At 64.5% G+C, this 184,265-nt stretch carries 174 protein-coding genes, 1 other RNA gene and 5 pseudogenes; 102 read left to right on the top strand and 78 right to left on the bottom strand.

Features of this window, described 5'->3' with window-relative positions:
• The 5 genes and pseudogenes from F7R02_RS02700 to F7R02_RS02675 form a co-directional block, all read left to right on the top strand.
• The coding region (locus F7R02_RS02700) for an IS3 family transposase (RefSeq protein ID WP_151210041.1) at positions 1-135 on the top strand (135 nt) is incomplete at its 5' end.
• 245 nt (positions 136-380) lie between these two features.
• Entirely contained in the window at positions 381-593 is a 213-nt protein-coding gene (locus F7R02_RS02690) for a ParD-like family protein (RefSeq protein WP_005911347.1), read from the top strand.
• Complete coding sequence (gene map / locus F7R02_RS02685; protein WP_078590389.1) at positions 590-1,360, top strand: type I methionyl aminopeptidase; 771 nt, start codon at positions 590-592, stop codon at positions 1,358-1,360. The genes F7R02_RS02690 and map overlap by 4 nt, the downstream gene beginning before the upstream one ends.
• Positions 1,348-1,888 (top strand): annotated as a pseudogene (locus F7R02_RS26835) (CBS domain-containing protein); the annotation flags it as partial. The gene map and the pseudogene F7R02_RS26835, both read left to right, overlap by 13 nt.
• A 330-nt stretch (positions 1,889-2,218) precedes the next feature.
• Positions 2,219-2,380, top strand: a pseudogene (locus F7R02_RS02675) (anti-anti-sigma factor); the annotation flags it as partial.
• Here F7R02_RS02675 and F7R02_RS02670 read toward each other — a convergent pair.
• Positions 2,333-2,578: a hypothetical protein gene (locus tag F7R02_RS02670; RefSeq protein ID WP_078590387.1), complete on the bottom strand. Its 246-nt coding sequence runs from the start codon at positions 2,576-2,578 to the stop codon at positions 2,333-2,335. The pseudogene F7R02_RS02675 and the gene F7R02_RS02670 sit on opposite strands and share 48 nt — an antisense overlap.
• Before the next feature lie 197 nt (positions 2,579-2,775).
• Between F7R02_RS02670 and F7R02_RS02665 the strand changes: the two genes are divergently transcribed.
• The 3 genes from F7R02_RS02665 (at position 2,776) to F7R02_RS02655 (ending at position 3,858) form a co-directional block, all read left to right on the top strand.
• Positions 2,776-2,955 carry a hypothetical protein gene (locus F7R02_RS02665; protein ID WP_078590386.1) on the top strand — a complete coding sequence of 60 codons (180 nt, stop codon included), beginning with the start codon at positions 2,776-2,778 and terminating at the stop codon, positions 2,953-2,955.
• Between the two features lie 282 nt (positions 2,956-3,237).
• Positions 3,238-3,468: a DUF1653 domain-containing protein gene (locus F7R02_RS02660; RefSeq protein ID WP_033485012.1), complete on the top strand. Its 231-nt coding sequence runs from the start codon at positions 3,238-3,240 to the stop codon at positions 3,466-3,468.
• 54 nt (positions 3,469-3,522) lie between these two features.
• Entirely contained in the window at positions 3,523-3,858 is a 336-nt protein-coding gene (locus F7R02_RS02655; RefSeq protein ID WP_016849869.1) for a hypothetical protein, read from the top strand.
• Between the two features lie 104 nt (positions 3,859-3,962).
• Here F7R02_RS02655 and F7R02_RS02650 read toward each other — a convergent pair whose 3' ends face one another.
• Positions 3,963-4,247, bottom strand: a complete 285-nt coding sequence (locus F7R02_RS02650) for a YciI family protein (protein WP_003489298.1) — start codon at positions 4,245-4,247, stop codon at positions 3,963-3,965.
• A 3-nt stretch (positions 4,248-4,250) separates the two neighbouring features.
• On the bottom strand, positions 4,251-4,889 hold the full coding sequence (locus F7R02_RS02645) for an FMN-dependent NADH-azoreductase (RefSeq protein ID WP_078590399.1): 639 nt from the start codon (positions 4,887-4,889) through the stop codon (positions 4,251-4,253).
• A gap of 131 nt (positions 4,890-5,020) precedes the next feature.
• On the opposite strand from F7R02_RS02645, the gene F7R02_RS02640 reads away from it, so the two are divergent.
• Complete coding sequence (locus tag F7R02_RS02640) at positions 5,021-5,947, top strand: LysR family transcriptional regulator (protein WP_078590385.1); 927 nt, start codon at positions 5,021-5,023, stop codon at positions 5,945-5,947.
• Between the two features lie 39 nt (positions 5,948-5,986).
• On the opposite strand, the gene F7R02_RS02635 is transcribed toward F7R02_RS02640, so the two are convergent.
• Together F7R02_RS02635 and F7R02_RS02630 are read right to left on the bottom strand one after the other, a co-directional pair.
• Positions 5,987-6,772 (bottom strand): alpha/beta fold hydrolase, encoded by a 786-nt coding sequence (locus F7R02_RS02635; RefSeq protein ID WP_078590384.1) that lies wholly within the window; start codon positions 6,770-6,772, stop codon positions 5,987-5,989.
• Positions 6,773-7,061: 289 nt separating this feature from the next.
• Positions 7,062-7,832: a DNA/RNA non-specific endonuclease gene (locus F7R02_RS02630; RefSeq protein ID WP_139371031.1), complete on the bottom strand. Its 771-nt coding sequence runs from the start codon at positions 7,830-7,832 to the stop codon at positions 7,062-7,064.
• Positions 7,833-7,938: 106 nt separating this feature from the next.
• On the opposite strand from F7R02_RS02630, the gene F7R02_RS02625 reads away from it, so the two are divergent.
• Positions 7,939-8,883, top strand: a complete 945-nt coding sequence (locus F7R02_RS02625) for a LysR family transcriptional regulator (RefSeq protein WP_167520950.1) — start codon at positions 7,939-7,941, stop codon at positions 8,881-8,883.
• A 21-nt stretch (positions 8,884-8,904) separates the two neighbouring features.
• On the opposite strand, the gene F7R02_RS02620 is transcribed toward F7R02_RS02625, so the two are convergent.
• Entirely contained in the window at positions 8,905-10,758 is a 1,854-nt protein-coding gene (locus F7R02_RS02620; RefSeq protein WP_078590396.1) for a M14 family metallopeptidase, read from the bottom strand.
• Positions 10,759-11,026: 268 nt separating this feature from the next.
• Here F7R02_RS02620 and F7R02_RS02615 point away from each other — a divergent pair, with 268 nt between their 5' ends.
• The 4 genes from F7R02_RS02615 to F7R02_RS02600 all read left to right on the top strand — a co-directional run bounded on the left by F7R02_RS02615 (position 11,027) and on the right by F7R02_RS02600 (position 16,691).
• Entirely contained in the window at positions 11,027-11,749 is a 723-nt protein-coding gene (locus F7R02_RS02615) for an ABC transporter ATP-binding protein (protein ID WP_078590383.1), read from the top strand.
• Positions 11,750-11,759: 10 nt separating this feature from the next.
• Positions 11,760-13,196, top strand: a complete 1,437-nt coding sequence (locus F7R02_RS02610) for an ABC transporter permease (RefSeq protein WP_003489273.1) — start codon at positions 11,760-11,762, stop codon at positions 13,194-13,196.
• Complete coding sequence (locus F7R02_RS02605) at positions 13,196-14,464, top strand: DUF3526 domain-containing protein (protein WP_078590382.1); 1,269 nt, start codon at positions 13,196-13,198, stop codon at positions 14,462-14,464. The genes F7R02_RS02610 and F7R02_RS02605 overlap by 1 nt, the downstream gene beginning before the upstream one ends.
• 85 nt (positions 14,465-14,549) lie before the next feature.
• Positions 14,550-16,691, top strand: a complete 2,142-nt coding sequence (locus F7R02_RS02600; RefSeq protein ID WP_078566569.1) for a TonB-dependent siderophore receptor — start codon at positions 14,550-14,552, stop codon at positions 16,689-16,691.
• Positions 16,692-17,022: 331 nt separating this feature from the next.
• On the opposite strand, the gene F7R02_RS02595 is transcribed toward F7R02_RS02600, so the two are convergent.
• From F7R02_RS02595 to F7R02_RS02580, 4 genes are read right to left on the bottom strand one after another with little or no spacing between them, the layout of a single operon-like run.
• Entirely contained in the window at positions 17,023-17,679 is a 657-nt protein-coding gene (locus F7R02_RS02595; RefSeq protein WP_015472795.1) for a DUF2894 domain-containing protein, read from the bottom strand.
• Complete coding sequence (locus F7R02_RS02590) at positions 17,676-18,347, bottom strand: OmpA family protein (RefSeq protein ID WP_005911315.1); 672 nt, start codon at positions 18,345-18,347, stop codon at positions 17,676-17,678. Before F7R02_RS02590 ends, F7R02_RS02595 begins: the two co-directional genes overlap by 4 nt.
• Positions 18,344-20,998, bottom strand: coding sequence for a DUF802 domain-containing protein (locus tag F7R02_RS02585; protein WP_078590381.1), 2,655 nt, complete (start codon positions 20,996-20,998; stop codon positions 18,344-18,346). The genes F7R02_RS02590 and F7R02_RS02585 overlap by 4 nt, the downstream gene beginning before the upstream one ends.
• 10 nt (positions 20,999-21,008) lie before the next feature.
• On the bottom strand, positions 21,009-21,758 hold the full coding sequence (locus tag F7R02_RS02580) for a DUF3348 domain-containing protein (protein WP_170912784.1): 750 nt from the start codon (positions 21,756-21,758) through the stop codon (positions 21,009-21,011).
• A gap of 326 nt (positions 21,759-22,084) precedes the next feature.
• Here F7R02_RS02580 and F7R02_RS02575 point away from each other — a divergent pair, with 326 nt between their 5' ends.
• Positions 22,085-22,297 carry a hypothetical protein gene (locus tag F7R02_RS02575; RefSeq protein WP_005911311.1) on the top strand — a complete coding sequence of 71 codons (213 nt, stop codon included), beginning with the start codon at positions 22,085-22,087 and terminating at the stop codon, positions 22,295-22,297.
• Between the two features lie 443 nt (positions 22,298-22,740).
• On the opposite strand, the gene F7R02_RS02570 is transcribed toward F7R02_RS02575, so the two are convergent.
• Together F7R02_RS02570 and F7R02_RS02565 are read right to left on the bottom strand one after the other, a co-directional pair.
• The gene (locus tag F7R02_RS02570; RefSeq protein WP_172107334.1) at positions 22,741-22,938 is read right to left on the bottom strand and encodes a hypothetical protein; all 198 of its coding nucleotides are present in this window, start codon (positions 22,936-22,938) and stop codon (positions 22,741-22,743) included.
• A gap of 33 nt (positions 22,939-22,971) precedes the next feature.
• Positions 22,972-23,397, bottom strand: a complete 426-nt coding sequence (locus F7R02_RS02565) for a YkgJ family cysteine cluster protein (RefSeq protein WP_167520949.1) — start codon at positions 23,395-23,397, stop codon at positions 22,972-22,974.
• A gap of 290 nt (positions 23,398-23,687) precedes the next feature.
• Here F7R02_RS02565 and F7R02_RS02560 point away from each other — a divergent pair, with 290 nt between their 5' ends.
• On the top strand, positions 23,688-23,870 hold the full coding sequence (locus tag F7R02_RS02560) for a hypothetical protein (protein ID WP_005931999.1): 183 nt from the start codon (positions 23,688-23,690) through the stop codon (positions 23,868-23,870).
• 85 nt (positions 23,871-23,955) lie between these two features.
• On the opposite strand, the gene F7R02_RS02555 is transcribed toward F7R02_RS02560, so the two are convergent.
• A complete protein-coding gene (locus F7R02_RS02555; protein WP_078590380.1) occupies positions 23,956-25,119 on the bottom strand; it encodes a zinc-dependent alcohol dehydrogenase in 1,164 nt (387 codons plus the stop codon).
• A gap of 268 nt (positions 25,120-25,387) precedes the next feature.
• Between F7R02_RS02555 and F7R02_RS02550 the strand changes: the two genes are divergently transcribed.
• Both F7R02_RS02550 and F7R02_RS02545 read left to right on the top strand, forming a co-directional pair.
• Positions 25,388-26,002, top strand: a complete 615-nt coding sequence (locus tag F7R02_RS02550; protein WP_078590379.1) for a DUF4142 domain-containing protein — start codon at positions 25,388-25,390, stop codon at positions 26,000-26,002.
• A gap of 100 nt (positions 26,003-26,102) precedes the next feature.
• Positions 26,103-26,285 (top strand): DUF3606 domain-containing protein, encoded by a 183-nt coding sequence (locus F7R02_RS02545; RefSeq protein WP_003490054.1) that lies wholly within the window; start codon positions 26,103-26,105, stop codon positions 26,283-26,285.
• A 188-nt stretch (positions 26,286-26,473) separates the two neighbouring features.
• Here F7R02_RS02545 and F7R02_RS02540 read toward each other — a convergent pair whose 3' ends face one another.
• The 6 genes from F7R02_RS02540 to F7R02_RS02515 all read right to left on the bottom strand — a co-directional run bounded on the left by F7R02_RS02540 (position 26,474) and on the right by F7R02_RS02515 (position 34,357).
• Positions 26,474-28,249, bottom strand: a complete 1,776-nt coding sequence (locus F7R02_RS02540; protein ID WP_078590378.1) for an ABC transporter ATP-binding protein — start codon at positions 28,247-28,249, stop codon at positions 26,474-26,476.
• On the bottom strand, positions 28,246-29,397 hold the full coding sequence (locus tag F7R02_RS02535; RefSeq protein WP_029829470.1) for a glycoside hydrolase family 1 protein: 1,152 nt from the start codon (positions 29,395-29,397) through the stop codon (positions 28,246-28,248). Before F7R02_RS02535 ends, F7R02_RS02540 begins: the two co-directional genes overlap by 4 nt.
• Positions 29,398-29,486: 89 nt before the next feature.
• A complete protein-coding gene (glf, locus tag F7R02_RS02530) occupies positions 29,487-30,671 on the bottom strand; it encodes a UDP-galactopyranose mutase (protein ID WP_078590377.1) in 1,185 nt (394 codons plus the stop codon).
• Positions 30,668-31,852 (bottom strand): glycosyltransferase family 1 protein, encoded by a 1,185-nt coding sequence (locus F7R02_RS02525; RefSeq protein WP_005934272.1) that lies wholly within the window; start codon positions 31,850-31,852, stop codon positions 30,668-30,670. Before F7R02_RS02525 ends, glf begins: the two co-directional genes overlap by 4 nt.
• Before the next feature lie 37 nt (positions 31,853-31,889).
• Positions 31,890-33,059, bottom strand: coding sequence for a UDP-glucose 4-epimerase GalE (gene galE, locus F7R02_RS02520; protein ID WP_078590376.1), 1,170 nt, complete (start codon positions 33,057-33,059; stop codon positions 31,890-31,892).
• Between the two features lie 431 nt (positions 33,060-33,490).
• On the bottom strand, positions 33,491-34,357 hold the full coding sequence (locus tag F7R02_RS02515) for an SDR family oxidoreductase (RefSeq protein ID WP_078590375.1): 867 nt from the start codon (positions 34,355-34,357) through the stop codon (positions 33,491-33,493).
• Positions 34,358-34,584: 227 nt separating this feature from the next.
• Between F7R02_RS02515 and F7R02_RS02510 the strand changes: the two genes are divergently transcribed.
• Both F7R02_RS02510 and F7R02_RS02505 read left to right on the top strand, forming a co-directional pair.
• Complete coding sequence (locus F7R02_RS02510) at positions 34,585-35,226, top strand: DUF6766 family protein (protein ID WP_078590374.1); 642 nt, start codon at positions 34,585-34,587, stop codon at positions 35,224-35,226.
• Positions 35,227-35,373: 147 nt separating this feature from the next.
• A complete protein-coding gene (locus tag F7R02_RS02505; protein ID WP_172397263.1) occupies positions 35,374-35,583 on the top strand; it encodes a hypothetical protein in 210 nt (69 codons plus the stop codon).
• 106 nt (positions 35,584-35,689) lie between these two features.
• On the opposite strand, the gene cydB is transcribed toward F7R02_RS02505, so the two are convergent.
• From cydB to F7R02_RS02490, 3 genes are all read right to left on the bottom strand, one after another.
• A complete protein-coding gene (cydB, locus tag F7R02_RS02500; RefSeq protein WP_078590373.1) occupies positions 35,690-36,712 on the bottom strand; it encodes a cytochrome d ubiquinol oxidase subunit II in 1,023 nt (340 codons plus the stop codon).
• Entirely contained in the window at positions 36,703-38,112 is a 1,410-nt protein-coding gene (locus tag F7R02_RS02495) for a cytochrome ubiquinol oxidase subunit I (protein WP_078517473.1), read from the bottom strand. The genes cydB and F7R02_RS02495 overlap by 10 nt, the downstream gene beginning before the upstream one ends.
• A 290-nt stretch (positions 38,113-38,402) precedes the next feature.
• Positions 38,403-38,684, bottom strand: coding sequence for a hypothetical protein (locus F7R02_RS02490; protein WP_078590372.1), 282 nt, complete (start codon positions 38,682-38,684; stop codon positions 38,403-38,405).
• Between the two features lie 530 nt (positions 38,685-39,214).
• Between F7R02_RS02490 and F7R02_RS02480 the strand changes: the two genes are divergently transcribed.
• Positions 39,215-40,498 (top strand): sigma-54-dependent transcriptional regulator, encoded by a 1,284-nt coding sequence (locus tag F7R02_RS02480; RefSeq protein WP_005921984.1) that lies wholly within the window; start codon positions 39,215-39,217, stop codon positions 40,496-40,498.
• Entirely contained in the window at positions 40,495-40,737 is a 243-nt protein-coding gene (locus tag F7R02_RS02475) for a hypothetical protein (protein WP_003490034.1), read from the top strand. Before F7R02_RS02480 ends, F7R02_RS02475 begins: the two co-directional genes overlap by 4 nt.
• Here the strand turns inward: F7R02_RS02475 and F7R02_RS02470 are convergent.
• Positions 40,731-41,111: a response regulator gene (locus tag F7R02_RS02470; protein WP_003490033.1), complete on the bottom strand. Its 381-nt coding sequence runs from the start codon at positions 41,109-41,111 to the stop codon at positions 40,731-40,733. The two genes, F7R02_RS02475 and F7R02_RS02470, sit on opposite strands and share 7 nt — an antisense overlap.
• 209 nt (positions 41,112-41,320) lie before the next feature.
• Between F7R02_RS02470 and F7R02_RS02465 the strand changes: the two are divergent.
• The 3 genes and pseudogenes from F7R02_RS02465 to F7R02_RS02455 all read left to right on the top strand — a co-directional run bounded on the left by F7R02_RS02465 (position 41,321) and on the right by F7R02_RS02455 (position 45,886).
• Positions 41,321-44,862, top strand: a pseudogene (locus F7R02_RS02465) (CheR family methyltransferase).
• 228 nt (positions 44,863-45,090) lie between these two features.
• Positions 45,091-45,283, top strand: a pseudogene (locus F7R02_RS02460) (hypothetical protein).
• A 30-nt stretch (positions 45,284-45,313) separates the two neighbouring features.
• Positions 45,314-45,886 (top strand): hypothetical protein, encoded by a 573-nt coding sequence (locus F7R02_RS02455; RefSeq protein WP_078590371.1) that lies wholly within the window; start codon positions 45,314-45,316, stop codon positions 45,884-45,886.
• 139 nt (positions 45,887-46,025) lie between these two features.
• Here the strand turns inward: F7R02_RS02455 and F7R02_RS02450 are convergent, their stop codons facing one another.
• The 3 genes from F7R02_RS02450 to F7R02_RS02440 form a co-directional block, all read right to left on the bottom strand.
• Positions 46,026-46,364: a hypothetical protein gene (locus F7R02_RS02450; protein ID WP_078517470.1), complete on the bottom strand. Its 339-nt coding sequence runs from the start codon at positions 46,362-46,364 to the stop codon at positions 46,026-46,028.
• Between the two features lie 82 nt (positions 46,365-46,446).
• The gene (locus F7R02_RS02445) at positions 46,447-47,346 is read right to left on the bottom strand and encodes a manganese catalase family protein (protein WP_078590370.1); all 900 of its coding nucleotides are present in this window, start codon (positions 47,344-47,346) and stop codon (positions 46,447-46,449) included.
• 138 nt (positions 47,347-47,484) lie between these two features.
• On the bottom strand, positions 47,485-47,991 hold the full coding sequence (locus tag F7R02_RS02440; protein WP_003489632.1) for a YciE/YciF ferroxidase family protein: 507 nt from the start codon (positions 47,989-47,991) through the stop codon (positions 47,485-47,487).
• Positions 47,992-48,472: 481 nt separating this feature from the next.
• On the opposite strand from F7R02_RS02440, the gene F7R02_RS02430 reads away from it, so the two are divergent.
• The gene (locus F7R02_RS02430; RefSeq protein ID WP_003489627.1) at positions 48,473-48,667 is read left to right on the top strand and encodes a hypothetical protein; all 195 of its coding nucleotides are present in this window, start codon (positions 48,473-48,475) and stop codon (positions 48,665-48,667) included.
• A 316-nt stretch (positions 48,668-48,983) separates the two neighbouring features.
• Here the strand turns inward: F7R02_RS02430 and F7R02_RS02420 are convergent, their stop codons facing one another.
• On the bottom strand, positions 48,984-50,198 hold the full coding sequence (locus F7R02_RS02420; RefSeq protein ID WP_078590368.1) for an FAD-dependent oxidoreductase: 1,215 nt from the start codon (positions 50,196-50,198) through the stop codon (positions 48,984-48,986).
• Between the two features lie 308 nt (positions 50,199-50,506).
• Here F7R02_RS02420 and F7R02_RS02415 point away from each other — a divergent pair, with 308 nt between their 5' ends.
• From F7R02_RS02415 to F7R02_RS02395, 5 genes are all read left to right on the top strand, one after another.
• Complete coding sequence (locus F7R02_RS02415; RefSeq protein WP_139371030.1) at positions 50,507-51,811, top strand: sensor histidine kinase; 1,305 nt, start codon at positions 50,507-50,509, stop codon at positions 51,809-51,811.
• Positions 51,808-52,584 carry a LytR/AlgR family response regulator transcription factor gene (locus tag F7R02_RS02410; protein ID WP_005911281.1) on the top strand — a complete coding sequence of 259 codons (777 nt, stop codon included), beginning with the start codon at positions 51,808-51,810 and terminating at the stop codon, positions 52,582-52,584. Before F7R02_RS02415 ends, F7R02_RS02410 begins: the two co-directional genes overlap by 4 nt.
• A gap of 180 nt (positions 52,585-52,764) precedes the next feature.
• A complete protein-coding gene (locus F7R02_RS02405; RefSeq protein ID WP_078590367.1) occupies positions 52,765-53,136 on the top strand; it encodes a hypothetical protein in 372 nt (123 codons plus the stop codon).
• 307 nt (positions 53,137-53,443) lie between these two features.
• Entirely contained in the window at positions 53,444-55,039 is a 1,596-nt protein-coding gene (locus tag F7R02_RS02400; protein ID WP_078590366.1) for an APC family permease, read from the top strand.
• Between the two features lie 29 nt (positions 55,040-55,068).
• Entirely contained in the window at positions 55,069-55,359 is a 291-nt protein-coding gene (locus tag F7R02_RS02395) for a Rossmann-fold NAD(P)-binding domain-containing protein (protein WP_005911278.1), read from the top strand.
• 205 nt (positions 55,360-55,564) lie between these two features.
• On the opposite strand, the gene F7R02_RS02390 is transcribed toward F7R02_RS02395, so the two are convergent.
• Positions 55,565-56,254, bottom strand: a complete 690-nt coding sequence (locus tag F7R02_RS02390; RefSeq protein ID WP_075150199.1) for a hypothetical protein — start codon at positions 56,252-56,254, stop codon at positions 55,565-55,567.
• Positions 56,255-56,716: 462 nt separating this feature from the next.
• Here F7R02_RS02390 and F7R02_RS02385 point away from each other — a divergent pair, with 462 nt between their 5' ends.
• Positions 56,717-57,643, top strand: coding sequence for an oxygenase MpaB family protein (locus tag F7R02_RS02385; RefSeq protein ID WP_005911277.1), 927 nt, complete (start codon positions 56,717-56,719; stop codon positions 57,641-57,643).
• 200 nt (positions 57,644-57,843) lie between these two features.
• Here the strand turns inward: F7R02_RS02385 and F7R02_RS02380 are convergent, their stop codons facing one another.
• From F7R02_RS02380 to F7R02_RS02355, 5 genes are all read right to left on the bottom strand, one after another.
• The gene (locus tag F7R02_RS02380) at positions 57,844-59,913 is read right to left on the bottom strand and encodes a M13 family metallopeptidase (protein ID WP_078590365.1); all 2,070 of its coding nucleotides are present in this window, start codon (positions 59,911-59,913) and stop codon (positions 57,844-57,846) included.
• Positions 59,914-60,061: 148 nt separating this feature from the next.
• On the bottom strand, positions 60,062-60,757 hold the full coding sequence (locus F7R02_RS02375; protein ID WP_078567849.1) for a glycosyltransferase: 696 nt from the start codon (positions 60,755-60,757) through the stop codon (positions 60,062-60,064).
• A 382-nt stretch (positions 60,758-61,139) separates the two neighbouring features.
• Positions 61,140-62,135, bottom strand: coding sequence for an aldo/keto reductase (locus tag F7R02_RS02365; protein WP_078587252.1), 996 nt, complete (start codon positions 62,133-62,135; stop codon positions 61,140-61,142).
• Between the two features lie 139 nt (positions 62,136-62,274).
• Positions 62,275-62,844 carry a flavodoxin family protein gene (locus tag F7R02_RS02360; RefSeq protein WP_003489601.1) on the bottom strand — a complete coding sequence of 190 codons (570 nt, stop codon included), beginning with the start codon at positions 62,842-62,844 and terminating at the stop codon, positions 62,275-62,277.
• A 290-nt stretch (positions 62,845-63,134) separates the two neighbouring features.
• Positions 63,135-64,031, bottom strand: coding sequence for a LysR family transcriptional regulator (locus tag F7R02_RS02355; RefSeq protein WP_078590364.1), 897 nt, complete (start codon positions 64,029-64,031; stop codon positions 63,135-63,137).
• A gap of 106 nt (positions 64,032-64,137) precedes the next feature.
• Between F7R02_RS02355 and F7R02_RS02350 the strand changes: the two genes are divergently transcribed.
• From F7R02_RS02350 to F7R02_RS02335, 4 genes are all read left to right on the top strand, one after another.
• Positions 64,138-64,548 (top strand): DoxX family protein, encoded by a 411-nt coding sequence (locus tag F7R02_RS02350; protein WP_078590363.1) that lies wholly within the window; start codon positions 64,138-64,140, stop codon positions 64,546-64,548.
• Between the two features lie 29 nt (positions 64,549-64,577).
• Entirely contained in the window at positions 64,578-65,396 is an 819-nt protein-coding gene (locus F7R02_RS02345; protein ID WP_078590362.1) for a dioxygenase family protein, read from the top strand.
• A 207-nt stretch (positions 65,397-65,603) separates the two neighbouring features.
• Positions 65,604-66,848 carry a putative DNA modification/repair radical SAM protein gene (locus tag F7R02_RS02340; RefSeq protein ID WP_078514945.1) on the top strand — a complete coding sequence of 415 codons (1,245 nt, stop codon included), beginning with the start codon at positions 65,604-65,606 and terminating at the stop codon, positions 66,846-66,848.
• Positions 66,849-67,041: 193 nt separating this feature from the next.
• A complete protein-coding gene (locus F7R02_RS02335) occupies positions 67,042-68,478 on the top strand; it encodes a UdgX family uracil-DNA binding protein (protein WP_078590361.1) in 1,437 nt (478 codons plus the stop codon).
• Positions 68,479-68,979: 501 nt separating this feature from the next.
• On the opposite strand, the gene F7R02_RS02330 is transcribed toward F7R02_RS02335, so the two are convergent.
• Positions 68,980-69,537 carry a fasciclin domain-containing protein gene (locus F7R02_RS02330; RefSeq protein ID WP_003489588.1) on the bottom strand — a complete coding sequence of 186 codons (558 nt, stop codon included), beginning with the start codon at positions 69,535-69,537 and terminating at the stop codon, positions 68,980-68,982.
• A gap of 656 nt (positions 69,538-70,193) precedes the next feature.
• Between F7R02_RS02330 and F7R02_RS02320 the strand changes: the two genes are divergently transcribed.
• The 3 genes from F7R02_RS02320 (at position 70,194) to F7R02_RS02310 (ending at position 73,872) form a co-directional block, all read left to right on the top strand.
• Positions 70,194-71,873, top strand: coding sequence for a Na+/H+ antiporter (locus tag F7R02_RS02320; protein WP_172397262.1), 1,680 nt, complete (start codon positions 70,194-70,196; stop codon positions 71,871-71,873).
• A gap of 296 nt (positions 71,874-72,169) precedes the next feature.
• On the top strand, positions 72,170-73,114 hold the full coding sequence (locus F7R02_RS02315; RefSeq protein ID WP_003489582.1) for an ABC transporter ATP-binding protein: 945 nt from the start codon (positions 72,170-72,172) through the stop codon (positions 73,112-73,114).
• Complete coding sequence (locus F7R02_RS02310) at positions 73,111-73,872, top strand: ABC transporter permease (RefSeq protein WP_005911266.1); 762 nt, start codon at positions 73,111-73,113, stop codon at positions 73,870-73,872. The genes F7R02_RS02315 and F7R02_RS02310 overlap by 4 nt, the downstream gene beginning before the upstream one ends.
• Positions 73,873-74,261: 389 nt before the next feature.
• Here the strand turns inward: F7R02_RS02310 and F7R02_RS02300 are convergent, their stop codons facing one another.
• On the bottom strand, positions 74,262-74,525 hold the full coding sequence (locus F7R02_RS02300) for a DUF3297 family protein (protein ID WP_003489117.1): 264 nt from the start codon (positions 74,523-74,525) through the stop codon (positions 74,262-74,264).
• Between the two features lie 165 nt (positions 74,526-74,690).
• Here F7R02_RS02300 and F7R02_RS02295 point away from each other — a divergent pair, with 165 nt between their 5' ends.
• A complete protein-coding gene (locus F7R02_RS02295) occupies positions 74,691-75,242 on the top strand; it encodes a DUF6630 family protein (protein ID WP_078590359.1) in 552 nt (183 codons plus the stop codon).
• 292 nt (positions 75,243-75,534) lie between these two features.
• Here F7R02_RS02295 and F7R02_RS02290 read toward each other — a convergent pair whose 3' ends face one another.
• The 6 genes from F7R02_RS02290 to msrB all read right to left on the bottom strand — a co-directional run bounded on the left by F7R02_RS02290 (position 75,535) and on the right by msrB (position 80,063).
• Positions 75,535-75,819, bottom strand: a complete 285-nt coding sequence (locus F7R02_RS02290; protein ID WP_003489121.1) for a DUF4031 domain-containing protein — start codon at positions 75,817-75,819, stop codon at positions 75,535-75,537.
• Between the two features lie 8 nt (positions 75,820-75,827).
• A complete protein-coding gene (locus F7R02_RS02285) occupies positions 75,828-76,412 on the bottom strand; it encodes a hypothetical protein (RefSeq protein ID WP_139371028.1) in 585 nt (194 codons plus the stop codon).
• A gap of 237 nt (positions 76,413-76,649) precedes the next feature.
• A complete protein-coding gene (gene motB, locus F7R02_RS02280; protein WP_078590358.1) occupies positions 76,650-77,801 on the bottom strand; it encodes a flagellar motor protein MotB in 1,152 nt (383 codons plus the stop codon).
• A 10-nt stretch (positions 77,802-77,811) separates the two neighbouring features.
• Complete coding sequence (gene motA, locus F7R02_RS02275; RefSeq protein ID WP_003489127.1) at positions 77,812-78,666, bottom strand: flagellar motor stator protein MotA; 855 nt, start codon at positions 78,664-78,666, stop codon at positions 77,812-77,814.
• A gap of 97 nt (positions 78,667-78,763) precedes the next feature.
• Positions 78,764-79,252 carry an MliC family protein gene (locus F7R02_RS02270; RefSeq protein ID WP_078517461.1) on the bottom strand — a complete coding sequence of 163 codons (489 nt, stop codon included), beginning with the start codon at positions 79,250-79,252 and terminating at the stop codon, positions 78,764-78,766.
• Positions 79,253-79,598: 346 nt separating this feature from the next.
• Complete coding sequence (gene msrB / locus F7R02_RS02265; protein ID WP_033485026.1) at positions 79,599-80,063, bottom strand: peptide-methionine (R)-S-oxide reductase MsrB; 465 nt, start codon at positions 80,061-80,063, stop codon at positions 79,599-79,601.
• 240 nt (positions 80,064-80,303) lie between these two features.
• On the opposite strand from msrB, the gene F7R02_RS02260 reads away from it, so the two are divergent.
• Positions 80,304-80,732, top strand: a complete 429-nt coding sequence (locus tag F7R02_RS02260; RefSeq protein WP_033485025.1) for a hypothetical protein — start codon at positions 80,304-80,306, stop codon at positions 80,730-80,732.
• A gap of 91 nt (positions 80,733-80,823) precedes the next feature.
• On the opposite strand, the gene F7R02_RS02255 is transcribed toward F7R02_RS02260, so the two are convergent.
• A complete protein-coding gene (locus F7R02_RS02255) occupies positions 80,824-81,303 on the bottom strand; it encodes an Lrp/AsnC ligand binding domain-containing protein (RefSeq protein WP_007963043.1) in 480 nt (159 codons plus the stop codon).
• A 148-nt stretch (positions 81,304-81,451) separates the two neighbouring features.
• On the opposite strand from F7R02_RS02255, the gene F7R02_RS02250 reads away from it, so the two are divergent.
• Positions 81,452-82,741: a D-amino acid dehydrogenase gene (locus F7R02_RS02250; protein ID WP_078590357.1), complete on the top strand. Its 1,290-nt coding sequence runs from the start codon at positions 81,452-81,454 to the stop codon at positions 82,739-82,741.
• Positions 82,741-83,841 (top strand): alanine racemase, encoded by a 1,101-nt coding sequence (alr, locus tag F7R02_RS02245; protein WP_078590356.1) that lies wholly within the window; start codon positions 82,741-82,743, stop codon positions 83,839-83,841. The genes F7R02_RS02250 and alr overlap by 1 nt, the downstream gene beginning before the upstream one ends.
• A 304-nt stretch (positions 83,842-84,145) precedes the next feature.
• On the opposite strand, the gene F7R02_RS02240 is transcribed toward alr, so the two are convergent.
• Positions 84,146-84,721, bottom strand: coding sequence for a DUF3016 domain-containing protein (locus F7R02_RS02240; RefSeq protein WP_003489142.1), 576 nt, complete (start codon positions 84,719-84,721; stop codon positions 84,146-84,148).
• A gap of 248 nt (positions 84,722-84,969) precedes the next feature.
• Between F7R02_RS02240 and F7R02_RS02235 the strand changes: the two genes are divergently transcribed.
• The 5 genes from F7R02_RS02235 (at position 84,970) to F7R02_RS02215 (ending at position 89,905) form a co-directional block, all read left to right on the top strand.
• The gene (locus F7R02_RS02235; RefSeq protein WP_003489144.1) at positions 84,970-85,416 is read left to right on the top strand and encodes a hypothetical protein; all 447 of its coding nucleotides are present in this window, start codon (positions 84,970-84,972) and stop codon (positions 85,414-85,416) included.
• Entirely contained in the window at positions 85,403-85,693 is a 291-nt protein-coding gene (locus F7R02_RS02230; protein ID WP_078590355.1) for a hypothetical protein, read from the top strand. The genes F7R02_RS02235 and F7R02_RS02230 overlap by 14 nt, the downstream gene beginning before the upstream one ends.
• A 105-nt stretch (positions 85,694-85,798) precedes the next feature.
• Positions 85,799-87,835: a PAS domain-containing hybrid sensor histidine kinase/response regulator gene (locus tag F7R02_RS02225; RefSeq protein WP_015472760.1), complete on the top strand. Its 2,037-nt coding sequence runs from the start codon at positions 85,799-85,801 to the stop codon at positions 87,833-87,835.
• Positions 87,836-88,170: 335 nt separating this feature from the next.
• The gene (locus tag F7R02_RS02220; RefSeq protein WP_003489149.1) at positions 88,171-88,479 is read left to right on the top strand and encodes a DUF3247 family protein; all 309 of its coding nucleotides are present in this window, start codon (positions 88,171-88,173) and stop codon (positions 88,477-88,479) included.
• Positions 88,480-88,567: 88 nt separating this feature from the next.
• Positions 88,568-89,905 (top strand): PQQ-dependent sugar dehydrogenase, encoded by a 1,338-nt coding sequence (locus F7R02_RS02215; RefSeq protein ID WP_078590354.1) that lies wholly within the window; start codon positions 88,568-88,570, stop codon positions 89,903-89,905.
• 195 nt (positions 89,906-90,100) lie between these two features.
• Here F7R02_RS02215 and F7R02_RS02210 read toward each other — a convergent pair whose 3' ends face one another.
• Positions 90,101-90,361 (bottom strand): hypothetical protein, encoded by a 261-nt coding sequence (locus tag F7R02_RS02210; RefSeq protein WP_003489154.1) that lies wholly within the window; start codon positions 90,359-90,361, stop codon positions 90,101-90,103.
• 147 nt (positions 90,362-90,508) lie between these two features.
• Between F7R02_RS02210 and F7R02_RS02205 the strand changes: the two genes are divergently transcribed.
• The 3 genes from F7R02_RS02205 to F7R02_RS02195 are packed head-to-tail and all read left to right on the top strand — an operon-like array spanning position 90,509 to position 92,963.
• Entirely contained in the window at positions 90,509-91,576 is a 1,068-nt protein-coding gene (locus F7R02_RS02205; RefSeq protein WP_016849308.1) for a class I SAM-dependent methyltransferase, read from the top strand.
• On the top strand, positions 91,573-92,286 hold the full coding sequence (locus F7R02_RS02200) for a pseudouridine synthase (protein ID WP_005926798.1): 714 nt from the start codon (positions 91,573-91,575) through the stop codon (positions 92,284-92,286). The genes F7R02_RS02205 and F7R02_RS02200 overlap by 4 nt, the downstream gene beginning before the upstream one ends.
• On the top strand, positions 92,283-92,963 hold the full coding sequence (locus F7R02_RS02195; RefSeq protein ID WP_078590353.1) for an HAD family hydrolase: 681 nt from the start codon (positions 92,283-92,285) through the stop codon (positions 92,961-92,963). The genes F7R02_RS02200 and F7R02_RS02195 overlap by 4 nt, the downstream gene beginning before the upstream one ends.
• 233 nt (positions 92,964-93,196) lie before the next feature.
• Here F7R02_RS02195 and F7R02_RS02190 read toward each other — a convergent pair whose 3' ends face one another.
• From F7R02_RS02190 to F7R02_RS02160, 6 genes are all read right to left on the bottom strand, one after another.
• A complete protein-coding gene (locus F7R02_RS02190) occupies positions 93,197-94,003 on the bottom strand; it encodes an SDR family oxidoreductase (protein WP_003489165.1) in 807 nt (268 codons plus the stop codon).
• A 407-nt stretch (positions 94,004-94,410) separates the two neighbouring features.
• A complete protein-coding gene (locus F7R02_RS02180) occupies positions 94,411-94,971 on the bottom strand; it encodes a DUF1415 domain-containing protein (protein WP_005922030.1) in 561 nt (186 codons plus the stop codon).
• 156 nt (positions 94,972-95,127) lie between these two features.
• On the bottom strand, positions 95,128-95,955 hold the full coding sequence (locus tag F7R02_RS02175) for an alpha/beta hydrolase (RefSeq protein WP_078590352.1): 828 nt from the start codon (positions 95,953-95,955) through the stop codon (positions 95,128-95,130).
• Positions 95,942-97,678, bottom strand: coding sequence for an ATP-binding response regulator (locus F7R02_RS02170; RefSeq protein ID WP_003489174.1), 1,737 nt, complete (start codon positions 97,676-97,678; stop codon positions 95,942-95,944). The genes F7R02_RS02175 and F7R02_RS02170 overlap by 14 nt, the downstream gene beginning before the upstream one ends.
• A complete protein-coding gene (locus F7R02_RS02165) occupies positions 97,671-98,132 on the bottom strand; it encodes a hypothetical protein (protein WP_078563724.1) in 462 nt (153 codons plus the stop codon). Before F7R02_RS02165 ends, F7R02_RS02170 begins: the two co-directional genes overlap by 8 nt.
• Before the next feature lie 145 nt (positions 98,133-98,277).
• Entirely contained in the window at positions 98,278-98,763 is a 486-nt protein-coding gene (locus F7R02_RS02160; RefSeq protein ID WP_078590351.1) for a YajQ family cyclic di-GMP-binding protein, read from the bottom strand.
• A 107-nt stretch (positions 98,764-98,870) separates the two neighbouring features.
• On the opposite strand from F7R02_RS02160, the gene F7R02_RS02155 reads away from it, so the two are divergent.
• The 4 genes from F7R02_RS02155 (at position 98,871) to F7R02_RS02140 (ending at position 102,647) form a co-directional block, all read left to right on the top strand.
• The gene (locus F7R02_RS02155) at positions 98,871-99,767 is read left to right on the top strand and encodes a DMT family transporter (protein ID WP_033484963.1); all 897 of its coding nucleotides are present in this window, start codon (positions 98,871-98,873) and stop codon (positions 99,765-99,767) included.
• 225 nt (positions 99,768-99,992) lie between these two features.
• Entirely contained in the window at positions 99,993-101,000 is a 1,008-nt protein-coding gene (locus F7R02_RS02150; RefSeq protein ID WP_078586880.1) for a methionine ABC transporter ATP-binding protein, read from the top strand.
• A complete protein-coding gene (locus F7R02_RS02145) occupies positions 100,997-101,692 on the top strand; it encodes a methionine ABC transporter permease (protein ID WP_003489185.1) in 696 nt (231 codons plus the stop codon). Before F7R02_RS02150 ends, F7R02_RS02145 begins: the two co-directional genes overlap by 4 nt.
• 145 nt (positions 101,693-101,837) lie before the next feature.
• On the top strand, positions 101,838-102,647 hold the full coding sequence (locus tag F7R02_RS02140) for a MetQ/NlpA family ABC transporter substrate-binding protein (RefSeq protein ID WP_003489186.1): 810 nt from the start codon (positions 101,838-101,840) through the stop codon (positions 102,645-102,647).
• Positions 102,648-102,678: 31 nt separating this feature from the next.
• On the opposite strand, the gene xopAK is transcribed toward F7R02_RS02140, so the two are convergent.
• On the bottom strand, positions 102,679-103,350 hold the full coding sequence (gene xopAK, locus F7R02_RS26825; RefSeq protein ID WP_338066734.1) for a XopAK family type III secretion system effector: 672 nt from the start codon (positions 103,348-103,350) through the stop codon (positions 102,679-102,681).
• 109 nt (positions 103,351-103,459) lie between these two features.
• On the opposite strand from xopAK, the gene F7R02_RS26625 reads away from it, so the two are divergent.
• Complete coding sequence (locus F7R02_RS26625; protein ID WP_208789116.1) at positions 103,460-103,714, top strand: hypothetical protein; 255 nt, start codon at positions 103,460-103,462, stop codon at positions 103,712-103,714.
• 229 nt (positions 103,715-103,943) lie between these two features.
• Positions 103,944-104,501, top strand: coding sequence for a CcdC protein domain-containing protein (locus F7R02_RS02125; protein WP_005922042.1), 558 nt, complete (start codon positions 103,944-103,946; stop codon positions 104,499-104,501).
• A gap of 275 nt (positions 104,502-104,776) precedes the next feature.
• On the opposite strand, the gene F7R02_RS02120 is transcribed toward F7R02_RS02125, so the two are convergent.
• A complete protein-coding gene (locus F7R02_RS02120) occupies positions 104,777-105,463 on the bottom strand; it encodes an OmpW/AlkL family protein (RefSeq protein WP_078590350.1) in 687 nt (228 codons plus the stop codon).
• A 140-nt stretch (positions 105,464-105,603) separates the two neighbouring features.
• Between F7R02_RS02120 and F7R02_RS02115 the strand changes: the two genes are divergently transcribed.
• The 6 genes from F7R02_RS02115 to F7R02_RS02090 all read left to right on the top strand — a co-directional run bounded on the left by F7R02_RS02115 (position 105,604) and on the right by F7R02_RS02090 (position 111,894).
• Complete coding sequence (locus F7R02_RS02115) at positions 105,604-106,164, top strand: DNA-deoxyinosine glycosylase (protein WP_033484962.1); 561 nt, start codon at positions 105,604-105,606, stop codon at positions 106,162-106,164.
• Positions 106,165-106,388: 224 nt separating this feature from the next.
• Positions 106,389-107,153, top strand: a complete 765-nt coding sequence (locus F7R02_RS02110) for a DUF2884 family protein (RefSeq protein WP_078590349.1) — start codon at positions 106,389-106,391, stop codon at positions 107,151-107,153.
• A 129-nt stretch (positions 107,154-107,282) separates the two neighbouring features.
• Positions 107,283-109,061: a dihydrolipoyllysine-residue acetyltransferase gene (locus tag F7R02_RS02105; protein WP_078590348.1), complete on the top strand. Its 1,779-nt coding sequence runs from the start codon at positions 107,283-107,285 to the stop codon at positions 109,059-109,061.
• On the top strand, positions 109,058-109,705 hold the full coding sequence (locus F7R02_RS02100) for a hypothetical protein (protein WP_003483967.1): 648 nt from the start codon (positions 109,058-109,060) through the stop codon (positions 109,703-109,705). The genes F7R02_RS02105 and F7R02_RS02100 overlap by 4 nt, the downstream gene beginning before the upstream one ends.
• Before the next feature lie 16 nt (positions 109,706-109,721).
• Positions 109,722-111,545: a dihydrolipoyl dehydrogenase gene (gene lpdA / locus F7R02_RS02095; protein WP_078590347.1), complete on the top strand. Its 1,824-nt coding sequence runs from the start codon at positions 109,722-109,724 to the stop codon at positions 111,543-111,545.
• Positions 111,546-111,606: 61 nt separating this feature from the next.
• Positions 111,607-111,894 (top strand): hypothetical protein, encoded by a 288-nt coding sequence (locus F7R02_RS02090; RefSeq protein WP_033484958.1) that lies wholly within the window; start codon positions 111,607-111,609, stop codon positions 111,892-111,894.
• A 134-nt stretch (positions 111,895-112,028) separates the two neighbouring features.
• Here F7R02_RS02090 and F7R02_RS02085 read toward each other — a convergent pair whose 3' ends face one another.
• On the bottom strand, positions 112,029-112,841 hold the full coding sequence (locus F7R02_RS02085; RefSeq protein WP_003483976.1) for a hypothetical protein: 813 nt from the start codon (positions 112,839-112,841) through the stop codon (positions 112,029-112,031).
• Positions 112,842-113,363: 522 nt separating this feature from the next.
• Here F7R02_RS02085 and F7R02_RS02080 point away from each other — a divergent pair.
• The 10 genes from F7R02_RS02080 to F7R02_RS02035 all read left to right on the top strand — a co-directional run bounded on the left by F7R02_RS02080 (position 113,364) and on the right by F7R02_RS02035 (position 121,543).
• Complete coding sequence (locus tag F7R02_RS02080) at positions 113,364-113,729, top strand: hypothetical protein (RefSeq protein WP_005920882.1); 366 nt, start codon at positions 113,364-113,366, stop codon at positions 113,727-113,729.
• Between the two features lie 25 nt (positions 113,730-113,754).
• Positions 113,755-114,555: a F0F1 ATP synthase subunit A gene (atpB, locus tag F7R02_RS02075; protein ID WP_078567837.1), complete on the top strand. Its 801-nt coding sequence runs from the start codon at positions 113,755-113,757 to the stop codon at positions 114,553-114,555.
• 72 nt (positions 114,556-114,627) lie between these two features.
• Positions 114,628-114,930 (top strand): F0F1 ATP synthase subunit C, encoded by a 303-nt coding sequence (atpE, locus tag F7R02_RS02070; RefSeq protein ID WP_002814105.1) that lies wholly within the window; start codon positions 114,628-114,630, stop codon positions 114,928-114,930.
• 113 nt (positions 114,931-115,043) lie between these two features.
• Complete coding sequence (locus F7R02_RS02065) at positions 115,044-115,514, top strand: F0F1 ATP synthase subunit B (RefSeq protein ID WP_003483999.1); 471 nt, start codon at positions 115,044-115,046, stop codon at positions 115,512-115,514.
• A gap of 3 nt (positions 115,515-115,517) precedes the next feature.
• Entirely contained in the window at positions 115,518-116,045 is a 528-nt protein-coding gene (locus F7R02_RS02060) for a F0F1 ATP synthase subunit delta (protein ID WP_078567836.1), read from the top strand.
• Between the two features lie 47 nt (positions 116,046-116,092).
• A complete protein-coding gene (gene atpA / locus F7R02_RS02055) occupies positions 116,093-117,640 on the top strand; it encodes a F0F1 ATP synthase subunit alpha (protein WP_003484004.1) in 1,548 nt (515 codons plus the stop codon).
• 113 nt (positions 117,641-117,753) lie between these two features.
• Entirely contained in the window at positions 117,754-118,617 is an 864-nt protein-coding gene (gene atpG, locus F7R02_RS02050) for a F0F1 ATP synthase subunit gamma (protein ID WP_003484006.1), read from the top strand.
• Positions 118,618-118,739: 122 nt separating this feature from the next.
• Positions 118,740-120,146 carry a F0F1 ATP synthase subunit beta gene (gene atpD, locus F7R02_RS02045; RefSeq protein WP_003484008.1) on the top strand — a complete coding sequence of 469 codons (1,407 nt, stop codon included), beginning with the start codon at positions 118,740-118,742 and terminating at the stop codon, positions 120,144-120,146.
• Between the two features lie 173 nt (positions 120,147-120,319).
• Entirely contained in the window at positions 120,320-120,742 is a 423-nt protein-coding gene (locus F7R02_RS02040; RefSeq protein ID WP_003484011.1) for a F0F1 ATP synthase subunit epsilon, read from the top strand.
• A 231-nt stretch (positions 120,743-120,973) separates the two neighbouring features.
• Positions 120,974-121,543, top strand: coding sequence for a chorismate mutase (locus F7R02_RS02035; RefSeq protein WP_003484013.1), 570 nt, complete (start codon positions 120,974-120,976; stop codon positions 121,541-121,543).
• A 519-nt stretch (positions 121,544-122,062) separates the two neighbouring features.
• On the opposite strand, the gene F7R02_RS02030 is transcribed toward F7R02_RS02035, so the two are convergent.
• On the bottom strand, positions 122,063-122,446 hold the full coding sequence (locus F7R02_RS02030; protein ID WP_003484015.1) for a GtrA family protein: 384 nt from the start codon (positions 122,444-122,446) through the stop codon (positions 122,063-122,065).
• A 144-nt stretch (positions 122,447-122,590) separates the two neighbouring features.
• Between F7R02_RS02030 and glmU the strand changes: the two genes are divergently transcribed.
• The gene (glmU, locus tag F7R02_RS02025; protein WP_078586883.1) at positions 122,591-123,961 is read left to right on the top strand and encodes a bifunctional UDP-N-acetylglucosamine diphosphorylase/glucosamine-1-phosphate N-acetyltransferase GlmU; all 1,371 of its coding nucleotides are present in this window, start codon (positions 122,591-122,593) and stop codon (positions 123,959-123,961) included.
• 102 nt (positions 123,962-124,063) lie between these two features.
• On the opposite strand, the gene F7R02_RS02020 is transcribed toward glmU, so the two are convergent.
• The 7 genes from F7R02_RS02020 to F7R02_RS01990 form a co-directional block, all read right to left on the bottom strand.
• Positions 124,064-125,410 (bottom strand): sensor histidine kinase, encoded by a 1,347-nt coding sequence (locus tag F7R02_RS02020; RefSeq protein ID WP_078590346.1) that lies wholly within the window; start codon positions 125,408-125,410, stop codon positions 124,064-124,066.
• Between the two features lie 8 nt (positions 125,411-125,418).
• Positions 125,419-126,762 carry a sigma-54-dependent transcriptional regulator gene (locus F7R02_RS02015; RefSeq protein WP_078590345.1) on the bottom strand — a complete coding sequence of 448 codons (1,344 nt, stop codon included), beginning with the start codon at positions 126,760-126,762 and terminating at the stop codon, positions 125,419-125,421.
• Between the two features lie 95 nt (positions 126,763-126,857).
• Entirely contained in the window at positions 126,858-127,283 is a 426-nt protein-coding gene (locus tag F7R02_RS02010) for a DUF4440 domain-containing protein (RefSeq protein ID WP_078590344.1), read from the bottom strand.
• 48 nt (positions 127,284-127,331) lie between these two features.
• Positions 127,332-128,558 carry an ABC transporter permease gene (locus F7R02_RS02005; protein ID WP_078517450.1) on the bottom strand — a complete coding sequence of 409 codons (1,227 nt, stop codon included), beginning with the start codon at positions 128,556-128,558 and terminating at the stop codon, positions 127,332-127,334.
• Between the two features lie 55 nt (positions 128,559-128,613).
• Positions 128,614-129,915, bottom strand: a complete 1,302-nt coding sequence (locus tag F7R02_RS02000; protein WP_078517449.1) for an ABC transporter permease — start codon at positions 129,913-129,915, stop codon at positions 128,614-128,616.
• Between the two features lie 11 nt (positions 129,916-129,926).
• Entirely contained in the window at positions 129,927-130,646 is a 720-nt protein-coding gene (locus F7R02_RS01995; RefSeq protein WP_039579389.1) for an ABC transporter ATP-binding protein, read from the bottom strand.
• Between the two features lie 48 nt (positions 130,647-130,694).
• Complete coding sequence (locus tag F7R02_RS01990; protein WP_005920864.1) at positions 130,695-131,966, bottom strand: efflux RND transporter periplasmic adaptor subunit; 1,272 nt, start codon at positions 131,964-131,966, stop codon at positions 130,695-130,697.
• 205 nt (positions 131,967-132,171) lie between these two features.
• Between F7R02_RS01990 and glmS the strand changes: the two genes are divergently transcribed.
• Both glmS and F7R02_RS01980 read left to right on the top strand, forming a co-directional pair.
• A complete protein-coding gene (gene glmS / locus F7R02_RS01985; protein WP_078590343.1) occupies positions 132,172-134,001 on the top strand; it encodes a glutamine--fructose-6-phosphate transaminase (isomerizing) in 1,830 nt (609 codons plus the stop codon).
• Positions 134,002-134,337: 336 nt separating this feature from the next.
• Positions 134,338-134,811, top strand: a complete 474-nt coding sequence (locus F7R02_RS01980; RefSeq protein WP_003484033.1) for a hypothetical protein — start codon at positions 134,338-134,340, stop codon at positions 134,809-134,811.
• Between the two features lie 19 nt (positions 134,812-134,830).
• Here F7R02_RS01980 and F7R02_RS01975 read toward each other — a convergent pair.
• A non-coding RNA gene (locus tag F7R02_RS01975) (sX9 sRNA) lies at positions 134,831-134,907 on the bottom strand.
• Between the two features lie 282 nt (positions 134,908-135,189).
• On the opposite strand from F7R02_RS01975, the gene F7R02_RS01970 reads away from it, so the two are divergent.
• Positions 135,190-136,329 (top strand): hypothetical protein, encoded by a 1,140-nt coding sequence (locus F7R02_RS01970; protein WP_078590342.1) that lies wholly within the window; start codon positions 135,190-135,192, stop codon positions 136,327-136,329.
• A gap of 127 nt (positions 136,330-136,456) precedes the next feature.
• On the opposite strand, the gene F7R02_RS01965 is transcribed toward F7R02_RS01970, so the two are convergent.
• The 6 genes from F7R02_RS01965 to F7R02_RS01940 form a co-directional block, all read right to left on the bottom strand.
• Positions 136,457-138,322 carry an XVIPCD domain-containing protein gene (locus F7R02_RS01965; RefSeq protein ID WP_139371025.1) on the bottom strand — a complete coding sequence of 622 codons (1,866 nt, stop codon included), beginning with the start codon at positions 138,320-138,322 and terminating at the stop codon, positions 136,457-136,459.
• A 106-nt stretch (positions 138,323-138,428) separates the two neighbouring features.
• Complete coding sequence (locus tag F7R02_RS01960; RefSeq protein ID WP_078567831.1) at positions 138,429-139,187, bottom strand: hypothetical protein; 759 nt, start codon at positions 139,185-139,187, stop codon at positions 138,429-138,431.
• Between the two features lie 344 nt (positions 139,188-139,531).
• Entirely contained in the window at positions 139,532-140,056 is a 525-nt protein-coding gene (gene gloA, locus F7R02_RS01955) for a lactoylglutathione lyase (RefSeq protein ID WP_078590341.1), read from the bottom strand.
• 151 nt (positions 140,057-140,207) lie between these two features.
• Entirely contained in the window at positions 140,208-141,302 is a 1,095-nt protein-coding gene (locus tag F7R02_RS01950; RefSeq protein ID WP_078590340.1) for a copper resistance protein B, read from the bottom strand.
• Entirely contained in the window at positions 141,299-143,101 is a 1,803-nt protein-coding gene (locus tag F7R02_RS01945) for a copper resistance system multicopper oxidase (RefSeq protein WP_139371024.1), read from the bottom strand. The genes F7R02_RS01950 and F7R02_RS01945 overlap by 4 nt, the downstream gene beginning before the upstream one ends.
• An 85-nt stretch (positions 143,102-143,186) precedes the next feature.
• Complete coding sequence (locus tag F7R02_RS01940) at positions 143,187-143,642, bottom strand: CopL family metal-binding regulatory protein (RefSeq protein ID WP_078567828.1); 456 nt, start codon at positions 143,640-143,642, stop codon at positions 143,187-143,189.
• Positions 143,643-143,732: 90 nt separating this feature from the next.
• Between F7R02_RS01940 and F7R02_RS01935 the strand changes: the two genes are divergently transcribed.
• The 3 genes from F7R02_RS01935 (at position 143,733) to F7R02_RS01925 (ending at position 148,044) form a co-directional block, all read left to right on the top strand.
• On the top strand, positions 143,733-144,836 hold the full coding sequence (locus tag F7R02_RS01935; RefSeq protein WP_078590339.1) for a PLP-dependent cysteine synthase family protein: 1,104 nt from the start codon (positions 143,733-143,735) through the stop codon (positions 144,834-144,836).
• 199 nt (positions 144,837-145,035) lie between these two features.
• Positions 145,036-147,060: a M3 family metallopeptidase gene (locus F7R02_RS01930; protein WP_078590338.1), complete on the top strand. Its 2,025-nt coding sequence runs from the start codon at positions 145,036-145,038 to the stop codon at positions 147,058-147,060.
• 159 nt (positions 147,061-147,219) lie between these two features.
• The gene (locus tag F7R02_RS01925) at positions 147,220-148,044 is read left to right on the top strand and encodes a hypothetical protein (RefSeq protein WP_078590337.1); all 825 of its coding nucleotides are present in this window, start codon (positions 147,220-147,222) and stop codon (positions 148,042-148,044) included.
• An 89-nt stretch (positions 148,045-148,133) separates the two neighbouring features.
• Here F7R02_RS01925 and fabB read toward each other — a convergent pair whose 3' ends face one another.
• Positions 148,134-149,342: a beta-ketoacyl-ACP synthase I gene (fabB, locus tag F7R02_RS01920; protein WP_078590336.1), complete on the bottom strand. Its 1,209-nt coding sequence runs from the start codon at positions 149,340-149,342 to the stop codon at positions 148,134-148,136.
• Positions 149,342-149,857 carry a 3-hydroxyacyl-[acyl-carrier-protein] dehydratase FabA gene (gene fabA, locus F7R02_RS01915; RefSeq protein WP_003484052.1) on the bottom strand — a complete coding sequence of 172 codons (516 nt, stop codon included), beginning with the start codon at positions 149,855-149,857 and terminating at the stop codon, positions 149,342-149,344. The genes fabB and fabA overlap by 1 nt, the downstream gene beginning before the upstream one ends.
• 345 nt (positions 149,858-150,202) lie before the next feature.
• On the opposite strand from fabA, the gene dinB reads away from it, so the two are divergent.
• The 4 genes from dinB (at position 150,203) to F7R02_RS01895 (ending at position 155,746) form a co-directional block, all read left to right on the top strand.
• Complete coding sequence (dinB, locus tag F7R02_RS01910; protein WP_078590335.1) at positions 150,203-151,282, top strand: DNA polymerase IV; 1,080 nt, start codon at positions 150,203-150,205, stop codon at positions 151,280-151,282.
• Between the two features lie 142 nt (positions 151,283-151,424).
• Positions 151,425-152,075 (top strand): phosphoglycolate phosphatase, encoded by a 651-nt coding sequence (gph, locus tag F7R02_RS01905; protein WP_078590334.1) that lies wholly within the window; start codon positions 151,425-151,427, stop codon positions 152,073-152,075.
• A gap of 432 nt (positions 152,076-152,507) precedes the next feature.
• A complete protein-coding gene (locus tag F7R02_RS01900) occupies positions 152,508-154,724 on the top strand; it encodes a TonB-dependent siderophore receptor (protein WP_167520947.1) in 2,217 nt (738 codons plus the stop codon).
• 59 nt (positions 154,725-154,783) lie between these two features.
• Complete coding sequence (locus F7R02_RS01895; RefSeq protein ID WP_078590332.1) at positions 154,784-155,746, top strand: alpha/beta hydrolase; 963 nt, start codon at positions 154,784-154,786, stop codon at positions 155,744-155,746.
• 38 nt (positions 155,747-155,784) lie between these two features.
• On the opposite strand, the gene F7R02_RS01890 is transcribed toward F7R02_RS01895, so the two are convergent.
• The 3 genes and pseudogenes from F7R02_RS01890 to F7R02_RS26820 form a co-directional block, all read right to left on the bottom strand.
• A complete protein-coding gene (locus F7R02_RS01890) occupies positions 155,785-156,171 on the bottom strand; it encodes a TfoX/Sxy family protein (RefSeq protein WP_078567823.1) in 387 nt (128 codons plus the stop codon).
• Positions 156,168-156,650, bottom strand: a complete 483-nt coding sequence (locus F7R02_RS01885; RefSeq protein WP_003484068.1) for a free L-methionine (R)-S-oxide reductase MsrC — start codon at positions 156,648-156,650, stop codon at positions 156,168-156,170. The genes F7R02_RS01890 and F7R02_RS01885 overlap by 4 nt, the downstream gene beginning before the upstream one ends.
• A gap of 9 nt (positions 156,651-156,659) precedes the next feature.
• Positions 156,660-156,942: pseudogene (locus F7R02_RS26820) on the bottom strand (hypothetical protein).
• A 67-nt stretch (positions 156,943-157,009) separates the two neighbouring features.
• On the opposite strand from F7R02_RS26820, the gene bioD reads away from it, so the two are divergent.
• Positions 157,010-157,684 carry a dethiobiotin synthase gene (bioD, locus tag F7R02_RS01875; RefSeq protein ID WP_005926566.1) on the top strand — a complete coding sequence of 225 codons (675 nt, stop codon included), beginning with the start codon at positions 157,010-157,012 and terminating at the stop codon, positions 157,682-157,684.
• 113 nt (positions 157,685-157,797) lie between these two features.
• Here the strand turns inward: bioD and F7R02_RS01870 are convergent, their stop codons facing one another.
• Both F7R02_RS01870 and queD read right to left on the bottom strand, forming a co-directional pair.
• Positions 157,798-158,133 (bottom strand): phasin family protein, encoded by a 336-nt coding sequence (locus F7R02_RS01870; RefSeq protein ID WP_003484072.1) that lies wholly within the window; start codon positions 158,131-158,133, stop codon positions 157,798-157,800.
• 193 nt (positions 158,134-158,326) lie between these two features.
• Complete coding sequence (queD, locus tag F7R02_RS01865) at positions 158,327-158,680, bottom strand: 6-carboxytetrahydropterin synthase QueD (RefSeq protein ID WP_033484933.1); 354 nt, start codon at positions 158,678-158,680, stop codon at positions 158,327-158,329.
• A gap of 268 nt (positions 158,681-158,948) precedes the next feature.
• Here queD and F7R02_RS01855 point away from each other — a divergent pair, with 268 nt between their 5' ends.
• Positions 158,949-161,570: a TonB-dependent receptor gene (locus tag F7R02_RS01855; RefSeq protein ID WP_078590331.1), complete on the top strand. Its 2,622-nt coding sequence runs from the start codon at positions 158,949-158,951 to the stop codon at positions 161,568-161,570.
• A gap of 174 nt (positions 161,571-161,744) precedes the next feature.
• A complete protein-coding gene (locus tag F7R02_RS01850) occupies positions 161,745-164,042 on the top strand; it encodes a transferrin receptor-like dimerization domain-containing protein (protein WP_078590330.1) in 2,298 nt (765 codons plus the stop codon).
• 200 nt (positions 164,043-164,242) lie between these two features.
• Here the strand turns inward: F7R02_RS01850 and F7R02_RS01845 are convergent, their stop codons facing one another.
• On the bottom strand, positions 164,243-165,625 hold the full coding sequence (locus F7R02_RS01845) for a DEAD/DEAH box helicase (protein ID WP_003484084.1): 1,383 nt from the start codon (positions 165,623-165,625) through the stop codon (positions 164,243-164,245).
• Between the two features lie 382 nt (positions 165,626-166,007).
• On the opposite strand from F7R02_RS01845, the gene F7R02_RS01835 reads away from it, so the two are divergent.
• Together F7R02_RS01835 and maiA are read left to right on the top strand one after the other, a co-directional pair.
• On the top strand, positions 166,008-166,997 hold the full coding sequence (locus F7R02_RS01835) for a fumarylacetoacetate hydrolase family protein (protein ID WP_005920827.1): 990 nt from the start codon (positions 166,008-166,010) through the stop codon (positions 166,995-166,997).
• Between the two features lie 31 nt (positions 166,998-167,028).
• The gene (maiA, locus tag F7R02_RS01830; protein WP_078590329.1) at positions 167,029-167,691 is read left to right on the top strand and encodes a maleylacetoacetate isomerase; all 663 of its coding nucleotides are present in this window, start codon (positions 167,029-167,031) and stop codon (positions 167,689-167,691) included.
• Positions 167,692-168,056: 365 nt separating this feature from the next.
• On the opposite strand, the gene F7R02_RS01825 is transcribed toward maiA, so the two are convergent.
• Positions 168,057-169,190 carry a PilT/PilU family type 4a pilus ATPase gene (locus tag F7R02_RS01825; RefSeq protein ID WP_003484093.1) on the bottom strand — a complete coding sequence of 378 codons (1,134 nt, stop codon included), beginning with the start codon at positions 169,188-169,190 and terminating at the stop codon, positions 168,057-168,059.
• A 98-nt stretch (positions 169,191-169,288) separates the two neighbouring features.
• Here F7R02_RS01825 and F7R02_RS01820 point away from each other — a divergent pair, with 98 nt between their 5' ends.
• The 13 genes from F7R02_RS01820 (at position 169,289) to F7R02_RS01760 (ending at position 184,126) form a co-directional block, all read left to right on the top strand.
• Positions 169,289-169,672 carry a DUF4398 domain-containing protein gene (locus F7R02_RS01820; protein WP_005914753.1) on the top strand — a complete coding sequence of 128 codons (384 nt, stop codon included), beginning with the start codon at positions 169,289-169,291 and terminating at the stop codon, positions 169,670-169,672.
• Complete coding sequence (locus tag F7R02_RS01815; protein WP_078590328.1) at positions 169,669-170,559, top strand: coiled-coil domain-containing protein; 891 nt, start codon at positions 169,669-169,671, stop codon at positions 170,557-170,559. Before F7R02_RS01820 ends, F7R02_RS01815 begins: the two co-directional genes overlap by 4 nt.
• A 345-nt stretch (positions 170,560-170,904) precedes the next feature.
• Positions 170,905-171,123 carry an HP1242/YdcH family protein gene (locus F7R02_RS01810; RefSeq protein WP_002814034.1) on the top strand — a complete coding sequence of 73 codons (219 nt, stop codon included), beginning with the start codon at positions 170,905-170,907 and terminating at the stop codon, positions 171,121-171,123.
• Positions 171,124-171,409: 286 nt separating this feature from the next.
• Positions 171,410-172,780, top strand: a complete 1,371-nt coding sequence (locus tag F7R02_RS01805; protein ID WP_078590327.1) for a pyridoxal-phosphate dependent enzyme — start codon at positions 171,410-171,412, stop codon at positions 172,778-172,780.
• Between the two features lie 99 nt (positions 172,781-172,879).
• Positions 172,880-174,067: a cystathionine gamma-synthase gene (locus F7R02_RS01800; RefSeq protein ID WP_078590326.1), complete on the top strand. Its 1,188-nt coding sequence runs from the start codon at positions 172,880-172,882 to the stop codon at positions 174,065-174,067.
• Between the two features lie 56 nt (positions 174,068-174,123).
• Positions 174,124-174,909, top strand: a complete 786-nt coding sequence (locus F7R02_RS01795) for an ABC transporter permease (protein WP_078567860.1) — start codon at positions 174,124-174,126, stop codon at positions 174,907-174,909.
• On the top strand, positions 174,906-176,126 hold the full coding sequence (locus F7R02_RS01790; protein WP_078567817.1) for an ABC transporter ATP-binding protein: 1,221 nt from the start codon (positions 174,906-174,908) through the stop codon (positions 176,124-176,126). Before F7R02_RS01795 ends, F7R02_RS01790 begins: the two co-directional genes overlap by 4 nt.
• Positions 176,126-177,412, top strand: a complete 1,287-nt coding sequence (locus F7R02_RS01785; protein WP_078567816.1) for an FkbM family methyltransferase — start codon at positions 176,126-176,128, stop codon at positions 177,410-177,412. Before F7R02_RS01790 ends, F7R02_RS01785 begins: the two co-directional genes overlap by 1 nt.
• On the top strand, positions 177,412-181,122 hold the full coding sequence (locus tag F7R02_RS01780) for a glycosyltransferase (RefSeq protein ID WP_078590325.1): 3,711 nt from the start codon (positions 177,412-177,414) through the stop codon (positions 181,120-181,122). Before F7R02_RS01785 ends, F7R02_RS01780 begins: the two co-directional genes overlap by 1 nt.
• On the top strand, positions 181,119-182,153 hold the full coding sequence (gene gmd, locus F7R02_RS01775; protein ID WP_078567814.1) for a GDP-mannose 4,6-dehydratase: 1,035 nt from the start codon (positions 181,119-181,121) through the stop codon (positions 182,151-182,153). Before F7R02_RS01780 ends, gmd begins: the two co-directional genes overlap by 4 nt.
• Positions 182,131-183,042: an NAD-dependent epimerase/dehydratase family protein gene (locus F7R02_RS01770; protein WP_078567813.1), complete on the top strand. Its 912-nt coding sequence runs from the start codon at positions 182,131-182,133 to the stop codon at positions 183,040-183,042. The genes gmd and F7R02_RS01770 overlap by 23 nt, the downstream gene beginning before the upstream one ends.
• A gap of 230 nt (positions 183,043-183,272) precedes the next feature.
• Positions 183,273-183,596 (top strand): GtrA family protein, encoded by a 324-nt coding sequence (locus F7R02_RS27405; protein WP_268874988.1) that lies wholly within the window; start codon positions 183,273-183,275, stop codon positions 183,594-183,596.
• Between the two features lie 71 nt (positions 183,597-183,667).
• Complete coding sequence (locus F7R02_RS01760) at positions 183,668-184,126, top strand: glycosyltransferase (RefSeq protein WP_139371023.1); 459 nt, start codon at positions 183,668-183,670, stop codon at positions 184,124-184,126.
• A gap of 4 nt (positions 184,127-184,130) precedes the next feature.
• Here the strand turns inward: F7R02_RS01760 and F7R02_RS01755 are convergent.
• The coding region (locus F7R02_RS01755) for an IS3 family transposase (protein WP_151210041.1) at positions 184,131-184,265 on the bottom strand (135 nt) is incomplete at its 5' end.

Raw genomic sequence — 184,265 nt, 5'->3', positions numbered from 1 at the left:
CCCACCAAGGACGCCGCACGCGCCGAGGTGTTCGACTACATCGAGATGTTCTACAACCCACAACGCCGTCATGGTTCAACTGGCGACCTGTCCCCTGTAGAGTTTGAACGGCGCTACGCGCAACGAGGGTCTTGAGTGTCTACGGAACCCTGGGCGTATCAGCCAGACCGGCGGTTTCAGTAGTCAGGCGCTACCGGCAGCCAGCACAGGTGCAAGTGGCTTCGATGATGCCAACCGGCAGTTGAGCTACAACAGCCAGGCCCTGACCTACGAGGACAAGGTACAGGCATTGCCCTCGACGGCGCGCCCCGCTCCGAAGCGATTGCGCGCAAATATACGTTTCATATACGATCCGTATATCGAATCAAACAGGAGCCACCATGGGCATCGTCAATATCGACGACGACCTGCACGACCAACTGCGCCGTGCGTGCACGGTGAGTAGCCGCTCGATCAATGCGCAGGCCAATTTCTGGATCAAGGTCGGCATGCTGTGCGAAATGCATCCGGATACGACGTTTCAGCAGATCGTGGCCGAACAGTTGCGCGCGGCGGGCGTGCGACCGCAAGCCTTGAAACCGGGCCGGGTGTGATCAAGTCGCCCGACGAGATCGCGCTGATGGCGGTGTCTGGTCAGCTCCTGGCGCAGGTATTCGATGCGCTGGATCGCTTGCCGCTGGAAGGCCGCAGCACGCTGGAACTCAACGAGTTTGTCGAGCGCATGATTGTCGATGAGCTCGACGCACGGCCTGCGAGCAAGGGGCAGTACGGTTTCGAATTCGTACTCAACGCATCCATCGACGATGTCGTGTGCCATGGCGTGCCATCGGCCGATGACGTGTTGCGGAGCGGGCAGATCGTCAACGTGGACATTACGCTGGAAAAGAATGGCTATATCGCCGATTCCAGTACTACGTACCTGGTGGGCGAGGTCGCTTACCCAGCGCGTCGGCTGGTGCAGGCCACGTATCAGGCGATGTGGAAAGGGATTGCAGCGGTGCGCCCGGGGGCGCGCTTGGGCGATATCGGCCATGCCATTGCACGGCACGCGCGTGCGCACGGCTATAGCGTGGTCAAGGAATACTGCGGGCACGGCATCGGCCGTGAGATGCATGAAGACCCGCAGATTCTGCACTACGGCCACGCGGGCACCGGGTTGGCATTGCAGGAAGGCATGGTGTTCACCATCGAGCCGATGATCAACCAGGGCCGTGCGGCGATCCGCTCGCAACCGGATCAGTGGCCGGTGCATACGCGCGATGGCAAATTGTCGGCGCAGTTCGGGCATACCGTGGCGGTGACGCGTACTGGCGTGCGTGTGTTGACCTTGCGGCCCGGCGAAGTGCCTCCAGTGCGGTAATGGTGGCGGTGTTGGTGGCCAATACCGTCGTGCGGCAGGTGTTGGGTTATTCGTTCTCCACATCTGCGCGGCGAAAACATCCGCAGTGCGCACGATGTGGGCTGGGTGCGCAATCTGTCGGCTGGCAAGATGATCCCAAGGATGCCAACCACACCGTGCGACATCAGCGTGACTGAATTTCGCCGGCGGTTCCCGTTGGGTTCCACGCAACGCATGGTGCGGGACGATGCAGACGGACACCATGCCGGCGTGGTGCCGCTGGCCGTGCTCTACGCCGACAATGTGCAGCCAGACGTGCCGGTCGGCGACTATGCCAAGCACCACGATGCGGTGCTGCTGGCCGACGCCGACATCGTGGCGATCATGAAGGTCTTCGATACGACACAGGCCGATGAGTTGGCCGTGATCGACAGCGATCGCAAGGTACTGGGCGTGCTGTCGGAGGGATTCGTGCGCAAGCGCTACGCCGGAGAGCTGAAAAAACGCGGGCGCGAACTGATGGGCGAACGTGCGGTCAGCGACGACTGAGCCGCTCGCTGTCAGCAATGGCTGCGCACACGCGTGCGCATCGTTGATCGTTGTCTGATGTTCGATGCGTATACACAAGCGCGCCCTCGGGTTGTTCGGGCTGGCCTGAGCGCGTTAGTATCGCCACTCGTCAAGAACGATCTCCTTGAACACATGACGCCACCCTGACCTAAGGCCTCACGCGCTCGCAGTTGCTGCGAAGGTCCAGGTGTTTGACGTGCATGTAATGCGCCGTGTGGTTGCCGGCGCACGGAGGAGTTCAATGTCCAGAAGTTTCCCGCTGCGCCAGCAGTGGCTCGGCAACGTGCGTGGCGATGTGCTCGCCGGCATTGGGACATCAGTGCAGTGGCAGCGCTGGATCGGGTGGTGCTCAAACTGCGCGCGCACGGCGCCGAGGTCGAGGTGGCTGGCGTGAATCAGGCCAGCGACAAGCTGATCGACACCCTAGGGACCCATTGGCGCGATGGCGCGCGGCTGCAGCTCGGTCACTGAGCTGTGTTGTTCGCGCCCAGCCAGCGCGGCCGTCGGCGAGGCCGATTGGCGTGCATGCGCGTCCAGCAACGCGTACAGGCGACGATGGCAATCGCGAAAGGCCAGTGCGGAGGCCGGCATGTCGCAGGCGTCGAAGGTGCGTGCCTCGGCCTTCCAGGAGGCGAGCAGGTCTTCCAGATCGCTGATCAAGCTCGGCATGGTGTTTCCTCGGTAGGCGTCTTGCTGTCTACGGGGAGAGGCGATGGGCAGATGCAAACCGGCGCGGCGTCATCCGGCCCCAAGCCCGAATGGTTCAGATACTGCGATGGCCGCCGCGTTTTTTGCGTGCGGCACACGTGCGCATCACACCGCCGGGAGGAGGGTGGGCAGGCGGTCTTCTGCCGCGGGAGCTGACCATGAGCAACAACCAGAACGCCAACCGGGGTATCGACGACCCGACGCCACCCAACGGCGTCAAGGCACCGGGCAAGAACGAAGACCTGCTGCAGGACGGGCCTGCGCAGGACAGCGAGATCGACGACGACAGCATCGAGGACGAGCTGGATGAGGAAGACGAGGACGAAGAGGACGCCTGAGCTTGGTTCTACGGTGGGCACGCGATTGCTGCGCGACCTGATGGCGCAGGACAGGCATCCGATGCTGTCGACGGCACGAGGTGCCACGGCCGCCGCTGGATTTGCCGCCGGTCCGCGTCTTTCAAGGCCGGCGGCCAGCGACACGGTGGACCCGGCCGGCCGACAATGCGATGCCTGTGGACGTCAGCCGTTACGCCGGCGGCCAGCTTCAACGCAAGACGGCTCGCCACACCTTGCCTGCGGTCCTAAACTCCGGGGCCTTTCGATCGCGTTGCTACCGCCATGGACACTCTGCCGCCGTTACCTTCCATCGCACTGGGCGATTACCGTCATTTCAAAGGCGGCCGCTATGAGGTGCTCGGGGTGGTGCGCAGCAGCGAAACCCTGGAGCCGCTGGTGCTGTATCGGCCACTGGAGAGCGATATCGGGTTGTGGGTGCGCCCGTATGCGATGTTCGTCGAGCAGGTCGAGGTGGACGGTGTTTCCCGCGCTCGCTTCGAACGCGTGGAGTGAGCGCCGCGCGCACCGCCGCGATGCGGCAACCGCGCGCCTGGCCTTGAGCGCGCGATGACTGCCGCGACCACGCCCCTCAAGACGCCCGACGGCCGTTACCTCATCGTGCGAGCGCGCCTGTGGCGCACCAGCAACCCGCACCTGAGCGAAGAGGTGCGTGCCGCGTTGGTCAGCGCACTCATGGATGCGCGACGCGCGGTCAAGGCAGCCAAGCGCGACGACGACGCACAGCGCCTGCTGGCCGCGCGCCGCGCGGTCGATGCAGCCAAGGTCGCCTTGGGTGAGCGCGGCACGGTGTGGTGGAGCGATGGTGCCAAGGATTTCAACCGGCATCTGGTCAAGAACACCCCGTACGCCGCGTGGTTTGCGGCAAGTGGCGCCGCGCCCTAGCCTGCACGCGTCGACATGCCTGCAGGTCGCGTTTGACAACGACGCCTGTGTCGCTACGACGCAGGCCCTGCGCGTGGCGTCGCATCCCATCGGCATCGTCTTATTCAACCAGGCAAAAACCCTTTGGCACGCAGCGCGGGCTCGAAACGGCGTACGCCGACATCCACCAACTGATGCAGCACGAACGGGTCTTGCGCCACGACCCGATCCAGTGCCGAGGCATCGGTGCTGTTTGCCAGCACGATGCCGCCAAGACCATCGGCCAATGGGCCGGCCGCGAGGAACAGCCCAGTGTCGATATGCTTCCGCAGCCATTGCTTGTGGGCGTCCAGATGTGCGGCCAATGCCGGCGGGGCGACACGATAGGTGAGGGTGATGAGATGCAACATGGCTCAGGCCTCCACGCGTGTGTGCACGACACTGCGCACGAGATCGGCGATGGATGCCTGCGCACTGATCAATGCTGCCGCAGCCGGCCCTGGACCGCGCGACTGATTTTCCGCGCGCACAAAGTACACGTCGCGCACGCCTAGAAAGCCGAATGTGGCGGTCAGGTACGCCTCCTGAAAATCCAGTGAAGCCATCGGCCCTTGCGCGTACATGCCCCCACGCGATGACGCCACGATCAGCTGCTTGCCGCCGGCCAGGCCTTCGGGCCCGTTCGCGGTATAGCGAAACGTGCGGCCGGGCTGGGCGATGCGATCGATCCAGGCCTTGAGTTGGGTCGGCACCGAAAAGTTGTACATCGGTGCGCCGATCACCACGATGTCGCTGGCGAGGAATTCGTCCACCAGCTGCTCGGACAACGCATGTTCGGCCACCGACGCCGCGTCGCTGGCGGGTTGCGGCAGTGGGCGGAAGCCGGCAGCAATCGCGCCGGAAAGGTGCGCGATGGGAGCCGCGGCAAGGTCGCGATAGGTGGCATGGAGATCGCCAATCGCCGCGTGCAGGTCCTGCACCACCTGGGCGGTGAGCCGACGGGAGACCGACGTGTCGGTCAGGATGCTGGAATCGAGATGGAGCAAGCGCATGGTGGGCTCGTTGCTGTGGTCGGTGGCGGCACTGTACGGAGTGGTCCCGTGCGCAGGTAGGTCGCTGGCGTATGACAAGCTGTCCTGCCTGGCAGGACAATGACGGCCTCCTTGCGTGGGGTTTGATTCAGATGGAAGACCTCAACGACTTCGCGCTGCTGGTGGCGGTGGTCGACCACGGCAGCTTCTCGGCGGCCGGTCGCGCATTGGGATTTCCCCGCTCCAAGGTCAGCCGGCGGGTGGCAGATCTGGAGCAACGCCTGGGCGTGCGGCTGTTGCAGCGTTCAACCCGTGCGGTCAGCCTCACCGAAGTCGGTGCCGAGTTCTATACGCACTGCAAATCCATCACCCGCTCGGCGCAATGGGCGCTGGATGTGGCCGAGCGCGCCACGCAGCATCCCTCCGGCCGGATCCGGGTGAGCTGCCCGACCGGTGTGGCGCATCTGTTTCTGGCCGAGCTCTTGCCGCGCTTTTTGTTGACGCATCCGGACGTGCAGGTGGATCTGGAGCTGACCAGTCGCCGGGTGGAACCGATTGCCGAAAGCATCGACGTGGCGATACGGGTGCGTTCGAGCCTGGACGATTCGGGCTTGATCCTGCGTTCGTTCGGCGTCAGCCGGCAGGTCTTGGTGGCAAGCCCAGGCTTCGTGCACGCGCATGGGCCGTTCGCCTCTGCCGCGGCATTGCACGAGGTACTGGGAATGGGCCCGCGTGGCGTCAATGGCGAGCCGCCCCGGTGGCGGCTCACCAGCCCGCAAGGCACCAGCGAACTGGTGGACTACCGTTCGCGCTTGTTCACCGAGGACGTCGAGCTGCTGCACCACGCTGCGTTGGCCGGCATGGGCGTGGCGCAGTTGCCGCTGGCCCTGTGCAGGGGCAGCATCGCCCGTGGCGAACTGGTGGTGCTGTTGGGCGACCACACGTTGCCGGTGCATCAACTACACGCCGTGTATCCCTCGCGTCGCGGACTGGCGCCGGGCGTGCGCGCCTTGATCGAGTTCCTGGTCGACGCCCTGCCTGCGGTGCTGGAGAGCGCCGAACACGGCGTGTCGGGCTAGCGCATGCAGGGCCCGCCGCGACACGCTGGGTCCGTGCGCTCACTGCGATGGAGTACCGATGGAGCGCGCGGCACGTGCAATGAACTCGGCCACCTTGGCGGGCTGCGCTACCAGCGAAAGATGGCTGGATGCGATGCTGGTGCTGGTGGCGCCGATCTGTTTGGCGATGGCGCGCTGCACATCCGGACGCAACGCATTGTCGTTGTCGGTGATCAGGTACCACGTCGGTTTGCGATGCCACGCAGCCTGCTTGACCGTATCGTCGAATGCGGCGGCGGTCATCGGTTGCTGGACGGCGGCAAGCTGCCTGACCTTGGCCAGCGGCACATCGGTGGCCATCACATGCTGGTAGGCCTCCGCATCGTCGAGCCAGACCAGGCCATGCGCATCCGGCTGCAGACCTTCCATCGGCGCTTTCAGGCGTGCCAGCAGCGTGCCGACCGACTCGCCGGTATCGGGTACCAGGGCCGACAGATAGACGATGCCTTTGACGTTATCGGCGTTGCCCGACTCGGTCACCACCGCGCCGCCCCAGGAGTGCCCGACCAGCAGTACGTCGCCGCGTTGTCGCTCCAGCACGCGACGGGTCGCAGCGACGTCGTCCGCCAGCGAAGTGAGCGGATTCTGTACCGCGGTGACGCGATAGCCCTGGCGCTGCAACGCGCCGATCACGCCCGACCAGCTGGAGCCATCGGCAAATGCGCCATGCACCAGCACGATGGTGGGCAAGCCCTGCACAGGTGCGGCAGTTGCCGGGCTGGCCGCGAAGATCGACAGGGCACTCAGCAAGGCGAGGCCGGCGTTGGCAGATAAGGACGATGGCATGAGCGTGATCGCAGGAGTGGTAGCGAGAGTGCGATCAAGCATATGTCGGCTATTGGTCATCAAAACAGCGCAGACCTCGCCGACAAATGTGGCAGTGCTGACACATCTGACATATGTCCGGTGCCCGCGCCCGCCATCCATTCCACCGGCATGCCGGCTCCGCGATGGGCGCGTCGAGGTGCGCGTAGGCTGTCACACGCGGCATGACGCCATGCACGCATCGCTCGCCACGCCGTGACCCAACCCGGCACAGGCCGGGCTGGGCGTCATGCCGTGGATGCAGGGCGGCTCAGCCCAGGTCGCAATTGCTCGGCTGCGGCCAGGTGGTGGACGGCAGCATGGCTTTGACAGCCGCCGGTGCGCTGATGCCGATGGTGCTGGCGCCGTAGAGGTCTTCGAGTTCGTCGATGCTGACGATATAGCTGTCCAGCGAGCCTAGGTTGGCACTATTGGGAATCAGCCAGCTGATGGCGCGCGAGCCGCCGCTCGGGTTGGCGGTGATGACGGTCTTCCAGAAGAAATCCGGCGTGCGGATGCCGTGGCTGCTGAGGAAGTAATCGTTGCTGGTGTCGCTGTAGATCACTCCGCCGTACACCTGCACGCTGGCGATGTCCCGATAGCACTCGGCCACGTTCTCTGCCTGCACCCAGATGCCCTGATTGAAGGTGGCCACCTGCGGCACGATGTTGCTCATGAGGTTGGCGCGGCGGATGTAGGTCGCGTTGTAGTCCATGTGGTTGGACGTCACCAGATGTCCGCGGTCATAGCCGGAACGCACGCTGGCATACGAGGCCGTGGACGTCTGCCCGGCACAGCCACTGGGCAATTCGGTATCCAGATTGAAGCTGGACGGGCGTGCAGCCGAGCCTGTGTCGGCCTGCAGGTTGACGAAGGCGCGGGCAATTTCCGCGTCCAGCTCGGGTTCGGGCGAGCCGTCTTCGCGGCTGCCGACCTGGCCGGCGACAAACAGCAGGCCGTCGGCGCGTACCGCCGGCGAGTAATGGTGGCGCTCGTACAGGGCGTGGCGCCCCTGCGGGAAAACGACGTCGCGTGTGGCCATGGGACTCTCCATCGAAGTGCATAGAATGGAGGCCCACGGTAGGCGCGTGCGCGATGGCGATAAATCGGCAGCATCGGCCAACACTGTTTGTAGAATCCAAACAATCTTGGCCGCGGGAGCAGTGGTGGATCGATTCGATGCAATGCGGGCGTTTGCGCGCGTGGTCGAGACCGGCAGTTTCACCAAGGCGGCCGAACACCTGCACATGAGCCGCGCCAGCGCGACCCAGCTGGTCCAGCAGCTGGAGGCACGCCTGCGGGTGAAGCTGCTCAATCGCACCACGCGCCGGGTGCAGGTCACTGCCGATGGCGCGGCCTATTACGAGCGCGTGCTGCGCCTGCTGGCAGACATGGACGATGCCGAAACCAGCCTGTCCGTTGCAGCCACCTCGCCACGCGGGCGCCTGCGCGTGGACGTGCCCAGCCCGTTGGCGCGGCTGATCCTGATGCCGGCGCTGCCGACATTCCATGCACGTTATCCGCAGATCCAGCTGGACATGGGCGTGAGCGACCGCCGCGTGGATCTGATCGGCGAAAACGTCGATTGCGTGATACGCGGCGGCGCCATCACCGACCAGTCGCTGATTGCGCGTCACGTGGGCGACCTGCAGGCCGGCGTGTATGCAGCGCCCGATTACCTGCAGCGGTTGGGCACCCCGACGCACCCGACGGAACTGGAGAATACCCGGCATCGCTGCGTCGGCTTCATGCGCTGGGGCAGCAGCACGACCGTGCCGTATGTGATGCAACGCGGCGACGAAGCGGTGCGCGTGCACGGCCGCCACGTAGTGGCCGCCGACGATGGCAATGCCTATCTCGCCGCCGGTCTGGCCGGCATGGGTGTGCTGTGGCTGCCGGTGTATATGGCCAACGCGCATGTCGCCAGCGGCGAGCTGGTGCCGATCTTCCAGGACTGGCAGCTGGAAGCGATGCCGCTGTCGATCGCCTTCCCGCCCAACCGCCATGTCAGCGCCAAGCTGCGCGTGTTCATCGATTGGGTGATTGCACTGATGGCCGAGCATGCCCCAGTGATGGCACCCGCACCGCGGTGAGCGCCACAGGCATGCGCGGCGCTATTGCATCACTTCGCGCCGCACCGGATACCGCCAGCCGCTGATCGCCGCGTAGGGCGAGCGTGCGTAGACCCATTGCAGGCGGGCATCGCCATCGGCGCGGAACGCCGCATCGTTGGCCAGTTTTTGCTCGAACGCGCTGCGTAACGCAGCATCGCTGCGCAGCATGCGTTCGCTGAATTCAACCAGCTCGGTGGCATACAACCCGCTGTCGGGACTGCCGGCGTTGCGGAAACGTCCGCCGGCCAGCAGCGAATCGCTGCTGCGCGGTTCCAGCAAGGCGGCGGCCAACATGCGCATCGGTTGATCGGCGGGCACGCGGACGCTGCCGGCGGGAAAGATTTCTTCTACGTCGTGGGTGTGCGGGACCTGATCGCTGCCGGTCTTGGTGATGCGTATCTGCTGCACCGCGCGCCGGGCTGGCTGGTGCAGACGGTCGTAGTGGATGCCATGCGCATCGAGCAAGGCGAGTACATCGTCGTTGCCGGGCGGAATCCACCAGGCCACCGGGTACTGCACGGCCTGCGTCTGCCGGTAGCCGATGACCGGCATCGACCAGGTTTCGTCGCGGCCTTCCCAGCGTAATTCCGGCCGGCCGGACACTGGCGACAGGGCGCGGGTGTAGGTCACGCCCTTGAACGGAATGTGGTCGATCGGCTGCGGCAGGCGTTCCCGCGCCACCATCAATGCCTGCGGGCGCGCCGCGCGATCGGCACGCTTGGCGGCCTCGATGGCGTGTGCGTCGCGGCCGACCACGCGCAGGGCTTCTTCCAGCAGCACGTAATCGCCGAGCACGCGTTGCCGGTATGCCTTCAAGCGGTGGTTTTCCACCAGCACGGTCGGGATGCCGGCAAAGTCGCCATACCCGGTGGAATAACGCGGGCCTTCGGGCGAATGGCGCAAGCCCGAGCGCGGCGCGTCTTCGTCGATCAGGCTGGGGTAGATCGCAGGTTCATGACCCTGGCGGCGCAGCGCGGCGTCGACGGCTGGCGTGAAGCGCCGCTGCAGCCAGCCGGCAGTGGCGCGCGAACGCGCATAGGTGCCCCAGCCGGCGAAGGTAAAGGTGATGTCGTACTGATGATCGAGCCCGCCACTGACATGCAGGTCGATATACAACGCGGGGTCGAGCGTGTGCAGCAGCTTGACGATCGCGCGCGTCTCCGGCGCTTCCAGTTTCAGATAGTCGCGATTGAGGTTGATGCCGTGCGTGGTGGTATTCCAGCCCATTTGCTGCGGGCCGCGCAATGCGGCGCCGATGAGTGGGCCGCGTTGTTCGTGCCCATCGCTGTTGAGGATGGGGACGAACACGAAATCTACCTCGTCCAGCAGATCGTCCTTGCCGCGTTGTGCAATATCGCGCAGCAGCATCAGGCCGGCGTCCTTGCCATCGATCTCGCCGCCGTGGATGCCGGCCTGTGCCAGCACGACCGGTTTGCCGGGCTTGCCCTTGCGCGCGCGCACCAGCAGCAGATCGTGCCCTTCGCTGGTCTTGCCGAACACCTCCAGCGACAGCAGCGGCGAGGCGGCGACCAGCCGATGCAACCACGCACGCGTTTGCGCGTCGCTGGGCGTGCTGACGAAATCGCTGCGCTCGGCCGGCGTGATCCACGGATCGTCGGGCGACACGATCAATGCCTCGCTCGCACCGTGCCACGCGCGGACCGGCGGCAACGGAGCACTGGTATCGATGGTCTGCGCGTCGAGCTGGGCGGCAGCGAACAGCGCGATGGCCAGCACTCTGGCGCTGCGTCGGGTGCTGCGTGCGGTGTTGCAGGCCTTGGCATGAGCGACAGCGTGGCGGTCGGAGACAGGGAAAGCATTGGGCGGATTAGAGCTGCGCGTTGCGAAGGTCATGTGGGGTATGAGGGTCTCGAGTGGTGGGCGACGGTTGCTGCTTGTGCCGGTGCCGGTGCCGGTGCCGGTGCCGGTGCCGGTCAGCCGTGTCGGCGCAGGCGCCTGGCTGGACGTTCGCGCCGCAAGGCGCTGCCGCAGGCGCAATGCGCGGCGCTAAGTCCGTGACGGTCAGGCCTTGCCCGCGGCGGCGGGCGGATTTTAGCGGTGTAGGCAATGTGATAACGTATCATTTCTTGATGCACCCGCGTCCACGCCCTTCAATTCGTCAATGACCCACGCGATCTCAATCTCCGACCTGCACGTGGCCTACCGCGGCCGCGCGGTGCTGCAGGGGCTGAACCTCGGTGTCGCGCCCGGCACTGTCTACGCCTTGCTGGGCGGCAATGGCGCCGGCAAGTCGTCCACGCTGTCCACGTTGCTGGGCTTCGTCAAACCCGTCTGCGGCAGCTTGCGCGTGGACGCGGTGGACCCGGTCGCCGACCCCGGCAAGGCGCGTGCGCGCTTGGCCTATCTGCCGGAAAACGTGGCGCTCTACGAGCATCTGAGCGCATTGGAAAATGCCGACTATCTACTCGCCCTGGCCGGCCAGCGCCGCAGCCAGGCCGCCATTGGCGAGGCGTTTGCGGCCGCTGGCCTGCAGCGCGATGCCTGGGCGCAACGGCTGGCAGGGTTCTCCAAGGGCATGCGGCAGAAGGTGGCCATTGCCGTGGCCACAGTGCGCGAGGTGCCGGTGCTGCTGCTGGACGAGCCCACCTCCGGGCTGGACCCGCGCGCCATTGCCGACTTCAATCGCTTGGTCAGCAGCGTGCGCGAACGCGGCGCTGCGGTGCTGATGGTCACCCACGATCTGCTCGGTGCGGTGGATGTGGCCGACCGCATCGGGTTTCTGGAAAACGGTCGGATTGCCGAAGAGATCGGTGCCGGCGACAGCGGCTTTGATGTGCGCACCCTGCATGCGCGTTTCGCGCGCCCGCAGGATCGCGCTGCGTGAGGCTGCACGTATGAATCCGGTGTTGTTGGTCGCGCGCGAAGAACTGCGCTATATGGCGCGCAACCGGTCCGCGGCCATTGGCGTGGTGTTGCTGATGTTGCTCACCCTGGTGGCGGCGTTGACCGCTGCGCACCACCAGCGCGAAGTGGCCGATTTCCGCGCGCGGCAGCAACAGGCAGCGCAGCAGGCGTTCGAAGCACAGCCGGACCGGCATCCGCACCGCGTGGTGCACTACGGCCATTTCATCTATCGCCCGTTGCCGGCGCTGGCTGCATTCGATTCCGGCGTGGATGCGTTCACCGGCAACAGCATGTTTCTGGAAGGGCACCGCCAGAACACTGCCAACTTCGGCGATGTGCGTCAGAGTTCGTTGCTGGTGCGTTTCGGTCAGCTGACGCCCGCCTTCGTGCTGCAAGTGCTGGCGCCGCTGATGCTGGTCTTCCTGGGTTATGGCGCAGTGGCGCGCGAGCAGGAAACCGGCACCTTGCGCGCGCTGTTGCTGCAGGGCGCCACGCGCCGGCAGTTGCTCGGCGGCAAATATCTCGCGCTGGCGGCGGTGGCCGGCGCCTGCCTGCTGCCGGCCTTGATCGGCCTGGCACCGATTGCGTTGTTGCCAGGGCAAGCGCCGCTGGTGGCGCTGCTGGTGCTGGCCTATGGCGCGTATCTGCTGGTGTGGTGTGCGCTGGTGCTGGTGGTGTCGATGCTGTGCCGACGCGGCCGCGATGCGCTGTTGGTGTCGCTGGCGGTGTGGGTGTGGCTGGCCTTGCTGGTGCCGCGCGTGGCGCCGGACGCGGCCAGTGCCGCGTACCGCCTGCCGACCCGGTTGGAAACCGATGTGGCGATCCAGCGCGATCTGCGCACGCTCGGCGACAGCCACAATCCGGACGACCCGCACTTTGCGCAATTCAAGCAGCAGACGCTGGCCCGTTACGGCGTGCAGCGCGTGGAAGACCTGCCGGTGAACTACAAGGGCTTGCTGGCACTGGAAGGCGAGCGGCTGAGCGCAAGCCTGTTCGAGCGGTATGCAGGCCGCGATGCGTCCATCCAGCAGCAACAGAACCTGCTGGTACGCACATTTGCGTTGCTCAGCCCGACGGTGGCGCTGCGCGAGGTGTCAATGACGCTGGCGGAAACCGACCTGCGCGCGCATCTGCGGTTCCTGGCGCAGGCCGAGCACTACCGCTACACGCTGGTGCAGCAGCTCAACCAACTGCAGGCCGACGCGGTCAGCATGGCCGACGACACCGCACAGGACGCAGGCGCCGATCGCCGCAAGCGGATTTCGTCCGAGCACTGGCATGAGATTCCGGTGTTCGCCTTCCAGCCGGCGTCGGCGACCGAGGTGATCGGTACGGCAGGTGCGGCGTTCGGCCTGATCGGGGCCTGGCTGCTTGCTGCGCTGTGCATGCTGGTGGCAGCCGGGCGAGGTGTGGGAGTGGCGCGCTGATGGTGCTGTGGAAATACGAACTGCTGTTGCTGCTGCGCGCACGTGCGGCGCTCGCCGGGTTGCTGTTGCTTGCGCTGCTCACCGTGTGCAGCCTGCTGTCCGGGCAACACGTGATGGCGACGCAGCGCGACGACATCGCCAGGATTGCAGCGCTGCAGCGCGAAGACAGCGCCGCGGTGGAAGACTACGTGGCGCGTTCCAACGATGCCGGCAGCGCGGCCTATTACAGCTTCCACCCCACCTGGGACCTGCCATCGCCACTGGCGTTTGCGGCGGTCGGCATGCGCGATGTCTCGCCGTATATCTTGCGCGTGCGCGCGCTGGGGCTGGAAGCGCAGATCCATGACGGCGACAGCTACAACCCCGAGCTCGCGTTGGCTGGCCGCTTCGACTACGCGTTCGTGCTGGTGTTCCTGCTGCCACTGTTCGTGATTGCGCTGCTGTTCGATCTGCATTCGGGCGAGCGCGAAGCGGGGCGTGCACGCATGCTTGCCGCACTGCCCGGTGCGGGCGCTGCGCTGCTGGTGCGGCGCGTGGTGGTGCGCGCAGCGGCGGTGCTCGTGTGCCTGAGCGTGCCGTTCGTCATGTTCGCCACGTTCAACGCGGTGCCGTGGCTGCAGCAACTGGCGGTGCTGGCACTGGGCGGCGCGTACCTGTTGTTCTGGGTGCTGCTGTCGGTGCTGGTCGGGCGCATCCAGTGGCGGCCTGCGGCGCATGCCACAGCGTTGGCCACCTGCTGGGTCGTGCTGGCGCTGGTGGCGCCAGCGCTGGCGCACGTGGAGATCAATCAGGCGGTGCCGGTCAACCAGGGTACCGAGATCGCGCGGTTGCAGCGCGAGGCGGTCAACCATGCCTGGGACATCCCGCGGCAGGACACCATGCAGGCGTTCTACGCGCGCAATCGGCAATGGGCCGATTCGGCGCCGCTGACGACGGCGTTCCACTACAAGTGGTACTTCGCATTCCATGAAAATGGCGACCAACAGGTGGCGCCGCAGGTGGCAGCGTATCGCCAGGGGCTGCAGCGTCGCGAAGCGTTGGCGCAACGCGTGGCCAGCGTGCTGCCGCCGGTTGCGTTGCAGGCGGCGTTGACGCGCCTGGCCGGCACCGATCTGCAGGCACAGCTGGCGTATCAGGATCGCATTCGGGCCTATCACCGGGCGCTGCGCACGTTCTACTACGGCTATCTGTTTCGCGACCGCCCGTTCACGCGCGACGATTTCGGGCGAGCGCCACGTTTCGAAACAGCGGCCGGCCCTGCTTCATAGCGGTGCCCGCGTGTCACCTTTTGCCTTGCGTCTTTTACTTGCGCCCCGGACAGACTGCGCCGGGGCGCTTCAGGAGTTCTGCCCGATGCCCGTGTTCCCGCGCCGCCGCATGCTGCACGCGCTCCCTTTGCTCAGCCTGCTGGCCTGCGCCTGCGGCATTGCCTGCGCGCAGGCTGCGCAGTCGCAGGCGCGCGATTTGGATGCGGTGCAGGTGCGCAGCCAGTACACCCCTTATCGCGCGCTGAGCATTACCGGTGCCACCAAGACCGATGCGTCGCTGCGTGATCTGCCGATCAGTGCGCGGGTGCTCGACCGGACCTTGCTCGAAGATGCGGGCGTCACCGATCTGGCTGGCGCGCTGGAGCTGGCCAGCGGCATCACCAAGGCCAACAACCTGGGCGGGTTATGGGACAGCTATTCGATGCGCGGCTTTACCGGCGACCCGAATTTCAGTTCGGATTACATGGTCAACGGCTTCAATGCCAGCCGCGGTTACAACGGCCTGCGCGATGCGGCCAACACGCAGAGCATCGAGGTGATCAAGGGGCCGGCATCGGCGTTGTACGGGCGCGGCGAGCCGGGCGGGGCCGTCAACATCGTCACCAAAAAGCCGCTGTTTCAGCCGCAGCACAGCGTGGATGTATCGGCAGGCCGCTTCGACAGCTATCGCGCGGCCATCGATAGCACCGGCCCGCTGAGCGAGAACGTGGCGTACCGTCTGAATGTGATGCACAAGGATCAACACAGCTTTCGCGATACCGTCGACAGCGACAGCACCTTGCTGGCGCCGTCGCTGTTGTGGATGCCGGCGCCCGACACGACGGTGTCGTATGAGCTGGAGGCGGTGCGTCTCCATACGCCATTCGATCGGGGCGTGACGGCTATCGGTGGCGATGCCAACCGGCTGCCGGCCTCGCGCTTTCTCGGCGAACCGCGTGATGGCGATATCGACCTGCATTCCACCGGGCACCAGGTATTCGTGGTGCACGGTCTGGATCAGACCTGGTCGTTGCAGGGTGGGGCGACTTACCGCGACAGTGGCATGCGTGGATTTTCCACCGAACCCTGGACGCTGCAGGCCGACCAGCGCAGCTTGCGCCGCGAACGCCGCTACCGCGATTACCAGGGCCGCGATATCGCGGCGCGTGCAGAAGTGCTTGGCGGTTTTCAGGCCGGCAGGGTCACGCACAATGTGTTGTTCGGCATCGATGGCAATCGCTTCGACGACAGCCGCTTTCAGCAGCGCGCCCGTTCCGCGGCCACGCCGTACAGCATCGATGTGCTGGCGCCGCGCTATGGCGTGGCACAGCCAGGCCGGCTGTCCACCATCACCGATACCGACGAGCGCCAGCAGGTGTGGGGCGTGTATGCGCAGGACCAGATCGATCTGGGCGCGCGCTGGAAGGCCTTGCTTGGCCTGCGCTACGACCATTATCAGCAAGACCTGGACAACCACCTGCGCGGCACCACGCAGCGCGCATCCGACGGCGTGGTGAGCCCGCGTGCAGGCATGACCTTGCATGTCGACGATGCGCTGTCGCTGTATGCCAGTGCCGCGGCGGGTTTTCGCCCCAACAGCGGTGTGGGCGCCAACGGGCAAAGCTTTGCACCTGAGAAAAGCCGCTCGCTGGAGACCGGATTGAAATACGTGCAGCCCGGCGATGGCCTGGAAGCCACGGTGGCCGCATTCCGCATCGACAAGAAAAACGTATTGAGCCTGGATCCGGCCGACACCAGTTTTTCGCTGCCGGTGGGCCAGATGCGCAGCCAAGGGCTGGAGCTGGATCTGCTCGGCAGGCTGAGCCCGCGCCTGGCCGCGTCGGTGGGCCTGGCCTATACCGATTCGCAGGTGACGCGCAGCAGTGCTGCCGCCGCCAGTACCGGGCTGGCCGAAGGCCGGCGGTTTCCGAATGTGCCGCGCTTGAGCGGTAACGCGTTCTTGAACTACGAGCAGCCGCTGACCGGCAAACGTAGCGCGGCGTTGGGTGTGGGCGTCTCGCACACGGGCGAGCGGCTGGGCTCGGTGGATAGCAACACCGATTTCGTGCTGCCGGCTTACACCGTGTGGCGAGCGGTTGGCCACTACGATCTGAGCGAGCGGCTACGCCTGTATGCCAAGGTCGAGAACCTCACCGATCGCCGCTATGCGGCATTTTCGTATAGCGAGCAGTGGGTGTATCCCGGTGCGCCGCGGAGCTGGACGGTGGGTGCGCAGTTTCGGTTTTGAGCGATGCTCCGCGACGGCGCAAGCGGCGATCGGCGCATGCGCCAGTGTGGTGGATGCCAGCGTGACCGGCGGGCGCCACGTCCAGTTGAGCATGCATCGCGCTCAGGATTGACTGCAGCGACTGCTGTGCGCCGGCAGCTGGCTTCTGGAGGTCGTGGTGCGCTTGCGTGCAACTGCAGCTGCGGCGTGACCAATGCAACAGAGTTCGCAGCCAGAAGCGTGCAGCGACGTCATGCTCACAGCGGGGCCCCGCACACGCTGTGCCGGGATGCATCTCTGCGATCGGAGCCTGCGCAAGGCTGCCCGACGTAGATCGGGACCGATCGCGGATCTAACTGCGTCGTTTCGACGGACTCTTGCTGCGTTTCCTGCCCGGCGTCGCCGGTGCAGCCTCCTCGTTGGCCAAGGCGCCGCCGGTGTGCAGCTGCTCCAGCCACGACAACGCATCCACGTAGCCGAGAAAGTGCTGCAGATAGCCCGGCGAGCGCTCGCGCATCAGCGTGATGCAGCGATGCACCAGCACGCTGGAATTGAGCGGGCCGGCATCCTTGGGCGCATCCTGCAGCGACTGCCGCACCTGGCTGGCGGTGCGCACGGTGGTCCAGGTGCGACGAAAGTCGTCCAGCGCCGGCAGCTCCGGAAACAGCATGGCATCTGCGCTGGCAGTCTTGCGGCTGTCTACTTCCATCAGCGCCGCATGCCCGGCCATCTGCGCGGTGAGCGTACCCAAGGCGCTGGGCTGCGGCGACGCTGCAGGCACTGCATGGCTCCCGGCACGGCGACGCGCTGTCTGCTGCAGCGCTGTCGCATAGCCATCGACCATGGCGCCAAGCTTGTGTTCCAGCACCTCACGCACCGCATCGGCCTGCGCATCGGCACGTGCTGCCAACGTTTCCATCAGATGGAAGCGCACCGGATCCAGCCGATCGGCGCCCTGGCTGCGCCAGCGCTCCAGTTGCGCGCGCACGGAGAGTGCCGGCTTGCTCATCGCGGTGCGGTGGTTGCTGCGGGCTGCGCCGATGCGCCTGCGCGCGACGACGGGCGCGCGATCGGCGCGATCTCCACGCGGCGATTTTTCGCGCGGCGGGCTTCGTCGGCGTTGGAATCCACCGGTTGCTGCGAGCCGAATGCGGCCGCAAACACCGATGACGCCGGCACGCCTTCGGCGATCAGGGCACGGGTCACCGTGAGCGCGCGTTGCGCGGACAGTTCCCAGTTGTCGGCGTAGCGGCGATTGCCGCCCAGCACCGGGCGGTCGTCGGTAAATCCGCTGACCATCAGGATCTCGTCGCGCGCGCGCAGGTATTGCGTCAACGGCCTTGCCAGCGACTTCAATACCTCGCGCCCTTCCGGCTGCAGTTGGTCGGAGTTGAACGCAAACAGCACATTGCCGCGAATGCCGATACGGCCATCGACCAGGGTCACGCGGCCGGCAGCCAACGGTGCGGCCAATGCCTGTTCCAGCGTTTGCCGACGTTGCGCTTCGGCCTGGCGTTGTTTGACCTCCGCGTCCAGGCGGCTGGACAGTTGCAACTGCACGCCGATCACGCCGACCAGGATCAGCACGAACGCGCCCAGCAACACCGACATCAGGTCGCCGAATGCCGCCCAGATGGGCGTGCCCAGCTCGCCGTCGCTTTCGATCTCGTCGCTCATGCCGTTTCTGCTTCGCCGCGTTCGCCACGCCCGCGATCGAGCTGGCGCAGTTCTTCGATGATCTGCTTCTGCGAGAGCATGCTGAGGTCGACCACTTCGCGCGCCTGTGCCACGTAGTAGGCAAGTTGGTCGTCGCTGCGTGCCAGTGAGGCATCGAGCGCGGTGGCAACGTGCTGAAGGCGCTCATTGAGCGCGCTGGTGGCGCCGCTGAACAACTGCACCGCCATGCCGAATGCTTCGCCCAGGCTGGCCACTTCCACTGCGCTGCCGCTGACATGCGCGGCCACTGCGCCCAGCTTGCCGGTTTCGCTGCCGATCTGTTCGGTGAGCTGGCTGCCCACGCGCTGGAGCAGGTCGGCCGAGGTCGTCACCAAGGCATCCACCGCTTCGCGTTGTTCGGTGGAGGCGTGATTGACTGCGTTGAGCAAGGTGTCCAGGGTCGCGAGCAGCTTGCTGCGTTCTTCCAGCATGGCGGTGTCGCGCACCATGCTCTCGGACAGCGATTGGCGCAGCTCGGCCACGACATCGGCCGCGGCCTTGGGCGCTTCTGAGGCGATCTGCATCAGGCGCGACACTTCGCTGATCGTCGCGCTGGCCTGCGCCTGCGCCTGCGTGGACAGCTCGCTGGCGGTGCTGGCCAGGGTGTCGCAGATGGCCTGCTGCTGCTGGACGACGCGTTCGCCGGCCTGTTCCCATTGCGTGGTCAGGGCCGTGCTCATCGCGCCGAAGCGCTCGCTCCATAGCGCCAGGCGCTGGGTGTCGCGCGCTTCCAATGCCGCCTGCAGATCGGTGTGCGATTGCTGCAAGGTGCCGACCAGGGTCGCGGCATGCGCATCGAAACTGGCGGTGGCTGCGGCAAGTGCGCTGTGGTGCTGGCTGGACAACGTGGCGCTGGCCTGTTGTTGCTGGGCCAGTGCATCGCTCCACGCACTGGCAGCGTCAGTGCTGGATTGCTGCATGCGTTGCGAGACCGCATCCACCAACGCGGCGGAGCGTGTCTCGAAGGTGCTGGCGAATTGCGCGAGCGTGCCTTGCAGTTCCTGAGTGAGCGCGTGATTGGCGCGCTGCTGCTCGGCCACCGCGGCCGTCCATGTGGCCGCGGCAGTGGCGGTGCTGTCGGCAAAACCGTTGCTCAGCCCATCGAGTTGCTGCTGCACGGCCTGCTGCACAGCTTCGTGCAGGGCACTGGTCTGCTGCACTAGTTGATCGAGGGTGGCGTGCAACTGCGCGCTGTGCGTTTCGGTCGCGCGTTGCTGTTCGGCCAGCACGGCGGTCCAGGTGGCGGCGCTGGCCGCGGTGCTGCTGGCAAAGCCATCGTTGAGTGCGCTCAATTGCTGCTGCACGGCCTGGGTGACGCTGTCCTGCACGGCAACGCTGCGCTGGTCGATCTGTTCCAGCGTGCCCTGCAGCTGTTCGGCCAACGTGGCCTGCGTGCGTTCCTGCGCAGACAACGCCACCTGCCAGTGCTCGGTCGCCGTGCGCGCGTTCTGTTCGATGGCTTCACTGACTCCTTGCAATTGCTGATGCACGGCGCTGCTCACGCTGTCCTGCACGGCCACGCTGTGCGCGGCAATCTGTTCCAGCGTGGCCTGCAACTGCGCGTTGTGGGTCTGCTGGGCGCGTTCCTGCGCCGCCAATGCCATGCTCCAGTGCTGCGCCGTGGTGCTGGCACTGGTCTGGAAGCCGTGGGTGATGCCGTCCAGCTGTTGCTGCACGGCTTGCGTGAGGTGTGCCTGCAATGCGGCGGTATCGCGCGCGATGCTGGCCATGGTGGCTTCCATCGCCGGCTGCAATGCCGCACCGACCGCCCGTGCGCTTTCGGCAACACCGGCCTGCAGCGCGTGTTCCATGGCTGTGGCTAGCCGCGCATACGCCGCTTCGCTTTTGGCGTGGAAGTCGGCCTGCTGTGCGGTCAAGCGCTGTTCGGCAGCCATGCTGTGCTGTTCGATGGTGTGCATCAGCGTCTGCAGCCGGTCGATCAAGGCCGGCATCAAGGCGCTTTGCTGCTGCAGCTTGAATGCTTCGCCACGTCGGTGCGCATCCGAATGCGGGTGCAGTTCGGATGCGATCTTCAGGTCCAGGCGTTGCACTGCCTGCAGGCGCTCGCGCCGGCACAGCGCCGACAACAACCCCAGCATGGCCGATGTCGCCACACCGGCGATGGAGGTGCCGAACGCGAACGCCAGGCCTTCCACCGGTGCTGCGAGCGAGCCGCGAATGGCCTGCAGATCGGTGGCGCTCTGCAATGCAAAGCCGGTGCCCTTGAGCGTGGCCATCATGCCGAGCAAGGTGCCGAGCATGCCGAGCAACACCAGCAAGCCGACCAGATACGGCGTCAGCACCGGTGCCGGCAACGCCACGCGCTCGCCCCTGATACGCAGGCGCACCGCATTACGCAGGCCGGGGTGTACCGCCTGCAGCCAATCGCTCAGGGCAGAAGGCGCCGTGGTCAACCCATCGACTGCCGCTTCCAGCGTCGCAGTGGCCTGGCGGTAGCGATACAGCTCCAGCGCGCCGGCCACATAACAGGCGCCGATCACCGCCGCGACGCAGGCGCCGATCGGGTTGGAGCCGAGATAACCGATGCCGACCCAGCAAACCGCCAGCAGGCCGACGAGAAACACACACACGTGTACGAGAGTTCTGAACATGACGTCCCAGTTAGCGGGTACGAAGCGCTGCAAGCAGGCCTTCGATCGGGTGAAAACGAACATCCAGTTCGGCGAGCAACACGCTCTGCATGTCTTTGCGGAAGACATCCAGCCAGCCATCGGGCACCGCGCGTGGCGCGGCCTCGTCATCGGTCGGCCGGTGCTGCGCCTGTGCAGCATCGCGCAGGCGTTCGAAATGTGCGCCGAGCAGGCTCGGCACGGTGTTCAACAGACTCTGCTCGCGCGGGCTCAGGGTGAGCTCCATCACCGCATCCACTTCGGCCAACCGCGCCATGTCGGTAGAGACCAATGCGAGCAGGTCGCGCAGGCGCCCGCGCAGATCGCCGGTGGCAGTGCGCATGGCGCGTTGCATGGCCAAGTAGTGCTGCCGAAATGGTGCGAAGTCCGGCGCGGCGACGGGCGCATCCGCGAGCGCGGCGTTGCGCGCCTCGGCACGCATGCGCGCGACCAGCGTGTCCAACTCTGCCACGCTGCTGGTGGCGAGACCGGTGCGCACGCGTGCGCACGCCTCCGCATCGAGCGGGCGCGGTTCGGGCAGGTCGTCGGTGTCGGGCAGCTTGCCGTCCAGCGCCTTGGACACGGCAACCGCGCGCGTCCAATCGATCCACTGGCTCAGCCGGTCGGCCAGCGCGTGGCTGGACTGGGCGATGTGCGCGTTGCTGAGGCGAGCAAGCAGGCGAATGAACGCCGGGCCCGACAAGGGCGCCCGTGGAGAAACTTTCGCCATTCTTCCGGTCAAAAACCGGGCATTTTACACGGGAACGCGCGCAGGTCGGCGCGTCGGGCGGGAGTTGCGCGCGAGCTGTCGGGTCCATGCGTGCTGGCATTCAGCCGTCCTGGTGCGGGCGGCAGGCCGTGTGTGGCGGACGGCCTGACGTGCGGCGCTGCACGCCACCGGCCGGTAGAGCGGCGGTAAGCAGCCCCAAACACAAGCCCGATATGCGGACTACCGTCAGGGTTTGTAACCAATTCAGGTCCAGGCTTCCGGCTGTCCGGCTGACCCGGTTTTGTAAGGTGAACGGGTATAAGCTGCGGGCCGGGGAAATCCCCAGCGAGGTAACAACAATGGACCGCTCCGACATCCAAGTGTCCGATCTGCTGGTCTTGGAGCTGCAAGGGTTCCACGATGCCTATGGCAATGGGCCCGACTTCTGGGACGCCTACCAGCGCATCATGGGCATCGCGGCGCAGGCCGGCGGCAATATGGTCGCCTTGGCCAACGAAATGGCCTCGTTGGCACAGGGACTTGGTGCGACCAAGCGCGCGCAACTGCTGTAACCGCCAATGTCGTGCGGGCGGTGATGCCTGCGCGCGTGCCTGAGTTTTTGAGCACCGCGCCCTGCATGAGATAGCTGCTCGCTTAGGCGCCTGCAGTGCCATGCAGAGCTGCAGCTGCCGTGATTGCGTGGTTGAAGCTGATTGGCCGTCTACGTTGCATCGCGTCGGTGACCGCGGACGGATGCGCGTAGGCACCCGCGAGGTATCCGGCAACGCACTAGCTCAGACGCCGCTCCGACGTGGATGCAGCGGTAAGCGCGGGACAGCCGGCCAATCGCAATCGCCCCTGCATGACAAGGGCTCCACTGGGCGAGACGGCCGCTGCACGGTGCGATGCGCTCGCGGTGAACGCCCCGCAGGCGTCGCGCTGCAATCGGCATGTTGCATGTTGCAGAGGCTGTCACTGACACGGCAGGCGCAAGACGCCTGTTGCCGTCGCGGGTTTACTCGGCCTTGGCTGCGGCGGCCGGTGTAACTGCAGCGGCTGGCGCAGCTTCCACCGCACCACGCTTTTTTTCGCGACGTAGCGGTGTGTCGCCCAGGCGCTCGATTGCGCCGCCGGATTGCTGAAACGCTTGCAGATCGGCGGCCAGTCGCTGTTCGGACAATCGCGGCTTGCCCAGCTGGTTACTGACGGTCATCGATTGGCGGCGGGAATGATGCATCGCAAATCCTCATGCGCTGTACAGCGTCAAGGGAATGCTCCGGCGGCGTTGATCGTCGTAGGTGGCACGTACGTCGCGGCAATACGGGCCGGACATGACGAAACGCCGGCAGATCGCCGGTCGCGTCTCGTAGATCGAGCAACACATGCGCGCAGCGTCGATGGCCACGCACCAGCCTTCCTCGTCGCGCGCCATCACATGCCAGCCTTGCGGCGTCACGCTGGTGAGATGGTGTGGGATACGGTCGGAGGGATCGACCATGACGGTGAGCCGGCAGCAGACGGCGTCGCAGCGTTCGCAGAGATTGTCGATGGAAAGGGCCAGATGAAATGAGGGCGACACCGGATTCCGGCCGCCCATGCACCATACACCCTGGGCGGGCACCGATGTGAACCCATGGCGCGTCGTCGCATGGCTGCGACGGTGCAAACGCAACTGCGCGGGTTGTGGGATGCCGAGTTCGCCGACACTGCTGGTTGCTGCAGCTGCGTGACCTCATCTGTGCAAGCACAGGTCACGCCACGGCGCCGCGCGCGATCGAGAGGAACTCTGGTTGCGCCGCATCGGGCAAGAATGCGAAACCACACCAAATGCACCGGGTGGCCCCCACCATGCACAGTACGGCACGGACGTTGCCTTTGTCGTTGATGTGCGAAGACGTTTTTCACCTGTGCCAACGCGGCGCACCGTAGCGTAGTGGCTCGCATCACGCCGCAGGACAACACATGAGCACATCCAACCAGATTCCCTCTGCGCACGACCAAGCCGAACACCACGACCAAGAGCAGCACGACCAAGCGCAGCACGACAAGAAAAAGCAGGACGCGCTGCAGGACGAAGCGGTGGAAGAAACTTTCCCGGCCAGCGACCCCGTGTCCCCGTTCGTGCCGGCCAAGCCACTGGACTGAGCCTGCTTCCCAGCGCTCAACGGCTGTACAAAACGCAGACGGCGCGGCCGAGATCGCGCCGTCTGCATATGCGCCACTCATGCATTCAAGGCGTGAGCACAACCTTGCGGCAATCGTCCTGTTTCTTGTCGAACAGGTCATAGCCACGCGCTGCATCAGCCAACGACATGCGGTGCGAGATGATCGCGCTTGGCTTGAGCTGACCATTGCCGATGCATTCCAGCAAGTGCGGCATGTGCTTTTGCACATGCGTCTGGCCCATCTTGAAGGTCAAGCCCTTGTCGAGCGCATCGCCGAACATGAAGGCGTGGATGAAGCCTGCATATACGCCGGGCACGCTCACCATACCGCAGCGACGGGTTGCGGCGATGCACTGGCGGATCGCCACGCCGCTGCTGCCTTCCAGCTTCAGGTTGGTCAGTGCGGTTTCGATGGCGCTGCCTTCGGCCTCGAAGCCGACCGCCTCGATGCTGGCATCGACGCCCCGGCCATCGGTTTGCGAGACGATCACGTCGGCCGGATCGTCGACCTCGTCGAAATTGATCGGGATCACACCATAGGTCCTGGACGCAAAATCGAGCCGGTACGCGTGCCGGTCGACCATGAAGACGCGCTCTGCGCCCAACATGCGGCAGCACGCCGCGGCCATCAGACCAACCGGGCCGGCACCGAAGATGGCAACGGTCGAGCCCTGTTTGACGCCTGCATTGACGACGGCTTGATACCCGGTCGGCAGAATATCGGACAAGAACAAGACCTGCTCATCGTGCAAGGCATCGGGCACCACCAGCGGGCCGACATTGGCCTTGGGCACGCGCACGTATTCGGCCTGGCCGCCGGATAATCCGCCGTACAAATGGCTGAAGCCGAACAGCGCGGCGGGCGGGCGCATGTCCTTGTGATTGAGCGCCGCGCCCTTGCCGGTATTGGTGGTTTCGCACGCGGAAAATTCTTGCAGCACGCAGTGGAAACAGCGTCCACACGCGACCACGAACGGAATCACGACCCGGTCGCCCGGCTTGACCGCCGTGACGTCCGGGCCGACCTCTTCCACGATGCCCATGAATTCGTGGCCGAGAATGTCGCCGGGGCGAAGGTCGGGAATCTTGCCGCGATACAGATGCAGGTCAGAGCCACAGATGGCCGTGGCGGTGACGCGCAGGATCAGGTCGTCGCGTTCGACCAAGAGTGGATCGGGCACGGTTTCCACTCGTACATTGCGTGAGCCGTGGTAGTTGAGGGCAAGCATCTTTGTCTCCTGTGGGCATCGGGACGCGGCAGCGCACTATCAGTGTTGGTGCAGCGGTGTTAAGCCTGTCAGCACACTGCGTGGGCGTGGTGTGGACGTGCGGTTGCCGACGCCGCGTTGATGCGCAGGTCACGTCTGGATAACCGCCCCGCTCGCAGGCTCATACGACGCGCTGGGACGCAGGGCATGCGGCTTGCGCAACCCATGCGAACCCAACAAGCAATGACCGCCAGATGCGATGCAAGATCGCGATCAACAGGAGACAGCAATGGGACGTTTCAAGATGGTGACCGCTGGGGCGGTGGGCTATGTGGCGTACAAGGCCTGGCAGCGTCGGCAGGGGCAGGCGAGCGATCCACAGGATCCACGGAGCACCACACCCACGGTGGTCGGTAGCACGCCGCCTCACGGCGACCCATTGCGCGACAGCGTGGGCGATGCCCGCGACCGCAAGCAGGCGCTTGGTGCGTTGGCAGTGTTCAACGAAAACGAGCGCACGCTTGCGCAGCTGGCGGTGGTCAAGGGTGTGGAAGGAGAGGTACTGGCATTCGTACGCAAGATGGACGAGGCCCACAGCGCCGCGTTGACGGATCTCAGCCGGTTTGCGCCGGATCGCAACGGCACGCTTGGTCAGGCTGCCGGAGCGGGTGCCGAAGGCGTGCGCAAGCGCCTGCAGGACCTGCATGGGCAGCAGTTTGAATCGCACTACCTGCAAGCCAGCGTGGACAGCCACGAGCACGCGTTGGCCCTGCTCGACACACAGCTGAGCAGCGAGCCGGGCTCCAGCGACCTGGGCAAAGAGTTGCAGCGCGCACGCGACACCATTGCCGAGCATCTGGAACATGCAAAGGCGCTGCGCGCCAAGCAGGGCCGGCCCCACTGACCGCAGGTCGCCAGGCAACGCGTCGATACTGCGGCTCTGGCAAGCGTGCGAGCCGCCCGAGTCGCAGCCGGCCACCCGTTGTCCTACACGGGAGATCGCCATGGGCGAACCACAGGATGCAAATCGTCAACCCACCGACATGCACAATGTGAGCATCAACGAGGAATGGGAGTTGCAGTACTGGGCGCGCGAACTGGGAATGTCCGAAGACGACCTCAAGCGCGCGGTGCAGGAGGTTGGCAACGTGACGACCAAACTACGCGACTATCGACCACCGCATTGAGGCGTCCTGCAGGACATAAAACAGGCAGCGAACGTTGCCTGTTTTCTGCGCCAGCGCTTGCGAAACGTGGATTGCTTTCAGGGCTGACAGCGCGTCTCACGCCATCCACGTTGTATTGGTCAGCTGTAGGCTTTATGTGGCTCACCACGCAGCGCGCAAGGCAATCAGCGCGTCTCCGCGTAGTCGCCTCACAGTGCGTCGGTTGCAGTCTCGAACCCGGCCGCCTGCCGCTGCCACAAACTATCGAACACGCCACCACTGCCGCGCAGTTCTGCAGGGCTGCCGTCTTCGACCACGCAGCCGTCCTGCAGCACCACGATGCGATCGAAACCAATCACCGTGGACAGGCGATGGGCGACCGCCAACACGGTGCGTTCGCGCATCAGGTGATCCAGCGCAGCCTGGATTTCGGCTTCCGATTCGGTGTCCAGTGCCGAGGTGGCCTCATCCAGAATCAGGATCGGCGCGTCCTTGAGAAAGGCGCGGGCAATCCCCAGCCGTTGTCGTTGTCCGCCCGATAACATCACCCCGCGCTCGCCCACCTGGGTGTCGTAGCCCTCAGGCAATTGCCGGATGAAGCCATCGCAGAATGCATGCCGTGCCGCTTCGTGCACCTCGGCATCGCTGGCATCGGGACGTCCGTAGCGGATGTTGTCGCCGATGCTGCGATTGAACAACGCAGTTTCCTGCGGCACCACCGCAATTTTTTCGCGCAGGCTGTCCTGGCTGACCCCGCGAATGTCCTGCCCGTCGATCAGCACGCGCCCGGATTCCACATCGTCCAGGCGCTGGATCAGCGCAATCAAGGTGGACTTGCCGGCACCGGACGGACCCACGATGCCCACCTTCTGGCCGGCCGGAATATGCAGGTTCAATCCCTCCAGCACCGCAGCGCGCTCGGGATAGGCAAAACGCACGTCTTCGAAACGCACATCGCCTTCGGCCAATGCCAGCGGCACGTCCGCATCGACGATGGCGTGCGGTTGCAGAATGATCTGCAAGGTGTCGGCAATGGCACCCAGTTGCTGGGTGGTGTCCACCAGGGTCAGCGCCAGATCGCGCGAGCCATGCAGGATGCGGAAGGTCAGCGCACTGACCAACACCACATCGCCTGCACTCACCGCTCCGGAGCGCCACATGCTGATGGCCCAGATCAGCATGCCGCCGGCCATCAGCGACAGGCAGATGTCGTGAATCACCCGCGCCTTTTCCACGTACATCCAGCTGCGCCGATGCGCCACGGCCTCGTGACCGATCTGTTCGGCCAGCCGCGCGCTTTCGCGATCGCGCGCGGCGAATGCCTTGATCGTCCACACGTTGGAAACCGCATCCACCAACTCGCCACCCACCCGGGCGGCCTGCGCGGCAAAGCGTTGATGCTTGGCGCGGCCGCGGATGCCGAAGCTGGTGATGATGGCCGCCACGATCGCAATGAAGCCGACCAGCGTGGCGGCCATGCGCCAGTCCACCGTCAACAGCAGCACGATGGCGCCGATGAAATCCACGATGGGCGGCACGATCTTCCACGCCAATCCACCGAAGATCTGCCCGGCGGCACTGCCGAGCGCGGTGATGCGGTTGCCCAGCGCACCGGCAAAATGCTCGGTGAAGTAGCGCATCGGGTGGCCGGTGAGGTGGCGGAACAGATCCACGCGGATATCCACCACACTGGCCACCACGGTCCGGCAGCCCAGCCAGCCGCCCAGTCGCCACAGCAGGTTTTCCACCGCGATCAGGCTAATGAACAGGTCTAGCGGCAGCCACACGTTGGCCTGGCTGCGTTGCTCGGTGGCCATCGCGTCCACCAGCATCTTCATGCCGTATTGCACCGACACCGCGCAGCCGGCTGCGCCTACGATCAGGAGCAGCAAGCCACTGAAATGCCACGGTCGTTGGCCAACGTAGTGCCAGAGAAACCGCGCTGGCGTATCCGGCAACAAGGCGGAATGGGCGGACGTACTCACGGGGCGATGTCGGCCAGCGCGAACTGCGGTGCGCGCAGACCGAAACGGTCGTGCTCGTGGCGCAGTTGATCGGCCAGGCCTGCATGCAACGGTCGTTCGCCGTGCTCGTCCGCATAGCCGAGCACGCCGGTGGGGCAATGCCGATTGTTGTCCCAACCGGGGTAGTCAAGCACCGGATACAGACAGATGCCTTCCATCGCCACGCCGTGCTGCAGGGCCAGCGCAACCTCGCTGCCGACATGATCGAGCCAGGGTGCGCGTTGATCGGCTTCGGCACCGGTTTCGGAGACGATCATCGGGCGGCGGTAGCGCTGCCAGAATTCCAGCATGATGCTCGAGAACGGGCGGTGGTCGGGCGAGTTGCGCAGGATCGGCACGCCGCCCAGATACCACTGATTATCGGAGTAGTAGTTGAGGCCGATGATGTCCAGATACTCCGGCGCACCGCCGAGTCCGGGCCACTGCTTGCCGCAGATCATGTCCCAGGCTTCGAACTGCGCCAGCCGCAGGCGTTCGGCTTCGCGACGCGGGCCGGGCCGGTCGTTGGACGGCACCACATGGATCGCTGGGTCCACTTGCAGGAAGCGCGCGCGCGGATCCACCTGGCGTATCGCGTCGATCGCGGCAATGGTGGCGCGCACCAACTGATGCTTGAGCTCGAAACCGCGCCCGCGCGCCAGCGGATGCATGCGCGCGTGATCGCCGCCATTCCATGCCCAGAACGAGATCTCGTTGAGCGGCGCGTAGAACGGCACCGCGTCGGAGGCGTCCTTGACGCACTGCGCGGCGGCGGCGGCAAAGCGCGCGAAGCGGTCGACGAACTGCGGGGTCCAGATGTCCACATCGTCCGGCCAGCCGTAATGGCACAGGTCCCAGATCACCTGAGTGCCTGCGCTGTTGGCCGCGTGCAGCATCGGCAGGAAGCTGGACCAGTCGTAACGCCCGGGGCGTTGCTCGATCAGATGCCAGCGCAGGCCATCGCGCGCGGTGCGCAGGCCATGCGCCGACAACGCCGCATAGTCCTTGGCGGCCCAGCGGTCGTGCCTGGTGGCGGCAATCAGATCGAGCCTGCGCCCATCGCGGCGGCGGTGGGTCGAACACTCGAACCCCGCCATGAAAAAACTCTCGAACAGTGTGGGGGTATGCATCCAACATCCTGCTGCGCGCGCCGCTGGCTTGCAGCGATGCGTCGATAACTGCCCTGCAGCGACGGCGCTGCAGGGCGGGGCGTGCGTTGTCAGACCGCCAGCTCGGCGCTACGCTGTTCGGCGTCTTCGATGCGCTTGTACAAGGCCAGTGCCTGGCCGACCACCTGATCCATGTTGTAGTACTTGTAGGTGCCCAGCCGGCCAAGGAAGGTGACCTTGGGCGTCTCGGCCGCCAGGCGTTCGTAACGCCGATACAACTCGGCATTCTCCGCGCGTGGAATCGGATAATACGGGTCGCCCTCGGCCGAAGGATACTCGCGGGTGATGCTGGTACTCGGATGTTGCTGGCCGGTGAGGTGCTTGTATTCGGTAATACGCGTGTAGGCCACCGCTTCGTCCGGATAATTGACCGTGGCCACCGCCTGGAAGTGCTCCTGGTCCAGCGTGCTGTGTTCGAACCTGAGCGAGCGGTACGGCAGCTTGCCGTAGCAGTAGTCGAAATATTCGTCCACCGGCCCGCTGTATACCAGCTGGTCGTACTCCAGCTCGTCGCAGATCTCGCGGTAGTCGGTATTGAGCATCACCTTGATGTTGGGGTGATCGAGCATGCGCTCGAACATGCGCGTATAGCCGTGCAGCGGCATCTGCTGGAAGGTGTCGGTGAAGTAGCGGTCGTCGTCGTTGGTGCGGGTCGGCACGCGCGAGGTCACCGACTTGTCCAGCTGCGAGGGATCCAGCCCCCACTGCTTGCGCGTATAACCGCGGAAGAAGGTTTGGTAGAGCTCGCGGCCCACCTGATTGATCACCACATCTTCGCTGGTCTGGATGTCCGCCACCGGTTCGGCGCGGCTGGCCAGGAACGCTGCGGCCTGTCCTTCGGTGGCCAGTTTCAGGCCGTACAGCCGGTTCAACGTGGTCATGTTGATCGGGATCGGCACCTGCTGCTCGCCAACTTGCGCAAGCACGCGGTGCGCATACGGACGCCACTGGGTGAAGCTGGAGAGGTAATCCACGATGCGCTGCGCATTGGTATGGAAGATGTGCGGACCATAACGATGGATCAGCACGCCGGCATCGTCATGGAAATCGTAGGCATTGCCGCCGATATGCGGGCGACGGTCGACCACCAGCACACGCTTGCCGAGGCCGGCGGCCAACCGTTCGGCCAACACGCTGCCGGCAAACCCGGCGCCGACGATGAGGTAATCGAAACCGCGCCGCGCGTTGCCGCGCGTGCGACGGGCGGCAAGCGGCGCCGCGGCTGGCGGGGTCATTGGGTCCAAGAAAGCGTCTCCTTCATCAAATCGTAGGTGTGGTCCCAGGACATATCGCCCAGCACGCCATCGGCGCGGTCGAGCAACTGTGCGCGATCGGCACTGTCCTGCAGTGCCGCTTCGCAGGCAGCCACGAACGCATCGGCGGTCGCGGCAATGCGCACCACGCCGGTGTCGCCATAGGTGCGCACCACATCGTGGATAGGCGTGGACACCACCGGGCAGCCGCCAGCGAGGTATTCGGGCGTCTTGGTCGGGCTGATGAAGCGCGTGGAGGCATTCATCGCAAACGGCATCAACGCCACCTCCCACCCGGAAAGATAAGCAGGCAGTTCGTCGTAAGTCTTGCCACCCAAATAGTGGATGTTGGCGGCCTGCGGCAGCTCGGAGGGGGCGATCTTGACCACCGGGCCAATCATCACCAATTGCCAGTGCGGCCGCTGCGTCGCGATCGCGCGTAGCAGCTGGACATCGAATCGCTCGTCGATGACACCGTAGAAGCCCAGCCGCGGGTGCGCGATGCCGGCCTGGTCGTCAGGCTCCTGCTGCGGCAAGCGCGCGGCGGCAAAATGCGCCACGTCCACGCTGCTCGGGAATGCGTGCGCGTTGGCGTGCAACGCGCGTTTAGCCTCCCAAATGCTGTAACCGCCGGTGAAGACCACATCGGCGCGCTGCAGCAGTGCACGCTCGCGTTGCACCAGCTCCGGCGGCGCACCACGAAAGGCCGACAGCTCGTCCATGCAGTCGTAGATGACCATGCGCGCAGGCAGATGCGCACTGAAGCTCTGGCTCATCGGCGTGTAGTACCACAGCAACAAGTCGCGTACGCCCAGCTCGGCCAGGTAGCCATCCAGCAAGCGGCGTTGCACCTGCACGGCATCCTCGCCCTCACACCCGGCGGGCAGGCGCGGCACCAAGACGTGCACGCCGTGCTCTTCGCCACGCACCTCCAACCAGGGCTCGGCTGCATCGCAGGCGATGGGCTCTTCCCAGAACAGCACATTGGCATCGCGTGCAAAGCGCGACATCAGGTGCTGCGGGCGCTGATAGACAAAACTCCAGCGCAGATGCGACAGACACAACAGCGTGGGCCGCGCGGGATCGAACCGCGGCGTACTGTCGGATGGAACCGCGCGGCGGGTCTTGCCGATCGCGTATTGGAACTGACCAGCCCAACTCATGGAATGCCCTCGTAGGAAAGAAACGGGTCGTTGCGCATTACACGCGGGAAAAGCCAGTGGCGACCACGAGCGTGCTTACCGGCTCGCTGCGACGGCGCGTGTCCGGGCCGGGCGATAGCCGGGGCGCTGGTGCCGGCAGCTCGCGCGCACCTTCGCGCTCTGGCACGGCCGCCGCGGTGCGCGGGCGCGGCAAACGCGAACTGGCATAGCCATCCGGATACATCGACTGCCAACGCCAGGTGTCGCGACACATGCGGTCCAGGTCGTATTCCGCGGTCCAGCCCAGCAGCCGGTTGGCCAGCGCGGTGCTGGCGAAGTACACCGCCACATCGCCATCGCGACGCGGCGCGATGCTCAGCGGAATGCGCCTGCCACTGGCGCGCGCGAACGCGGCCGCCACCTCGCGCACGCTGTAGCCACGCCCGGTGCCCAGATTGACCACCAAGCCCTTGCGCTGACGCTGCAGGTAATCGATGGCGTCCACATGTGCGCGCGCCAGATCCATCACATGCAGATAGTCGCGCACGCCGGTGCCGTCGTCGGTCGGATAGTCGTCGCCGAAAACCTGCAGTGCCTCGCGACGCCCCACTGCCACCTGTGCGATGTAGGGCATCAGGTTGTTCGGTACTCCTCGCGGGTCTTCGCCCAGATATCCGCTCGGGTGCGCACCCACCGGGTTGAAGTAGCGCAGCAACGCCGCGTTGAAATCCGGCCAGGCGGCGCTGAGGTCGCCGATCATTTCTTCCATCATCAGCTTGGTGCGCCCGTAGGGGTTGATCGCCTTCAGTGGCGCGCTTTCGTCGATCGGGCTGCGGTTGGCGTCGCCATACACGGTGGCCGAAGAACTGAATACCAGGTTGCACACCTTGGCAGTCCGCATCGCGCGCAGCAGCGCCAGCGTGCCGGTGACATTGTTGTTGAAGTACAGCAGCGGCTCGCGCACCGATTCGCCAACGGCCTTGAGCGCGGCAAAATGCAGGACGGCGTCGATGCGCTTGCCGATCAGTAAATCGGCAAGCTCGGGCGCACGCACATCCATGCGATGAAACTCCGGGCGAAACCCCATCAGATGCTGCAGATGATCGAGCACGCGTTCGGAGGAGTTGCTCAAATTATCGACAATGCACACTTCGTGCCCACGCTGCGCCAGTTCCACGCAGGTGTGCGAGCCGATATAGCCGGTGCCGCCGGTGACCAGAATTCTCATTGTCGTCTGCCTTATAGGGGCGCTACTGCGCTGGCCTGCCGATGGCGCGGATGCATCACGTCGTATGCGTCGATGCGCGTGGGGTGATGTCGTCGCGCCAGCAGTGGGTTTGCACCTGCGCCACGTAGGCGTGGCGGGCAGCACTGTTTCGAAGAGGGGTCGTGCATCACGTTCCAACGTCATCTACGGTAGGAGGCCGACCGTGAGCGCAACCGCAGGAAGGGGTGTGTGCCACGCGAGCGCAACGTTGACCGGAAGCTCACCTCGGCTGTGCGTTTTGCGCGCTGTCGCAATGCGCCCGAGTGACTGCACGGCAAGCGAGCGCGACGTGGCGTGCGCTAATGTGCGCCGAGAATCCACAAAAGAAGTGGCCCAATAAAAAGCCCGCGTCGCTCGATCAGCGACGCGGGCCCGGCAACAATGCGACAGCGTTACAGCGTGACCGCGCCGCCAGAGATGGTCAGCAAGGTGCCCGAGGTGTAACTGGCCGTGTCGGCCGCCAGCATGACATACGCCGATGCCAGCTCGACCGGCTGACCCGGGCGCCCCATGGGGGTCTGCCCGCCGAAGTTTTCCACCGATTCTTCGTCCATGCCGGAGGGAATGAAGGGTGTCCAGATCGGGCCCGGCAGTACCGCGTTGACGCGGATGTTCTTCTCCGCCAGCACACCGGCCAGGCCGATGGTGAGGTTGGCCAGCGCGCCCTTGGTCGCGGCGTAGGGCAGAATGTTGGGCGTAGGTTTCTTCGACTGCACCGAGGCGGTGTTGATGATGGAGCCGCCGTCGGTCATGAGCGGCACCGACAGGCGTACCAGATTGAAGGCCGCATGCACGTTGGTGTCGAAGGTCTTGCGCCATTCGTCCAGGGTGATGTCCTCGAAGGTCTCGAAGTACTTCTGGTAACCGGCGTTATTGACCAGAATATCCAGGCCGCCCAGGGTGCTGTTGACTTTGTCGACCAAGGCCGCTGCCTGGCTCGGGTCGCTGATGTCGCATCTCACCAGCAGCGCCTTGACGCCGGCCTTTTCGATCAAGGCGCCAATGCGCGCGGCGTCTTCCTGCTCATCGGGAAGAAAGGCAATCGCCACATCCGCGCCTTCGCGTGCATAGGCAATGGCAACCGCAGCGCCGATGCCGCTGTCGCCACCGGTAATCAGTGCACGCTTGCCTTTCAACTGGCCGTGGCCTACGTAGCTGTCTTCGCCATGGTCCGGGCGCGGATCCATCTTCTCGGTGCGGCCGGGAAAGCTCTGCTGCTGTGGCTTGAAGGGCGGGCGTGGATAGTTGGGTACGGGCATCGTGGTCTCCTGGCAGTGACTTTGTTGGTTGCACGCCAGTGTGGTGACGCAAACGTAAATATCCGGGCTAAACGATGTGCGCATGGCGTGTGTTGCCGATCGCGCCCTGTGCGCGGCAGGCAGTACACCGGCAATACGGTGGCATGCAGAACAGCGCGGCTGCACGCAAACTTCATGCGGTTTTGCCGAGGACGCTCGATACTGCGCGCATCGCCAGGAGGTCATCCATGTTCTTGCGTCGTAATGGGCTGTCGTTGTGTCTGCTTGCGTTGACTATCTTCTTCATCGGTTGCCAGGTCTATGCCGGATTGCACGCGTACAATGATGACTTGCGCGAGCAGGGGCAGCCGACGCTGCTGCTGTCTGCGTATCTGCACAGCCCGCATTTCATGTCTGCATTGTTCGAAAACTGGGAGAGCGAATTCCTGCAGATGGGGATGTACGTGCTGCTCACCGTGAAGTTGCGTCAGGTGGGCTCTGCCGAATCGCGCCCGCTCGATCCCACGGAAGAAACCGTTGAGATCAAATCCGGGCCCACGCCCTGGCCGGTACGTGCCGGCGGGGTATGGAGACGGCTGTACGACCACTCTCTGGCAATCGCGTTCGCGGCGCTATTCCTGATGAGCTTTGCGCTGCACCTGGTCGGCAGTTGGCGGCTGGAGGTGACGGAACGTGCGCAGAAGGGCTTGCCACCGATCACGGTGTTGGAGCATTTCACCAGCGCATCGTTCTGGTTCGAATCGATGCAGAACTGGCAGAGCGAGTTCCTGGCGGTGTTTTCGCTGGTGGTCCTGACCATCTGGTTGCGGCAGAAGGATTCGCCGCAGTCCAAGCCGGTCGAGGCGCCGCATTCGCAGACTGGCGGGTGAAGCGGCTTGAGCCGTTTGCGGGGCGGCGAGGCGTGCGAAGCCGGGCCTGCGCGCTCCACTGTGAGAGTGAATCGCCAGATACGCACTTCACGCAACCACCGGGCTTCGTTCACCACCCCGCAATGCCTGCGCGCCTAGCGTTGGGTGATGACGACCACGCAGGAGATGAGCATGGGCAACGAACCGAAAAAGCCTTGGGGCCCGGAAGACGACCAGAAAAAGCCGTTTACGCCGCAGGAGCGTCGCAACGAGGATGTCGAATGGAAGGTGCACGACATGCCCGACGATAATCCTGACGTCAACAAGGCCGATCCCGAACACGACTACGAACGGCCGGACGGATCGGAAAAACGCTGAAGCAAGCCGCCAGCATCGCTGGAGCGCCCGCCACGCGGGCGCTGTTCGTTTGCCTGGATGCATGTGTCTCAACGCACTGCATATCGCATGCGCGCCGCACTATCGCCTAGTGATGATGGTGATAGCCCACATCGGCGGCGATCTTGCCGCGGAACACACGGTACGACCACGCCGTATAGCCGAGCACCAGCGGCAGCAGTACCACCAGGCCCACCATCGGGAAGATCTGCGAAGAGGGCGGCGAGGCCGCCTGCCAGATGGTGTAACTCGGCGGCACCAGATACGGCCACATGCCCAACACCAGGCCAATGAAGCCCAACACGAAGATCGCCAGGGTCAACAGGAAGGGCCATGCATCGCTGCGCGGGCTGTCGCTGCTGCGCCATAGCGCAAGCGCTATGCCTGCGGTCATCAGCGGAATCGGCGACAGCCACCAGAAATTGCCGTGCTCGAACCAACGCGCCATCACATGCGAGCTCAGGAACGGCAGCCACGCGCTGACCAGCACGACGAAGGTCACCACCACGCCCACCAGCGGCTTGGTCAGCTGCCGCGCCAAGGTGTGGGTGCGCCCATCGGTCTTGAGGATCAACCAGGTGCTGCCAAGCAGTGCATAACCGAATACCAGCGCAGCACCGGTGAGGATGGTGAACGGGCTGAACCAGCCGAACACGCCGCCGGTATAGCGCCCATTGGTAAGCGGCATGCCTTCCACCAGCGCGCCGAGGATGATGCCTTGCGCGAACGCGGTCAGGATCGAGCCGGCAATGAACGACAAGGTCCAAAGCCGCCGCGAGCGCTGTGCCTTGAAACGGAATTCGAACGCCACCCCACGAAACACCAGCGCCATCACCATCAACAGCACCGGTAGGTACAGGCCGGACAGGATCACCGCATACGCCGTGGGAAACGCAGCGAACAGACCGGCGCCGCCAAGCACCAGCCAGGTTTCGTTGCCGTCCCAGATGGGCGCGGCGGTGTTCATCATCAGGTCCACTTCCTGTTCGTCGCGCGCGAACGGCGCCAGCATGCCCAGCCCGAGCACGAAGCCGTCCAGCACCACGTACATCAGCACGCCGAAACCGATCACGCCAAACCACACCACCGGCAACCAGTAACTCAGTTCCATGGCGTGTTCTCCTGTTCCAGTGACGTCTCTGCTGCAGACAGCGGGCGTGCCGGCGTGTGGTCGCCACCGGCCACATCCGGCCCGTCGCGGCTGGGTTGCGGCCCGGCGCGTACCAGCTTGGTCAGATAAAAGATGCCGAAGCCGAACACGAATGCGTAGCCCAGCAAATACACCAGCAGCGATACCGCCACTGTTGCAGTCGATTGCGGGCCCACCGCGTCGGCAGTACGCAGCAGCCCGTACACCACCCACGGCTGGCGCCCGATCTCGGTGACGAACCAGCCGGCCACCAGCGCCACGAATCCCGCCGGCAGCATGAGGTTCCATGCCAGGATCAGCGGCCTGGCATGCAGGCGGCCACGCCACCATGCAATGGCCGAGATCCACGCCAGCAACAACATCGTCATCCCCAGACCCACCATGATGCGGAAGGCGAAGAATACCGGCGCCACCGGCGGCCGTTGATCGGGCGGCACCGACGTCAGCGGCGTAATGTCGCCGTCTGCGCTGTGGGTCAGGATCAGGCTACCCAGGCGCGGGATGGCCACCTCATAGTCGTTGCGCTCGGCCTCTGCATTGGGCAGCGCAAACACCACCAAGGGCACGCCGGCGCCATGGCCTTCGCTGTGCCAGTGCGCCTCCATCGCGGCGACTTTGAGCGGCTGATGTTCCAGCGTGTTGAGCCCGTGCTGGTCGCCCACCAGTATCTGGATCGGTAGCACGATGGCGGCAAATGCCACCGACAAGCGCAACATGCGGGCGCCGGCATCCACATGCAGCCCTTTGCGCAGGTAGTAAGCGCCGACGCCGCCAACCACGAAGCAGGTGGTGATGAACGAACCCAGCGCCATATGGGCCAGGCGATACGGAAACGACGGGTTGAAGATGATCTGCAGCCAGCTGACCGGTTGCACGATGCCGTTGACCATCGTGTAGCCACGCGGGGTGTGCAGCCAGCTGTTGGACGACAAGATCCAGAACGTGGACACCAGCGTGCCGATCGCCACCATGCAGGTGGCGAAGAAATGCAGGCGTTCGGACACCCGGCCCCAGCCGAACAGCATCACCCCCAGGAAGCTGGCTTCCAGGAAGAACGCAGTAAGCACCTCATAGCTCAGCAACGGGCCGATCACACTACCGGCAATGCGGCTCAGCTCGGGCCAGTTGGCGCCGAACTGGAAGGCCATGACGATGCCGCTGACCACACCCATGCCGAACGACACCGCAAAAATGCGCAACCAGAAAAAGTACAGCCGCTTCCAGGTCTCGTCGTGCGTGCGCAGCCACCGCCATTCCAGAAAACCGAGCAGGTTCGCCAGGCCAATAGTGAAGGCCGGAAACAACACATGGAACGAAATGACGAAGGCGAACTGGATACGGGACAGCAGCAGCGCTTCCACAGGTTTCTCCTAACGCCTGGTCGGGTACGGTAGTGCCGGCACAGGGGCCACGGGACGGGATGCCGGCCGGTCAGGTGCAGCTGGCGCCTGCCCGGCGCGCGAGCAGCGGGACGTGGCAGCGCAAGACCACCGCGTGCCGGCGCGTATTGCCAACAACAAGCCTGCGCCCACCACGCGCGGAAAAGATTGACCTGGCGCACCGTGAGACACCTTGCCTCCCCCTTAGAACCCCGCTGCGATCACGGCAGGCGTGCAACGCACCAATCAAGCGAGCCCAACCGGTGGGCGCATCATCCTTGGCGTAAGTGACGCAGGCAACGCGGCGCCAGCCAATCGGCGAGCACGGCATTCATCGAGCCGGGGGTAAGGCGCAGCGCATCGCGCACGGCCTTGATCGCTTCCGCATCGGTCAAGTGCGGGCGCGCGTTGTATGCCGCGCAGACTGCCCGGATCGTGCCTTCGGGAATGCCATGGAATGCGTAATAGCCAAGCTGGCCTCGGCGGTGTTCGCCACGCCAGTAGTCCAATTCGGTTTGCACATCGGCCTGCACGGGCGCCGAGACTGCGTGCATGGGACACCTCGCTCGCTGGATCGGGCGAGTGTTCGCCGCACCCCGGAAGGAATGCGTGAGCGCGTTGTGCACGCTGCCTCCACAAGCGGTGCGTAGGCTGTGGGTAACCCAGCAGACCCGATGCGGTTCCTGAGGTTCATGCGGCGCCATGGTGGCGTCGGCTTACGTCAGCCCCGGCTGATATCCTGGCTCCGATACAGGCACGCAAGCGAGCTCAGCCAGCGCTCGATCAAGACGGCACCCGTCGTTGGACTGGCGCTGCCGCGGCAAACCTTGCACTCCTTGGCGTTTCGGCATTCTCGACGCGGCGGCTCTACCCAGAGCGTGACGCTTGGCACTGGCGCGATCGAGCGCTTCCATGCGTACTTCGCCCACCACCCTCAGGGCGGGCTCGACTGGGGGAAGGGCGACGCATCATTCACAGAGCGTGACAGCAAAAGGCAATTTCCGATGTGGTGTGTCAGCGCATTTCGCGCGGCCCTCACAATTCTCAACTGAACATGTATCAGTCATTGCGGACAGAAGCGCTCATGGACCGTCTTTCCTGCGCCATCATCGACGACGACGTGGAGTTCTGCGATCAGGTGGTTGAACTTGCCACCGATAGCGGCTTCCATGCCAAGGGCATTCACACCCTTGGCGAAGCCAGCCGCTGGCTGGACATCAACTTTCCCGACCTGTTGGTAGTGGATGTTGGCCTGCCAGACGGCAGCGGTTTCGATCTGATCGAACGGCTCGACCCGGACCACACCCCGCAGATCGTTGTGGTGTCGGGCGATTACGCGCGCGAAACCCAGGGCCGCGCCCAGCAGTTCGGGGTCAGCGAATTCCTGACCAAGCCGTTCGCGCCCGAACGCCTGGAACGGGTGCTCGGGGGACTGCGCGAAGCGCAACAGGGCAACCTGGGCATCGTCGGCAACAGCGACAGCATCGTCATGCTGCGCAAGGACATCGTGCGCGTGGCGCCGACCGATCTGAACGTACTGGTGACCGGCGAAACCGGCACCGGCAAGGATCTGGTGGCGCGCGCCATCCACCGTGTGTCCGGTCGCCGCGGACGCTTCGTACCGGTCAATTGCGGGGCCATTCCGGAGGAGCTGCTGGCCAGCCAGTTGTTCGGCCACGAGCGCGGCAGCTTCACCGGCGCCGACCGTCGGCATGCCGGGTTCCTGGAGCAGGCCGCAGACGGCACGCTGTTCCTGGATGAAATCGGCGAGATGCCCAAGCGGCTGCAGGTGTATCTGCTGCGGGCGATCGAATCGCGCAGCTTCATGCGCGTGGGCGGCAACGAGGAAATCGCACTGGATGCGCGCGTGGTGGCAGCCACCCACCAGCACGTGCAGCGCGAGCAGGCGGTGCTGCGCGAAGACCTGTTTTACCGTCTCAACGAATACCCGATCCAGGTGCCGCCGCTGCGCGAGCGCCGCGGCGACGCGCGCCTGCTGGGCTTGCGCGCGATCGACGAGCTCAACGCCAAATACGGCAAGCGCAAGTTGCCGACCAAATCGTTGCTGCGCTACCTGGCCTACCATGCCTGGCCGGGCAATGTGCGCGAGCTGCGCTCGTTCATCCACTATCTGTATCTGCGCTCCGATGGCGATCTGTTGAGCGCTCCGGATGTGGAGCAGACCGTGCCGCAGGCCGACCAGGACGGCTTGCTCATTCCTGCCGGCTGGACCATGCGCCAGGCCGAAGACGCGATGATCGAATCGGCACTGGCGCGTACGCGCTTCAACAAAAAGGCCGCCGCGCGCGAACTGGGCATCAGCGTGCGCACCTTGCATAACCGGCTCAGCGACAAGGATGCGGAGTGAGCGACGCACCGCGTGGGCAGCGGCGCGAGTTGCTGCACCAGTTGCGCAACCGTCTCAACGTGATGGGCTTTGCGTTGTATGCGTTGCGCAACGAGAGGTCAAAGCCGCTGGAAACGCTGCGCACGGCGCATCAGGCCGCTGTCGAACTGCTCAATCAGCTCGGCGAGCAAGAGCGCGCCCTGCAGCAGCCCGGCGTGGAACCGGGCGATAACGGCCAGCCCGCCTGCGCCGATCAGTGATTGACCGTCTCGCTCTGGTGGCTGAGCAAGCTGGCGATCGTGCGCGGGTTATAGGGCTTCATGCAGTACGACAGATGCGCAAAGCGCTGCGGCAGCGTATAGCGGTCGTAGCCGGAGCAGAAGGAAAACGGCACGCCGCGCTTCATCAATGCATCGGCGACCGGAAACACCGCCTGGCCGCGCACGTTGACATCCAGCAAGGCGCCATCGATGGCCTGACCCGACGCCACCAGCGAGAGCGCGTCGGGCACATTGCCGACCGGTCCCACCACCTTGACGCCGGCTTCCACCAACAAGTCGTTGAGCGCTTCGGCCAGCAAGTAATCGTCCTCGACGACGAGAATGCGGCGGCCGGCGAGTGCAGTGTCGTGCATGACAGGCTCCAGAGCGGTGGCGTTTCAGGCAACGCGCGCAAGCATGGTGCTCGCACTGCAGGTTAACGCGGCGCGCAAGCAGACGCTTCCAAGACCGGTCTCTGCAATGCGCGCGCGTGATGGGAATAAGTGCTGCATGGCAGTCCGGCGTGCTTTACGCGATCATTACCGATTGCGCTTGAACCCAGCGCTGCGACGATAGTGCCGCCATGACCGACGACGAAACTTCCAGCAACGACATCGCCACGGACGCGAACACGCAGCCGCCATTATTCGTGCTTGGCGTGGGTGCCGCAGGCATGGACGCCGATCGTCTGGCAGAAGTGCTCGATGCGGTTGGCGGCGCTTCGAATCTGGCCATCATGCTGCTGTTGCGCGACCGCCAATTATTGGATGAGGCGCGCCTGCGCGAACTGCTTGGCAGTCAGGCCACCCTGCTGTCGGTGCCCAATGATGGTGAGCGGCTGCAACCGGGTCGCTTCTATCTGCCGCCGGCCGATACGGTCGTGACCCTGGAAGAAGGGCGCATCCGCCTGCGCGCCTTGTCCGGCGGCGAGAGCGACCACGGGCTGATCGACAGCTTCTTCGTCTCGATGGCGCATGACCAGGACGGCAATGTGATCAGCCTGATCGTGGGGCGCCTCGATGGCGACGGCACGCTGGGAACCGCGGCGATCCGCGAATGCGGCGGTCTGGCGCTGGCCGTGGACGACGCCGCACTGCATGGGCTGGACCTGCGCAGCGCCAGCAACCCGGCCGCCATCACCGACGACATCCTGCCGTTGCCGCAGATCGCTGAGCGTATCGCTGCGCACATGCAGCGCCACCACGGCTTTGGTCATCCGCTACCGATGGGTGTGCGCAACGGTAGCGAGAGCGACAAGCTCAGCCAGGTCGCCGCCATCCTGCGCAATACCACCGGCCACGATTTTCATGGTTACAAGCGCGCCACCTTCCTGCGCCGCGTGCAACGGCGCATGCAGGTCGCACAGGTTGAAACCTTGGAGCAGTATCTGGAGATATTGCGCAATCGTTTCGACGAGCCGTTGCAGCTGTTCAACGACCTGCTGATCGGCGTCACCAAGTTCTTTCGCGACCGCCGCGAGTTCGAATTCCTCGAGGAACAGGTGATTCCGCGGCTGTTCAGGGCAAACACACCGGCGACAGCTTGCGCATCTGGGTGCTGGGCTGCTCTACGGGCGAAGAAGCCTATTCGCTGGCGATGCTGCTGCGCGAACATGCCGAGACCCTGGACACCGCGCCACGCATCCAGATCTTCGCCAGCGATATCGATGGGCGCGCACTGGCCACTGCGCGGGTGGGGCGCTATGCCTCCAGCATCGTCGGTGAAGTTGCGCCCGAGCGGCTGTGGCGCTGGTTCGTCAAGGAAGGCGACACCTATGTGGTGAGCAAGGAGCTGCGCGAGCTGTGCGTGTTCTCCCAGCACAGCATCGTCAAGGACCCGCCGTTTTCGCGGTTGGATATGGTGTCGTGCCGCAATCTGCTGATCTATCTGGATGCCGAATTGCAGAATCGGGTGATCCCGATCTTTCATTTCGCCATCCGTCCGGGCGGTTATCTGTTCCTGGGCAATGCCGAAAACGTCTCGCGGCACGCGCAATTGTTCACCCCGGTGGAGCGGAGCTTTCGGGTCTTCCAGCGCATCGATACCGACAGCAATGTGCACGCGACCTTTCCGACCATGCAACTTGCGGGTGCCGGCAGGGCGCCTGCCCCGCCGATACAGCAGCGTAGCCCCAGCAACGCACTGGTGCGCGCTGGCGAGCGCATCGCCGACCGTTACGCGCCGGCGTATGCGGTGCTGGACGAGCAATTCGAGGTGCTGCATTTCTCGTCGCAGGCCGGGCGCTTCATCCGCCCTGGCGGTGGCACGCCCAGTCTCAACCTGCTCAACCTGATCCATCGCGACTTGCGCCTGGACTTGCGCAGCGCGCTCAGCCGCGCCGAACGCGACCGTTCACCGGTGCACGTCAAGGGCATCCAGGTGCACGAAGACGCGGCGACCTGGGCGGTGAACCTGTTCGTCGAGCCGACCGCCGACTCGGACGTGCCGCGCGGCTACGTGGTGCTGTTCCAGGAAGTGGAAGCGCGCGAACCGGTGGAGCTGCCCGCCCCAGACGACAGCGTGCACGACGATGGTCATGTGCAAGTGCTGGAAAACGAGCTGCGTATCACCCGCGAGCGCCTGCAATCGATGATCGAAGAGCTGGAGAGCACCAACGAAGAGCTCAAGTCCTCCAACGAGGAATACCAGTCGCTCAACGAGGAACTGCAGAGCGCCAACGAGGAGTTGGAAACCTCCAAGGAAGAGCTGCAATCGGTCAACGAGGAAGTGACCACCGTCAACGGCGAACTGGCCCATCGCGTGCAGGAGCTCGCGCATGCCAACAGCGATCTGAAAAACCTGCTGGAAAGCACCCAGATCGCCACCGTCTTCCTCGACAACGAATTGCGCGTCACCAACTTCACCCCGGCCGTCACCGACATCCTGCCGCTGTTGGAAAGCGACATCCAGCGCCCGATCAGTCACATCAAGCTGCATGTGGATTACGACCAACTGCAGGATGATGCGCGACGGGTGATCCGCACCCTGGCCGTGCTCGATCGCGAGATCGAGAACCCCACCACGCATGCGCGCTACATGGTGCGCGTGTTGCCGTATCGCACAGTGGACAATTTCATCGGTGGTGCGGTGCTGACCTTCATGGACGTGACCCCGCTCACGCGCGCCGAGCGTGCGCTACGCAGCAGCGAGCAACGCCTGCGCACCTTGATGGAAGGCATCCCGCAGTTGGTGTGGCGCTCGCTCGACGGCGGCCGCTGGACCTGGTCCAGCCCCCAATGGTCCAGCTATACCGGCCAGGGCGATGCCGAGAGCCTGGAGCTGGGTTGGTTGCAGGCGGTGCACCCGGACGATCGCGAGCCGACCATGAATGCCTGGCTGGGGAGTGCGTCCAGCGGCGGGCTGGATATCGAACACCGCCTGTTCAATGCGGCCGAACAAGGCTACCGCTGGTTTCATACCCGCAGCGCTCCGGTACGCGACGAACGCGGACAGGTGCTGGAATGGCTGGGCACCTGCACCGAATCGGACAACCTGCGTCGCCTGCAGGAAGAACAGCGCGTATTAGTGGCCGAGTTGCAGCACCGCACGCGGAACCTGATCACGGTGGTGCAATCGGTCGCCAAGCAGACCGTGCAGACCACCCAGAGCATGCCCGAGTTCGCGGTCAAGTTCGACGACCGGCTCGCGGCGTTGTCGCGCGTGCAGGGGCTACTGTCGCAATCGGACAATATGCCCACCACCATCGGCGCCTTGCTGCGCATGGAGCTGGAAGCGCTGGGAGCAGAGCCGGATCAAAAACGCATCGTGGCGGAAGGCCCGAACGTGGCGCTGCGCAAATCCACCGTGCAGACGCTGGCATTGGCGCTGCACGAACTGGCCACCAACGCACTCAAGCATGGCGCCTTGGCGGTGGACACCGGCACCTTGTCGATCCGCTGGGAGGTCGTCTCCGGCAGCGATACGCCTGCGCGCCTCAAGCTGTTGTGGATCGAAGAAGGCGCCAGCACTCAGCTGCGTGACGACCGTGATGAAGTCAGCGGCTTCGGCCGCCGCCTGATCGAAAAGGCGTTGCCGTACAGCCATGGCGCGCAGACGCGCTACGAGCTCAGCGATACGCGCCTGGAATGCGAGATCCAGCTGCCGCTCAATCCGGTGAACGGGTGAGTTGGATCGGCACGCGTTGCGGGGCTGCAGGGACATCGCCGCTGTAGCGAGCAGGGTGTGCACATGCACGGCCCGGCACATGTTGTGATGCGCAGGTCCGAGTGCCGAGCACGCGGTCCTGCGACGTGAAGACGTACACAACCATCCAGACCGCTGGTGAAAGAATGCTGTACCGCGCAAGACACTGGTGCATTGCGTGCGTGCCTTCCGACGGCAATTCTGCTGCACGTGCTTGTGCATCTAACAACGTGGCGTTGCGCTGTACACGTGCAGCCAACGGAAAATACTGCGCGATGGTGCAGATACTGCGGCCGATTCGGCTTTCGCAGTGCGCGTTGTGCAACTGAAGCTGCGTGAAACCAGTGCCGCACCGATCTTTGCACATGTCAAAAAGTTGGCGCGCATTGTGCGTAACCACTGAGGTCATCGAGATGTACACAGTGGAGTAGTCATGATTACGCGCATTCTTCAGTTGTCCGCCCGCGTGGCGAGCAATGCTTGGGTCGAGATCGGGGTGGGCGCCGATGCCGACATTCTGGTCGCCGACCGTGGCGGCAAACGCGAAGAGCGCGCCACCTTCGGTCGGCGCGCTCCGGGGCAGCAGCGTTCGATCCATTTGCAGGAGCCCGGCGGATTGGGCGGCGTGGATCTGGCCATCTGGGAAACCCAACGCTGCGTCATTCCGCTGTGCGGTTTCGTCTGTACTGCATCGGCAGATGGCACCACCGCCGCGACCTGGTTGAGCCAGGACGGCAGTGCGGTGTATGCCGCCGGATTACGCAACGTGATGGACATCGGCGGACGCCTGCAGATGGGATTCTCGTTGCTCGTCGCTTCATCGGCGAGCATGCCCACCTACCGGCCGCTGTGTATCGATGCCGACCTCAGCAAGTGGCTGCACATGGGCGGCGCCGAGGCCATGCGCCATCTCACGCCCTGGCGGCTGGAACGCTGCACCGCTGCGGCAGGCGTCCGGCCAGAGTGGGCGAGCGAGGCGGCCTCGGCGCGGATCGCACGGGCGTGAGCGCGCGCGCCACGCAGCCACGAAAGAAGGGGCCCAGCGGGCCCCTCATCGTTTTGGTAGTGCTGATGGATCCTGATTGTCGCTTGGTGGCGAGCGCGCCGCGAGCAGGTCAACCGACCGATGGCAGACTGGCAATCGCTCAGTTGTTCTCGGATTCCCCAGCGCTGTCGTCCAGCGCGCGTTGCTGCGCGTCGATGTGTTGCTGCTTGCCGTAAGTGCCGCTCTGGCCGAAGTTGGGTTGGGTGCTGCCATCGCGTTCCGGGTGACCGTCGGGTTCGCCTTCGCCCAAGCTGCCACCGCGGCCATGACCGCGTTGATGCAACGCTTCCGGCGCGCCGTCGCGCGGCGGCTGTGCGTCGCGGGTCTGGACCGCCGATGGATCGCTGCGCCCCCGGCCATCCACCGATGCGTCGGGACCGTTGCCGCGGTAAGCCGATTGACGTTCATCGTGCGTGTTGAGTCTGGATTTTTCGTTCATGCCAACTCCTGTGCAGTGCAATGAAAAAGCCCGGAGCGTGATGGCCCCGGGCTGGTGACGGGTGCAACTGCACCCATCGGGTTTAACGCTGGATATCGCCGGTGGTGGAACCGGCGCCGGGGCCTGCACCCAGATCTGCACCAGTGACGCGGTCCAGTTCGGGATTGGAGAGCAGGCGTTCGGACATGGCATCCAATGCCGCGGTCTGCGTGGCATCCAGCGCAACCGTGGCAGAGCCGTCGCCACCATCGACGGCGGCCTGCGCTTCGCGGTCTGCAATCACCTCCCACTGTTCGCCGGCATTCCACGGACCGATCATGTCGCCCTCGCCCTGCGAGGTGTTGTAGTACTTGTTCGTGAAGCGCGGGTCGCCCGGCAACTTGCCCGGCGGGAAGTTCGGCTCGATCGAGTACAAGGCTTTTTCGAACGACTTCTGGTGCGCCACTTCGCGCGTCATCAAAAAACGCAGCGCATCCACGATGCCCGGATCGTCGGTGACGTTGATCAGGCGCTCATACACCAGCTTGGCACGCGCTTCGGCCGCGATATTGGAGCGCATGTCGGCCGTGGGGCAGCCGATGCTGTCGACATACGCCGCCGTCCACGGCACCCCGCTGGAATTGACCAAGGCCGGGCCACCGCCATACAGAATCTGCTGGGTATGGCTGGTGCTGTTCTGGGTCATGTTGCGCATCTCCATGGCTTCCTCCATGCCCTCGGAGAGCACTGCCTTGGGCCCCTTGTTGAGCATGGCGATGATCGAGCCGATGATTTCGAGATGGCTGATCTCTTCGGTGGCGATGTCGAACAGCAGATCCTTGCGGCCCGGGTCGTCTTCGCCCAGTGCCTGGGTGAAATAGCGCATTGCAGCGGCAAGTTCGCCCTGCGGTCCGCCGAACTGTTCCAGCATCAATGTCGCCAGATCCGGATTGGGCTGGGCGACGCGGACGGTGTACATCAAACGCTTGTTGTGCATGAACATGGGTGGTGCTCCATGGCTGGTGCCCGGCAACTACGACCACTCAGGGAGCGGGCAGAAACGTGGGGCTTTGGCTTTCGGGGGGATGCCCGCAGGGATATGCAAGCGACGCAGGACGGCGGTGCCGTCCTGCGCGGTGACTCAGGCGGCCTTGCTGGCCTTGGATGCCTTCTGGTTGCCGCCTTGCTCGGCGAGCAGGGTCAGCTTTTCGTCGGTGGCCTTTTCTTCTTCCAGCGTGGCAAGCAGCAGCGGCAATGCATCGGCATAACCGAGTTGCTTGGCTATGGCGGCAATGGTGCCGTACGAGGCGATTTCGTAATGCTCCACCTTCTGCGCACCGCCGATCAGTGCCGCATCGCGCACCGGGCCGGCTTCGATTTCATCGATGACCTCGCGGCTCTCCTCCACCAGGCCTTCCATCGCAGCGCATTTGATGCGCTTGAGCTTGATGCCCAGAACCTCGACGACCTGGTCGATGCGTTCGATCTGGCCTTGGGTTTCTTCCAGATGAGTTTCGAAGGCCTGCTTCAGTTTCGGCTCGGTGGCCGCACGCGCAAGACGCGGCAGCGACTTGGTCAGCTGCTTCTCGGCGCTGTAGATGTCCGACAGCTCGTGGATGAAAAGGTCTTCGACAGTCTTGATCGCCATGTGTGGCTCCTTTGGTTGGTCAGAGGGTGGGTCGATGCGGTTCGCCATGTCGGTGGCGATGCCTTGATGAGTTCGCGTTGCACGCCTGCGAACAAGCGTGCCGATGCATCGCGTACGACAACTTCGAAAACGCCAAGGTGCGTCTCGCTCGCCCGCAGAGCAGGATTGCGAGCACATCACCTGACCTTCCAAAACGCGCCGTTTCCATCGCTTCGATCTCCAGGCGGTACCGCGTGGTCGCTACGCTAGTCCTGCGAGTGTTAGCGGGATTGGTGGAAACGGTGATCCCGATGCGATGGCGACCTGTGCCGTGATGCACGCCGCGCTCGCTGCGTGCGCGATGAAAGGCCATTCGATTGGCGCGCCTGCTACAGCGATTACATGTGCATGAGTGCGGCGACGCTTCCGCATCGCTGCACTCCAGCATCGATCCACGTCGATGCGGTACAACGGCGGTCGAACTTTTTGCGAGGCCCGTGCGATGACGCCGCTGGACAAACCCTTACGTCGCCAACTGCAGATCGGCGACCAGGCATATACCCTGATCATCGATCCGCAAGGTTTGAAGTTGGTCGAGAAAGGCAAGCGCAAAGGCGTGGCCTTGCGCTGGGACGAACTGGTCAGCGGCGACGCCGCGCTGGCCAGTGCATTGCAGGCTTCGCTTGAAGATCGTTAGCGTGGCGATGCCGAGCAGCGTCTAGAGCGGCGAATGAAACGACTGCGTGCGTCGCCTGGCGGGCGCGGCTGGTGCTCGGTGCGGTCGCGCATACTCTGCGGTTCGCTTGCGCCATCCACGCCGACCTGAAGCGTGCTTGATAGGCTGTTGACGCTGCCCTGGGCGCCGATCGATATTCCCACGACCAGAACAGGTGCAATGGTTGGCCCGGCACGACCTCCTGCAGTGCTGGCCTTCGGTAGAGGCCACTGCACATCACTCCCAGCACACATGCCCTCTGCAATCGGCACGCAGGCCACCACCGCGCCCGCATCGCTCAGCGTGTGGCGAACAACCGCGCCAGCTCGCGCACCGCTGCTTCCGATGCGGCGCGATCGGGCATGGCGTCCGCGTTATTGAAGTCGTGCGCGCCCTGCGCTTGCACCAACAATCCGTCGCGTCGCGGCACGACGTTGAGATTGTGGCCGCGCCAGACCAGGCCATAGGTGACTTCCGGTTGCGGGATCAGGCGCGCGGTCTGCCCGCGCACCGGAATCACGCTGTCGTCGCCCAGCAAGGCGCGCGCACCGTAGCCAGTGGCGTTGATCAGGATCTTCTCGCGCAGATCGCCGAATTGGCGCGGATGCTCGAACTCGCGCGTGTAGAGCTCGCCGCCTGCCTGCAGGAAGTCATCCATCAACAGCCGCGCATAGGCGCTGAGGTTGAAGGTGAGCTGGCTGTAACGGCGCACGAACGGCACCGGAAATGGATGACCACCGGGCGCCACCGGCTGCGAGCGCGGGCCCAGATCATCGAGCAGTTCGCGCTCCAGCGGCGGATAGTCCGGCTCATGCGCTTCGGCAGAGGCGACAGGTTGATCGAAGGGCACATCCGAGAGCACGTAGCCATCGCGCCATTCAATCGGCTCGCCGGGCAGGCCCAGCAAGGTCTGATAGCGGCGAAACGACGTGCGCGCCATCGCTTCCCAGCGCGTCTTGAAGTCTGCGGTGGCGTACTCGCTGGTGCACACGCGCGAATCCGGCGACCACACGCCTGTGGCATAGAACGAGCGCACATCCGGCAGGCGCTCGCGCGCGTAGATGCGCACACGCAAGCCGGCGCGCTGCGCCACCAGGGCGGTGGTCAAGCCGATTGCGCCACAGCCGATCACCGCCAGCTCGCGCGCAGCCGGGTCGGCCGCACGCACCAACCGTAATGCCTGTTCGGCGGCACCCCACGAGAGCGACCACCCACTGCCGCCATGCCCGTAGTTGTGCACCACCGTCTTGCGCCCGAGACGCTCGGCTTCGATCCGCGGCCCCTGCGCGCGGAACGGGCGCGTGCAGCCGTTGATGGCGATGATGCGATCGACCGAAGCGCGCATCGGCGCCAATGGCGGGGTCGCCGCGAACGGCGCAGGCAGGCCATCCGGTGGCGTCGCCGGCAGCGTCGCGGGCGGCATGGCGAGCGTCTTGTCGGTTGCTGCCCAGCTGGCGGTGGAGGCGGCCGCCAGCGCAACACCTGCGCTGCGTAGAAAAAGACGACGATGCATGCAACTCCCTTACGTGGTGTGGTGGGTGATGTGGTCGCCATGATGCAGCTCGCCACCCCTGCGGATGCACGCTGCGGCCATCGACATGTGCTGTCTGCCCACGGGCGGCGACCGAGCGCGGCCTGCGCAGGGCCGGCATGCGTCCAGCATAGCGCGCGCATCTGCCGCGGCCGTGGCCCGGCACCATGGTTTCGCACCGCAATCCTGGCGTTTGATGCCGCGCTGGCGGCCATTCGTCGCCCGGGGCTTTCGCAGTGGCGTGCGCCGGCTATGCTCGCTCCCGTCTCATCCCAACGAGCTGCCTGCCTGTGTCTGCCAGCGTCTTCCTGATCGTGCGTATCGTGTTCGCCTGGGCCGCCGCGTTGGTGGTGGCAGGGATCATGTGGACGCAGGTGTTCGGCTCCATCGGCCCGATCTTCGCGTTGGCCTGCATTGTCTTGCTGACGCTGGCGTTGATGAGTTCGGTCACCCATGTGCGGCGCGTGCGCCTGATCGCCGATCGGCTGGACCATACCACCTTGTCCACCCGCCAGCGCCGCCAGATCGAAGTGCCGCTGGATGTACAGGCCAGCTTCGCGGTGATGGAAGAGGCGGTGCGTGCGCTACCGCGCGTGCAGGACATCGAATGCGCGCCGGGCAGCCTGCTGATTCGCGCCAAGGTGCGCCGCATCGACCCGTACGCAGGTCGCCAGCCGTCGCGCTGGAACCTGTTCGCGCGCTTTGCCATCACCCACAACCAGATCCTGGCGACGATCGCGCCGGGGCAGGGCACCAGCAGCGTCACCGTGTTGTGCGAGCCCGACGCTGGCGCCTGGGTGGATCTGTTTGCGGTGGACGAAGGCAGCAATTACGAAAACGCCGAGGCGATCAATCGCGCGGTGGTGCGCCGGGTCGGCGAGCAGCGTCGCGACGAACAGGCCGCCGCCGAGCAATCGGTCATGGAAAAGGAACTGGCCGTGGCGCGCCTGAATCTGCTGCATGCGCAGGTCGAGCCGCACTTTCTCTACAACACCCTGGCCAGCGCACAGGTGCTGGCGCGCACCGACCCGCCGCGCGCCGAGATCATGATCGGCCATCTGATCCAGTATCTGCGCAGCTCGCTGCCCAACGCCGACGGCGCCATCGCAACCCTGGGCGAAGAACTCGAACGCACCCAGGCCTACCTGGAGATTCTGCGCATCCGCATGGGCACGCGGCTGGCCTTGCAGGTGGAAGTTCCCTACGAACTACGTGCGCTGCCGCTGCCGTCGATGATGTTGCAGACATTGGTGGAAAACGCGATCAAGCACGGGCTGGAAGCCAAGCCCGGTGGTGGCACCGTCTGGATCCTTGCGCGTCGCCACGATGACCATGTCACGCTCACCGTGGCCGACGACGGCCAGGGCTTCAACACGCACAGCCACGGCACCGGCATCGGCTTGAAGAACCTGCGCGAGCGCTTGCAGCTGATCTATGCCGGCAAGGCGAGCTTTGCCATCGTGTCCAACTTCCCCAGCGGTGTGGCGGCTACCCTGAGCCTGCCGCTGCCGACGCAGTTTGGTGCCGCGCCATCGCCGCCACCGTTGCCCACTGCGGGCGCACAGGCCGAACACGCCGCCCAGGTGCGGGCATGAGCGCGCTGCGCGCCGTGGTTGCCGAAGACGAGGCCTTGCTGCGGCAGTCGTTGCTGACGCTGCTGGCCGAGGTGTGCCCGCAGCTGCAGATCGTGGGCGACTGCGAGGACGGCGCCAGCGCGCTGGAGACCATCGCCGCGCAGCAGCCGGACGTGGTGTTCCTGGATATCCGCATGCCCGGCCTCACCGGCATCGAGGTGGCGCGTGCGATGCGCGAGGTCAGCCCGCGCAGCCAGGTGGTGTTCGTCACCGCCTACGACCAGTACGCCATCGATGCGTTCGAACACGGCGCAGTGGATTACCTGCTCAAGCCCATCGGCCGCGAGCGCCTGCAGGCCACCTGGCAGCGCGTGCAACAACGCGCGACTGCCGGCCAGCCGGATGGCGCGCTGTTGGAAGCCTTGCTGCAGCGTCTGTCGGCACGCCCGGCCGCTGCCAGTCACACGCCGCCGCTCGCCTGGCTGACCGCCAGCAGCGGGCGCGAGACGCGCTTGATCGCGCTGGACGAGGTGGCGTATTTCCAGGCCGATCAGAAGTACACGACGGTGATGACTGCGGCCGGCGAAGCGGTGTTGCGCACGCCATTGCGCGAACTGCTGGATGTGCTGGATCCGCAGGTGTTCAAACAGATCCACCGCTCCACCATCGTCAACATGAAGGCGGTTGCCTCGGTGGTGCGCGAGGACACCGGCAAGGGCCGGCTGGCGCTGCGCGGTCGCAGCGAAACGCTCACCGTCAGCCAGCCGTTCATGAGCCTGTTCCGCGGCATGTAAGTGCGGTGAGCAACACGTTGCGTGCAGCCGTCGTGCCGACAAGAACGGCGCACGCTGAACTGGCGTGCGCGCGCGAGTGCGACACCCGATTCCGAACACCGTCCGCACCGCCCGAACCCTGCACGGTTTTTGCTGGACGCGCCGACTCCCCCGATTGCATCGATTGAAAGGACTTCCTCCATGCGCCTGATCGCCTCCCTGGTGTACTGCCTGCTCGCCCTGGCCGGCTGCCACGAACGCAATGGCACCACCTCCATCACCCGAGCCACCGACGATGGCCGCGATGTGATCTTCAGCAAGACGCTGACCACCGCGACCGCCACCAATGTGCATTGCCTGGCCAGCAACTCCGGCCACTGCTACTACCTGATCTACGAAGAACAGTGCGCGACCGGCGGCGCCGACGCCACCGCCAGCGCACCGACCTGCGCCCGCAAGACCCTGGATAGGTTTGCGCTGACGCCGGGGCAGGTGCGCGAACTCCATGGCGTCTCCGGGCGGACGCATACCTGCGTAGATACCGCCGCACCCCGTGCCGATTGCCACGGTTGAGGCCAGCCGACAAACCGTGGCGGGCAGGCGTCGGGTGAGCGCAGATGGCACGATAGGGCCGGAGCGCATGAGCGGTAGGTGCCGATGCCAAGCACCGGCCGTGGCCGCGTGGCGGCGAGTGCAGTCTTTTGTCCGTTCCCTCGGGCGGCGCGGCTGGGATGCGCGTACCCGCCCTGCAGTCGCGTCGGCGACTGACGCCGGACGACGAACTCCGGCAAGCCTGAATACGCACTGACGGCAAGCGGTCGCTTCTGCGATCATTACCGGCTTGTTGCCGGTTCACGGCGTCCTCACTGCCAGGCTTCTCATGTCCGAACACTCGCTACGCCGCGACGTTGGCCCCTTCGCCCTCATGCTTACCGGCCTGGGCTCGATCATTGGCTCTGGTTGGTTGTTCGGTGCCTGGCGCGCGGCCGGCCTGGCCGGCCCTGGTGCGATCTGGGCCTGGGTGCTGGGCGCGGCGATCATCACCACCATCGCGCTGTCGTATGCCGAGCTCGGCGCCATGTTCCCCGAGTCCGGCGGCATGGTGCGCTACAGCCACTATTCGCACGGCTCGCTGGTGGGCTTCATCGCCGGCTGGGCCAACTGGATCGCCATCGTCTCGGTGATCCCGGTCGAGGCCGAGGCCTCGGTGCAATACATGGCGTCCTGGCCATGGGCCTGGGCGCAGGGCTTGTATGTGCAGGCGCCTGGCGGGGCAGGCGAGCTCTCGGTGCCCGGCCTGCTGATTTCGGCGGTGCTGGTGCTGGTGTATTTCTTTTTGAATTTCTGGAGCGTCAAGCTGTTCGCACGCTCCAATACGCTGATCACCGTGTTCAAGCTGGTGGTGCCTGCTGCCACCGGCGTGGCGCTGATCGCCAGCGGCTTCCACAGCGAAAACTTCAGCGTCGGCATCCACGGCGATGCGCACGTGCTCGACCTGGCCGCGGTGCTCACTGCGGTGGCCACCGCCGGCATCGTCTTCAGCTTCAATGGCTTCCAGAGCCCGGTGAATCTGGCCGGCGAAGCGCGCAACCCCGGCCGCAGCATTCCGTTCGCAGTCTTGGGCTCGATCGCGCTGGCCACGGTGGTCTACGTGATCCTGCAGGTGGCCTACATCGGCGCCGTGCCGCCGGATCTATTGGCCAAGGCCGGCTGGCACGGCATCGATTTCCGCTCGCCGTTCGCCGAGCTGGCCATCATCGTCAACCTGCACTGGCTGGCGATGCTGCTCTACATCGATGCGTTCGTCAGCCCCAGCGGCACCGGCATCACCTATACCGCGACCACTGCACGCATGGTCTATGGCATGGAAAAGAACGGCACCATGCCGGCCGCGCTGGGCAAGCTGCATCCGGTCTGGGGCGTGCCGCGCATGGCGATGTTCTTCAACCTGGCCGTGTCGTTCGTGTTCCTGTTCTTCTTCCGCGGCTGGGGCACGCTGGCGGCAGTGATCTCGGTGGCCACCATCATTTCCTACCTCACCGGCCCGATCAGCGCGATGGCGCTGCGCCGACACGCGCCGGAACTGCACCGCCCGCTGCGTATCGCCGCACTGCCGGTGCTGGCCGGCGTGGCCTTCGTGATGGCCACCGAACTGCTGTACTGGGCACGCTGGCCGCTGACCGGCGAGATCATCCTGCTGATGGTCGTGGCGCTGCCGGTGTACTGCTATTACCAGGCCAAGCAAGGCTGGCCGGACCTGCGCCGCAGCCTCAAGGGCGCGGCCTGGATGATCTGCTACCTGCCCACCATCGCGCTGGTCTCGTGGGCCGGCAGCACCGATTTCGGTGGCCATGGCTACCTCAGCTACGGCACCGACCTGGCCGTGGTCGCTGCAGTGGGCGCGGTGTTCTATATCTGGGGCGTGCGTAGCGGCTGGCGTACCCCGTCGGTGGAAAAGGCGGTTGCGCAGGCGTGAGTCGGGCTGCGCAGTTGCTCTGAAGCGCAATGTCGAATCCGCGCAAGATCGTCCTGCATTCACTGCACGGCGAGCGGCCAGGGCTGGCAGCTCTGGTTGCCGACTGGATCGCTGACGGCGTCCACTATGTCGGTGTGGTCGGCATCGATGCCGACCGCATCGAGAATCTCATTGACGACTTGTGCGTGGGAGATGGCTCGGCATCGTATTTCATGCTCACAGCGGCGCATGGCCCGGACGAGTCTCTGGAGGAAGCTGTGTTCTTGGCCGAGTGCCTGTCCGATGAGTTCGCAGGCCCTGTTCGCGTGATTGAGTTCTAATCGTTCGAACATGCTGGCGCCACCGCATGATTTGACCTGTGCTTCAAAGGCTCGCGAAGGCCACAGCACAATGCTTGACGGACTTAACGTGCGTCTGGATCAGGGTGAATTCCCGGTGTTGAAACGCAAAACGGCCGATGGAGTTCCATCGGCCGTTTTTTGCATTCGAATCGCGCGTTCCCGTCTATGGTGTGTGCTCAAGACCTCAGGCGTTAGCCACCAATCGTGGCGCGCCATCAAAACGGTCGAGGTCGCGCAGCAGTTCGGTATAGCGGCGTAGCCGGCCCATTTCGCGCATGTTGACGATGTCTTCGTGGCGCAACTCGCGCTTGGACGTGACCTCCTGCTTGTAGCGCAGCACCTCCGGATAGCGGCGCGTCATGTCCAGCGCGTCGGCAACGCACTCGACCGAGTCGGCGTCCGGCGTCACCCGCGCGCGGCTGTTGAAGGCGCGTAGCCAGCGTTCGAAACCGGCGCTATGGTCGAACAGGTCGGCGATGTACCACATCACGAACAGGATCGATGCCCACGAGGTGAAGATGATCACCACCCGGCTGAAGGTCAGGTGGTAGTCGTTCTGCCACAGCTGGTGCGTGATCACGCCCAGCAAGATCAGCGAGATCGCCTGCCAGCCGATGATCGAGGCGATCACCCACTGTTTTTTGGCCACCTTGAGCAGCGAGAGCTCTTCGTCGAGCTGCGCGTCGGTCTTGTCGCGCCAGTGAGCCACCTGCTCATCGAAGGGGAGCCGATGGAGTGCGTTGTCCTGCAATAGCAGGCCTAAACCCTGGAACAAAGCGATCATGACAAGCTCCTGACGGATGGCTGGTACGAACGACTTGCTGCACTGGCCGCGGCCGGTGCCCTGGAGCGTCCGAACGTGCTGGCGAAGCAGTGCGTCGACGGACGGCCTTAGTTCTAGCACTTTCGCTGTGCATGGCAATGCCCCAAGCCAAGCGCTGGCCGCGCAATTCTGCGCAGACGCGCACAAATCGCTGAATTCAGGCGGATTTGCTGCAATGCCGCCGCCGCGTGCCTACGCTGCGCCTTCGATCTTGCTGCACTGCACACTCGGCGCTGCGGCAATTGCCGGGTTCGCGGGGATGGCAGGCTGGCTTGCCGGACCTGCTGGACGGTGGGCCATTCGCGCGGCGCCGAGCCTGCCCGGAAAGATCAGGGGCCGTGGCTGCCCGGCTGGTCAGCACTCCGTCCAGATGCCAGCTCGCATCCTCCCGGTCCGCGGTCGCTATGACCGTCGACCTCCGGTCGCCACGCTCCCGCTCCGCCGACTAATGAGTGGATGCGTGCCTGCGCCTCGCTGACCTGGCGTTGCAGATGAGCTGCGTATCATTGCCGCATGTCAGCCGTCCTGCGCACTCTTACCGCCCCCGCCGCCAAACAGATCCAACGCTGGGTTCTCAATGCGTTTCCGCGTGGTCAGAGCACCATCGAATACGATCAGCCGCTGGGCGATCCCGGCATCTTCGGGCCCGACAGCATTACCTGGCGCATCCACTCCGAATTTCCGGGCATGCTGTCCGGCGGCTTGTGCGCATTGATGTTGCAGCTGTTGCATCCGCGCGCGCTGGCCGGGGTCTACGACCATTCGAACTTCCGCACCGATTTGATCGGGCGGCTGCGGCGCACCACCAACTTCGTTGCCGGCACCACCTACGCGCCACGTGCGGAAGCCGAGCAATTGATTGCGCGCGTGCGCAGGATCCACGCGCATATCCGCGGCCACACTGTTGACGGCGTGCCTTATGAGGCCAACGACCCGCAGTTGCTCACCTGGGTGCATGTCACCGAAGCCTATGGGTTTTTGCAGGGATGCCGGCGTTATTGCCGCCAGGTGCCTGCTGCCATCGCCGACCGCTATTACGACGAAGCGCGACGCGTGGCCGAAGCGCTGGGCGCGGCCGATGTGCCGGCCAGCGAAGCGCAGGTGGATGCGTACTTCGCATCGGTGCTTGGAGAGTTACGCATGGACGCGCGCTCGCGCGAGGTGCTCGACATCCTCACCAGCATCCAGCTGCCGGTGCCCGCCGCGGGCCTGTCGCGCGGGGTGTTTCTTGGCGCTGGCACGGCCTTGTTGCCCGGCTGGGCCAGCGACATGCTCGGCCGCACTGCCAGGCAACGCGCGCAGGCGCACGCATCGGCACGGTTGCTGCGCAGCCTGTCGCCGCTGTTCCGCACGGCCTTGCGCGACGGACTGTCTGCGCGCGCATGCAGGCGCATGCACTTACCGCCAGCGACGTTGTTGGAGTGGCCTGACAGCGTGTAACGGGTGTGGGCTGGGTTGGCGGTGTGTTCTGACGTGCGCGCTGGTGGCGCGCGATAGGCAATCGCTCGTCGTGCCGTTCTTCAACGGCGACCACGACGTGGGTGCACTTCGCCACAACCCGGCAGGCCACTGCCGCGTGCCGCGACAAAGAATGCCGCAGGCACCAGCTCCACTGGCGCTGCATCGACCACGATCAGCACCTACCAGATCTTGACCCGCTGCTCCGGCGCCAGATACAGCTGCTGATCCTGTGTCACATCGAAGGCCGGGTACCACGCATCCAGGTTACGCACGGTTTGCGCACGGAAGCGGCCAGGTGCATGCACGTCGGTGAGCAGAGCATTGCGCAGTGCCGCGTCGCGGTACTTGCCGCGCCAGGCCTGCGCAAAGCCCAGGAAAAAGCGCTGATCCGGGCTAAAACCATCCAGGGTCTGGGGCTGCTTGCCCTGCAGCGACAACTGGTAGGCATCGTAGGCAGTGGCCAGGCCCGCAACGTCGGCGATGTTTTCGCCCAGCGTCAGCTTGCCGTTGACCGACAAGTCGTCCAACGGTTGGTAGGCGCTGAACTGCGCAGCCAAGGCACTGCCGGCGTTCTCGAATTTTTTCAGGTCTTGCGGCGTCCACCAGTCATGCAGCTCGCCGTGTTCGTCGAACAGCGCGCCCATGTTGTCGAAGCTGTGGCTGATCTCGTGCCCGATCACCGCGCCGATCGCGCCATAGTTCACCGCATCGTCGGCGGCGGGGTCGAAGAAGGGCGGTTGCAGGATCGCCGCCGGGAAGATCAGGCGGTTTTCCAGTGGCACATTCAGTGCGTTGACCTCCTGCGGCAGCATGTACCACTCGCGATGATCGACCGCCTTGCCCAGCTTGGCCAGGTTGCGCCGGTATTCGAATACCTCGGCGCGCTGCACATTGCCAAGCGCATCATCGCGGCGCACGTCCAGCCCGCTGTAGTCGCGCCAGGTGTCCGGGTAGCCGACCGCCACCGTCAAGCCGGCGATCTTCGCCTTGGCATGCTGCTTGGTTTCGGCGCTCATCCACTCCAGTGCGTCGATGCGTTTGCCGAACGCGGTGATGATGTTCTTGACCATCTCTTCGGTGCGCGTCCTGGTCTGCGCGCTGACGTACTTCTGCACGTAGCGCTTGCCGACCGCTTCGCCCAATGCGGCGTTGGTCGCGTCGATGCCGCGTTTCCAGCGCTGGCGCTGCTGCGGGGTGCCTTCCAGCGTGGTGCCGTAAAACGCGAAGCGCTCGTCGGCGAAGGCCTTGGACAGATACGGCGAGGCGCGGTCCAGCGCGCGGAAGCTCAGATAATCCTTCCAGGTCTGCAGCGGCTCGGACTGCACCAACGCCGACAACCCGCTCACCGCGCGCGGCTGCCATACGATGAAATCCTGCTGTGCGTTGAGCCCGGCTGCCTCGAAGAACACCGCCCAGTCCAGGCCGGGCGCATCGCGCGCGAAATCGGACCGCTTCCAGGCATTGGCGCCAGCCTGCACATCGTTGGTCTGCTCAGGGGTCGCGTGCACGCGCGCCATGGCGATTTCCAGTGCCAGGATGCGCTCGGCCCTGGCGGGCGCATCATCGATGCCGGCCAGCTCCAGCAACGCGACGATGTGCGCGCGGTAGGCCTCGCGCAGCTGCGCCATGCGCCCGCCGTCCAGATAGAAACTGCGCTCGGGCATGCCCAGGCCGCCTTGCACCAGATAGGGCACGTAGCGGCCTGGATGATGCAGGTCCTGCGAAACCCACAGGCCGAACAGCCGGTCGGTCTGGAAATTGGTGGCGTTGAGCAGATCGACATCGGCACGCAGCTGGCCGCCCAAGGTGCGCGCCAGGGCCTGCTTGTCGTCGAGCTGGGCGATCGCCTCCAGTTCCGGTTGCACCGGGCGCACGCCCTTGGCCTCGATGCTGGCTTCGTCCATGTAGGCGGCGTAGTAGTCGCCGATCTGCTTGTCTTCGCCGGTGACGCGGTCGTTGGCGGCAGCGCCTTCGATGATGTCGCGGCTATGCCGCTCGGTCTCGATGGCGATGGAAACGAAACTGTTGAAGCTGGAGCGATCTTCCGGAATCTTCGTGCGCTTGACCCAGTTGCCGCTGGCGTAATCGAAGAAGTCGTCGCCCGGCGCCACGCTGCGATCCATGCCGGTCACATCGAAGCCGAAATCGCCGAGCTTGGGCTTGCTGGGAGGCAGCGCTGGGTGCGTGCTCGCGGCCGGTGTCGCGCCATCGCGGTGGCATGCGGCGGTGGTCAGCAGCGCGGCAGACATGGCGGCGATCAGGACGGGGCGATGCAAAGAAGCCATGCGGCGCAACTCGTATACCTAAACAGACAGCACAGTGTAGTGGCCTGCGGTGTCGGGTGCCGCCTCGAGGGCGGGCTCCACCGTCGATCGCGGCGGCGCGGACACGCTCGGTTCAGCGCCGGCGCTGATACCAGAAGCCGAGCGCGTCGCGGGTCTGCAGCATGCGCCGCCCGCGCCACAGAAATCGCAACAGCAGGCCGAGGTGCTCGCGCTTGGAAAAGCTGCGCAGCTTGCGGTCGGAGGTGTGCACGGTCTGGCGCAAGATCACAAAGCGTCCGCAGCGCGCCAGTGCGCGACTCAGTGCCACATCTTCGCCAGCGTAGTAACGCGTGTCGAAGCCCCCTGCACTGACGAACGCCGCCCGCGTGCAGAACAGGAAACACCCGGGAGCAATGCCGGAAACACGGAAAAACCAGCCAAAAACCGCCTGCGCCACGCGCTCGGACCACACCCGCTTGCCTTGCAGATGCACCCGCGCACCGCCGCCTACCGCGCCGGCATCGAGCGCAGCCAATGCTGCGCCAACGACTTGCGGGTTGATCGAGGTATCGGCATCCAGAAACAGCAGGTGCTCACCTTGCGCGGCCTGCGCGCCGGCATTACGCGTTGCGGCGATGTGGCGCAACTGCACCTCCAGCACCTGCGCGCCATGGCTGCGTGCGATGGTCGCCGTAGCGTCTTCGCAGGCATCGGCCACCACGATCACTTCATGGTCCAGCTGCATGGCCTGCGCGCAGGCATGCAGGCACTGCAGCGTGTCGCCGATCAGGGCAGCCTCATCATGGGCGGGAATCACGAAGGACAGCATGGGGCACGATGCGTGTGAGCGGCAGCCAGTGTGCAAGGGGCAGCGAAGCGGGAGTGTGAGCAGGGGCGCTCAGCATCCAGTCCGGGCGGTCGAACGCGCACTGCGGGACAGACACGCATTGATCGACCGCAGGTATGACACCTGGATGGCCGCAGTGGCGCGCGGCAAGCTCCACTGGTGCCAACGCAATGCTGCAACGCTGGCTGCGGCACTGGGAAGGCCAACGGCAGACGGCAAGGCGATTGCGCTCGCCGCCATGCGGGCGCGGCCGTGCCCGGAATCGGCATGTGTCACGTTCGTACATTCCGGTTCCGAGCGCGCCGTCCGCGCTCACTGGCAGCGCCCGCTGCAGGTTGGCCGCCTTAAGACCGGGCAGCACGGCTCAGCGGTTGACCGCGCCCATCATCGCTTCCGGGTAGCGCGTGCCCGCCGCAGCTTGCGGCGGGAAAATGGCATCGATGCGGGCCAGTTCGTCCGGCATCAGGGCCACATCCAGCGCAGCGATGTTTTCTTCCAGATAGGCCAACCGCTTGGTGCCGGGGATCGGAACCAGGTCCTGGCCCTGCGCCAGCACCCAGGCCAGCGCCAGTTGCCCGGGCGTGATGCCCTTGTCGGCAGCAATGGCCTTGACCTGTTCCACCAGCTGCAGGTTGCGGGCGAAGTTTTCGCCCTGAAAACGCGGCGAATGGCGGCGGTAATCGTCGGCGTCGAAATCGTCCGGTGACGAAAACGCACCGGTCAGAAAACCGCGCCCCAGCGGCGAGTACGGCACGAACCCGATGCCGAGTTCGCGCACCGCGGCGAACACGCCATTGTCTTCCGGCTCGCGCGACCACAGCGAATATTCTGTCTGCACCGCGGTGATGGGATGCACGGCGTGCGCGCGGCGAATGGTGGCTGCGGCCGCTTCCGACAACCCGAGGAAGCGCACCTTGCCTTGCTCGACCAGGCGCGCCATTGCGCCCACGGTGTCTTCGATGGGCACATTGGGGTCGACGCGGTGTTGGTAGTACAGATCGATATGCTCCACGCCCAGCCGACGCAGGCTGGCTTCGCATGCGGACTGCACATATGCCGGGCTGCCGTCGATACCGCGCACCGACGGGTCGTTGGGGTCGAGCTTGATGCCGAATTTGGTGGCCAGAAACACTTCATGCCGGCGCGAGGCAATCGCTTTGCCGACCAGCACTTCATTGGTGTGCGGGCCGTACATGTCGGCGGTGTCGAGCAAGCTGATGCCACGATCGAGCGCGCGATGGATCACCGCGATCGAGGCGGCCTCGTCGCTGCGGTCGCCGTAGAATGCGCTCATCCCCATGCAGCCAAGGCCCAGGGCCGAAACGGTGGGGCCGGAACGGCCAAGCGTGCGGGTTTGCATGGTGGGGGACTCCGTGCAGCAAAAGGTCGGGGAACAATGGCGTGAAAGGCGTTAGCGCGATGTGGCCCACGCGCTAACGCACAGCCCGCGCAGATCGGCAAGCCATGCTGCGATCTGCGCGGGCTGGTGTGCGGTGCAATCAGCCCTTGAGCTTGGCGGCCACCTCGGCCACGCGCTTGCCGAACAGCTTGGCCGTTTCCAGGTCGCCGCTACGCGGCGCTTCGTCCGGCGAGGCGTCCGATGGCGAGATGGCCAGCGCACCGCCCCAACCGCCAGTCCAGTTCACGTCCTGCGGACCATGCGCCTTGGTGTTGGCTGGCGGCAGCCCGGTGCCCACCCAGATCTGGCCATGCTGTTGCGACAGGGTCCACAGATACTGGATGGTGGCGGCCTTGTCGCCGTTCGCCGATGCCGAATTGGTGAAACCGGCAGCGACCTTGTCCTTCCAGGCCTGCGCAAACCACGGCTTGGAGCTGGCATCGGCAAATTTCTTGAACTGCCACGCCGGGCCGCCCATGTAGGTGGGGCTGCCGTAGATGATGGCGTCGGCGGCACTGATGGCGTCCCAGGCATCGTCGGGCAGGTTGCCGTCCTGGTCGATCCGGTACAGCGTGGCTTGGCCAACGCTGGCTGCGCCTGCGTGCACGGCTTCGGCCTGCTTGACGGTGTGGCCGTAGCCGCTGAAATACACAATGGCGATCTTGCTCATGGGCACTCCTGTTGAACGGGGAGCTGGATTCTGCGCACACCGGTCGCGACAGCAGAATGACCACGCACGGGACGAACTGTTGCCGCGGTCGTTGCTGAGGCCTGCTGGAGCTTATGCGCCTGTCGAGGTGTTGAGTGGGGTCAGCGTGCGTGGCTGCCTCATGTAGCCCAGATCCAGTTGTGATGTCGGTGTCTGGAGACAGGTGTCGGCCTGCGCAGACTGAATCCCGAATCCCGAATGCGTGCACGCGCCAGCTGGCGCGAGGTATTTCCTCGCCTGGCTCTCAACCTTCAACCAGGCCCCGGCACGGGCATGCATTCGACCAGGTAATCGATAAAGCTGCGCACCTTCGGCGCCAGATGGCTGCGGCTGGTGTAGACCGCAAAGATGCCGATCTCGGCCAGTGCGTAGTCGGGAAGAATGCGTACCAGGCGCCCGGCGGCGATGTGCGGTTCGGCCAGAAAATCCGGCTGCATCACGATGCCCTGTCCGGCCAGCGCGGCCGCGCTCAGCACATGCCCGTTGTTGGCGCGCAGGCCGCCGTGCAGGCGCACGTCGATATCGCCTTCGGGCCCTTGAAAGCGCACTTCATCGCCGCTGGGCGAGTAGTGGTAGAGCAGGCATTCGTGGCCGGCCAGATCGGACGGATGCTGCGGCGTGCCCGCACGTGCCAGATAGGCTGGCGACGCACACGGCAGGATGCGTACCTTGCCCAGCTGCCGCGCGATCAGCATCGGTGCCGGCTGGCGGGTGATGCGGATGGCGACATCGAAGCCTTCTTCGACCATGTCGACCAGGCGGTCGGACAGCGACAGGTCCAGCTCCACCTGCGGGTAGCGCGCGCGAAAGCCCGGCAGCAACGCGCCTAGCCGTTCGATGCCATAACTCACCGGTGCGTTCACCCGCAGCACGCCGGCCGGTTCGAGCGCTTGCGCGCCAATGGTGGCTTGCAGGTCGTCCAGATCGGCGAGCAGCTGCAGGCAGCGCTGGTAGTACGCGCTGCCGGCACTGGTCAGGCTGACCCGGCGGGTGGTGCGGTTGAGCAGGCGGATGCCCAGCCGCTGTTCGAGCGCGGCGACCTGGCGGGTGACACTGGCGGTGGAGCGGTCCAGCGCATCGGCGGCGGCACTGAAGCCGCTGCGCTCGGCCACGGCGGTGAACACGCGCATCGCATCGAGGGTATCCATGGCGGCTCCGATTGTTCCTTTTGCCGAAATAAATTATCTGAAGCACGCGTATTTATCAGATTTTTGTAAGGAATAGGCTGTGGCGGTCCTCAACGGAGCCCGTCCCATGACAACTGCCCTCGCATCTCCACGCACCGCCGCCTATGGCACCGCCTTGCTGCGTATCAGCCTGGGCGTGCTGTTTCTGGTGCATGGCCTGACCAAATTGCTGGTGTTCACTCTGGCCGGCACCGTGGCGTACTTCCAGTCGCTCGGCCTGCCCGGCGCATTGGCCTACGTCAGTATGGCGCTGGAGCTCGGCCTTGGCGTTTCGCTGCTGTTGGGCCTCTATGCGCGCTGGGTCGCCCTGCTGGGCGTGCCGCTATTGCTGGGCACGATTGTCAGCGTGCATGGTGCGAACGGGTTCGGTTTTTCCAATCCGGGTGGCGGCTGGGAATACCCGGCGTTATGGGCGGTGCTGCTGATCGTGCAGGCGTTGCTCGGCGACGGCGCATTCGCGTTGCAGCCATCGCGCTGAGCCTGTTTCCATCCATCAAGGAGCTGTCCATGACCCGCTTGCCCCCCCTGTATATCTCGCACGGCTCGCCGATGACTGCGCTGCAGCCGGGGCAGGTCGGCGAGCGCCTGGCCGACCTGCGGCACGCGTTGCCGCGGCCGCGTGCCATCGTGGTGGCGAGCGCGCACTGGCTGGGCCGTCGCCCGCTGGTCAGCGGTGCGCTACGGCCGCCGACCATTCACGACTTCGGCGGCTTCCCGGCGCCGTTGTATGCGCTGGACTATCCGGCGCCCGGCGAGCCGGCATTGGCGCAGCAGATCGTGCGCCGGCTGGAGCAGGCCGGCCTGCATCCGCAGCTGGACCCGCAGCGCGGCTTCGATCACGGCGTCTGGGTGCCGCTGCGCCTGCTGTATCCGGACGCCGACATCCCGGTGGTGTCGCTATCGATCCAGCCCGAGCTGGGACCGGCGCACCAATTTGCGGTGGGCCGTGCGCTGGCGCCGTTGCGCGATGACGGCGTGCTGGTGATCGGCTCGGGCAGCATCACCCATAACCTGCACGACGTCCGCAACGGCTACAGCGCCGAGCGGCAAGCGCCGTACGTGCGGCCCTTCATCGAATTGACCGAACGCAAGCTGCTGGACGACGACATCCCCGCGCTGCTGGACTACCGCCGCCAGGCACCGCATGCCGAACGCGCGCATCCCAGCGACGAGCACTGGCTGCCGCTGTACGTGGCGATGGGCGCGGCTGGCGATGACCGGCTCGGTGCGCAGCGCATCGACGCCGGCATCGATGCGGGTTTCCTGGCTATGGATCTGTATCGCTTCGACGGCCCTGCAGCGGTGGCGGACCCGGTCGCGGCATAGCGCCGGGTGCGGACGTGGGCGCATCGGCATGTTTGGGCCAAGAGCTGCAGTGCCGATGGGAAGAGCGTAGTCGCACGTTCGCTGGCAGCGGGTTCGCATTGCAGTCGCGCGCTGCCGGATCACGCCAACCCGCAGCGCTCTGAAGCATTCACGATCAGGTGCAGGCGAGTCTCATAGGCTGAGACGCCACCGCTGCATGCTGCCCGCGTGAAAATCCTCGACAAGCTCGCCGTCCTCGCCGACGCCGCCAAATACGATGCCTCCTGTGCTTCCAGTGGCGCCAACAAGCGCAATTCGCTGGGCACCGGCGGCATCGGCAGCACCGAGGGCATGGGCATCTGCCACTCGTACACGCCCGACGGCAGATGCGTGTCGCTGTTGAAGATCCTGCTGACCAATTTTTGCATCTTCGACTGCGCGTACTGCGTCAATCGCGTGTCCAGCAATGTACGCCGTGCGCGCTTCACGCCGGAAGAAGTGGTCACGCTCACGCTGGACTTCTACAAGCGCAACTACATCGAAGGCCTGTTCCTGTCCAGCGGCATCATCCGCAACTCCGACTACACCATGGAGCAACTGGTGGAAGTGGCGCGGCAGTTGCGCGAGGTGCACCATTTCGCCGGCTACATCCATCTCAAGACCATCCCGGATGCGGCTCCGGAGTTGCTAGCGGCGGCAGGACGCTATGCCGATCGCTTGAGCATCAATGTGGAGTTGCCCACCGAACAGGGCCTGACGTTGCTGGCGCCGGAGAAAAGCCTGGGCGGCATTCGCTCGGCGATGGGCGAGCTGCGCTGGCGCATCGAAGAAAACCAGCTCGAACGCAAGGCTGAAACGGTGCGCCGCGCCAAGCCGCCACGCTTCGCGCCGGCCGGGCAGAGCACGCAGATGATCGTCGGCGCCGACAATGCCAACGACCGCAGCATCCTGGACACCAGCCACAACCTCTACGGCAATTACCGCATGCGCCGGGTGTACTACTCGGCCTTCAGCCCCATCCCGGATGCCTCGTCCAAGCTGCCGTTGCAGGCACCGCCCCTGCAGCGCGAGCACCGGCTGTATCAGGCCGACTGGTTGCTGCGTTTCTACGAGTTCAGCGTGGAAGAAATTGCGCCGGCGCAGTCCAGCGGCATGCTCGACCTGGACGTGGACCCCAAGCTGGCCTGGGCATTGCGCAACCCCGAGCGGTTTCCGGTGGACTTGAATGCGGCACCGCGCGAAATGCTGCTGCGCGTACCGGGCCTGGGCACGCGCAACGTGGAGCGCTTGTTGTTGTCGCGGCGGCATGCGCGCTTGCGCGTTGGCGACCTGGCGCGGCTGCGCGTACCGATGAAAAAGCTGCTGCCGTTCGTGAGCGTGCTCGATCACCATCCGCGTCAGCGCCTGGACGACCCGGTCAGGCTGCGTGCGCAGTTGGCGCCTGCGCCACGGCAGGCGAGTCTGTTCGACTGAGCATTTTCCGCCCGCAACGATGCTGCTTCCTTGGCCAATGCCAGCGTTCGCAAGTCCCAATCCCCAATCCCTAATCTCCGCTCAACCGCATCTGACCCCGCCAACGCAGGTAGCGTGCATCCTGGTAAACGGCATTGCGCGGGCATACGGTTCCAAAGCGCATGTCGGTACCCCTACAAGAGCAAGGCAAACGATGTTCAGCGCCGAGGTGGAACCCGCGTGGAGTTTTGAAGCATGGCGTGCGTTGGCGCGGGCAGGCTGGTGCGCGCAGGTGGAGCCGGACGATATGGCCTGGAATGGCGGGGCGCAGGGCGGCTTGTTGATGGGGCAGGGACTGTTGGCGATGCCGGCCGTGGTGCCACCACCGCGGGTCTCTGCAGATTTCATGCAGCTGGCGGCCTCGGTGCTGTGTCACCGCGACCCGCAACGGCACGCTGTGTTGTATCGCTTGCTGTGGCGCGTTGCCTCTGGGGAAAAAGCCCTGCTGGAACGCGCCACCGATGTGGATGTGCACCGGCTACGGCAATGGCAAAAAGCGGTGCAGCGCGATACCCACAAAATGAAGGCCTTCGTGCGTTTTCGTCGCCTGCCCGGGGAAGAAGAAGACTTCGTGTCCTGGTTCGAGCCCGAGCACTGGATCGTGGATCGCGTGGCGCCGTTTTTTGCGCGCCGGTTTGCCGGCATGCGTTGGGCGATCCTGACCCCGTACCGCAGTGTGCGTTGGGATGGGCAGGCGTTGACCTTCGGCGAAGGTGCGGTGCGCACCCAGGTACCCGCCGACGATGCGCAAGAGACGCTCTGGCGCACGTACTACGCGCATATCTTCAACCCGGCGCGGCTCAACCCGACCATGATGCGGCAGGAAATGCCGCAGAAATACTGGAAGAACCTGCCCGAAGCCACGCTGTTGCCGGAGCTGATCCGCGATGCCGGCATGCGTGTTCGCGAGATGGCCGAGCGCGCGCCCGAGCCGGTACGGCGACGGGTGCCGGCAGCGCCTGCGCCATTGCCGGAAGCGGCAACCCAAAGCCTGGCGCAGTTGCGCACTGCCGCACGCGATTGCCGGCGTTGCGAACTGTGGCAGCCGGCAACGCAAACGGTGTTCGGCGAAGGACCCGACGATGCGTCGGTCATGGTGATCGGCGAGCAGCCGGGCGATGAAGAGGACTTGAGCGGTCGTCCGTTTGTCGGTCCCGCCGGGCGCCTGTTCAACATGGCGTTGGGCGAGCTGGGTGTGGACCGCGAGACGTTCTACGTCACCAATGCGGTCAAGCATTTTCGTTTCGAGCAACGCGGCAAACGGCGGCTGCATCGCAATCCGGAGCGCACCCATGTGCAGGCCTGCAGCGGGTGGTTGCAGGCCGAACGGGCGCACTTGCGTCCGGCGCAGATCGTCTGCCTGGGCGCGACTGCGGCGCAAGCCGTGTTGGGAAGCCGCTTCCGATTGATGCAGCAACGCGGGCAATGGCAGCGCCTGGACGACGGCACGCCGGTATTGACCACGGTGCACCCGTCCTGGGTATTGCGCCAGCCATCGACGGATGCGCGCGAAGAAGGGTATCGCGGATTTGTCGAGGATCTCCGTCAGTTGCTGGATCCACCGCCGCCGTCCAGCGATCAGTCGAGATAGGGAAATAGCGCGCCACACGGGCAAAAAAAGACGCGTGCAAGGGCACGCGCACGGTGTCGGAGAATCGGGACACCAAGCGGAGCCACCGGCAGGCCGGTCGCTCCCTCACCGCCGTTTGGCGGTTTGATTGCGGTCGCTGGAGGCTGGCCCGCGCGACGCACAGCATGGTTGAACCACGCCTCGCCTGTGCTGGTGCGCTCGCGGATCAACTGCCATCCACTGCAGATCCGTGGCATGGCGTTGCCGATCAACTAGCGACAAACAGAACCGACCGGGTAGTCGTCAGGCGTTGCCTCCTGGTAGGCATCGTGTGTGTCGATGTCGACCAATGTCTGCGCTTGCCAAGCGCTCGCCGCATCGACGGCCAATCTCTTTAAAACAGCGCCTCCCTTGCCATGACGCGCTGCATGAAAGCGCTGCGCCATCGGCGGAAAAATCGCATTCCGCCGATGGCAGTGTGCGTGCGTCAGCAACGACGCGTCGCGGTACGGCTGCAGGCCATTACGGCATCAGCACCTTGTCCACCACGTGGATCACGCCATTGCTCTGGATCACGTCGGCGATGGTGACGTTGGCGGTGTTGCCCTTGACGTCGGTGATGGTGACCTTCTTGCCATTGAGCCTGGCGGTCAGCGGCTCGCCCTGCACGGTGGTCAGCGTGGCGCTACCGCCACCGGCCTTGATCTTGGCGATCAGCGAGGCCGCATCCACCTTGCCCGGTACCACGTGATAGGTGAGCACCTTGGTCAGGGTCGGCTTGGATTCGGGCTTCAGCAAGGTGTCGACGGTGCCGGCCGGCAGTGCCGAAAACGCCGCATTGGTCGGCGCGAATACGGTGAACGGGCCCGGACCCTTCAGCGTCTCGACCAGGCCGGCCGCTTTGACGGCAGCCACCAACGTAGTGTGGTCCTTGGAGTTGACCGCGTTGTCGACGATGTCCTTGGTCACCAGCATCGGCGCGCCGCCAACGGTCGGATTGGACGCAGCATAGGCGGGGGCCAGGGCGCTGGTCAGGGCAATGGCGGTGGCAACGGCAAGCGACTGGAATGAAGTCTTCATGAGGCATCGATCCTTTGGGTTGGCGATCGCCTGGATGGCAACCGTAGCGTCAATACGCGCCTGCGAAACGGCCGGATGCATCACGCTGTTTTGACATTCATCACCGCGTTCGGCGTGATGACGGCGGCGTCACAGGGGCGTGCAAGCGCCGGTGCAGGAGTGGGGCCAGGACCGGCAGCGATACGACACCGATCGCTGCATCCCGCTCGCGCGTCACCTGTGGCCATAGCGCGATGGCGAGGACCGTTCCAAGGAAACAGCAGCACACCGCAACGTCCCATCCATGCCCCCGGCTCGATCGGATCGACTGTTCGCGCACTCTCCGGCCGGCGTAGACGGGCCCGTGCCGAGGGTGCCGGCGGCGATTGCGAAACACCCGTGCATGCGTTGTCGCACCGTCCTTCGCTGCTCGAGCCGCAGCCGCTCTCCATTGCGTCGATGCGCGACCGGTCTGCCGCAGCACGCGCGCTTGGACATCGTCATTGCGCCTGTCTCCATCCGCCAGCGTATCGGGCACCGGCCAATTGAACCGAACCGCAACAACCCTGCCGCATCGCCCCACATGCCAAGGTGCGAGGCAATGCGGTGGTTTTCATCCCCGGGTGCAACACGGTATGGTCCGGTAGGTGCGTTGTTGTTGTGCGTCGCAATATGCGATGCCGCATGCGCGACCGCTTTTTTTTCATTCCGGGTTTTTCATGCATTCGATCGATGTCGTCCTCGCCATGTTGCTGGCGGTCGCGGCCAGCGGTTACCTCATCCGCATCCTGCCGTTTTCGCTGCCGTTGCCGTTGGTCCAGATCGCGCTGGGCGCGGTGGTCTCCGGCGTTTTCGATGCAGGGCACGAGCTGGAACCGGAGCTGTTCTTCCTGTTGTTCCTGCCGCCACTGCTGTTCCTGGATGGCTGGCGCATTCCCAAGCAAGGCTTGTTCCGCGACAAGGCGGCCATTCTGGAATTGGCGTTGGGGCTGGTCATCTTCACCGTGATTGGCGCCGGCTTCTTCATTCATTGGCTGATACCGGCGATGCCGCTGGCCGTGGCATTCGCGCTGGCGGCGATCATTTCGCCGACCGATCCGGTGGCGGTGTCCTCGATCGCCTCCAAGGTGCCGATTCCCAAGCGCCTGATGCACATCCTGGAAGGCGAGTCGTTGCTCAACGACGCCTCGGGCCTGGTGTGTTTCCAGTTCGCGGTGGCGGCGGTGCTGACCGGGACCTTCTCGGTGGCGGCCGCTTCGCTGACCTTTCTGTGGGTGGCGCTGGCCGGCCTGGCCCTGGGCGTGGCGACGACCTTTGGGTTGAGCCGCATCCAGGCCTGGATCTGGCGGCATTTCGGCGAGGAGCCCGGTTCGGCGATCCTGGTCAACCTGCTCACCCCATTTGCAGCGTATCTGCTGGCCGAAGCCTTCCACGCGTCCGGCATCCTGGCCGCAGTGGCCGCCGGCGTCACCATGAGCTATGTGGAAATGGCCGGCAACGCGCCGGGCAACATGCGCCTGCAGCGGTCGGCGGTGTGGGACACGGTGCAGTTCACCTTCAACGGCATCATCTTCGTGCTGCTGGGCGAGCAGTTGCCGGGCATCCTGGACGGTGCGGTGCGCAGCGTGCAGGAGGCCGGGCACCTCAATCCGTGGTGGCTGGCGGTGTACGTGGCCACCATCAGCGCTAGCTTGATGGCGTTGCGCTTCGTGTGGGTGTTCCTGTCGCTGCGCTGGAACATCTTCAAGGCGCAACGGCGCGGCGAGGCGCATGTCAGCCCGCCGTGGCGAATCGTGGTGGCGGTATCGTTGGCCGGCGTGCGCGGTGCGATCACCCTGGCCGGCGTGCTCACGCTGCCATTGATGCTGGAGGACGGCTCGCCATTTCCGGCCCGCCAGTTGGCGATCTTTCTGGCCGCCTCGGTGATCCTGGTGTCGCTGCTGGTGGCCAGCGTCGCGTTGCCGCGCCTGTTGCGCGGTCTGGAACTGCCCGAGGAAGAAGACGAGCAGCTCAAGGAAGACCTAGCCGTGAAGGCCGCTTCGCAGGCGGCGCTGGAGGCAGTGGAAAAACTGCGCCAGCGGCTGGTGGACGGCAGCAAGCATGCCGAGCGCTACAACGCAGCGGCCAACCAGGTGAGCCAGCGCTATCAGCGCAAGCTCGGCGCGGTGGACATGGCCGAGACCGATCCGGAAGAGGCGGTTGCCTACGAAAAGGCGCTGCGTCAGTTCCGCCATGCGGCATTGGTGGCCGAGCGCAATGAGTTGTTCAAGCTTGCGCGACGACGCGAGATTTCCGACGACCTGTCGCGACGGCTGGTGCGCAACCTGGATCTGATCGAGTCGCGCAAGCGCGCTTGAGCGCGCTGATGCGCGCGGTAATCGGGAATCGGGATTGGGGAATCGCAAGAGCCACGGCGGTTGCCGTGTTTGGGTAGGAGCGCACCTGAGCGCGATGGGGCGTTGGTGGAAAAGCCCATCGCGCTCAGGCGCGCTCCTACATGGAGATACGCCAACAGCCAGATGCAGCGTGCGTGCGCAGCCCAGTTCGCTCACGCTCCTGCGCCCGTGTCGGGAGACACTATCCCACCCGGACTGCTGCCATTTTCATGGCGCACGGCCTACCCTGTGGCGTTTATCGTTCCCGTGCCAAACCCATGACTTCGATCGTTTCCATCCAGGGCTTGAGCAAGACCTATGCCGGCGGTTTCCAGGCGCTCAAACAGGTGGATCTTGAGATCCGGCGTGGCGAGATCTTCGCGCTGCTCGGCCCCAACGGCGCCGGCAAGACCACCTTGATCAGCATCATCTGCGGCTTGATCAACCCCAGCACCGGCAGTGTGCTGGCCGACGGGCACGACATCGTGCGCGACTACCGCGCCGCGCGTGCCAGCATCGGCCTGGTGCCGCAGGAACTGGCCACCGATGCGTTCGAAACGGTGTGGGCCACGGTACGTTTCAGTCGCGGGCTGTTCGGCAAGCCGGCCAATCCGCAATATCTGGAAACCATCCTGCGCGAGCTGTCGCTGTGGGAGAAACGCAACAACAAGATTTCCACGCTCTCCGGCGGCATGAAGCGGCGTGTGCTGATCGCCAAGGCGCTCGCCCACGAGCCGCGCATCCTGTTCCTGGACGAGCCCACGGCCGGTGTGGACGTGGAGCTGCGTCACGACATGTGGCAGATGGTGCGGCGGCTGCGCGAGCAGGGCACCACCATCATCCTGACCACCCATTACATCGAAGAGGCCGAAGACATGGCCGACCGCGTCGGTGTCATCAATCGCGGCGAGCTGGTGTTGGTGGAAGACAAGCGCACGCTGATGCGCAAGCTGGGCAAGAAGCAGCTCACGCTGAGCCTGCAGGCGCCGTTGCAGGCGCTGCCCGCCGCGCTGGCCGATCTGCCGCTGGAGCTGGCGGCCGACGGCAGTAACCTGATCTACACCTTCGACACCCAGGCCGAGCAGACCGGCATCGGTGCCTTGCTGCGCCGGCTCAACGAGCAGGGCATCGACTTCAAGGATCTGCATTCCAGCGAAAGTTCGCTGGAAGAGATCTTCGTCAACCTGGTGCATGGCGCACGTCAGCAGGAGGTGCGCGCATGAATGTGCATGCGATTGCAGCGATCTACCGTTTCGAAATGGCGCGCGCCTTCCGCACGCTCACCCAGTCGATCGCCTCGCCGGTATTGTCGACCTCGCTGTACTTCGTGGTGTTCGGGGCCGCGATCGGTTCGCGCATGGGCGATATCGACGGCATCAGCTACGGCGCCTTCATCATTCCCGGCCTGGTGATGCTGTCGCTGCTCAACGAGAGCATTTCCAACGCCTCGTTCGGCATCTACATGCCGCGCTGGGCCGGCACCATCTACGAGGTGCTGTCCGCGCCGGTGGCGTGGTGGGAGATCGTGATCGGCTACGTGGGCGCGGCGGCGACCAAGTCGGTGATGCTGGGGTTGTTGATCCTGCTGACCGCACGGCTGTTCGTGCCGTATGAGATCGCGCACCCGGTGTGGATGCTGGGCTTTCTGGTGCTCACCGCGCTGACCTTCAGCCTGTTCGGTTTCATCATCGGCATCTGGGCCGATGGCTTCGAAAAATTGCAGGTGATTCCGCTGATGGTGGTGACGCCGCTGACCTTCCTGGGCGGCAGTTTCTATTCGATCAACATGCTGCCGCCGTTGTGGCAGAAGGTCACGCTGTTCAATCCGGTGGTGTATCTGATCAGCGGCTTCCGCTGGAGTTTTTACGGCAGGGCCGATGTGCATATCGCAGTGAGCACCGGCATGACGTTCCTGTTCCTGCTGGTGTGCCTGGGCATCGTGGCGGCGATCTTCCGCAGCGGATATCGGCTCAAGGCGTGAGTGGTGGATGCAATGGTTTGGTTGGCCGCATCCTGGTGGATGCCGGCAGGTGTCCAGGTAAGGCGCTGAGTGGGTCGAATGCGCGGTGCCCTCACCGCTCGCGGGACACGCCGTAAACCCATCCGTGGGGGGGCTCGATGGCGGCATCCATGCCGCCATCGAGCCCGCAAGCGGTGAGGACACCGCACCAGACAGTTTCCCGGCGGCTTTGTTGAAAGCTCTGCGCACCGACCAACTTGACTGGTCCTTGCCGGCCCACCGTCGCGGGACCCTTGGCGGCATGGATGCCGCTACGTGTCCGGCTTCGGTGGGCGGCGAGGGCCCTGCGGCCGGGGCACAGATCAGCCGACCTGCAGCAGCGTTGTGTGAAGTCGTGTTGTCCGTTGCTTTTACTCGGCAGCCTTGGCGCCGTCCTTGCTGTCCAGGTAATAGGCCACCACTTCGCCCTTGATCTTCATCGTCATCGGGTTGCCGCGACGGTCGCGCGCCTTGCCGACCTGCACCTTGATCCAGCCTTCGCTGACCGAGTATTCCTCCACGTTGTCGCGTTCGACACCGTTGAAGCGCACGCCGACGCCGCGGTTGAGGGCATCGGCATTATGGAACGGGCTGCGTGCGTCGATGGCCAGGTGATCGGGAGGGGTATCGCTCATGGGAAAGGCGTCATGGCGGCCGGGATAGCCGTCTTCGGCCGCACAGGATACGGGCCTGCGCCGGGAAGACCAGTCCTGGCGACGCGGTGACGTGCGCCAATCGGTTTGCTTGCGCGCCGTCAGGCCTCACACTTCTGGCCCTGCACTCCAGCAAACGAGACCGCAATGCCTGACAACAGTGCCGACTACGAAGACGACGAAGGCCTGCAGCCCGAGGGCGACGAAGACGATGTGGATGACCATCCGGCGCGGGTGTGGAACCTGCTAGTGCTGATCAACCCCGGCGACGAGGACACCGCGTTGGCCCAGTTCGACGCCTGGCGCGAAACGCAGGCCGAGGCCGATCACGACGCAGGCGACGACGCCTGGTTGTCGGCGCTGAAGGACGTGATCGACTGGCGCTCGGGCTTCTATGTGGACTGGAAGGACGCCGATGCGTTCATCGCCGCCATCGACGAACTCAGTGCGCGCTGGAACCTGCGCATCGACTGGGGCGGCGACCTGGACGACGAAGACTTTGCCGGCAACCTGGAGGTCCCCGATTTGATGGCGGTGGCATTCGACCGCCTGCGCGAGCACGGCTACTCGCTGTGGAACTGGAACACCGGTGGCGATGCCTACGCCGGCTGGATTGCGCTTAGCCGCGACGACGACGCCATGCTGGCGCTGACCTCGTTGCTGGGGGTGGAAGTGCGGCTGGGGAATGAGGCGTTTTGAATGTTAATCGGGAATCGGGAATCGCGGGAGCGGTCTGTGGGTGTGTAGGGCGTGTCGAGCCGTGGTAGTGCGCACTCCGCGGCAGCACGCCTAGCGCGTGGTGCCGGTAGGGTCAGCCGCGCAGGCATGGTCCACGGCCCGGCGATTGCCACGTAGGAGCGTGCCTGCGCGCGATCGGGCGTTACCGGGATGGCCCCTCGCGCTCGGGCGCGCTCCTACAACGGTGAGCCGCCAATCAGGTTGCGGCCACCACCGTTGCGACTCCCTAATCCCGATTCTCCAATCCCCTGCCTCAGGGCGCTTCGGCCCGCGCCTGCGCCCGCGCATTGGCGATCAAGGCCTTGAGCAGTGCGCGGTCGGTGTGGCGGGAGATGGGAATGGCGCCGAAGGCAATGGCCTCAAGGCGGAGCGGTGCGGGCACGTCGTAGTGCGCACCGCTGAGTTTGTTCTGGAAGGCGCGGCGGGGAATGCCCAGCCGCGCCGCCATGGCATGCAGCTCGTCCAGCGTATCGCCGAGCAGGTGCGCCCAGCGCTGGTCGCGCCACAGGTGCACCGCATCGTCGACATAGACGGCCATCGGCCGGGTCAGGCCTTCTTGGACGTCTTCGGCTTCTTGCCCGCGCTGTCGCCGTCGGGCTCGTCCGCCGCAGTGTCGGACGCCTCGTCGCTGGCGTCTGCAGCACTGTCGGTGGCGCTGGCAGTGTCGTCTTCAGCCACGTCGTCAGCACCAGCCTCGGTGCCGGCGTCCTCTGCTGCGTCTTCCGCGTCGCCGTCTTCATCCGCATCGGCGTTCTGGAACTCGGACACCAGCTTGGTCAGGTATTCCTCGGCGGTCTGGCCTTCGTCGGCGGCCAGGTCGTCGATCATCTGCTGCAGCTGGGTCGAATATTCCAGCGAAATGGTCTTGCCTTCGGCTTCCTGCAGGTTGGCCAGGTGCTTGAGCATGGCCAGCATCGGGACCGGGTTGTCGGCACTGCCCATGGTCTGGCCGCCGATCGACAACATCCACTCGCTGCCACCCTGCAGGCCGATCGCGGCGACCACGCGGCCATCGGCGTCCAGCAGCACGGCATGGTTGGTGACCTGGGGCGCCTGGCCCAGACGGACGAAGGGGCGCTTGGGCTGCTGCTTCTTGCGCTTGTCGCGCTTGGCCTTGGAATTGCGGGACACGGTGTTCTCGACGCTGGGAATGGCCGGCCATTCTAGAGCGTGCGCCGCACGATGCGATGCGTAGCGGAGTTGGCCCGTGGCGGCGGCCGGGCCGGCGGGACGCACCGTCTTTGCAGGCACCGACCGAGGAGCCGCCACCAGTACGCCAAGCCCGAACAACCGCAGGCCATGTTCCGTGGGGGCGATTTCCTGGCAAATCCCAATCGCCGCCTGCGCCTCCAGGCCTCCCGCCCCGCGTTACTGCTTCTCCACCGCCGCTTCAGCCGCTTTGGCGAGCGCCGTGGCAGAGGCCACCTGAGCGCTGGAAGACATGCGTGGTCCTGCCGGACGCGCAGCAGCAGTCCCTGCCGATGCCAGGGCCGGGGCCGGAGCCGCAGCCGCGGCGACTGGCGGGGCCGTGGCTGGTTTTGCGCCTTCGGCAGGCGTCCCCACGGTGGCGGTGCCGGTGGCCGCGGCGCCGCTCAGATCCGGCACCTGGGTGTCGGCATCGTGCAGCGATTTGCCCAGGGCCACGCCTTGTCCGGCGCCGGCCAGGGCCGCGTTTTCGGCGTCCTGGGTCATCACCACGATACTGATGCGGCGGTTGATCGGGTTCTGCGGATCGGTCTTGTCGAACAGCACCGACGAGGACAGCCCCACTACGCGCGTCACCTTGGCATCGGACATGCCCCCGGCCACCAGGGCGCGGCGCGCGGCATTGGCGCGGTCGGCGCTGAGTTCCCAATTGGTGTAGCCGGCATCGCTGCTGTAGGCGGTGGTGTCGGTATGGCCGGTGATGCTGATGTGGTTGGGCACCTGATTGATGAAGCTGGACAGCTCGCGCAGGATCGCCACCGTATACGGCTTGAGCTGGTCGCGGCCGATGTCGAACATGGGGCGGTTCTGCTTGTCCACGATCTGGATGCGCAGGCCATCGGGCGTGAGGTCCAGCAGCAACTGGTCCTTGAACGGCTCCAGCGCCTGGCTCTTGTCGATGGCCTCTTTCAGGTCCTGCATCAGCGCTTCAAGGCGCTTCTTGTCCTTGGCGCGGCTGTCCACGTCGGTATCAGCCGCGTTGTCGCGCTTGCGGCCCATTTCGTCCTTCTGCCCCTTGGCCATGTCGGCGGTACCGCCGAGCTTGATCATCGAGGTGCTGGCGCCGCCGGGTCCGTTCATGCCAGGCGAAGGCGCTGGCGATTTGCCGGACAGCGGGCTGGGGTTGCGGAAGTATTCGGAGATCGCCGCGCGCTGTTCCTTGGTGGTGGCCGCCATCAGCCACAGCACCAGGAAGAAGGCCATCATCGCGGTCACGAAGTCGGCAAACGCCACCTTCCAGGCGCCGCCATGATGGCCGCCGCCCTGTACCTTCTTGACCCGTCGGATGATGACGGTGGATTTGGCCTCGGCCATGACCGTGGCCCTACTTGATCGTCTTCAGGTGCGTTTCGAAATCGCCGAAGCTCGGACGCACATTGGAGGGCAGGGTCTTGCGCGCGAATTCCAGCGCAATCTTCGGGTTGTAGCCACGCAGGCACGCCAGCAGCGCGGTCTTGACCGCTTCGTAGATGCGCCCGTCCTGCTCGGCACGCGCTTCCATCGCCGCCGACAACGGCGAGACGAAGCCGTAGGCCAGCAGGATGCCGAGGAAGGTACCCACCAGCGCGGCGCCGACGTGGTGGCCGATCTCTTCGATCGGCCCGCCGATCGAGCCCATGGTGATCACGATGCCGAGCACCGCCGCCACGATGCCGAAGCCGGGCAGGCCGTCGGACACCTTGCTCAGCGCATGCGACGGCGCCAGGGCTTCGTGATGGTGTTTTTCCAGTTCCAGTTCGAGCAGCGGTTCCAGCTCGTGCGGCTCGATGTTGCTGCCGATCATCAGGCGCAGGCAGTCGGTGATGAAGTCCAGCAGGTGATGGTCGGCCACCACCTTGGGGTAGTTGCCGAAGATGGTGCTGTCCTGCGGCTTTTCGACATGGTCTTCCAGCGCCATGAAGCCATCGCGGCGCGCCTTGTTCAGCAGCTCGTAGATCAGGCTCAGGGTGTCCTTGTAGTCGTCGGACTTGTACTGCGGGCCCTTGAACACGCCCATGATGCCGCTGAGGGTTTCCTTGACGATCTTGCCCGGCGTGCTGACCAGGAAGGCGCCCAATGCCGCGCCACCGATGATCATCAGCTCGTACGGCTGCCACAGCGCGCCCAGCTTTCCGTGCGACAGCACGTAGCCGCCGAGGACGCTGACGATGACGACGATGAAGCCAACGATGATGAGCATGGCGCAGCCGGAAGCAAACTGGGGTTGCTAGTGGTTTCGGCTTGCGCAGCCGATTCTTGAAGCGCACGGCGTGAAGACGTGCGTTGTCGCTGAATGTCTAGCCGATTGTGGTGGCGGTCTCATGCACGCATTTAAGCGCCTCGCCGCCTGCCAGCGACAGCGTCGATTCGCCGGCGTGTTCCCAGAATTGGTTGCCCTGCGCATCGGCAAAGCGCGCCCCGGATGCCGCCTGGGCACTGAGCAGGATCAGCGTGCGGCCTTCGAGGGTCAGCTGCAGGGTATCGGAGGCCGCGTCGAAGCGTGTCGCGATCGTGCGCGGACCGCAGCGCCAGGCCACCGTCTGCGCAGGAAGCGTGGGGTCGGCAGCCGCCGCGGCTGGGGCGGGCGTCTTGGCCGGACGCGGCAGCGGGCCGGTCACGCTGGCGTCGGTGCCTGTGGCAAGCGGGCGGGCATCGGCTTGGATGCCGGCTGGCTGCGGTTGTGCGGGCTTGGCATCCTGCGCTGCAGGAGGCGGGCTACCGGCGCTGCAGCCGGCGAGGGCGGCGGCCAGCAGGCCGGTGAACATCAGGGATGAGGACGTATGCATCTGCGGACTCCTGCCGGTCGGGATCGCCGCCGGGTTGCGGCGGCTGGGACGTGGAGTGCTGGGTTCCGGCGCCGCCCAAGCGCGTGCATCTTGCGCGCCGGGGCCGGGAAGGCCTGCCCACGACTGAACACGCGGCCGCTTCACGGCTGGGACGTAGCCTGCGTGTGGCCGCCCGTACGGAAATCAAGCCGTGTCTGGAGTTCTCGCGCCGCAACCGATTTTCACAGCGCTATCGCCGGCTCGAAGCACCCGTGAGCGGTGCTGGCCTCAGCGCACAAAAGCGCAGGGAGGCGTTGTCGAGCACCTCCAGGCACTGCATGGCCGTGTCCTCGCAGATACGCGGCCATCAGGCCGCTTGCGCCTCGGCACCTTGGCGATGCAGGGGGTTCGGCAGGGCCTGGCCGTTTTCGGTGAAGCCCAGCGAGACCGAGTTCAGGCAGTGGCGCTCGCCGGTGGGGGGCGGGCCGTCCGGGAACACATGGCCCAGATGGCTGTCGCAGCGCGCGCACACGATTTCGGTGCGGATCATGCCGTAGCTGGTGTCGCGGATCTCGCGCACATGGGCAGGGTCGTAGGGCGCAAAGAAGCTAGGCCAACCGGTGCCGGACTCGAATTTGGCGCTGGAACGGAACAACGGCAGGCCGCACAGCCGGCAGCTGTAGACACCGTCCAGCTTGTTGTCCAGGAAAACCCCGCAGAACGGCGCCTCGGTGCCATGGTGCAGCAGCACGCGCTGTTCCTCGTCGCTGAGCCCGGCGATCAGGGCATCGCGTTGTGCGGGGGAGGGAGGGGTCAGATCGAACTGGCTCATGGGGTTCTCGCATGCGCTCGCCAGCGGGGTGCCGGCGCCTGCTTCCGTGATGTGGGCATTGTCGGGGTGGTTCAACCGTTGAGACGCAGCCAACAGCCCGCCACTGCGGCGGAGGTCAGCCCTTCTTCGCACCGCAACCACCTTGCGAAAGCGTTCATCCCCCGGCCGGTCGCATGCATTGTCGCAGCGTCCTTGCGCCCCAATCACTGCATGACCCTCGAAACACGCAAGGTGCCTGTCATGGCGATCCACGCATCAAGCCGCCGCGTTCTGCTGTGCGTTCTACTGACGATGACTGGCGCGGTGGCGGCGCAGTCGGCCACCACCACGCGCTCGTCCACGACCTTGCAGCCCATCACCACGCCGACGCCCGTCCAGCCCACGGTGACGCCGCCGCGCGCGCTGCAGCCGGCGCCTTCCGCCGCACCGGTGCCTTCGCAGCTGGGGCAACGCCCGGTCGCGCCGAGCATCCCCACGCACGGGCCGGCACAAACGCCGATCGCGCCTGCGGGCAGCCAGGTGGCGCCGACCAAGCCGATGGTCTACGACCGCAATGGCCGCTTGCTGCAGGGCATGCAGCCGGCCGGCGCCAACCGGGTGCTGGATACCAAGACCGGCCGCTACTACGACGCGGTACCGGCGGGCGATGGCATGCGCGTGGTGCGCTGACAGCAGCGGCGCGATCTGCTGGTGCCAACCGCCAACCGCCAATCCCGAATTCCGAATCCCGAATCCCGAATCCCGAATCCCGAATCCCGGCTCAATCGGCGATCGGCAACGCCAGCGTCTCCTTGACCTCTTCCATCACGATGTAGCTCTTGGATTCACGCACATGCGGCATGGTCAGCAAGGTGCTGCCGAGCAACTTGCGGTAGGACGCCATCTCGCTGATGCGCGCCTTGAGCAGATAGTCGAAGTCGCCGGAGACCAGGTGGCACTCCAGCACGTTGGGCAGCTTTAGCGCGGCGCGGCGGAATTCTTCGAAGATGTCGCCGGATTTGTAGGCCAGGCTGATCTCCACGAATACCAGCAGGCTGGCCTTGAGGTAGTGCGGGTCCAGCCGCGCGTAGTAGCCGGTGATGGCGCCGTCGCGCTCCAGCCGTCGCACGCGCTCGGTGCACGGTGTGGTCGACAGGCCGACCCGCTCGCCTAGTTCGGTAAAGGAAATCCGCCCCTCCTGCTGCAGGATGCGCAGGATCTTGCGGTCGATCTTGTCCAGCTCGCGGGCGCGGGTGCTCATGGGGTTTGTCTCGGCAAGGTTTGGCAGGAAGTTTCACTGCAAAGCCGTGCCGATTCCAGAAATGGCGCTGCCTGGCTCGCAATATACTGCGTCTAACTGTCCCCCTCTGTGCGTAGTTCTGGGGGAATGCCCTTTTCAGGAGAACGACATGCGTGTGCTCATTCTCGGTAGCGGCGTCATCGGCGTGACCAGTGCGTGGTACCTGGCGCAGGCCGGTTGCGAAGTGACCGTGGTCGACCGCCAGCCGGCGGCGGCGCTGGAGACCAGCTACGCCAACGCCGGCCAGCTGTCGTTCGGCTACACCTCCCCCTGGGCCGCACCCGGCGTGCCTGGCAAGGCGGTGAAGTGGCTGTTCGAGCAGCACGCGCCGCTGTCGATCCGCCCCACCCGCGACCTGCGCCAGCTGGCCTGGCTGAGCCAGATGCTGCGCAACTGCACTGCCGAGCGCTATGCGGTGAACAAGGCGCGCATGGTGCGCATGTCCGACTACAGCCGCGATTGCCTCAACGCCTTGCGCGCCGAGACCGGCATCGAATTCGAAGGCCGCCAGCTGGGCACCACGCAGTTGTTCCGCACCCAGCAGCAGCTGGATGCGGCCGCGCAGGACATCGAAGTGCTGGCCCAGTACGGGGTGCCGTACGAGCTGCTGAGCCCGGCGCAGATTGCGCAGTTCGAACCTGGCCTGGCCGGCGGCGGCGCGCAGATGGCCGGCGCGTTGCGCCTGCCCGAAGACCAGACCGGTGACTGCCGCCTGTTTACCCAACGCCTGGCCGAACTGGCCACGCAGGCAGGTGTCACGTTCCGCTATGGGCAGCAGATCGAGCGGCTGGAGCATGCCGGCGGCCAAATCACTGGCGTGCAGATCGATGGCCGCATCGAGACCGCCGACCGCTACGTGCTGGCGCTGGGCAGCTATTCGGCCGACGTGCTGCTCTCGCTCGGCCTGCATTTGCCGGTGTACCCGCTCAAGGGCTATTCGCTGACCATCCCGATCGTCGATGCGCAGCGCGCGCCGACCTCTACGGTGCTGGACGAGAGCTACAAGATCGCGCTCACCCGTTTCGACGACCGTATCCGCGTCGGCGGCATGGCCGAGGTGGCCGGCTTCGACATGTCCTTGAATCCGCGTCGTCGCGCCACCCTGGAAATGGTGGTCAACGACCTGTTCCCCGGCGGCGGCGATCTGGCACAGGCCGAGTTCTGGACCGGCTTGCGGCCGGCCACCCCGGATGGCACCCCGGTGCTCGGCGCCACGCCGTATGCCAACCTGTTCCTCAACACCGGTCACGGCACGCTGGGCTGGACCATGGCCTGCGGTTCCGGGCGCTATCTGGCCGACCTCATGCAGGGCCGCACGCCCGAGATCGATACCGAAGGCCTGGACGTGTTCCGCTACCTGTCGCCGCGCAGCGTGCGCCCGCAGCGGGAGGCCGCGTAGTGCGTCCTGCGCAAGCGTCGATCGATCTGGAGGCATTGCGCCACAACTACCGCCTGGCCAAGCGCCTGGGCGGCAGCAAGGCGCTGGCGGTGGTCAAGGCCGACGCGTACGGACACGGTGCAGTGCGCTGCGCGCAGGCGCTGGAGCCGGAAGCCGATGGCTTTGCAGTGGCCTGCATCGAAGAGGCGCTGGAACTGCGCCAGGCCGGCATCCGTGCGCCGATCCTGTTGCTGGAAGGATTCTTCGAACACGACGAGCTGCGCCTGATCGCCGAGCACGACCTGTGGACGGTGGCGGCCACGCCGCAGCAGGTGCGCGCGCTGGCCGAGTTCCAGAGCCCGCGGCCGTTGCGGGTGTGGTTGAAGATGGACAGCGGCATGCATCGGCTGGGTCTGTCGCCGGAAGATTTCCGCGCCGCCTGGTTGCGCCTGCGCGGGCTGCCGCAGATCGCCTCGCTGGTGCTGATGACCCATCTGGCGCGTGCCGACGAATTGGACTGCAGCCGCACCGACGAGCAGGCGGTGGCCTTTGCGCTGACCGCCGGCGGCATGCGCGCGGAAACCAGCCTGCGCAATTCGCCCGGCCTGCTCGGCTGGCCGGCGCTGCGCAACGACTGGTCGCGCCCGGGGCTGATGTTGTACGGCGCCAACCCGTTTCCGCAGGACACCGAAAACACCGCGCAGCTGCGCCCGGTGATGACGCTGCGCTCGCGCATTATTTCGGTTCGCGAGCTGCCGGCCGGCGAACCGGTGGGCTACGGCGCACGCTTTGTTGCCGAGCGGCCCACGCGTGTCGGCGTAGTGGCGATGGGCTATGCCGACGGCTACCCGCAGTTCGCACCCAACGGCACCCCGGTGCTGGTGGACGGCCAGGTCTGTCCGTTGGCCGGTCGCGTCTCGATGGACATGCTCACCGTGGACCTCACCGACCACCCGCAAGCCGACATCGGCACGCCGGTGCAGCTGTGGGGTGATGCACCGCAGGTCGGCGCACTGGCCGCGCAATGCAACGTCAGCGCGTACCAACTGCTGTGCGGGCTCAAGCGGGTGCCGCGGGTGTATATGGGCGAGGCAGCAGCGAAGGAGGGAGTCACGCGCTGAGGTATCCCTTCTCCCACCGGGACATCGTGCTCCTTCATGGGGAGAAGGTGCCCGAAGAGGCGGATGAGGGGACGTGCGAAGCCACATGCACTTCGAACAACACGTGGGCTTGCTCGTATCCTCACCCCAACCTCCGCTCCCCGGCCCGCGCTAGCAGCGCGAGCGCTCCAAGGCACGCGCCAGTGGCGCGCAAGCAGTGCCTTTCCGCCCCGACGGGAGAGGGGCTTTAGGGCGCCGACAGACAAAAACGGCGCGTTGTCATTCGAGGCCGAGTTGCTGTTACGGCGCCGTCAGCACCAATCGATCACAACCCAGCCGTACTGCGATCAGCGCGGAACTGCTTGCGCACCCAGTCGTCGATCATCGCCTTCTCGAAGCGCAGCGGGTCGCTGTCGGTCAGGCGCGGTCCGCTCATCAGAAAGGCCGAATCCACCAGCTTGCGTTCGCCCTGGTCGATCACGCGGCCATCGGCACCGGTGAGCGTGTAGGTGAAGCTCAGGCGCGGCGGGTAGATGTCCTTGACCACGCGCACGTCCTGCATGCGCGGCCCGTGCCAGGGCTCGTACTGGCCGGCGCGGCGGATGTCGGTGATGGTCACGCTCAGGTGCTGGCCATCGGGCAACTGGCGCGCTGCGCTCTGCTGAAAGTGGGTGGCCAGCTGGGTCACCCAATCGCCACGTTGCGCCTCCCAACGGTTGCCGCTGAAGCGCACCTCGGAGAACTGCGCAGGGTCGGTCCAGCGCACATCCACCTTGCCATCGCCGCTGAGCGCGCGCGGCGCATCGGGGTCGGTGACGGTGCGCACCCCGGCCTGCACGCCGGTCGCCGCAAGCAAGCCAGCCAGCAGCAGGCTGGCGCCGGAAAGAGTGGAACGTTTCATCGAAAGCCTCCAAGCGGAAGGTACGTTGTGTATCGGCTGTTCTCGCAGTGTGGGGGTGCTTCCGAGAGCCCGCAACGCGCTGCACGCCTGGGTTCGCGACCACGTTGCCGCGCGGTTAATCCGCACCGCAAAGCCATGACGGCAGGTTCACTGCGCCTGCGCCCGCGCTTCACGGCACAGCCCGGAAGATCACCAGCATGGACACCCACTCTTTCCGCACAAAATCAGCGTCTTCGGCGCCGGCACACATGCCGTCGGACGTGCGTTTGCAATTCATCGACTGGGCCAAACAGCACGGTCACAACCCCGCGTCCGGTGCGGCCGCCTTCGTGGCACTGCAGAGCGAGGTCGACCTGGACCTGGCCACGCGCGCGTTGCAACTGGAGCCGGGTGCCGATCCGCGTGATGCGCTCCGCGAGCATCTGGCGGCGTTGGCGCGCCAGGTGGATGTGGCCGTGCAGTTCCCGCCGGTCTACACCTATACCGCGGCCAATGGCCTGGACTACCGCTATTCGCTGATGTTGGTCATTGCCGAAGATTGCGTGGAGTGGACCGGCCGGGTCTGGCACGACCTGGACTACCAGGGGATGCTCACCGGCCGTGGACAGGGTCCGCGCGCTAACTACACCCAGCTGGCGCGCATGGCGCTGGAACACGAGCTTGATCAGGAGCGTCCCCGTTATGTCCAGGCATGAACTCGAATTGCAACTGCCGGTGGGCGCGCAGATTGCCAGTGGGGAAGACGGCTTCAGCCAGCGCTGCCGCGTCGAATGCGCACAGTTGGGGGTGGCGCGGGTGCGCCTGTTGCTGCTGGATTCCGATCACACACGGTCCACCGCCTGGCGCGAGGAAGCGCAGCGCTGGATGGACGAGCAGCTGCGCCGCGAGGGGGATTGGGTCTTCCGCGGCGTGATCGCCGGCATCGTGGTGCTGGCAACCTGCATCGGCTTCGCTGCCACCACCTTGTGGTGAGCCCGGGACTTGGCAACGAAAACGTGAACTTTGGCAGCCTGGCGTGCACCCGCTGACGACATCGGGCATGGTTTCATCTGCCCGTCATCCGCTCCGGCAGCATCCGTGGTTTCCGATTTGAGCACTCCTCCTTCCAGCCCTACGCTGGCTGCCGCACTGCCGGCCGCCATCGCCGAGCCGTTTCTGGACCCGGCGATGTATCACGAGATTTTCCACAACATCGACGCCGGGTTTTGCGTCATCGACATGGTGTTCGACGGCGAGCAGGCGGTGGACTATGTGATCCGCACCACCAATGGCGCCTTCGAGCGCTATACCGGTCTGTCGCCCAACGCACTGAACGTCTCCATCCGCAACCTGCTCCCCGAACACGAGCAGGAATGGTTCGACCGCTATGGTCACGTTGCGCGTACCGGCAACCGCATCCACTTCGAAATGCAGGCCAAGGCGCTCAAGCGCTGGTACTCGGTGGATGCGTTCCGGGTCGGGCAGCCCGAGCAGGCGCGGGTGGCGATCCTGTTCATGGACATCACCGAGCGCAAACGCGTCGAGCGCGAGCTGGCCGAAAGCGAGGCGCGTTTCAGTGCGCTGGCCGACGGCTTGCCGATGCCGGTGTGGGTGCTGGACGCGCAGGGCGTGGTGCGCTTCGTCAACAGCGCGTATGGCGAATTCTTTGGCCTGGATATCTCCAGCGGTACGGTGTCGGCGTGGAGCGAACTGCTGCATCCGGACGACTTGCCGACCTTCCAGTTCGAGCTGGCGGCATCGCTGCAGGAACAGCGCGGCCTGCGCGCGCTGGTGCGCGCGCGCCGCCATGATGGGCAGTGGCGCTGGATCGAAATGACCGCCACGCCGCGCTATTCGGCCGACGGCCGTTTCATCGGCCTGGCCGGCAGCAGCCCGGACGTGACCGAGCAGCGCGAGATCGAACTGGCGCGCGAGCAATTGCTGGAGTCCGAGCGCAGCGCGCGCAACGAGGCCGAAAGCATGGCGCGGCTGAAGGACGAGTTCCTGGCCACGCTGTCGCACGAACTGCGCACCCCGCTGACCACCATCCTGGGCTGGAGCGAGTTGCTGCTGCAGCGGGTCGAAGAAGGCCAGCCGTACTACAAGGGGCTGTCGGTGATCGCCAGCAGCGCACGTGCGCAGAAGCGGCTGATTTCCGACATGCTCGATCTCAGCAGCATGTTGCTGGGCAAGGTGCAGCTGGAAGTCGAATCGCTGGATCTGGTCGAGCAGGTGCGCGAAGCCTTGAATACCCAGGAACTGGCTGCCGAAGGCAAGGACCAGGTCCTGGAGCTGCATGTGCCGCCCACGCCCTGCCTGGTGCTTGGCGATGCCACGCGTCTGCAGCAGGTGTTGTGGAACCTGCTGTCCAACGCGATCAAGTTCACCCCGGCACATGGTCGTATCGACGTCAAGATCGAGCGCGACGACGGGCATCTGGTGGTATCGGTCTGCGACTCCGGCGACGGCATTGCAGCGGAATTCCTGCCGCATCTGTTCGGCCGTTTCCGCCAGGCCGACGGCACCACCACGCGCCAGCATGGCGGCCTTGGTCTGGGCCTGGCCATCGTGCAACAGCTGGTGGAAATGCACGGCGGCCAGGTCGGTGCCACCAGTGGCGGCCGTGGCAAGGGCGCGACCTTCACCGTGCGGCTGCCGGAACACGTTCCCGATCAGGCCAAGCGCCCACGCCGCGAATTGCGGCGGCGTCTGATGTCCGAACAGATCGTCGAAGCGCGCGCGCTCAACGGTCTGCGCCTGCTGGCGGTCGAAGACCAACCGGACATGCTCGATTATCTGCGGCGTCTGCTCGAAGAGCAGGGCGCCGAAGTGGTCACCGCCGGCAGCGCCACCGATGCGCTGGCATTGATCGATCATCGTGGCCACGCGCGCTTCGATCTGATGCTGACCGATATCGGCATGCCGGGCATGGACGGTTACGGCTTGATCCGCACGGTGCGCGAAAACCTCGGGTTGACTGCCACCGCGTTGCCGGCCGTGGCAGTCACCGCCCTGGCCCGCGAAGACGATCGCAAGCGCGCGCTGGAGTCCGGGTTTCAGGAACATCTGGCCAAGCCCTACAGCGTGGCGCAGCTGGTCACGGCCGTGCGTGCCGCGCGCCAGGCGGTGGAGTAACCGGCGCGCGGCGGTACGGCCGCGCATCGGGTGATGGCAACGTGGGTGAGGCGACGCGTTGGATACGCAGTAGCGCATATGGGTTGGGTACTACTGGGCGCCTTTCCGTGAGGTGCTGATCTGCCCCAGAACAATCGATCATTGCGACGAACAGGTGCTGTCGTGGATGAGCCTTTCCCCACAGTCGTGGCATGGTCGCGATAGAAGACGGATGCGTGCGCATGCTGCTGGGTGCGAATGCCGTGCCAACGCCGACCACTAGCACCCGGTGCGTTTTCTGCCTCTTTCACGCATGCTGGCCTAGCGTGATGCGCTCAGCTCATGGAGATCGCGCAATGCCCAAGTACGCCCCGCACGTCTATTCCGAACAGGTCCAGATCGCCACGCTCGAACATTGGGTGTCCCTGCTCGATGGTCAGGAGCGCGTGCGGATCGAGCTCGACGACGGCAGCATGATCAGCGGCACAGTCGCCGTGCGCCCCAGCCTGCAGACCTATCTCGACGAACACGACAACGAAGGATTGAACGGTCAGCTGCGGTTGGACCTGTTGGATGCGTCGCAGGAGCCGCAATGGATCTGGATGGACCGGATCGTGGCGGTGCACCCGTTGTTGCTGGGCGCCGATCCGCAAGTCATGCCGTGACGGTGGTGTGTTGACGGTGTGTTTACTTCTCACCGTCGCGTTGGCGGCATGATCACTGGCCGACGCAACCGTCCAGGATTTGCCCGCAATGAATGCATCCCGATTGAAGTTCGCTCGCTGGCCGCTGTCGTTGATGGCGCTTGCCGTCCTCGCCGCGTGTGGCGATACGGCGACGTTGGCGATCGAACAGGGGACCGGGCCGGACCCGCAATTGCCCGAGCCGGTGAAGCGTCTGATTCCCACCGTCAAGGTGGCGCCGGTCAAACGCTGGGCAGCCAATGCCAAGCCCATCGCGGCCGACGATCTGCAGGTTGCAGCGTTTGCGCGCGATCTGGATCACCCGCGCTGGATCTACGTGCTGCCCAACGGCGATGTGTTGGTGGCCGAAACGGCCGAGCCGCCCAAGCCCGAAGATGCCGAAGCCGGCGGCGGGCTGCGCAAGAAAGTGCAGGGCGCGATGATGAAAAAGGCCGGCGCGGCGGTGGCGAGCGCCAATCGCATCACCTTGCTGCGCGATGCCGATGGCGACGGCGTGGCAGAGGTGCGTACGCAGTTCGTCAGCGGCCTGTTTTCGCCGTTCGGCATGGCGCTGATCGGCGACCGCTTTTATGTCGCCAATGCCGATGCGCTGGTGAGTTTTCCGTACAAGGCCGGCGACACGCATCTCACCGCCAAGCCGACCTTCGTTGCCAATCTGCCCGGCGGAATCAACCACCATTGGACCAAGTCGCTGCTGGCCAGCCCGGACGGCAGCAAGCTCTATGTCGGCGTCGGCTCCAACAGCAACGTGGCCGAAAATGGCATGGAAGCCGAGCTCAATCGTGCGGCGATCCTGGAGATCGACCCGGCCACCGGCAGCAGCCGCGTCTTCGCTGGCGGCTTGCGCAACCCGGTGGGCACCGCGTGGGAGCCGCAGAGCAAATCGCTGTGGGTGGTGGTTAACGAGCGCGACGAAATCGGCAGCGACCTGGTGCCGGACTACCTGACCTCGGTACGCGACGGCGGTTTTTACGGCTGGCCGTACAGCTACTACGGCCAGCACGTGGACGAGCGGGTCAAACCGCAGAATGCCGAACTGGTGGCCAAAGCGATCAAGCCCGACTACGCGCTCGGCCCGCATACCGCATCGCTTGGCCTGAGTTTCGCCAGCGGCACCTTGCTGCCCGAGCGTTTCCGCCAGGGCGCCTTCATCGGCCAGCACGGCTCATGGAATCGCGACCCGCCCAGCGGCTACAAGGTGCTGTTTGTCCCGTTCGCCGCCGGCAAGCCCAATGGTCCGCCGATCACGGTGCTGGATGGATTCCTGGATGCCGAAGGCAATGCGCAGGGCCGCCCGGTGGGTGTGGCGTCGGACAGTCGCGGCGCACTGCTGGTGGCCGACGACGTGGGCAACGTGATCTGGCGGGTGACGCCGAAGGCGCGTTGAGTCCGCGCGCCGATCGTTTGCGTGGGTCGAGCAAATCGCGTCCGGTAGACGCAAGAACCGGGCAAGAGCCCGGTCTACCATGGCGCGGCGTGCCGGCAGCAGCCTATGCAGATTGTGCAGTCAAGGACGCTTGACGCACGCTCCATCGCGCGTGCGGCAGACGTTCCAAAGCCTGCGTCAGTTGCCTCATCCCCCTCAGCGTGGCGCTTCCGGCGAGGCGCTGAAGCGCCGCGCATAGCCACGCTCTTCGGTAATGCGGGTGATGTCGTCGTCTGCCATTTCCGGGGCGCCATACACCGCGTAGGCCACCGTGCCATCGCCGCGTTCGCCGATCTGGTGCAGGCGGTAGCGGGGTCTGCCGGCGCCGGTGTTTTCGGGGTAGTGCATCGGTGGCGGGGTGTCGTCCAGATCCATTTCGCTGTTGTCGACAACTCCTCCTACGAACAAGGCTCGCATCGCGTCTCTCCGGTGTGGGCGTGATCCCAGCCTAGGCGGGCGAATGTTGCGCGCGCATCAATAGTCCGTATACACATTGGAAGGCGCGTGGCGGGCATCTGGCACCCGTCCCTTACAATGACGGCCTGTTCCTGACCCGATGATCCGATGGCTGGCCCGCACGACGCCCCGCTTCAAGCCCTGTTCCTGCCCTTTGCCCAAGGCGCGCTGCCGTGGCCGGAAGGACCGGTCTTGTTTCTGCGCGCGCGCGATGGTTTTCCGCTGCGCGAGCAGGCAACCACCCAGACGCTGACCTGCGAGCAGAGCTTTCGCCCGTTCGCCGAAGCGCTGGAGCGCAATGGGTGGACCGTGCGGGAAGAAAGCGAGATCGAGGCCGACAGCACGCGTTATGCCCTGGTGCTGGTGCTGCCTCCGCGGCAGCGCGAAGAGGCGCGTGCGCTGTTTGCACGTGCGGTGGCGCTGACTGCTCCCGGTGGCCGTGTGGTTGCCTGCCAGTCCAACAACGAAGGCGCACGCTCGGGCGAGGCCGATCTGCGCCAGCTCACCGGACTGGCCGGTAGCCTGACCAAGTACCACTGCCGCACCTACTGGAGCGCGCCGCTGCCGGCCGACACCGATGCCGCGCTGCAGGCGCGCTGGGCAGCGCTGGATGCGCCACGCAAGATTCTGGACGGCCGCTTTGTCAGCCGTCCCGGCGTCTTCGCCTGGGATCGCATCGACCCGGCGTCTGCACTGCTGGTCGAGCATCTGCCCACCACGCTGGCCGGCCATGGCGCCGATCTGGGGGCGGGCTTCGGTTATCTGTCGGCCGAAGTGCTGGCGCGTTGTCCCAAGGTCACCGCGCTGGATCTGTACGAAGCCGAGGCGCGCGCATTGACGCTGGCGCGGCGCAACCTGCAGGACAACGCGCATCCGGCGCAGCTGCACTACCACTGGCGCGATGTCACGGCCGGGCTGGTGGCGCAATACGATTTCATCGTCAGCAACCCGCCGTTCCATACGCCGTCGCGTGCCGACCGCCCGGATATCGGGCAGCGCTTCATTGCGGTGGCCGCACAGGCGCTGCGCCCGGGCGGGCAATTGATGCTGGTCGCCAACCGGCATCTGCCTTACGAACAGGTGCTCAACGACAGTTTCGGGCAAGTACGCGTGGCTGCCGAACGCGATGGGTTCAAGCTGATCGCGGCGATCCGCGGCCGCGGAGCGCGCCCATGAAGCTGGTCAAACACATCGCCAATCTCGGCTATGGCAGCCGCAAGCAGGTCACCCAGCTGTTCCGGCAGGGCGCGATCACCGATGCGCAAGGCGAGGTGCTGTATGCCGACGACCAGGTGGAGCACGACGCCATCCGCATCGATGGCGAACCGCTCGATCCGCCGGCGGGCTTGAGCCTGTTGCTGCACAAACCCAGCGGCTACACCTGCTCGACCAAGGACACCGGCCGGCTGATCTACGAATTGCTGCCGCCACGCTTCCGCCTGCGTGCGCCGGTGTTGGCGCCAGTGGGTCGGCTGGACCGCGAGACCAGCGGCCTGCTGTTGATGACCGACGACGGCGCGCTGCTGCATCGGATCATTTCGCCCAAATCCGCCCTGGACAAGGTGTACGACATCACCCTGGCCGAGGACCTGCGTGGCGACGAGGCCGCGCTGTTCGCCAGCGGCAGCTTGCTGCTGGAGGGCGAAACCAAGCCGCTGCTGCCGGCCGAATTGGAGGTGCTTGGCCCACGCCAGGCGCGGCTGACCCTGCACGAAGGCCGCTATCACCAGGTGCGGCGCATGTTCGCTGCCGCCGGTAACCACGTGGTCGCGCTGCACCGCAGCCGCATCGGCGGCCTGTCGCTGGATGGATTGCCCTCGGGGCAATGGCGTGCGCTGGAAGCGAGCGATCTTGAGGTGTTGTTCGGCCGCGGCGCCGCGGCATGAGCCACAGTGCAGCGCTGCCGTTTCGCCCGCAGGCGGTGATCTTCGACATGGATGGCTTGATGCTCGATAGCGAGCGCGCCATCACGGCCTGCCTGGCGCAGGCCGCCGCCGACCAGGGTCTGCAGATCGAACCGGCCTTCTGGTTGCGCATGGTGGGCACCGGCGATGCGGCCTGCCGCCGGTTGCTCGGCGAACGGATCGGCGAGCAACCGGCCGACACCATGCTGGCGTATGCGCAACGGCTGTATGCCGCCGCGGTCGAGCGCGGCATCCCGCATCGGCCCGGCATCATTGCGCTATTGGACTATCTGGCAGCGCAGCACATGCCACGTGCGGTGGCCACCTCCACCCAGCGCCCGCTGGCGCTGCGCAAGCTGGAAGCGGCCGATCTGTTGTGGCGCTTCGATGCCGTGTGCACGGCCAGCGATGTGGTCCATCCCAAACCTGCACCGGATATCTACCTGTTGGCTGCGCGCACCTTGGCGGTAGACCCCGCGCACTGCCTGGTGCTGGAAGACTCGCCCACCGGCGTACATGCAGCATTGGCGGCCGGCATGACACCGATCCAGATTCCGGACCTGCTCGAACCCGATGCCACCGTGCGTGCGCTCGGCCACCGCATCCTGCCCTCGCTAGTCGATGCGCAACGCTTGCTGGAAGCACGCTTGTCGGGGTGATGGGTTCGGGGGGATACGTCCCGGTGCCAGCTCCGGTGCCAGCTCACGCGCCAGCCGAGCTGTGAGCACGCAGGTGCTGCAGACCGGCTCGCTGCGCTGCCCTTAGAACGTGTGATGCACGTTCAGATGAGATGCGTTGGCCGCCAGCGGCGCGCGCTCCGTGCCGCTGACGGCCAACCCTCCGGGGCGCGCCACAGGACGCTTCGCACTCACCTCAAAGCACATAACACGCTCTACGCGTAGTGCATCTTGCGCGACATGCCGCCGTCGACGATGAAATCCTGCCCGGTGACGAAGCCGGACAGCTGCGGCGCGAGCAGATACACCGCCAGCTGCGCAATGTCTTCGGGCGTGCCCACGCGCCCGGCCGGATGCTGCGCATGGTCGCGACGCGACAATTTCGGCGCCCGCCGGCGTTGCGGCGCGCGCCACGCATCGGTGCTGATCCACCCCGGGCTGATGCTGTTGACGCGCACACGCGGCCCCTCGCTCAGCGCCAGCGCGTGGGTAAAGGCCACCAGGCCGCCCTTGGCTGCGGCGTACGCTTCGCTGTGCGGCTCCGATTGCCAGGCGCGGGTGGAGGCGATGTTGACGATCGCGCCACCGGCTGGCGCCTGCCTGAGCGCGGGCAGCGCCTGCTTGCTGCACAGGAAGGCGCCGTGCAGGCTGGAAAGCCGGCTGTTCCATGTGTCCCAGTCCAGTTGCGGCAGCGCTGCGATATGCGGATCGGGCACACCGGCATTGTTGACCAGGCCGTCGATGCGCCCGAAGCGCTTGAGCGCCGTGGCGACCAAGCGCGTGGCCTGCGCCTGGCGCGCGGCATCGCAGCGTACGAAAGCGCTGCGGCGCGGCAGTGCCCATTCCTGCAGGCAGGCCTTGCCCGCATCGGCATCCAGATCGCCAATCACCACGCTGCCGCCCGCGCCCAGCACCGCCTGTGCAATGCCGCGGCCGATGCCTTGCGCCCCACCGGTGATCACCACCACGCGGTCCTGCAGCGGCGACGGGTTCCATGCGGAAATTGCGGGGATCAAGGCCATGGCATGCGGCACGTGGGTGAGGGTGGCGGCACTGTAGCGCGGGGGCTGTCGTCGTCGCAGCAACGTGGGGCGCGTATGAGGATTCGGCGCACGTGCCGACGCGTGCGCTCGATGTCATCCACATTGGATCTGACAGATGCGGGCTGATCTGAGCAGGTGCCGGGCGGTGTGCGTTTCACCCTCTCCCTGCGCCACACTGTGCTGCTGCGCTTCCACGCGATCACCCGATTGCCCGGTGCCACGCGTGCGCAGCGCGCCTGGCGGCACGGGTCGCTCGACTATGTCGACGGCGAGCACGTGATCCGCATGCGGCTGAAGAACTTCCGCCATGTTTTGTGTCGACTCCCTGCGGGCGCAGATGGGCGAGAGTCGCGCTCGCCTGCAGTCCCGCGCGGCAGCTGCAGCACTCAGTGCTCGGCGCCGTTCAACACGCGCTCCCAGCCGTCGCTGCCCAGGCGTTCGAGCGTCTGGATATTGCGTTCGACAATCACATCCGGATCCGGGAACGCCGCCACTGCACGCTCGACGCTGTCTTCGCGCAACAGATGCAAGGTGGGGAAAGGCGAGCGGTTGGTGAAGTTGGCCACATCGTCCAGCGCCGCGCCTGCGAACTGGTAGTCCGGATGGAAGCTGGCCACCTGCAACACGCCTTGCAGGTCCAGCGCTTCCACCGCCGCATCGGCATTGTCGAGAAAGTCGTTGTAGTCCAGGAAGTCGGTGAGCACGTCCGGGTGCACGATCAGCGTGGTGTCGATCTCTTCGGCCGGTGTATCGCGCAGCAGCACCAGTTCCTCGGCCAGTTGTTCCAGCAGGGCTTCGGGCGTGCTGGCATCGCTGAGCACCAGCCGCACCTGCTCCTTGACGTACACCGCTTTGGCGAACGGACACAGGTTCAATCCGATCACCGCGCGTTCGATCCATCTGCGGGTGTCGGCGATCGGATCGGAGGTCGCGGGCGTGGTGGTCATCGTGGCGGCAGCGGGATGGCGCGCCAGTGTATGCGATCGCCATGCGGCGGGCCGCGCGCGTGGTTGCTGGCAGCACCGGGCGCTAGTGGGCACCGTCGCGACGCTGCCAGCAAGGCGGCAGGTTTCTTTCCGCCACGCACGCAGACCAGCTTGCGCTCACGCACCCCGGCCGTGCGGCGCAGCACACAGCTGCGCCTGCAAGAACGCGATGGACGCCTGCGCTACGGCGCCGGCCAGCGGCGTCTTGTGCGGCGACCCGATCGCATGCGCGCCGGTGTCGAAGGCCAGCGCCTGCCTGTGCGCCGGCGCAGTGCCCAGCGCTGCGAACATCTGCAGCATCGCCGGCACCGAGGCAACGCCGTCTTCGCGGCCATCGGCAGCGCGGTAGTAGCCTAGAAATACCGGGCAGCGCACGCGTGGCCACGGCGGATCGGCGGCCACGCGCTCAAACAGGTCACGCAAGGCGCGAAATCCGTCCGGATGGATCGTCTCCGACCAGAATGCACGCGCGGCAGGCGTGCGCGTGCGCGGGTCGATCAGCGGGGCCTGTGCGGCGCAGAGCTGTTCGAGCAATGCCGGGTCGGCGGGCCGGATGCCGGGCGACCAAGCGACCACACCGGCCACCGCGTCCGGGCACTGCGTGGCCAGCCACAAACCCAGCGTGGCGCCCATCGACGAGCCGACGATCGCAACCCGCTCGCCCATGCGTTGCGCCTGGGCCAGTGCTTCCAGCGCCGAGGCCTGCAACACCGCCGGGGTGAGCCCCTGCATCGCATCGGCGGCGGCGAGCCCGTGCCCGGGCCAGCGATGCACGTAGCCGTTGGCGGTCAGCGCATCGGCCATCTGTTCGGGTAGCGTGCCTGCTTCGCCCGGGCTGGCGCTGAAGCCGTGCAGGTACAGCACCACCAGCGGCGTGCTGGCGTGTGCGGCATGGTGCCAGTAGACGCGTACGGCGTTGCCCGGCTTGAGCTCAGGGGCGTGCATGGCTGGCGTGCTGGGCGAGCAATGCCAGCAACTCGTGCGCATTGATCGGCTTGGGCAGGTAGCCGGCCACGCCCGCCGCGCTGGCGTCGCGCATCGAATCGGTCCGCGTGTCGGCGGTCAGCACGATGATCGGCGGCAGCGCCGACATCGCATCGCGCGCTTCGCGCAGCGCATCCCAGCCGGACGTACCGGGCATGTGCAGGTCCAGGAACACCAGGTCCGGCGCTGCCTCGCGGATGCGCTGCACCGCATCGGTGCCATCGACCTGGAAGCTCACCCGATGCCCGGCGCGGGTCAGCAGATTGCCGATCACCAGACGATTGGTATCCATGTCTTCAAAGACCAGGCAATGCAGGGAGGGTACGTTTTGTGCGTGCTGGGCCAGCGCATCGCGCAGTGCGAGCGTATTGCTGCCGGCCGCGGCGCCGGGCAGTTCGAAGATCCAGCGAAAGATGCTGCCACCGGCGGGGTTGTCGCTCACGGTGAGGCTGCCGCCCATCGCATCGGAGACGGATAGCGCGATGTACAGGCCCAGGCCCACGCCGCCTTCGACGCGACTGAAGCCGGTACTGAGCTGAGTGAACGGGGTGAAGATGTAGGCCTTCTGATCGTCCGGTACGCCGATACCGGTGTCGGTGACGGTCACTGCGATGCTCCAGCGCTCCTGCACCTGGGTCGCGTCGATCAGCAGATCCACCGTGCCGCCGGCCGGGGTAAACTTGATCGCGTTGATCACCAGGTTGCTGATCACCTGTTCGATGCGGCCTTCGTCGCCCATCACATGCGGTGCTTGCGGGCTATCGACACGCACATCGAGCGTGACGCCCTTGCTGGACGCCGCGGTGGCGCAGACCGCTTTCACCGTGGTGACCACGTCCAGCAGGTTCAAGGGCTTGCGATGCAGCTGCAGGCGCCCGCCATCGATGCTGGCCACGTCCAGCACCTCGTTGACACGATGGCGCAGTGCGGTCGCATTGGCGGTCACCGATTGCAGCAACTCGCGTTGCTGCGCCGGCATTTGTTCGGTCTCGATCAACTGGGCGCAGTTGATCACCGCATTCAGCGGGGTGCGCAATTCGTGGCTCATGGTGCTGATGAAACGGCTTTGCGCATCGCGCGAGGCCAGCGCCTGCAGTGCCACTTCCTGCATCGCAAGCACGATCCGCGCCACCAGCAACGGCAGCACGATGATCAGCGCCACGGCATAGACGAAATATGCCGGACGCGACAGCCAGTAGCCTGACGGTGCGGTCAACAGCATCAGCACGAAGGTGCTGAGCAACACCGGAAATATCGCGCGTTGCCCGTAACGCGCCACCGCAGCGATGGTGATGAACGGCAAAAATGCGTTCAACGACATCAGCAGGATGAAGGCCAGGTAGGTCTGGATGCCGATGAACAGCAGGTTCATCGCAAACCCCATCGCATCGAGCCATTCGCTGGGCGCAATGACACGGCGGCGCACCAGCAGCATCCACACCACCGACAGCGCCCACAGGCTCAGCGCAGTGGGAAAGACATGGTGCGCGTCGGCCACCAGCACCGGTTGCGGCCCGTACAGCCAGCCCAGGCACCACGCAGTGACGATGGTCTGCACGATCACACGGCCGACGCAGGCGCGATATTCCAGGAACGACTCGAACAGCCGCACCAGTCTGTCGTTATGCAATTGCCTGGCGGCCAGGATCAGGCCGGGCGCTGCGCGATTGGGAGTGCTACGCATGAGGGTCCGCGTCGTCTGAGGGGAGGGTACGCCGGTACTGCTTGACCAGCAGGCCAGCCGCGTTTGCCACCGCAGTGAAGCGCTGCGCCAGCGTTTCGCCCAGTGCGCCGTGGCTTGCGGCGTCGCGCAACTGGTCGCAGGCCTTGAGCAACTGCTGCGAGCCGGTCAGCGAAATGGTGTTTTTCAACGAGTGGATCTGCTGCAGCGCCTGCGCCTGTGGCATGCCGGCATCGTCGAGCGTACAGGTGGCGATGGCATGTTCGATCTCCACCAGGAAGGCATCAGCAAACGCCGCTGCCGCTACCGGATCCAGGCCGGCCATGGTGTGCAGCGTCGAGCCGGCCTCGATGCATGGTTGCGCATGGGCGGCGGCGTGCCTGGCGTGTTCGCCCGCTGCGTTCGCCGGCCCGTGCATGCGCAGGCGTTGCAACAGGCTGGCGAACAGGTCGCGCATGCTCGCAGGCTAGGCCAGTGCGGCCAGGTGACGGGCGCAACCGCCCGGTGTGCGGCGCGCAGGCCGCAGACGCCAATCCGGCTCACCCGGCTGCACTGCACGCACCGGCAGTGCCGTCCCGATCGTTACGATCACCCAGACGCACTCAATCGCGGAAGTTGTCGAACTGCAACGGCAGTTCGAAGTCGGCCTTTTTCAGCAGCGCGATCGCGTCCTGCAGATCGTCGCGCTTCTTTCCGGTAACGCGCAGCTTGTCGCCATTGATCTGTGCCTCGACCTTGAGCTTGGCTTCCTTCAACTTGGCCACCAGCTGCTTGGCCTGCTTCTGCTCGATGCCTTGCTTGACGGTCACTTTCTGCCGCGCGCCGGCCAGATTGGTTTCCACATCGCCAAATTCCAGGCATCGGATGTCGATGCCGCGCGCCAGCAGCCGCGCGCGCAGGATGTCGGTCAACTGCTTGATCTGGAAATCGCTGGGCGCGGACTGGTTGATCACCTTGCCGTCTTCGAGCTCGAACCTGGCCTCGACGCCTTTGAAGTCGAAACGTGTGTCCAGCTCGCGGTTGGCCTGATCCACCGCATTGGTCAGTTCGTGCTTGTCTACTTCGGACACAACGTCGAAGGAAGGCATACAAAGCTCCTGCAATTGAAAAACAGCCGCCATTCTAGGCCATCGTGCCGCGCCGGCCGTCATGCCGGCATTGGCGGGCGTGCCAGTGCCGCGGCGATAATGCGCGCATGCCCACCACCCGCTCCCCGCTTCCCGCCATCGCCTGGATGGTGGCCGCCGTTGCCTGTTTCTCGCTGATGGATGCGGGAATGAAGCTGCTCTCGGCGCATTACCCGCCGCTGCAGGTCACCTTGTTGCGCGGCGGCGCCTCGTTGCCGTTCGTGCTGGTGTGGGTGTTCGCCACCGCCGGGCCGCGGGCGATCGTGCCGGTGCGCTGGGGACTGCATCTGCTGCGTGGGGTGCTGGGCATGGTGATGATCGGCTGCTTCGTCTTTGGCATCAAACGTATGCCCTTGTCCACCGCCTACACGCTGTATTTCGTGGCGCCGCTGCTGGTGGCCGCGCTGTCGGTGCCGCTGCTGGGCGAGCATGTCGGCCCGCGCCGCTGGACCGCCATTGGCATTGGCCTGGTCGGGGTGATCGTGGTGCTGCGCCCGGGCGTGGACGGGCTGATCTCGCTGCCCGGGCTGATGGTGTTGCTGGCCGCCACTGCCTATGCCGTCGCGGCGGTCACCGTGAGCCTGCTGACCCGCACCGACACCCCGCAGGCAATGGTGGTGTGGTTCTTGCTGTTCATGGCCATCGGCGCCGGGTTGCTGGCCATCCCCGGCTGGGTGCCGCTACAGGCCGGGCACGCCGGGCTGATCGCCGGCATGGGCCTGGCCGGTGCGCTGGGCCAGGTTGCGCTGACCCAGGCCTTCATGCGTGGCGAGGCCTCGATGATCGCCCCGCTGGAATACACCGGTCTGGTCTGGGTGATCGGCTGGGACTGGCTGCTGTGGCAGACCCTGCCCGACAGCTGGACCTGGACCGGCGCGGGCATCATCGTCGCCAGCGGCCTGTATTTGTTGCGCCGGGAGCGGATACGGCAGGCTGACCGTCCGCCGCCGCTGGATAGGCCGTGATTGGGGATTCGGGATTCGTCAAAGCAGGGCGCGCCTGCTCTGACGAGTCCCAGATCTACGCCTTGCCAGCGTTAGGGATTGGAGGCTCGGGATTCGCAAAGGCCAGGGCATCCGCTCTTGCGAATCCCCAATCCCGACCCCGACTCCCAGTCGTTAGAACCGAATGGAATGACGGCCCCAAACATTGACTGGTAGGCTTCACGACCCCCCATTCGGCCACGCGCGGTGATCCAGTTTCAGCGCCTGCACAAGTCCTATTCCGTCGACGGTCGCCAGATCGTGGCGCTGCATCCGCTCGATCTGCGGATCGGCCCCGGCGAAGTATTCGGCATCATCGGCCATTCCGGCGCCGGCAAATCCACGCTGATCCGGCTGATCAACCGGCTGGAAGAGCCTAGCGGCGGCCGTCTGCTGATCGGCGAGGAGGACGTTACCGCGCTGGACCGCCAGGGCCTGCGCGCCTTGCGTCGCCGCATCGGCATGATTTTCCAGCACTTCAACCTGCTGTCCTCGCGCACCGTGGCCGGCAATGTCGCCTTCCCGCTGGAACTGGCCGGCACACCGCGCGCCGAGATCGATGCGCGCGTGGCCGAACTGCTGGCCCGGGTCGGGCTGCAGGAGCACGCCAACAAGTATCCGGCGCAGCTCTCGGGCGGGCAGAAGCAGCGCGTCGGCATCGCGCGCGCGCTGGCCACCCGGCCGCAGATCCTGCTGTGCGACGAGGCCACCAGCGCGCTGGACCCGCAGACCACCGCCTCGGTGCTGCAGCTGCTGGCGCAGATCAACCGCGAGCTGGGCCTGACCATCGTGCTGATCACCCATGAAATGGATGTGATCCGCCGTGTCTGCGACCGCGTCGCGGTGCTGGACGCCGGCAAACTGGTGGAAACCGGTCCGGTCACCGAGGTGTTCCTGCATCCCAAACACGCCACCACCCGGCGCTTCGTGTCCGAAGCCGAGCATGTGGACGAAGCCGAGCTGCATCGCGATTTCGCCGCAGTCGGCGGGCGCATCGTGCGGCTGACCTTTCTGGGTAACGGCACCTACGAACCCGTGTTGGGCCGCATCGCCCGCGAAACCGGGGTCGACTACAACATCCTGTCCGGGCGGGTGGATCGCATCAAGGACACGCCCTACGGCCAGCTCATCGTCGCCCTGACCGGCGGCGACCACAACGCAGCACGCGCCGGTTTCGTCGCCGCCGGCGTGCAGGTGGAGGATCTGCGCGTATGACCCCGATCGTTGCCGCCGCCGGCGGTTTCTTCCGCAATCTCGATGCCGCCAAGTGGGGCGATATCGGCCAGGCCACCCTCGACACCTTGCTGATGCTGGCCGGCGCGTTGCCATTGACATTGCTGATCGGCCTGCCGCTGGGCGTTGCGCTGTTCCTGTGCGGGGCGCCGCAGTTGCGCCGCCGCCCGGTGCTGTACGGCGCGCTCGCGGCGCTGATCAACCTGTTGCGCTCGGTGCCCTTCATCATTTTGATGATCGCAATGATCCCGCTCACGCTGATGCTGATGGGCACCTCGCTCGGCGTGCGCGGCGCCATCCTGCCGCTGGTGGTTGGCGCCGCGCCGTTCTACGCACGCCTGGTGGAAACCGCGCTGCGGGAGGTCGACCGCGGCATCATCGAGGCCAGCCAGGCAATGGGCGCCACCACCCGACAGCTGGTGCTGCGGGTGCTGTTGCCCGAAGCGCGCCCCGGCCTGATCGCCGGCGCCACCGTGACCACGATCGCGCTGATCGGCTTCACCGCGATGGGCGGTGCGATCGGTTCCGGCGGCCTGGGCGATGTGGCCTACCGCGAGGGCTACCTGCGCTCGCACTCGGACGTGGCACTGATCACGGTCATCGCCTTGCTGGTGCTGGTGCAGGTGCTGCAGATGCTGGGCGACCGCCTGGTGGCGCATTACAGCCGGCGCTGAGCCGGTGCGCGGCTGTTGGGGCGCACGTGTGACCCAACCGCTGCATCGCCCCGTCCGCACCGCGCGGTGCATCGCTGCCACACGCCGCGTCTGGTAGGTTGATCGCCTGCGGCAGGTCCGCATTCCTCCTCCCACGGATTCCTCCATGAGCACATTCGCGTTTCGTTCCTTCCTGGCAGCCGCCACACTGGCGTTGGCCTCCTGTGGCGGCGGCAGTGGCGGCAGTGGCAGCGGCGGCGACACCCTGACCGTGGCCGCCACGGCGGTGCCGCATGCCGAAATCCTGGAAGTGGTCGAACCGCTGCTGGCCAAGCAGGGCGTCAAGCTCGATGTGCGGGTGTTCAACGACTACGTGCAGCCCAACGACCAGGTCGTGCAGAAGCAGATCGACGTCAACTACTTCCAGACCGAGCCCTATCTGGATGCGTACAACCGTGACCGCAAGAGCCAGCTGGTCACCGTCGTCGGCGTGCATATCGAGCCGTTCGGTGCCTATTCGCGCCGCTTCAAGGCGCTGGCCGAACTGCCCACCGGTGCCGACGTGGTGATCCCCAACGACCCGAGCAACAACAGCCGCGCGTTGATCCTGCTCGACAAGGCCGGGGTGATCAAACTCAAGGACCCGAGCAACGCGCTGTCCAGCCAGCGCGACATCGTCGAGAACCCCAAGCACCTCAAATTCCGCGAACTCGATTCGGCGATGCTGCCGCGCGTACTGGACCAGGTCGATCTGGCGCTGATAAACACCAACTACGCGCTCGACGCCGGGCTCAACCCCACCCGCGATGCTCTGGCGATCGAAAGCAAGGATTCGCCGTACGTCAACTTCCTGGTGGCGCGCGCCGACAACAAGGACGATGCGCGCGTGCAGAAACTGGCCAAAGCGCTGACCAGCCCAGAAGTGAAAGCCTTTATCGAGCAGAAGTACAAGGGCGCGGTGCTGCCGGCGTTTTGAGCACAGGCGGCGCCTTCGCATCGAGGCGTTTTTACCACGACTTGTAGTAGTAGATGCCATTGGCCGTCATGACCAGGTTGATGGCATTTTCCTCACCATTGCGATCGCTCATGCTGGGATGAAGTTTGGCGCCTACGATATTGAAGGGGCGCTGCAGCGCCAGCAGATCTCTCTCGATTTCGAAGCTGCCCAGCTCGTCTTGGTTGGAGATCATGCCGCCTACCAGGAATATGTCGGGTTCTTGCGCGCCTTCTTCCCGCATATCGTCCCGGATTTCGGAAAGCGCATCCTGTGCATCCTGTGCATCCTGTATTCCGGAATAATGCAGCAGGCCCAGGATGTCGTGGCCGCGAGGATTCTTTCCTTTCGCACAAATGCAGACGCATGAAGACAAGCCGTGCGTGCCGATCGAATCAAATCCATCGTGCGCGAGATTGATGACGGCACATTCGTCCATCTCCACATCCATTGTCCGGCTGGCTTGGATGTCGCGTGCAGATTGGACTGCGCAGACATGGGATGTTTGGAACAGCGTGGCGTATTGTCGTTCCAGATCGCGAAATGGCTGGATCTGCTCCCTGGTAAAGCCGTCCGGGATCGCGAACGCGTCGCTGTGACATGGGCGCGCATGGCTGCCGGCCCGTGCGCCATCGCGATCGCCCGCGGTGTCGGCAACACGCTTTCTGGGTCTTTGGCGTGACAACCCCTGGCAATCGGGATGGGGCGCTGGCCATGCCGCACTCCCGTCGGCTGGATCGGCCGACGGCGGCGGCTCCGCAGTGTAGGTGGTGCTGGTGGATGTGTCGGGTCTGATGGAAGCCGGCTTCATGGAATCAGGACCGTCGGCGATACACGTATCGATCCTCGCATCGTCCCTGCATGAAGACGCGCCCGCTGCCGAACCGATGGGTCTGGAAAACGAAGTGTTCTGCATCGAAGAAAACGGATCCGCAGGACCTTATTTTCGAACATCGGATTTTGATCGTTTGGAGGCGCGCGCCGGTACCGAGGTCAACAGTCCCACCGATCCAGTTTCAGCTCGCCAGGCGGGGTGCCGTCCTTGCTAAACGGCGCGCAGATCGCAGCTCTGCGTCAACCTGCCAATGAGGTCTGTGTGGTCGTCGAAGATTTTCGGCAGGATGCGCCCGATCCTTGCCAGCGGTTTTCAAGCTACCGCTTCCCCCGCCCCAGCCGAGCGCGTTCGCTGCGCCGCAGATGGGAATCGATTGGCCGAACACGCGCCGCTGCACGTCCGCGTAGTAGCGTCATCGGCCATCTTTCTCCGGCACTCACTCAATGCCTTTGCTGCTCGCCATCCCGCTGGCCGTCATCATTGCCCTGGCGGTGTTCGTGGTGGTGTTCCCGTTGTCGCTGCTTCAGCGGTTTCGCATGGGGACTGCACGTCGTCAGGCGCGTGGCTGGCTGCTGATGATCAACCTGGTGTCGGCGGGTATCTCCAGCGTGCTGTTTGCGATCTTCAGCGTGATCGCGGCGGCGTTCTGGCCCGGCGCGATCAGCCACGCCGCGTTCGGCTGGGTCTGCGGGTTGGCGCTCGGGGCGTTGGCGCTGCGCCTGACCCGCTTCGAACGCACCACGCAAGGGCTGTTTTACCGGCCCAACCTGTGGCTGGTGTTGGCCTTGACCGCGTTGGTCGTGGTGCGGGTGATCGCCGGGATGGTGCAGGGCTGGCGTAGCGCCTGGCAGGGCGTCGCCTGGCCAACCGAGGGGTGGCTTAGTCATGCCAGCCTGCTCGGCGCTGCCGGCGTCTTGCTCGGTTACGCGCTCGCCTATGCCACCTTGCTGTGGTGGCGCTGGCGCAGCGCACGTCTGCGCGGCAGCGTGTATTGGCGGTGAGTGCGTTTGAGGGTGCATAAGGTGATGGTGTTCGACGCATGCAAACAGCCGCGTCGACGCATGCAGGTGCATGGAGTCACAGATGCATGAGACGCGCTGAAGCAGAGCCGGTACACCTAGGCACGTCACTATGCGCATGCGCACGTGGAGGGCTGGCACAGCACCTCAGAGCTCGGTCGTAATGGCCCGCAATTTACGCAGCTTGCACCACGCACAAAAAACGGGCCTTTCGGCCCGTTTTTGTTCAACCAAAGCCCTGGCGGGCAGCGGCGTGCTTAGAAGTGCGCACCGATGCCGAAGCCAACGGTCCACGGATCCAGTTCCAGCTCGCTGCCGGTGCCCTGGCCACCCACGCGCAGTTCCGGACGCGAACGCATGTAGCGGGCGTCGGCACGCGCGAACCAGGTGGAGTTGATGTTCATGTCCACACCAACGGTGCCGATGACGCCCTTGGCGGTGCTCAGACCCACGTGATCGCCGGTGGTCGAGGCTGCGTCGATCTTCTCGTTGCTGAAGTTCGACTCGTAGTAGCCCACGCCCACGAACGGGCGGAACACATTGTCGGCTTCGCCGAAGTGGTACTGACCGCTGATGGCGATCGGCTGCTGCTCGACGGTACCGACCTTGCCCACGCCATCGGCGTTGACACGGTGGTTGAACTTGTCCGCTGCGCCCCACAGTTCGACGGCCCAGTTGTCGTTGATGTAGTAGCTGGCGCTCAGCGTCGGTGCCGGGCCACCATCGACGTCAAGGCCCGGAGCCGGGTTGTTCTTGGGGTTCAGCAGTGCCACGCCACCGACCACGGCCCAGTGCTTGCCGGAGGCGGTATCGCCGCTGGTGGACAGCGTGCTGGAAGAAGTCGAGGAGGTGTCGCCGGTATAGGTGGTGTCCTGCGCGAACGCGGACGGTGCAATCGCAAGTGCAGATACAGCAGCCAGGCTCAGGATGGAAATGGAACGCATAAGGGTCTCCTCGTCTTGTTGTTAGGCCCGTGGAGTGGGCCGCGCCAAAACTATTCCTAAAAATCTGAATCCACGCCCACCTGTGGCCCGCTAAAATTTCGTTTGTTCAGGAATTACCCCAAGAAGGCCGCCGTTACGTCATGCAGTCTGAAAAAGACATTCACGCAGATGCGATTGCCGTGACGGAAAAACACCTCAGCCGAGGCTTGCCAGCGCACATTCGCAGCGATTGCAGGGTGTTGCTGCTTGGTTCGATGCCCGGTGTCGCATCACTGGAAGCCGCGCGTTACTACGCGCATCCACGCAATCGTTTCTGGCCGCTGATGCATGCCCTGTTGGGCATTGATACAGCCGAAAGCTATGCACTGCGCTTGCATGCATTGCTCGACCATCGCGTGGGCCTGTGGGATGTCATCGGCCAATGCGAGCGGCGTGGCAGTCTGGATACGTCCATTGTGGCGGCGAGCATCGTGGTCAATCCGCTGCCCGCGTTGCTGGCTACGCTGCCGCAGCTGCGCATGGTGGCCTGCAATGGCACTGCGGCAGCACAGGCCTGGCGCCGGCACGTCCAGCCGCTGCTATCGGCGCAGCGTTGCGCGCTGCCAGTCGTCGCGTTGCCATCCACCAGCCCGGCCAATGCCGCCTGGTCGCTGCCGCGGCTGGCGGCAGCCTGGCAACCCCTTTGCGACGCGGTGCGCTAGCCGAGGTGACACGACGCGAGGTCGGTGTGGAATGCGAGCGTCGCAGCGAACCACGCCGCCGTCGCAGTGCCGCGCACTGATGGTTGATGCACGCCGCCCGCCTGCTGTCGACACCTGCGCTGCGCGCGTGGCGGCCAGTGGCCAGAAGTCATGCCAGCCTCCGGCACAGGCCTGCGTGCCAGAGGTGCGGGCATGCTGCCGCCAGCCCACAACGGAGTGGCCAGATGGCAATCAAACACGCAATCACGATGGCAGCAGCTGTGCTGTTCGGGCTGTTGAGCGGCGCAGGGGTGGCCGCTGCCAAGGACCAGGACCTGCACTGCGAGGTCGACAGCGATTACGACCTCACGCTCAACGCACGCAGCCTGATCCTGATCCGCGGATCAGGCACGCCGCAGCGGCTGGTGATGCGCCAGGGCGCTCTATTCGTCGACGACCGCTGGGTGGCATTGAGCGCAGACGATCGCGCCCGCCTGATCCAGTTCGAGCGCCAGACCCGCGATGCGGTGCCACTGGCGCAGGCAGTCGGGCGCGAAGCGGCCGATATCGCAATCACCGCATTGGGCGAGGTGGCCGCCGGCTTCAGTCGCAGCCCGGACGCCACGCGCCTGCAGCTGGCAAACGTGCGCGAGAAGATCGATGTGCGCTTGAATCAGAGTTTCAGCAAAAGCCAGCTGACCCCGATCGATATCGACGACGACATCGGCGCGCTGGTCGCCGAGCTGCTGCCGCAGCTGATCGGCGATGTGGGGGCCGGTGCGGTGCAGTCCGCAATCACCGGAAATGATGTGCAGCTGCGTTCGCTCGATGGCATGGAGGCGCGCGTCGAGCGCCTGGTCGAGCCGCAGGCGCGTGCATTGCGGCCGCGCGCGCAGCAGTTGTGCCAGCGCCTGGAAGCGCTCGATGGGTTGGACAATGCGCTGGCGTATCGTTTGCCGTCGGGCGAGCCACTGCAACTGTTGCGGGTCGATCGGCGCGCGACGAAATGAGCGGCGTGCGCATGCATGCGGACGCTGCATCCTGCCTGGCGCGCGACTTTTTGCACGGCAATGGTTGGCGCTGCGGCCCGCAGCCGGCCACAATAGGGGTTTCCCCATTCTGTTGCCGGAGTTCCCCGTATGGCCGAAATCAAGGAAGCACTTGTCCCCGATATCGGTGACTACAGCGACGTCCCGGTAATCGAGGTGCTGGTGTCCGTCGGCGATACGGTCAGAAAGGACCAGAGCCTGGTCACGCTGGAATCGGACAAGGCCACCATGGAAGTGCCTTCGTCGGTGGCTGGCGTGGTCAAGGAGATCAAGGTCAAGGTCGGCGATTCGCTCTCGCAGGGCGCGCTGGTGGCATTGATCGAAGTGGCCGACGCCGGCGCCGCTGCCGCCAAGCCCGCCGCTGCCGCTGCGCCCGCCGCACCGGCCAAGGCTGCGCCCGCCGCCGCCCCGGCACCGGCTGCCAGGGCCGAATCTGCTGCGCCTGCGGCCTCTTCGGACGGCGGCGGCCTGATCGAAGCGCGTGTGCCCGATATCGGCGATTACACCGACATCCCGGTGATCGAAGTGCTGGTGGCCGTGGGCGATACCGTCGCCAAGGACCAGAGCCTGGTCACGCTGGAATCGGACAAGGCCACGATGGAAGTCCCGTCCTCGGCCGCCGGCGTGGTCAAGGAACTCAAGGTCAAGGTCGGCGACACGCTCTCGCAGGGCAATGTGGTGGCGATCATTGCAGCCGCCGACGGCGGCGCCGGTGCGGCGCAGTCGCCGGCCAAGCCCACCACCGACACCGCCGAAACCGCGGGCAAGGTCGAGCCGGTTGCCGTCCCGGCCGAGCCGGACAAGCTGGCCCAGCGCGAAATCGCGCAAGTGCAGGGCGCGCGTTCCGGCACCGGCACGCCGGCAGCGCAGGGCGGCCAGCCGTCCGCAGGCAACCCGAGCAGCCCGCCGGTGACCTTCGATGCCGACAGCGTGCTGCCGTCCAAGGTGCCGTACGCCAGCCCGGTGGTGCGCGTGTTCGCACGCGAACTGGGCGTGGACCTGAATCAGCTCAAGGGCAGCGAAAAGGGCGGCCGCATCACCCGTGAAGACGTGCAGCGCTTCGTCAAGGCCGCACTCAGCGGCGGCGCACCTGCCGCAGCCGGTGCCGCGCCGGCCGGTGGCGGCAATGGCCTGAACCTGCTGGCGTGGCCGAAGGTGGACTTCAGCAAGTTCGGCGAGACCGAGACCCAGTCGCTGTCGCGCATCAAGAAGATTTCCGGTGCCAACCTGGCGCGCAACTGGGCAATGATTCCGCACGTCACCCAGTTCGAGTCGGCCGACATCACCGACCTGGAAGCCCTGCGCGTGGCGCTCAACAAAGAGAACGAGAAGGCCGGCATCAAGCTCACCATGCTCGCCTTCCTGGTCAAGGCCAGCGCCGCGGCGCTGAAGAAGTTCCCCGAGTTCAACGCCTCGCTGGATGCGGCCGGCGAAAACCTTACCCTGAAGAAGTACTTCCATATCGGGTTTGCGGCCGATACGCCGAACGGCCTGGTCGTGCCGGTGATCCGCGATGTCGACAAGAAGGGCGTGTTGCAGATCGCGCAGGAAAGCGGCGAGCTGGCCAAGAAGGCGCGCGACGGCAAGCTAGGCCCGGCCGACATGAGCGGCGGCTGCTTCTCGATCAGCTCGCTCGGCGGCATCGGCGGCACGGCGTTCACGCCGATCATCAATGCGCCGGAAGTGGCGATCCTGGGCGTGTCCAAGTCGGCGATGCAGCCGGTCTGGAACGGCAAGGATTTCGCGCCGAAGCTGATGCTGCCGTTGTCGCTGAGCTACGACCACCGGGTCATCGACGGCGCCCTGGCAGCCCGTTTCACCACCTATCTCAGCCAGGTGCTGGCCGACATGCGTCGCGTCCTGCTGTGAGGGCCGCGCTGCTGACCATCGCCGCGCTCGGCGTGCTGCCGTGGACAACCGCGGCCGCACGCGAATGCGAGAGCACGCTCGGCCGCGGCTGGCCGCCGGCCGTGGGCAACTACGGCACGGCCGTCACCACGCTGCTGGATGGCGGCACCAAGCCCGCCTTGTCGTTGCTGACCCTGCCCACACGTGGCGTGGAGAGCGCGGTGTCGTTGGTACCGGGCAAGGAGGGCGCCGACTGGACCCTGCGGCATAGCCGCGCCGACGAGCGCGTCTACAGCTGGGTCAGCCAGACTGACCGCGGCAGCGTGCAGTTCCGCACCGAGCAGACCCCGGAAACGGTCGAGATCCCGATTCCGGCGGCCCTGGCCAAGCGCTTGGTCAGCAACTGGACCAACACGCTGACCCAGCTCGCACCGAACGGACGCACCGCCCCGGTGAGCGAGGGCGAAGTGCTCTCGTTCCAGGTCGATGGCGTGCGCTACAGCGGCGCTCGCCCCAGCTGCGGCGCCGGCGAGTTGCTGCTGAAACAGGCCGCGCTGCTGATCGAAGCCAGCGAAGGCAAGGAAAAGAAGCGCGACAAGCGCTGGACCCAAATCGAATCGTCGCTGGATGAACTCCAGCAGACGCTTGCCGGCACGGCCGGTTGAGCTACAGGAGAAGCAAATGGCGGTCATTGAAATCAAGGTTCCCGACATCGGCGATTACAGCGATGTCCCCGTCATCGAAGTGCTGGTCGCCGTTGGCGACAGCGTGGCCAAGGACCAGGGACTGGTAACGCTGGAATCGGACAAGGCGACGCTGGAAGTGCCGTCCTCGGCCGCCGGGGTGGTCAAGGAACTCAAGGTCAAGGTCGGCGACACCCTGTCCGAAGGCGCGCTCGTGCTGCTGCTCGAAACCGAAGGCGAGGCTGTCGCGCCGGCCAAGGCCGAACCCAAGGCCGCCCCGGCCGCTGCAGCGCCTGCCGCCGCACCGGGCAGCAAGCCGCCGGTGACGCCGTCGCACCGCGCCCCGGCAGAGCCGGCCGCGCCCAAACCGGCGCTGGCCAGCGGCAAGCCGGCCGACATCGAATGCAAGATGGTGGTGCTCGGCGCCGGCCCCGGCGGCTACACCGCTGCGTTCCGCGCGGCCGACCTGGGCCTGGACACGGTGCTGATCGAGCGCTACGCCAGCCTGGGCGGTGTCTGCCTCAACGTCGGCTGCATCCCGTCCAAGGCGCTGCTGCATGCCGCCGCGGTGATCGATGAAGTGGCCCATGCCGGCGACTTCGGCGTGGACTTCGGTCAGCCCAAGATCACCCTGGACAAGCTGCGCGAGTACAAGGAAAAAGTGGTCGGCAAGCTCACCGGCGGCCTGGCCAGCATGGCCAAGCAGCGCAAGGTGCGCACCGTGACCGGCGTGGCCAGCTTCGTCTCGCCCAACGAGCTGGAAATCGTCGGCGACGACGGCAAGACCCAGCTGCTGCGCTTCGAGCACTGCATCATCGCCGCCGGCTCGCAGGCAGTGAAGCTGCCCAACTTCCCGTGGGACGACAAGCGCGTGATGGACTCCACCGACGCGCTGGAGCTGCACGACATTCCCAAGACCCTCCTGGTGGTCGGCGGCGGCATCATCGGCCTGGAAATGGCCACGGTGTACAGCGCGCTCGGCAGCAAGGTGACCGTGGTCGAGTTCATGGACCAGCTGATGCCGGGCGCCGACAAGGACCTGGTCAAGCCGCTGGCCGACCGCCTGAAAAAGCAGGGCGTCGAAGTCCATCTCAAGACCAAGGCCACCGACGTCAAGGCCGACAAGAGCGGCATCACGGTGTCCTTCGAGGCGGCTGTGGAAGGCGAAAAGCCCGGTCTGCAGGCCACCGCGTACGACCGCGTGCTGGTCGCCGTGGGCCGTAGCCCGAACGGCAAGAAGATCGGTGCGGAAAAGGCCGGCGTCACCATCACCGAGCGCGGCTTCATTCCGGTCGATCGGCAGATGCGCACCAACGTGCCGCACATCTTCGCCATCGGCGACATCGTCGGTAACCCGATGCTGGCGCACAAGGCCACCCACGAAGGCAAGCTGGCCGCCGAAGTGGCTGCCGGCGAGAAAAAGGAATGGGTGGCGCGGGTGATCCCGTCGGTGGCTTACACCAACCCGGAAATCGCCTGGGTCGGCGTCACCGAAACCGAAGCCAAGGCCAAGGGCCTGAAGGTGGGCGTGGCCAAGTTCCCGTGGGCCGCCAGCGGCCGCGCGATCGGCATCGGCCGCACCGAGGGCTTCACCAAGCTGATCTTCGATGAACAGACCCATCGCGTGATCGGCGGCGCCATCGTCGGCGTGCATGCCGGCGACCTGCTGGCCGAAATCGGCCTGGCGATCGAGATGGGGGCCGAGGCCGAAGACATCGGCCACACCATCCACGCGCATCCGACCCTGAGCGAGTCGGTCGGCATGGCCGCCGAGGTCTACGACGGCACCATCACCGATCTGTACATCCCCAAGAAGAAGTGACGTCGCTCCGCACGACCGTGCCGCCACGCGTGGCGCGGTCGCCGCGGTGGTGACTCGTTGCGTGGAGGTCGCCGTGGGGCAGGGCAATCTGTGTCCCGAACTGCAGGCGCTGCTGCAGCGCGAACTGGCCAGCGGCAACCGCATAGCCGAGCCGCCGCGGCGGACCGACTGGCCGCATCCGGGCTCGGTGTTGGTGTCGCTGAAGCGCGACCTGCGCAGCGACGCGGCGTCGCTGCCGGCGACGGTGCAGCACGCGATCTGCACCGACCCGCACTACGGTTGGCACGACGAGTGCTACTGCACCACGCACCGGCATCTGTTGGTAGCGGGTGCGACCAAGCCGCCCTGAGCGTGTATCCGCTGTGCCGTGTGGCTGCCACCGCGTCGGTTACTTGTTGCGCACCCGTTAAACGACAGAACCCCGCATCGCTGCGGGGTTCTGCATGAAGCTGTCTTCGGGTCCCGGTTCCGGGTCCCGAAGAATCAGAACGCGAACGTCACGCCCGCCACCGGGCCCTTGAACTCCTGCTTCAGGCCGACCAGGCCGTCGCTGCCCTCGCGGTCCACGTCCAGCTTGAACCAGTCGTAGCCGGCGAAGATGCCGAAGTTCTTGGTGAAGCGGTATTCGGCAATCGCGTTGGCGCGGCTCAGGTCGCCGTCGTAGTCGCCGAAGTCGCCCCAGCTGGTGTTGAGGTACTGGCCCTGCACATTGAACAGCCAATGCTCGCTGGGACGTGCGGTGAAGCGGATGCCGACGACCGGCGCAACGCCGTCTTCGCTTTCGTCCAAGACGTCGCCACTGAACAACGTGCCCAGATCGGCGTAGGCATTGGCTTCGACCTTGGCGTACTCGGCGCCAATCTGCAGGCCCAGGCTGAATTCCGGAGAATCGATCACCGAGTAGTCGTACACCAGGGTCGCGACCTGGTACTTCAGCTCGCCCTTGATGAAGCTACCGGACGGCACGGTGACGCCACCGGCGCTCAGATCCTGGCTCAGCGTCTCGCGGCGATCTTTGTCGTACTTGAAGTAGTCGAAGATCAGGCGCTGACGGGTGCTGATGCGGAACACGCCATCCACGCGCGGCTCCCATTCCTTGCCGCCCAGCTTGAAGTCTTCGTTGACCGAGACGTTGTTGCCAGCCAGCAGCGTGTTGCCGCGCAGGGTGTTGTCGTTGTCGACATTCATCGCGCCGAGGCGGAGCTGGAAGCGGTCATCGGTGTCTTCGGCGTGTGCGGGCGCGGCGTAGGCGACGGCCAGCACGCACGGGATCGCCAGTGCGAGGAGGTGTTTCATGGGAGCTCCGAATTCTTAGAATGGTCAGGCGGTTCGGCCTGTGCAGCGCATGGTCGATAAGTGCGCGTCTTTCAAAAGTGAAGAAGCTGTCCAATCAGCGTGAAGGCAGTCATAGCAATCGGACAAAACGGTCCGCTTGCGCTAATGCGTTGGTCGAGTCACGGATGCGTACAGCGTCGCTGCCACGGTCGTCTGCAGGCCGTTCGAGCCAAGGACTCGATTGGACCGTCGATGGGAAGGTCGCAGGGTGCGACAAAATGCGTACCAAAGCAGGAGCCCCGGTCTCCCAGGGCTCCTAGACGCGGCCTGCGGCGGTACCTTTCGACGAGGATGTGCAGGCCTCGCAAGTTCTGACCGCCGGTTTGTGGCAAAGTTCCCACCCGCCGCGGCGGCCGCCATGTGGTGCATCGCAGCAAGCGATGACCTCTGCCGGTTGTCTCGCAATTTGTCCCATTGCTATACTTTCGCGGCTCGACGAGGCGCAACTGCGCTTCCCACTCATTCACACGTAAGGTAACCGTAGTGCTGAACTCCGTTGACGCGGGTCGGCGGTTGATGCTGCGCGCTGCGGTATATCCGCTTGCTGCCGTAGCTATAACTAGTCTGGGGTTGCTGTTGGTCGGTCCCCGTTACGCTGCAGGTCTGGCATTGACCGGATTTGCGACAGTGCTGGGCGGTTGGGTTGCGGCACGTACCGCGCTAGGTGGCGGTATCCAGGCAGCGGGCATCGCCATGGTGCGGCTGATTCTGGCGATGGTGCTGAAGTGGGTGTTGGTTTTCGTGGCGCTGGCGCTCGGCTTCGGCCTGTGGCGGCTGCCTCCTCTGGCTTTGTTGGCGGGTATCGCCATCGGGCTGATTTTTCAGGTTCTGGCTCTGGCCAGGCGTTGATTCGAACTTAAAGGGCTCCGGACACATGGCGGGCGAGGCAGCAACACCTACCTCCTATATCCAGCATCACTTGCAGAACCTGATCGTTCCGGTTCGCGATGGTGGCGGCACGTTTTGGACCATCCACCTCGACACCCTGATCATGGCGGTGTTGATGGGTCTGGTCATGGTCCTGGCGTTCTGGACGGCGACCCGCAATGCCACGGCCGGCGTGCCGGGCAAGTGGCAGGCATTTGTTGAAATTTGCCTGGAATTCGTCGATCGCCAGGCCAAGGACACCTACCACGGCAGCAGCAAGCTGGTGACGCCGATCGCGATCACCATCTTCTTCTGGATCCTGTTGATGAACCTCATCAAGATGATTCCGGCCGATTTCATCGCCATCCCGCTGGGCTGGGCCGGCGTGCACGCCTGGAAGCCGGTGCCGACCGCCGACGTCAACGCCACCTTGGGCATGTCGATCAGCGTGTTCTTCCTGATGATCGTGTTCTCGCTGCGCTCCAAGGGCGTAGGCGGCATGGCCAAGGAATTCCTGACGGCGCCGTTCGGCAAGTGGATGATGCCGTTCAACCTGCTCTTGAACATCGTCGAGTGGCTGAGCAAGCCGATTTCGTTGGCGATGCGACTGTTCGGCAACATGTTCGGCGGCGAGATCGTCTTCCTGCTGATCTGGGTGCTGGGCGGTGCGGGCATCGCCGGCATGGTCGCTGGCGGCGCATTCGGCCTGGGCTGGATGCTGTTCCACCTGCTGGTGATTCCGCTGCAGGCCTTCATTTTCATGATGCTGTCGATCGTGTATCTGAGCCTGGCCGAAGACAGTCACTGAGTTTGCGTCACCCTTCATCTGCTTCATTCCGCTTCATCCATCACCCTTAGAAACTTTCGTTCGGAGATCACCATGTACCTCGCCGTCCTGACCAACCTCGCTCAAGTCCAGAGCTCCACCGTCCTCGCCGTCGGCATCATGATCGGCCTGGCCGCGCTGGGTGCCGGCCTCGGTCTGGCCATCATGGCTGGCAAGTTCCTGGAATCGGCTGCGCGCCAGCCGGAGCTGATCCCGGTGCTGCAGGTTCGTATGTTCATCACCGCCGGCCTGATCGACGCCGCGTTCATCATCAGCGTCGCTGTCGGCCTGCTGTTCGCCTTCGCCAACCCGCTGGCCCAGGTGTTCATCGAGCGTCTGTCGCAGGCTGCCGGCTGATCCAGCGGTAGCAGGATGTGGATGCCGCCCTTGGCGGTTGCATCCGCGGATGAAGGTCGGAAAGCGCCGCCGCGCGGTGGCGCTTTCACCCCTAAACAGCGATTGAGCGACCCATGGATATCACCCTTACCATCTTTGCCCAGGCGCTGGCCTTCGCCGGTCTGATCTGGATCGTCGCGACCAAAATCTGGCCGCCGCTGCTGCAGGCGATCGAAGAGCGTCAGCAAAAGATTGCTGAAGGTCTGGCTGCGGCCGACCGTAGTCAGAAGGATCTGGCGCAGGCGCAGGAAAAGGTCAATGAAGCACTGAAGGACGCACGCACCAAGGCCAACGAGATCATCGATCAGGCCCATGCGCGCGCCAACCAGATCATCGAAGCGGCCAAGCTGGAGGCAATTGCCGAAGCCAACCGTCAGAAGGATCTGGCGCAGACCGAAATCGACGCATCCGCCACGCGTGCCCGCGAGGAGCTGCGCAAGCAGGTCTCGGTGCTGGCCGTCAGCGGTGCAGAAAAGCTGCTCAAGCGCGAAATCGATGCCAACGCCCACAAGGCGCTGCTCGACGAGCTGGCGGCGGAGATTTAAGCGATGAGTCAGGCCCTCACCCTTGCCCGTCCCTACGGCCGTGCCGCGTTTGCGATCGCGCGTGAGGGCGGCAACTTCGCGCCCTGGTCCGATGCGCTGGCGTTTTCGGCGCAGGTGGCCGGCGACCCGCGCGTGGCCGCATTGCTGCTCGACCCGGCCCTGGGCCAGGAACAGGCAGTGACGCTGCTGGCCCCGCCGCAGGCGGGCGAGGACTATCTGCGTTTCCTCGGCGTGCTGGCCGATGCGCAGCGGCTGTCGCTGCTGCCGGAAGTTGCAGGCTTGTACGAACACCTGCGTGCCGAGGCCGAACATGTCGTCAAGGCGACGGTGACCTCGGCCGCTGCAATGAGCCAGACCGAACTCGACACGATCGCTGCTGCGCTGAAGAAGCGCTTTGGCCGCGACGTGGACATCACCACCGCAGTCGATGCGTCGCTGATCGGCGGCGCGGTGATCGACACCGGCGACGTGGTCATCGACGGCTCGCTGAAGGGCAAGCTTGCGCGTCTGCAAAGCTCGCTCGCCCACTGAATTCACATAAACGCACGGCCCTCGCGGCCGGCACCTAGGACTGAACGATGGCAACCACGCTCAACCCCTCCGAAATCAGCGACCTGATCAAGACCCGCATCGAAGCGGTCAAGCTGTCCGCAGAGTCGCGCAACGAAGGCTCCGTGACCAGCGTGTCCGACGGCATCGTGCGCATCTTCGGCCTGGCCGACGTGATGCAGGGCGAAATGATCGAACTGCCGAACAACACCTTCGCGCTGGCACTGAACCTGGAGCGCGATTCGGTCGGCGCCGTGGTGCTGGGCGACTACGAAAGCCTGCGCGAAGGCGACGTGGCCAAGACCACCGGCCGCATCCTGGAAGTGCCTGTGGGCCCGGAGCTGCTGGGTCGCGTGGTCAACGCACTGGGCGAGCCGATCGACGGCAAGGGCCCGCTGGGCGCCACCCAGACCGCACCGGTGGAGCGCGTTGCGCCCGGCGTGATCTGGCGCAAGTCGGTCGACCAGCCGGTGCAGACCGGTTACAAGTCTGTCGACGCGATGATTCCGATCGGCCGTGGCCAGCGCGAGCTGGTCATTGGCGACCGTCAGACCGGCAAGACGGCGCTGGCGATCGACGCGGTGATCAACCAGAAGGGCACCGGCATCAAGTGCGTGTACGTGGCGATCGGCCAGAAGGCCTCGACCGTTGCCAACATCGTGCGCAAGCTGGAAGAAAACGGCGCGCTGGCGCACACCGTAGTGGTGGCTGCGACCGCGTCCGAATCGGCCGCGATGCAGTACATCAGCCCGTATGCCGGCTGCACCATGGGCGAGTACTTCATGGACCGCGGCGAAGATGCGCTGATCGTGTACGACGATCTGTCCAAGCAGGCCGTGGCCTATCGCCAGATCTCGCTGCTGCTCAAGCGCCCGCCGGGCCGCGAAGCCTACCCGGGCGACGTGTTCTATCTGCACTCCCGTTTGCTGGAGCGCGCTGCGCGCGTGTCCGAGGAGTACGTGGAGAAGTTCACCAACGGTGCGGTGACCGGCAAGACCGGTTCGCTGACCGCGCTGCCGATCATCGAAACGCAGGCCGGCGACGTGTCCGCGTTCGTGCCGACCAACGTGATCTCGATCACCGACGGCCAGATCTTCCTGGAAACCGACCTGTTCAATGCCGGTATCCGTCCGGCCGTGAACGCCGGTATCTCGGTGTCGCGCGTCGGTGGTGCAGCGCAGACCAAGATCATCAAGAAGCTGTCCGGCGGCATCCGTATCTCGCTGGCGCAGTACCGCGAGCTGGCGGCGTTCGCGCAGTTCGCCTCGGACCTGGACGAAGCCACCCGCAAGCAGCTCGAGCGCGGTCAGCGCGTCACCGAGCTGATGAAGCAGAAGCAGTACGCGCCGATGTCCATCGCCAACCAGGCGCTGTCGATCTATGCCGTCAACGAGGGTTACCTCGATGACGTGCCGGTCAACAAGCTGCTGGCGTTCGAAGAAGGCCTGCACGCGCACTTCGCCAACACCCAGGGCGAGCTGGTCTCCAAGATCAACAGCACCGGCGGTTGGGACAACGACATCGAAGCCAGCTTCAAGAAGGGCATCGAAGAGTTCAAGACCACGGGCAGCTGGTAAATCCAGCTGCGGGAATCGGGAATAGAGAATAGGGAATCGTCAAGGCGGAGTTGGCTGTGCCAATTCCCGATTCACGATTCCCCATTCCCACTAAGCGAGCGAAGCGAGCGAGTATGGCAGGCGGACGCGAAATCAAAACCAAGATCAAGAGCGTGCAGAACACCCGCAAGGTGACGCGCGCGCTCGAAATGGTCTCGGCCTCCAAGATCCGCAAGGCGCAAGAGCGCATGAAGACCTCGCGTCCGTATGCGCAGGCGATGAAGCAGGTGATCGGGCATCTGGCGCAGGCCAGCACTGATTTCCAGCATCCGTTCCTGATCGAGCGCGAGCAGGTCAAGCGGGTCGGTTACATCGTGATCTCGTCCGACCGCGGTCTGGCCGGCGGTCTGAACAACAACCTGTTCCGCAAGATGCTGGGCGAAGTGCGCCCCTGGCAGGACACCGGTGCCGAAATCGACGTGGTGACCATCGGCCAGAAGGCCTCGGCCTTCTTCCGCCGCATCAAGGTCAACATGGTCGGCAGCGTGACCCACCTGGGCGACAGCCCGCAGGTGGAGCAGCTGATCGGCGTGATCAAGGTGATGATCGATGCCTTCATCGAAGGCAAGGTGGACCGCGTGTATCTGGTCTACAACCGCTTCGTGAACACCATGACGCAGAAGGCCAGCTTCGATCAGCTGCTGCCGCTGCCGGCCGCCGAGCACAAAGTTGCGCATCACGATTGGGATTACCTGTATGAACCCGATGCCGCCAGCGTGCTGGAGCACGTGATGACGCGTTACATCGAGTCGCTGGTGTACCAGGCCGTACTGGAAAACGTGGCTTCCGAACATGCCGCGCGCATGGTGGCGATGAAGGCCGCCAGCGACAACGCCAACAAGATGATCGGCACCTTGCAACTGGTCTACAACAAGGCACGTCAGGCGGCGATCACCCAGGAAATTTCGGAAATCGTCAGCGGCGCAGCGGCCGTATAGCGGGGAATAGGGAATGGAGAATCGGGAATGGTCGAGGCAGCAGCACTTGATCTTCCCATTCCCGATTCCCGTTTCCCTATTCCCGACACAAGAATCGAACAGACATTAGTGGAGTTATCCAAATGAGTCAGGGCAAGATCGTTCAGATCATCGGCGCGGTCGTCGACGTCGAATTCCCGCGCAATGAAGTGCCGAAGGTGTATCACGCGCTGAAGGTCGACGGCACCGAAATCACCCTGGAAGTGCAGCAGCAGCTCGGCGACGGCGTCGTGCGCACGATTGCGCTCGGCTCCACCGACGGCCTGAAGCGCAACCTGGTCGCCACCAACACCGAACGCGCCATCTCGGTGCCGGTCGGCGCCGGTACGCTGGGCCGCATCATGGACGTGCTGGGTCGCCCGATCGACGAAGCTGGCGACGTGCAGGCCTCGGACCATTGGGAAATCCATCGCGGCGCACCGTCGTATGAAGACCAGTCGTCCAGCACCGAATTGCTGGAAACCGGCATCAAGGTCATCGACCTGATGTGCCCGTTCGCCAAGGGCGGCAAGGTCGGCCTGTTCGGCGGTGCCGGCGTCGGCAAGACCGTCAACATGATGGAACTGATCAACAACATCGCCAAGGCGCACAGCGGCTTGTCCGTGTTCGCCGGCGTGGGCGAGCGTACCCGCGAGGGCAACGACTTCTACCACGAGATGAAGGACTCCAACGTCCTGGACAAGGTGGCGATGGTGTACGGCCAGATGAACGAGCCGCCGGGCAACCGTCTGCGCGTGGCGTTGACCGGCCTGACCATGGCCGAGTACTTCCGCGACGAGAAGGACGCCAGCGGTAAGGGCAAGGACGTGCTGCTGTTCGTCGACAACATCTACCGCTACACGCTGGCCGGTACCGAAGTGTCCGCGCTGCTCGGCCGTATGCCGTCGGCCGTGGGCTACCAGCCGACCCTGGCCGAAGAGATGGGCGTTCTGCAGGAGCGCATCACCTCGACCAAGAGTGGTTCGATCACCTCGATCCAGGCCGTGTACGTGCCCGCGGACGACCTGACCGACCCGTCGCCGGCGACCACCTTCGCCCACTTGGACTCGACCGTTACGCTGAGCCGTAACATCGCCTCGCTGGGTATCTACCCGGCGGTGGATCCGCTGGACTCCACCAGCCGCCAGATGGACCCGCTGGTGATCGGCCACGAGCATTACGACACCGCCCAGCGCGTGCAGCAGACCTTGCAGAAATACAAAGAACTGAAGGACATCATCGCCATCCTGGGCATGGACGAGCTGAGCGAAGAAGACAAGCAGTCGGTGTCGCGCGCACGCAAGATCGAGCGCTTCTTCAGCCAGCCCTTCCACGTGGCCGAAGTGTTCACCGGATCGCCGGGCAAGTACGTGTCGTTGAAGGACACCATCCGCGGCTTCAAGGCAATCTGCGACGGCGAATACGACCACCTGCCGGAGCAGGCGTTTTACATGGTCGGCAGCATCGAAGAAGCCGTCGAGAAGGCCAACAAGATGAGCGCCAAGGCCTGATGGATCCCGGCCGCTACGCGGCTGGAATCGGGAATCGGGAATCGGGAATTGGGAATCGTAAAGGCGGGTTGTAGGCGAGTCGGAGTGCGGGAACCAGGAAGCGTGCGTAGCCAGGCGCTCTTCCCATTCCCGAATCCCGATTCCCGATTCCCCGCCTCACAGAGTGAGGCATCATGAGCACTATCCGTTGCGACATCGTCAGCGCCGAGAAGGAAATCTTCCACGGTGAGGCGACGCTGGTCGTGGCCACCGGCGAGTTGGGCGAGCTGGGCATTGCGCCCAAGCACGCGCCGCTGATCACGCGCCTGAAGCCGGGCAAGGTGGTGGTGACCACCGCCAATGGCGAACAGCTGGACTTCGCCATTTCCGGCGGCATCCTGGAAGTGCAGCCGCAAGTGGTGACCATTCTGGTCGACACCGCGGTGCGTGCGCAGGACATCGACGAGGCGGCCGTGCGCAAGGTCAAGGAAGAGGCCGAGCGGCTGCTGGCCAATCGTGGCAACACGGTGGACGTGGCCGAGGCACAGCGTCAGCTGGCCGAAGCGACAGTGCAGTTGCAGGCGCTGGAGCGCTTGCGTCGCAACCTCAAGCACTAAGCGGTGGCCTGCCCGCCTCCAGGGTGGGTGTGCACGTCCGACAGTTGCAAGTTCATCTGCAGATCAGAAGTTCGAAACGCCGGCCATCGTGTCGGCGTTTTCGTTTTTGGAGCGCTGCGTGCGGGTGCGCGAATCCGCCACAGCGTGCGGCAGGCACACTGCGTGCCTTGGCGCATCGCGGCACGGCAGCGGTGCATGGCAACGTTATCCCGGCACGTTGAGGAAGGTGGCATGACCCGTTCGATCGATGGCATTCGCGCGTACATGGTGAGCGGCCTGTTGGCCGCCGGACTGCTGGGGTGCGCATTGCCGGCGCGCAGCCAGCCGCCGCTGGATCTGTTGATGGACCGCATCGTGCAGCGCAATGCCATTGGCGACGCGGTAGCGCTAAGCAAGTGGGACAGCGGCAAGCCGGTGTTGGATCAGGCGCGCGAGGCGGCTGTGTTGCAAAGCGTGCGCGATCAGGCGCCGGCGCATGGGCTGGATGCCGACGACGCGGCGCGTTTCTTTGGCGCGCAAATCGAGGCCAACAAGTCGGTGCAGTATGCGCTGCTGAACCGTTGGCGCGAGCGCGGACGCGCGCCTAATACTGCGCGTCCGGACCTCACCGCGCTGCGCGCTCGCCTGGATCAACTGCAGGGCGAATTGCTCGATGCGCTGGCCGATGTGGCCTCAGCGCGCAGCGCGCCCGACTGCCCGGCCAGCACCGCGCGCGCCGCTGCGCATTACGCAGAGCAGTGGCAGCTGGATGCGCTGCATCGCGCGGCACTGGTGCGTGGCCTGGGCGATTTTTGCCACTGATCTGATGCGGTGGAATCGGTCTGCGATGAACCACTCGCTGTCATGCGCTTCAGAGCGGCCGACAAACCCTGCGCGCGTTCGCCTGACGGTGAGTGCAGCGGGCTTGTCGGCCGCATCTGGGTGGATGCAGTCAGCGGTCCAGATCGAACGCTGGGCGTGTCCAAGGCGTGGTGCCCTGGTCGCTCGCGGAACGCGGCGTCAACCCGTCTGAGGGGGCGATGGCGGCATCCCTGCCGTCCACTGTCACGCAATCGGCGAGGACGCTGCACTAGAAAGGTTGCTGGCAGCCTGGTCGAACGCCACGCACACCGGCCAACGCGACTGGTCCATGCTCGCTCACCGTGAGGATCCGACGCGGCATGGATGCCGTGGAAGAGCTTACAAAGACCTACGTGCGGTCGAGCATCACGTGAGACGATGCAGCTATTCTGCTGCTGGACGCCTGTGCGCAAGCAGTGTCCCTTCTGCGTCATATCGCCACACGGCCGGGCAATTACGCAGCGCCTGCGCATGCATCGATCAGCGATACACCACATGCCGGCCCAGGAAGAACGACACGATCGCCAGGCCGCCTTCGACCAGCGGTTTCGCCAGCCATGCCTGACGCAGCCCGAGTAGGTCCACCGTGGTCGAGAGCAGCCAGGTGCTGATCAGGGTGAGCGTCAGCCACATCGCCGCGAAGCGGCGGAAGCGTCGCCAACCCAGCCGCGCGTCGCCTTGCTGGGCGAACGTGTAGCGGCCGTTGAGCCAGAAGCCGAGCATGGCGCCGCCGATGCGTCCAAGCAGATTGGCGGGCACCGCAGGCATGCCCGCGGCGGTGGCGGCGATGAAGATGCCGCAATCGACGGCCAGCTGCAGGGCGCCAATGATCATGAACTGGCTGCCTTGGCGGAACAGACTCATGCGTGCGGGGCAGAGGAAAGGGGCGCCTATCCTAGCGGCAGCGCGGCGCAAACGCTGTTAGCGCGGGCGAACGCTGCATTCGGGCAACGACGCGACGGGGCGCAGCGACTAGAATTTGGACATCTCCATGCCTGGAATGTCTTGATGACCCTGCCCCTGCACGTTGTGATCCTGGCCGCGGGCGAAGGCAAGCGCATGCGCTCCTCGCTGCCCAAGGTGCTGCAGCCGCTGGCGGGCCAGCCGATGCTGGCGCATGTGATCGCCACTGCGCGGCAGCTGCAGCCGGCGGCGATCCATATCGTATACGGGCATGTCGGCGATCAGGTGCAGGCAGCCTTCGCCGATCAAGGCGATCTGCAGTGGGCCGAACAGCGCGAGCAGTTGGGCACCGGACATGCCGTGCAGCAGGCAATGCCCGCGATTCCCGATGCGGCAACCGTGCTGGTGTTGTATGGCGATGTGCCGTTGATCCGCAGCGAGAGCCTGCTGCAGCTGCTGCATGCGCCGGGCCGCATGGCGGTGCTGGTCGCCGAACTGGCCAATCCCACCGGCTATGGACGCATCCTGCGCGATGCGGAGGGCAAGGTGGCCGCCATCGTCGAGCAGAAGGATGCCAATGACGAGCAGCGCCGCATTCGCACCATCAATACCGGCATCCTCACCGCTGAATCCACCGCACTGCGCCGTTGGCTGGCTGGCTTGTCCAACGACAATGCGCAAGGCGAGTTCTATCTCACCGACGTGTTCGCCAGCGCCGCTGCCGATTTCACGCCGGCCGACATGGTGCATGTGGCCGACCCGCAGGACGTGGAGGGTGCCAACGACCCGTGGCAACTCGCCCAGCTTGAGCGTGCCTGGCAGCTGCGCGCCGCGCGCACGCTTTGCCTGCAGGGCGTGCGCATGGCCGACCCAGCGCGTGTGGAGCAGCGTGGCAGCGTGCAGGTGGGCCGCGATGTGCAGCTGGATATCGATGTGATCCTGGAAGGCAATGTGACCCTGGGCGATGACGTGGTGATCGGCCCGTTCGTGCGCTTGCGTGACGTCACGCTCGGTGCCGGCACCCAGGTGCGTGCGCACAGCGATCTGGAAGGCGTGATCACCGAGGGCGCGGTGCAGATCGGCCCATTCGCGCGCCTGCGCCCCGGCACCGTGCTGGCCGATGGCGTGCATATCGGCAATTTCGTGGAAACCAAAAAGGTCACCATGGGCGTCGGCAGCAAGGCCAACCATCTGACCTATCTGGGCGATGCGGTGATCGGCAGCAAGGTCAACATCGGTGCCGGCACCATCACCTGCAACTACGACGGGGTGAACAAGTCGCAGACTACCATCGGCGATGGCGCCTTTGTCGGCTCCAATAGCGCATTGGTGGCACCGATCGAGATTGGCGCCAATTCCACCATCGGTGCCGGCTCGGTGATCACGAGCGATGCGCCTGCGGGTCAGCTCAGTGTGACGCGTGCGCGGCAGACCGTGGTCGAAGGCTGGAAGCGGCCGACCAAGAAATCGCCGTAGCGGCTGCGACTGTTCACTGCGCGGTGCAGTCTGCGCCGTGCGTGCGCATCGCAGCCAGCGGCATGAATACGCGGAGCGTGTTGCCTGAGTAATGCGGTGTGTTCAAGCCGCCAATGGCAACAGCAAGGTCACGCACAGTCCGCCCTGTTCGCGGTTATGCAGCGAGATGCGGCCGCCGTGCGCTTCGGCGATCTCGCGGGTGAGCGCAAGGCCAAGACCTGTGCCATTGCGCTTGGTCGAATAGAAGGGCATCAGCGCGTTGTGCAGTACCGCTTCGTTCATGCCATTACCACGGTCGAGCACCTCGATGCGTAGCCATTGGGGTACGCGCGTGACCCGCAGCGCCACGTCGCTGTTGGGTGGCTGCGCTTCGCTGCAGGCCTCGTGGGCATTTTTCAGCAGATTGAGCAGCGCCTGTTCGATCTGCGCTGCATCGATCCGGCTGGAGACATCGGTGAGCGTGCCCTGCACCTTGAACGGAATCTGTTGCTGCAAGCGTTGCAGAAACGGCGCCCATTCGATGGTCTGCAGCTGCGGTTGCGGCAATTTGGCAAAGCGCGCATAGCCGCGGATAAAGCCTTCCAGGTGACGCGCGCGCTCTTCGATGGTCTCGAACACCGTCCCCAGGCGATCGGTGCGTTCGCGGCGCAGGAGCTCGGCACCCGAATGCGCCAGCGAGGCGATCGGTGCCAGCGAATTGTTCAATTCGTGGCTGATCACGCGGATGACTTTCTTCCAGGTCTGCACTTCCTGGCGGCGCAACTCGGTGGTCAAGGTGCGGATCAACAACAGCTCGTGTCCGCGCCCGTTGATGTGAAAGCTACGCCGCGACAGGTGATAGATCTGCTCGTCTTCTTCGTCGTCGCCATCTTCGCGTACCGCGAACAGGCAGTCCCCGCCGCGTGCCAATGCGTCGCGCAATTCGGCCGGCATGCGGCCGAGCACATCGTCCAGATGCTGGCCTTCCAGCTTGCGCCCCTCATACAGCAGTTTGCGTGCGGCGTTGTTGGAAAACCCGATCCGCCGCAGGCCATCGCCGCCGGCGACCACCAGCAGCATGGCCACCGGCGTGTTCTGCAGCATGGTGTCGAGCATCAGCTCGCGCTGCACAAGATGGCTACGCTGCGCACGCAGCACATCGCCAAGCTCGGCATGCGCCTGCACCAGTTGCGCCAGTTCGTCGTTGCAGCGCCAATACACGCCGAAGTTGTACTCGCCATCGCGGTAGCTGCTGGTGGTGCCCGCCAGCGCACGAAACAGCGAGCGCATCGGCGCGGTGGCGCGGGTGAGGCTGAACCACATCGCCGCCAGCAGCACGACGACCGAAATCGCCGCCACCTGCCAGCCGCGGTCCAGCCAGTACGCCATGAACCACGGCAATGCAGCTGCCAGCGCGAGCACCGGCAGCAAGCGTAAAAACAGCGCAAACGTGAAAGAGCGGCTCCGCATACGAAAGTTCATTCCGAGGTGATGCCGTAGCGGTCCATGCGCCGATAGAGGGCCTGGCGGCTCAACCCCAGCTCGGCGGCGGCTTGTGCGATCACACCTTGCGCGCGTGCCAGCGCCTGTTCGATACGCGCGCGATCCGGCTCGCCTGCAGCCGGCGCCGCCTGCCGTGGGGCGGGTGCACGTGGCAGATTCAGATCGCCCGCTTCGATACGCGCGCCCTGCGCGAGCAAGGCGGCGCGTTGCAGCACATTGCGCAGCTCGCGCACGTTGCCGGGCCAGCCATGCCGTTGCAATGCATCGCGCGCCTGCGCGGACAGCGGCTTTTCGCCGGCAAGGAAGTGCTCGGCCAGCGGGCCGATATCGCCGGGGCGTTCGGCCAGTGCAGGCAGTGCGATTTCCACCGTGTTGAGCCGGTAATACAGATCCTCGCGAAAACTGCCGTCGCGGATCATCGCCGGCAGATCGGCATTGGTGGCGCTGATCACGCGCACCTTGGCGTGGCGTTCGCGGTTGGAGCCCAGCCGCTCGTAACGGCCGGTTTCCAGCACGCGCAGCAACTTCATTTGCCCCGCCAGCGGCAGGTTGCCGATCTCGTCGAGAAACAGCGTGCCGCCATCGGCCGCTTCGAACTTGCCTTCGCGCGCCTTGTTGGCGCCGGTGTAGGCACCGGCTTCGGCACCGAATAATTCGGCTTCGATCAATTCGCCTGGCAAGGCGCCGCAGTTGAGTGCAATGAACGGGCCGTGTCTGGTGGCCGAATTGGCCTGGATGATCTCGGCAATCTTTTCCTTGCCGCTGCCGTTGGGGCCGGTGATCAGCACCGGCAAGTCCGAGCGTGCGACCTGACAGGCGAGGGCGATGGCGCGCTCGCTGGCAGGATCGGCGAACACCGCGCCGCGCAGATCGTAGCGCTGGGTCAGCTGCTCGCGGCCGCGCCGTTCGCGTTCGCGCCGACGTTCCAGCTCGCGGCGTGCTTCGGACAGTTCCAGCAGGTTGTTGACCGTGGTCAGCAGCTTGGTGTCGTCCCAGGGTTTGGCGATGTAATCGGCCGCGCCGGCCTTGACCAGGCCCACCGCGCTGCCCAGATGCGTCCAGGCGGTGAGCAGGATCACGGGCAGGTCCGGATGACGCTGACGCAGTTGGGTAAACAGCGCCTCGCCTTCTTCGCCGGAGGTGGTATCGGCGGTGAAGTTCATGTCCTGGATCACCAGATCGAACGCCTGCTCGTCCAGCAGCGCCAGCCCGGCCTGCGGCGAATGCGCGTGCCGCGCCTCGATGTCGTGCAACGAAAACAGCACCTCCAATGCAGTGGCCACGGCCGTGTTGTCGTCGATGATCAGGATCTGGGGCATGGCGGATCAGGTTGGATGGGATGCCATCGTAGCGGCTAGCTGCCCGCTACGGCGCGGTGGGCGTAGCTCAGTACGCGGGTAATGATCCACTGCCCCTAATGCAGGTGCCAGATCATCAGGAAGTCGGCCGCGCCTTCGCACTTGCCGGTCGCCCGATCGCAGAAGCGGTGCTGGCCTTGCGCGATCGCGCCGAAATCCCGAACCGGGTAGACCTTCAGGCTGCCGGGGATCAATTCTCGGGTGTAGTGCCCGCACGCGTACTTGCGGGTGTTTGCCAGCATGTCCTCGCGGTTCCATGTAACCCCGCCGGTGTCGTGATAGAACTCGACGTGCGGATCGAAATAGCTGGCATGCTTTTCCAGCTGCGCCGGGTCGGCGCAGCGGTTGAAGCTGTCGAAGACCTCCTGGTCCAGGGTGGCGATGGTGGCTTGGAGATCGGCAGCGGTGACCGGTGTCTCGGCCAGGGCCGGCAGGGAGAGCAGGGACAGGGCGGCGAACAGAAGGGCTCGGTTGTTCTTCATCGATGGTGGTCCAGGAAGTTTGTCGATGGCGATAATGCGTTTGCCTGCCTATGCGCTGCGGGTGGCGACCGCCGGCGGCACAGCGGCGGCGCGGCGTGCCGGCCAGAACACCGCCAGCTGGCCTAGCGCCCACAGCAGCACCGCACCGATCGGCAGGTAGACTGCCGGCAGGCGCGGCAGTTCGTAGCGCGCCATCAACCACACGTTGATCGAGTACGCCATCAGCATGCCGAGCACGATGCCGAGCGAGGCGAGCAGGAAATTCTCGATCTGGAAGTAGCGCAGGATCTGCCCGCGGGTGGCGCCCAGCGCGCGGCGGATGCCGATCTGCTTGGTGCGCTGCTGCACCCAGAAGCTGGCCAGGCCCACGATGCCCAGCGCGGTGACCACCAGCAGCGCGACACAGACCGCGCCCAGCAACCAGATCATCGCGCGGTCGTTGCGGAAGTACTTGTCGCGGATCTCGGAGTAGGTTTCCTGTTTCAGCACCAGTCGGCTGCTGTCCAGCTTCATCAGCGCGCTCACCGCCGCTTGCAGGACTTCCTGCCGCTGCGCCGGGTCGCCGACGCGTAGCAGGTACTGGCCATCGGTGTAGGGTGCGCGGATCGGCAGCAGCATCGAATAATTAATCTTGTCGATGCCGTTGACATTGTTGGGGCGCACCAGGGTCTGCACGATGCCGACAATGCGCAGCGGGATATCGCCCGAATACACGGTCTTGCCCAGCGCGCTGTGATCGGGAAACAGTTTGTCCGCCGTCGCCTGGGTGACGATGAGTGACGATCCCTTCGCGCGCACGCTCTTGTCGTTGTCCGCCGTCTCCAGGCTGATGTATTCGTCCTTGTTGAAATCGCGCCCGGCCACCAGCTGCAACCCCATGATGCCCACGGCGCCTTCGCTGACCAGATATTGCGCGGCATTGAGGGTGGAACGCTCCTGATCCGGGGTCAACGTCAGGCCGGTGTTGGAGGAGGAGTTCACGAAAGGAACCTGGTTGGTGATGATCGCGCCGCGCACGCCGGGAATGCCGCGCAGTGCCGCCAGATCCTCGCGGGTGCGCGCATCGGCGTTGACCTGGGTGCCGATGCCGCCCAGGCGGATGCTGACCAGTTCCGATTCGGCGAGGCCGCTGATGCGCTGCAAGGTCTCGATGCGGTTGCCGATCAGAAACAGCGCGTTGCAAACGATCGCGCAGGCCAGGGCGATCTCGAGCACGATCAGTGCCGATGCCGTCTTGTGGCGGCGCAGCGTGGAAACGATAGGACGGATGTCCATGGGCAATAACCTTCGATGAGGGACCGTGCCCGCCGCGCCGCGGCGGGCGTGAGGGTCAGGACGATTTGAGCTGCAGCGCCGGTGCGACCTGGATGGCGCGCCACGATGGCAGCAGGCCGGCCAGGACGCTGGCGACCAGCGCCAGCACGAATGTCAGCAGCAGCATCTTCGGATCCAGATGAGCGAGCTTGGCGTAGGGCACCGGCTGCTGGCGGACCGCCCACAGTCCCAGCCACGCCAGTCCCAGTCCGGCGATGCCGCCGGCTAACCCCACCGTCCCGGCTTCCACCAGGCATTGCGCGAAGATGGCACCGCGCGATGCGCCCAGGGCGCGGCGTACGCCAATCTCGCCGCTGCGGCGCAGGAACTTCGCCAGCAACAGGCCCACGGTATTGAGCAGGCAGACCAGCAGGAAGCCCATCGCCAGCCAGAGCTGCAGGCGCACGTCGCTCGGCACCACCTTGTTGTGGTCCAGCCATTCCATCACGTTGCGCAGGCGGACGTTGTTGGGGCGTTCGAAGCGTCCGGCGGCGCGTTGCTGGTTGGAGTAGTTATCCAGATAGGCCTTGTAGTCGCCGACCTGCGAGGCACTGTCTAGCTCCACCCAGTACTGCACCCAGGTGCAGGGCGCGTTGAGCGCGGTGGTATCGCCGGTTTCGACTTCGCCGAAGCAGTTGGTGCTGCCGTAGTGATCCATCTTCAGATCCATCGCCGCCGAGAAAGGCAGATAGAGCTGTTCGTCGGAGCCGTAGCTGTCGGTGAGGTCGTAGAAGCGCGGATTGACCTGCCAGGCGTCGAGCACGCCGACGATGCGGAAGGTGTTCTTGTTCAAGCGTAGTTCGCGGCCCACGCTGTTGCCGCCGTCGAACAGTTTGTCGTTGAGCGTCCTGGTAATGACCACGACACGTTCGTGGCGGTCGTCGCTGTTGTGCGACCAAGCCTGTCCATACAGGAAGGGCGGCTCGAACATCGGAAAGAAATCGGCCGAGGTGTAGCGCGCTTCCGACTTGAAGGCGCTCAGCCCGCTCTTTTCCGGTTCGATCGCCAGGTTGCCGCCGGTCATCATGGCCTGTCGCTTGCCGCGTTTCTCACGCAGCAATGCCTCGGCATCGAAGCGGGTCACTTGATCGTCCGGTTCTTCGCCTGGCTGAAAACCGGCCTTCGGCTGCGGGTCGACCAATACATTGAACAACCGATCACTCTTCTGCGGGATCGGGTCGCCCGACAACACATAGAACACCGTCAAGGTGGTCATGCTGGCGCCGATGCCCAGCGCAATGGCCAGCACCATCAATGCGGTGAGTACCTTGTTGCGGCGGAAGCTGCGCACCGCAAGATGAAAGTAGTAGCCGAACATGGGTGGGCTCCTTAGTCGGCCAGGGTTGCAACGGCGGCAGGCGTGCGCATCAGGCTGGGATTGCGTTCCAGGTCGGTGGCCTGGCCGTCGACGATATGCACGTTGCGCTGCGCGCGTGCGGCCAGTTCCGGGTCGTGGGTGACCATCACGATGGTGGTGCCCTGACTGTTGATCTCTTCCAGCAGTTCCATCACCCCGCGCGCCATCTGCGAGTCCAGGTTGCCGGTGGGTTCGTCGGCCAGCAGCAGGCGCGGGCTGCCGGCCAGCGCGCGCGCAATCGCAGCACGCTGCTGCTGGCCGCCAGACAGTTCGGTGGGGTAGTGACGCAGGCGCGAGCCCAGGCCGACCTTGGTCAGTGCCTCTTCGATGCGCTGCTTGCGCTCGGCTGCAGGCATGCCGCGATACCGCAGCGGCACATCGACGTTGTCGAACAGGTTGAGGTCGGGAATCAGGTTGAAGCCCTGGAAGATGAAACCGATCTTCCGGTTGCGCAGGCGCGAACGCGCATCGTCGGACAGATGGCTGACGTCTTCGCCGTCGAGCACATACTGCCCGCTGGTGAAGGTTTCCAGCAGCCCGGCCAGGTTGAGGAAGGTGGTCTTGCCCGAGCCGGAGGGGCCGGTGACCGCGACGAATTCGCCTTCGCGCACATGCAGGTCCAGCGACCGCAGCGCATGCGTTTCCACCTGTTCGGTGCGGAAGACCTTGGAGACTGCTTGCATCTTGAGCATTGCCGATTCCTTTGCGAAGAGAGTGTGCGACGAGTGGGAACGATCGAATCAGTGGACGGTGACGCGCGGCGCGTCGCCAAAGTTGTCTGCGCCGGAGACCACCACGCGGTCGCCGACCTGTAGCCCGGAGAGCACCTGCACTTCGCCCAGGCTGCTGACGCCCATGCGCACGGGGCGGCGCACCGCCGTGTTGCCATCCATCACATAGGCATAGCTGCCGCCGGATTGTTCGAGGAACGGGCCGCGTTCGACCTTGAGCACGTTGCGGCGCGTATCCATCAGCACGCGTGCGCTCATGCGCTGGCTCTGGCGCAGGCCCGGCGGCTGCTTGTCGGTGAAGCGGATGCGCGCAGTGACTTCGCCGTTGACCACTTCCGGCGACACCGCCGAGACGGCGCCCGCGAACGGTTCGCCGCTGCCGCTGGTGAGCTGGGCCGGCATGCCGATCGCCAGATCGCGCGCGAAACTCTCCGGCACCTTGATCTCCACTTCGAACTTGGACAGATCCACCACGCCCAGAATCGGCGCGTTCGCAGCGACCTGGGTGTGCTGCACGGCCTGCACCTGGCCGACCTGACCATCGAAGGGCGAGCGCAGCGTGAGCGCGTCCACCTGGCGCTGCACTTCGGCCACCACAGCGCGTTGGCGGTCCGCCAGCAGGCGCTTGTTGCGCGAATCCAGGTCCGCGCCCTGGCTCTTCAACGCGGCATCGCGCTGGGCATGCTGCAGGTCGATATCGGTCTTCTTCAAGGTGTCCTGCGCCTTGGCCAGTTCCACCTGCGGCACGGCGCCGCCGTCAAAGCCGCGCTGGTAGCGCTCCAGGTCGCGCGCGGCGGCCTGCTTGTCGATCTGGGCCTGGTCGGTGAGCTTGCTGGCGTTGGCACGCGCCAGGGTGGCATCCAGGGCCGCGCGGCTGGATTCGGCTTCCAGGCCCGCCAGGGTGGCCTGCTCCTGCGCGAGCTTGCTGCGCAACTCGGGGCTGTCGATGCGCGCCAGTTCCTGGCCCTGCTTGACCACGTCGCCAGCCACCACGCTCAGCGTCACCGTGCCGGCCGAGATGGCGTACAGCACCGGGCTGTTGGCAGCGATCACGCGGCCGTCGGCGGCGATGTCGCGCACCAGGTCGCCCTGGGTGACGGTGGCGATGCGCACGCGGCTGGCGTCGAACGAGCGGCTGCCGGCGCTCCACGCAGTCACGGCCCAGCCGATGCCGGCCAGCACCGCCACCGTGGCGATACCGGGCCACAGCCAACGGCGCCACGGTGCGCGCTGGGCGGGTGTACGGAGAACCTGGTCCTGGGCGGAGGTATCGCGAATCATGATCGGCTGGCTCGGTGGCGTCACTGCAATAAAGCAGGACCTGTGCCAACGCTCAACTCATTGAAAGAGATGGATTTTATGGCGTGATGGCCAGTGTCCGCAGTGTCCGCGGACACTGGTGGCGGACACGCTGTCCGGGCACGGTCATGCAGCGGACAAGAGCGGACACGCTAAAATGTCCGACTTCTTTTGCGAGAGCTGTCTTATGTGCGGCATTGTCGGAGCGATCGCCGGGCGCGATGTGGTCCCGGTCCTGATCGAGGGACTCAAGCGCCTGGAATACCGCGGCTACGATTCCTCCGGCATTGCAGTGCTCGACGGCGCGCAGGTGCGCCGGGTGCGTCGCACCGGGCGGGTGGCCGAGATGGCGCAGGCCGCGCAGGCCGAACAGCTCGGCGCCACCCTGGGCATCGGCCATACGCGCTGGGCCACCCATGGCGGGGTGACCGAGGCCAACGCGCACCCGCACATCAGCGCCGGCGTGGCGCTGGTGCATAACGGCATCATCGAAAACCACGAAGCGCAGCGCGAAAAACTGCGCGCGCTCGGCTACACCTTCGAGTCGCAGACCGACACCGAGGTCATCGCGCATCTGATCCATCACCATCTGGGCAGCGCCGGGGACCTGCTCACCGCGCTGCAGCGCACCGTCAAGGAACTGACCGGTGCCTATGCGCTGGCGGTGATGAGCCAGGCCGAACCGGAACGCTTCGTCTGCGCGCGCATGGGCTGCCCGTTGCTGATCGGGGTAGGCGAGGGCGAGAACTTCGTCGCCTCCGATGTCTCGGCGATCGTGCAGGCCACACGCCAGGTGATCTTCCTCGAAGAAGGCGATACCGCCGAACTGCGCCGCGATGGCGTGCGCATCTTCGACGGCAACGATGCGCCGGTGGAGCGCCCGCTGCACCTGTCGGACGTGTCGCTGGCCTCGCTGGAACTGGGCCCGTTCCGGCATTTCATGCAGAAGGAAATCCACGAGCAGCCGCGCGTCTTGGCCGACACCATCGAGGCGGCGATCGATGCCAAGGGTTTCCCGGCATCGCTGTTCGGTGCCAACGCAGAAGCGGTGCTGCGCGACATCGAAGGCGTGCAGATCCTGGCCTGCGGTACCAGCTACTACGCCGGCATGACCGCGCGTTACTGGATCGAAGCCATTGCCGGGCTGCCATGCAGCGTGGAGATCGCCAGCGAATACCGCTACCGCGCCGCCTATGCCAACCCGAAGCATCTGATCGTGACCATCTCCCAGTCCGGCGAAACGCTGGACACGATGGAAGCGCTGAAATACGCCAAATCGCTTGGGCATCTGCACACGCTGTCGATCTGCAACGTGCCGGAAAGTGCGATCCCGCGCGCCAGCGAACTGGTCTGTTATACACGTGCCGGCGCCGAGATCGGCGTGGCCTCGACCAAGGCCTTCACCACCCAGCTGGCGGTGTTGTTCCAGCTCACCATGGTGCTGGGAACGTTGCAGGGCCGCATCAGTGACGCCGAAGAAGCCGAGTATCTGGAGCAGCTGCGCTTTTTGCCCGGCAGCGTGCAGCATGCGTTGAATCTGGAACCGCAGATCATGGCCTGGGCCGAACGATTTTCGCCCAAGGAGAATGCGCTGTTCCTCGGTCGCGGCCTGCATTACCCGATTGCATTGGAAGGCGCGCTCAAGCTCAAGGAAATCTCCTATATCCACGCCGAAGCGTACCCGGCCGGCGAGTTGAAGCACGGCCCGCTGGCGCTGGTGGACGCGGCGATGCCGGTGGTGGTGATCGCACCGAACGACCGCCTGCTGGAGAAGGTCAAGTCCAACATGCAGGAAGTGCGCGCACGCGGCGGCGAGCTGTTCGTGTTCGCCGACCAGGACAGCCACTTCAGCGACTCCGAAGGCGTGCATGTCATCCGCACCCCACGCCATGCCGGCGTGCTGTCGCCGGTGATCCACACCATCCCGGTGCAATTGCTGGCCTACCACACCGCCCTGGCGCGCGGCACCGATGTGGACAAGCCGCGCAATCTGGCCAAGTCGGTGACGGTGGAATAAGCGCTGCCGCGGTGGCGGCTGCGCGCACTGCCTGCTGCGTGCAGTCAGTGCATGGTCGGCTCTGTCGCTGTCATGTTCCAGGATGGCGATTGCTTGCGACGTCGTGCTGGCCGCGCTAGTGCGCAACGCGCGAGGTTCAGTTCCTCGCAAAGCGGTCGCCGACATCTTGCCTTTGCACGTGGCCATGCCCTTTCCAGCAGTGGCCCTATCCATCCGCCAAAGGCGCGGCAGCACTGCCAGCGGCCGTCCTTAGCGCTCCACCACAGCCTCTGCCAACGCAGTGGCCCAAGTTATGCATAAGCTCCTGGCGAGGGTCCACACCACGCAGGAGGACGTATGCACGAGTCTTTCAAACAGGGGGCGCCGGCCGAATTGTGGCAGGCGTTGGTGCGCGAGGCGGGGCAGCGGATCGCGCGTCCGCTGGACGAATCGCGCGAGCACTATCTGGTGTTCGTGTTGCTGCGCTTCCAGCGCGATGCGCATCTGCTTTCGCGCACGCAGGCGCTGGCATGGCTGCATGCGCAGGACCAGATCGGTAGCGTGCGGGCCGACGCACTGCGTGATGTGGGCGACGGCTGCCTGCTGATTGCAGGCCTGTTTCCCGGTGTGGCGCAACGCCGGCGCCTCAGTGTGGATTACTTCATCGATCTGGGCAGGGGCGCGTATTCCGAAGTGGCCGATACCCGCTGCAGCGATGCGGGTCTGTTCGCGCAACTGGCCCAGAGCTATCGCGAGCTGGTGCGTGTATTGGCCGCATTGCGCACGCCACGCGATTGGCAACCAGGCCCAGGCGGAATCTTGCATGCCTAAGCAGTGAGCATCTTAGAGCGGCTAACAAAACGTAGCGAGCAGCCGTCAGGTGGGCGCGGACGGCGCGCTCAGAATCGCAGTGTAGGAGTGGTAAATGCTGATTCCGAGCACCCGCCGCGCCCGCCTGACGGCTGCGCAGTCGTTTTGTTGGCTACTCGAAGGGGCGGTCCCCACACATGCGTGGGGACCGCCCCGACTGCGATGGCTGCCGTGTGCGGGCACACTATCCCTGCAGGACGATCGGCCGGGTGCGTTGTGCCATTACCCGTCGATCAGAGTCCTGCAGGTTGGAAGCCGTCGTGTGCGAGCGGTGACGCATCGGTCGCGCTGCATGGGGGACATGCAGCGCGGCGTACTTATCCATAGGGACAGGGATTCATGAAGACGTGTATCGCTGCGGTGCTGTTGGCATTGCCGGGGCTTGCTGTTGCCCAAGACGTGCCGCTGGGCTATGCCGGCCAGGGCGGAATGACGCTGCAGGAGATCGACCCTGCCATTTATGCGTATCACTACGACCACGGATTCGTGGGCGAAGATGCGATGGGCTGGGATCCTGCGCTGCAGTTCGCCTGGTCGCGCATCGCAGCCGCCAAGGTCTGTGCACAGCAATCGCCCTCCGATGCGTTGATCGGCAAGCTGGTGGAACAGTACGGCAAGGATGCCGTCGTGCACCAGATCAACGGCATTGGCTTCCATGAAGCACAGATGCGGGCGGCTGGCACGTTCTGTACCTCTGCGCGCATGACCGAAGCCACGGCGGTGGTGCCTGCGTTTGCAAGCGGGGATTTCTCCGCGGCAACTGCGTATGCGGCTGCTGCAGTTGCAGGCACTGTGTCGGTCGCCGCAACAGACGCGCAACCAAATCCGCAGTCCGATGCAGGGGCTGTCATGACGCCCTCGGCAGATTGGGCCTTGCAACTCCCATTGCATTCCAGCATGCGCGTGGGCTCGAACGGCTTGCCCAACGGCGACGAGATGCTACGTGTCGTCCGCCGCGGACATACCGGGATGGTCGTCGGCTTGCAAATCGCTACCAGCCTATTTGCGCGCGGTGTTGCGGTCTCTGCCTTCGGAAAAGATCAGCTGAAAGGCGAAAAGATGGAAGGCCTGGTGAATCCTGGCTATCAATTGCAGCGCGATGCGGTCAACGCGCATTTGAAGACCTACTTCACTGGGCATCCGGGGGCCGTGCCGGTAGAACCGTTCCCGTTGCAGGTGCTGATGTCGGACTGGCTGCTGGTCTATCAGAGCCTGGCCGATACCAAGTCGCCTTACGAGCTGCGCTACGCAGTGACGATCGGTGGGGAGCGCAGCGGCTTTTTGAAGCGCAAGGCGAGCCCGGTCAGTCTGGACTGTGCGCCGACACCGCGCACTGCCTCGCTGGAAGAATGGGAAGCCAACGATTACGCATTGGTCAAGCAAGCAGCACAGGCCTATAGCGACGAATGTGCAGCGAAATTCGCCGAGCAGTTGCCGCAGTGGTTCCCTGACAGAGCGGCTGTTGCGACGTCCAACTGACGGATCACCCCTGTTGACGCCGGATATCCGGCGCTCGATGTGATTCGAAAAAACAAGCAATGCAGGCGTAACCCGAAGGGGCGCCGATCCATCGATCGGCGCCCCTTCTGTGTTTTTATTGCACCAATCAACCGACGCTGCGCGTCTGGCTACGTTGTTGCTCGTGCTGATCTTGGACCTGCGTTTGCGTTTGCGCATCCTGCCGCACCGCATTGCTGCTTTGCTCCAGCGGACGTTCCGCAGCGGTTGCCTTTTCGGTGTAGATCCGCTGATGCGCCGGGTCGGTTGGCTGACCCTGCACGGCAAACAGTCCGTTGCCATCCTTGCTTTGCGCCACCATGTCGATGCGTTGCATGCCGCTGACCTTGGCTTCGAAGGTCATGTGGCCGGCTGCATTTACCAGCTGCTGCCGATTGGCGAAGGCATTGGGGCCGAGCTGTTCCAGCTTGTTGAGGGCCTGATTGAACAGCGGGTGGTCGGGGTTGGTTTTCTCCGAGAGCAGTGGCGTCTTTTCCGCCTGCTTCAGCGCAGCCTGCGTATCGCGGCCAACCACGCCATCGTCCTGCAGCCCATGCGCACGCTGGAATGCCTTGACCGCGTCGCTGGTCCGTTGGCCATAGGCACCGTCAGCCTTGAGTTCGTTGCCGGCTGCGTCCTTGTAGCCCAGTTGCTGCAGCGTCTGCTGCAAGGTGCGCACTTCTGCACCACGCGCATTTTCGCGCAGGACACTCGGCGCATCCGCGGCGGCGTGTGCCTGGCTGGGTTTGTGCTCGGACGCTGGGTGGGATTGCTGCTTGTTCTGGCTGCGCTCCTGCAGCAGGTCGCGCGCCTCAGACAGCGGGTCGCTCGCATACAGCTTGACGCCCTTGGCGTGCTTGCGCTCAAGGTAGAAATCCAGCGAGCTGAGCTCAACACCCTCGCCGCCACGGGATTGGCTGATCTTGAGCTGGCCATCCTTGGGGTCGCGCACCACCATCGTGATGTGGTCGATGCCCTTGTAACGCCCCTTGTCCCAACTCTGCGGGCCATTGTCCTCGCCGATGATCATGCCTTCTTTGAGGCTCTGGGCAGTCACGTCCTTGCCTTGGATCAGCACGCCGGAGCGCAGCTCGGCCTTGCGCAGCAGTTCGGACGCGCTGTCGAAACCAGGGCTGAACTTTTCGTCCTTGGTGAAGATGGCCTTGCCGGCGCCCTTGTTGATCTCATCCATGGTCGCGTTCTGCATCTCGACCACCCAGCCCGAACAATCGACCCTGCCTTTGTCGGGATCTTTCGCGCCCAGGCCGTATTTGACGTGGTCGTATTTATTGGTGAGGTCGTAGGCCGCGTGAAGCGCGATGCCTTGCGCTGCGGGTTTCTCCGGCTGGGCAGGCGCGGAATGCGCTGGCGCAGCGTGCGACGGTGCCTGCTGCGTGGCCGAAATGGGCTCGATGCCTTTTTCGGGAATACGGATACGGTCCATCTTCGTATCCCAGTACTGCACAAACGTCTGTGCCATATCCTTGTCGGACATGCGCCGGAACGTTGCCGAATCCACGCCGGTCAACGACTTCAGCTCTTTCTCGCCGACATTGTTGAGAATATTGGCGCGTGTGCTTTCCAGGCCAAAAGATCCCGTGGCGATCGCGGTCTGCAGAGAGCGGTAGCCACCGGCGCCTTGCTGATGGGCCAGGTACATATCCAGGCCATCGGGCTCCGGCTTGCCCGACAGGTAGGGCCGCCCATCGCGTTCGTGCCGATTGACCAGGCTCGTCCGGTTATCCAGATACAGCCGCGCTGCTGCGTCGGTGTTGACCACCGCGTCCAGTTCGCGTCCGGCAATGCCGTACTGCTGGGCGGTTGGCGGAGTGAACTGGAACAGTCCTTTCGCACCACCGGGGCCGCGGCTGGCCAACTCGTCGAAGGCGCCGCCAGTCTCTACGTGGGCAAAACGCAGGAAGTCGTCACGCGGAATATTCCGCTCGGCCGCTTCGCGTTCGATGATGTCGAGCACTTGGGCTCGTGAGTAGTTCGTCGGCATCGCTCAAGGTCCTTGATTGAGTGCTGCAGCCACGCGGCTGCAGCGGTACGCCGCCCGAACCAATTCCTTTGGTCCTGTATCAAGGGGTCGGCAAATACGATTTGCTGGCCGCATCGTAGCGATATTGAACCGTCGCGTCCCCCCCGCTCGTCGGCGGATCGGCAGAGACGGTTACCCGCAGCGCGGGCAGGCCGGGCTGCTTCACGAACGCAAGCGTGCTGCTGTTCTTGACGCAGGCAATCTTCCCGGGCGCATCTTCGCCACAATTGGCGCTGTTGTCCTCACCCGCCGGAATGTTGCCGATATAGGTCCAATGCTTGTCGTTGACGTTATCGGTTTCTTTCGGGTTGAACACCAGTGCGTCGTAGGAAAGGATGCGCACGCCCGACTGCAGGCTCCACGTCGGCACGGCCAGCACCAGCCGGCTGTCATCGGTGACAAAGGTCTGTGGTTGACGCGTGGTGTCGACGGTGTTGCCTTGTTCCAAGCCGCCGAATTCGCCGATGTAGGGCTCTGCGCCAAGCAGCTTCCACGGCGTTTTGCTCCCCGGTTCGCTGGTCACGAAAGTGGCATGGGCCAACGTCACCTTGGTGCCGGGCGCAGGAGAGTGGTCTTCGCTTTCTGCGCCGAAGCGCTCGGGCGTTTCCCAGGCGAAGCCGGTGTAATACCGCGTACCACCGAGTTCGAACTGGAAGCCGTACCAATAATGAATCCAGCTGCCATTGGCGACCTCGTACGAGGTTGCGCCATCGCCGTCCACGTTGCTGATGAAATACAGCACGCTGTCGGTCCGCGGCGGCTGCAGTTGCTGGGTCGATCCCTGGGTTGCGTCCTGCATGGGAGATGCATCCTTTTCTGACGGTTTTGTAGGGGTGCCGGCCGCGGCTGCGGCGGTCTTCGGAGCGGTGGCGTCCGGTGTCGCCTGTGTGCAGGCGGCGATCGTTGCTAGCGCAAGGACCAGTGAAATCTTCCTGACGAGCATTGGGGTGCATCCATTGCGGAGGGCGGCGAAAGTCTACTCCAGCCCGCCGTTGTGTCCAGTCGCTGCACCGGGCCTGGCGGTTACCGCGCGTCGTTGCGGCGCGGGGCTTCGAGGCAAGGGACGCGTCGCGTTCGGCATTGGTATCGGCTGGTTGCCATCCCGTCCCCGCTGACGCGCCAGCTTGCCGCTGAGCGTTGGACTTACGCCAACGGCGTATTGGAAATGATCTCCACCCAGTAACCATCCGGGTCCTTGATGAAGGCCAGGTGCTTCATGCGGCCGTCTTCCAGGCGTTTTTGGTATGGCACGTCGAGGCTGTCGAAACGTGCGCAGGCGGCATGGATATCCGGCACCGAGATACAGAGGTGGCCGAAGCCGCGCGGGTCGCTGTTGCCGTCGTGATAGACCGGGCCATCCTGGGTTTCGGTGCCATGGTTATGGGTGAGTTCGAGCACGCCGGGGATACCTGCCATCCACAGCCGACGCTGGGCGTCGTCATCGGGAATGGCGGTGCCTTCGGGTAGCAGCGCGAGAAAATACAGGCTGAATTTTGCGTCGGCAAAATCGCGTGTGTCGAGCAGGCGGAAGCCCAGGACACGCGTGTAGAAATCCAGTGACTGCGTTGCATCCTTGACGCGCAGCATGGTGTGGTTGAACACGAAGCCGTGTGTCTCGGCGGGCGCGGCATTGGCGCCTGGCACGTGTTGCAGATCGTTCAAAGACATGGCGGTCTCCTGGTGTGGATTGTGGGGGTGCGGCGTGTTGCGCGAATGGGCGATGTTAGCCAGGGCAGGGTTGTCGGCGTGTCATGGCCGACTGGCAGCGGGTGGGATGCGCGAGCGTTGATGGAGAGGGCCAACCGCGGTACCACCTGCCTCAAAACCAAACGCGCACTCCGGCAACAAAGCGGCTGTCGCGCGCGCGGATATCGTCCATCGCCGCGCGCTGTGCGCTATCGCCGAAGCTGCGGCTGTGCACCCAGCCGATGTACGGCGCGAAGCGGCGGGTGATCTCGTAGCGCAGGCGCAAGCCAAGTTCGACCTGTTCCAGGCCGCTGCCAATACCGCGGCGGTTGTCGTCGGTAAGCGCGATGTCGGCTTCCACACGCGGCTGCAGGATCAGGCGGTTGGTTAGCAGTACCTCGTATTCGCCTTCCAGCCGCAGCGCCGCGCGGCTGCCGGTGCCCACATACAGCGTGGCTTCGGTTTCGAACTTGTAGGGCGCCAGTCCTTGCACGCCGAAAGCCGCCCAGCTGCGATGTTCTCCTGCGCCGATGTCCTGGCGCGCGCCGACAAGCACATCCCACCACGGCGAAATGGCATGGCCATAGAACGCTTCCAGCGAGGCGGATTCGGTGCGCCCGTCGTGCCGCTCGCCTTCGCTGCGCAGCCAGAGCCGGTCGACGTCGCCACCGATCCATGCGCGTGATTCCCAGGCCTGGCCGCTACCGCGGTTAGTGTTGGAAGCCTCCAGCCGATCGAGCAGGACATAATGGTTGATACCTGCCGAGTGCATCGTATGCGTGCGCAATGGTGCGAATGCAGCGGCGATGTCGTCCGCCGTGGTTGGGGGGATGGGGGCGCGTGGTAGCGGGTTAGTGCGTGTCTCGGTGAGTGATGCAGGAGCTTGCGCAGCGTGTGTTGGCTGCGTGTGGTGCATCTTCGAGTGATCCATCGAAGCGTGATCCATCGCTTGGTGGTGCATGGCTGCATCGTCCATGGATCCCTGCTTCATCGATTCATGGTCCATGGCATCGGTGCCCATCTCAGCGTGCGACATGTGAGTGTGGTCGATGGGTGCGGCCTGAGATGATGCGGGGGTCTCATGTGCGCCATCGGCCGTTTGCATCGCCTGTTCCTGCATGTCCTGCGGTGCCTCCTCCATCGCATCGTGCTGATGCTCCTGCGCAACCGCAGATGCGCTCGCCAAGAACGCAGCCGCGAACCATACCTGCATGCGAAAGCGGCTCATGCTTCCACCCGCACTTCGCGCATCATGCCCGCTTCCATGTGGTACAGCAGATGGCAGTGATACGCCCAGCGGCCGAGCGCATCGGCACGCACGCGGTAGGTGCGGCGGGTGCCGGGCGGCATGTCGATGGTGTGCTTGCGTACCTGGAAGTTGCCGTGCGCATCTTCCAGGTCGCTCCACATGCCATGTAGATGGATGGGGTGCTGCATCATGGTGTCGTTGACCAGCACGATGCGCAGGCGCTCGCCGTATTGCAGCCGCAAGGGTTGCGCGGAAGCGAACGCGATGCCATCGAAGGACCATGCGAATTTTTCCATATGCCCGGTCAGATGCAGCTCGATGTCACGGCCCGGTTCGCGCCCATCCGGGTCGTCGAGCACGCTATGCAGATCGGCGTAGCACAGCACGCGGCGGCCGTTGTCGCGCAGGCCCACGCCGGGGTCGTCCAGGCGCGGTGCGGTGGCATTGCTGCGCATGTCGATCAGCGGGTTGCCGGTTTCGCTGGCGGAATGATGCGGCGCCTTGTCGTGTGCCTTGGCATCGTCATGCGAGTGCATGGTGTGCATCCCATGCGCCGCCAGCATCCCGGGCGCGCCATGCATTGCGGGCAGCGCGTGATCCATGCCATCGCCATGCCCCATGTCCTGCATGGTCAGGATGGCGCGCGGATCCAGCGCAGGAATCGGCGCCTGCAAGCCGTGCTGCACTGCCAGCGTGCCGCAGGCGAAGCCGGTGCGGCCCATGTCCTGCGCGAATAACGTAAACGCATCCTGGCCGAGCGGTTCGACAATCACGTCGAAGGTTTCGGCCGCGGCGATGCGCAGTTCGTCCACGCTGACCGGATGCACGTATTGCCCGTCGGCGGCCACCACGGTCATGCGCAGGCCGGGGATACGGATGTCGAAGTAGGTCATCGACGAGCCATTGATGAAACGCAGCAGCACCTTCTCGCCGGGTTTGAACAAGCCGGTCCAATTGCCGGCCGGTGCCACGCCGTTGAGCAGGTAGGTGTAGGTGTTGGCGTTGACATCGGACAGGTCGGTGGGCGTCATGCGCATGCGCCCCCACATGCCGCGGTCGGCCAGCGTGGCGCGCAGGCCGCCGTCGCGCGCATCGCGTAGAAAATCGCCGACGGTGCGCTGCGCGTAGTTGTCGTGGCTCGGCATCTGTTTCAAACGACGGAACAGGGCGGCCGGGTCCAGATCGGTCCAGTCCGAGAGCAGCACCACATGTTCGCGATCGTGCCGGTACGGCGGCGGCACCAGCGGGTCGATGACGATGGCGCCATACAGCCCTGACTGCTCCTGAAACATCGAATGGCTGTGGTACCAGTAGGTGCCGGACTGGCGCAGCGCAAAGCGGTAGTGATACTCCTGGCCCGGCGCGATGCCGTCGAAACTCATGCCCGGCACCCCGTCCATGTTGGCCGGCAGCAACAGGCCATGCCAATGCACCGAGGTGGGTTGGTCGGTCAGCGCGTTGCGCACGCGCACGCTCACCATGTCGCCCTCGCGCCAGCGCAGGGTGGGTGCCGGCAGGCTCTGGTTGACGGCGATTGCGGAGCGGGGGCGCCCGGTGAAGTTGACCGGCAGGCGGCCGATCTGCAGCGACTGGCTGCTTCCGCGCAGCACGGGCGTGTTCGCCTGGGCCGCGGCGCGCGCATCGTTGCGCCACAGGCCGCTGGCGGCGATGCCGCTCAGGGCCAGGCCCTGGACGAAGCGGCGCCGGCTCAGGCCGCTGGCGGTTGAGCCGTGGGAAAACGGGGGATCGAAAGACATGACATCTCCTGCGCGCTCCATCGGCAAGAGATGGGCGCAGCGCACAACTGAGGGAACCCGCAAGTACGCGCGGGGCCGAGGACGGCCAAGGCAGGGCCGCCGGCGCTCAGGCGATGGGAGGTCGCACCGGTTGGTCGGGCAGCGGGCTGCTGCGCCCCTCGGTCAATGTGTCCGGCAGCGCCGGGTGGCCGAGCAGGCCCGCGGGTACGGCAGGCAAGGTCAACAAGGCGAGGCTGCAGTGCTGCAGGCAATCGCAGCTGCCCAGTTTGCAGCAGTCGGGCGCGTGCGCATGCGTGGCCTTATCGTGCACCTGCATGGCAGTCGGCGGAGGCATCGCCTCATGGCACGGCAGGGCAGCCGGCTGCTCCGTCTGCGTGGTCGCGGCAGTGCCCGCCATGGGCGCGGCGGGCCTCGTGCCCGACGCCATTGCCGGCATGGCCATGCCCACAGACGCCCACGCGCCGGTGGCCGTGTTGGCAACCAGGCACAGGCACAGCAGCAGGCGGAGCAGGCGATGCAGCACGGACAGTCGAGGCAGTGACAGGTGCGGCGAGCATAGCATCGGCCCCAGCTGTCCGCCCGATGCGCTGGCTGCGTAGGCGGGCAGGCGACGGCGGTAGAATTACCGCTACTTTTGCAGCCAAGTCCTGCCATGTCGCAGCGCCAGTGGGTGGCCGCCGCCATCCAGAAGATCGAAGCCGATTTCAATCGGTCGGCCGACACCCACCTGATTCCGATGGAACTGCCGGGCTATCCGGGCATCGACCTGTACTTCAAGGACGAGTCCAGCCACCCGACCGGCAGCCTCAAGCACCGCCTGGCGCGCTCGCTGTTCCTGTACGCGCTCACCAATGGCTGGCTGCGCGCCGGGTGCCCGGTGATCGAGGCGTCCAGCGGCTCCACGGCCATTTCCGAAGCGTATTTCGCGCGCCTGCTCGGCGTGCCCTTCATCGCGGTGATGCCGGCCTCGACCTCGCCGGAGAAGATCGCCGCGATCGAATTCCAGGGCGGCCGCTGCCACCTGGTCGAGCGCGCCTGCGATCTGGACAGCGCCTCGCACCAGCTCGCACGCGAGACCGGCGGGCACTTCATGGACCAGTTCACCTACGCCGAGCGCGCCACCGACTGGCGCGCCAACAACAACATCGCCGAATCGATCTTCAAGCAACTGGCCGAAGAGCCGCACCCGATCCCGGACTGGATCGTCTGCAGCCCCGGCACTGGCGGTACCAGCGCCACCCTGGGCCGCTACGTGCGCTATCGGCGCCATGCCACCCGCATCCTGTGCGCCGACCCGGAAGTGTCGGTGTTCTTCGACGGCTATTGCCGCGCAGTGGACGGCCAATGCCCCAAGGAGCTGGCCATCACCGGCGGCTCGCGCATCGAAGGCATCGGCCGCCCGCGGGTGGAATCGAGCTTCATCGCCAGCTGCGTGGATGTGATGATCAAGGTGCCCGATGCGCTGAGCCTGGCGGCGATGCGCCACGTCAGCGCCACGCTTGGCCGCCGCGTGGGCGGCTCCACCGGCACCAACTTCGTCGGCGTGCTGCACGCCGCCCGGCGCATGCGCGACGAGGGCCGGCAGGGCTCCATCGTCACCATCCTGTGCGATGCCGGCGAACGTTACGCGCACAGTTATTACGACCCGGCCTGGTACGAGGCGCGCGCGATCGATGTCAGCGACAGCGATGCCGCCATTGCGCTGGCCGTGAACGGCAGCGATTTGCCTGCCTTGCCTTGTGCGGCGCTGGAATGACCGCCATATCCGGGACGTGAGCATCAAGGCGCTGCGCTCACCGCCACGCCGGTGCGATCGGTGTCCGCAGTCGGCAGGTACGGGCGGGCACCGTGCCCCTGGCGCCGTGCTCAGCCTGCTGGCGGTTGTGCGCCACGGTTTGCCTGCCACGTTTGCCGATCTTTGAATCTACTTATCCAGTCCATTGCCGGAGCGCTCCATGACCAACCCGCTGCTCGATCTGTCCGGACTGCCGTCCTTCGATGCGATCCGCCCCGAACACGTGGGCCCGGCGATCGACCAATTGCTCGCCGAGGCCGAGGCGGCGGTGAAGGCAGCCGAGCAGGTCAGCCCGGTGCGCTGGGACAGCTTCGTCACGCCGCTGGACGATGCCACCGAGCGGCTATGGCGTGCCTGGGGGCAGGTGGGGCATCTGCAGGCGGTGGTCAACACGCCCGAGCTGCGCGAGGCCTACAACAGCAATCTGCCCAAGGTGAGCCGCTTCGGCAGCGCGCTGGCGCAGAACCTGGCGTTGTATGCGCAATACAAGGCACTGGCGCAATCGCCGGAAGCCGCACACTTCGATGAGGCGCGTCGCAAGGTGCTGGACAATGCGCTACGCGATTTCCGCTTGGACGGTGCCGAACTCGATGATGCCGCCAAGGCGCGGTTCGCGCAGATCCAGGAAGAACTCTCGGCATTGGCAGCCAGGTTTTCGCAGAACGTGCTCGACGCCACCGATGCGTGGTCGTACCTGACCGAAGACCAAACCCAGCTGTCGGGACTGCCGGCCGAAGTGATTGCCGCCGCACGCGCGGCCGCCGAAAAGGACGGCGTGCGGGGCTGGAAATTCACCTTGCAGATGCCGTGCTATCTGCCGGTGCAGAGCGATGCCGACAGCCGCGACCTGCGCGCGCGGCTGTATCGCGCCAATGCCGAGCGCGCGTCCGAATTCGGCGATGCCACGCTGGACAACAGCGCCAACATCGATCGCATCCTGGCCCTGCGCGCCGAGTTGGCACAGCTGCTTGGCTTTGCCAGTTACGCCGACTATTCGGTTGCTACCAAAATGGCGCAGAGCCCCGACGAGGTGATGGGCTTCCTGCGCGATCTGGCTGCGCGCGCCAAGCCGCATGCACAGCGCGACCGCGCCGAACTGGAAGCCTTTGCGCGCGACGAGTTGGGTCTGGATGAACTGCAGGCCTGGGACCTGGCCTACGTTTCGGAAAAACTCAAGCAGGCGCGTTACAGCTTTTCCGAGCAGGAGGTGAAGCAGTACTTCACCGAGCCGAAGGTGCTGGCCGGCCTGTTCGATGTGATCCACAGCCTGTATGGGCTCACCGTCAAACCCGACAGCGCACCGGTCTGGCACCCGGATGTGCGGTTTTACCGGTTGGAAGATGCGCACGGCGCCCTGGTCGGCCAGTTCTATCTGGACCTGTACGCGCGTGAAGGCAAACGTGGCGGCGCGTGGATGGACGATTGCCGCAACCGCCGCAACACCGCCAACGGCGTGCAGACGCCGCTGGTGTATCTGGTGTGCAACTTCGGGCGCGGCAGCGGCGATGCGCCGGCCACCTTTCGCCACGGCGAAGTCACCACGCTGTTCCATGAAATGGGCCACGGCCTGCATCAGTTGCTCACGCGCGTTGGCGAGCTGGGCGTGGCCGGCATCAACGGCGTGGAATGGGACGCGGTTGAGTTGCCCAGCCAGTTCATGGAAAACTTCTGCTGGGAGTGGGCGCGCGTGCAGGCGATGACCGCGCACGTGCAGACCGGCGAGCCGTTGCCGCGTAATCTGTTCGATCGGCTGCTGGCGGCGCGTAATTTCCAGAGCGGCATGTTCACCGTGCGCCAGCTGGAATTCGCCTTGTTCGACATGCAGCTGCACGGCAGCTACGACCCGGCCCAGGACAGCGTGCTGCAATTGATCGAGCGCGTGCGCGACGAAGTGGCGGTCAATCGGCCGCCGGCATGGAATCGCTTTCCGCATCAGTTCAGCCATATTTTTGCCGGCGGCTATGCGGCCGGCTATTACAGCTATAAATGGGCCGAAGTGCTCAGCGCCGATGCCTATGCCGCATTCGAAGAAGCGCCAGATCAACTGGAGCAGACCGGCGCACGGTTCCGCGCCGAGGTGCTTGCGCGTGGCGGCAGTCGTCCGGCGGCAGAGAACTTCCGCGCCTTCCGCAGTCGGGCCCCGACCATCGATGCGCTGCTACGGCATAACGGCATGGCGGGCTGAGAGGCCTGTACGGCCAATTGGCATCTGCATTGCATTGGTGAACGGTGCAGTCCACGCAAGCGTTATGCGAAATTTATGCTTCATTCCTACTGGATTGCAGCTTTTTTATTTAGGCACTTGCTAGAGTCCGATCGTGTCCAACGCGGCCAGGAGTCAAAAATGGTGATTGGCAACGTGTCATCCATGACGTCGCATGCGGCGACCGGCATTGATGTGGAAGCGGGTATCGATAGTCAAACTGCATCGGTACCTGCCACACCCTCCAGCGAAAATGCGTTGTCTTCGCTTGGACGGGCACCATCCCGTGCGGCGATTCGGGCCAATACCGACGTTTCTGCAGAGCCCTCGCATGCCGATGCGCCGGGCTTATTGCAGCAGGTGGGCGCATACGGCGGCCCATTAGTGGACGCAGCGGCGTCGGGGCTCTCGGTGGCCGCTGCACAACTGTCTGCGTCGCAGCAGCGGCCAGCCGAGCTCACCAGTATTGTCAGTGGTGCCCTGTGGGCTGGTGGCGCGGTCATCAATCAGGCCGGCAACGTGCCCGCCAATGCATTGGTTTCAAGCGCCAATATGGTAGGCGCTGCCGCTGGCGTACTCAGTGCGCTGGCTCCTTCGCTGAACGGAAACGACAGCACCCGTGTGGCGTATGCATCGGCGGCGGCCTGGGCATTGAACGGTGGGGCCAACCTGGTGCGTGCTGCCAGCGATACCGCCACCGTTCTTCCAAGCCGGGTGCTGCAGGGCGTCAGCGGTGCAGCAAACATCGCCGCTGCCGGGCTTGCCGCTGCCGCCACTACGGCCGCTCAGCAGGACGCGCCGCTCACGGCGGTGAAACTTAGCACCGCCTCATCCGTGGTCTGGGGCGTCGGCGCGGCTGCCGCGTTCGGATCGGCCTGGATGGCGCGTCCGCATGAAACCCCCTCTGCAGCCGCAGGATCGTCTGATGACCGCAGTCGGCCCAGCAGTCTCGGGCAGGACTCTTGATCGGCGGTTTACGTAGGCGCTGCAGCGCGACAGACGACATCGTGTGAATGCCTGCATCGGCTTGGATGGCACCGATGCGGGCAGATGGTTTAGGTTCGCCCGAAGACCAGTGCCGCGTTGGTGCCACCAAAGCCGAAACTGTTGGACATCACCGTGTTCAAGGTCGCGTCCTGCGTCTGCCGCAAGATGGGAAAGCCTTCGGCGCGCGGATCGAGGTCGTCGATATGCGCCGAGCCGGCCATGAAGCCATCGCGCAGCATCAGCAGGCTGTAGATCGCCTCGTGCACGCTGGCCGCGCCCAGCGAGTGCCCGGAGAGCCCCTTGGTCGAAGACAGCGGCGGCACGTTGTCGCCGAATACCTCGCGCACCGCGCACAGTTCGGTGACATCGCCCAGCGGCGTGGACGTGCCATGCGTGTTGAGGTAATCGATGGGATGCTGCAGCCCCTGCATGGCCATGTGCATGCAGCGCACGGCGCCTTCGCCGCTGGGCGCGACCATGTCGGCACCGTCGGAGGTCACGCCATAGCCGAGCAGTTCGGCATGGATGCGTGCGCCGCGTGCGATGGCGTGATCGTAGTCTTCCAGCACCAGCATGCCGCCGCCGCTGCCGATGACGAAGCCATCGCGCTGCGCATCGTACGGGCGCGAGGCCACGGCGGGGCGATCGTTGAAACCGGTGGACAGCGCGCCCATCGCATCGAACATCACGCTCATCGTCCAGTGCAGTTCTTCGCCGCCACCGGCGAACATCACGTCCTGTGCGCCATGCCGGATCAGATCTGCCGACGCACCGATGCAATGCGCAGACGTCGCGCACGCGGCCGACAGCGAGTAGCTCAGTCCGCGTATTTTGAACGCAGTGGCTAGCGATGCGGACACTGACGAACACATCGTGCGCGGCACCATGTATGGGCCCACCTTGCGCACGCCACGGTTGCGCAGCAGATCGGCGGTTTCCACCTGCCATTGGCTGGAGCCGCCACCGGAGCCGGCAATCACGCCGGTACGCAGGCCGCTGACCAGCTCGGCATCCAGGCCCGCATCGGCGATCGCGTCGCGCATTGCCAAGTACGCGTAGGCCGAGGCATCGCCCATGAAGCGTTTGAGCTTACGGTCGATCAGGCTGTCCAGATCCAGCGCCACCGCACCGCCGACCTGGCTACGCAGGCCTGCTTCGGCGTGATCGGGCAGCGCGGTGATGCCAGAGCGGCTCTCGCGCAATGCGCTGGAGACGGTGTCCAGATCGTTGCCCAGGCATGAGGTGATGCCCATTCCGGTAATGACGACGCGACGCATCAGAAATTCTCCGTTGAAGTGAACATGCCCACACGCAGATCCTTGGCGGTGTAGATCTCGCGCCCATCCACCAGCATGCGTGCATCGGTCTGCGCCATCACCAGCTTGCGGTTGATGACGCGGCTGACATCGATCTCGTAGCGCACCAGCCTGGCGCTGGGCAGCACCTGGCCGGTGAACTTGACCTCGCCGCAGCCCAATGCGCGGCCACGGCCCGGCGCGCCGATCCAGGTGAGGAAAAAGCCGGTGAGCTGCCACATCGCATCCAGGCCCAGGCAGCCTGGCATCACCGGGTCGCCGATGAAGTGGCAGCCGAAGAACCATAGGTCAGGGCGGATATCCAGTTCGGCACGAATCACGCCCTTGCCATGTGCGCCGCCGGTGTCGCTGATCTCGGTAATGCGGTCGAACATCAGCATCGGATCATTGGGCAGACGGCCACTGTCGGGCGCAAACAATTCCCCACGCGCGCTGGCCAGCAATTGGTCGCGCGAGTACGTACTTTGACGAGTCATGACGAACGTTTCCTGCAAGGAGCGAAAGGCGAGGCCGGGAAGGGTGCATGAGGTCGCGCGGTTCAATCAAACGTTTTATCCGTACGCATGCGTGCTGTTTTCCGCTGACTGCGCAGCGCGCAGATACGCTGCTGCATGCCACATCACAGCGCTCGGGCCTGCGGTCGATGCGTGCGTGCAGGCCCGCGTTGTCGGCTTTGCACGCGCTGTCATCGGATGCGCAACCGTTGGTGTTCGGCGCGCGCTCGTGCTCGCTTTACGAATGCGCGGTGAAGTCTCTCGACGCAAGATGTGAGACGGCGCTGGCTTATCATGAGCGCAGACCTGCGACAGAGAATCCGCTTGATGCGCAAGATCGTGCACGTGGACATGGATGCGTTCTACGCGTCCGTGGAGCAGCGTGACGACCCTAGCCTGCGTGGCAAGCCGGTGGTGGTGGCCTGGCGCGGTGCGCGTTCGGTGGTGTGCGCGGCCTCCTACGAAGCGCGGATCTTCGGCATTCGCTCGGCAATGCCGGCCGTGCGTGCCGAACGCCTGTGCCCGGATGCGATCTTCGTGCCGCCGGATTTTGCGCGCTACAAGGCGGTGTCGCGGCAAGTGCGCGGAATTTTCCATCGTCATACCGACTTGGTGGAGCCGTTGTCGCTGGACGAGGCATATCTGGACGTCACGCACGCCAAAACCGGCATGCAGCTGGCCACCGAGGTCGCGCAGTTGATCCGCACACAGATCCGCGAAGAAACCCAGCTCACGGCATCGGCCGGCATCGCGCCGAACAAGTTCCTGGCCAAGATCGCGTCGGATTGGCGAAAGCCCGATGGCCAGTTCGTGATCGCGCCCAGCCGCGTGGATGCATTTCTGCTGCCGCTCAAGGTCAATCGCATTCCCGGCGTGGGTAAGGTGATGGATGGCAAGTTGGCGGCGCTGGGCATCGTCACCGTGGCCGATCTGCGCCAGCGGCCATTGGAAGAACTGCAGGCGCATTTCGGCAGTTTCGGTCAGAGTCTGTATCGCCGCGCGCGCGGCATCGACGAGCGCCCGGTCGAGCCGGATCAGGAAGTGCAATCGGTCTCCTCGGAAGACACCTTCAGCGAAGACCTGGCGCTTGATGCGTTGGCCCCGCACATCCTGCGCCTGGCCGAAAAAACCTGGCTGGCCACGCGCCGCACCGAACGCATCCGCCGCACCGTCGTGCTGAAATTGAAGACCTCGAATTTTCGCATCCTGACGCGCTCCTACACGCCCGAGCAGCCGCCTACCTCGCAGGAGGCGCTGGCGCAGATCGCCCTGGCATTGACCCGCCGCGTGGAGCTGCCCGCGCAGACGCGCTATCGCCTGGTCGGTGTGGGCTTGGGCGGTTTCAGCGATGTCGAGAATGGCGCGGTGCAGGGGCAGCTGTTCGGCCAGATGCCGCCGTTGGAGTGAGCGGTCCGTGCCGCATTGCGTGTCGCATGCGGCGATGGCTGCATCTGACGCAGGCGGCGAGCAATCCCCAGCGCTTCGCAGTGACGCGCGCTGAATCTTGCACTGCGTACACTGCGCCTCTCCCGCACACGAGGCCGTCCGAATGTTTCCGTATTCGCTGGTGATCTTCGATCTGGATGGCACGCTGGTGGACAGCGCACCCAATATTGCCGAGGCTCTCAACGGCACCTTGCAGGAATTGGGGCTGCAGCAGTTCAGCGAAGAAACGATCCGCGGCTGGATCGGCGAAGGTGTGCATGTCCTGCTTGCCATCGCACTGCGCGAAGCCGGCAGCACCTGCGATGCCGATGCGGCGATGCCGGTGATGATGCGCCATTACGAGGCGAGCCTGCTGCACGACCCGCAGTTGTATCCCGGCGTTGCCGAGGCGCTGACGGGCTTGCGCAATGCGGGCGTCACGCTGGCCTTGTGCACCAACAAACCAGCGCGTTTTATCGCGCCGTTGCTGGAGCATCTGGGCATCGCCGCGCACTTCAGCCGTGTGCTCGGTGGCGATTCGTTGCCGCAGCGCAAGCCCGACCCGGCGCCGCTGCTGCAGCTTGCCCATGATTTTCAGCGTCGCCCGCAACAGTGTTTGATGGTCGGCGATTCGGCCACCGATGCCGCCGCTGCGAACGCCGCGAACATGCCGCTGGCGATGGTGTGTTATGGCTACCTGCGTGGCTTCGATGTGCAGACCGCCGGTGCCGTGGCCATCATCGACGACATGCGCGAGCTGCTTGCGTTGAGGTAAGGCGCGCTGCGCGATTGGCGTGTGTTGCAGACACCGCCTTTATCAAGGCGTAGCCAGCAACACCGCTCTGCGTCACGGCGTTCGGCGCGTTTGATTGACACCATTTGCGCGACCGTCGCGTCTATACGCAGTTGATGCAGATGCCCGCGATGCGTGCGCCGGACGTGACTGTATGAGGTGCCGCAGGACTGCACTGCCGGCATGCGGCTGCGCCATCACCACGATTCGATTTGAGAATGAATCGCATCTGTGTAGAATGCCCGGACAATCTTGACTGCTGCACTGCCTCGCACACGCGTCGTGAGCCTGCTGCACGCAGCACCCCCACCGTGTCACCTCAAGCCGTCGCCAGAGGTCTATCTCCTGTCGAGAGGTTTGAAAATGTCCGCATCACGCCGGCCATGGATGTCTGTGCCTGCACGTTGTCCCATCTTGTCCCATCGTCAGCTGGTGCTGGCCGTTGCGGTGGGTTGCGGCAGCTGCATCTTCAGCGCTTCCGCCGAAGACATCGTCGCCGATCCGCAATCGCTGGACACCGTGCACGTTACTGCAGCGCAGATTGCGCGCCAGGCGCTGGGTACTTCGGTCATCACCGACGAAGATATCGAACGGCGCGCGCCGGTCAACGATCTTTCGCAGCTGCTGCGCAGCATGCCCGGCGTCAATCTCACCGGCAACAGTGCCTCCGGGCAGTACGGCAATAACCGCCAGATCGATCTGCGCGGCATGGGGCCGGAAAACACGCTGATTCTGGTCGATGGCAAGCCGGTGGGATCGCGCGATGCGGTGCGCATGGGGCGTAGTGGCGAGCGCAATACACGCGGCGACACCAACTGGGTGCCGGCCGATGCGGTGGAGCGCATCGAGGTGCTGCGCGGCCCGGCGGCAGCGCGGTATGGCTCGGGCGCCTCCGGTGGCGTGGTCAACATCATCACCAAGAGACCCACCGGCGATCTGACCGGTGCGATGACGCTGTTCGGTCTGGTCCCGCAGCACAGCGCCGAAGGCGGTGGTCAGCGCACCGGATTCCAGTTCAGTGGCCCGCTGTCGGACACGTTTTCGTTCCGTCTGTACGGCAATCTCAACAAGACCGATCCGGATTCGCTGGAGCTCAATCGCCGCTTTGCGAGTAACGCCGCCGCAGTGCCGCCGGCCGGGCGCGAGGGCGTGCGCAACAAGGACATCAATGGCCTGTTGCGCTGGGATCCGATGGAAGGGCAAGTGATCGAACTCGATGCCGGCTTCAGCCGCCAGGGCAATCTGTATGCGGGCGATCGCGCGGTCAGCGCCGATGGTCTGGCCGGCGCAGATCTCACTGCCTTGTTCGGCAGCGAAACCAATACCATGTTGCGCCGCACGTTCTCGCTCACCCATCGCGGCACCTGGGCGCTGGGCACCTCGCGCCTCACCGCTGCCTACGAAGGCACCGACAACACCCGCCTCAACGAAGGCCTGGCCGGTGGCCCGGAAGGCTCCATCGCCGCCAACCTGCTCGATTCCACCGCCACGCTCGATAACCTCAACATCGACGGCGAGTTCAACCTGCCACTGCAGGCATGGGCCGAACAGGTGCTGACATTCGGTTTCGAGCGCCGCCAGAGCCGTCTCAACGATGCGTATTCGATGTCGCAGACGGTGAGCGCCGGTGGCGGCTTCCCCGGTCTGGATGCAGGCACGCGCAGTCCACGCAGCCAAGCCTCGCTCAGTGCCGTGTATCTGGAAGACAACATCTACGCCAGCGAGCGGCTGACGCTGACGCCAGGCGTACGCCTGGATCACCACAGTCAGTTCGGCAACAACCTCAGCCCCAGTCTCAACGTGCAGTACAGGCTCAGCGAAGACTGGTTGCTCAAGGGCGGCATCGCGCGCGCCTTCAAGGCCCCCAACCTGTATCAGTCCAACACCAATTATCTGTATTACACGCGCGGCAATGGCTGCCCGGTGCTGTTCCCCAACCTCGGTTCGGGCTGCTATATCCAGGGCAACGACACCCTCGATCCGGAAACCAGCATCAATAAGGAGATCGGCATCGAGTGGGCACCGCAGAGCGGCCACCATGCCTCGCTGACTTACTTCCATAACGCGTACGACGACAAGATCGTCGCCGGCCTGGTGCCGGTCGGCACCACCGCCGATGGACGCGGGCAGGTCTTTCAGTGGACCAATGCATCGGAGGCGATCGTGCAGGGCGTGGAAGGCAATCTCACCCTGCCGTTGCTGGGTGAGCAGGGTCGCGTGTTGAAGTGGAATAGCAACATCACCTACATGATCGAGAACAAGAACACCGCGACCGGTCAGCCGCTGTCGGTGATCCCGGAATACACGGTCAACACCACGCTGGATTGGCAACCGACGCAAGCGTTGTCGCTGCTGCTCGCCGGCACGTTCTACGGCAAGCAGGAATCGGCCACGCAGTCGAGCACCAGCGGCGGCGCCATCGCCTCCGACACGCGCGAGCCCTACGATGTATGGAGCATCAGTGCGCGCTACCGCGTCACCCGCACGGTCAGCCTCGGCGTGGGCGTGGACAACCTGTTCGACACCCGGCTGTTTCGCGAGGGCACCAACAACACCGGTGGTGCAGCAGGCGCGGCCACCTATAACGAACCGGGGCGCGCGTATTGGGCGACGTTGCGCTTTGGTTTCTGATGTTTGGCCACCACAACACTGCCGCTGCCGGGCGGGCGGTGCGCGTGAGGAGAGCTTCGATGCATCGCTATCGGTGGACCGTTTGGGTTTGCATGTCGCTATGGCTCGTGTGTGTCACGCCGGCACTCGCGCAGCCGGATCTGTCTCGCACGATCGGCAGCACCGTTGCCGACCGTGCCAGTGCGTCCTATGCGTTCAGCGCGCTGCAACTGACGGCTGCCGACGGGCAACGGCGGTATCGCATACGGATCGCCGTGCCAAAAGCGCCACCGCCGGCGGCCGGTTATCCGGTGGTGTATCTGCTGGATGGCAACGCGGCATTGATGGAGCTGGACGCGCATCTGCTCGACAGCCTGTCCACGCACGGCGATGCACCGGTATTGGTGTTCATTGCCGATGACAGCGCGCTACGCATCGATGCGATCGGCCGCAGCCTGGATTACACACCCGCGCGTTACGGCGATGGCCGCGTGGAGACCGATCCGTTGAATCCGCAACGTCGAACCGGCGGCGCGGCCGCGTTCGCGCAACTGATCGCGACGCGCATTCGCCCGCAGGTGGAGGCGCGCGTGGCGGTGGACACTCGCCGGCAGACCGTGTGGGGCCACTCGTACGGTGGGCTGTTCGTGTTGCACATGCTGCTGACGCAGCCGCAGCTGTTTCAACACTACGTCGCGGTGGATCCGTCGCTATGGTGGGGCGATGGCTTCATCGTCGATCAGGCGCACCGCCTGGTGGATGCTGCGCAAGCGACAGACGCATACACGCCGCAGGTATTGCGGAGCGTGACGATGATGGCAGGCGAGGGCGAACCTCCCACACGCAACCCAGCAGCACGCGCCATGCCAACCGAGCGGCCCGGAAGGCCACGCGCAGATCCGCACGCAGTCCCCAAGCTCGTCGCGCTGTTGTCCTCGTTACCGGGCATCAAGGCCGACTATCGGCCGCTTCCCGGTCTTACGCACGGACAGACGCTGGGTGCCTCGCTCGCACCCACGCTGCGGGACGCCGCCGCGCGTTGACGCCACGCGCCGCATGGACGGTGCCGCACGCCGCGCGCTCAGTCGTCGTGTGCCGTCTCCGCGGCGTCATCGGCCGCAGTGTCCGCATCGCCGTGCATATCGTCGTCGTCGGCACGCGCGTAATGCACGGTTTCCACCGGTCCGCCGATGGCGCGGCCGCGCATCGGTAGCAGCGCGCTGGCCGCTTCGTATTCGGCGAGCAAGGCGTGCCGGCGCGCTTCCGGCACGTCCTGCCAATGGCAATCGGCCAACGCACCTTCCAGCGAATACAGCAGATTGAGGCTGGGCTTGAAGCCCGCGCGGCGCACCTTGACGAATGCGCCCACCGCACCCACCGCTTGCAGGTCCTGCTGCGTGCGCAGCCCGACCTGGCGCAGCCACGCCGCGCTCTTCGGGCCGATGTTGCGCATCCGCTCGGTGGTCACGCCAGCGCGTCTACGAAGAGTTGCGCAATGGCTTCCAGGCCACGTTGGTCGTCGGCATCGAAGCGGTCCAGCTCCGGGCTATCCAGGTCCAGCACGCCGATCAGCGCATCGCCCTTGACCAGTGGAATCACCAGCTCCGAGCGCGATGCCGAATCGCAGGCAATATGCCCAGGGAACGCGTCCACATCGGCAATGCGCTGGCTCTGCCGGGTACTGGCAGCTGCACCGCACACGCCCTTGTCCAGCGGAATGCGCACGCATGCCGGCAGGCCCTGGAACGGCCCCACCACCAGCTCGCGGCCGTCGTAGAAGTAGAAGCCGGCCCAGTTGAGCGACGGCAACGAATGGAAGATCAGCGCGGCCAGATTGGCGGCATTGGCGATCCGGTCCGGCTCGCCGTGCACCAGTGCCTGGGCCTGGGCGGTGAGCTGGGCATATTGTTCCGGCTTGCTGCCGGTCAGCGAAGAGGTGGTGAACATCGGCAAAGTTTAGCAGTGGCCGTCTTGCAGCGTGGTTGCGAGCGGGCAGGGAACGCGCAAGAGCTGCCATCCGCAGGGCGCTCCGACCCGCGGGCATTACAACATGCAGAATGCGCCGAAGCGGTACGCATGTTCGACACCGCGCTCTTATCTCGCGTGCCCGACCGCGGACATCGGCATCTGCTCCAGCTGGTTCCACCGCTGAATCGCAATCATCGGCCAAGGCAGCCAGGGCCGCGCACGTAGGCAGCGTGCTCCCGCAGGCAAACGAGAAACAACCGGCCTCAGCCATGGATCCGGTGTGCACGTTATGCTGCGCGCCCTCACGGCAATGGCGGCGCGGCCGCAGGATCAGGCGTATGCAGCATCCAGCTTTTTATGTCACCGGCACCGATACCGGCATCGGCAAGACCATGGGCAGCACCGCGCTGTTGCACGCGTTGCGCGCACGCGGCCATCGCGCCGTCGGCATGAAGCCGGTGGCCAGCGGCTGCGAACACACGCCCCACGGCTGGCGTAACGAAGACGCGCTCGCGCTGCAGGCGGCCAGCGATCCTCAGCCGGATTACGCCGTGCTCAATCCCTACGCCTTGCCGGCGCCGCTGGCACCGGAGCTGGCAGCAGCTGAGGTCGGCGTGACGCTGGCGCTGGAGCCGATCGTGCAGGCCTTCGCACAATTGCGCACGCAGGCCGAGGTGGTGGTGGTGGAAGGCGTCGGTGGCTGGGCCGCGCCGCTGAGTGCGACGCTGGATCAAGCCGATCTGGTGTGCGCCTTGCAGCTGCCGGTGGTGCTGGTGGTCGGCGTGCGGCTGGGCTGCATCAACCACGCGCGCCTCACTGCTGCTGCCATTGCTGCCGATGGGCTGCAGTGCATCGGGTGGATCGCCAATGAAGTGGATCCGCAGATGGAGCGCATCGAAGAGAACATCGGCATGCTGCGCCAGCGCCTGGCGATGCCGTACTGGGGCCGGATCCCGTGGCGCCCGGGCGCCGACGCTGCCACCCAGGCGCACGGGCTGCAGTTGCCGCGCTAGCTGGCACGGCGCGCTTGCGCAGGCAATAAAAAAGCCCGACAGAGGGAGGGATCTGTCGGGCCGGATTGCACGGGGGGAGGGACCCATGCAAAGACGCTGAATTTTATTGGCGCTTACTTACGCCGGGTCTTGCCTGATGCGCCGGCCTGATCGCTGCCGTTTTCGAACTGTTGCTTGGCAAACTGCCCAAGCTCGCTGGACATCTTCAATCCCAGCCCGACCACTTCCTGGTTGACCGAGGCCAAGCGTTCCAGGTTGTCGCGCGCTACCTGCAGGCCTTTCGGCCAAAGCGTCTGATACGCGCCCAGATCGCGTGCCTGCGCAAACTCGCCGAAAAAGCTGCTGGTTGCGTTGACGTTGCGTTCCAGCGTTTCCAATGCCAACTGGTTGGCACGTGCTGCGGCAGAAGCGAACTGGCTGGTGAAACTGTTTTCGAACTGCGCCGACATTGCGAACCCCTTGGGGAAAGCCGTGACCGTTTGTTGCGTTGCAGCATACACCTATATTGTTGCGATGCAACACGTTTGCTGAAGATTTTCGAAACAGCTGTCAAAGTGTTTGCATATCAACCGGTTAGCTGGCTCCGGAAACGACGAAGCCGCCCCAGCGGGCGGCGTCAGGTCACACAAGTGCGCCGTGCGCTCAGCCGCGGTAGCGGCAGCCGGAGGTGCAGGTTTCATGCACCACGATCTCGCTCAGCTGCGGCAGCGCCGGCTTGAGCTGGTCCCAGATCCAGATCGCCAGGCGCTCGCTGGTGGGGTTTTCCAGTCCCTCGATTTCGTTGAGGTAATGGTGGTCCAGGCGGTCGTAGATCGGCTGGAAAGCGGCCTTGATGTCGCCGAAATCCATGATCCAGCCGGTCTCGGCGCCGGGTTCGCCGCTGACATGCAGCTCGACGCGAAACGAATGGCCGTGCAGGCGCGCGCATTTATGCCCAGGGGGCACGTTGGGAAGCCGGTGCGCGGCTTCGAGGGTAAAGACTTTGAAGATATCCATGCGCGGCATTGTAAGTGCGCCGGGCCGTATGGAGCCCACGGCACGCGCAACGCTGCAGTACTTTCCGCATCTCCAGGCGATGGCGACCGCTTGCACGCGATAGGTCAGGGCAGCACCGGCCAGGTCCGGTGCGCTGGCAACGTCCTCGTGTGTCAGCGTGTGTCACCGTGACGCATATCTGTATGCAGATATGTAATTTTTGTTAGTAAAGCGTACATGGCCCACTGCACGGCCCCCCTGTTCGTGGATGCCGTGCGTGAAGCGCCCTATGCCTTATCTGCTGTCTCTTGCCGTGTTGTCGGTGCTGATCCCGCTTGCACATGCCGACGAGGCAACACCCGCCACCGGCAAGACCCTGGCTACCGTCAGCGTCACCGGTTCCAACATCAAGCGCAGCGACAGCGAAGGCCCAAACCCGGTGCAGGTGATCGACCGCCAGCAACTGGAGCAGTCCGGCAAGGTCACCGTGGCCGACGCGCTGCGTTCCATCTCGGCCAACACCGGCAACGCCACCAATGAAACCACCAACAACGGCTGGGCGTCCGGCTCGGCGGGCATCGGCCTGCGCGGGCTGTCGCAGAAGAACACGCCGGTCCTGCTCAACGGTCGCCGCCTGGCCAATTACGGCTTTCCCGCCAATGGCCTGGGCGACACCTTCGTCAATCTCAACGCGCTGCCGCTGGTGGCAGTGGAGCGCATCGAAGTGCTCAAGGATGGCGCCTCGGCGGTGTACGGCTCCGACGCGGTGGCTGGCGTGGTCAATATCATCACCCGGCAGGATTTTCAGGGCGCCGAACTGGGCCTCAGCGGTGGTACCTCCGATCAGGGCGGCATGGACACGCAGCGTGCCAAATTCGTCGGCGGGATCGGCGATCTGGACAGCGACGGTTACAACATCCTTTTCAGCTTCGACGCCTACAACCGCGACCGTCTCGATCAGGACCAGCGCGCACTGACCCGCTCGGGCATCTATAGCGATCTGCCGGGCGGGCGCTGGAATGGCTGGTCGGCCAAGGGCGCACGTTACCTGGTCGGCGGCCGCTCGGTGCCGATGCTCGATGCGCAGGGCAACTGCCCTGCCGGCACGGTGCTGACCGCCAGCGCGCCGATCGACGGGCTGGCCGGCGACACCTGCGGCTTCAACCAGGCGCCGTTCACCACGTTGATTCCCTCCACCAAGCGCTATCAGGCCTACACCAACGCCACCTTCCGGCTCAGCGATTCTGTCGAAGCGTTCGGCGAGGCGCTCTACAGCGAGGTCAAGGGCGTGTCGATCTTCGGCTCCAGCCCGTACTTCACCTTGGAAGGCGGCCGCTTTGCGTTGAACGCCAGCACCGGTCTGGCCGAGCCGGTCTCCAACCTGCTGCCGGCTTCCAGCCCCTACAACCCGTACGGCACGGCGGTGCCGATCGAATACACCTTCTTCGACCTGGGCCAGACGGTCAAAACCAATCGCTCGCAGTCCTACCGCTTTCTCGGTGGCGTGCGCGGCACCACCGAACGCTGGGACTGGGAGGCGGCGGCGTTCGCCGCACGCAGCACCGAGCACGAAACCGTGTCCGGCGGTTTTGCCAACCGCTTCACCTTGGCGCAGGCGTTGGCCGACGGCAGCTACAACCTGCTTGATCCAGCGGTCACACCGCAGGCGGTGATCGATGGCATCAACCTCAGCACCTTGCGGCCTGCGCAATCGACCTTGCGCGGTGTCGATGCCAAGGTGTCGGGCAATCTGTTCGAGCTGCCGGCCGGTAGCGTCGGATTCGCCGCCGGTGCCGAGTGGCGGCAGGAAGAACTGGTGTCGCGTAATCCGCTGCAGATCGATCAAGGCCTGCAGATCCGCCCGGCAATTGCTGCGGTGGACGGCGAGCGCAAGGTGTCTGCGCTGTATGCCGAAGTCAACGTACCGCTGCTGCCATCGCTGGAGCTGCAACTGGCCGGGCGTGGCGATCACTACAGCGATTTCGGCGATGCATTTTCGCCCAAGGCGAGCTTGCGCTGGCAACCGCTCGATGCGGTGCTGGTGCGCGCGGCGGCCTCGCGCGGTTTTCGTGCGCCGTCGCTGTCGGAGAATGCGGCCAGCACCAATATTTCCTACGGCTCGGTGGTGGATCCCTACGATCCGGATGTGCCGGGCTCGCGCCAGAACCCGACTTTTTTCACTGTCGGCAACACCGCGCTCGACCCCGAGCGCACCCGCAGCTACAACCTGGGGGTGGTGTTGTCGCCATGGGCAGAGACCAGCCTGAGCGTGGACTGGTACAAGATCGAACTGGACAACCTGGTCGGCACCGGCAACAACGCCACCATCGTGCAGAACAATAATCCGGCCGATGTCGTGCGCAACGAGTGCGGCACCCTGGTGGCGGTGTACAACCGCTATCAGAATCTCAGCGAGCTCAGCACCTCCGGAATCGATGTCGAACTGCGCCAGCGTTGGCGCACCGAGGCGGCCGACAACTTCGGGCTCAACACGGCTTACACGCATGTCCGCGATTACCGTCGGCCCACCGTGGTCGGTGGCCCGCTGCAGGATTACGCCGGCAGCAATCTCGGCCCGTCGCTGCCCCGCAACAAGGCCACCACCACGCTGGACTGGAATCTGGGTACCATCAGTGCCGCGTTGACCTGGTACTACACCGGCGGCTACGACCAGAAGGCCAGCGCGGCAGCGAGCGCCGTGCAGTCGCGCGTGGGCGACTACAACCAGTTCGATCTGTATCTGGGCTACACCGGCATCGACGCGCTCACGCTCTACGCCAAGATCGAAAATCTGGCCGACAAGCAGCCGCCGGTCGATGCGTCGTTCCCCGGGATTCGCGCGCCTTACGACTTCACCCAATACGACCTGCGCGGCCGCTATTTCACGGTGGGGGTGGATTACCGGTTCTGATTCGCGCACGCAGCGCCGATGCGCGTGATGGAGAGTTGCCATTAACACCGCCATCGCGCCACCGCCCGCTGCACCGTCAGGTTCGCGACCTCGTTCGTGCGATGGTGGCCTGCCTGCCATCGCTTTGAACGACTAATCGCGCTTCGCCTCGAACCCTTTCTTCAAGGACTCACAATGACTTCTTCGCAGCATGCCTGGCTGATCGCCATGGCCCTGGCCGCACCTTCTGTAGCCGCGCAATCGGCCGCACAACCTGCAACTCACGCGGGCGCGCTGCCCGGTTACGACGCCGCGGCCGCCCAGGCGCAACGCGCGCTGGAGGCACGCTTCGACGACGGGCTGAAGGACGCCGATTATCGTGGCTGGTTGAAGCAATGGTCGTCGGCGCCCAATCAGGTCGGCGCACCGCACAACCTGGAAAACGCCCGCGATCTGCAAACGCGCCTGCGCGACTACGGCTGGGATGCGCGGATCGAAACCTTCGAGGTGCTGTGGCCGTCGCCCAGGAGCTCGCAGCTGGAATTGCTTGGCCCCAAGCCCTATATCGCGCGCTTGAAAGAGCCGCCGCTGGCAGGCGACAACACCTCCACGCAGACCGAACACGTGCTGCCGCCGTACGTGATCTATGGCGGCAACGGCGATGTCACCGGCGACCTGGTCTACGTCAACTACGGCATTGCCGAAGACTACGAAGCGCTGGCGCGCAACGGCGTGGATGTGCGCGGCAAGATCGTCATTGCGCGCTACGGCAAGGGTTGGCGCGGGCTCAAGCCGCGGCTGGCGCAGGAGCATGGCGCGATCGGAGCGATCATCTATTCCGATCCGCGCGACGACGGCTATTTTCAGGATCAGGCCTATCCCGATGGACCGGCGCGCAATCAGTGGAGCGTGCAACGCGGCTCGGTTGCCAACTTCGCCATCTACCCAGGCGATCCGCTGACGCCGGGCGTGGGCGCAAGCAAGGGCGCCAAGCGCCTGAAGATCGAACAGGCCGGCAGCGTGTTGAAGATCCCGACCCTGCCGATCAGCTGGGGCGACGCACAGCCGCTGCTGGCCGCGTTGGGCGGCCCGGTAGCACCGGAAGACTGGCGCGGCGCCTTGCCGATCACCTATCGCATCGGCGGCGATGCAAAGGCACGCGTGCATCTGAAGGTGGATGCCGACTGGGGCAGCCAGACCATCTACAACGTCATCGCCACCTTGCGCGGCAGTGAATATCCAGATCAATGGGTGGTGCGCGGCAATCACCGCGACGGCTGGGTATTTGGTGCGGCCGACCCGCTATCGGGCACCACCGCGCTGCTGGCCGAAGCCAAGGCGATTGGCGAGCTGGCCAAACAGGGCCAGCGTCCCAAGCGCACGCTGGTGTACGCCAGCTGGGATGGCGAAGAGGCCGGCCTGCTCGGCTCCACCGAGTGGGCCGAGCAACACGCCGACGAGCTGCGACGCAAAGCGGTGCTGTACGTCAACACCGACGGCAATGGACGCGGCTTTCTCAACGCCGGTGGCAGTCACGCGTTGCAACGCCTGGTCAACAGCGTGGCGGCCGACGTGCAGGACCCGGACAGCGGCGTAAGCGTGCTCGAACGTCAGCGCGCGCGTGCGCGCATCGACGCACTGGCACCCGCCGCCAAGCCGGCGCAGAAGGACATCGCAAAAACCGCTGCGGGCGGCGGCGACATTCCGCTCAAGGCGCTCGGTTCGGGCAGCGACTACAGCCCCTTCCTGCAGCATCTGGGACTGGCCACGCTGGATCTGGGCTATGGCGGGCAGGGCGGAGGCAGTGGTGTCTATCACTCGCTGTACGACTCCTACGATTATTTCGCACGCTTCATCGATCCGCAGTTCGCCTATCTGCCGCTGTTGTCGCAAACCGTGGGCCGTACGGTCCTGCGCGTCGCCAACGCACCGGTGTTGCCGCAGCGTTTCGGCGACTTCGCCGATGCGGTGGCCGGTTATGCGCAGGAGCTCAAACAACAGGCAGACAGCGACCGCACTGCGGCGCGCACGCAGGCCGAGTTGCTGCAGGCCGGCGCCTACGCGGCGGTGGATAACCCGAACCGGCCGCAGCGTGCGCCCGAGCCGAAAGCGGCGGTGCCGCAGATCGATTTCGCTGCACTGGATCAGGCGATCACGCGCCTGCAGGGCAGTGCCAAGCGTTACGACACGGCATTGGCCGCACGCGGCGGCAATCTGGATGCGCACGTACGCAGCAAGCTCAACGCCTCGCTGCAGCGCATCGATCAAACCCTGCTGGCCGAGGCTGGTCTGCCGGGCCGGCCGTGGTACCGCAATCTGATCTACGCCCCCGGTCTGGCCACCGGTTACGAGGTCAAGACCTTGCCCGGTATCCGCGAAGCGCTGGAAGACCGCCGATGGGAGGACCTGAGCCGGTACATCGTGCAGACCGCCGCAGTGCTGGACCGCTACCGCGAGGCGATCGATCGCAATACTGCGCTGATCGAAGGCTAACTTGGCGCTGCTGCACAGCACGACTGGCAGCACTGCATGGCAGCGATGACGCCACGGCCGCCAGGCGTGGACGATGCGTGTTGCACGCGGCCCGGTTCGCCACAGCGCAGTTGCTGCAGTGCGCCCACGAAAAAGCCGCCCCGAAGGGCGGCTTTTCAGTTCAACGCCAACCTGGCGCCGGATGTGCCGGCGCGCAGGATTCAGCGCGTACCGCTCGGACGCTGACCACCACGACCACCATCGCGCCGGCCTGCACCCGCGCCAGTGTTGGCCTGACGTGGCCCGTTGCTGCGCTGGCCACCCGGCTTCTTCGGGCCGGCATGCGCGTGCGCCTGACGTGGTGCATCGCCGTGCGGACGACGGGCATGGCTCTTGCGCGGCGCGCGATCGCCACCCGGCTGCTCGGCACGACCCGGCGCGCTGTTGCCCCAGCGGATCGGGGTCTGCGGCTCGTAGCCCGGCACGTCGCGGATTTCCACATCGCGGCCCAGCATGCGCACGATCTGGCGCAGCAGCTTGGCTTCGTCCTGCGCCACCAGCGAAATCGCCTCGCCGGTTGAGCCATTACGGCCGGTGCGGCCGATGCGGTGCACGTAGTCCTCGGCCACCATCGGCAGATCGTAGTTGATGACCTTCGGCAGCTGATCGATATCGATCCCGCGCGCGGCGATATCGGTGGCCACCAGCACGGTCACGCGGCCGGCCTTGAAGTCGCTCAGCGCACGCATGCGCTGACCCTGGCTTTTGTTGCCGTGGATCGCCGCGGTCTTGATGCCGGACTTCTCCAGGAACAGCGCCAGCTTGTCGCTGCCGTGCTTGGTACGGGCGAAGACCAGGGTCTGCTCGCGGCTATCCTGCGCCAGCAGGTGCAGCAGCAGATCGCGCTTGCGCGCGCCGTCGACCGGGTGCACGCGGTGGGTGATGCTCTCGGCCACGGTATTGCTCGGGGTGACCTGGATCTGCATCGGGTTGCGCATGAACTCCAGCGCCAGCTGCTTGATGTTCTCTTCGAAGGTCGCCGAGAACAGCAGCGTTTGACGATCCTGGCGCGGCAACTTGGTCAGGATGCGCTTGATGGAGGGCAAGAAGCCCATGTCGAGCATGCGGTCGGCTTCGTCCAGGATCAGCACTTCGATGCCGGACAGGTCCACGCTGCGACGTTCGATATGGTCGATCAGGCGGCCCGGGCAGGCGATCAGCAGGTCCACGCCACGACGCAGCGCATCGAGCTGGTTGCCCATGCCCACGCCGCCATAGATCACCGCGCTGGGGATGCGCAGGTACTTGCTGTAGCCGCGCAGGCTGTCGTGCACCTGGGTGGCGAGTTCGCGGGTGGGGGTCAGGATCAGCGCGCGCGGCTTGCGCGGGCCGTTGACGGTCTGCGGCGCGGTGCCCAGGTGCTGCAGCAGCGGCAGGCCGAAGGCAGCGGTCTTGCCGGTGCCGGTCTGCGCGCCGGCCAGCAGGTCGTGACCGGCCAGGACCAGCGGGATCGCCTGCTGCTGGATCGGGGTGGGGGTTTCGTAGCCCTGCTCGGCCAGCGCGCGCAGCAGGAAGGGCGCAAGGCCCAGGGATTCAAAAGACATCAGGAAGCTCCAAGTAAAGCGTCGCCGCCAAGCCAAGCCCGGAGCGCAAACGCATTGCAGATGCAAGAAAGTGAGGCTCGGAGCGTTCCCGTGAACCGCGCTGCGAGATGGTGGATCAACCCGATCAAGAAGCGATGGGTTTGTCGGCACCACGAAAGGCGTCGGGTGGGGCGGGCGAGCGGATCGATCGATCCTGGCCTCGCCGGCTGTCCCTAAGGGAAACGGACGGCCGCATGCAGACCCGGCAAGTGTACTCGCGTTTGGCGCGCTGCACAAAACCGCGGTTTCGCGGTTGTGGCCACGGTCAGTTGTTTCAGTTGCAACCACTGTTGCGGCAAGCCGTACAATCGTCCGATCAGCCACAGCACAGCACAGGATGGTCATGAAGCTAGGTTCCCTGAAGGAAGGCGGTCGCGACGGCTGCTTGGTCGTGGTCGCGCGCGACCTGCGCACCGCCGTGCGCGCCACCGGCATCGCGCCCACCCTGCAGCGTGCGCTGGAGGACTGGAGCAATGTGGCGCCGCGCCTAAATGCCTTGTCGGCCTCGCTCAACGACGGCAGCGCCGATGGTGTGTTCGATCTGGATGTGCAGGCCTTGGCCGCCCCGTTGCCGCGCGCCTATGAGTTCGTCGACGGCAGCGCCTACCTGCCGCATGTGGAGCGGGTGCGCCGCGCGCGCAATGCCGAAGTGCCGGAAAGCTTCTACACCGACCCACTGATGTACCAGGCCACCAGCGCCGGCTTCTATGGCCCGCGCGATGCCATCAAGGTGATCAGCGAGGACTACGGCATCGACCTGGAAGCGGAGATTGTGGTCGTCACCGACGATGTGCCGATGGGCGCTTCGCCCGAGCAGGCAGCAGCGCACATCCAGTTGGTCGGGCTGGTCAACGATGTCTCGCTGCGCAACCTGATTCCGGCCGAGCTCGCCAAGGGCTTTGGTTTCGTGCAATCCAAGCCGCGTTCGGCGCTGTCGCCGGTGTTCGTCACCCCCGACGAGCTGGACGATGCCTGGCGCGACAGCAAGCTGCATCTGCCGCTGGTGACGCACGTCAACGGCGCCTGGTTCGGCGCTCCCGAAGCCGGCAACGACATGCAGTTCGACTTCGCCCAGTTGATCGCCCACGCCGCCAAGACCCGTCCGCTGTCGGCCGGCACGATTGTGGGCTCGGGCACCATCGCCAACCAGGACACCACCTTGGGCGCCTCGTGTTTTGCCGAGCAACGCGTGGTCGAGACGCTGCGCGACGGTAAGCCCAGCACGCCGTTCATGGCGTTTGGCGACGTGGTGCGGATCGAGATGTTCGATGCCAGCGGCGCCAGCATCTTCGGTGCGATCGAACAGCGCGTCGAGCGGCAGCCGCTGCCATGACCTGCGGTGCAGCGACGGCGGGCGGTCGCGCATGAGCGCGGCCCTGGAGCTGTTTTCGTACTGGCGTTCGAGCGCGGCCTATCGCGTGCGCATCGGTCTGGGGTTGAAGGCGCTGGACTACATTTCCCACCCGGTGCATCTGATGCGTGACGGGGGCGAGCAGCACGCGCCGGCCTATGCGCAACTCAATCCGCAGGAACTGGTGCCGACGTTGCGGCATGGCGATGCGGTGATCGCACAGTCGCTGGCGATTCTGGAGTATCTGGAAGAGGCATTCGCGGACACCGCGGCGCTGCTCCCGCGCGCGCCTGCCGAACGCGCCCGGGTGCGCGCACTGGCGCAGCTCATCGCCTGCGATGTGCACCCGCTCAACAACCTGCGCGTCATGCAGGTGCTGGAGCGCGAGTTCGCGCTGGATGGCGCACAACGCCAGCAGTGGACACGGCGCTGGATGGAGCGTGGCTTTGCGGCACTGGAAACGCAGCTGGCGCGCGATGCGCAGACCGGGCGCTTCTGCCACGGCGATGCACCGGGCCTGGCCGATTGCGTGCTGATTCCGCAGCTCTACAACGCGCACCGGTTCGAGGTGGATCTGGCGCCATATCCGACCCTGCGGCGCATCGAGCAGGCCTGCCTGCAGTTGCCGGCCTTCGATGCGGCGCGCCCGGAGATGCAGGCCGACGCGGTGGCCTGAGGGACGCTGTCACAGCCCTCATCCGCCCTTCGGGCACCTTCTCCCGTCACACGGGAGAAGGGCAGGCGGGCACTCATCCGGTTCGGGCTGTTGGCGCCATGCCAAGCCGACGTCGGAACGTATGTTCGAAGGCTTCGAAACCGACGCCCAAAAGCACTACGGGCCGCCGATCTTCCCTTCTCCCGCAAGCGGGAGGCCACCGATCTTCCCTTCTCCCGCAAGCGGGAGAAGGTGGCGCGCAGCGCCGGATGAGGGCGCTGGTCGCATCGGCATCGCGAACGAGGGGCCCGTCGCAGAGTCGCCCTGAAAGACCAGGGCCAGCCGCCCCGGCGCCGCGAGATCGCCGATCGCCGCCGCCGAACCGATTAGATGAACCCGTGGCTGATCTTCGGTGCCGCGGCCGCTTCGTAGTCCGCGTACGGGTCGTGCTCGCCGGAGCCGCCTTCGGAAAGGCGGAACTTCAGGGCCAGGCCGTCGCGCGAGTCGGCAGCGCGCAGCGCTTCTTCCTGCTCGATTTCGCCCGACTTCACCATCCGGAACAGGCATTGGTCGAAGGTCTGCATGCCTTCTTCCAGCGACTCTTCCATCGCCTGCTTGACCTCGTGCACTTGGCCGCGGCGCAGCAGGTCGCGGATCATCGGCGTGTTGAGCAGCACTTCGGTGGCCGGTCGACGACGGCCGTCCACGCCCTTGACCAAACGCTGGGAAATGACCGCGCGCAGGTTCAGCGCCAAGTTCATCAACACGTTCTTGTGCGCGCTTTCCGGGAAGAAATTGAGGATGCGCTCGATGGTCTGGTCGGCATTGTTGGAGTGCAGCGTGGCCAGGCACAGGTGGCCGGTTTCGGCGAAGGCGATCGCCGCCTCCATGGTTTCGGCGTCCAGGATCTCGCCGATCAGAATCACGTCCGGCGCCTCGCGCATGGCGTTCTTCAGCGCGCTCTGAAAGGCGTGGGTGTCCAGGCCCACCTCGCGCTGGTTCACGATCGACATCTTGTGTTTGTGCAGATATTCGATCGGGTCCTCGATGGTGAGGATGTGCCCGGTGGTGGTGCTGTTGCGGTGGTCGATCATCGACGCCAGCGAGGTCGACTTGCCCGAGCCGGTCGAACCCACCACCAGCACCAGCCCGCGCGGGGTCATGATGACGTCCTTGAGCACCTGCGGCAGGTTGAGCTCTTCGATGCTGGGAATCCGGCTGCGAATGGCGCGAATCACCATGCCCACCTCGCCGCGCTGCTTGAACACGTTCACGCGGAAGCGGCCGGCGTCCGGCAGGGCGATGGCCATGTTGAGCTCGAGCTCGCGCTCGAACTGCGGTACCTGGCCTTCGTCCATCAACGAGTAAGCGATTTTCTTGACCATCCCCGGCGGCAACCCCGTATTGCCGAGCGGGTAAAGCTTGCCTTCGATCTTGATGTACACCGGCGCGCCGGTGGTCAAGAACATGTCCGAGGCATTCTTTTCGGTCATCAGCTTCAGGAAGTAGCCGATATCCATGCGCAATGGTTCCCCAACAAACAGCAGCGTCTCGTTGCAAGTCCGCCGCAGGCTTCCGACAATGGCCGTGCTCGAGACTTCTCGCTACGGCTCCCCTAATGACGGCTAGCTTCGCATACTTGCGGCGATCCCTGTATGGCATCGCCTGTTTCATGGTTCTTTCCTCTCCGGCCGCCGCCCAGGTGGCACCGGAGCTCACCGCCGCCGAACAGGCCGTGCAACGCGCCACCCAGGCCGATGCCGACCAATACGCTCCGGATCTGGTCAACCTGGCGCGCCAGGAATTGATGCAGGCCCAGCAGGCGCAACTGGACAAGCGCCAGCGCAAGCAGGTGCCCCAGATCGCCTTGCGCGCAGCTGCCGACGCCGACCTGGCCAAGGCCCGCAGCGAAGAAGCGGTGGTCACCGCGCAACTGGAACAGCGCCGGAAGGAAGTGGCGCAGTTGCAGAACACTCTCAATACCGGGGAGGGCGGCCGATGAAACTGCGCCCCTTGCTGTATCTCGGTGTGTTGAGCCTGGTCACGTTGCCGCCGCTGGCAATGGCGGCCAAGGACGACCCGCAGGCCGACGCGCTCAACCGGCGCCTGGCCGCGCTGCAGAACGACCCGCAGACCAATGAACTGGCCCGCTTCGAGCGGCTGCAGGCGCAGCAGAGCGTGGCGGCGCTGGCCGAGGCCAAGCGGCGCGACCGCGACGAGCTGGTGTTTTTGGCCGACCGTCGGGTCGAAATCGCCGAACTCACCGCCCGCACCGCACTGGCGCGGCGCGAGCTGGATCGGCTGGAAGGCACCCGCAACGACCTGCTGATCGAAGCCAGCCGCCGCGACGCCTCGCGCGCGCGCCAGGAAGCCGAGCGTCTGCGCGTGCAGGCGCAGATCCAGGCCGAAGAGGCCGAGCGCATGCGGCAGGCGGCCGAACAGGAGACCCTGGCCCGCCAGGACGCCGAGCTGGCGCTGACCAGCGTGGCCGGCAAGCAGACCGCCAAGCTCAATGCGGCCCAGCAAAAAGCGGTGCAACTGGCGCATGAAGAAGCCGAGCTGGTGGCCGGGGCCAAGTTGCCTTCCGCCAAGTTCGACAGCCGCGGCGAAGTGTTTTCGTTGGGTAGTGGCGCCTTCGGTGGCAAGGCCGCGCTGTCCGGCGATGCCGCGGGGCAGGCCAAGGCACTGGCCGAGTATCTGAATATCGGCAAGAAAGGCCGGGTCAGCATCGTCGGCTACGACAGCGATGCGGCCACCGCCAAGAAGCGGGCCGAAGCGTTACGCGACGCCTTGGTGGCTGCCGGTGTCGCCAGCGCACGGCTGCAGGTCAATGGCACCAAGGCCGCCGCCAGCAAGACGCGCGCTGCCGAGGTGGTTGTCGCGCCGTAATGCAAGTGGTTGGAAGTTAAGGTCTTTTAACCCGGGCATGACGCCCGGTTGAACCGCGGTCACTGATTGAGGCAGGGAACGGCAAAAGCAGCCGTTCTGGCCTTGAACCCCCTCCGCGACCGGCGTAGGGTCGTACTCCCGGGCAGCACTCCGCTGCCTGGAAGTACGGAGGGCCGGGCCAGTGACGCAAGGGCACGCATCAACGCAATTCGGTGGACAGCTTTTTGGTTCCGCCAGTGCGCTTGCCATTGTGATCCGCGAGTCTTCCATCCCCAAGCAGCGCCCCGTGCCGCCCGCGGCCGGGGCGTTCTTGTTTTAAGTGTTTCAAGTGAAGGAGGTAACGCCATGTTCGAAGGGCAACCGCAGACCGAAATCGACGCATTGGTCAAGTCCGATCCCGAGTTCAAGCAGCTGTACCAACGCCACAAGCTCTTGAACAAGAAATGCATGGATGCCGAACTTGGGGTGCTCCCCATCGACGACGTGACCTTGGGCCAGATGAAGCGCGAGAAGTTGCAGGCGAAAGAAAAGCTCACCCGGATGTACGACCAGCTCACCCACTGATCCTTCCCCACCGCTAGAACAAGTTCACCGCCGCGGGCGGTGGCGGCCTCCTCGTCGGCTTGCCACCGTCCGCGTCTTTATTTGCGCAACCCGTGTCACGCGCCTGGCGGCAGGGCGCGATGCCCGCCTGGCAGCCGCGCACTCATGCCGGTGGTAGTGGCGCAGCGCTGGCTGAGCCCGCCCGTTCATTGGCCGGCGCGATCGGTTCCAGTCTGAATGAGCATTCCCCAGCCGTTCGTCGGATAATGGGCGGCCAAGCCCCGCGCGACGCAGTGACGATATTCCGATGGCGATCCATTCCTCCGTACTCGAACTGATCGGCAACACGCCGATCGTCAAGGCACAGCACCTGGACACCGGCGTCTGCGAGCTGTTCCTCAAGCTGGAGGCGGCCAACCCCGGCGGATCGATCAAGGACCGCATCGGCCTGTCGATGATCGAGGCGGCCGAACAGCGTGGCGACCTCACCCCGGGCGCGACCCTGGTCGAAGGCACTGCCGGCAACACCGGCCTGGGTCTGGCACTGGTCGCCCAGCAGAAGGGCTACCGGTTGATCCTGGTGGTGCCGGACAAGATGAGCCGCGAGAAGATCTTCAACCTCAAGGCCATGGGCGCCCAGGTGGTGCTGACCCGTTCGGACGTGGCCAAGGGCCACCCGGAGTACTACCAGGACCTGGCCGCCAAGATCGCTGCCGAGACCCCGGGCGCCTACTTCATCAACCAGTTCGGCAACCCGGACAACCCGGCCGCGCACGAATTCGGCACCGGCCCGGAAATCCTGGCGCAGATGGACGGCCAGCTGGACGCCATCGTGTTCGGCTGCGGCAGCTCCGGCACCATGACCGGCCTGTCGCGCGCCTTCGCCAGCGCCTCGCCGCACACCGAACTGGTATTGGCCGACCCGGTCGGCTCGATCCTGACCCAGTACATCGAAGAAGGCACGGTCAGCGAAAAGTCCGGCAGCTGGTTGGTCGAAGGCATCGGCGAGGATTTCCTCCCGGATATCTCCGACTTTTCGCGGGTCAAGAAGGCCTACTCCATCAGCGACGCGGAAAGCTTCCATACCGCGCGCGAGCTGCTGGCCAAGGAGGGCATCCTCGGCGGCTCGTCCACCGGCACCCTGCTGGCCGCCGCATTGAAGTATTGCCGCGAACAAACCACGCCCAAGCGCGTGCTGGTGTTCGTCTGCGATACCGGCAACAAGTACCTGTCGAAGATGTACAACGACTACTGGATGCTCGACAACGGCTTCCTGGAGCGCCCGCAACACGGCGATCTGCGCGACCTGATCCTGCGCCCGTACAACAAGCGCGACACCGTGGTGGTGGGCCCGGAGGATCTGCTGACTACTGCCTACCAGCGCATGAAGTTGTACGACGTGTCGCAGTTGCCGGTGATCGACGACGGCGAACTGGTGGGCATCGTGGACGAAAGCGACGTGTTGCTGCATGTCTATGGCGACGAAGCCCGCTTCCGCGACCCGATTTCCACGGCCATGGTCAGCAAGCTGGATCGTCTGGACGTGGCTTCGCCGATCGAAGCGCTGCTGCCGGTGTTCGACCGTGGCCAGGTCGCCATCGTCATGGACGGCACGCAATTCCTTGGCCTGATCACCCGCATCGACCTGCTCAACTACCTGCGCCGCCGCGTGCAGTGATCGTGCAGTAATCCGGCACCGCCGCGCGCTCGGATGCGACGCGCGGCACGGGCCATTCAGACCTGCTTGTTACAATCGCCCACTTTTTCGGGAACCTCCATGTCCAATCGCACCACTCATAGCCATGACGGCGAGCGCGCGCTGTCGCTCGCAACGCTGGCGATCCATGGAGGGCAGTCGCCAGATCCGAGCACCGGCGCGGTGATGCCGCCGATCTACGCGACGTCCACCTATGCGCAGTCCAGCCCCGGCGAGCATCAGGGTTTCGAGTATTCGCGTACCCATAACCCCACGCGCTTCGCCTACGAGCGTTGCGTCGCCGCGCTGGAAGGCGGTACGCGCGCATTTGCGTTCGCCTCCGGCATGGCCGCCACCTCGACGGTGATGGAGTTGCTGGATGCCGGCAGCCACGTGGTGGCGATGGACGACCTGTACGGCGGCACCTTTCGCTTGTTCGAGCGCGTGCGTCGCCGCACTGCCGGCCTGGATTTCAGCTTCGTCGACCTGACCGACCCGGCTGCGTTCGAGGCGGCGATTCGCCCCGATACCAAGATGGTGTGGATCGAGACCCCGACCAACCCGATGCTCAAGCTGGTCGATATCGCTGCCATTGCCGAGATCGCGCGCAAGCGCGGCCTGCTGATCGTGGTCGACAACACCTTTGCTTCCCCGATGCTGCAGCGCCCGCTCAGCCTGGGTGCGGACATCGTCGTGCACTCGGCCACCAAGTATCTCAACGGCCACTCGGACATGGTCGGCGGTATCGCGGTCGTTGGCGACAACGCCGAGCTCGCCGAGCAGATGGCGTTCCTGCAGAACTCCATCGGCGGCGTCCAGGGCCCGTTCGACAGCTTCCTCGCCTTGCGCGGCCTCAAGACCCTCCCGCTGCGCATGCGTGCGCACTGCGAAAACGCCCTGGCGCTTGCGCAATGGCTGGAAACCCACCCTGCGATCGAAAAGGTCATTTACCCCGGCCTTGCCTCGCACCCGCAACATGCGCTCGCGAAGAGCCAGATGTCCGGCTTCGGCGGCATCGTCTCCATCGTCCTCAAGGGCGGCTTCGACGCAGCCAAGCGTTTCTGCGAAAAGACCGAATTGTTCACCCTGGCCGAATCGCTCGGTGGTGTGGAAAGCCTGGTGAATCATCCCGCCGTCATGACGCACGCCTCCATTCCGGTGGCCCGACGCGACCAGCTCGGTATCAGCGATGCGCTGGTGCGTTTGAGTGTGGGGATCGAGGATGTGGAGGATTTGCGTGGGGATTTGGAGCGGGCGTTGAACTTCTGATCACGCGCAGACATCGCCTGTCTCATCTGTAACGAACGGACACCCAAGTGAAAAACATGCTTCTGGCGCTGTGGCGCTACCGCTTTTTCGTATTTTCATCCATAGGCAATGAACTGAGGTTGCGTTTCATCCGCAGCAAGCTAGGCGGGCTGTGGATGATTATCCATCCTCTGGCGCAGGTGTTGATCTTCGCGTTGATCCTTTCGGAAGTGCTGGCCGCGAAACTGCCCGGCATCGACAATAAATATGCTTACGCTCTTTATCTGATGGCAGGCACGCTTGGATGGACGTTGTTTGCGGAGACACTTGGAAAATGCCTTAACCTTTTCATCGAAAGCGGTAACTTGATGAAGAAAATGGCATTTCCGAGGATTTGCCTGCCTTTCATTGCAGGGGGGAGCGTGCTCGTCAATAACGCGCTTCTAGGAGTTGCGATATTTGGCGTCTTTGCTGTGCTGGGGCACATGCCCGATATTCAGGCTCTATGGCTGCCTGTGCTGATGCTAATAACGCTGTGCTTGGGTCTAGGTATTGGCATGGTCTTGGGGATACTGAATGTGTTTATGCGCGATGTCGGTCAGGTTGTTCCAGTCGTGCTACAAGCGCTTTTCTGGCTCACTCCTGTGGTCTACAACGTAAACATTCTGCCGGCTTCGGTGCAGCACTTCTTTAGATTGAACCCGCTTTATCCGCTAATCACCAGTTATCAAAATATTTTGGTGTTTGGTAAGCCGCCAGAGTGGACAGCATTAGGATGGTTGGTGCTTGCCGCTCTGCTCTTGATGAGCTTTGCTTTGCTCATGTTTAGAAAGGCAAGTCCTGAAATGGTGGACGTCTTATGAGTGGTATGTTGGCTGTAGATGGCATTGGAAAGGCATATCGCCGGTGGGGAAGTGAGTGGGCACGTGTTGCGTCGTGGTTGGGTTTGCCGACGCGGCCATCGGAGGAACATTGGGTATTACGTGGGGTGAGTTTTTCAATTGCTTCCGGCGAGACCGTTGGCATCGTCGGTCATAACGGTGCGGGAAAGAGTACGCTGCTCAAACTGATCACCGGAACGACCCGTCCAACAGAAGGTTCCGTTGTCTGCACCGGAAAGATTGCGGCAATTCTTGAACTGGGGATGGGGTTTAACGCTGATCTGACAGGCCGGGAAAATGCCTATCACTCTGCAGGACTAATGGGCTATGGTCATGCTGAAATTGAAGCCGTAATGTCTGCGATTGAAGAATTTGCCGAGGTCGGCGAATACTTCGATCAGCCGATGCGTACTTACTCGAGCGGCATGCAAATGCGGGTGTCTTTCAGCGTTGCAACGGCGTTTCGCCCGGACATACTTATTGTCGATGAAGCGCTTTCAGTGGGCGATTCTTACTTTCAGCACAAGTCGTTCAAGCGGATCCGCGAGTTCCGCGACCTCGGTACCACTCTGCTGCTTGTCTCTCATGACAGCTCAGCAATTCAGGCAATTTGCGATCGGGCTATCCTGCTCGATTCGGGAAAGGTGCTGCTGGACGCCGCGCCTGACGATGTGATGGATTACTACAATGCCCTGATTGCCGAACGTGAGAACGCCTCATTGGTGGTGAACAAGCATGTGTCCGGGCGCGAACAGGTGGTATCAGGTTCGCGGGAGGCGACGGTCGATTCGATCTCGCTTTTCAATGAAGTCGGAATATCCGTCGAGGTTGTCGAGGTTGGGCAGCAGGTATCGCTGCGCATATCCGTCAAACTGCACGCGGAGATTGAGCGTCTCGTTCTTGGATATATGATCAAGGATCGGCTCGGTCAAGCGGTTTTTGGTACGAACACTCACTATACGGAACAGTCGCTTGGACAGTTGCAGGCCGGGGAGCTCATCGAGTACGAGATAAGCTTCAAAGCCGCATTGGGTCCTGGTAGCTATTCAGTCGCCACCGCCTTGGTTAGTACGGAAACCCACTTGGTTAACAACTACGAATGGCGGGAACTTGCTTTGACGTTTTCTGTAATCAATGTAAATAGCCCCGACTTTGTTGGGGTTGCTTGGATTCCCCCAGTTATCAAGGTGCTCCGCTGATGTCCACGTTTATCAGCTACGCGCAGAACTTCGAAGACGTCATTCTTCGCCGTGCGTTCTCTGAAGTTGAAAACGGGGCCTATGTCGATGTGGGGGCCCAGCACCCAATCCATGATTCCGTAACGCGTGCGTTCTATGAACGTGGGTGGCGAGGAATCAACATTGAGCCTGTTGAAGAGTGGCATGCGCTATTGGCGGCTGATCGTCCTGATGACATCAACCTCCCCGTTGTAGTCGGTTCAAGCATAGGCGAAGTGACATTCTATCGGGTGCTCGATACAGGCCTTTCGACGATGGACGCCGCGATGGCGCGCCAATATGCCGCTCAAGGAGCAAGGGTTTCGGAGACCGCCGTGCCTATGCGGACGTTGACCGATGTCGTTGAGCGGGCTGCACTGAGCACGGTTCACTTCCTAAAGATCGATGTGGAGGGTGCCGAGGGCGAGGTGCTGCGTGGAATGGATTTTTCGAAGATCCGGCCATGGGTGGTAGTGGTCGAATCAACGATGCCGAACACCCAGACCGACGTGTCGCACGAGTGGTCCCATCTCTTGCTCGATGCGGGATACGACGATGTCTATTTCGACGGGTTGAATCGTTTCTATCTTGCGCGAGAGCATGCCGATCTTACCGGCCGCTTTGCCGTGCCGCCTAATTGCTTTGATGAATTTGTTAGGTACGCCGATTGGGAGCGCGGCGAGCAAGCTAGGAAGCTCGCGTTGGAACTCGATGGCGCGCGCGACCAGATTTCCGAGCTTGGTGGCCAAATCTCTAATGTCAACGATAAGTTGGCTATCGCGCAGCGGGAAATTGCCTCTTCAGTCATCGCCTTGTCTGAGGCGCGAGACGCGTTGCGCGAAAGCGAGCGAGTGGCCCACTACTGGTGGCATACGGCGGAAGAGATGCGATCTGAGATCTCGCTGATTAAATCGAGCCGTAGCTGGAAATGGACGTCACCTTTGCGCCTCGGGTTGCGCGAAAGCGCCAAGATATTGGTCAGTGCATCTACGCACAGAGCGCGAGGCTTGCTTGCGCGCGCGATACGATTCGCTCTGATCCGCCCTGCGATCAAAAAGCCGCTCACGGCCGTTCTGCGGAAGCAGCCCATGCTAATGTTGCGATTGAAGCGATTCGCCGTTCGCGCAGGGCTTGCAATCGAGATGGGGCCTTCGGCGGTATCCGTCGACGGCATGCCTACGAATGCCCAGAAGCGAGCACAGCTCTCGCCCCGTGCCAATCGGATTCTTATCCAGCTTGAGCAGGCGATCGTCGAGAGGAGGCACTAATGCGTATCGTCATCGACATGCAGGGCGTGCAGAGCGAGAGTCGCTTTAGGGGAATTGGGCGGTACTCTGCTGCATTGGCTCAGGCGATGGTGCGCGCCGGCAACGGTCACGAATTCTGGCTTGCCGTAAATGGGCACATGCCTGGGATCGGCGAGTTGCGCGAGATGTTCGACGCACTGCTTCCGCAGTCGCGGATAGTCTCCTTCGCGACCCCGACGCCTACCCATTGGCAGGACATCGGGAATATGTGGCGGCGCGAGGCAGCGGAACGTATGCGTGAAGCATTTTTACGCGACCTGCTGCCGGACATGGTTCACGTGTCGAGTATGATCGAGGGAGCTCAGGATCAGGTCGTGACATCGATCCGTCATCAGCTTGGGCTCAAAACTTCTGCAACGCTCTACGATCTGATCCCTTTACACAGTCCCGAGTACCTTGCCGCCGAATGGGTCAAAGACTGGTACAGTTCCAAAATTGCCTCGCTGAAGCGGGCTGATCTTTTGCTCGCGATCTCTGAACACGCACGTGCCGAAGCGATCGCGTCACTAGAATTAGATGCGCAGCATATTGTCAATATTTCGTCCGCTGCTTCCGAGATTTTTCGTCCCCATGCATTGACGGCTGACGAACGGGCAGCGCTCCTGTCGCGTCATAGGATTCAGAATCGCTATGTGATGTACAGCGGCGCGATGGATAGCCGTAAGAACGCAGGTCGGCTCATTGAGGCGTTTGCGGGGTTTCCTTCCGAAGAGTTGCATACCTGCCAACTGGTCATAGCTGGCAAGCTTCCTCCGATCGAGCAAGAGCGGCTACAGTTGCTTGCGCGCCGTTGTGGACTTTCTGAAGACCGCATCGTGTTTGCCGGCTACGTTTCCGACCAGGAATTAGTGCTCCTGTATGCAGCAGCCGAGATGTACGTGTTTCCGTCGCTTTATGAGGGATTCGGGTTGCCGGCGCTTGAGGCCATGGCTTGCGGTACTCCAACTATCGGTTCGTCTTTGACCAGCGTGCCTGAGGTAATCGGTCGCAACGATGCATTGTTCGACCCTCGTGATGTGCAGGCCATTAGAAATAGCATGTTGCGCGTCTTGTCCGACGGAGGTTTTGCGCAGAGCCTCCGTGAGCATGCGGTTGTGCAAGCCGGCAAATTTTCTTGGGATGTTAGTGCGCGCCGTGCGTTGGATGCATTCGAGTCCAACCATGAAAAGCGGGTGCATACACCGCTGTGGTCGGTCGCGCTACAGACGGTTGAGCAGGGTGAGGCAGAGTTAGTCAAGGAGATCGCTGCGCTTCGCAGCGTCGCACCGGCGCCAGCTCAGCAAGATCTAGTCGATGTAGCCGCAGCAATCGCGGAGAATCAGATCACTGCGCTGCAAGCGCATCGTTACCACGGCGATCTTCCCACCCGGTTGCGGTGGCGGGTCGAGGGGCCGTTCGACAGCAGTTACAGTTTGGCTCTGGTCAATCGTGAATTGGCGCGGGCGCTGCGAGAACGTGGTAACGATGTGGCTCTACATTCGACTGAGGGGCCGGGAGATTTTGCAGCGGATGCCCGGTTTCTCGCTTCTAGGCCGGATGTCGCGCAAATGCACGCACGCGAGCCCGCTTTGCCTCCTGCAGAGGCTGATGTCAGCAGTAGATTGTTGTATCCGCCCCGCGTTGCAGACATGCGCTCGCGATTCAATCTGCTCCACGACTACGCTTGGGAAGAGTCCGAGTTCCCTTGGGAGTGGGCTGACGCCTTCAATGATGCGCTTCAGGGGATAAGCGCGCTGTCACATCATGTCGAAAAGATCCTGATCGACAGTGGAGTGAGTGTCCCGATCTCTGTAGGCGAGGCCGGCGTCGATCATTGGACGCGTGTGGAGAGTGATGATTCCTACACGTGCGAGGGCAAAGAATTTCGTTTTCTGCATGTCTCATCGTGCTTCCCCCGCAAGGGCGCTGATGTGTTGTTGAAAGCCTTTGGTGATGCGTTCAGTAGCGACGACAAGGTCAGCCTGGTAATCAAGACTTTTGCAAATCCTCATAACGAAATCAGGCGTTGGGTGGATGAGGCGCGTGGAGCACGTAAAGATTTTCCAGATGTTCGCATTATCGAAGAAGATCTTTCTGAGTTCCGTCTGAAAAGGTTGTATGAAACCTCGCACGTCTTGGTCGCACCAAGCCGAGCAGAGGGATTCGGCTTGCCGATGGCAGAGGCAATGATGTCGGGCCTGGCTGTCATTACGACTGGATGGGGCGGGCAGTTGGATTTCTGCACTGAGGACACTGCGTGGCTGGTGGACTACGAGTTCCAGAAGGCACAGAGCCACTTCGGGCTGTTTAACTCGGTGTGGGCTGAACCCAGTCGTCTGCATCTGGCGGAACTTCTACGGGAGTTGCACCAGCTGCCGGTAGAGCAGCGGATGGCCAAAGTTGCAAAGGGAAAGGCGCTGCTTTCCGAGCGGTTCCAATGGCGTGACGTAGCAGTGCGTACCGAAGACTTGGTTCGCAAGGTCGCCGCGAATCACCCTCGGCGCACGGCGCCGTTAGTGGCATGGGTCAGCTCCTGGAAGACCAAATGCGGGATTGCCAGTTATTCGGAGCATCTCACTCGAAACCTTGGGCATGCCGTGCACATTCTTGCGCCCTATGCGGCGGATCGCCTTGAGCCCGATGCTGGGAATGTGCGTCGTTGCTGGGACTCCGCAGCGCCGGACAACCTGATAGGGCTTGAAGTTTCGCTCAACGCGACCAATGCGGAGGTTGTGGTTTTCCAATTCCAGTACGGCTTTTTCGAGTTTCAACCCCTGGCACGTCTACTTTTAGCGCAGAAGCAGGCTGGTCGCGCTGTGGTGGTCATGATGCATGCCACTCAGGATCCAGCGCATGTTCCCGAGCGCAAGTTATCCATGCTAGCGGCTGCGTTGCGCGACTGTGATCGTATCCTGGTGCACTCGGTGGGCGATTTGAACCGCCTCAAGGCGCTTGGGTTGGTCGACAACGTTGCTATCTTTCCGCATGGCATCGTCGATCTGGAGGCGCCACCGTTAACATCGGCCAAGAGCCGGGGAGCGCGGCGCTTTAAGATCGGATCCTACGGTTTCTGTCTTCCGCACAAGGGTCTGCCCCAATTGGTCGAAGCGATTGCACTGCTTGTGTCCCAGGGGCACGATGTAGGCTTGCGAATGGTCAACGCAGAGTATCCTGTTGGTGAATCGAAGGCGCTGGCTAAGGAACTGCGTGAATTGGTTGGCCGGCTGGGGCTGACGGAGCATGTGGAGTTTCACATGGACTATCTGCCAGAGAATCAGTCTTTTGAGTTGTTGCAGGACGCTGACTTGATTGTGTTCCCCTATCAGGGTACGGGTGAATCCTCAAGTGCGGCGGTGCGCTATGGTTTGGCGACGACGAGACCGGTTGCTGTCACCCCGATTGCCATATTTGATGACGTCGGCGAAACGGTCATACGCTTGCCGGGAACAAGTCCAGTGGACCTTGCATCCGGTATAGCAGCAATTATCGACGATCCGAGTTTGCTGGATGATAGTGGCCGGACAGCGCAGAAATGGCGGGAGGCTCACCGTTATTCCAGACTTGGTCGGCGGCTTTCGAATATACTTTACGGCCTGGACGCTCGTCGGCTAGACAGGCGAGAGGTGACGCGCACTAGCTCCGTGATCACCGAACAGCGCGAAATCTCAAAATTCGAGGAAGGCTTCACATGAAAAAAGCAATTGTTACCGGCATTAGTGGTCAGGACGGCGCCTACTTGGCCCAGTTGCTGCTGGAAAAGGGCTACGAAGTCTATGGCACGTTCCGCAGGACCAGTTCGGTCAACTTCTGGCGTATGGAGGAGTTGGGAGTCGCAGCGCATGCCAACCTACACCTTGTCGAGTACGATTTGACCGATCAGGGCGCGACATTTGCGTTAGTCAACAAGGTACGGCCGCAAGAAATCTACAACCTTGCGGCGCAGAGCTTCGTCGGCGTCAGCTTCGAACAACCGGCGACGACCGCGCAGATTACCGGTGTTGGCACGCTTCACTTGCTAGAAGCGATCCGTCTGGTCGATCCGTCGATTCGTTTCTATCAGGCGTCCACGTCTGAAATGTTTGGCAAAGTGCAGGCCGTCCCCCAGATCGAAAGTACCCCGTTCTACCCGCGCAGCCCCTATGGCGTCGCTAAGCTGTACGCGCACTGGATCACGGTCAACTATAGGGAGAGCTATGATCTGTTCGCATCAAGCGGGATACTGTTTAATCACGAAAGCCCGTTGCGTGGTAGGGAATTTGTTACGAGGAAGATCACCGACGCTGTCGCCAAAATTAAGCTGGGCAAGCTGGATTGCCTGGAGCTAGGCAATATCGACGCGAAGCGAGATTGGGGATTTGCTCAGGAGTATGTTGAAGGGATGTGGCGCATGCTACAAGCCGATGAGCCGGACACATTTGTACTTGCGACAAATCGTACGGAAACCGTCCGTGATTTCGTGAAGATGGCATTCAAGGCAGTCAACATAGAGCTGGAATTCATTGGTCGTGATGACGCTGAAGTAGCCAAGGATGTCGCGACTGGGCAGGTGGTGATGAGGGTCAATCCTAAGTTTTATCGTCCTGCAGAGGTTGAACTACTAATCGGAAATCCTGCCAAGGCTAAGGCTGAGCTTGGTTGGGAACCTGCCACTACGCTTGAGCAGCTTTGCAAAATGATGGTCGAGGCAGATCTGCGTAGGAATGAGCGTGGCTTCTCTTTCTAACCAGAAGGTGGCCTTGGTGACCGGGGCCACTGGATTTACCGGGCGATACGTCAAGGATAGCCTCGAACGAGCTGGCTATGCTGTTCATGGTTGGTCGCATGGCGGACCAGCATTGCCTAATACGTATCGTGTAGACATGGTGGACCGTGAGCAGGTTAGGACGGCTGTGGCTTCGCTGCAGCCAGAAGTGGTTGTCCATCTAGCAGCCATTTCCTTCGTTGCTCATGGTGACGTTGATGGAATTTATAGATTGAACGTCGTAGGAACGCGAAATCTGCTTGATGCACTTGCGGCCAATGCTAAGCGTCCGGCGCGCGTCCTCTTGGCTAGTAGCGCGAACATTTACGGGAATGCAGGTGGTTTGATCTCCGAAGATGTCATGCCGTCGCCTCAGAATGACTACGCTGTCAGCAAGCTGGCGATGGAGTACATGGCAAAGCTCTGGGCAGAGGTGCTGCCAATTACGATTATCCGCCCCTTCAATTATACTGGTGTCGGTCAGTCGTCTAAATTTCTCCTCCCAAAGATCGTGCAGCATTTTCAAAAGCGTGCTGCGGTTATGGAATTGGGTAACGTAGATGTCTCAAGGGATTTCTACGATGTGCGCTGCGTGGCAGAGGCAATTACTCGTCTTGTTTCTTCCGTAAAAACGGAAGGGGTATATAACATATCTTCAGGCAACGAGTATTCGCTGAGGGATGTTGTTGATATTGTCGCTGATATTGCAGATCACCAGCTTGAAGTGGTAGTGAATCCAGCTTTTGTCCGTGGTAATGAGGTGAAGTCTTTGCGGGGGGATAATCGTCGCCTCATAGATAAAATTGGCACGCTTCCAGAGTTTGATTTGAGGAAGACACTGGCCTGGATGTTTGAAAATCCGGTTATATAGTTGTCTAGCGCCTGTGACTTGCGTGATGGGTGATCACTTTTACGAAATGACACGTCAAAGCGCGTCCAGACCAGGTGAATCATAGTGCTTGCAGGAATTATTGAAAAACTCGGCGGCTATGTGTTCCGGTTTCTGAAGGGCTATTTGCCGATTACATTAATTTCTTTTCTGATAGTTGGCTCGCTCGGCGTCATTGTGCATATGGCTGTTCTTAATATGTCGCTTTACACTTGGGGCCTAGCTTTCGTTGGGCGAATTGCATAGCAATGCTTGTAGCTGCTTCGTTTAACTATTTCACCAACAATAAAGCCACTTTCAGTGTGGTTACATTGACAGGGCGGCGCTGGATCTTCGGCTATTTTATCTACTTGTTTATTACCTCTGTAGGCCTTGGTGTAAGCCTGATTGTTTCTGGTGAGGTATATGACGACATTCATATGCCCATGGTTTCTGCGCTAGCTGGCATTGTTGTGGGATCACTATGGAACTACTTCATGTCCTACAAATTTGTTTGGAAGTTGTTGTCGAGGCGAACTGCTGCGGCGAATGGTTAATCGCGCGATCTTTATCTCGATTTCGGCTGCTGCATCATGCAAGAAATCCAAGTGCATAAGAAGTCTACTAAATGAAAACATTAATTCTCTCTGCGACCTATAATGAGGCAGGCAACGTCAATAAGCTTCTGGAGGGTATTTGCGCAGCCGTCCCTGGGGTGGATATTTTGATCGTGGACGATGGGAGTAGAGATGGCACTGTTGAGGCGATGAAAATGTTGGGTTTGTCTAACCTTACAATCGTTCAGCGACCAGGGAAAATGGGGCTAGGAACTGCGCATCTGTTTGCTTTCTGTTACGCAATTCATCACAGCTACGATAGACTTGTCACTATGGATGCTGATGGCTCGCATGAACCATCTAGTATTCCAGGCCTACTAGACAAGATTGGACAGGGATATGACTTTGCAATTGGCTCTCGATACATGGCGGGCGGCTCGTGTGACTATGACGGTTATCGCCTTCGTGTGAGCCAAGCAGCCAACATTGCGGCCCGTCTTCTACTGGGTGATACGCCCAGGGTTCCGTAGACACTCAAGACCCTCGTTGCGCGTAGCGCCGTTCAAACTCTACAGGGGACAGGTCGCCAGTTGAACCATGACGGCGTTGTGGGTTGTAGAACATCTCGATGTAGTCGAACACCTCGGCGCGTGCGGCGTCCTTGGTGGG

It is taken from the genome of Xanthomonas cissicola (genome assembly GCF_008801575.1).
Lineage (GTDB): Bacteria > Pseudomonadota > Gammaproteobacteria > Xanthomonadales > Xanthomonadaceae > Xanthomonas > Xanthomonas cissicola.
Note: the sequence above shows the minus strand (reverse complement) of the source record. Positions and strands in the feature narration are given on the sequence as shown.

Excerpts from the sequence above, each read along its gene's own strand:
- F7R02_RS02335 (WP_078590361.1), top strand. The coding sequence starts at position 67,042 with ATGTTCAGCGCCGAGGTGGAACCCGCGTGGAGTTTTGAAGCATGGCGT.
- F7R02_RS01845 (WP_003484084.1), bottom strand. The coding sequence starts at position 165,625 with ATGTCTTTTGAATCCCTGGGCCTTGCGCCCTTCCTGCTGCGCGCGCTG.
- F7R02_RS02385 (WP_005911277.1), top strand. The coding sequence starts at position 56,717 with ATGTCAGCCGTCCTGCGCACTCTTACCGCCCCCGCCGCCAAACAGATC.
- atpG (WP_003484006.1), top strand. The coding sequence starts at position 117,754 with ATGGCAGGCGGACGCGAAATCAAAACCAAGATCAAGAGCGTGCAGAAC.
- F7R02_RS01885 (WP_003484068.1), bottom strand. The coding sequence starts at position 156,650 with ATGTTCACCACCTCTTCGCTGACCGGCAGCAAGCCGGAACAATATGCC.
- F7R02_RS26625 (WP_208789116.1), top strand. The coding sequence starts at position 103,460 with ATGGAAGCCGGCTTCATGGAATCAGGACCGTCGGCGATACACGTATCG.
- F7R02_RS01925 (WP_078590337.1), top strand. The coding sequence starts at position 147,220 with ATGGTGATTGGCAACGTGTCATCCATGACGTCGCATGCGGCGACCGGC.
- F7R02_RS01855 (WP_078590331.1), top strand. The coding sequence starts at position 158,949 with ATGCCTTATCTGCTGTCTCTTGCCGTGTTGTCGGTGCTGATCCCGCTT.
- F7R02_RS01805 (WP_078590327.1), top strand. The coding sequence starts at position 171,410 with ATGGCGATCCATTCCTCCGTACTCGAACTGATCGGCAACACGCCGATC.
- F7R02_RS02120 (WP_078590350.1), bottom strand. The coding sequence starts at position 105,463 with ATGCGTTCCATTTCCATCCTGAGCCTGGCTGCTGTATCTGCACTTGCG.
- F7R02_RS02355 (WP_078590364.1), bottom strand. The coding sequence starts at position 64,031 with ATGGATACCCTCGATGCGATGCGCGTGTTCACCGCCGTGGCCGAGCGC.
- F7R02_RS01780 (WP_078590325.1), top strand. The coding sequence starts at position 177,412 with ATGCGTATCGTCATCGACATGCAGGGCGTGCAGAGCGAGAGTCGCTTT.
- F7R02_RS02380 (WP_078590365.1), bottom strand. The coding sequence starts at position 59,913 with ATGTCTGCCGCGCTGCTGACCACCGCCGCATGCCACCGCGATGGCGCG.
- F7R02_RS02170 (WP_003489174.1), bottom strand. The coding sequence starts at position 97,678 with ATGCGTAGCACTCCCAATCGCGCAGCGCCCGGCCTGATCCTGGCCGCC.
- F7R02_RS02515 (WP_078590375.1), bottom strand. The coding sequence starts at position 34,357 with ATGCCCGTACCCAACTATCCACGCCCGCCCTTCAAGCCACAGCAGCAG.
- F7R02_RS01870 (WP_003484072.1), bottom strand. The coding sequence starts at position 158,133 with ATGTCGGCGCAGTTCGAAAACAGTTTCACCAGCCAGTTCGCTTCTGCC.
- F7R02_RS01810 (WP_002814034.1), top strand. The coding sequence starts at position 170,905 with ATGTTCGAAGGGCAACCGCAGACCGAAATCGACGCATTGGTCAAGTCC.
- F7R02_RS02040 (WP_003484011.1), top strand. The coding sequence starts at position 120,320 with ATGAGCACTATCCGTTGCGACATCGTCAGCGCCGAGAAGGAAATCTTC.
- F7R02_RS02640 (WP_078590385.1), top strand. The coding sequence starts at position 5,021 with ATGGAAGACCTCAACGACTTCGCGCTGCTGGTGGCGGTGGTCGACCAC.
- F7R02_RS02430 (WP_003489627.1), top strand. The coding sequence starts at position 48,473 with ATGACGCCGCTGGACAAACCCTTACGTCGCCAACTGCAGATCGGCGAC.
- queD (WP_033484933.1), bottom strand. The coding sequence starts at position 158,680 with ATGGATATCTTCAAAGTCTTTACCCTCGAAGCCGCGCACCGGCTTCCC.
- F7R02_RS02210 (WP_003489154.1), bottom strand. The coding sequence starts at position 90,361 with ATGCGAGCCTTGTTCGTAGGAGGAGTTGTCGACAACAGCGAAATGGAT.
- F7R02_RS02005 (WP_078517450.1), bottom strand. The coding sequence starts at position 128,558 with ATGGACATCCGTCCTATCGTTTCCACGCTGCGCCGCCACAAGACGGCA.
- F7R02_RS02190 (WP_003489165.1), bottom strand. The coding sequence starts at position 94,003 with ATGGCCTTGATCCCCGCAATTTCCGCATGGAACCCGTCGCCGCTGCAG.
- F7R02_RS02405 (WP_078590367.1), top strand. The coding sequence starts at position 52,765 with ATGCGCCTGATCGCCTCCCTGGTGTACTGCCTGCTCGCCCTGGCCGGC.
- maiA (WP_078590329.1), top strand. The coding sequence starts at position 167,029 with ATGAGCGCGGCCCTGGAGCTGTTTTCGTACTGGCGTTCGAGCGCGGCC.
- F7R02_RS02345 (WP_078590362.1), top strand. The coding sequence starts at position 64,578 with ATGACCCGCTTGCCCCCCCTGTATATCTCGCACGGCTCGCCGATGACT.
- F7R02_RS02255 (WP_007963043.1), bottom strand. The coding sequence starts at position 81,303 with ATGAGCACCCGCGCCCGCGAGCTGGACAAGATCGACCGCAAGATCCTG.
- F7R02_RS02470 (WP_003490033.1), bottom strand. The coding sequence starts at position 41,111 with ATGCACGACACTGCACTCGCCGGCCGCCGCATTCTCGTCGTCGAGGAC.
- F7R02_RS01960 (WP_078567831.1), bottom strand. The coding sequence starts at position 139,187 with ATGCAGGACGCAACCCAGGGATCGACCCAGCAACTGCAGCCGCCGCGG.
- F7R02_RS01790 (WP_078567817.1), top strand. The coding sequence starts at position 174,906 with ATGAGTGGTATGTTGGCTGTAGATGGCATTGGAAAGGCATATCGCCGG.
- F7R02_RS01995 (WP_039579389.1), bottom strand. The coding sequence starts at position 130,646 with ATGCTCAAGATGCAAGCAGTCTCCAAGGTCTTCCGCACCGAACAGGTG.
- F7R02_RS02690 (WP_005911347.1), top strand. The coding sequence starts at position 381 with ATGGGCATCGTCAATATCGACGACGACCTGCACGACCAACTGCGCCGT.
- F7R02_RS02175 (WP_078590352.1), bottom strand. The coding sequence starts at position 95,955 with ATGCACGCCCCTGAGCTCAAGCCGGGCAACGCCGTACGCGTCTACTGG.
- F7R02_RS02620 (WP_078590396.1), bottom strand. The coding sequence starts at position 10,758 with ATGACCTTCGCAACGCGCAGCTCTAATCCGCCCAATGCTTTCCCTGTC.
- gmd (WP_078567814.1), top strand. The coding sequence starts at position 181,119 with ATGAAAAAAGCAATTGTTACCGGCATTAGTGGTCAGGACGGCGCCTAC.
- F7R02_RS02270 (WP_078517461.1), bottom strand. The coding sequence starts at position 79,252 with ATGCATACGTCCTCATCCCTGATGTTCACCGGCCTGCTGGCCGCCGCC.
- F7R02_RS02000 (WP_078517449.1), bottom strand. The coding sequence starts at position 129,915 with ATGTTCGGCTACTACTTTCATCTTGCGGTGCGCAGCTTCCGCCGCAAC.
- F7R02_RS02615 (WP_078590383.1), top strand. The coding sequence starts at position 11,027 with ATGACCCACGCGATCTCAATCTCCGACCTGCACGTGGCCTACCGCGGC.
- galE (WP_078590376.1), bottom strand. The coding sequence starts at position 33,059 with ATGAGAATTCTGGTCACCGGCGGCACCGGCTATATCGGCTCGCACACC.
- F7R02_RS02215 (WP_078590354.1), top strand. The coding sequence starts at position 88,568 with ATGAATGCATCCCGATTGAAGTTCGCTCGCTGGCCGCTGTCGTTGATG.
- F7R02_RS02555 (WP_078590380.1), bottom strand. The coding sequence starts at position 25,119 with ATGCTTGCCCTCAACTACCACGGCTCACGCAATGTACGAGTGGAAACC.
- cydB (WP_078590373.1), bottom strand. The coding sequence starts at position 36,712 with ATGGAACTGAGTTACTGGTTGCCGGTGGTGTGGTTTGGCGTGATCGGT.
- F7R02_RS02110 (WP_078590349.1), top strand. The coding sequence starts at position 106,389 with ATGGCAATCAAACACGCAATCACGATGGCAGCAGCTGTGCTGTTCGGG.
- F7R02_RS01980 (WP_003484033.1), top strand. The coding sequence starts at position 134,338 with ATGCACGAGTCTTTCAAACAGGGGGCGCCGGCCGAATTGTGGCAGGCG.
- F7R02_RS02360 (WP_003489601.1), bottom strand. The coding sequence starts at position 62,844 with ATGAGCAAGATCGCCATTGTGTATTTCAGCGGCTACGGCCACACCGTC.
- F7R02_RS02600 (WP_078566569.1), top strand. The coding sequence starts at position 14,550 with ATGCCCGTGTTCCCGCGCCGCCGCATGCTGCACGCGCTCCCTTTGCTC.
- F7R02_RS02260 (WP_033485025.1), top strand. The coding sequence starts at position 80,304 with ATGGCGATCCACGCATCAAGCCGCCGCGTTCTGCTGTGCGTTCTACTG.
- F7R02_RS02550 (WP_078590379.1), top strand. The coding sequence starts at position 25,388 with ATGGGACGTTTCAAGATGGTGACCGCTGGGGCGGTGGGCTATGTGGCG.
- F7R02_RS02085 (WP_003483976.1), bottom strand. The coding sequence starts at position 112,841 with ATGAAACACCTCCTCGCACTGGCGATCCCGTGCGTGCTGGCCGTCGCC.
- F7R02_RS02105 (WP_078590348.1), top strand. The coding sequence starts at position 107,283 with ATGGCCGAAATCAAGGAAGCACTTGTCCCCGATATCGGTGACTACAGC.
- F7R02_RS02155 (WP_033484963.1), top strand. The coding sequence starts at position 98,871 with ATGCCCACCACCCGCTCCCCGCTTCCCGCCATCGCCTGGATGGTGGCC.
- glf (WP_078590377.1), bottom strand. The coding sequence starts at position 30,671 with ATGACCCCGCCAGCCGCGGCGCCGCTTGCCGCCCGTCGCACGCGCGGC.
- F7R02_RS01835 (WP_005920827.1), top strand. The coding sequence starts at position 166,008 with ATGAAGCTAGGTTCCCTGAAGGAAGGCGGTCGCGACGGCTGCTTGGTC.
- F7R02_RS02610 (WP_003489273.1), top strand. The coding sequence starts at position 11,760 with ATGAATCCGGTGTTGTTGGTCGCGCGCGAAGAACTGCGCTATATGGCG.
- F7R02_RS01940 (WP_078567828.1), bottom strand. The coding sequence starts at position 143,642 with ATGCTATGCTCGCCGCACCTGTCACTGCCTCGACTGTCCGTGCTGCAT.
- F7R02_RS02065 (WP_003483999.1), top strand. The coding sequence starts at position 115,044 with ATGGATATCACCCTTACCATCTTTGCCCAGGCGCTGGCCTTCGCCGGT.
- F7R02_RS02560 (WP_005931999.1), top strand. The coding sequence starts at position 23,688 with ATGAGCACATCCAACCAGATTCCCTCTGCGCACGACCAAGCCGAACAC.
- F7R02_RS02450 (WP_078517470.1), bottom strand. The coding sequence starts at position 46,364 with ATGAACGAAAAATCCAGACTCAACACGCACGATGAACGTCAATCGGCT.
- F7R02_RS02670 (WP_078590387.1), bottom strand. The coding sequence starts at position 2,578 with ATGCCGAGCTTGATCAGCGATCTGGAAGACCTGCTCGCCTCCTGGAAG.
- motA (WP_003489127.1), bottom strand. The coding sequence starts at position 78,666 with ATGCTCATCATCGTTGGCTTCATCGTCGTCATCGTCAGCGTCCTCGGC.
- F7R02_RS02290 (WP_003489121.1), bottom strand. The coding sequence starts at position 75,819 with ATGGCCGTCTATGTCGACGATGCGGTGCACCTGTGGCGCGACCAGCGC.
- F7R02_RS02595 (WP_015472795.1), bottom strand. The coding sequence starts at position 17,679 with ATGAGCAAGCCGGCACTCTCCGTGCGCGCGCAACTGGAGCGCTGGCGC.
- F7R02_RS02545 (WP_003490054.1), top strand. The coding sequence starts at position 26,103 with ATGGGCGAACCACAGGATGCAAATCGTCAACCCACCGACATGCACAAT.
- F7R02_RS02195 (WP_078590353.1), top strand. The coding sequence starts at position 92,283 with ATGAGCCACAGTGCAGCGCTGCCGTTTCGCCCGCAGGCGGTGATCTTC.
- F7R02_RS02220 (WP_003489149.1), top strand. The coding sequence starts at position 88,171 with ATGCCCAAGTACGCCCCGCACGTCTATTCCGAACAGGTCCAGATCGCC.
- F7R02_RS02525 (WP_005934272.1), bottom strand. The coding sequence starts at position 31,852 with ATGAGTTGGGCTGGTCAGTTCCAATACGCGATCGGCAAGACCCGCCGC.
- F7R02_RS02295 (WP_078590359.1), top strand. The coding sequence starts at position 74,691 with ATGCCTGACAACAGTGCCGACTACGAAGACGACGAAGGCCTGCAGCCC.
- F7R02_RS01815 (WP_078590328.1), top strand. The coding sequence starts at position 169,669 with ATGAAACTGCGCCCCTTGCTGTATCTCGGTGTGTTGAGCCTGGTCACG.
- fabA (WP_003484052.1), bottom strand. The coding sequence starts at position 149,857 with ATGACTCGTCAAAGTACGTACTCGCGCGACCAATTGCTGGCCAGCGCG.
- F7R02_RS02365 (WP_078587252.1), bottom strand. The coding sequence starts at position 62,135 with ATGCAAACCCGCACGCTTGGCCGTTCCGGCCCCACCGTTTCGGCCCTG.
- F7R02_RS02535 (WP_029829470.1), bottom strand. The coding sequence starts at position 29,397 with ATGCATACCCCCACACTGTTCGAGAGTTTTTTCATGGCGGGGTTCGAG.
- F7R02_RS02015 (WP_078590345.1), bottom strand. The coding sequence starts at position 126,762 with ATGCCCCAGATCCTGATCATCGACGACAACACGGCCGTGGCCACTGCA.
- F7R02_RS01895 (WP_078590332.1), top strand. The coding sequence starts at position 154,784 with ATGCATCGCTATCGGTGGACCGTTTGGGTTTGCATGTCGCTATGGCTC.
- F7R02_RS02420 (WP_078590368.1), bottom strand. The coding sequence starts at position 50,198 with ATGCATCGTCGTCTTTTTCTACGCAGCGCAGGTGTTGCGCTGGCGGCC.
- F7R02_RS02205 (WP_016849308.1), top strand. The coding sequence starts at position 90,509 with ATGGCTGGCCCGCACGACGCCCCGCTTCAAGCCCTGTTCCTGCCCTTT.
- F7R02_RS02030 (WP_003484015.1), bottom strand. The coding sequence starts at position 122,446 with ATGAGTCTGTTCCGCCAAGGCAGCCAGTTCATGATCATTGGCGCCCTG.
- bioD (WP_005926566.1), top strand. The coding sequence starts at position 157,010 with ATGCAGCATCCAGCTTTTTATGTCACCGGCACCGATACCGGCATCGGC.
- F7R02_RS02350 (WP_078590363.1), top strand. The coding sequence starts at position 64,138 with ATGACAACTGCCCTCGCATCTCCACGCACCGCCGCCTATGGCACCGCC.
- F7R02_RS01770 (WP_078567813.1), top strand. The coding sequence starts at position 182,131 with ATGAGCGTGGCTTCTCTTTCTAACCAGAAGGTGGCCTTGGTGACCGGG.
- F7R02_RS02140 (WP_003489186.1), top strand. The coding sequence starts at position 101,838 with ATGAGCACATTCGCGTTTCGTTCCTTCCTGGCAGCCGCCACACTGGCG.
- msrB (WP_033485026.1), bottom strand. The coding sequence starts at position 80,063 with ATGAGCCAGTTCGATCTGACCCCTCCCTCCCCCGCACAACGCGATGCC.
- F7R02_RS02320 (WP_172397262.1), top strand. The coding sequence starts at position 70,194 with ATGCCGCATGCGCGACCGCTTTTTTTTCATTCCGGGTTTTTCATGCAT.
- F7R02_RS02590 (WP_005911315.1), bottom strand. The coding sequence starts at position 18,347 with ATGAGCGACGAGATCGAAAGCGACGGCGAGCTGGGCACGCCCATCTGG.
- F7R02_RS02410 (WP_005911281.1), top strand. The coding sequence starts at position 51,808 with ATGAGCGCGCTGCGCGCCGTGGTTGCCGAAGACGAGGCCTTGCTGCGG.
- fabB (WP_078590336.1), bottom strand. The coding sequence starts at position 149,342 with ATGCGTCGCGTCGTCATTACCGGAATGGGCATCACCTCATGCCTGGGC.
- F7R02_RS02605 (WP_078590382.1), top strand. The coding sequence starts at position 13,196 with ATGGTGCTGTGGAAATACGAACTGCTGTTGCTGCTGCGCGCACGTGCG.
- F7R02_RS02375 (WP_078567849.1), bottom strand. The coding sequence starts at position 60,757 with ATGCTGTCCTTCGTGATTCCCGCCCATGATGAGGCTGCCCTGATCGGC.
- F7R02_RS01785 (WP_078567816.1), top strand. The coding sequence starts at position 176,126 with ATGTCCACGTTTATCAGCTACGCGCAGAACTTCGAAGACGTCATTCTT.
- atpD (WP_003484008.1), top strand. The coding sequence starts at position 118,740 with ATGAGTCAGGGCAAGATCGTTCAGATCATCGGCGCGGTCGTCGACGTC.
- lpdA (WP_078590347.1), top strand. The coding sequence starts at position 109,722 with ATGGCGGTCATTGAAATCAAGGTTCCCGACATCGGCGATTACAGCGAT.
- atpB (WP_078567837.1), top strand. The coding sequence starts at position 113,755 with ATGGCGGGCGAGGCAGCAACACCTACCTCCTATATCCAGCATCACTTG.
- F7R02_RS02630 (WP_139371031.1), bottom strand. The coding sequence starts at position 7,832 with ATGGCCACACGCGACGTCGTTTTCCCGCAGGGGCGCCACGCCCTGTAC.
- F7R02_RS01850 (WP_078590330.1), top strand. The coding sequence starts at position 161,745 with ATGACTTCTTCGCAGCATGCCTGGCTGATCGCCATGGCCCTGGCCGCA.
- F7R02_RS02455 (WP_078590371.1), top strand. The coding sequence starts at position 45,314 with ATGATTACGCGCATTCTTCAGTTGTCCGCCCGCGTGGCGAGCAATGCT.
- F7R02_RS02440 (WP_003489632.1), bottom strand. The coding sequence starts at position 47,991 with ATGGCGATCAAGACTGTCGAAGACCTTTTCATCCACGAGCTGTCGGAC.
- F7R02_RS02115 (WP_033484962.1), top strand. The coding sequence starts at position 105,604 with ATGCAGTCTGAAAAAGACATTCACGCAGATGCGATTGCCGTGACGGAA.
- F7R02_RS02020 (WP_078590346.1), bottom strand. The coding sequence starts at position 125,410 with ATGCGGAGCCGCTCTTTCACGTTTGCGCTGTTTTTACGCTTGCTGCCG.
- F7R02_RS02160 (WP_078590351.1), bottom strand. The coding sequence starts at position 98,763 with ATGCCTTCCTTCGACGTTGTGTCCGAAGTAGACAAGCACGAACTGACC.
- F7R02_RS02200 (WP_005926798.1), top strand. The coding sequence starts at position 91,573 with ATGAAGCTGGTCAAACACATCGCCAATCTCGGCTATGGCAGCCGCAAG.
- F7R02_RS02060 (WP_078567836.1), top strand. The coding sequence starts at position 115,518 with ATGAGTCAGGCCCTCACCCTTGCCCGTCCCTACGGCCGTGCCGCGTTT.
- F7R02_RS02585 (WP_078590381.1), bottom strand. The coding sequence starts at position 20,998 with ATGTTCAGAACTCTCGTACACGTGTGTGTGTTTCTCGTCGGCCTGCTG.
- F7R02_RS02145 (WP_003489185.1), top strand. The coding sequence starts at position 100,997 with ATGACCCCGATCGTTGCCGCCGCCGGCGGTTTCTTCCGCAATCTCGAT.
- F7R02_RS02010 (WP_078590344.1), bottom strand. The coding sequence starts at position 127,283 with ATGAAGAACAACCGAGCCCTTCTGTTCGCCGCCCTGTCCCTGCTCTCC.
- F7R02_RS01800 (WP_078590326.1), top strand. The coding sequence starts at position 172,880 with ATGTCCAATCGCACCACTCATAGCCATGACGGCGAGCGCGCGCTGTCG.
- atpA (WP_003484004.1), top strand. The coding sequence starts at position 116,093 with ATGGCAACCACGCTCAACCCCTCCGAAATCAGCGACCTGATCAAGACC.
- F7R02_RS02660 (WP_033485012.1), top strand. The coding sequence starts at position 3,238 with ATGGACACTCTGCCGCCGTTACCTTCCATCGCACTGGGCGATTACCGT.
- F7R02_RS02240 (WP_003489142.1), bottom strand. The coding sequence starts at position 84,721 with ATGAAACGTTCCACTCTTTCCGGCGCCAGCCTGCTGCTGGCTGGCTTG.
- F7R02_RS02400 (WP_078590366.1), top strand. The coding sequence starts at position 53,444 with ATGTCCGAACACTCGCTACGCCGCGACGTTGGCCCCTTCGCCCTCATG.
- dinB (WP_078590335.1), top strand. The coding sequence starts at position 150,203 with ATGCGCAAGATCGTGCACGTGGACATGGATGCGTTCTACGCGTCCGTG.
- F7R02_RS02635 (WP_078590384.1), bottom strand. The coding sequence starts at position 6,772 with ATGCCATCGTCCTTATCTGCCAACGCCGGCCTCGCCTTGCTGAGTGCC.
- F7R02_RS01950 (WP_078590340.1), bottom strand. The coding sequence starts at position 141,302 with ATGAGCCGCTTTCGCATGCAGGTATGGTTCGCGGCTGCGTTCTTGGCG.
- F7R02_RS01795 (WP_078567860.1), top strand. The coding sequence starts at position 174,124 with ATGCTTCTGGCGCTGTGGCGCTACCGCTTTTTCGTATTTTCATCCATA.
- atpE (WP_002814105.1), top strand. The coding sequence starts at position 114,628 with ATGTACCTCGCCGTCCTGACCAACCTCGCTCAAGTCCAGAGCTCCACC.
- F7R02_RS01760 (WP_139371023.1), top strand. The coding sequence starts at position 183,668 with ATGAAAACATTAATTCTCTCTGCGACCTATAATGAGGCAGGCAACGTC.
- F7R02_RS02180 (WP_005922030.1), bottom strand. The coding sequence starts at position 94,971 with ATGACCACCACGCCCGCGACCTCCGATCCGATCGCCGACACCCGCAGA.
- F7R02_RS02645 (WP_078590399.1), bottom strand. The coding sequence starts at position 4,889 with ATGCGCTTGCTCCATCTCGATTCCAGCATCCTGACCGACACGTCGGTC.
- F7R02_RS01820 (WP_005914753.1), top strand. The coding sequence starts at position 169,289 with ATGACGGCTAGCTTCGCATACTTGCGGCGATCCCTGTATGGCATCGCC.
- F7R02_RS02480 (WP_005921984.1), top strand. The coding sequence starts at position 39,215 with ATGGACCGTCTTTCCTGCGCCATCATCGACGACGACGTGGAGTTCTGC.
- F7R02_RS01945 (WP_139371024.1), bottom strand. The coding sequence starts at position 143,101 with ATGGAGCGCGCAGGAGATGTCATGTCTTTCGATCCCCCGTTTTCCCAC.
- F7R02_RS02300 (WP_003489117.1), bottom strand. The coding sequence starts at position 74,525 with ATGAGCGATACCCCTCCCGATCACCTGGCCATCGACGCACGCAGCCCG.
- F7R02_RS01990 (WP_005920864.1), bottom strand. The coding sequence starts at position 131,966 with ATGATTCGCGATACCTCCGCCCAGGACCAGGTTCTCCGTACACCCGCC.
- F7R02_RS02490 (WP_078590372.1), bottom strand. The coding sequence starts at position 38,684 with ATGCACGCAGTCTCGGCGCCCGTGCAGGCCGATGTGCAAACCGAATTG.
- F7R02_RS02125 (WP_005922042.1), top strand. The coding sequence starts at position 103,944 with ATGCCTTTGCTGCTCGCCATCCCGCTGGCCGTCATCATTGCCCTGGCG.
- glmS (WP_078590343.1), top strand. The coding sequence starts at position 132,172 with ATGTGCGGCATTGTCGGAGCGATCGCCGGGCGCGATGTGGTCCCGGTC.
- F7R02_RS02330 (WP_003489588.1), bottom strand. The coding sequence starts at position 69,537 with ATGAAGACTTCATTCCAGTCGCTTGCCGTTGCCACCGCCATTGCCCTG.
- F7R02_RS02230 (WP_078590355.1), top strand. The coding sequence starts at position 85,403 with ATGTCCAGGCATGAACTCGAATTGCAACTGCCGGTGGGCGCGCAGATT.
- F7R02_RS02395 (WP_005911278.1), top strand. The coding sequence starts at position 55,069 with ATGTCGAATCCGCGCAAGATCGTCCTGCATTCACTGCACGGCGAGCGG.
- F7R02_RS02570 (WP_172107334.1), bottom strand. The coding sequence starts at position 22,938 with ATGACCGTCAGTAACCAGCTGGGCAAGCCGCGATTGTCCGAACAGCGA.
- F7R02_RS01935 (WP_078590339.1), top strand. The coding sequence starts at position 143,733 with ATGTCGCAGCGCCAGTGGGTGGCCGCCGCCATCCAGAAGATCGAAGCC.
- F7R02_RS01970 (WP_078590342.1), top strand. The coding sequence starts at position 135,190 with ATGAAGACGTGTATCGCTGCGGTGCTGTTGGCATTGCCGGGGCTTGCT.
- F7R02_RS02315 (WP_003489582.1), top strand. The coding sequence starts at position 72,170 with ATGACTTCGATCGTTTCCATCCAGGGCTTGAGCAAGACCTATGCCGGC.
- F7R02_RS02445 (WP_078590370.1), bottom strand. The coding sequence starts at position 47,346 with ATGTTCATGCACAACAAGCGTTTGATGTACACCGTCCGCGTCGCCCAG.
- F7R02_RS02165 (WP_078563724.1), bottom strand. The coding sequence starts at position 98,132 with ATGCGCGACCTGTTCGCCAGCCTGTTGCAACGCCTGCGCATGCACGGG.
- gloA (WP_078590341.1), bottom strand. The coding sequence starts at position 140,056 with ATGTCTTTGAACGATCTGCAACACGTGCCAGGCGCCAATGCCGCGCCC.
- F7R02_RS02235 (WP_003489144.1), top strand. The coding sequence starts at position 84,970 with ATGCCGTCGGACGTGCGTTTGCAATTCATCGACTGGGCCAAACAGCAC.
- F7R02_RS02505 (WP_172397263.1), top strand. The coding sequence starts at position 35,374 with ATGACGACCACGCAGGAGATGAGCATGGGCAACGAACCGAAAAAGCCT.
- F7R02_RS02310 (WP_005911266.1), top strand. The coding sequence starts at position 73,111 with ATGAATGTGCATGCGATTGCAGCGATCTACCGTTTCGAAATGGCGCGC.
- F7R02_RS02035 (WP_003484013.1), top strand. The coding sequence starts at position 120,974 with ATGACCCGTTCGATCGATGGCATTCGCGCGTACATGGTGAGCGGCCTG.
- F7R02_RS02665 (WP_078590386.1), top strand. The coding sequence starts at position 2,776 with ATGAGCAACAACCAGAACGCCAACCGGGGTATCGACGACCCGACGCCA.
- gph (WP_078590334.1), top strand. The coding sequence starts at position 151,425 with ATGTTTCCGTATTCGCTGGTGATCTTCGATCTGGATGGCACGCTGGTG.
- motB (WP_078590358.1), bottom strand. The coding sequence starts at position 77,801 with ATGGCCGAGGCCAAATCCACCGTCATCATCCGACGGGTCAAGAAGGTA.
- F7R02_RS02655 (WP_016849869.1), top strand. The coding sequence starts at position 3,523 with ATGACTGCCGCGACCACGCCCCTCAAGACGCCCGACGGCCGTTACCTC.
- F7R02_RS02650 (WP_003489298.1), bottom strand. The coding sequence starts at position 4,247 with ATGTTGCATCTCATCACCCTCACCTATCGTGTCGCCCCGCCGGCATTG.
- glmU (WP_078586883.1), top strand. The coding sequence starts at position 122,591 with ATGACCCTGCCCCTGCACGTTGTGATCCTGGCCGCGGGCGAAGGCAAG.
- F7R02_RS02510 (WP_078590374.1), top strand. The coding sequence starts at position 34,585 with ATGTTCTTGCGTCGTAATGGGCTGTCGTTGTGTCTGCTTGCGTTGACT.
- F7R02_RS01930 (WP_078590338.1), top strand. The coding sequence starts at position 145,036 with ATGACCAACCCGCTGCTCGATCTGTCCGGACTGCCGTCCTTCGATGCG.
- F7R02_RS02575 (WP_005911311.1), top strand. The coding sequence starts at position 22,085 with ATGGACCGCTCCGACATCCAAGTGTCCGATCTGCTGGTCTTGGAGCTG.
- F7R02_RS02250 (WP_078590357.1), top strand. The coding sequence starts at position 81,452 with ATGCGTGTGCTCATTCTCGGTAGCGGCGTCATCGGCGTGACCAGTGCG.
- F7R02_RS01825 (WP_003484093.1), bottom strand. The coding sequence starts at position 169,190 with ATGGATATCGGCTACTTCCTGAAGCTGATGACCGAAAAGAATGCCTCG.